The sequence below is a fragment of the Paenibacillus sp. FSL P2-0173 genome, assembly GCF_038008045.1.
GTDB classification, from domain to species: Bacteria; Bacillota; Bacilli; order Paenibacillales; family Paenibacillaceae; genus Paenibacillus; species Paenibacillus polymyxa_B.
The window spans coordinates 1,322,869-1,553,554 of the sequence record NZ_JBBOYK010000001.1 but is presented as its reverse complement, the minus strand read 5'-3'; the positions used below and the strand labels follow the sequence as shown (position 1 = coordinate 1,553,554).

Sequence of the window (230,686 nt, the reverse complement as noted above, 5' to 3'; positions counted from 1 at the left end):
GGATTTCGCTTCTTTTCAGGTGTATCTGGAAACGAAGAGCAACCGAATGGTTCCCTATGCCGCTTCTTTTCACACCATTGATTCTGAACATGGAACACGGGTGTTGATGTTGAGAGACTTGACTCCACAATTTCAGACGCAGGAAAAATTGTATCAAAACAAAATGATGAAGCATGTCATTGAAGCGCAGGAAAATGAGCGCAAACGGCTTTCCAGGGAACTGCACGACAGTGTGGCCCAGGAATTGATGAGCGCGGTTGTTGAACTACGGGTGTTAAAATACATGACGAATGATGAACAGCTCATCAAAAATATGAAGCAGACTGAAGCATCCATGACGCGATTGCTGGATGATATCCGCAACCTGTCTGTGGAATTACGCCCCGCCACACTTGATGATTTTGGGCTTGAAGCGGCATTTCGTTCCCACTTTAAGAGGGTTGAACAAAGCTTTGGTCTGGTAGTTGAATTTGTGTCGGATCTTTCCCAAAAGCGATATGGAAGTGAAAAGGAAACGGTCATTTACCGTGTCTGCCAGGAGGCTGTTCTCAATGCCTTGAAGTATGCCCAGGTAGACATGGTTAAAGTTTCTTTGACTGAGCACGATCATACACTTCGTTTGACTGTAGAGGACGATGGAATTGGCTTTGAAAAGGGGAGCAAGCCTATTGGAACGGGATTAGGTTTATATGGCATGCAGGAGCGAGCAGAGCTGGTAGGCGGGAGTTTTGGCGTCCTTTCAAATGTTGGTCAGGGAACCAAAGTCTTTTTACAAATTCCGATTGGCCAAGAGGAGGAATAGAGACTTGATCAAAATTGTGTTAGCGGATGACCATGCTATTGTACGAAGCGGATTTTCCATGATTTTGAACTTCCAATCGGATATGGAGGTTGTCGGAACGGCTGCGGATGGCATTGAAGCGTATACGATGGTAGCTAAATATCGTCCGGATATTCTAATCATGGATCTCAGCATGCCCCCAGGCGAAAGTGGATTGATCGCTACAGGCAAGATTAAAGAGGACCACCCTGATACTAAAATTCTGATTCTGACCATGCATGACGATGAAGAATATCTTTTTCATATTTTAAAGAATGGTGCTTCAGGATACGTTTTGAAAAATGCCCCAGATGAGGAGTTATTGCTTGCTATACGAACCATTCATGGGGGTGGGACTTATATCCATCCTAAAATGGCTACTTCTCTCGTTCGTGAGTTCATCAAAAAAGATACGACGTCACAATCAGAAGATCCTTATGAGATCCTGTCCAAGCGGGAACTGGAGATTCTACCTCTGGTCGCAAAAGGTTACGGTAACAAGGAAGTTGCGGAAAAGCTGTTCATCTCTGTCAAGACGGTGGAAGCGAACAAAGCGAAAATCATGGAGAAATTGAATTTAAGAAGTCGGCCTGAACTGGTCCAATATGCATTAAAGAAAAAAATGCTGGATTTTTAGCCGATGAATGGAGGAAATCCGCGTGCTGGAAAATGAGAAATTGCGCTTTTCCAAACCTGCCATGCGTATTCTTGAAAATGAGCATCGCTATCTAACCTATCTGATGGATGAATGGCATGCCATTGTATTGTGGTTTGAGCAGCACAGAATACTAGATTTGGAAGAAGGCCGCAAGCAACTGGAAAAACTGAGAACGCAGATTATCGATTTTAGGGTACCCCTCAAGAAACATACCGAAAAGGAAGAAGAACACTTCTTTTCTATGCTAGGAACCTACATTGGTTTTGAGCAGGGACCGCTCGTTGGTATACAGGAGGAGCACCGTGAAATAGAGGGCTATATCGATCATTTTCTTTATCAGACGGAGGGCGATCTGAGTTTGCTCACGCTTGATGAGATTCAGGAGGCGACCAAGAACGCGGGGGAGGCCTTCGAAGTCCTGACTGTACATTTTATAAAAGAAGAAGCCGTACTTTTTCCTATGGCAGAGCAACAGATCAATCGGAATGATCTGACCAAGTTATGTGACAAATTAAATACGCTTATCTCTTGAATTGACCAAGCCGCTTCCTATAGAAGCGGCTTTTTATATTTTCAGGGAGTCCCCTGCCAGGTAAAGGGGAGTCCCCTATATTCGAATGGATGGGCTAGCGGCTACAATGGGGACAGAAAATTCAAATCAATAATTCGACAGAAAAAACGTTGAAAAGGTGAGTTAAATGATTAGAAAAATGCAGTTGCCGTTACAAACATTGAACTTGATTCTTGGATTCATGGTATGGGTTATCATTTCTTCTCTTATGCCGTTCATTACGGAGGATATTGCTATTCCACCCGGAAAATTGGCCATGGTCACGGCAATTCCAGTCGTGCTTGGTTCGATTCTGCGCATTCCGCTTGGTTATTATGCCAACATCTTCGGAGCAAGAATCGTTTTTCTCGTTAGCTTTATTTTGCTTTTGTTTCCCGTCTACTATATCAGTGAAGCTTCTACGATGATGGATTTAATTATCGGTGGCTTGTTCCTTGGGATTGGGGGAGCTGTGTTCTCGGTTGGGGTGACTTCGCTGCCGAAGTATTATCCAAAGGAAAAGCATGGGTTTGTAAATGGGATGTATGGCATAGGAAATTTGGGAACAGCCGTCACTACCTTCTCGGCCCCTATTGTGGCTACTCAAATTGGCTGGGCCCCTACAGTGAAGCTGTATCTCATTCTGCTGCTTGTTTTTATCGCTTTGAATTTCTTCTTAGGGGACCGTCATGAAGCTAAAGTAAAGACGCCCATTATGGAACAGATTAAAGGGGTTTACAAAAATGAAAAGCTTTGGTTTTTCTCGCTCTTTTATTTTATTACATTTGGCTCATTTGTAGCGTTCACGGTGTACTTGCCGAATTTCCTGGTATCGAATTTTGAGCTGACTAAAGTGGATGCAGGGATGCGTACAGCAGGCTTTATAGCGATTGCCACTTTCTTCCGCCCCATCGGTGGCTGGCTGGCGGATCGGTTTCAGCCCCTGTTCCTGCTGGTAGGCACGTTCTCTGTTTATACGGTCGCTGCGATTCTTTTGGCTTTTTCACCAGGGATTACCCTTTATACAGTAGGCTGCTTGGCGATCGCTGTATGTGCTGGAATGGGGAACGGCGTCATTTTCAAGCTAGTTCCATTTTATTTTAATAAACAGGCAGGTATAGTTAACGGAATTGTATCCATGATGGGCGGTCTCGGTGGCTTTTTCCCTCCGATCTTGTTGTCGACGATACATGCCGCTACTGGCCAATATTCCATTGGATTCATGCTCCTCTCCCAAGTGGCGCTGGCTAGCCTGATCCTCGTTATATGGCTGTATTATCAAGGGACACAATCTAATGAATGAGCGTTATTCCAGACAGATCTTATTTAGACCTATTGGTGGCGAAGGGCAGCGTAATTTATCCGCTGCTGTCGTCACCATTATCGGTTGCGGGGCACTGGGCTCCGCCATTGCCGAAACATTGGTAAGAGCGGGCGTTGGGGAGCTTCATCTTGTCGACAGGGATTATGTGGAGATGTCGAATCTGCAACGTCAGCAGCTGTTCACGGAGCAGGACGCCGCGGAAATGCAGCCTAAGGTCATGGCAGCCGAAAAAAGGCTGAAAGCCATACGAGAAGACGTGCGGTTGCACACATATCTCGATAATTTGGATGCCGAGCTTGTTCAAGAACTTGCCAGCAAAAGTAAATTGCTGATGGATGCTACGGACAATTTTGAAACTCGTCTGCTTATCAACGACGCTGCACTGAAGGCAGGAATTCCATGGATTTATGGAGCCTGTGTTGGAAGCACAGGCGTTGTTTTTCCATTCGTGCCGGGCGAGTCTGCTTGTTTACGCTGCCTTCTGCCATCGTTGCCTGCGATCAATCAGACCTGCGATACGGCTGGAATCATCTCACCCGCAGTCCAGGTGACAGCTGCCCTCCAATGTGCAGAAGCCATGAAGTGGCTGAGTGGCAGACATGATAAGATGCGCCGCAAGGTTCATCTATTTGATCTATGGGAGAATACGCAGATGGACATAGGGATTTCCCGCATCCGTAACCAAGATTGTCCAACCTGTGGAGAACATCCTACGTTTCCTGCACTGACAGCATCACGTCGCTCGGCGTATGCGACTCTGTGCGGACGGAACGTGGTACAGGTTCTTCCAGACCCACAACGTCCGATCACGCTTGATGATGCAGAGAAAATGGGCAGGCTTATAGCAGATCGTGTAAAAAGAACCCCTTATTTCGTTGAGTTTTATGCTTTTAAGCATCGAATGATTTTATTCAAAAACGGAAGGCTTCTCATACACGGTGTCCGGAGTGTTGCCAACGGTCAAAAACTATATCATCAGCTGTTCGGTTAAATGAGATGTAGATACAAAAAGCAGAAACATTTAAAAGAGTCTGTCACCGGAGAGTGGCTTGTCCGGTGGCTGGAAGGTGGAAAAGATGAGTGTGTTTGAAATCGTAACGGAGCCCATTATCCCGCAGGCTTATGCGGATTATGTCCTAAGGCCGGAAGCAGGAGCGGTGACTATTTTTACAGGGCACGTACGAGAATGGACTCAAGGCGTACGGACCTTATACCTTGCTTATGAGGCCTATGTCCCTATGGCTCAAAAAAAACTCGCAGAGATTGGTCGCGAAATCGAACAGAAATGGGAAGGAACGCGAGTGGCGATCGCGCACCGCATTGGCGAGCTTCAAATCGGTGATGTCGCCGTTGTCATTGCCGTTTCTTCACCTCACCGTTCGGATGCGTATGAGGCGAATGAATACGCGATCGAACGAATCAAAGAAATAGTTCCTATTTGGAAACGAGAGATTTGGGAAGATGGAACGCAGTGGGTCGGAGATCAAAAGAAAAAGCCGGGGGGAGATCAGTCATGATTAAGCTGTACTACTTTGCGGGACTCCGTGAGGTGACGGGAAAAGCAGAAGAATTGGCAGATTTGGCGGGCCAAACGGTAGGCGATTTATCCAATTGGATAACAGATCAATATCCAGATATGCCGATCAAGTCTGTGCGAATTGCGATAAACGAGGAGTATGCGTTGTCTACGGATGTATTACAGGATGGAGACATTGCAGCCTTCATTCCCCCAGTCAGCGGCGGCTAATGATAACGATGCTAAACAACTAGAAAGGAGGGGGCGTATGAATTTTCATCCACTGAAAGACAAGTTGCAGCGGCCGATTCGTGACCTGCGTATATCGGTTACAGACCGCTGCAATTTCCGCTGTTCCTATTGCATGCCTAAAGAAATTTTCGGTGACGATTACGCCTTTCTTCCCCAAAATGAATGTCTGTCGTTTGAAGAGATTCACCGGCTGACGAAGCTCTTTGTATCCCTGGGTGTAAAAAAGATCCGACTCACGGGCGGCGAACCATTAATGCGCAGGAATCTACCCGACCTGGTCTCCCAAATTTTGTCCATTGACGGAGTGGAAGATGTCGGCTTGACCACCAACGGTGTGCTGCTAGGACAGCAGGCTAAGCCTCTCTATGACGCGGGGCTACGACGGCTTAATGTCAGTCTGGACGCTCTGGACCCCGAGCTATTTGGGCGGTTGAATGGGCGGGGGATTAAGCCTGATATTATTTTGAAGCAGATCGAATATGCAAGAGAAATCGGCTTTGAAATCAAGGTCAATATGGTAGTTCAAAAAGGCGTTAATGACTCGGAGATTTTGCCGATGGCCGCCTATTTTAAGGAGCAGGGAATAACCCTTCGCTTTATCGAGTTTATGGATGTAGGTAATGACAACGGATGGAGCTTCAAAAAGGTACTAACCAAAAAAGAAATCGTTGAACGACTTAAGAATGCGTACGAGCTGGAGCCGATGGATCAGGATTACTTTGGAGAAGTAGCAAAGCGTTACCGTTATAAAGACAGCGACGCACAGATTGGTTTTATTACTTCGGTTTCTGAATCGTTTTGTTCGTCTTGTACACGTGCCCGCTTATCGTGCGATGGCAAGTTTTATACATGTTTGTTTGCTTCAGGCGGATTTGATCTACGTCAGATGCTTCGTAATGGAGCGAATGACCAGGAATTACTCGATGTGATTACTTCTGTATGGGAGCAACGCACAGACCGGTATTCCGATGAACGTACGGAGCAGACAGCCAACAACAAAAAAAAGATTAACATGTCCTACATTGGCGGCTGACATTTTATACCATGAGAATGTGCTGTATTTGATGTGGTTGCCTCGAAAAAGAAAGCGCAAACATTTTTGTTGGCAAAACTTAAATTCGATGTTATTATGATCTTGGGATTGTTACTGAAAAGGCAAAACCCGAGGCATGGAATTAGATTTCCATGTGTTGGGTTTTGCCTTTTCTTTTTAGAATACAAGCTTTACGATATCCTGCATGATATGAATATATGGCCCAGCCATAACGCAGAAAGGTGAGTGATATAAAGCCTTACAAGTGCTGAACAACAAAGATGATGACGTCGACCAACGAATCGACATCCGAAAAATGATGTCATAGGACGTGGTTAACCGACTATATTCATTTTCAAAACGGAATATCAGATCGGTTTGGAAGCACTCAAGATCATTCAGGGAAAACGTAAGGCTTTGTCTCTCATTATGAATGCGTTTTCATAACACGAAATTGTAAATCAATACATTTGCATTTGATTTACGACGAAGGTTTGATCGGCTATTACCGTCTTGTGACCTATCTGAAATTTCGCCCAGCAACTAAATCCTTTTTTAAATTTGATGGGATAAGGGGGGCAGTTAGATGATCATAACGAAGATATTTAATAACAACGCCATAATAGCCAAAGATCAAAAAAGAGATGAATTTGTTGTTATGGGTCGTGGTATTGCATTCAAAAAGAGTGCAGGTGAACAAGTAGAAGAGCATCTAATTGAAAAGGTCTTTGTGCTTAAACATAAAGATGCTTCAGAGAAATTCAAGCTATTGTTAGAGGATGTTCCATCAGAATATGTTTCGTTATGCTATGACATCATTGAATATGGAAAAAGCATATTAGAAGCACAATTGAGCGATTATATATATGTTTCGCTTACGGATCACATGAACAATGCATTTAAAATGTTTGATGAAGGGTTTAAAAATGCAAATCCATTAATTTGGGAGATTAAAAAATTTTATCCCAAAGAATTTGCGGTTGGATTAAAAGCACTGGAGTTCATTGAAGACGAAACAGGCAAACGATTGTCAGAAGATGAAGCAGGTAATATTGCTCTTCATTTAATAAATGCTCAAGTAAACAGCTCCTACAACAAGGTAGCAGATGTTGCTCAGCAAACTCAAAAAATACACGACATCTTGAATATTATTAAATACTCTTATAATACCACCATAGATGAACGCTCGATCAGTTATGAGCGATTTATTACGCATTTAAGGTTCTTCTTTCAGCGATTAAATAAAAAAGAAAAAGTAGAACTGGAAGACGATTTTTTGTGGAGGCAAGTGAAAGCAAAGTACAAAAAGGCTTATGGCTGCATGCTGAAGATTGAGAAATACTTGGATATGGTATTGTCAGATGAGGAAAAGCTGTATATAACGATTCATATTCAGCGTGTGACCCAAAGAGAAAATTGAATAACTCTTGGATTGTTACTGGTAATGCAGGCGAAACCAACCTAGATCGAATTTGATCTATTTTGGTTTTGCCTTTTTTTATAAATACAATTAAAGGGGAAGTTACAATGAAGTATGAGACATTAGCAAAAGACATCATCAGAAATGTCGGCGGCAAAGAAAATGTGAATAGTCTAACTCATTGTATTACACGCTTGCGCTTCAAATTAAAAAATGAAAGTAAAGCCAATACAGAGGTTTTGAAAAATATGGATGGTGTTGTCACTGTGGTAAAGAGTGGCGGGCAATACCAGGTTGTTATAGGTAACCATGTACCTGAGGTTTATGCTGATGTTACTGCTGTAGGTGGTTTTCAAACAGGAGATTCAGAAGAAGCATCAGGTGAAAAAATGAGTTTGTTCAATAGATTCATTGATACCATTTCAGGTGTATTTACACCCACGCTGGGTGTCTTAAGTGCCACAGGTATGATTAAGGGCTTCACCGCCTTATTTGTAGCTTTGGGCTGGCTGGCTACTACATCGGGTACCTATCAAATTCTCAATGCTTTAGGTGATTGTTTGTTTTACTTCTTTCCTATTTTCCTGGGGTATACGTCAGCTAAAAAGTTCAATGCCAACATTTTTATAGGCATGGCTATAGGTGCATCGCTTGTGTACCCAACATTTAGCACGATAACAGCCTCGGGCAAACCACTATACACTCTATTTAGCGGTACTATATTTGAGTCACCGGTATATATCACCTTCTTAGGTATTCCGGTCATTCTGATGAGTTATGCGTCAACCGTTCTTCCGATTATCATATCCACCTATGTAGGCTCAAAAATAGAAAACTTCTTTAAAAAGGTAATCCCTAGCGTAGTGAGAACATTTTTGGTTCCGTTTTTCACATTGTTAGTTATTGTACCCTTAGCGTTGATTGTGATTGGACCTCTCTCGACTTGGGCAGGTCAACTGCTTGGCGCTGGAACCCTCTTTGTGTATAACTTAAGTCCGATTATTGAAGGTATGCTCATGGGCGCTTTCTGGCAAGTGTTTGTTATCTTTGGATTACACTGGGGACTTGTTCCTATCGCTATGAACAATTTAGCAGTGCTTAAATTCGATCCGATTCTTGCGGCTACGCTGGGAGCTTCCTTTGCTCAGACGGGCGTCGTACTGGCGATTTTGTTTAAGACCAAAAATGTAAAACTGAGATCACTTTCCATTCCAGCTGTCATCTCCGGGATTTTTGGTGTGACAGAACCAGCAATTTACGGGATTACATTACCACGTAAGAAACCATTTATTTTAAGCTGTATAGCATCCGCAGTAGGCGGCGGTATTATAGGAATGATGGGAACTAAAGGTTACATTATTGGTGGATTGGGTATTTTCGCTATCCCGAGCTATATCAGTCCGGCAGGAATAGACAACGGATTTTATGGGGCTGTTATCGGTATCCTGGTAAGCTTTGTATTAGGCTTCTTGCTTATGTTCTTTGGCGGATTTAAAGATGATGAAGTGAAAGAAGCAAAAAAGGAAGACAGTACACCAGGAGCGGCAAGAGGAGAAGTTTTAGTAAAACAAGAGACGGTGATGAGTCCATTAAAAGGTGAAGTGAAGTCTTTATCTGAAGTAACAGATGAAGCCTTTTCGACAGGTGCTCTGGGTAAAGGGATCGCCATTGAACCTTCTGAAGGTAAGGTCGTTTCACCTGTAGATGGTGTATTAACATCATTATTTTCGTCAGGTCATGCGATTGGAATTACAAGTGATCACGGTGTTGAGGTCCTCATCCATGTAGGCAAAGATACGGTCAAATTAAAAGGCAAACATTTTTATCCTAAAGTAAAACAGGGAGATGCTGTTAAAAAAGGCCAGCTGCTTATGGAGTTTGATATGGAAGCTATAAAAGAGGCTGGTTATGTTTTGACCACACCCGTTATCGTTGCCAATACTACGAATTACCTGGATGTCATTGAAACAGAGAAGAAGGCGATTGAGTATCAAGAGGATTTATTGACCGTCGTAGTCTAATCTTAATTAAATGTTGAGGAGGAATTAACAATGGAAAATACAACTAAATTGGAATTTCCACAAGGATTTTTATGGGGAGGTGCAACGGCTGCCAACCAATTTGAAGGTGGATATAATGAAGAAGGTAAAGGCTTAAGCACTGCGGATGTGATTACGGCTGGAACGCATACGACTTCCCGAAGAATTACACCTATACTGGAAGAAGGAGTGAACTATCCGAGTCACGAGGCTATTGATTTTTTCCACCACTATCAAGAGGATATCCGCTTATTTGCAGAGATGGGATTCAAGGTCTTTAGAATGTCCATTGCGTGGTCAAGAATATTTCCTAACGGAGATGATGCAGAGCCGAATGAGCAAGGCTTGCAGTTCTATGATCGTGTATTCGCAGAATTGAAAAAGTATAATATTGAGCCTTTGGTTACAATCTCACATTATGAAGCACCGTTTCATTTGACCCAAAAATATAATGGTTGGTCAGATCGCAGAGTCGTAGATTTTTATGTGAGATATTGTGAAGTGCTTTTTAACAGATACAAAGATGTTGTGAAATACTGGTTAACCTTTAATGAAATCAATATTTTAACCTTGTCATTTGGCGCATTCATGGCTGGAGCTATGATGCCGGAGGGGAATGGAGAGCTTGCCCATGCTACAGTGAAGGATGAGCAGGTTTTGTATCAGGCGTTGCATCATCAATTTATTGCCAGTGCAAAGGCTGTAAAGCTGGGTCATGAAATCAATAAGGACTTTAAAATCGGTTGTATGATTGCTTATATGTGTTCCTACCCACTTACATGCCATCCTGATGATATTCTGCTAGCTCAACAAAAGGATAACTTAAGTAATTTCTTATGCTCAGATGTTCAAGTAAGAGGCGCTTATCCGGGATTTGCCAAACGCTATTTTAGAGATCATAACATTCAGATCAAAATGCAAGAAGAGGATGAGGACATCTTAAAGGAAGGCTGCGTAGATTTCTATACCTTCAGCTATTATTCCTCTACTTGTGTCAGTGCCGATCCCAACCAGGAGAAGGTGGGAGGAAATTTATCTATGGGCTTAAAGAATCCTCATTTGAAAGCAAGTGCCTGGGATTGGCAGATCGATCCACAGGGGTTGAGATGGTCCCTCAATAACATTTACAACCGATATGAAATCCCGTTAATGGTTGTTGAAAATGGCCTTGGCGCCGTAGATTCAGTAGAAGAAGACGGCTCCATTCACGATGATTATCGAATTGATTATCTAAAGCAACACATTGAGCAAATGAAAGAAGCGATTGCTGATGGAGTAGACTTAATAGGGTATACGCCTTGGGGATGTATTGATCTGGTAAGTGCGGGAACCGGTGAAATGAAAAAGCGTTATGGGTTTATATACGTAGATAAGGATAATGAAGGCAAAGGGACACTTGCCAGATCCAGAAAGAAGAGCTTCTATTGGTATAAGAATGTGATTGAAACCAATGGAGAGCAGTTGGATTAAATCTTAGCGCCTGTTTCATAAAAGTCATACCGTCAGCGCGTGCCAATTTTAATCGGTACGCGCTGCTTGTATTTATTATGAAATGAAAACAATACCTTAAATGGATATGCATCCCGGCCGTAAAAATGGATTCCCTTCAGGAAACTACGGAGATTGTTTATAGGTAGGGGCTCAACATCATCCATGTATTTTAAAATTCACTAAACACATGGGATGAAAATGTCGAAAAAGAAGATAGGACTTATATCAAAATATAAGGAAGTGGATACATATTATGAATCAAGTAGAAGCTGTTTTGACCGCCATGCCATTTATCAAAGAAGCTGCACGACAAGATGTTTCAATTTCCGTAATGGACAGGGAAAAATTTCTGTTCTTTCAGTCGGGTAAAAGCTTAGTTTATGACTTCAAAGCAGGCGATCCTCTTCCTGATGTACACAGAGACTTCAAAATGCTAGTAGGCGGTGAAAAGACCAGAGAGCGTTACGCTGCTGAAGTTTTCGGCATCGCTGCTGATTCTTACTTTCATCCGATTAAGAATGAACAGAATGAGATCGAGGCCGTAATGTGTATCACCTATAGTATGGATAATCAAGATCAACTGAAGAAGTTGATGACTCAAGCCGAGGATGTTACAAGCAAGCTAGTTGAAGGGATTCAGCATGTGGCGGCCCATTCGGAGGAGCTTAGTGCGACAGCCGAAGAAATTCTAAGCAATACTAAACAGGCGGTTGAGGACTCCGGTAACGTGACTGAGGTGGCCGGCTACATTAAGGAAATTTCAGAGCAGACGAACTTGCTTGGATTAAATGCAGCAATTGAAGCAGCCCGAGTGGGTGAGGCAGGAGCTGGTTTTGGGGTTGTGGCTACAGAAATCCGAAAAATGTCTACGGGCACCAAGGAAGCAACCGGACGGATTGAGCAGTCCTTGCAAGCCGTCAGACAATCGGTTTATAACATGGAACAAGAAATCACACAGATTGCGGTATCCTCCCAAGAGCAAGCCAAGCTTGTTACGGAATTTATGAATATTATTGATCAATTAAATGTAACCAACCACGGCTTGAGAGGGTTAGTAGAAAAAATCACGGATGATGTTGAAGCAGAATAAAGAATGAAAAAAAGTCTCGGTCTGTGAATTGTACATTCCGTATGGAAATGTAGATTACAGGCCGAGACTTTTTCTAATAGTAAATATTTACGAGTATTGTTGGTTTAACAGTGCAGTATCATAATACTCTTCGAAAGATTTGATTTTATTGTTTTCAAATTTAAAGATCTGGACATAGATCCCGTTGTATTTTATTTTTTTATTTTCTCCCCATGGTCCATTCGCTGTGATATCAATATGGCTGCGTGTTTTTGTCACAATCGTGTTAGGATTTTCTCCGACTATAAACTCATCGATGGTCCATTCAAATGTCCCTTTCATATCATTAAAAATGGGATTAAAGAAGCCTTTTACAGCATCCCAGCCTTCTTGAACAGAATTGTGCAAAACTGCCACATCATCAGTGGTAAATGGGGTAATTACAGCCGGATTATCTTCAACCCACAAAGAATAAAATTTGTCCGTATCTCCTAAATATAAAGAAAAAAAGTCTACAATGACATCCATGTTCTTTTTAGCAACTTCATTCTCGCTGTTGAATGAAGCATTAATAGTTACATTTTTAATCTTTTTGGGATTCATGCTGTTATTCTCCTTTATAAAAAAGATTTTGAACCATTACCTTTTCATTTGGTAGATGGCTGTCCAGCTTCTATTTACATCATTAGTATAAAATATAGGCAATTAAATAATAATAGACTGATTTTTAAGAGTGTTAAAAATGTAGACAAATGCTTCATAGTGTACAAATGTAAAATAAAATTTTGTGAGGGCTAACATGATTCGAAAAACAACTCCTAAGGAACTTCTTGCTGAATCTTTGATAGACTTAGCCAAAATACATCCAATCCAGTCCATCACCGTAACGGATATTACTGACAATTGTCAGGTTAGCAGACAGATGTTTTATTATCATTTTTCCAGTAAATATGACCTGATCTCATGGATATATAGTGATAAGGCAGATAAAATTATTGAACAATATATAGAAAAAGAGCCTTGGGGACGTGTTGCCGGGAGAATTGTTGAGTTTATTAAAGTGGATTACATCTATTTTAAAAAGGCTTTTGATGACAATACGCACTTGTCTTTTTATAATAATATCTTTAACTATACGGTTGAATGCCACACCAATTATATTCTTAAGAAAACAAATAGGACTTCGTTGCCTCCCGACATCCTTTTTGCTATAAGATTTAACGCTTATGGAGGAGTGAATGTGACTAAGGACTGGCTTGAGAACGGCATGAAGGAATCTCCAGAGCAATTAGGCGAATTAATATTCTCTGCGATGCCCTTGCCTATAAAAAAATATTTTCATTTAGATGAATAAATGCCGCGGAGAGGATACAGATATGAATTTGAATGAGTTAAATGAACAGAGTTACTCCGAACTAGAAGAATATTGGGTACATGTATTTCTGAATGAGATTCATTATCCATAATCAAATCTTTTCCGATATAATAATGAAAAGAAGCTGATAGAACAGATACTACCTCAGAGAGGTGATTTATAATGACCGTTGACATCCTCGTACGTAATAATGTAAAAGTGCTGGGCTCAGGCAGCCAAACGATCGTATTTGCTCATGGCTTTGGATGCGATCAGGATATGTGGCGTTATATCGTCCCTAGCTTTATCGACAACTACCAAATCGTCTTATTTGATTACGTAGGTTCCGGAGAATCTCAAATTAAGTACTATGATTCAGAAAAATACAGCGACTTACAAGGGTATGCCCAAGATGTGCTAGATATTATGGAAGCGCTAGAATTAAGAAATGTCATATTCGTCGGACACTCTGTTAGTAGTATGATCGGAATGCTTGCTTCTATCCGCAATCCCCAATATTTTGAGCGCATCGTCATGCTCGGTCCCTCTCCTCGTTATGTGAATGACCTCCCCTATTATTATGGAGGCTTCGATAAGAGTGACATCGATGAATTGCTTGATATGATGCAAATGAACTTCATTGGCTGGGCTAGTTACCTGGCACCCATTGTTATGCAGAATCCTGAACGACAGGAATTAACCGAAGAGTTGGAGAAAACCTTTTGCTCAAGAGACCCTCATATTGCACGACAATTTGCGGAAGTGACTTTTTTTTCGGATTGCCGTGTCGATCTCCAGCATGCTTCGATTCCTACACTGATTCTCCAGTGCTCGGACGATAGCATTGCTCCGATTGAAGTAGGGAATTATTTACATACTCATCTTAAAAACAGCAGGCTTCAACAGATGAGGGCAAAGGGGCATTATCCTCACTTAAGTCAACCTGGAGAAACAAGCGATCTGATTAAAGAGTATTTAGCCAGTGTGTAATATCAGGAGAAAGGCAGTCATGAAATGGATATTCAATTAGATAAAGCTCCCTGTGGATATTTCTCAATCTCGGATTCTGGCTTCATTCAATCGGTAAACCAAACTTTATTGGATATGCTACTTTATGACCGTAATGAATTGCTCGGACGGCCGATTGAATCCACAATGTCTGTTACCAACAAGCTATTTTTTCATACTTATTTTTATCCCTATATTCAGTTGTACGGGCATGTCGATGAGATGTACTTTTCGTTTCGGACAAGTGATCGACAGGATGTGCCTGTACTTCTAAACGGGGTGCGCCAGGAACGCAACGGAGAAACTGTTATTGATTGTGTAGTGCTTATGATGCGTAAGCGAATTGAACATGAGAGAGATATTCTGCAGACCAAAACCAAGCTTCAGGAATTATATCAGGCTACGAATGAAGCGAACCAGAAGCTTGAACGGTTGCACGAAGATTATGAAATCAAACAGCAGGAGCTAGAAAGGATTAATCTCCAGCTTGAAACGATGGCATCAACGGACCCGTTAACCGGTCTTAAAAATAGAAGGTATTTCCAAGATCAATTACTAGCTAGCCTCGCGTCCTTTCGTGAGAGTGGAATATCTTTTTCGCTGCTTATCATTGATATTGATCGTTTCAAAAGTATTAACGATACTTATGGTCATCCAGTGGGCGACCTAGTGCTTACGAATCTGGCAGAATTACTGCAATCCATGTCACGGGATAGGGACATTGTCGCTCGGTATGGCGGCGAGGAGTTCGTAATTATTCTTCCGGGCAACGATCAAGAAGAAGCTATTCTTACAGCGGAAAGATACCGCTCCACGACGGCCTCGATGGATTGGGGAGAATATGCTATTACTGTGAGTATTGGTGTGGCAACGGTGACGCAAGAGGATACGGAACAAACGATTGTTCATCAAGCGGATTTGGCTCTGTATGCTTCCAAAAGTGGCGGGAGAAATCGGGTCACTCATTCAGCAAATCTTGTAAAGAGTTAGATAAAGTCTTAATAAAGGGAATTAAGAGCTGACACGCCTTAGAGCTAATTAGCCGAGCCTGCCTCTTACGGCGGGCTTTTTATTATAAAAGCCCCGGAATGTCTCCACAGCTCACTCCAATAGGTCTGGTCAAACCATTCAAATTCAGCTACTATTATTGATAACGATTCTCATTCGAAGGATCAGGATGAATGAAAACATTTGAGGTGGACGCTTGTGAATTCAAATTCGTTATCATTAATATATCAGCATTATTTGGAAAAGACCCCGTTCAGACAACAGAACGAGCATACGTATATGATTTTACCGGAAGCGGGCCATGGACATATCTACCGAGTTACAACTTATAGTGGAATTGAGATCGTGTATTCGCATATTCAATATCACGAGCCGTATCCGACCAACTTTGCTTCCAGTGGACAAATGATTGAGCTCCAATTTGCGCTTTCGGGTCAACGTCATGTGAATGTGGCTGGGTTGGATTATACACTCCCGATGGGACAGGGGGCACTTATTTTTTTACAGGATTTTAAAGCTTGCTTTCATCCTCCGGTTAACGAACAATACAAATCATTTGCACTTGGCATTCCGATTTCGTTGTTTAATTATGCGGCTTCACAGTTAGCGGCTCGTCGGCAGGTAGCTATTGAATTTAATCAAATTCTTAATGGAGCTGCATTCCATCACTTTAGTTTTGAACTGGATCACAGAAGTATAGTGATGATTGAACATTTGATCAAAGACTTGAAAAGTGTGCATAAATCGCCTTTGTTAATGGAAGCAGCAGCACTTGAGATTTTAAATCGATTTATGATTCAATTATTTGATTTAACACCTATGCCCGAAGGTTTGTCTAAAGAAGATGTTAGAAAGCTGCATATGGCTCGGGAGATACTTGAGTTCAGCATGATTGATCCACCCTCACTGATCACATTATCCAAAAAGGTTGGATTAAACGATTTTAAATTAAAAAAAGGATTCAAAGCCTGCTTTGGAACTACTGTATTTGAATATTTGCGCCAAATTCGTCTTGATTATGCGATGAAGCTGCTCCGAAGCCAAGAAAGCAATGTGACTGAAGCTGCGATGGCTGTAGGATATAGCAATGTGAGTGCATTTTCAGAGCAATTTTTCCGGGAATACGGAGTGAAGCCATCATCCTTAAAGAAGGTATTTTAAAATAAAATCCGTTTAACCGTAGAATAATCCGTATATAGGCAGTAGAGTGGTGCTGTGACTCGTATACTTCTGCATAGAGAGAATCTATAACAGAGGAGTGTGCGAGGATGAACAGAATAAAAGGGAGCATCTTTTTCAGTGTATTTGTGGCTATGCTTGGGCTCATGCTCATTGCTCCAATTATGCCGCCCCTTATTCGTGAGTTGGGATTAAGAGAAAGTCATTCTGGGTTAATTATATCGCTTGGCTCCATAACGATGGCCTTAATGGCCCCAATATGGGGAAATCTGAGTGATGCAAAGGGACGCAAGCCTGTGATTCTGCTTGGATTCATAGGGATGTGTGTAAGCTGCTTGCTGTTTACGCTTACTCTTTTTGCAGGATTAAAAGGTTGGCTCAGCGGGGGGCTGCTGTTAGTCCTGTTAATTGTTACACGCGGTTTGATCGGCGGGTTTATCCCGGCGGTATTGTCATCCTCCCAAGCTTATATGGGAGATGTGACCGAGGGAGAAGATCGAGGCAGTGGGATGGCGATCATTAGCGCAGCCAATGGACTTGGATTAGTATTTGGTCCTGCTATTGCAGGTGCCTTTACTTTAATAGGCTTGCTGTGGCCTCTATATTTTGGGATTGTAATTGCTGCTGTAGCATTTGTAGTGGCCTTGCTGGCAATTCCGTCTGCCAAGCCCGTTATTCAGCAAAAGCCAGCTCGGATTAACCCGTTTCAACCCGGTCTACGAATGTATTTGTTTGCAGGTTTGGTTACGATGATTAGTATTGTGACCATCCAGGTTATAGGCGGATTTTATTTTCAAGATCAACTAGGCCTTTCATCCGAAGAAACAGCAAGAGTGGTTTCCTTTGGACTTATGTTTTCCGGTGCAGCCATGTTGATTGTACAGATCGTTCAGATGAAATGGCTTAAATGGCAACCCAAGCCGATGATTTTGCTCGGTTCTCTGTTCCTTATTGCCGGTATGCTGATATTCCTCATGTCAGCCAGCATGGTTGTTTACTATTTAGCGTTCTTTATGTTTGGTATAGGTACAGGCTTGCTTATGCCTGGATTTATGGCTGGGGCTTCTCTTTCTGTTAGTAAAGAACAGCAAGGGGGAGCCGCTGGTCTGGTGGCCACTGTCCAAGGGATTTCTGCAATTATTGCTCCTATTTTGACAACGACGCTATATCGGGTGGACAAATATATTCCTTTTGCTCTTATAGCAGCTCTAGTAGCTGTTATGGCCATCATTATGTTGGGGGTAAGAAAGAGAAAAGGGAATAGTGAGCTGGTATCTCAGAGACCAAATAAATAAAAGAATTGTTTGATGAACCCATAGGCTTCCGTGCTATATTCACGAGAAGCCTATTTTGTTTGCTGGTTTGAATGATAGTCAAAAGGTCTCAATTTGCTAATTCATAAGCTACATAGTTTAGATATCTATTATAATAAGTTTTAAGAAAATTCAGGGAAAGCAGAAGGAAAGTGGGAGGCTCATGGAAATCCAGCAAAAGTGGGTGGTTTTAAACAAAAAAGTACCTCTTATATGCGGACTACGACTGAACTCCTGAGGTGAATGAGAAGGTGAAATCCGATTTAGGGGGGCTAGTTAAGGAGAAGTTCATAAAATTGGAGGGATGCAGATGGGTTGGGAGTATGGAATTAAAGTCGCAGATGTTAAGGATATTCAAGTGCTAATGGATCGTTTAGCTGAAGCACTGCCTAGGATTGACGGATATCGGATGCAAAGGGATGAGGATGGCTTTGCCCTGCTTCAGAATGATCCCGATTGGCCTGAGGCGCTCCAAGTTTCAGTGGAAGAGGCAAGGAATATTGAAGGGTTAAAAGACGGTGAACTTTATATCTATTGTCTATTTCATATTGGTGGCGAAGATGCGGTGAAGTGGAGGGAAGGAATGTACAGGGTGCTGGAAGAAGAGGAGCGTGCTGCGGAATGGTTCGATCTGTAGCCGAAGAAAGGAGTGGTGAGATTGAGTAAGAAGGACAAAAAAGAGATTCAGACACTAATCTATCGCTATAGTGGTCCACGAGCCAATATTGGATATACTTTTGAACCGCTGCGTTATGGGGATACGGATGAACCAAAGCTGGAGGAGATAATCTTTATCTACGCAGATGACTTTGATATCGTGTTGTCTGCGTTAAAGTCCAAATATCCACTTGACGATCCTGATACGGGGGAAACGTATGAGGCTTTTGATCCCTGTTGGGATAATCCGATTCCGGAGTCGATATGGCATGAGATATTAACAGAATTGGATGCTTGGCCTGCCAAGGAGCCGGAATTGCACATATTTATCGATTCCTTTATAGCTTGGGTCAGAGCACACCTGAAGCGAGCAAATGGTATTATCGTGACTGGAAATCTATAGAGAAAGACAAAGCAATACGTATTTTCGCTACCCCTCGCTTTAAGGTGCGACCGGACAGCAAGCTGCTGAGTCGAACACCTCGTTTTTTGCAGTGCTCGCGATTATTTCTCCTTTCCTGATCGGCCTAATACTACAATCTCTATATATAAAAAACAAGCGATTTCCTTTTGAAAGGGGATCGCTTGTTTGGCATCATGCTGATTTTGATTTCTATATTCGAATAAAACACGACATTTAAATAACATGATGAGTAACTTTAGTGCGCAAACGACAAAATTCGTCATTATTTTTAGTTATTCAGGACGTGGAAACCGTTCTTGTTCCTTAGTACAATGAATAAAAATAACAAGTGATGAAAAGAAAGGTGACAAATACACGAGGAATTACGGATAAGGGGGGACAGGCTGTGGCCGTATACACACTACGTAGATTGATACAAATGATTCCGGCACTGCTTGGTATTGTCGTCATTACATTCATGATCTCAAGAGTGCTTCCGGGTGATCCTGCCGTGATGCTTGCGGGGGAACAGGCTACACCCGAGACGATTGAAAATATTCGAAGCAGCATGGGACTGGATCAACCGAAGTACATTCAATTTTTTCATTATGTAGTTGGATTGTTCCAAGGTGATCTGGGTCAGGCTTATCACACTGGACAGTCAGTGGCAAGCGACTTTGCTACCCGGTTTCCAGCAACCATCGAGTTGGCGCTGGCAAGCTTGGTTATTGCGATTCTGGTGGCAATCCCAATCGGCATCCTGGCAGCAACCCGTAAAGAATCGATTGTTGATCACATTTCACGTGTGTTTTCCTTGATCGGTGCATGTATGCCCATTTTCTGGATTGGCCTGTTATTCATTTATATCTTCTATGCTAAATGGGGCATCGCTCCTGCGCCCATGGGTCGAATTAGCGGTGACATCAATCCGCCGACGCACGTTACGGGACTTTATGTACTCGATAGTTTGATGACCGGTGATTTTGTAGCTTTAAAAAGCAGTTTATCCCATTTGGTTCTGCCAGCAGTCTGTCTCAGTACAGGCACTATGGCGATTGTGGCACGGATGATGCGTTCCAGCATGCTGGAAGTGATCGGTCAGGATTTTGTTCGCACAGCCAGAGCCAAAGGTCTGCGCGAAGGAATTGTTATTTATAAGCACGCACTCATTAACGCCTTTATTCCAACACTTACCGTACTTGGTTTGCAGGTCGGTTACCTGATTGGTGGAGCGGTTATTACCGAAACCATTTTTACCTGGCCAGGAGTGGGCAGCTATGTGACGGACTCCATTTTGGCGGCTGACTACGCACCGATTCAAGCATTTACCCTCGTAAGTGCGCTGATTTACAGCTTTATCAATCTTGGAGTCGACTTGGTTTACGGATTGATTGATCCACGTATCCGGTACGAATAATGAACGAAGCACAAAAGTAGGGGGAGGTACTCGGATGAGCACTGCAAGTGATTTGGTGGCAAAAGCGGCTGTACCTCAGCCCAATGCAGCCGCTATACCGAAACGCAAGACCTTTTGGCGATTACTGTTTGGCAATAAACTCGCTTTAATCGGATTTATCTTTATCGTTGGCTGGACGCTCATTGCCATCCTCTCATCATGGATCGTTCCACATGATCCTTATGTAACCGACCCGGCGAACAAGCTGCTGCCGCCAAGTGCAGAACATTGGTTTGGGACCGATAATTACGGACGTGACATTCTCAGCCGTGTCATTTACGGAGCCAGAATCAGCATATGGACCGGGATGATTGCCGTGTCGATCTCATTTATCATCGGCGTACCGCTTGGAGCCATCGCAGGTTTCTATGGCGGTCGAATGGGCAGCATTATTATGCGCTGTATGGATATTCTGTTGGCTTTCCCGTCGCTGGTACTCGCCATGGCCATTGCTGCAGCGATGGGACCAGGACTGATGAGTGCACTCATCGCCGTGGGCATTGTAGGCATACCCGAATTCGCCAGACTGATTCACGGACAAACCATCTCTCTCCGGGAAAAGGAGTTTGTTGAGGCCAGCCGGGCGATTGGTGTAACGAACGGAACGATCCTGTTTCGCCACATCTTGCCTAATGCACTTGCCCCACTGCTTGTGAATGCAACGCTCGGAATGGGCTTCGCCATCCTCACCTCAGCCAGTCTCAGCTTCCTGGGGCTCGGTGTGAAACCCCCGATTGCTGAATGGGGCGCAATGATTTCAGAAGGGCGAGCGTATATCATTTCCGGTGAGTGGTGGATTGTAACCTTCCCGGGTCTTGGAATTGCGACAGCTATTTTGGGCTTCAATTTGCTTGGAGACGGTTTGCGGGATGTTCTCGATCCTAGACTGCGCTCTAGCAAATAAAAATAAATAGATCATTAAAGGGGAGAACGTAAGCCATGTTGAAAAAAAGTCTTTCTTTAATTGTCGTCTTGTCTACGTTGCTATGGACGGCAGGCTGTGCGAGCAATGCTAACAGCCCGTCCGCTTCATCTGGAGAGAAAGGCGCAGATGCCCCATCCCCACCAAAGACGATTACACTTGCTTACTCGGAGGGAGGGTCAACCATGGACCCTGCTGAAGCAAGTGATCTTACATCGGATACCCTTGTGCTTGCGCTCTATGATCAGCTTGTGACCTATGGCAAAAAGTCTACGGATAGCGGTGAAGTGGCAGATACGGAAGCAATTAAGCCCATGCTGGCTGAGAAATGGGATGTGTCCGCTGATAACATGACTTATACGCTCCATCTGCGTAAAGACGTTAAATTCCAAAGCGGCAACCCGCTGACCGCCAATTCTGTGTTGTATTCCTTTGAGCGGCTTAAAAATTCCGATTCCGGTAGCTTCCTGTATGGTATGAGCTCCATTAAAACCGCTACAGCGCCTGATGAGCACACCGTTGTCGTTACATTGTCCCAACCCAATCATATGTTTCTGCAAATCCTGTCATTGTACAACTTCTCTATTGTGGATGATGTGCTTGTCAAAGAAAATGGCGATGGCGACTATTTGAAAACACATGCGGCAGGTTCAGGTCCGTTCAAGCTTGAAAAATGGGACCCTGCGACAGAAGCTGTCTTTAATGCTAATGCCAGCTACTGGCAAGGAGCGCCAAATCTGAGCAAAGTAACGATGAAGTTTACCAAGGAAGCTTCCAACCGTGTACTTCTGCTGGATAAAGGCGATGTGGACATGGCGATTGAAATTCCTGCAAAGGACGTTTCGAAGCTGGAAACCAACGCTGATCTGAAGGTTCAATCCAATGCAAGTAACCGGATTCTGTATTTCGCCATGAATAACAAAGTCAAACCTTTTAATGATCCAAAAGTGCGTCAAGCCATTGCTTATGCTATTCCTTACGACCAATTAATCGACGATGTCATGTACGGCCAAGCAAAGCAAATGAAGAGTTCTGTAGCGAGTAACACGCCTGGCTACACCGATGCGGGTTACAGCTACAAGCACGACCTGGACAAAGCAAAACAGCTGCTTACAGAAGCGGGTTATCCTAATGGGTTTAATTTTGATCTGACACTGGGTTCCGGCTTCCAGGACTGGGCAGATGATGCTGTATTGATTCAAGCTGAACTTGCCAAGATTGGCGTAAAGATGAATGTTGTCAATGTTGCCCGTGCACAGTTCCTTGAACAGCAACGAGAAGGCAACCTGACAGCATACATTTCCAAATGGACTTCCTTCGTCAACGACCCTGGTTACCATCTCGGGTTCCTGATGTACAGCGGCGGTTCCTCGAATTATATGCATTACGCTAATGCAGAAGTGGATAAGCTTTGGGAACAAGCTGGCAAAGAGCAAGATGAAAATAAACGTAAAGAGCTGTATGGCAAAGCACAAGAGCTTATAAATCAAGATTCGCCATGGGCGTACCTGTATGAATACAATCGGGTTGTTGGCATGAGCAAAGACGTCACTGGATATGTTTACTACCCAGATGAGGTTATCCGATTCTATTCATTGAATAAAGAGTAAGTTGTGATCTTACCTTATGCCTTCGGTTTTTACAGCCGAAGGCTATCATTTTACACCTGAAGTATGAAGCTGATCCCGATGGATCGTAAAAAATTTAGTTGGCTAAATGAAAAACGTGAAGGGACTGAATGGAAATGACAGATTGGAAAACGTTAGTTCTTGATGAAATAGATAAACGGCAGGACGAATTGCTTGAGCTATGCTCGCGGTTGATTCAGTTTCCTTCGGAAAATCCTCCAGGTGATTCACGCGAAATTAGTCAGTTCATTATGGACTATCTTAAAGAAGCAGGTATAGAAACAACGGTGCATGAATCCGGGCTGAATATGTGGAATCTCATTTCTGATTATGGCGCTGAAACGGCGGATGGAAAAAAACTGATTTTCTGTGGGCATACAGACGTTGTGCCGGCAGGGGATCGTACTCGTTGGGATTTTGATCCGTTTTGTGGTGAGATACGTGATGGCTATCTCCTGGGTCGCGGTGCTTCGGACATGAAAGCAGGACTGGGCGGATTAATATTTACCGTTGCGCTTTTCTCCAAACTAGGCGTACCACTCGAAGGTGCGTTGTCGTTGCTTGTAGTTCCAGACGAGGAAACTGGGGGACATCTCGGAGTACCTTGGGTGCTGGAAAGAAAGCTGATTGAAGGAACAGCTGCTGTGATCGCAGAGCCTTCAGGCCCGCAAAACCCGACCATCGGGCAAAAAGGAAGCTGCTGGTTTGAATTTACCGTTGAAGGCACACCGGGTCATGGCAGTTTGCAGCCGATTGCAGGTGAAAGTGCTATTTTGAAGGCAGCAAAAGGGATTGAAGCGCTGCAACAACTGTGGGACATCAAGCCGGACATCCCGGAAGAAGTCAAAGAGATCATTGAAATTTCCAAGCGTTATGCAAGTGAACGTGAGAACCCAAGCTATGGACAAGCGTTTGATCATGTAACAGTGAACATTGGTACGATCCAGGGAGGCACCAAAGTCAATGTGGTTGCGGACCGTTGCACAGTGCAAGTAGATTCCCGTGTTCCATTTGGCGTAGACCACCGCGATGTACTGGCCAAAGCCAAAGAACTGCTTGCAAGTGTTGGCATTGACGCGGAACCCAAACAATTCGGATTTTATGGTAATGCCAACTGGACCCCTCCAACCGAGCCGATTGTACAGGAGCTTGTGGGATCTATCGCTGAGGTCAGCGGTAAAGAGGCCTATGGCGTACTGCAATGGGCAACCAGCGATGCACGTGCATTCCGCAAATACAATATCCCGGTATTGCAATACGGGCCTGCCGAACTGTCGACCATTCACAATTTTAATGAAAAAGCTCCGGTATGGCAGATCATTCAATCTGCGAAAGTATACGCCTTGACGGCGCTTAAATATCTGAAAACAACACAAAAAGAAGCATAAGGGGATCTGCCGTATGATGAAACAAGTTTTTGAAGTCTATGACCTTTTGGATAGTCCGTTTGCCAGCGGGGCAGAAGTCAAAGCTTATTTGGAACAACTGGGTCAAGCGGAGATTACGGTCTCCACCGTGAAAGGTGAAAAGGGCTCTACGGATTTTATTAAAATTGTCATTGCCGGTAAAACGGGTCGCATTCAGGGGGGCGATTCTCCAACCTTGGGTGTAGTAGGGCGACTTGGTGGACTTGGAGCACGACCGGAAATGATCGGATTTGTATCCGATGGTGACGGTGCGGCAGCGGCAATTTCGGCGGCGGCTAAACTATTGTGCATGCAGTCCAAAGGAGATGTGCTTGACGGAGATGTGATCATCTGTACACATATTTGTCCAGATGCACCCACTCAGCCCCATGATCCGGTTCCATTTATGGATTCACCCGTAGATATTTTGACGATGAACAAATATGAAGTGACACCCGAAATGGAAGCGATCCTATCCATTGATACGACCAAAGGGAATCGGGTCATTAACCATAAAGGTATTGCCATTTCCCCGACGGTACGTCAAGGCTATGTGCTACGAATTAGTGAAGACCTCGTCGATATTGTTCAGACCGTTACTGGCGAACCGTGTGTCACGTTTGCTGTAACTACGCAGGACATCACACCTTATGGTAACGACCTGTATCACATCAACAGCATTTTGCAACCAGCGGTGGCAACTTCCGCTCCAGTGGTTGGTGTAGCCATCACGGCCGCTGCTCCTGTCCCAGGCAGTGCAACGGGGGCCAGCCACGAAAGCGATATTGCGCTGGCGGCCAAATTGGCTGTAGAAACAGCCAAAGCTTATGGACGTGGGCAATGCTCTTTTCATTCGGAAAAGGAGTTTCAACATATTACTAAATTGTACGGTACTATGAAGCATCTACAAACGATGGGCAAGTCTGAATAAGCTTTATTCCCTAAGTTAAAAAGAACATGAAGGTTCAATGATGGACAAGGAGGAGGAAGAGGGCATGGCACAACTGCTTGAAGTAACCAACCTCCGGACGGAGTTCAAGACTGCGGCTGGCACCATCCGGGCTGTGGACGGCGTCGATCTATCGGTTGGCAAAGGCGAAACACTCGGAATCGTTGGCGAATCCGGGTGCGGCAAGAGCATTACCTCCCTTTCCATTATGCAGCTCCTCCCCAAGGGACTTGGGAAAGTAGCCGCTGGTGAAGTACGGTTTAACGGTGAAAACATGCTGGATTTTTCGGAGCGGAAAATGCGCTCGATTCGTGGCAACGAGATGGCCATGATTTTTCAGGAGCCGATGACTTCGCTAAATCCTGTGTTCAAAATCGGCAAGCAAATTGCGGAGTCTGCCCGATACCACCACGGTGTAAGCAAACACAAAGCGAAAGACATGGCTGTGGACATGCTGACGAAAGTGGGAATTCCACGTCCAGAAAAAGTAGCCGCTTCTTATCCGCATGAACTCTCGGGCGGGATGCGCCAACGGGTGATGATTGCGATGGCGATGGTGTGCAATCCGAAGCTGCTGATCGCCGATGAACCGACAACGGCACTAGACGTAACCATTCAAGCACAGATTCTTGACTTGATGCGTGAGCTGCAGAAGTCCGAAGGAACTTCCATTCTGATGATTACTCATGACCTTGGTGTCGTTGCTGAAATGTGCGATCGGGTCGTGATTATGTACGCCGGACAAGTGGTAGAAGAAACCGATGTAAAAACGCTTTTTAAAGAGCCCAAGCATCCGTATACACAAAGTTTGCTAGCTTCACTGCCACAATTAAACAGTGATCAGGAGCGTCTGGCTTCCATTCCGGGCCAGGTTCCCAACCCACTTGATATGCCACATGGCTGCCGCTTTGCACCACGTTGTCAGTTTGCCAAGGAAATTTGCCGTGCAGAGGCCCCGGAGCTTACAGAAGTGGAACCCGGACACAAAAGCCGCTGCTTGCTACAGCAGGAGGGATATCATGAGTACACTGCTTGAAATACGTAATTTGAAAAAACACTACCCGATCAAAAAAGGACTTTTTTCCAAACAAGTGGGAGCAGTCAAAGCGGTGGATGGTATTAACCTGACTGTACAGCAGGGTGAAACCCTGGCAATCGTGGGAGAATCCGGCTGCGGCAAATCCACAACTGGACGGGCAATTCTCAGATTGATCGAACCGACGGATGGAGAGATTCTGTTTAATGGCACGGATATACGTAAGCTAAACACAGAGCAGCTGCGCAAATTCAGAACGGATATGCAGATGGTGTTTCAAGATCCGTTTGCTTCGCTTGATCCCAGATGGACGGTACAGCAGGTGCTGGAAGAACCGCTCATCACGCATGAAAAGCTAAGCAAAACGCAGCTCAAAGAGCGGGTGGAAGAGCTGCTCGAAGTGGTCGGATTGTCTCCTTATCACGCACATCGTTATCCGCACGAGTTCTCGGGTGGTCAACGCCAGCGGATCGGGATCGCACGGGCACTGGCGCTTCATCCCAAATTTATCGTGTGTGACGAGCCAGTCTCGGCCCTCGATGTGTCGATTCAGGCGCAAGTGCTCAATCTGATGAAGGACCTGCAAAAACAATATGACCTGACGTATATGTTCATTTCCCATGATCTGTCGGTCGTCAAATTTATCAGCGACCGCGTGGGTGTGATGTACCTGGGCAAGTTGGTCGAACTCGCACCGACCCAAGAAGTGTTCAGAAAGCCGCTGCATCCGTATACAAAGGCGCTAATGTCTGCGGTACCTGTAGCTGATCCGGAAGCGGAGCGTGATCGGATTGTACTCAAAGGGGATGTGCCCAGTCCAGAAAATCCGCCAAGTGGTTGTGCGTTTCATAATCGCTGCCCGGCAGCCATGGAGATATGCAGCAAAGTACAGCCCATCTTTGCCGAAGCTGCACCAGGGCGACAGGTAGCCTGTCACTTGTATCCAGCTTCCACGCCCGAACAAGCGCTAGCTGGACAGGCATAGGCCAGCTGAAAAAGAATAGATAAACCTTCTAGCAAGAATCAAGCCTGAATCCTTCTCAAACGGATTCAGGCTTTTTTTAAGTGTAGCTGTTCTGCAAACGCACATATTTTTCCAATAAATCCATTTTAAGATTCAATATAAGGGGTGGAATTTCAACACCTGTAAATCAAGCATATAACATGCAGGGATACAACATTGCGCACAATCAATGGAAACGTTTTAATTTGAATATAGAAATACAAAAGAAGACCTCAGGGAGGACATAAGAATGCTAAAAGTGAAAGCGCTTAGATGCGAGCATTTAAATAATCCGATTGGATTGGGTTGTCTAAAACCGCGGTTAAGTTGGCAGATCGAATCTGAAAAAATGTATGTTTCTCAAAAACGTTTCCAATTGCAAGTATCCGTTCATCCCACTTTTGAACCGCTGATTTGGAATCATTTTACCTATTCGGATCAATCCATTTTGTTTCCCTATGAAGGCCCCCCGCTGGAATCAGGACAAAGATATTATTATCGGGTAAAAGTATGGGCTCAGGGAGCGGGTGACACAGAACCGGAAGAATCGGAATGGAGTGAGTCCGGCTTTTGGGAGATGGGGCTGCTCCATGAGCAGGACTGGAAAGCACAATGGATCACAGTGAAGGAGCGGAGCATCCATGAACAGTTTCAGACAAGAGCTCCTTTTGCCGCTTCCAAATATTTTTCGGTTGAGGGAAAAGTGAAAAAAGCAGTCATTTATGCTACAAGTCTTGGGCTGTATGAACTGGAGTTCAATGGACAAAGGGTGGGCGATGCCTACTTTACCCCGGGATGGACGGATTATAACGATCGTGTCCAGGTGCAAGCATATGACGTGACTTCTACCATTCGAGAACAACATAATCGAATCACAGTCACGGTGGGAGAAGGCTGGTACAGCGGTTATCTGGGTTGGCAAAAGCGCAAGGACACCTACGGGAACACGAATGCATTGTTATTTCAAATGAAGATTAGTTATGAAGATGGCCGTTCTGAAGTCATTTGCTCTGATTCTTCCTGGGAGGAAACGAGCTGTGCCATTTTAATGTCGGATATTTATAACGGCGAAATCTATGATGCCCGACTTGAGCAGCAGGCAGCCGAACATAGCTCCTTAACCGAACGGAAAATGATGCAGGTCGTCTCGTTCCCGTTAAGTCATCTGATTGCTCAGGAGAACGAACCTGTCCGTGTGATGAACCGATTGAAGCCTGTTGAACTCATTCGAACTCCTAAAGGTGAGCTGGTGCTTAACTTGGGTCAAAATATGGTAGGTTGGCTGGAATTTAAAGTGGAAGCCCCCGAAGGTACGGTTCTGAATCTGGTTCATGGTGAAGTGCTGGATCAGCAAGGGAACTTTTACAGAGATAATATTCGGGATGCAGCGCAGCAGATTACGTACATTTGTAGCGGGAAGGGGACGGAGATATTTAGGCCGCATTTCACTTTTCAAGGCTTTCAATATGTGAAGCTTGAGGGCTTTCCTGATGGCGTTACGATTGAAGATTTTACGGGTGTTGTTCTGCATTCGGACATGGAGACGATCGGGGTGTTTGAGACATCTGATCCAAAGCTGAATCAACTTCAACACAATATTGTGTGGGGGCAAAAGGGGAACTTCCTGGATGTGCCAACCGATTGTCCGCAGCGTGATGAGCGATTAGGCTGGACCGGCGATGCACAGATTTTTGCTAGAACGGCCAGCTTCAATATGAATGCGGCTTCCTTCTTCCGAAAGTGGCTTAGGGATTTGGCTTACAACCAGCTGGAAAATGGGGCAGTGCCTTTTGTAGTGCCGGATGTCCTCAAAGGAACCTTTGCCGATAATATGGACAAAACGACGGCAGCATGGGGAGACGCGGCGGTTATATGTCCGTGGACCCTATATCAATGCTATGGGGATAAGCAAATCTTAGTGCAGCAGTATGACAGTATGAAAGCATGGGTGGATTATATTCGCGCCCAGGGGGACGAAGAATGTCTTTGGGATACCGGTTTGCAGCTGGGAGACTGGCTGGCGCTGGATAGCGAGGAAGGAAGCTATTTTGGGGCGACGGACGGAACGCTGGTGGCTACTGCTTATTTTGCGTATTCGACTCATATATTGGCACAGACGGCCAAACTGCTGAATCGCTATACCGATTACAACACATATAAAAACTTACATGAGGGGATTAAAACGGCTTTTGCGAACCGCTACTTCGATGACGCGGGCAAATTAACCTCCAATACCCAGACTGCACAGGTTGTGGCTTTGCACTTCGGATTGGTGCCAGAAAAGTATAAAACGCAAGTGATTCAGGAGCTCGTACGGCTCATCGAAAAAAATGATATGCATCTGGATACCGGCTTTGTGGGCACCCCCTATCTATGTCTGGTTTTATCCGACCATGGCTATACGGATGTCGCTTATAACATTTTATTTCAAAATGATTATCCTTCATGGCTCTATCAGGTTGAACGGGGAGCAACGACCATGTGGGAGCATTGGGATAGCATTAAAGTGGACGGCTCATTCTGGAGCACCGATATGAACTCGTTCAATCACTATTCGTACGGTTCAGTAGGAGACTTTATGTACCAAAATATTGCCGGAATCGATGTGCTTGAAGCGGGCTATAAAAAATCACGTTTAGCTCCTAAACCGCCTGCCAATCTTACTTCGGCCCATGGCAAGCTGGAGACGCCATATGGCACGCTTGAAGTCCAATGGGAAATCGTGAATAAAGAAATGAAGATGACGGTTCACGTACCACATAATACGACGGCTGAGATTACACTTCCGGGCGTTATGGAGCCGGATGCACTACAGCAGACCATTGCTATGCAATATCCGTCGATTCAGTATCCGCCTGGTGATGTGCCACAGGAGCTGGCCGGGAAATTAGGTTCTACAGGGGAACAGGCGATTTTCCAAAGGAGCGGAGATCATGAAATGACGTTTACGGTCGGTTCTGGACAGTATACGTTCCAGTACAGATGCAACTAGAGGCTAAATAACATAGACTAGAGGTGAGAGCTTAATGAATATAAAGAACAAAGTTTTGTTTAAAACGGCGTTGCTATCCATTTCCTTAGTCCTGACGTCAGCGAGTGCCATTTCGGCTGTCATACCAATGATGCTGAACCAATTATCAGGCGTCTCCAGTTCGCTGATTGAAAGCGTAGTCACGATTCCATCCTTCTCGATGATGCTGTTTGTGCTATTGAGTGGCCCGATTTCTTCTCGATTGGGTAAAAAAAATACAGTCCTGCTAGGGCTTTTGCTCGTAGTCATCGGCGGAATACTTCCCATGTTCACGACGAATATTACATGGATTCTTGCGCTGCGTTTGGTACTAGGTGCAGGTCTCGGGATGTTCAATTCACTGGCCGTCAGTTTAATTAGTGATTTTTTTGAAGGGGATGAACGTGCTCAATTAGTAGGCTTTCAAAGCGCCGTTCAAGGACTCGGAAGCAGCTTGGCTACCTTTGTGGCAGGGCAGCTCGCCCTAATTGACTGGCAGTTCGCTTTTTTATGCTATGGAATCACCATTCCTATTGCGCTATTATTCTTTCTGATCATTCCCGAACCAGAGCGCGGGGAGCCTACAGTAGAGAACTCGACAGAAAAGGGTCACAAGAGCGGGGGAATATCCATACCTGTACTTGGATTAGGGGCTGCACTTTTTCTGTTTATGACTTTTATCATGATTGTATATACCAAAACAGGCATTATGATTGCTGAAAAGAGCATGCCCAATGCTGGTTTTTTAGGAACTGCGTTAACGCTGTTTTCCTTGTCCACCATGATTGCGGGCTTCCTGTTTGGTAGAATCTATAAATGGTTTAGAAATTACGCTCCCTTTATCTCCAGTCTATTAACAGCAACTGGTTTTGTACTACTATGGTTTGCTCAGAATGTTACCATGGTTACCGTTGCCATGCTGATCATTGGCTTTAGTTTTGCGCTGTTTATTCCTTATATTTTTACCATACTAACTAAAATCGTACCTAAAGGCAGTGAGACTTTATCCATTTCCATTGCGATGGTAGGGTCCAATTTGGGAGCGTTTGCTTCGCCTTATGTGATCAAGTTAGTTGGCGTGTTGTCTGGAAATGAAACGGCTTCATTTTCCTTCCTTGTTTCTGCGATTGTATTTACGATTGCGGCACTCCTTTGTCTGGGAATCGCTATTAGAGGAAAGGGAAGCAAAACTCAAGCGGCAGTCCACAGTTAATGGGATGTATCCGATATAGTAATTTTTTCAACGGGCGGAGAACCGCCCGTTTTCCATCATATAGTGAAGGAGGAGTCAGTGTTTATGAACCTTCATGAGTTGGATCAGTTGCTGAGAAACAAAACGGAAATTGAACTTTTACAACAGCAAAACAATCAGGTGATTAATGATCTCTCCAAAGAATCGGAGAATGAGCGTTTTTTTGATATAAATCAGAATATATACCGTATGCCCGCTTTATTTTTCTTTGGAGAACATGATATTTATATTAGCAAGCACAATAGATTTGCTCCGATGCTGGAGCACATGCATGAATTTATCGAATTAAACTATGTTTACTCAGGTAAGTGCAATCAAATCATAGCAGGCAAAGAAATTCAGCTTTGTGAAGGCCAAGTATGTGTCCTGGATAAGGATGTGCCTCACAGCATCGCTCCTTTGGGAGAAGACGATATACTGATTAATATCTTGCTACAAAGAGAAACAATTTCATCCCTATTTCTGCAGCGGCTATCTAAGAAAAAAAGCCTGATTGGCGAATTTCTAGCCAACTCTGTCCTCCAGCATCAGCACCATAATCACTTTATTATTTTTGAGTCGCAGCATAATGAGAACCTTCAATATATATTGCGTAGAATCTTAATCGAATATTATTCCAGGCAAGAGGATTCGATGGAATTGGTGAAGGCTTATTTGCAAATTGTATTTGGAGAATTGGTCCGTGTATTGGAAAGCGAGCATAATATTCACTTAAACCAGCAGGAAAATAATATTACCTCTATTCTGAATTACATGGAAGAGCACTATCAGCATTTAAGCCTACAGCAATTATCTAACCATTTTAATTACAATAGCACGTATTTAAGTAATAAGTTAAAAAAAGTAACCGGTCTTACTTACACTCAGCTTATTGCCAACATTAAACTCAATGCAGCCTATTCTTTGGTAGTGAATACCAATCTGCCGTTCGAAATGATATTTAAACAGGTGGGATATAACAGCATGAGTTTTTTCTATAAAAAGTTTAAAACAGCATATGGTGCCACCCCGCAAAATATCCGAAACAAACAGTTGAGGAAATGAAGGATACAAAAGGACGTCCAATATTAATTGGGCGTCCTATGTTATAATATCTGCAAATTGATAAGCTCATGGCTGATGAAATGATGTTCTATGAGGAGGAGAACATGGACAGTTGGTTAACGAATGCATTGCGCCCCTATTTAGGGCTAAAAGCCTGAAAAACCATTGGGATGTTATAGAGATTCGCGAAGGGTACTTTATTTGCCTCGATGGTGTTTTTATTCGCAAACGCATCTCCATTGGCAGCTTCTTATGGGGAAGCAGATGTAGAGATTCTTAAGCGGCAGCGAGAATTCGTATTACCCAAAACTGCACGCGGCAAGGAAAAAAAGCTCAATTATACGAATGTGTCGAGCGTCAAGGCTGAGGAGATCACCTTTTTAGCGGGCATCAAAGAGAACGATGCTGCTTGTTACATATCGACTTATAATAGAAAGAATAACGCAAGTTTACCTTTTTACGGGATACGAGCATTTACAGAATAAAGAAAAGATGATCGCGTAGCTCCAGCAGTACCCGTCTCTCGTTCCCGAAGGATTATGACTAAAAGCAGGAATATCTAAAGCACATGAAGAATAAGCGGTGGGTTTCCAAAAGCGGATACTTAGCTTATTTGAACCTAGGTTGCTCAAGCGAAGAGCAGATTCTCAAGTTGGCTCTTTGAAGACAAGTATGAGGCAGTTTCAACTCTTTTTAGGCAAAATGATGGGGGTGTGAAGCACAAGAAAGTGCTTATATGATTAAATAAATATGGTTTAATAAATAATTGGATATAATATTTAATATTTAAGACCTATGTGGCCGCTGGGCGTGCAGCGAAAAACCTCCAGAAGCGAAACTCAAGCCGAAGTACAAAGCCAAAATCGAAAAATATATACGCTTTTATAACCGAAAACGGCCATAACGTAAGGTAGTTATCTGACGCTGGTAGCTTATGAAGATTCCCCTAACGTGAGACAAATAAAAACACCTTCAAGAGAATGCAACCCTATCGTAGGATATGGAGACAACCTTGGAGGTGTTTTTTCGTTGGCAGCCAGAGTCTGCTACCCGGTAGAAGCGAAGATGAAACTCATTACCATTAACCGGGGACTCCGTTGGAATACCGAACAAAAGTCTTACGAATCCGAAGATTCTTAGCAAGCTTACGAGTACCGTTGCCCAAGCTTCGGTATCGAAGGGGAAATGCAACATGCGACCTAGTCACTTTGAGCAGAGCGTGGAGCGTTTTAGAAAAGGGAGTAGGTCTATCGTTTGCTACAAAACCATCTATCGCTGGATTAACGAGGGGCGCTTGGTACAAGGCTCTGTGGCAGATTTGAGACATAAAGGAAAACAACGACATACGGAACTGGAACGTTCGCTTCATCTGATTAACCATCACCCACGAAAATGTCTGGGTTAGAAAACCGCTCACGAATCATTCACAGAGGTACTATATCGTATTTGGCTTGACAATCAGTCTTATAAAAAAAATTAAAGTTATCTTGTCGATGTCTGGGAAGGAAAGACACAAACTATTCACTATATTTTACATTAAACGACAAAATTAAATTATAAACGACAATTTTAGAAGTTGTGAAAAATGTAAACGCTTTGTAAAATTAACCATATAAAAATATAATTTTTTTCAAATGTAATAATTAATGTTTTTTATCCTATGTTAATTGTTGAGTAATGTTATAAAAACTAATTAAGTGGACAAAGGTGGATGAAAAGTGATGGACACACTAGTACAGATGGAGGGAAAAATGAAGAAAAGTGGTTATTCAATTAGGGAAAAATTGATCATTGAAAATGAACTCAAGTTTGAGATATCCGAGAAAAAAAAGTTTAAACCCATTTATGACTATCTTAAGGAAAATTATGTTGTTGTTCCGTATAAAAACGCACTTATGTATGATTTTTATTACGACACAGATGATTTAAATCTATCAAAGGCCGGAATAACGTATAGGGTGAGGTATAGACCGCAAATTTCAATAAACCTCAAGCTTCCGCAGACTATGACTAACAGAACGTGGAGCAGATATGAGTATTCCTGCAAAGTTGACGGTAAACTCCCTGAAAATATGAGCACGTTCGATGTTAATTGCGATATTCATAGAATTGTAAAAAAATTTCTAGGTGTAACAAATTTATTAGAGCTTAAGAATATAACAATTGTCAGTTCGTTCAGAACGGGGTTTATTTTAAGATTCCCCCGGATAAATGTGCTCGGTGAAAATGAATTTTTAGGCGTCGCTTTCTTCGACCAATCGACTGATAAAATGAATAATAAAGTTTTTTATGAGTTTGAGTTGGAATCGTTCCAACAGGGTGATGTATTTGCTTCACCCTATATTTTTAACGAGTTTGATGAAATCGGCAAGTTTGTTGAGAGCCTTGGCCACTCCACAAGTAGTAAAAGTAAGAAAGAAAAATGCATGAATCTTTAAAGTCATAGTTTAGGAGGGGACCATGAAAATCAATTTGGAAAATGAAGTAACTTATATTACGTCCGATTTCAGTTTGAATACACAACAATTACTTGAGGATTTGCATAAGCAGATTGAAGATAACCGATTGACTGTTTTCAGATATAACGATTGTATTCAAATGTTGTTTGAAGATCGTAAGCATGATAAGAAGAAAATCACATTTAAAGTGAACCACGGCGATTTATACTACAGCATAGCCACCAAAGATAGGTTGACATCCACAAATGACATCTTACAGACCTATCAAGAGAATAAAACCGTCTGGGCCCCTATTGATGAATTGGACTTAAGCATATTCCAAAATAAAGTATTGGCATTATATTACAAGGAACTCAATAGAATGACCATCAAATACAAAGACGTAAAATATAAGGTCAACGGGCATGATGTACAGTTTTTGGATTCGAATTGCGAAGTGAAAAAACGGATGAAGTATATCGAAGTTGAGAGTAAGAAATTCGAACATGACCATATCAATTTCTTCACAGATTACTTTATGAAGCGAGAATTGAACATGATCGATTATGAAAACAGCAAATGGATAATTGGAAAAGAAATTATAGGAACCAAAAACCAATTTACTTTTTTCAATATTTCCGAGTTGAAACAGTTTTTACTTGATCTCTATACAAAAATGTCTGTCTGTTATTTGGTTTAGAATGCTTATCAGTCTGGATCTATAAAAATATGCTGGGGTGTAAACAATGGGATTTGAGTATAAATATATTTTGTATAAAAACCTGGAAAGTCGAATTGATTCTTTTTGTAACAATAATGGGCATCTCGATCCGAACTGTTTTGATGATTCGGGCTATAAAATTGAATCTATATATAAATTTTTCTGGAATTCAAATGATAAACATGGAAAAATACGTTTGAGAATGTACACAACTTCAAAACAGAATTTTTATTTTGTTGAAGAAAAAATGAAAGAAAATGACTTTGTTTCAAAAACAAGGATTAAGATTGAGGAGAAAGTCTATCATAATTTATGTTATTGCGCGAATGAATCGGTATTTTTCCTACTACTCAATCAATTGAACTTTCCAACATATCAGCATCCATCTATGAGTGGTGAGTTTAACACTTATACTGTGCGTTATCACCGGACACCTTGGATGATTACACTTTTTGGAAATGAATACCGGTTGACAATTGATAGAGATGTTTGCACATCCTATGGAGACAACTCATTAGGTATTCTGGAGCCTGATAAAAGAATACTTGAAATTAAAGGAGCAAAGGAAGCAGAGATACCGATTCGTTTTATTAATCAAGAATATGGGTTAGTCCCAGAAAAAATTTCAAAATACAAATTGGCAAGTAAGATCATTGAGACAGCAATTAAGGTATAGCAGCATTACAGGTTGCTCTATTTTATAAATACCTTCCTTTCACGGAGAAGAGGGATCAATATTGATATGTAATGCTGAAATTATTGCAACTATCGGAATACCGTTTAATGAAGAAGCGGTGAACGAAAAAGTTACTTATGCGCTGAAGTATGGTATTCGAAGCTTCAGGTTCAACTTGGCGAAATGCAGTTCGGAAGAAGAACTGGAGTTTTTTGAAAAGGTCATTCGAAACTTGACTCAAAATAAGAACATGCAACATTGCAAGATTATGCTTGATCTCCCCTTTCCGGGAAAAAAGACAAGAATTTCATTTGCAGATAACCACTTTACTTATGACTTCGAATCCGGAGAAACAGTCATTATAACCGGAGATAAAAACAAATTCAAATATTTCGAAAATAAGGTTATATTTGTGGATAACGAAAATATATGCAGGTCAGTTTCTGTGGGGCAAAAGCTTGTTTACAGCGATGGTGATTGTGTTTTATCTGTCGTAAAAGTAGATGATGAGCAAGATTGTGTTTTTGCAAAATTATCCAACAAAATAAAAATGTACACTAAAAAATCCCTGTCTTATAACTATGTTATCAAGGAATTAAACGGACAGCGGTACATTGATTTGGTTAACCGGATTAAGCCCTCATCTGTTGCTTTTTCTTTTGTGACGAGCTTAAGCGATTTGTTAACATGCAGAAATGGGATATTGGATAAGGACATTGAAATCATTAGTAAGATTGAAACTGCAGATTCCATTAAAAATGTCGATGAAATTGCAAACTCTTCCAACCTGATGTTGGGCAGGGGAGACTTGTTGTTGAATTCTGAAATTTGCAGATTATACGAGTATCAATCCGAAATATCCAAAACAGCCAGGAGAAGAGGCAAAAAGCTCTATATTGCAACTGGCATATTGACATCTTTACGCAAGCAACCCATTCCTACTCCAGCAGAAATAATAGATTTATACAACATCATTTCTTGCCAACCTGATGCAATAATCTTAAATGCCGAGATTTTTATTGGTGAAAATGTTGCAGCTGCAGTGAAATTAATAAGGGACACAGCTGCACGAATATAATGTGAGGGGAACATACTATGGGTCACATAAACTTGCAAAATGAGATGACGGAACAACTGAAAACAAAAGAATTGATGGAACAGGCTAAAACCTATGCGTATGATTATATAGAAAATTTGCCACATATGGATGTTTCGCCGTCTTGTGAAGCTTTGGAGAATCTGCTTAAGTTTGAGGAGGAAATGCCTGAAGAGTCCTCTTCCCCTTCTGAGATACTTTTTATGCTACATAAATACGGGTCAAAGGCAACTGTCGCCAAAAGCGGTGCTAAATATTTTGGATTTGTCAACGGGGGGGTAATTCCGGTGGCATTGGCCACGAAGTGGCTTACCGATATATGGGATCAGAACAGCGGATTATATATTATGTCACCGATTGCATCAAAACTGGAAGAAGTATGCGAAAAGTGGCTTGTTGACCTTTTTGGATTAAAAAAAGGCACTGCTGCTGGTTTTGTTAGTGGTTCTTCGGTTGCTACAATTTGTGCAGTTACCGCGGCAAGAAATAAATTGCTTTTAAACCAAGGATATGATGTCCATTCAAAAGGACTTTTTGGTGCGCCTAAAATCAGGGTGGTTGTAGGTAAGGAAGCCCATTCTTCTGTATGGAAAGCCTTGTCCATGTTAGGAATTGGCAGAGACATGGTTGAAGTGGTGCCTACCGATGACCAGGGGCGCATAATCATTGGTAAATTACCTTCACTTGACAGCAAAACATTGGTTATAGCTCAAGCTGGAAATGTTACCGGAGGTGCATTTGATTCGATAGATGAAATTTGTACGTTGGCAAACCAGACAAGTGCCTGGGTACATGTGGACGGGGCTTTCGGACTTTGGGCCGCTGTATCTGGTAAGAGGAAGTATTTGATAAAAGGCCTTGAAAAAGCGGATTCTTGGTCTGTTGACGCACACAAAACGTTAAACGCCCCTTTTGATTGTGGTGTCGTTCTTTGCAAAGACAGGGATTCGTTGGTAAGCGCCATGCAGGCATCTGGGTCCTATCTTCAATATAGCGACCATCGTGACGGTATGCTGTATGTTCCTGAACTGTCCAAGCGGGCAAGAAGTGTAGAGTTATGGGCAATCATGAAATATTTAGGGAAAATCGGTATTGAAAAACTTGTCGACGATCTTTGTGATAATGCTGAGTACTTTGCTGAAAAGCTTGCTGAAAAAAATTTTTTTATTGAAAACAACGTAGTGTTTAATCAAATTGTGGTAAGATGCGAGAACCCCGAAATAACCTCGGCAACGCTGAAGAATATACAGGCAAGCAGAAAATGTTGGTGTAGTGGAGCTTTGTGGCAGAATGAGCCCGCCATTCGGATAAGTATATGCTCGTGGCAAACAACCCGAAAAGATATTGACGATTGTGTAAATATTTTTGTGGCATGTAGAAGGTTAGCTACACCAGTCATTAAGTGATTTTTTCACAAAATCAGTTATGAAGCGAACCGGCTGGCCATGATTTGTAGATGCTGCATCGGATAGATTAGTCTACAGGGAGACGTCCTCTTTTTTTAGTGAGCCACTTTGTTAGAAAGTCTTGAATTGGATAGATGGAACCCGGCTTGTTTAATATTCAATATTATCAATATAAAGTGACCGATAATGACGGCAAGAACTCAATACCAAGCGCTGTGACCAGTTTATGTGTAATGGTCCTATATGATAAAACGCTTTTCATTTGTGATTATATTATGGGCGCGTATTTCCTGATACTAGACGGCAGACTTAATAGCAAAGGACCTTGATGCATTGGGGAAAGAATTGCTGGTTGTTTTATATTAGAATCAACATGTTTATAGCATTATCCGGGGAGATTTGTCAAGCAGAAAACTGATAAAAATAAAACAAGATTATCTTTATTAACACTCTTCGGTATAAACCCTGATGCATTTAAACAGTATAAAAGAATTGGTGTGGATGAGTGTTAAAAAAGTACTTTGTAAATCTGTGCATTTTTTATATTTGGCGAAGAATGCATTTTACAAACAATATATGAAAAGGATGATGGTCAGTGAACAGTAAAGAATTCGCAGCTGTAAATCAAGAGGTCTGGAACAAGCTTTATAAAGGCCAGGCTCTTGCGGGAACCGCCGTTCGGTCAGTCCCTGATATCAATGGAAAGACGTCAGAAATTGTTAAAAAGAATAGCATATTACTGCGTCCTAGCAGCAATATACTTGAATTAGGTTGCGGCCATGGCACCAACTTATTGGAACTTGCACGCTTTCATAAGTGTACGGGGATTGATATTTCAAAGGAAGCATTGCTAATAGGAGAAACGAGAGCTAAACAAGCTGGAGTAAGCATTAAATTTATAGAAAGTGATTTTTATCATCTTCCTTTCGAAGATTCGCAATTTGATTGTGTTCTTGCATTATACAGTCTTCAATTTAACAATTGGAATTCTGCCGTGAACGTATTTAAAGAAATATCTAGGGTTTTGACCAAGGGTGGGTACTTGATTTTTAAGATCAGGTCTACGGCACGGGATATGCCTTCCAAGTATAAACTTCTTGAAGATCATGGTTTGACGTTCATATCCTATGAAGAGCATGAATACGGGATGACATACCATCATTATACTGAAAAGGAAATTGATATTATTACGAGTGACTTTCATAAAGTAGATCTTTATGAAGTAACGAAGAATTACGCGGGAGAAGTGAATGGTAAAAGAGCATGGTGGGTAGGGGTATTCAGGAAAAATAAAGTGGCCAGATAATTAACCATTCATTGAATTTTCATGGAGGATATTATGAAAACGTTTATCTACATGGTGAGGCATGGTGATTCGCCGAAAAATGCGGGAAATGAAAGAACAAGAGGGTTAACTGATAAAGGAATGTCGGATGCTAATCGAACAACAGAATTGTTGGATGGGGAAGGAATTGAGGTTTTCGTTTCCAGTCCGTATCAGCGGGCAATCCTAACTATTCAGGAGTTGTCCCGGCGTTCAGGAAAAGAAATCATTGTATTTGAAAATCTGAAAGAAAGAATTTTTTCCACTGATGACCACCGGATGCCTGATAAGGACTTATTCCCAATGTTGAAGAAGTCGTTTTCTGATCCCGATTTTGCTTTGCCGGGAGCGGAATCGAATAACGGTTGCCAGAGCCGCGCGGTAGCGGTTTTAAAAGAATTATTAACGGCCTTCCGAGGACGGAAAATAGCAATTGGAACCCATGGAGCTGTTATGACCTTAATGATGGGATATTTTGACAGCCAATATGATTACCATTTTTTAATGCAAACTTCCAAGCCGGATGTATACAAAATGGAGTTCAACGGTGAAGAGCTAGTGAGGGTTGAGAGATTGTGGAACATCCAGTAATGAAGCACCGCTCCTAACCGGTCAACTGCCGGAAAGGGGCGGCATGAATCGCGGAAAGTTTCTATTTTTCATACTTGCGCAGCAATTCATCCAGTGATTCGCGAAGCAAGGATGCCTCCGAACGGTTTAATAATTTGGAAACCTGACTAAGCCGCTCCAACTGTGTGAGGGTATAATAGTTGCTTTTCAATTTCATTTTTCTTTCCTGTTCCAGACCTATTTTGTTCTTCCCGTTTTGTTTGGCCTTAAACAAGGATTCCTCCAAATGTCGGAGCAGATCAACAGGGCTGTCTCCATGATCAGGGAATTGTGCAAGTCCGGCACTGAATGTCATTTGGACATCCTTCTCAAAATGCTGTTTGCCCTCCATCAACAAGACAAATAGATCCTCTAACTGGTAGCGAAGGCTAAGAATAGCGAATTCATCTAATCCCACATAATACATTTCGTGATCGTTCATGGAGAATAGGGAATTGAAAATCAACTGAATTCGTTCCTCCTTGGACAATTCAAGACGGGTCTCATGAAAGTCGTCTATATCAATCAATGAACATGCAAAGACACTTCCGGCTCCGATAAGCTCATTCATCCGGACCTGGAGTTCTCTATAATCGCGTATTTCTTGATACATAAAGTTATTCTCCTTTTTCTTTCCATTTTATCATTCTAACATGTTTTCTCTTGCGAAATAAAAGCATTTAACATTACTGTCATACACATATATATTAACATATATACACGAAAGTATATATTAAAAGGATGTGAAATTGATGAAGCTAACTCAAGTTGATGACGCAATTTCAAAATATTCTTATGTGATGGACCAACTTCCTTGGATTGACAGCCGAGCATTGGTTTATTTAGCAGGGTCTGTTTTCGAAGGTTTTGGGAACGCTTCTTCCGATATAGACGTTTTTGTCATCACGGATACAATGCCTAAAATTGATAGTTTACTTTCACAAACGGAAGGTCTTGATCCGATTGTATTGTCAGTAAATCAGTTCATTGTCCATAATTTTGTTCATGATAGTGTCCGCTTTGATTTTACATATTTGACGAATGAATTTTTTGACAGTCTCCTTGCCAAACTTGAACATTTCGAGATCCGTTCGGAAGATTACCCGATTTCCTTCAATGCTGATGAACTTGATTTGCTGCATCGGTTGAAATACGCAATATTTCTAACGTGTCCGCAAGAAATGGTAGAACGTCTTCAAGTGCTGCCTTTTCGATCCTTGGATCTGTATATCGCATTGTCTGAGTCTACTAATTACACCAACATTATTGAAGATATCCAGGGGGCTTATCAATCTGGGGACTACGGAACCGCGTTTTTTCGAACCAGACATCTGCTGGACGCCAGTATGACTGCTTTCTTGGCTGTTAATGGGGAATCTAATCCACGACTCAAGTGGTTGTTCCGTAAACTTAAACGATATGTCGACTGGACAAGCGATTCCAATTTACTGAATGACTATCTGGTTTATCAAAGCGAAGCCTTCGATAAAAATACCGTTCGGGATTCAATCCGGAGATGCTTGCGATACTGTCAGACATTGAATGACAGAACCCAACATCTCATTCATAAAACCATAAAGGAGCTTGATAAAAATGAAATACGCTCGTAATGTTTTTATTCAAACCCGCATACTGAATGACAAGACTTACGCTGTGAAAAATAATGACGTCTATTTGTTGGATGAGGTAGCATATAAGATTTGGAGTCTGTTGGATGGAGAACGTACTGTTGATGAAATTGCCGTAGCCATAGCCGAAGAGTATAAAGAGGATAAAGAAACAGTTCTTGAGGATGTAAATGAATTTATTCAAGAGCTTAAAAATGTGAATTTTGTCGAAGTGGTATAGGAATGTGTCGGTTTCAATATAATTGTTCAATCCGGGAAAAGGATGCCGAGTGGAATGGAGGTGACAATATGTACAAAAAGCCTAAAATTCAAAAAGTTGCGGCTCCTAAAGCAAGCCAAAAAGTATAATACTGTCTGTAGTTTACTTATGCTATAAATCCTTGCCTAATTAAAAGGCATCCTTTTCCCAGATTGATATAAGCCGAGGTCCTTTATCGTGATAAACAGTCTCATTTCTGCGGTTTTGATATTTTTGGCCGTGTTTTATTCCACGCAATTGATCAGAAGAAAAGTCCGACATTTTTGCGGTGCGGATATGATTAGAAGTGTTTTCTTTTTCTTACCTTATCTCATTCCGCCTTTGCTTATGGAAAGCTGTCCGCCAAATGAAACTACGGGCGGCGGATGGGGGATAGCGTTTGTATTGGCTGTTGGTGCCTCATTGTTTGCATTGATATGGCAGTGGCCGGAATATAAGGCTTTGTTAAATAAAGATATTTATAGCCTTATGCAGGCCATTTCATTTCGCACCTTTGTGATATTGGAACTATCCTTAATTGGAAGTGCGGTATGCGAGGAATGGTTTTACCGCTTGTTCTTGGTGGAGTTGCTGAAAGATTGGGGAATCGTTGGCGCAGTTGTTCTCACTTCCGCAATGTTCTCTTTTTCACACTATATGCAAAGGGATACGCGTGAAGAGTTTTCTTGGAAATCCTACATTACCTTGTTTATGTTGGGGCTAGCCTGGTCCTATTCCATTGTTATAAGCCAATCCCTCCTGCCTGCAGTCATAGGACATTTTCTGTATAACTTCCCGAGCATGCTTTCGACATTCTGGAACTTTTCCATGCCGAGAAAGCTTCAGAAGCAAGAGAACCATAAGGGATGATTTTGAAAGGGGCAAATATGAAATTTCTGCAATTGCATCCTAATGTTAAATTAAGATTGGTTGAACGCTTTTTAACGCAATTGGTTACCAACTCCATCTTTCCCTTCATGGGCATTTATTTTTCTATGGAATTCGGCGTCAAATGGGCGGGGATATTGCTGGCTGTCAATGTTTTTCTTTCATTTATGGCAGGTTTCTATGGCGGATACATGTCGGACTTGTATGGAAGAAAAAAGGTATTAGTATATAGTGAGTATGTCCGGTTAGCATCCATCATTGCAATGGTTGTGGGGAGCAGCCTTTTTTTTAATTCCACTTTGCTTGTATGCAGCGGTATGTTGATAAGCAGTATCTGCGCAGGACTTTCGAATCCTGCGGGGGCAGCTTTGATTATAGATTCCAGCAAAAGCGAAGAGCGGCAGTATATTTACGGACTAGATTATTGGCTTTGGAACGTGTCCATGCTAATAGGAATCCTACTGGGCGGCTTCTTATTCGAACAATTCCGGATGGAGCTGTTTATTGCATTGGCAGTCATTTCCTTCTGCTCGCTCCTGATCGTCGCATTTTTCATTTCGGAAAGCTTGTCCGTAACCGATCCGCAAATTCAAAAAAAAAGTTTTTGGCGGAGTACAGCGGAAAATTACCGTGTTGTCTTAACCAATAAGATGTTTATATTCTTTCTGTTTGCCTCATTACTGGATCTGTCCATTGAACTGCAATCCAACAATTATACGCCCATTCGACTTGTTCAAATCATTGATCATCAAACGTTATTCTCTGTAGCTGGTTACTCCTTGAAAATCAACGGGTATAACTTGTTTGGTATTTTAAGTATGATTAATACATTGTCTGTTATTTTGTTCGGCACACTTATTGCCAAGCTTTCTAAGAAAACAAAAGATACGAAAGCTGTAATGGTGGGAATTTTTCTGTACGCCGCCGGATATGCATTCATTGTAATCGGCAAAAATCCCTGGTTTCTTCTCGCTGTCATGCTGATTTTATCCATTGGCGAAGTAATCTATATTCCGCGAAAGCAAGCATTGTTAGCGGATATTATGCCGTCTGATAAACGGGGCTCCTATATGGCGATCAATTCATTGACAACGAGGGGAGCCATGATGATCGGTTCGTTATCCATTACGTTCGGAGCATATGTACCGTCCTGGATTATCGGACTGGAAATGTTTCTGCTGGGTGTGATAAGTGTTTTTCTTTACATTCATGTATTTGCCCTGAAACAATCTTCCATTGATGTACATGGCATGGATAGGGTGGTGTCTGCAGAGACTTAAGTGACTTAATAAACAAACTTCTGCTGGCACTAGTAGTTGAACGGGTACAACTAGCCTTTCATATGGCACAGGTCGGTCAACAAATATCTGTAAACTAATTTCAAGGAATCCCCCTCGGGGGATTTTTACATTTATAGCACAGATTGTGGTCGGCTCGTTCCGGAAGTAAAACAATAAGCTTGAAGCACCATAAGATTTTCAAGTAAATTTAAGCTTGATCAGCATTTTTTTATGACTATCACTCCCATTAAAAAGACTGCTATAGTCGCTCGTCCTTCGATATTATTTCCCTTTCTCTTAGATGAAATGTTTTTAATACTATTTTAAATTAGGGATTAATTAGAATTAATCAGTGTTTTCGCACTAATAAGTGTAAAATAATCCCCTTTATACAAGTGTTTCCTTTCTGCTTTATCAATTTTGACAATTTAAACTTGAGCCTCTTCTAATATCTCTATAATTTTTCGTATATGCTTACTCACTAAATCTCTGCCCCTCAACATATACATATATATGTTTTACTTTTTTCTAATATATGCTTAAGGGGAGGAGTTGGTTACAGTTCATCCTTTTGTAATTTGATAATAAGTTAAATATCAAGCATACCTGTGTAAAAATCAGACAATATACTTATTAATATCCTGCTGCAAAGAGAAACGATCTCATCTCTGTTTCTGCAGCGGTTATCTAAGAAAAAAAGCCTGATTGGCGAATTTCTAGCCAACTCTGTCCTCCAGCATCAGCACCATAATCACTTTATTATTTTTGAGTCGCAGCATAATGAGAACCTTCAATATATATTGCGTAGAATCTTAATCGAATATTATTCCAGGCAAGAGGATTCGATGGAATTGGTGAAGGCTTATTTGCAAATTGTATTTGGAGAATTGGTCCGTGTATTGGAAAGCGAGCATAATATTCACTTAAACCAGCAGGAAAATAATATTACCTCTATTCTGAATTACATGGAAGAGCACTATCAGCATTTAAGCCTACAGCAATTATCTAACCATTTTAATTACAATAGCACGTATTTAAGTAATAAGTTAAAAAAAGTAACCGGTCTTACTTACACTCAGCTTATTGCCAACATTAAACTCAATGCAGCCTATTCTTTGGTAGTGAATACCAATCTGCCGTTCGAAATGATATTTAAACAGGTGGGATATAACAGCATGAGTTTTTTCTATAAAAAGTTTAAAACAGCGTATGGTGCCACACCGCAAAATATCCGAAACAAACAGTTGAGGAAATAAACGATATACAAGGACGTCCAATTCTATTGGGCGTCTATATTTGTTATAATATCTGCAAATTCATAAGCTGATGTTTATAAGGGAGGATACATCCTTGGAGGCAATACTAAGACGTCACTGGCCAGAGTGGAACGGAACGCTGCAGAAACAAACCGGGGGTTGGAATAATACGACGTATTTTGTTAAGAGTGGTGGGCGAAACGGAGTGCTGCGCGTCTACGATACACACAAGGATCGGGACAAAATTGAATTTGAGCATGCAGTTTTGCAGGAGCTGAGTAAGCATTCACTATCGTTCAGGACACCCACGCCTATTCCGACGGTCAGGGGAGAGACGCTCGCTCAACTGGAGAAGGAAAGCGGTAAATATGTGTGTCTGTTCGAATACATAGAAGGCATATCACCCCTGGAGCAGGATTCAAGCTTTGCCTATTCTTTGGGCGAGACTACGGGGGAATTATCGGCTGTGCTTGCGACAGTTAATCTTGATATGACTCCAGTCTATCGACCGTATTATGCTTTGCAGCAATCCTATCCGTTGTGTAACCGGGAAACGGTTCAGGGCTTTTGTTTACATCCGCCTGAGCCTCTAAAGGATTTGCATGAAGAACTGCGATTAATAGGGGAAGCTTATGAAGAGATTACAGATTCGCTTCATGCATTGGAAGAGTTGCCGCATCAGCTTGTACATGGAGACTTGAACGCTTCCAATTTGTTAGTAAAGGATTCTGATCATAGTCTAGTAACCGCACTGCTTGATTTCGAATTTTGTACGCTAGACGTTCGGGTCATGGAGCCGGCGGTCATCTTATCAGGATTTTTGGGACAACCAGAGGAGACGACAGCAGTTCGGGATTTTTGCCGGGGCTTCAGCCGCCAGGTTCATTTAAGCCACACCGAGATTGATGCTGTGCCTATATTGATGCTGCTTAGGAAGGTAGACGTATTTCTTCATTTTTTGAGTCGCTTTCTGGAAGGAACGGATCAGTCACACGTATTGCAAGAGCAGGTCAAACAGATCTCTGCCGACTTGCGCCAGCTTTCCACCAGCAGTAGCTGGATTCAGGAAGAGTTGGTCCAAGCTGGAACAGTGTATGAATAAACGAGCTAAATGCCGCGTTATGTTATAATCTTTGGGAAAATTGAACCCGGGTGCATTGAGATGTACTTGGAACTGGAGGAACAGATGAATAGTTGGCTAACGAACGCGTTACGACCGTACTTCGGGCTGGAGGTGCTGGAAGAGCATTGGGATGTGGTAGAAATTAAAGAAGGATACTTTATTTGTGTGGATGGAGACGTTATTCGCAAGCGAATTTCTTCCACTGAGGATACTTATGGAGAAACCGATGTAGAGATTTTTACGCGTGACCGGGCATTTGTTTTGCCTAAAACGGCTCGTGGCAAAGAGAAAAAGCTGAATTACACAAGTGTTTCGAGCATCAAGGCAGAAGGCGTGACCTTTTCAGCAGGCATTCGAAGGGATCGCCCTCTTAGTTATGTTACTGCTGTGAATAGCAAAACGGGTGTGAAACTCCCTATTACGGGATGTGAGCATTTACATAGTAAAGAAGAGATCATCGATTGGCTTCAGCAATATCCGTCACTTGTGCCCAAGGATTACGATCGCAGGTTGCACCGGTTGAAGCATATGAAAAACCAGCGTTATAAAACGGTCCCAGGAGACATCTTCCGCGTGGAAATAGACCTTTTCACAGATGGATATGTGCTGGTCGTTGGAGATTTGCGCCAAATGCAAAAGGATCAGTTGTTTGCAGAGGAGAGCATTTGGAACAGTGTCATGACCATGCCTTTATTCGTACGTCCATATTTGTTTACGAGTCGTGACCGTTCAACAGCTTTGGAATCTATCACATCCGCCCCATTATCCGAAACGACCTGGATTGTTATGGATGATTCCTTTATGCGGGGTGCCTATGAGCGGGTAGGGCATAAGCTGTTAGTGGAAGAGGATATTGTGTTCCCCATCGGCTATGGCTGTAGTACGGATAGCAGAAAAGAAAAAACATATAGTCTGTCCTGGGGAACGGGCACGGTTTCCAAACCGGAAGGGGAGACCGTGTTCAAGTCCTCGCGAAAATTTTCAAATAACGGTGCTTATTCAGGTATCGTTGCCGACTGTTTTGGCTCCTGGGAAGAGCGGGAGTGGCACAAAACGCTGGATAATCCGTTACATCAGGATGAACGTCGAAAAGCACTGGCCGAATTCGGATTCCCGGAAGACATTTCGTATGATGAGTTCAACCGTCAAACGGGAGGACTGACGCGTTCGGAATATCTTGCATATTTGGCAAGAACCTATGGCGGGAAAAAGTGATACAAACGAATTGAATTTTTTAATAGGAGGGGCCTATGAAATATCTTAAGGATTGTCCGGAACCAGGCATGGGAACCTGGTATTTTGAAATAGATTCGGATGGAATAGCTTATCGACAAATTGTCATCCAGGATGACGGCACGTATATCGCCTCTAATCGCAAGCACGAGCAGTATCATTTCTTATTAGCTGAGAAAGCGATTGATGACACGGAGCCCTATTATACGCAAATTACAAAAAAAGAGTTTGAAGAAGTATGGTCCAATTATCTTCACACCTTGAACCAGGAATGGCATCAAATCAAAAATGCACTGCCCGTTGGAACTAAGGTAAAGGGTTATATTGAAGTATTTTTTCCACACGGTACGCTTATTCATATTTTCCAGCATCATGCGGTCGGATTGTCAGACACTCGTACATATGAGGAAAAGACACCATCCGAGTGGATGTATCCGAAGCATGAGGTCACGGCAATTGTAAAAGGATACGACGAAGTGAATCAGTGGGTGATTTTAGATCAAACGCAGGTTTTCAAAAATCAGTTTGTAGGTTGAAAGTGAATTTTGGGATATGCGGGAAGGGGAATGAACATGCATACTTTAACGGTTGATGAACTGGTGGATAAGGATAACCATGCATGGGAAGAGGTCAGAAATATTCTGAAAGAAGGCCGGAATTCACATCACATTGTATCGACCGAATCGGAATCCGCTCCAGGGGACACGCTGTACCGTTTGCAGGTGAGTACGAAATCATATTTGGGAACAGTTGCCTATGAGTCAGGAGGAATCGTGTTTGATTACGGTTGGATCACCTTGCTGGGTGCGGGTGGCTCTGGAATTTTCGGTAGCTTGACCTCATGGAACGGGCTTCAAGAACCGGAAAGTGTTCCTGCGCTTGAGGGGATGCTAATGGTGGCCTATGATGCAGCAGGTGGATTTTTTGGATTGGATATAGGGAAATTCGGACGTAGCGGTCACATCTACTATTTTGCACCAGATGCATTGGAATGGGAATCCACTGAGCTGGCCTATTCCGGTTTCTTGAGCTGGTTGGCTGAGGGAGATTTGGGCTTGTTCTACCAGACATTCCGCTGGAACGGTTGGCAGAAGGATATGGAGCAACTTCAGCCGGGAGAGGTATTTGCATATTATCCGCCGCTATGGACCCAAGAAGGTGGAGGGGAGACCAGCAGCAAGTCGCCTATAGACATTACAAAAGCATGGCAGGCGGTAGTGGATAAGGAATAGCTTGCTCGGTAGAAATAACAACTCTTAGAGGCATCAAGGCATGGAGGTTGGCACATATGTGGAGTATTCAATTTGAACAACCGTTTGTAATAAGTCAGGAAGCAACTGATGAACAAATCGCGAATTTTTTGAAAACATGGAACATAAAGCTATCCGAGCAAGAGATTCACGAAATCAAGCAAAGACAAGTGAACCCTTTTCCAAAGTCGTCTCCTTTCTATGATCAATATAAACCTTTAGATCCTGTGGGCTGGCATCTGCCCCAAGGACAATTTCCTGACAGCTATATGGAGTTTTTGAAATATTCTAATGGTGGGGAGTTTCAAAATGGAGAACGTTATTTTCAGTTTTTCAATACCGAAGATTTGAGAGAAATGAACCTCGCCTACGAGTTGCCGGAATATATGCCGGGTGCTGTGTCGTTTGCGATGGATGGGTGCGGAAACCACTATATGTTTGATATGAGAGAGGAAAAAAGAAACAATGAGTATCCCGTTCTTTTTGCTCATTCTGGTAGTCTGGGATATGACGAATGTGAACAGGTTGCCCATTCATTTATAGAGCTGTGTACGGAAAAATGGGCATTGTATTGATACCTGCATGATTCTGCCCAATATATAGCCAATAGTGAGAAGTCTACAAACAGTCCCATTGAAGGAACTCTTCATTGGGACTGTTTGTAGCGGATATGCGATACACAATCAGGACCATGGGATTCTTGCACAAAGCTATCTTACATATGTTGTGGCCTGATTGCCGGCATAATCTTCAAGCACGATCTTTAGCGAGCTGGTACGAGAAGTAGGGGTAAAAGTCAGTTCACTTAATTTTGTTCTTCCCCGGACAATGTAAGGAAACTTTTTCGATACATAAGTTACGCCAAATTGCTTGGGCACATCGTTTTCGTATACATATAAACGATGCCAGTCCTTCAAGGTTGGTAGAGCAAGCGTATACGTTGACCCAGTGACCGTCACATTCTCTTCTACATAAGGCTCTATCGTCGTGTCTGCGAGATACCCGGTATATGCTACAGGTTCATGATTGCCGATAGCGATACGTAGTGTGTAGCTATCACCGTTTGTGGGCAGATCGGTAAACGTAGCCGTTTCAGCGCTATTGTCCGCCGTAATGGTTTTATGGAATACGGTGTCCGTATAGTCGGTGATCAAGGTCAATTTAACCGTTCCGTCCGCTTCAGAGGGATTTTTCCACGTTACTGTAGCCTCACCGTTTTCTTGAGTCTCCACCTTAATATGACTGACGGCAGCATTCAGATCGTAGCTTAATCGAGCCGGTTCGCTTTCCGTTCCATCAGCCCCAACTGCAGTAAGCATTAATTCACCGGATTTATGGTTTAGGGATTTAATATAATAGGATGAGTCATAAATTCCGCCGATATAGGAGCCGTTCTCATACAGATTGTATTGTTTAACTTTGGAGTAATCCTCAAGGTCCCAGGCTACGAGCATTTCGTTCGTATCGGTCAGTGCCTTGGTGATTTTGAATCCCGTCGGCGCGGCTGGTTTCAGGACAGAATGGTCTGTTACCTTGATTTGGCCGATATTCATCTGATAGTTTTTGATTGTTTTATTTGCGTTATCAAAAGATAAACCCAAAGCTACAATTGTTTCTCCTTTATAGGCACTCAAGTCCAGATTGTGGCTTACCCAGCCCGTGGTTTGTTTACCAGAGTTAGGGATGCTGACTTTTACGACTTGGCCGGGGTTATCTTTGAAAATAAGTCCGATACTCAGCACCGAGCTGTCATCGGAGGAAGGCTTATTGTACGTGATGGACAAGTTTGAATTCTTATTTACCGACAGATCCGTTTTATACAGGCGTAAAAAGTTATCTGAATTCAGCTCTCCGTTAACGACGAGGGAGCTGCCACCCTGATAAGCGCCCACAGGCTGATAGGTAAACCGAGTGCCTTTGGTATAATTCGGACCATAGTCATAGTCAACCGAGAGCGGTTTACCTTTGGTATCGAGCCACCATTGCCAAGTTACCGGGATATCCTGAATATTGATGTTGGACCATTCCTTGGGATTGGAGATGACTCCATTCACGACATACTGCAAGCCATGTCCGGTATTGAAGCTGGTATTAAAATGGGAGCCACGGATGACAGAACGTTCGGCGATATATGCCGCGATACCGTCCCAGTTTGCGCCCGAAGCTTTTACATCGGACAAATCTACACTTGGGTTTCTTTGTGCACGGACGGGATTCTGATTCGGACCTGACCACCAGACACGGTCGCGGATAAAGGTCATCCATTGATACGCATTGTCAGCTCTGCGATTGGTGTCCTGTCCGCCAAACTCTTCATCCAGCGCATTATGTGTGAAATCTGCTCCCAACGTCGCGATACTGTTCATTGGCTGCCCGTTCTCACCGATATTCAGACGAAGATCGTATTTTTGCTTCCATCTGCCAAAGTCACCGTTCCCGCCCTCAATCCCAGCAAAAACGGTTTTAAGAGAGTCCAGACCCAATTGCTTGGCATGGTCGCGGGAGCTTTTCAGCTTCGCTTTGTCCCACCAATAATTGAGAAAAATAGAATCGGACACCTGTCCGTATTGCTTGTCTTTGACAAACGGGCTGTTCACGGCATTAAACTCATTTTGATAAGCAATTTTACCGGTTTCGTTTACGGTGGAGTCGTACCATTGCACATACATGCCCTGATCTCGCAAGTATTTCATAAACTGCTTGTAACGGGGGATGTCCTCTGTAGCTACGCCTTTTGAAGCTTCCTCCTGGTTGATGAAGTAGCCGTCATAGCCATAATATTTCGCCATTTCGATCAATTTTTTGGCTACTGGAAATCCACCCTGAGCATCCTGCACGAGCATTTGCTTATACGTTTGCGGTCCACGGTCATTATCCGAGAAAAAAATACAGGCGATGGAGAGAACGCCGTTTTTGTGCGCCGCATTTGTATAACCCGGATTTGGAATGTTCAGAATGCCGAACTCGAACCATTTTTCCGTCCAATCCTTTTGGGGATCGTATAACTCTTCGGGTACATGGGCGGTAGGCATGCCATGCCAGTAGCCGTAATAGTCGGTATACTGCCAATAGTTAAACAAGTATTGACTGAATTTATTGGTATAGGAATAGCTATCAAAAAAAGCGTTTCCATAATCGCCGCTAAGTGTAAACATTTGCGTGTCAGGGCTTAAAGCAGGTTGGGCCTGTGTAGCGGCGAAGGAGCTGTTACGTTGTTGCAGAGGGACGCGAGCGCGAAGCATATCTCCATAGACATCTTTGGTAGGAGTCCAGTCCAAAATATGTGAGCTGGCGTATCCGTGCTGATAAGGTTGATTCGGCCCTTTGGCGCTTTCTCCTTCATATGGGAGGGTATCGCCTGCATAAACGGATGGAGAGAGGGTTTGACTTAACAGGACAGAAGTCAAAACCAGCGCAGTCCATTTTAAAGCGAACTTGTGAACCTTGTTACGTTTCATAGCTCATCCCCCTAACGAGTATTTATCCCCCTAAAGATAATCAATAAAACGGTTTTTACATAGAGGCTAAATTAAAGATATGGCGTTTAAATTAAAGAAAATCCTCATTTTCATGAATGCGCTTACTTATATCCAGCGAAGGACATGGTATACTTTATTTACGCATGAACGATCCTGGAGGGCTTATACGATGAAAAGGGGCAATAGATACACAGCTTATTTTAAAAACAACATGTTCCTGAGGATACTATTGTTGTTCTCCTGTATTGCCATTTTGTCAATTATTACGATTGCATATGTCACGTATATATCCATTTCGCAATCCATGGTTCGACGGGAACTGGATACCCAGAAAGCAGCGATGGAGAGTGTTGACCGCTATATCCATCTCCGGCATGAATCCGTTCAGAACATGGTGCGGGATATGTACCGGAATGAGGCGCTCTCGATGAACGTTTCTTTTTTTATGGACCACGCGTATTCCGAATATGTACAGCACCGCATGGACGAAACGTACATGGAGAGTCATGATTATTCAACAGATGTGCTCACTTATTTTAAAAATTGGCTGGATGAAAATAGCGATATTAGCAATTTGATATTGTACAGTGCCGACCAGCAATATCTCTCTACCTTCAATGAGAGCAAGCAATTCAAGCAATTCCCGGTGCATGCGGCGCGTTCCTTTGTACCGGATGTGATGGCTGCCGAAAGCAAAAGCGTCTCTGCTCCGAATTACTGGATTCGGAAGGCGATCGATCAGTGGAGCCCCTCGTTATATTCGTTACAAGTCCCCATTAACAATAAGCAAACACTCAAAAATACCGGTCAGCTTCTGGTGTTTCTAAATTCCAAAAGTATCTCCAATGCACTTTCCAGCTACGGGAACAACCTAAAGGGCGAAATTATCGTTCTGTCCACCCATGGAACGGTTCTGTTCGATTCTAGGAGTAACTATTACGGGAAAACGTATCCTTACGTCGAAGTGACCCGATCATTATATGACGATGTGGATTCCGATGCTGGGATCATTCAGGCGAAGCAAAATATGTACATCAACAAGCTGATTTCTCCGGACGAAGGATATGTCGTGATTGGGGCAGTCCCCAATGAGGAAATGGCTCAATCGTACCGGGGTATCCGTAATACGATTTTGACAATCAGTGTCGTTTGTATTCTGTTTGCTGTGCTGTTCCCTGCCTTTTTCGTCATTAACTTTGCTAAACGAACGAATCGGATTATTAAATTCACCCGTCAGGTGAAAAATGGCGATCTTACAGCTCGTATCCAAGACCCCCAAGAGGATGAGCTGGGACAAATCTCTCGAAGCTTCAACGATATGCTGGACGATCTTAATCTATATATTGAACGGGTGTATAAAGCAGAGATCAAGCAAAAGCAAACGGAGCTTGTTGCCTTGCAGGCACGTATTCATCCACATTTTTTGTATAACACGCTTGAAGTGATACGTATGAGGGCGATTTCCCAGGGAGCCAAGGATGTAGGAGAAATGATCTATAGCTTATCGGTATTGTTCAAAAGCCTGGTTCAGCAGAAAAAAATATACACGCTTAAAGATGAATTGGAGGCTTGCAGATTATATCTTGAGTTGTTCAGAATACGCTACAAGGAAAGGTTCAATTACACTATTACGGTCGACCCCGAGTTGTATACTCGTTCTGTCATGAAGCTGATGCTTCAACCCATTATTGAGAATTATATTGTTCACGGTATACAAAGCGACCGGAATGATAATGTGCTGACCATTGAAGTGCGTGAAACGGGGGAGGTTCTGCTGGTTGAGATCCGTGACAATGGGAAGGGCATTGAAGGGGAGCGTTTGAAACAGATTCTGGAGGAACTGGAACGCCAGGAGGAAGACGGACAAATGTTTGGACTACGCAGTGTGCACACCCGACTTCGGTTTTTACACGGAGCCGATTCCGGGATTGAACTGGAGAGCCGCAGCGGCGAGGGAACGACGATTCGGGTACGATGCCCTAACAGGGAAGGGATGGATGCCATATATGTATAAAGTATTTATTGTAGACGATGAGCCTTTTATCATTGAGGGATTATACGATATTGTGGATTGGACCTCTTTTGGGCTAGAAATTGTCGGACATGCGGAAAATGGATCTTTAGCGCTGGAAGCGCTGGCCTCCAGACCCGTGGACGTACTGATTACGGACATTTCTATGCCGACGATGAATGGTCTCAGGCTGATTCATGAGGCGAGAAAGCTGCATGCTGACTTGAAGGCGATTGTGTTGAGCGGATTTAATGAATTTGATTACTTGAAGGAAGGCATGAAGCTGGGCATCGAAAATTACCTTTTGAAGCCGATTAATGTGGAGGAACTGGAATCCACTTTATGCAATACAATGGAGAAGTTGGACAGGTCCCGGTTGGATCAACAATATGAGACGTTTGGGGTGCAGGTTCTCAAGGAAAATACGTTGTACCGTTGGCTGACAGGACAGATTGCGCCTACAGAATTCCAGGAACGTGCTGAATTGATAGGTTTTTCGTTAAATATCCCCTTCATGGAGGTAGCTGTGTTACGGACGGAAGGGGATTCGGCAGGAATGCATCAACAGTTAAGGCAGTACATTCAACACCAGCCCGATTTAACATTGTTTCGCGATGTTGATGCGGTTAGTGTAATCATTGCCGCACTACCGAATTATGATGAGGGCAGACAGGACTTGTTAACGCTCTTGGAGGATTTTTCTGTTCAGTGGTCGACGGACGGGGAAGAAACGGTGTATATCGGGATAGGCAGCGCAGGTTCGCTTGCTGCAGCTCCACGCAGCTATAATGAAGCTAAAAAATCTTTGGAATATTTTATGATATATAATGACCGCCGGATCATTGACTATACAATGCTGGAGGAGAGCGAGGGCAACGCTGGCGAGACTTGTTCCATCGACTGGAAGGATTATGTGAAGCTGATTATAGCAAGAGACCTAGATGCGCTTACCGCACGAATTCAGAGTGATTTTGAGCAGCTTCAGCATCTCGAAAGTGTTACCCCGGATGAACTGCGGAATATGGCGCTGGAGCTGGTGATCCGGTTCAAGATGGAGCTGGAGAACATCAAGCATTCCAATGAGTCGGAACGGTTTCAGCAGGGGCTTCACCAGATAAAATGCTGTACGACATTGGCAGAGCTGGTGAGTGCGCTTCAGCATGTGGCGACAGAGACGGTGAATTCACTGCTGCAAGATATGAAAAACCCTATCGTAAGTCAGGTGCTGTCCTATATCCATGTTCATTATGCCAAGGAGCTATCATTAAAAATATTAGGATACCAGTACCACCTTCATCCCGTTTATCTCGGTCAGTTGTTTCATAAGGAAACAGGCGAAACCTTTGCTGAATATATCAATCAGTACCGGATTAAAAAAGCCAAGGAACAGCTTAAAAACACCAATCTCAAGGTACACGAAATTGCGCGGAACGTGGGGTATTGGGAGACGGGATATTTTTATAAGCAGTTCAGAAAATATGTGGGCATTTCCCCGACAGACTATAAAGGATTGGGATAAATACCAGGTGTACATGGATTTCTTTAATTTGTACCTTGGTTTATTAAGTTTATCTTCTTTATGAAAGTGCTTACATTAGTTAAGGTTAACGTAGTTGCTTCATAAATGAGGATTTTGCAAAAATCCCATAAGCGACTTCCAATGAACAAGATAGGGTCAAATTCCAATTCATAAGGGAGGATCATACATGGGTAAAAGCAAAAGAAGCTACTCGCTTGTTCTCGTGATGTGTATGGTGTTGACGCTCGTTCTCAGTGCTTGTGGAGGAAGCAGCGGTGGCGGGGAAACGACGAATGGAGGAGCGGAAAAACCGGTAGAACTGATCTGGTACACCATTGGTACGCCTCAAAAAGATGTAGATCGGGTGATGGAAGAGGTTAGCAAGTATACCCAAAAGAAAATAAACGCCACGATTAGAATGAAAATGGTCGATTGGGGCGACTACCCGCAAAAAATGCAGGTGAACGTGGCTTCGGGAGAGCCCATGGATATTGTATTTACGGCTTCCGGTGGCTTTGATTATGTGCAAAATGCCAGAAAGGGCGCATTCATGGAACTGGACGACTTGCTTGACAAGTACGGCCAGGATCTTAAAAAGACGATTGATCCTGCGTTTCTGGAAGGCTCTAAGGTGGATGGACATCATTATGGCATTCCTGCCAACAAGGAGCTTCCGCAGCAAGAGGTATGGCGGTTCAATAACAAATTGCTGACCCAATACAAGCTGGACCTTTCAAATGTCCGCTCATTGGATAGCCTGGAGCCTCTGCTCAAAACGATTAAAGAAAACGAGCCTGGCGTAACTGCATTCGGCATGGACAAAAACTATGTTCCATATGTTCCATATGACTATATCATTCAAAACCTGCCGATGGCTGTCAAACTGGATACCACGGATTATAAGATCGTAAACATCTTGGAAACGCCTGAAATGAAGCAGGCGCTGAAGACGATGCATAAGTATTACAAGGCCGGATACGTATCACCGGAAGCTGCAACCACAGGCTCGACCAATGATTTAACTACTTCCGGAAACTGGTTTCTGGATCGTGCGCAAACTCAACCGCTGGCCGATAACCTGTGGTCTGCAAGCTACGGCTATCCAGTGATATCGACATCTGCCAGCGATCCAATTGTGACCAATACGTCTGTACAGGGCTCCATTATGGCGATCTCGGCAAACTCGGCAAACCCTGAAAAGGCGATGCAGTTCCTGAACCTGCTGAATACAGATCCGGTATTACGCAATATGGTTGACTCCGGTATTGAAGGAGTGCATTACAAAAAAACAGATGGCCAGTATATCGAAAATCTGGCTAATTCCAAAAACTATGATATGCCTTCGTATTCACTCGGCAACAATATGCTGTTGTATCTGAATCCGAATGATCCGGCTGATAAATGGGAGCAATTCAAGAAGTTCAATTCGGAAGGAAAAAACTCTCCAATCCTAAGCTTCAACTTTGACAGCAGTAAAGTATCTGCGGAGATGGCAGCCGTTCAGAACGTCAAAGAGCAATTTTGGGCTTCGCTGATGACAGGTACGCTGGACCCGGAAACGAATCTCCCGAAAGTGATTGAGAAATTCAAGCAGGCTGGTCTGGATAAGGTGATGGTGGAAGCGCAATCCCAGCTTGATGCCTGGAAGGAAAAAAACAGCAAATAATATTTTAATTCGTGAAATATAGGAGAGATCGGGCGGGTGTAAGTTACGCCCGGTCTTTTTCCAATAGCTATTTTAGCTGCTTTTCTCATAACAGATTGGGGGGATACCTATGGCCGCATTTTTCAAAAATGTGATGAGAAACAAAGTTATGCTGTTCATGGTGCTGCCCGGCGCTATCTGGTTCTTCTTCTTTTCATATCTGCCGCTGGTCGGGACAGTGGCTGCTTTCAAGCAATATCGTTTTAACAGGGAAGGATTCTGGGCCAGTATTTATACGAGCAAGTGGGTGGGTTGGGATAACTTCAAGTTTCTGTTCAATAACAACGATGCCTATGTCATCACGCGAAATACCCTTTTGTATAACCTGGTCTTTATTATTCTCGGACTTGTGTTTTCGGTAGCTATGGCTATTCTGCTCTCCGAACTGATTAATAAACGATTGGCGAAGCTGTACCAGACAGGCATGTTTCTCCCGTATTTCCTGTCATGGGTCATTGTGGGCTACTTTGCCTTCAGCTTTCTGAGCATGGATCGGGGGATGCTGAATCAAATTCTCGCAGGGTTTGGCATCGAGCCGGTTCAGTGGTATTCGGAGGCTGCTTATTGGCCGTATATCTTGATTCTAGTCAGTCTATGGAAGGCGATCGGATATAACAGTGTCGTTTATCTGGCTTCGATTTTGGGGATCGACAAATCCTTGTATGAAGCAGCCATGATAGATGGAGCCAGCAAGTGGCAGCAAATTCGTAATGTGACGCTCCCTTTGCTCTCGCCGATCATTATCATAATGACGCTGCTTGCGGTTGGTCGGATTTTTTATGCGGATTTTGGTTTGTTCTATCAGGTTCCAAGAGATTCGGGCACCTTGTATTCGGTAACGAACGTCATCGACACCTATGTATATCGCGGGTTGAAAACGACAGGGGAAATTGGGATGAGCACAGCCGCAGGTTTGTATCAGTCGGTGGTTGGCTTCGTTCTCGTCATCCTATCCAATCATGTTGTGCGAAAAATAGATAAAGACAGCGCTTTGTTCTAAAAAAGAGGAGAGGGGTGTGGACTGTGGCTTCTGGAAAAGAAAGAAAAAAACGAGATTTCCATCATATTTCACGGGGCTGGAATGTTGTTCTGAATGTGGTAGCAGGGGTGTTCGCGTTCTTGTGTGTATTTCCCTTTTTATTCGTCGTCATTATTTCCCTAACCGATGAGAAAACGCTGGCGCGGGACGGATATCGGTTACTCCCGTCCCAATGGAGTCTGGAGGCTTATCGTTTCATATTTCGTACCAGTGATACGCTACTGCGCTCCTATGGGGTGACGATTGCTGTAACGGTCATCGGTACGGTGATCAGTCTCATTCTTATTTCATTATATGCGTATGCTATTTCACGAAAGAGCTTCCGTTATAGAAGATTTTTTTCGGTTTTTGCAATTTTAACCATGCTCTTTAATGGCGGAATGATCCCGACCTATATGGTCGTTTCCCAATTGCTCGGGCTTAAGGATACGATTTGGGCTTTGATTTTACCGCTGGCTATGAATGCCTTTTATATTATGATCCTGCGCACATTCTATAGCACCAGCGTGCCAGATGCCATCGTCGAATCAGCCAAAATAGATGGGGCAGGCGAGTTTTACACCTTTTTAAAAATCGTGCTTCCGCTCTCTCTGCCTGGACTTGCGACCATTGGTTTATTCAGCACGCTTGGTTACTGGAACGACTGGTTTAATGCCCTGTTGTATATTGACAATCCCAATCTGGTGCCACTTCAGTCCATGCTGATGCGGATTGAATCCAGCATTCAGTTCATCCAGCAAAATTCGCAGAATAGCTCTATGAGCCTGGCTGCGCTTCAATCCATTCCGCAGGATACTTCACGAATGGCGATGGTAGTACTGGCGACGCTACCTATTATATTCGCTTATCCATTTTTCCAGCGTTATTTTGTGCAGGGGCTTACGGTTGGGGCTGTGAAGGAATAACAGGGGAGGAGAGGGCATGACCATGTTGATTTATAAAGATAAAAGCAAACCGATCGAAGAACGGGTGGAGCACTTAATCGGTTTGATGACAATAGAGGAAAAGGTGGGACAGCTTGTGCAGCCCTTTGGCTGGCAAGTGTATGAGCACACAGATGGGGGATTGTCCCTACATCATGATTTCAAGCAGCAGGTGCAAAATGGGGGAGTCGGTTCCTTATACGGGGTACTTCGCGCTGATCCGTGGACCGGGGTGACCTTGGAGAATGGCTTATCTGCCAAGCAAGGGGCGAAGGCTGTGAACTTGATCCAGCGCTATGCAGTAGAGCATTCCCGGCTGGGCATCCCGATACTGATCGGTGAGGAATGCTCTCATGGGCATATGGCGATTGACGGCACTGTGTTTCCGGTTCCGCTGTCCATCGGCAGCACATGGAATGTCGATCTGTACCGCGATATGTGCCGTGCGGTTGCGAGTGAAACCCGCGCTCAGGGCGGGGCGGTCACGTACTCGCCCGTGCTTGATGTTGTGCGTGATCCGCGCTGGGGACGCACAGAGGAATGCTTCGGCGAAGATCCTTATCTCATCGGTGAATTTGCTGTTGCCGCAGTGGAGGGGCTTCAGGGGGAAAGCTTACTCAGCGAACATAGCGTAGCTGCTACATTAAAGCATTTTGCAGGCTATGGCAGCTCGGAAGGCGGACGTAACGCCGGACCTGTGCATATGGGCTGGCGCGAGCTTTTGGAGGTGGATCTGTATCCATTTCAAAAAGCGGTGGAAGCAGGGGCGCAATCTGTTATGCCAGCCTATAACGAAATCGATGGGGTCCCGTGTACAGTGAATGCTGAGCTATTGGACGATATTCTTCGTCAGGCGTGGGGATTTGACGGTGTGATCATTACGGACTGTGGCGCGATTGAAATGTTGGCGAGCGGGCACGATGTGGCCGAGGATGGATCGGATGCCGCTGTGCAGGCGATTCGCACAGGGATTGATATGGAAATGTCCGGCGAAATGTTCGGAAGTCATCTGGCCGAGGCGGTTCGCGTTGGCAAGCTGGAGACGAGTGTGCTGGATCGGGCGGTTCGCAGGGTGCTCACGCTAAAATTCAGGCTGGGTCTGTTTGACAAACCGTATGTGGATGCGGAACGAGCAGAGCAGGTGATTGGTCAGGCGGAGCATATTCGGTTGGCTCGTCAGCTTGCGACCGAAGGGATTGTGCTGCTCAAAAACGTCGATGGAACGCTCCCCCTGCCGAAAACCTCCAAGCGTATTGCGGTCATCGGCCCGAATGCGGATCAGGTCTACAATCAGTTGGGAGATTATACATCACCGCAGCCGAGATCCCGCGTGATAACTGTACTTGATGGTATCCGTGGCAAGCTGGGCAAGGATCAGGATAGCGTTCTGTACGCACCTGGCTGCCGGATCAAGGGAGAGTCCCGAGAAGGTTTTGAAAACGCTCTAGCATGTGCCGCTGAGGTCGATACAGTGGTGATGGTGGTTGGAGGGTCCAGCGCCCGCGATTTCGGGGAAGGGACGATTGATCTCAAAACCGGCGCATCGAAGGTATCGGATCACGATTGGAACGACATGGAATGCGGCGAAGGCATCGACCGGATGACGTTGGGGCTTGCGGGCGTACAGCTCCAACTCATGCAGGAAATCTACAGTCTTGGAAAGGAACTGGTCGTCGTTTATATGAACGGTCGACCGATTGCTGAGCCGTGGGTGGAGCAGCATGCGCACGCCATTGTGGAAGCATGGTATCCCGGTCAGGAGGGGGGACATGCAATCGCGGATATTTTATTTGGGGATGTAAATCCTTCGGGACGTTTGACCCTCTCCATCCCTAAGCATGTCGGCCAGTTGCCGGTATATTACAATGGCAAGCGTTCCCGGGGCAAGCGGTATCTGGAGGACGATTCCGAGCCGTGCTATCCGTTTGGCTACGGTCTCAGCTACACGACATTTAGCTATGAAAGGCTTACATTAAGCACCAACTCGATCCGAGCGGACGAATCCGTTACGGTTACAGTCGATGTAACCAACACGGGAGAACGGGAAGGGGCTGAGGTGGTACAGCTTTATATCTCGGACACGGTGAGTTTGGTGACCCGCCCAATCAGGGAGCTCAAGGGCTTCTGCAAAGTTGTATTAAAGCCGGGAGAAACACGGACGGTTGAGTTTGTTGTAGGCTCCGACAAGCTGCAATATATAGGGCGTGATCTACAGCCGGTCGTTGAGGCAGGGCGATTTTCTATTCAAGTAGGCAGGCACTCCAAAGATACCCTGTGTGCCGAGTTGATCGTACGGGAGGATGAATAATGGAGCGTATCAAACGCCTGATTCGGGAATTGTCGGAATGCCAATGGCTGGAGAAGCTGGATTTGCGAAGCTGGAACATTACACGCTCCACTTACCAAACACCAGGTCAATACGAAGACGCCGCACCTTTATCGGAAGGACTGGACCTCAAGCGATTCCCCAGCAGTCAGGGGACGACTTATTTTTTTCAAACGCAGTTGGATGTACCGACAGCGTGGTTGAGAAAACCTTTTGGATTGGTGTTTGAGTCCGGGGGAGAAGGATTGCTGCGGGTCAATGGTGCTGCCTATCACGGGCTTGACCGCAATCATACCTATGTCACGCTTAATCCGCAGGTCATCGGGCCTTCACCGGTATTGGATATAGAACTGTTTGATCCTGTACCCGAACCCGTTGATCCACTTAATCGGCAGGCTGTCATTCAACCTCCGATTTCTTCTATTACAAGCTATCTTGTACGGCCAAACAAGCCCGTGCAGAGTCTGATGTATACCGTTACCGTTATTAGCGAAGCCGCTCTACTGCTGCCTGAGGGCGATATCCGCAGAATACGCCTGCTGAAAGCTCTGTATGGGGTGATGGATTGCTTTGCGAATTTGGAGGAAGACGCCATTCGAGAAGGGGGAGCGATCTCAGCGACAGAAAAGGAGCTCATTCAGCAAGTTCAGGAGATCGGTGGGAATGCGCAAGGTTTGGAGCACATGGTAGGACAGTCGCACATTGACATTGCCTGGCTGTGGCCGATGCGCGAGACCGTACGGAAAACAAGCCGAACCTTCTCAACGGTGGATGCGCTGATGGATGAATACCCGGCTTATCAATATGCACAGAGCCAGCCGCTGCTGTTCTCTTTTGTAAAAGAAAATGATCCAGAGCTGTATGAACGGGTCAAAGCGAGAGTAGCCGAAGGACGGTGGGAGCTGGTTGGGGGGATGTGGGTAGAGCCTGATTTGAACCTGCCTAGTGGCGAATCACTCATCCGCCAAATGCTGTATGGTCAGCGTTTTTACCAACAGGAATTCGGCAAAACCTCTCATATCGAATGGCTACCGGATACGTTCGGCTACTGTGCGTCCCTGCCGCAGATTTTAAAGCATGGGAAGATAGACTATTTTATGACGACCAAGCTCGGCTGGAATGATACGAATGTGTTTCCTTACGATTTGTTCCACTGGGTGGGCATCGATGGTACTTCGATGTTGTCCTACCTCAATCATGGCGTGAATGAAAATACACGGCCACAGGACATTCATGACCATTGGCAGTCCTATCGTGAAAAATCGGCTCATCCTGAGCACATGTTGCTCTATGGACATGGAGACGGCGGCGGTGGAGTTACGCGTGAAATGCTGGAATATATAGAGCGTTCTCCGCTAATGGTGGGACTGCCTGCGAGTCGGTTCAGCACGGCGGGGCAGTTTTTCGCAGGCATAGATCAGGCACATCCGAAGCTTCCCCAATGGCATGGTGACTTGTACCTTGAGTTGCACCGGGGAACCTACACGACCCATGCTCGCAACAAACGTAATAACCGGAAAGCGGAGGGAGTCTACCGCGAGGCAGAGCTATGGAGCACGCTAGCATTACCAAAGCTGGAGCCGAAGCAGGTGCAGGACATCTGTTCGGCATTGCATGAGGGCTGGAAGCTGATTTTGTTGAATCAGTTCCACGATATTATCCCCGGCTCTGCGATTACCGAGGTTTACGGCACTTCGGATAAGGAGTATCAGCAAATTTTCGAATGGGGACATGTCGGGCTTCAACAGGGGATTACGACGCTGGCGGCTCAAGTGAACACGGAAGGCTCGAGAACAGGAATGCCGTATCTTGTGTTTAACAGCCTGGGCTGGAGCCGTAGTGCCGTGATCCATATCGCTACGGAATCGGCAAAGGGATTGTATGCCTACCACTACGCTAATGATGAAGCCGAGCGGCTGGACATCGATGTGGAGGAAGGCGGCATTTCGGTGCGTATTCCGGATGTTCCTGCACTGGGCTACAAAACGATTTGGTTGGAGCGAGAACAGGCTCAAACAGGTGAGAAGCCCGAGCTAGCTGTGATATCTGGATCGCTGGGGGATATCTGGGAGACGGGATTTTATAAGGTGCAATTTAATGAGCGGGGCGAAATGATTCGTCTGCTGGATAAAGCGGCAAACCGTGAAATCTTGAAGCAAGGGGAACGGGCAAATCGTTTTCATTTTTTCCATGACCGTCCGACCTTGTGGGATGCATGGGACTTGGATGACCGCTATGAGGAACAGGTAGCAGGAGAAGCCGAGTTGCTGGAAAAACAAGTAGTGCTCCAGGGGAAAACGAAGGATGTGCTGCGCTTCCGATGGCGAATCCATCAATCTGAAATGACACAGGATGTGATTTTTTATCATCATGAGCGGCGAATTGATTTCAGGACGCATGTGAGCTGGAATGAAGCGCACAAGTTGCTAAAGGTAGGCTTTCCTATAGATGTGGTTACGGACAAGGCGACATATGAAATTCCTTTTGGTGCTTTGGAGCGGCCGACCCATCAGAATACGAGCTGGGAGCAGGCGCAGTATGAAGTGTGTGGACACCGATTTGCGGATGTTTCCGAGCACGGGTATGGTGTGAGTCTGCTCAATGATTGCAAATATGGCTACGACATTCAAGACAGCACCATCCGTCTGTCTCTGCTGCGTGCACCCAAATGGCCGGATAAAGATGCCGATCTGGGCGAGCACGATTTTACGTATTCGCTATATCCGCATGTGGGAGACTGGCGCAGCGCCCATACCTTGCGTCATGCGGCTGAGCTGAACCAAGATATGCCTGTTGTGCAACAGCAAAAGCGCAGCACTGGAGTGCTGCCGAGCAGCGGATCGTTCATTAACTTTGATAGCCGTCACGTTGTGCTGGATACGATCAAGCCGGCCGAAGATGGACTGGGGACGATTCTTCGTTTGTACGAATCTTCTGGGGGACGGGAAACGATCAAGTTGATCTGGCCTTACACGTTCAACGCAGCCTACGTGTCGAATGCGCTGGAGGAACCCCTTCAGCCGCTTGAGCTGGAAGGTAGCTGTCTCACATTGTCTTTTACACCTTATGAAATTAAAACGATACGCTTGCAATAGATATGATAAAGGAGCGAAAAAGCTATTGGAACAATTCAGACTTCCCAAAATACCGATGCCCGACCTTGACTTGCCGCAGGCTGTTCAGGACGTACTTAAGGAAGCGGAGCAAGCACTGGCTCACAGGCCGAAGCTGCTGAAGCTGTTTAAAAACTGTTTTCCAAATTCACTGGAGACAACGACCAAACTAATGGATGATGGGACAACGTTTCTCATTACAGGTGATATTCCGGCTCTTTGGTTGCGGGATTCCGTAGAGCAGGTCATTCATTATGTGCCGTTAGCCAGGGAGGATGCTGATTTACAGCGTATCATTGGTGGTCTGATCAAGCGCCATATTCATTATGTCCTCATAGACCCGTATGCGAATGCGTTCAATGAGACGGCGAATGACTGGCACTGGAACGCGGCCGATGAGACGGAAATGTCGCCATGGGTGTGGGAACGAAAATTTGAAATCGACTCGCTTTGCTTTGTCATTCGGCTGGCTTATATGTACTGGAAGGAAACGGAGCTTACCGATATTTTTGATTCAAAATTCAAGATGGCTCTGCGTAAAATGGTGGATGTGTTCAAAACGGAGCAACGTCACCAAGAGCAATCTGCGTATCGGTTTACGCGTAATAACGGCATTTTCACCGATTCCTTGCGCAATCTGGGACTCGGTATGCCTGTAAATTATACAGGGATGATTTGGTCGGGCTTCCGTTCCAGTGATGATGCTTGCGATTTCCACTACAATATACCCGGTAATATGTTTGCGGTAGTTGCTCTACGGCAGATGCAGGAGTTTGCGGAGTGGGTATTTCGTGATATGGACTTTCTGAACGAGCTGAAGGAGCTGGAGGCTGAGGTGGAGCACGGTATCCGCTTGTACGGCATTTACCGCCACCCGGTATTCGGGCCTATATATGCTTATGAAACGGACGGATTTGGCAACTACTGCCTGATGGATGACGCAGGTACGCCGGGATTGATGTCCATTCCGTATTTGGGCTATACGACGGCGGACGATCCTATCTATCAAAATACGAGACTCTTCGCTTTAAGTCAGGAGAATCCGTTTTACTATGAAGGCAAGGCGGCTAAAGGCATCGGAAGTCCGCACACTCTGCCGGGTTACATCTGGCATATGTCCCTGTCTATGCAAGGGTTAACGGCCCAGACCACAGAAGAAAAGCTGGAGATGATCCGGATGCTGGAAGCGACCGATGGCGACACCGGATATATGCATGAAGGCTTTCATGCAGATGATCCCACGGTTTATACGAGAAAATGGTTCGCCTGGTCCAACAGTCTGTTTGCCCAGCTTGTGTATAAGGCCATGAAGGATGGCTTGTTATGAATGAATCCATAGTAAACCCATCCATCGTTGTTTTCAGTGAGCAAGGCTTTCCAGCTATAGGGAGCCTGTTGCCAGACGAGGCATTTCAGGGAGTTGCAGACGTGGTGGTCGTACGAGCCGATGAACTGGCTGAAAGGCTAAAGCATATGGACAACGGCTGTTTTGTCAATCTGCATGCACCGTACTTCCCCAAGTCCGCCTGGACCGAAATCGTGGCATTTCTCCACAGGGGAGGGGGGCTGCTTAACGTCGGGGGAGCACCCTTTAAGAATCCGGTCCGCGATCCTGCTGATGAGCATGGAGACTGGGTAATTGAGACTGAGCAGACTGCATATCATCAGGAATTGCATATTCATGAGGTGCTGAGAGTAGACGCATCGAAGGTGACTTCCCTGGTCGCATCAGAGGAAATTCCTGTGCTGTGTGGTCAGGAGTCTCTGTTCCAGGTGACGGATACGTGGAATCTCGTTCCACATACGACCAAAAGCAGCGATCTGCCGCACCAAATGGGCTCTGCCGGGCCGATGAATACGCGAATTTATCCTTTGCTCAAGGGAGTAAGTAAGGACGGACGGGACATTACCGCCCCAGTGGTGCTATGGGAGCATGCCCGAGGTCTGTTTGCCGGCGCACGCTGGATGTTTGTCCAATTGCCGTTGATAGCTTCCTTTTGGGAACAGGATGGGGAGCAGTTGCTTGCCCAATGGGCACGTTTTTGCGCCAAGGGGATGACGGAGCTATCTATCAAGCCAAACTACGCTGCTTATGAGCCTGGGGAACGAGCTGTACTGACACTTCAAACCCAAAGATTGCAGCGAGGAGGAGCCACGCCCAGATGTCACGAGATATGGAGCTTTGACCTGACGGTGGAGAAAATATTGGATGATCACAGTCAGCAGGTATGGAGCAAGCGCTTGCAGATTGAAGTTAGCAGAGAACAGGACTTTGTACGTATTCCCCTTTCCTTTTTCATCCTAAGCGGTTTATATCGGGTCATTTGCCGAGCCGAGTCATCGGATGGTGAAGTGCGTATATTGCGACAGGGCTTTTGGGGGCAGGATGCCGAACTGCTGGCTGAAGGACAGATCATCATGCGCAGTCGGGACTATTTTATAAAGGATGGGCGCCCGTTGCCTGTTGTCGGCATGACCTATATGACCTCAGATGTAGCACGGAAGTTTCTGTTTTTGCCCAATGCAGCAATTTGGGACCGGGATATGGCCCAGATGGCCAAAGCGGGCATCAACTGGATTCGTACAGGGGTATGGACGGCTTATCGCAACATGATGCAGATAGACGGGCACGCCTCGGAAGAGGCGCTTCGAGCAATTGATGCTTTTTTGCTGACAGCCAAAAGGCATGGATTGCAGGTGACGTTCACGTTCTTTTCTTTTACACCGGAAACATGGGAAGGGGTTAACCCTTATCTCGATCCGCAAAGCGTTGAAGCACAAAAGCGGTTCATTCGCAGTATTGTCAGCCGTCACACGACTACAACCCATGTAGACTGGGATCTGATTAACGAGCCTTCCATGTTTGATCCGTCGCGCATTTTCGCGGATGGTCCGCGTTCTGCGAGGAACTCATGGGAACAGGAGGCATTCAGCACATGGCTGGGGCAACGGCACGGCAGCATTGAGGGTTTGCAGGAAGCATGGAATATGACGCCACAGCAGCTTCCCTGTTTTGCTTCTGCCACAATTCCCGAGCCGGAGGAGATAAACTTCGACGTTCAGGATATGCATCAGGCCAAAAAGGGAGCCAAGTGGCTGGATTACTGTCTGTTTTCAATGGATATGCACAATCTGTGGGCCGAGCAATTGGCGACTACGATTCGAGAGCTTTGTCCCGGGCATTTGGTAACTGTAGGACAGGACGAGGCAATGGGCGCGCAGCGGCCGTCTCCGTTTTTTTATGAGGCTGTGGTGGATTATACGACGGTGCATTCATGGTGGCTGAATGACCATTTGGTGTGGGACGGTATTTTTGCCAAAACACCAGACAAACCGAATCTCGTGCAGGAAACCGGAATAATGTATGTTGAGACGCCGGATGGTCGAGCCAAGCGTTCAGAGGCGGAGCTGCGCGACATGCTGGAGCGCAAGTATGCGTATGCCTTTTCGACTGGTGGAGCGGGTGCGATTCATTGGATATGGAATACGAACTTTTATATGGATAATGCCAATGAATCTCACATCGGTGCGTTACGTGCGGATGGGACCGAGAAGCCGGAAGCAGAGGTATCTTACGATTTTGGGCGTTTTATGAATGATATTCGCGATCTGTTTACAGACCGAAAACTGGAGGAAACGGCTGTTGTATTCCCGTACTCGAATGATTTCTCCAACCGATCGCTTGCCTTTGATGCCACGACACGGCTTACCCGGGTGATGTCCTATGATCTCAAGCAGCCATTCCGTGCCGTCTCCGAGTATCATCTGGACTCGCTCAAGCGGCAGTTACCGAAACTGATTATGATCCCTAGCGCGCATAATTTCGACAGTACATCGCTGGAACATCTTCTGGAAATGGTGCGATCCTTCGGTGTGACTTTACTAGTCACCGGACCGTTGGGCCTTGATCCTTACTGGAAAGTGAGCGACCGAGTCGATGATATTATTGGGCAGCGTACGCTGGGGAACGTCCAACGGGAGGAAGTGATGAGTCTGGAGGGTCAAACCTTCCCTGTCTCATTCGGTCAGCGGCGAATTGCTGAGGTGGCTAAGGAGGAACAACTGTCACCGGAAGCGGATGGAGCGATGGTGGATGAAGTCGTGAACCTGCCGCTTGGCAAGGGGCGCTTGATCTGGAGTCCGCTTCCACTGGAGTTGAATGGCAGGGATGAGCCGATTGGTGAGCTATATCGCTATGCCCTCACTGCCGCCGGGGTGGAGCGAGAACTGGAGTGGATAGACGGTGGCGATCAGCCGGGACTATATGGACGTAAGCTGAATTTCGAGAATGGGGGCTTGTATATTTTCGTATCGGAGTTTTCCCGGGATACGCAAGTGCGTGTTCGAGATAAGGCGACTGGATTATCCTACGCTTTTCTGTTGCCAAGGAGCCGCTCTGTCTTGTTTGCTGTGGATCGAGAAGGTCAGTTGCTAGCAGTATATCGTCCCGAGGACGTGACGATTGAAGTGATACAGTGAACAATGGCAGGTCAAGATATACGGTGAGGAGATATGCGATGAGCGAGCAAAGGGATGAATCAATCAGCAATCAAGCGATAAGCAGGGAAGTAGACACATATACGGGTAGCAAGACGACAGCACATATTATTTCGCATACCCACTGGGATCGGGAGTGGTATTTGCCTTATGAGAAGCACCATATGCGCCTGATTAGCCTGATGGATTCTCTACTGGATAAGCTGGAGCAGGACCCGGATTATAAAAGCTTTTATCTGGACGGGCAGACGATCATTCTGGAGGATTATCTACAGGTTCGCCCCGAGCATAAGGAACGGCTGGAGCAGCATATTCGCAATGGTCGTATTTTTATCGGACCCTGGTACATTTTGCAGGATGCTTTTCTGACCAGCGGCGAAGCCAATGTACGTAATATGCAGATCGGGCACCGCGATGCCGAACGTTACGGCAATCCGTCCAAGATCGGATACTTCCCCGATACGTTTGGTCTGGTTGGGCAGACTCCGCAGTTAATGCTACAGTCGGGGATTACGAATGTTTTCTTCGGAAGGGGCGTAAAGCCCACAGGGTTTAACAATACAGTGTCGGATAGAGGCTACGAGTCCTCCTTTTCGGAACTGTTATGGACGGGGCCAGACGGATCGGAGGTACTCGGTATTTTATTCGCCAACTGGTATTCCAACGGCAATGAAGTTCCAGTAGATGAGGCGGAAGCCAAGGTTTATTGGAAGCGTAAACTGGATGATGCGCAAAAATATGCTTCAACTGGCGAGCTGCTGTTCATGAACGGATGCGATCATCAGCCTTTACAGCTTGATTTACCGGAAGCAATCCGTACGGCACAGAAGCTTTATCCGGATATCGAGTTTATTCATTCTAATTTCAACGATTATCTGACCTCTCTGAAACGGGCTACCCAAAGGCAACTCTCGTCAGTGAAGGGAGAGTTTCGCAGTCAGCGCACGGACGGCTGGGGAACGCTGGTGAATACGGCTTCTGCCCGGGTGTATTTGAAACAGATGAACCAGTTGGGACAAGTGATGCTGGAAAAAGTGGCTGAGCCGCTTGCAACCTTCGCGCATCTGTTGGGGCAGGCTTACCCTCACCATTTGTTCACCTATGCCTGGAAAACACTGATGCAGAACCATCCGCATGACAGTATTTGCGGCTGTAGTGTGGACGAGGTGCACCGTGAGATGGTGACCCGGTTTGATAAGAGCCGTCATGTAGCCGAGAGCATTGTGGATGAAAGCATTGAGGTCATTGCGCAAGCAGTGGATACGACGGGCTTCAGTCGCTTTGGAGAAGATGCGTTGCCACTCGTGATTTTTAATACGTCAGGCTGGGAACGCAGTGGTATAGTGTCGGCAGAACTGGAAGTGGTGCGTCTGTACTTCCGTGAAGGATACACGCTTGAGGAGGCCTCTCATCGAGCGAAGAAAGTGGATCTTTCCGGGCGCGTACTGGTGGACAGTGAAGGGTGTCCGGTGGCATGCAAGGTGGAGGACCTCGGGCTACAGTTCGGTTATGATTTGCCGGATGATCGATTCCGCCAGCCTTACATGTCTCGTCGGGTTTGCCTTACCTTTGAGGTAGAACGTGTGCCCCTTTTAGGCTTAAAAACCTATGCTTGGCTGAAAAGCAATGTCGAGACTGACTCCTCTTCACTTTTTCAAGGCAGTCGAAGTATGGAAAATGATCTGCTTCACGTCGAAATTGCGGATAACGGCTCTTTTACCCTGACGGATAAGCGTACAGGCTGCAGCTACAAAGACCTTGGCGTATATGAAAATGTTGGTGATATCGGCAACGAGTATATGTTCAGACATCCCGAGGGAGAGCAGGCGCGGACCACCGAAGATTTGATCGCTGACATCCGTGTGCTTGAAGATACACCTTTTCTCGCATCCTTGGAGATTATCCATCATTGGGAAATACCAGCCTCTGCGGATGAAACGCTGGGGCAGGAGCAGCGAGAACTGGTTTATTATCCGTATCGTCAGGCTCAGCGCTCCCGACAGACCGTTCCGCTGACGATACGGACTGTCATTTCTTTATCTCGGAACAGCAGGGGTGTTTCCATGGAAACCACCTTCAACAACCAAGCCAAGGACCACCGACTACGCGCGCTGTTTCCGACAGAAATACACTCTGGCGAGCATCGGGTGGACTCCATGTTTGAAATTGCAATCCGGGACAATGAACCCGCACCTGAGTGGGAAAACCCAAGCAATACACAACATCAGCAGGCGTTTGTGGATGTAAGCGGGGAACAAACCGGTCTGACCGTGGCCAATCTCGGGTTGAATGAATATGAAGTGCTGCGTGATGGACGTAACACGATTGCAGTAACGCTGCTTCGCTCAGTTGGCGAGCTGGGTGATTGGGGATGGTTCCCGACGCCGGAAGCGCAATGTCCAGGTGAGCATACCGCCCGTCTGGAAATCATTCCACATGATGGCGACGGTATTCAGTCCGGCGCGTATAGAGAAGCCTATCAATACCAAATTCCTTGGATTGTAAAACAAACGGGGATTCATGAGGGTACAGTTGCTCCAGATTATGCGCCGTTTGATTGGAAAAGCACGGAGCTTGCCTTTTCCTCTATGAAAATGAATGAGCTGTCGGGGGATGTGCTGTTACGCTGGTACAATATGAGTCATAGTATAGCCGAATTAATTATCAAGCCCAGGACGCAGCAATACGATTTTTATAAAAGTAATATCCTCGAAGAACAAGGAGAAGACATCGTAATGGATTCTTCTGATGAGTTACTTCAGTCTGTAAAGCCGCATGAAATTATCACACTAGGTTTTAAATTGAAGACTTAACAATAAAGAGAAGAAGGACATAGCCATAGGATAATATACCCCGATGAAATAACTTATCATCGGGGCTTGTTATCATATGGCTAAAAGTAAATAGTAGATAGGTTTAGCAAATTCTTCAAGCCCATGAGTATCTAAAATTTTGAGTTACATAGCAAGTCCAACTATGAAGTTGCCTATTATAATATTCTTTATTTTTGCATCACTGTTATCTTACTTATAAATTTAAGCGCTTTCTACCGATATATATAAATATAGATATCATCACGTTCTGTGATCTGCTTCATTGTGTTGTTTGGAGGGCAATGTCAAGGAGACCGAGCGGAAACTCGTGAAAGTTGAGAGCAGCGTGAACTATTATCCATAGACGATCTGGAGGGGTTTGGATGAGTAACAAGCTATCAGACAGGACTAAAAAAGGGAAGGGTTTTAGAGATTTAAAGGTTACGACAACGATGATCTCCATGATTGTAATCAGCTTAGTGGGTTTACTCATTGTATCGTTGGTAGGGGTTATCGGTATGTATCAAGCTAAAGAGGGTCAAGGTATTTTGTATGTGGATCGCTTTCAACACCAAACGAATATTCTTGAAGTCAAAAGTGATTTCTATAATATGCGGGCTAATTATACAAAAATACTCGACAATAAGGAGTACACAGATAAACAGTATAAGCAGGTGCAGAAAGGAAAAGATAGCGTTACAACCGGACTAAATGAATTCTCACAAAGGAATTTGGATGCTAAGGAACAGAAAATGTACGAGGAACTACGGGGGAGTATAGACACATATTATCAGGATATTGAGCAAATCATGGCAGTCAAAAAAAATAGCGGAACGTATGACACGGAAGAGAGAGGCCGGATTAATAAATCCAGTACGGCAATTGTTACGATGCTGACTACGATTTCAGATTATAACAATGAGCAATCCGCCAACTTATATCAAAATACGCAAAATGAGATTAAAATGCGTACAATTGTTTTGATCACAGTTCTGGCCCTCGTGCTGGCTATTCTTATCACCATCTCCTTTGCGGCCATTCGAAATATCCGTTTTCGGATGAGTACTATTACGAAATACTGTGAGGAGATTACCCAAGGAAATTTAACGGCAGCACTTGATCCTGCCTTGCTTAAAGGAAATAATGAGATCGCTGTGATTGCGCGTGCCATTCAACAAATGACAGATTCAACCTCAATGGTCATTACGGGGGTTATCAAAGAGTCACGCCAAATTAACCAACTGAGTGATCAGACGAATCATAATATGACAGATCTCAATGAGCGGATTAGAGATGTATCTGCCACGGTCGAACAGCTGTCAGCAGCTATGGAAGAGACTTCGGCATACACCGAAAATATGAACCATTCGGCGGAAGAAATGCAGCGGGCAGCAGAGTACATTTCGGTCAAAACTCAAGAAAGAGCTCAGTCTGCCCATGATACAAGTGTAAAAGCCGAAACATTGAAGCATGCGGCAAGTGAATCCAATAAAGCGGCCAAGGAAATTTACCGGAAGGCCAATGAAAAGATGAAGGAAGCGCTAGAACGAGCCAAGGCCGTAGACCAAATTCGTTTACTTTCTCAGTCCATCTTAGAAATTACGGCACAAACCAATTTGCTGGCTCTAAATGCATCCATTGAAGCGGCTCGTGCGGGTGAGTCAGGTCGAGGGTTTGCGGTTGTGGCTAACGAGATTCGCAAGTTGGCAGACGGCTCCAAACACGCGGTAGACCAAATTCAGAGTGTTACTCAAGAAGTTGTGCAATCGGTAGAGAATTTAACTACTAATGCCGAAGAATTACTGCACTTCCTGCAAGCCCAGGTAGGCAAGGATTATCAGCTGCTTGAGGATACAGCAGGACAATATTACAATGATGCCGTGGAGCATACGAACACGGTCAATGATTTGAACGCCACCTCTAAGCAGGTGAATGCAACCATCCAAACGATGGTGAGAGCGATTCATGAGATTGCAACAGCCAGCGAACAGTCCGCTATATCCACTCAGCACATTGCAGAGAATATGGTTTCATCGACGGAGAAATCTCTTGAAGTGGCACACCAGTCTGATCAGGTGAAGGGAAGCGCTGCCCGACTGAATGAACTGGTCGAAGGTTTTAAAATTTAACGAGGGCCACACGGTGAGTAGTAGCCTGTATGGAGGATGAGGAAAACAGTTGGGGAGCCGTAAGAAGGCTCCTTTTTTAGCTTTCTAAGATTGCAACTTGGTTTGTTCATAAAATTTTATAATTTATTATATATAATTAATAATAATGAAAAGGAGTTACAACATGGCAACTAATTTTGAAGAGGTAAGTGTACTGTCGGTAGTTATAAAGAGTTACATAATTTTTGAGGATGAAGAGGAAGGATTAGGCTATGAAATTGAAATAGTAGATAGTTTAAAACATCCATTTTCTGATTTTAAGGATAGGGTATTAAATGCTGGGAAAGAGTGGAAGGATAAGGAGCCTGGTCCAACAATATTTTTGAATGTTGGGCATAGAGAAGAAGTGGAGTTTTATAATGAAGTATGGAAAAGAGAAATAAAAACAATTTTTCACGAAGTTACAGAAAACGACAACTTCTTAGATTCGCTTGATAGGGAAATAAAGGAGCCGCATAATATAATATCTCAGAATCTCTTCTTTCTCCTTTATATTAATGAGCTTTTCAACAGCACAGCTTTAAAAGCCCCTTACAGCGGAATAAAAGAATTAGAAGAAGACGATTTATTAATTTCTTTTTTTTATGGGATTGAGGGATACGAAAATTATGAATCGGACTTTGTAAATAACATAATTAATTTATGGATAGTAAAAGAAAAGCCCTTTTTAAAAGGCTATCAATGTTTTACCCGTTCATTTGTCTTGGGAGAAAGTATCAAAGGAAGAAGGATAACAACGATGATTGGAAATCCAGAATCTGATCATGTAAGTCTTCTAGTCGAAGGAGGACTACTTATCCCTCTCAATGAAGATGGTTACAAGAGCCTATCTTATATAGATAGTCAATATATTAACCAATGGACGGTTAAAGATGTAGAAATGATTCTTAAAAATCCTGTATATGCTTACGGAGTACAGTTTGAACCAGCAGAATTATTCTATGAATGGCAATATGTTTTATTATACGGATTGGCAACATTACCGATTAAAAAGTATCCTATACAAAAACTAGAGATAGTGTACGAAAGTTTTATGGAGAAAGTAAAACAAAACATATGTTATTTTTATAAAGCTGAAGTGATTTTACCAGATAAAACTGAATTCTTGAAAGTAGTGCAGAAAGGAATAGATCAATTAAGATCTTATCTAACTGGTAGCGAAGAAGAAGGAATCTCCAAAAATATTATCTTCCTTATGAAAAATAGATATGCTTTTTTATCGGTCATTTATAACTTTTTAGAATCATTTTTTTTCAAAGAAGTCAATGGACGATTTGAAAAATTAGAATTTAATATGAAAGAGTTTGGTTTCCTGCTAGATGAAGCTAAACATTTAAAGAGTGGTTATGAGAAAGGATTACTATTTGAAGAGGTGGCAAGTTATTTTCTACGCAGTGTGTATGGCTTGAAACTTATGGGTCACCGCATTAAGGAAGAGAGAGAGGAAGTTGATCTTTATTTCTGTAATGCGTCTCTTGATCCATTTCTTTGGAATTTAGGTGCTCTAATCTCTGTTGAATGTAAAAATAGAAAAGAAAAAATTAAGGTTTCAGATGTTAGAAATTTGGTGCCTGTAATGGATTCTAAAGGGATTAAAACATGTATTATTTTTAGTATGGCAGGCTATACGCAGATTTCATTAAAAGAGATTGAGCATCAGTTTGTAAATGGAAGGAATATAATTCCTCTTAGTATGGAGGATCTTGAAAAAGTGTGTTGCAATTATCCTCCAAATAAATTGTTAGCAGATAAAATGAAGGAATTATTCACAGCTACTGATAATGATCACAGATTACTCTATTAAATTAAAAGCATGAAGTATAACACATTCATAGGATTCAAAGATGAATATATCAGTCTTAGAAAGATGGGAGATTATGAAAAACAATTATGATTTTCACGCATTATTAGATGACGTTGAATTTGAGGCGTTGGCAATAGATATTGTTCGAGTTCGAGAAAATTTGGAACCCAATGTATTTCGCAGATATCCTAAAGGTAGGGATGAAGGTATTGATGGGTATAGGTACAGTGATAATACTATTATTCAAGCAAAATGCTATAAAAATGATTTTAACATTTTGTACAGCAGTTTAAAAAAAGAAGTATTAAAGTTGCATAATTTACAACCGTCTCGATATATTTTAGTAACATCAGTTGAATTGACAGAAAAGAACCGAAGGAAAATAATGGATTTATTTAATGGTTATATTCATTCTGATGAAGATATAATTGGTAAAATAGAACTAAATGAGTATCTTACTGACCCTAAGTTTTCTTTTATTCAAATAAAATACAATAATTTATGGACGCCTAGTACAGTAGTTTTTGAACATATTTTAGAAAATATTATTTTGCGTGAACCCAATAATTTTAATCAATTTCACTTAAATGAAATGAAAAATAACGTTGAGTACTACATAAAAACGAAAGCTTATCATGAATCACTTGATATTATTGATTCACATAATTGTCTATTGGTATACGGTGAACCGGGAATTGGGAAAACGATGATAGGTTCTAATATAGCGTTCCACTATTTGATGCAAAATGAGGAGCTTGATCTTTTTTTTACAGATACTATTGAAGATGTGTATAAATTTTATCGCTCAGATAAAAAGCAATTATTTGTAGTAGATGACTTTTTAGGTGTAAATTATGTCAATAATCAGATCAAAAATGGTGAGTCTAAAATTTATCGAATGCTTAAGAGCATTATTAGTGGCAATAATCATAAAATTGTATTGATTTCGAGAAAAAATATTCTTTTTGAAGGTATGAAATTATTACAAGAATTAAATGTAATACTTCTAAATATGAGTGTTGAATTATCTTCAACTAGCTTAGAAAGCTCAGACAAAATGAGGATATGTTGGAGTATTCTAAAAAAGTCGAACTTACAGTATAGTCTCTTGCACAGCATTGTAATAGTTTCTGACAAAATTATTAATCACGATAATTATAATCCCAGATTTATTAATGATGCGATCCATCTTCTTTCTAAAATAAAGTATGATGTTGGTATTCATCCGGGAAAAATACTGTTGGAAACATTGAAGAATCCCAATGAAATTTATGAGAGAATGTATAATCACCTTCATGAGACTTCAAAAAGTGCAGTTTATCTTGGTATATGTATGGCAATCTTTAGATATCCGGTTGAATTAAATATTTTAAGAAAATGCTACGGGGACTTACAAGAAAGCCTTCCTTGGCAAGAATGGCAAAGTTTTGATGATGCTTTGGATCAATTGTCCGCCTCTTTTTGTTTCGTTAGAGATATGAATTTTATCAGAACATTGACAGGTATTGACTTTGAAGCAAAAAAAACAATTATAGGCTTTAACAATCATAGTATGATGGAATTTTGGAGGCATTTAATATCGAAAAATCTGTCACTGTATGGGCTAAATATTATTAAGAGTATTAATTTAATAAATCCTATTTTGTTTTTCGCTCACAATGTACTTTCACTAAATTTAATTAATGAACATAATAATATGGAGTTTGAACAGACGATTATTCCAGGAATTATTGATAGAATCGCTAAAGATTACGAACGTTTAGATTTTATCTACTCCAATGGGCTAGAGGAATACTGTACAGATGATAGATTTACAGACTTTTATTTCTCTTCAGATTATACCGACAGTTACAATCTTAAATTAAGACAAATATTAGATTTGAATGAACAATATAACTCTCAAAAATTAAGGGATGTAATAGAAAAGTTAAAGGCGTTTTTTATTAATAGTTTGTTAAAAGATGACCGTCATGCACTTTCTGATGAAGAGAAGTATGGCGTTCCTAAGATTGTCAATAAGTTATTAAAGCAAGGGTTCGAAATCCCTGCTATGAAAGAGTTATTAGATGGCTATCGTTCTAAAATAAATTTTTTGAAATTTTACATTGTTTTTTATGAATTCAGAGATATATATGGTCAAGACTTTGACTGCTATCTCCAAGAAAACTACAACGAAATTTCTGATAATATTGTTTGGCTTATTGAGGATGATTATGAATTTTATGCATCCGATTATATGGAAATTGAGATTGGGCAATTGTTATTCGAAGACGTTCCAGAAGTGTTCGAATTATATAACATAAAGTTTGGAAAAAAATCCCTTAAGGCCATGAGAACATTGGAAAAAACTATAAATTGGGATGGATATCCAGTAAAGTGGAATAGAATTCATTCTAACTTTGAAGAAACTACAAATCGTAATCCTAATAAAAGCCAAGTCGAATTTCATGAAGATGATATTTTTGTGGAAGAAACAAGTGAAAGGGATTTTATGGAGGAGTTGCTTCCCTATATATATGGGGATAATCAAGATAGTTGGGATTCTTTAATTAATTTAACAGGAATAGCAGACTGTGAATTTACTATCATAGATCGAGTTCAAGAAGAACTGTTCATGGGGAAATCTAAATGGAAAGGAACATATTATTCTACTGATCCGCTTTTTCTTGCGAAAATTATTGATGAGTATAAACAAGGTAATAGAATAGAGAATCAGATTCACAAATTTTTTTACAACATGTTTGGTTCAATTGAATGTTCCGAATATGAAATTCTTACCAGGATTGCAGTTGCAGCGCAGGAACATAACGAAATGTATTTTAATCGGGATAATTTGAAACAATGGCTCAATATATCAAATGAAGAATGGAACTTGATTAAAGAGAGCAGCTACTTGGGACATAATAATGGATGGTTGTATTTTATAGCCTCTGAGATTCAAGTCTATCTATTATGTAAGAATATTAATGACCATTCATATAATAAAGACAAAATTTTGAGCTTGATTGACTGGATTATAAACGAGTCCGAATTTCATACTTATATTTATAACGTATTTTGTATTCTTGTTGAGTTTTTTGCGGATGAAAGTAAAAATTATTTTTTGGAAAGCATTCAATCTTTTATTGAGCACATGAAGGAACTGAATGGTACAGAACAATTGGCATTTGGTTTATCTTCTGTCTATACACTTCAAGAGATGAACGATAAAAAAGAAGTATCGAGTACAATTAAAAATTGGACTTTACTTAGGTTTTTAGAAATGTTAGAAGTAGAGTTTAATGAAGTGACTTCTGATTTGTCTTATGATTTATTTCAAAAGATCGCCACAAATAAGTACGAGACAGAATGTGCAATTGATTATGAATATTGCATAGCGCACCCAGAAAAGTTAGCTCCATTGCTTAACACTTCTTCAGTTGAACAAATCATAAAGGATGATCTAACAAAGATTGATAATTTCATCGAACAATATTTTTGATGAGTTTTTTTATTTATACAGCCAGCACCTTTGTAATAAGATGTTGGCAGTTTTATCACTATATGTTTTTTATTTTGCCCTATCCCTATTTAAACACGACTACAGTCAGGAGCTCGTATCCCGTAACTCTTCCTGTTCAGCCATTTGCACCAGCTTATAAATCTGACGAGTTGTGTTCACATTCCGCACCGTCATTTGCTGATACAGCTTGGTTCCGACTAATTTCGTTAACCCGCTTTTTGTGACTTGTTCTTTGCTGACAGAGTACAGAACGGCCCCGGTCGTATATATTACATGGCCTATTCCCGGTTTCAAAGGAAGCTTGTCCAGAACGGAAATATCGTTAATTTCATCCCACAGAAACATTACATCACTTTTCATCTGTGTATCATTAGACCATTCATTCGGCAGTGCCTCCATAATGCTCTGAATCTCTTTCATGTTACGGACGATGACGCGGATGGGTAAGCTAAAATCCTCCAGAATCGCCTGTTCCAATATGAGTGAAAGCTCCTGGTTAGACTGGGTCTGACTAGAAAAAATAATGTTTCCAGAATTAATGTAAGTCGTCACATGCCCCATACCTGCATTTTCAAACGTTTGCTTGAGCCTCTTCATCTCGATCTTGTTGTTGCCGCCAACATTGATGCCCCGCAGTAATGCGATATAGATCATAAAAAGTCCCACCTCTCTTCAAAAAAAAGGATTTCTAACAAAGGGATAGGTATTCCATTAAATACGTGGTTTGATTTTCGCTCAACAGCGGATGCAGCAGCGGTTTTACGTGCTCGATATATTCTGCTTTGGTTTCGTAGGTCTCCTCATCTTTCAATTCTCCCTTAAAGGTACAGGCACCTTCAATCAGGATGGAGAGAGCCGTAAAGAAGTTAGCTAAAGAGTCAGCAATCTGCTGCGGGACACCGCCTTCGAATGCAGCATATACAGGGGAACCGAGTGCGCTAGTATCGACAATGACTGGATCGTCATTAAAAGTGGCAATCACGACATGATGGGGCGGCCACGAAGAAGATTCTTGGACAAGCTCACCAGATGTAATCCAGCGATAGCCCAGCTGTTGGCGATACAGATGTTCTGGTGCGGCAAAAAAGAGAACCGCGGCATCCCCGATTTCAACTGCTGCATTTTTTAATTTGTGTGTTCCCACTGCCTTAGCATCGATCATTTCATAATGGCTATACAGATACTCAAGTTCAGGGGATACAGGAATCTGGTTGTCCCAGCAATCTGATATTTTCTCCATCCGGGGCTGGATGTCGTGGTTTTGGAACAGCCCATAGGCTTCATTATATAAGTTTTGTTGTTGTACAAAACAGGCCAGAGCTTCGCTTAACTGTTTCATAGGTGTCCATTCCTTTCTAATTGTAGGCTATGACCTCCGACAATAACGTTTCATTTCTAGCCTAAAGATATCATAATATAGATTTGGAGAACATATGTTTCTGTAATTGTGCCGCCTTGCCAGTCTATCCAGATTAATTTTACAATATAGGAGTTCGAAAATGTTTTGTGCTTAGTTTAATATGCTCAGGCTTACTTGTAAGGAGGATAAGTATGTCATTTTCTAAAATATACGATTACAAATTAAGAGCTTATTTTAATGAGCGAATTTCTGATTTAAGTCATGAATATCTATTTTATTCTTATCCCGATCAAGAGCAAAATTTAAGAATATTAACCCTGAATATAAACGAGCAGGATTATGTTTCTCTAGTGCGATGGCATGATCTGTTTGACAGGTCGCTATTTACAAAAATGGATCATGTCATTCGAAGCGAACTGGATGCTGAACGCCTGGTTCGATTGCTTTCGTTCATTTTTAATGTTTTTGATATACATAAAGATGTTGCTTATAGGAGAAAAAACTTATTTTGTTTTTATTATCAATATCAAGTTTCACATCTAAGAGAGAGAGGCAATGAATTCACGTTTGCTCAGGACAGACTACTTTTCCTCCAACATCTTTTATTTGAACTGGGTTTAGGTGACGACATTTATGATCGTCTAACGATTGAAAATAATAGGATCATGTACAGAATGGAAGACGCACAATATTATGATCTGCACATTCTTATTAACATTTTGCATGAACATATTAACAAAAGTAAGATGGATATGGATACACAAGCAGCGCTGGAAAAAATAAAATTTTTACAAGGCCAATGGGTCAACTTTATGCTGGGTAGTCATGATGTATATGATTTTCCATTCGATGATTTCAACAAACCATTTGTAGAAGCAACGATGTTTATGCAAGCCTACAAATCTAATAAAAATAGGGTATTAGAGGTGCTGATAGACTGTATCAATGAGCATCAATCTCCAACAGAGCAGTTCATCTCCCATTTGATCTTGATGAATTACTCCTATTTTGTTCTCAAAAGAGATCCTAGTGAAATTACATATCTTAAGTTGTTTTGCAAGAAAAAACCGGGAGTTTTTATGAAAGTATTGACTGCATTGCTTGATATCAGATTTTTTGTTGATAAATCCAGCTTCACAAATGTGGGTATAGATTATTATTTATCTAGAGTAAAAGGGGTTTAATGATGCCATTCCATCACGTTTCTTTACCTGATTTACCACCGTCTATCGGACGCCTTACAGCCATTCATCCACTAAAGGGTGACTCTCAGGAAAGCATAACCCTGCTGGCACTAAACACACAAGCAGAACTGTGGAGACTAGAACTTCGGTCTGGCAGCGCAGAATTGTGCACACGTATTTGTATTCCTGATTTTAATCCCATGCAACCTGTCCAAATGGTTACCAGTTCTGACGGCAGCTACGTAGCTATCTCCAATCGTTTTGGACGGCATGCGGCAGTTTATGATTTAGTCCATGCTCAAGAAAAAATGCAATTATCACGGGACGAATATCACTACGATAAAAGTATGTTTCCCCTGGCATTTGTACACCAAGATGGTGCATGCATTCTTGTTCATGGGAAGGAATGGAACCGGCTTGACCTGACGGATATAGAAACAGGCATGCTTTTGACAGCAAGGCCTACCCCTGTTTATAACAGCGACAGCAAAAATGAACATTATCTAGATTATTTTCATGGGAGGCTGCTGATTTCACCAGGGGGAAAGTGGATTGCGGATACGGGATGGGTGTGGGCTCCGATTGGAGTGGTCCGAACTTGGTCGTTATCGGATTGGCTGCTGAATCCATGGGCATCGGAGAAGGGGCCGTCGGTTCGCGATCTTTGGCAAACCATAGATTGGGATGGGCCAGTGTGCTGGACAGGACCCGATACATTGGCGGTTTGGGGACAGATGGATGCTGATTTACTGGAGGAGGAAGATTGGGGAGAGGAAGGAGTTGAACCGGCTGTTGTCCTATTCGATATGACCCAGCCAGGGTACCGACGTGTGCTTCCAGCGATTCCATCTCTAAATTGTGAGCCTGTTGAAGACGGGACTTTTCCTTTTCCCCAAGCGGATATGGCCATTTGTGGTGACCGATTATTCTTATGGGGAAAAGGAGTCTCGCTTCAGGTATGGCGGCTTTCAAGCGGTGTGCGGGAATATGTAGATACGGAGCGGTTTCCACTCGTTTACCATCAAGAAGCAGGAATTTTCATTGAATTGAAACCGGATAGCCGCTGTAAAGCCTTAAGCTACGAATAAATGGCAGTGTCGGGCTTCCTTCCTGGCGAGATGGGAAAATATGCATTAGTTATTACATTTGAAAAGGGGCGTAAAACCAAAATGGCACTTATCAAGGATCGTTTTTTGGGATGCCTGGTTGGGCTGGCAGTGGGTGATGCTTTGGGAACCACTGTGGAATTCAGCAGTCCAGGTACATTTGAACCTGTAACGGATATCGTGGGCGGCGGTGTCTTTGGGTTAAAGCCGGGGCAGTGGACGGACGATACGTCGATGGCGCTCTGCTTGGCCGAGAGTATGGTGCGAAAAGATGGCTTTGATCCGGCAGACCAAATGCGCCGATACACCAATTGGTACCACTTGGGGTATATGAGCAGCACGGGAACGTGCTTTGATATCGGTGGTGCAACGAGAACAGCACTGCATCGCTTCGAAGCTACCGGAGATCCGTACAGTGGGTCCGTTGACCCCATGACTGCCGGCAATGGCTCTATTATGAGGCTTGCACCTGTGGCTATGGCCTATGCGAACCGTCCGAAAGAGGCGGTGATGTACGCTGAGATGAGCTCGCGAACCACCCATGGAGCAGTCGAAAGTGTGGAGGCCTGTGCTGTGCTTGCTTCAATCCTTGTGGCAGGTTTGCGAGGAGCGGACAAAGAATCCATGTTATCGGTGGACGTCTGTTATAAGTGGCGGCAGGACGAGCCCGCTTATTCGGCAGCCATTGAAGAAATAATTCGGGGATCTTACCGGTATAAAGAGCCGCCCGAAATACAAGGAACCGGGTATGTCATTCGTTCCCTTGAGGCTGCGTTGTGGGCATTCCACCATTCGACTTCATTTGAAGAGGGAGCACTGCTGGCAGTGAATCTGGGGGATGATGCTGATACGACTGGGGCGGTGTACGGGCAAATTGCAGGAGCTTATTACGGAATAAGCGGTATCCCGAGTCGTTGGCGCGAGAAGCTGGCGATGAAGGAGACAATAGATGAGCTGACTGAGGCTTTATGGCAGAAGGTCGAGAAGGACCAAACCCTCCAAGGGGAACATCTATAAAGATCAAGCTGGGCTGCTTTTCTTATAAAGCAGAGCCCAGCTTGTTTTTTTTTGTTTGCTATATCGCCATACTTCCGCCCTACTCAGCAACATGCCGTTATGACAAAATGAGTTCAATACAAATAACACCTCACTTTTTTGACCTTTCAGAGGAGGAATTACCTTGTCACATCCACATAAACAGCTTCATTCATTTGTTGATATTTCCAACGATATAAAAGGATTTGAGATCGTTTCGACCCAATTTGGCCCTGATGGGCGCGTGTATATTTTGCTGATTGATAAAGTCCCAGAACGAGTGCGGGGGATGTTCACGCCTGCCTCATTGAAAGACAGACATACTTACAAGGTACTCATCCTAGACGATCACATTCAAGAAGTGTGTGTGGAGGGGCAGCAGTTCAACTATCATTATGTACAGCCTCTAAAAAATCATTTGTTACTCGTCGGAGCACGGTGCCATTATTACGGACCTGGTCAATACGATCTAAATGGTAAAATCCTTGATTATGAAGGTCATACCGTCAATGAGATGTTGCTTGGAGACGGCATCCAGAGTGTTCAGGTAACAGAAGAAGGTACGATCTGGACCAGTTATTTTGACGAAGGTATATTTGGCAATTATGGTTGGGTTGAGCCTGTTGGGTCCTCCGGTCTTGTCGCCTGGAATGAAAAGGGAGATAAAATATATGAGAACCAAGCAGCAGCCATTGATGATTGCTATGCATTAAACGTAGTCAGCGAACAGGAAATCTGGTTTTATTACTATTCAGACTTTTCATTAGGACGTATTTCCGGTAGTGACCACACGAATATTACGTTAATGAATCCGAGGATTTCTGGCTGCTCTGGGGTGGCTACAGATGGATATCACTTTTTATTCGATGGCGGGTATGGAAAGAGTGGACAATATGTCCTGAAAAAGAATGTGAAGCCAGGTAGTTTGAGCAAAGGGCAAAACATCCGTTTTTTAAATGACGATCAAGAGTTTCTTCAGCCGCACGAACAGGATTTCAGAAAAAACCGCCTGCTGCTCCGTGAAGGTTCTCTGTTGTACCAGGTGGCGATAGAAGAGTTATTATAAAAACCCACGTCAGACGTGGGTTTTTTTGTTGATTGGAAGTAATTTGAGCCTATATTCTTGTTTTAAATTCATGGATATTGCCAAAGAGGGGGTATCGATAAGCAGCATGATAATTTCGTAACCTTACAGTTTTTTTTCCGTATAAAGATAAAAACATGATCCAAGTTCGTTCCCTCAGGGAGAAATGCAACCATGTTTAACAAAATGAGAAGTTGAGGTAATGCATTATATGAATGAAAAATTACAAGCCAATACAGGATATCAGCTGGCTGAGCGGAAGGCGATTCAGTATTTTGCATTACTGTATGATCAGGTCTTAGACAAATCTTATGTGACCACCCTGACAGAAGACATTCAAAAGTGGAAAAAAAATCATATTCATCATTCCTCATGGTTATCCTTTTTTTCACGGAGAAAGAGAAAACCTGATACTCGGGACTATAATAGATACATTCAATGGCTGAATTATACAGGCAAATTGGATGATTATCTGGACCGAAGTGTCTCCTATATTTATATGAGGGACCTAGGCAAAGCTCTGAATTCTCCTGACACACATACCCGGATTCAGCGTGTCATTGCAGACGTAAAAAAACACTTGATCCAATCCACCAGTGCAAACGGGGGAGACCAACCGGAATTTATGAATTTGGCCGGGGTGTATCGGTGGGCCCAGAGGGAAGGTATAGAAACCGCGATAATTTGGGTGATCAACAAACTTAGGTCCGTATCCTCCCATATTCCCATGGAGATGGATGCCGAGCAAGCCCAGCGCAAACTGATTAAGATCATTATCGGGGTTATTCTGCATGTGATGGAAGAAATGGACGATACAGTGTTGCCTGTGGAACGTGCTCGCAGACTTGATGAAGCCATCAGGCTTGGGTACTCCTATGGTCTAACCTATCCTTTCATTGATGATCTTCTCGATTCCCAGGTTTTGACGGTTGAAGAAAAAGAACAATATTCCCGTATGATACGTGCCGCGCTTCTTAGTGGATCTGTGCCTGAGTTGGGCGATTGGACCGGAAATCATATGGAGTTGATTCAATACATACATTCGGAGCTCTCGGATGCATTTGAGTATATTAAGGAACATCAGCGGCCAGACACACAGCAAACATTTTTCGAGCAGTCCTATGTTTTTTTTCATGCTCAAGATATTGACCGTGTTAAGGACCTAACGCGAGTTACTTATACCAATGAAGAGCTTTATATACCCGTTATTTTGAAGTCCTCTTCGTCCCGATTGATTGTCCGTTCCGTGATTAGTGTTCCTGCGGATGAGGGTTTTGAGCAACGAACATTCTTTTATGGCATCTATAACCAGCTTGCTGATGATTTTGCGGATATGGTTGACGATATGAGAGACGGTGCGGTAACACCCTATACCTACTATTTAAAATATCATCATCAGAGACCTGATCTTATCAATCCCTTTGAATTATACTGGGCGGTTATTTCCTATTTGATCCATAACGTATATGACTCCGATACCATGGCTCGTGAGGTGATACTGGATCGTGCAATGAATGGACTCAAACGTTATAAAGAACGTGTAGGTATTGAAAAGTATAATGAAACGATGGAGATCTTTGCATCCGGAAATCCGGAATTTAATAATCTCATTCAGAAGATGGTACAAAAAGCGGATGATGTAGATTTCTTAGATAAGCTGCTTCGGGACCAGATGATTACCCATCTGAAAAACGATGCGAGGGAAAAGGAAGACTTTTTCAATACGGTCAAAATGGTCCGTGAGCAGATTAACAACCAATTGAAAATTACCAAGCCTCAAGGGATTCCAGCCATGAAAGAACAGCTTATTGAGGCTGCAAATTACAGTCTCGAAGGGGACGGGAAGCGGATACGGCCTATATTGACTTGGGTCATGGGCGTGAACGAATATGGATTAGATGCATCGGCAATCGTGCCTCTTCTGAGATCACTGGAGTATATGCATACCGCATCTCTGATCTTTGATGATCTTCCTTCCCAGGATAATGCGTCTACCCGTAGAGGGCGTCAGACCTTGCATCAGGTGCACAATAGCGCCACCGCGGAACTAACCGGTCTGTATCTGATCCAGAAGGCGATTGGGGAACAATCGTCACTTGACCAGTTCAATGCTGAAACGGTGCTTGCCTTGATACAATACTCGGCCCAGAAAGCAGAAGATATGTGTATGGGGCAGGCGATGGATCTGGATTCCAAAGGAAAGGCACTGACCTTGGAGCAGCTGAATATGGTGTGCTTTTACAAAACAGGAGTGGCGTTTGAGGCTTGTCTGGTTATGCCAGCCATGCTTGCACAGGTCAAGGAGTCGGAAATTGCTGCTTTGAAGAAATTTGCCTATCATATGGGGATTGCTTTTCAGATTAAAGATGATTTACTTGATGTGGAAGGAGATATGCTCTTACTCGGAAAACCTGTTGGCCAAGATTCTGATAATAACAATTCGAATTTCGTGTCCATCCTCGGTCTTGAAGGTGCCAGTAAAGAGATGTGGGAACACTATTGCCTCGCTATGGAAGCATTGGAAGAGATCCCACGTAATATTGCTTTTCTGAAGCACTTAATACATTATGTCGTGAACAGGGACCGTTAAAAACGAGTGTACCCCAATGCTCCACAAGAGTAATGGGGTATTTTTACGTTGAATGTGAATATCTGGTGACTTCAGCACCCCATTTTGCCCATTATGGTGCATTCTCCCTTATAATAATACAAAATAGACGAGGAGATGAACTCCAGATGAAAAAAGGAATCTTGGTCGCTTCAGGGTTGGTTGTTGCCGCATTGGGGACGTACCTAATTGCAGGAAATATTCAGAGAGAAGGAGCGGAAAAGCTCGGGACAACAGATATCAAGCAATTGGTGCATGATATCAGTGCAGGCAAGGCAACAGCCCAGTCCGCTTCCATTAATTCCAGTCAGTTGATTGTCACAGGGGACGATACTCAGACCATGAATTATGATTTGCCTGACAACGAGTTTTTTGTTTCGATTGCACCATATGTGGAACAGACCCACCCTTGTGCAACTCATAGTCTAACGGGCTGCCAAGGCGAAATAAAAAACGGAGCGTTCAATGTGACCGTTCACGACTCCGAAGGGAAAGTCATCATGGAGAATGCCGCCATGAAATCACAATCCAATGGTTTTATTGATCTATGGCTACCGAGGGATAAAACATACCGCATTAGCGTGAATCATGAAGGTAAAACGGCTGAAACTGAATTCTCTACATATGAGAAAAACGATACGTGTATCACAACGATGCAGTTGGGTTAACGACGGAGGATGAGGGTTGAGCTTACGGATCGCTGAAACGCTCTAAATCCGCAAAACTCTGCGTTCTCATATATAGCTTTTAGTAAAGAGCCTACGTCTGACGGAGGCTCTTTGTGCTGCCCTAATCTTTTGCTGGAGTTACCGAACAGGTTGGGAGGGAATCTATGAGGAATCAGATAGCGAAACTTTAAATTGTGTATACTAAAAACCTATTAAAACAACTGCAAACTTCCGACATATTATCTAAGAGCTTTTCGCTCAATATTCCTCGGGGAGATGGCAGCATGTCACAAAATATTAAGAAGCGCGTAGTTAGATCATCCAGCATCGCCAACACATTGGCCATGGTCTTGTTAGTCATTATCGTTGTCGTCTTTGCAACCTTGGGGACGTTCATGTTTGCAAGCACGCAAAGCATACTTGTCAAGCAGCAAGAGGCCATGCTCCAGACCAAGACGCAGGCCGTTGTCACTCAATTCGATGCGTTGTTTAAGGAAAAGGGATCGCTTGTCAAACAAATGTCAACGAACAATCTTTTTAAGCAATATTTAGAAAACACCCCATCGGCAGAAATGGTGAAAACTTCTCCTTATGCTGCGGAAACAGTAGCGACTCTGGCAGCCATTGTAAAGGCAGAGCCATCTTTTGCCGACGCCTGGATTGCAGGAATATCTGGTAAAGGCTTCTTTCTTCAGAATGATGGTGTTGCTTCTAAACCGGATTTTGATATCCATACACGCCCATACTTCAAGCCAGCTGTTGAAGCAGACGGTTTATACTACTCAGAACCCTATAAGGACGTCAATTCGGGTAATGTGCTCATGGGCATTTTCTATCCGATTAAAGATAGCAGTAACCAATTAATCGGATTTGCTGCAGTTGATATTGCTTTCAAAGACATCCCTGCCGTTATGCAAAGCTATTCGCTTGGAAGCACAGGTTATTCGATTCTTGCGTCCAAAACAGGTGATATTTTGTATCACCCCGATCAAAATAAAGTGCTGAAAGAAAAGATTAACGAAAGCACAGGTGATCTTGGGGAGATTGGAAAGAAAATGATTGCTGGTGAGTCCGGAGTACAGCTAATTAATGATAATGGGGAACCTCGTTATATTGGGTATGCAACCAGTAAAGATACGGGGTGGTCTGTAGGCTTAACCATTTCTGAAGAAGAGGTGCTCACAGAATTAAAAACCTTTACCTGGCTTACCATTGGCGGTTTTGCGGCAGCCACCATCCTGCTTGTTGTGATTTGTTATATAACGCTCCGTTATCTGTTGAGATCAATCCCGAAATTGCTTGCAAAAATCAAGCTGATTGAAAATGGAGATTTGACCGTTCAGTTTGATACGCAATCCAACAATGAAATCGGGCAAATTTCTCAAGGGATTTACAATATGGTTCAAAAAATTCAAGGCATGCTCCAAATGGTGGGCGGCTCAGCTCAAGTCTTGAATCAGTCTTCTCATGATTTGCAATCCATTTCTTCCAGAACCGCGATCACGATGAACGATACGGCGACAGCAATTAATGAGATTGCCAATGCAACGAACTACCAATCCATCGAAACGGATAACATTTTACAAAAAACCGGAGCATTATCCGGCCAAATTGACGAAATTGCCAATGATGCCAAAGCCATCGAAACGATGGTGCAAATCTCTGCTGAGCAAAGCGGACAGGGGCTTGCGGTAGTAGATCAGTTATCCAGATGGGCGGAAGAAAATCACAATTCCACACAAGCGATGTCGTCTATTATTCAGGAGATTGATCTGAGCCGTCATGAGATTTCCAGCATCGTCGATACGGTCAACCAAATTGCAACGCAGACCAACCTGCTGGCGCTCAATGCTTCCATTGAAGCTGCACGTGCAGGAGAACAGGGCAAAGGGTTTGCTGTTGTTGCCGGGGAGGTTCGCAAGCTGGCTGAGCAGACTGCACTGGCGACACAGGAAATCTACAAGAAGGTCCGTGTCATCGAAGAAAAAACCAGTGTATCAGTTGAGCATACGGTTCACGGTCTGAAAATTGCAGAAGAAAACGCGAGATCGGTGGAGGACACGAAGCAAGTATTCTTTAGCATTAACAAGGATTTGGAAGATTTGAAATTGCGAATGATCCAGATCAGCACGAACACTTCCAAAGTCCACAAGCACAAAGATGAGATTTTACAGGCGCTGGAGATCATCTCTTCTACCACAGAAGAGAATTCCGCTTCAACCGAAGAGGTTAGCGCCAGCACGCAGGAACAATTGGAGAGCTTTGAACAGGTTGCTGAACTATCCAAACAATTAAACCAATTGTCCAATAAGCTTCAAGACGAATTAAAACAGTTCAAGGTCGAGTAACATGGTAGGTGGCGGCGATGCTATGGGATGATGTGACGGAGGAACTGGACAAATAAAGGTAAGACATTTTATGATAATGTAAATTGGACTTAATGGATCAATAATTTACTCTTAAAGAATCAGGGACTTAAGATGAATATCCATCTTAAGTCCCTTTTTTTGTGTAAAATTAGATTTCCAACTTTTTGAACGGCTGATATACTAAGGAGGCAAGTGAGATGAAGATAAACCTACTTTATCGGGATGAAAAAACGATCGGCGTACGGTTGGAGCGATACGGAGTCAAGGAGCGAGAAGGGATTCGATCCATACCGAGCAGGAAATGGGTTCCAGACGAAAAAATATGGACCATTCCTTACAGTATCTCGGCTGTAGAAAGCATGTTGGAAGCGTATCGGAGCTGCAAGTTCGAGTGCGACGAGCGCTTGAATAAAGAGCTGCCGTTCATCCGGGAATGGCTGGATCGGCGGGACACGCAGGCTAATGCGGTTCCCTCTTCTTCGGAACGAGGTGAATGGAACCCGGATCAGCGGCAAGAAATGCGCGATGCATTGGTGGCAAGGGGCTACAGCAGCAAGACGATTAAAGCATACATATCGCAAACGGAACGCTTTTTTGCAAGATTGCAAGGGACCGAAGCAAGCATAAATGATGCGACGGTGCAAAAATATGCGTTGGCGCTGCTCGAAAAAGGCCTTTCGCACGCTTATGTTAACCAAGCGATCAGCGCGCTGAAATTTTACTTTCGCCATGTGCTAAAGCAGCCCAAATCCGCCGCCTATGTTCGTCCGAAAAAGGAGAGTAAACTGCCAGATGTGCTGTCCCTGAATGAGGTTATGCGTCTGTTGAAAGCAGTGAAAAATCTAAAGCATAAGGCTATTTTGTACCTGACGTATACATCCGGGCTGCGGGTAAGCGAAGTGGTGAGGTTGCGTCTTGAAGACTGCGACCGTGAACGGAAAGTACTGAAAGTTCGTCAGGGAAAGGGCAGGAAGGATCGGCAAACGCTGCTATCCGAAGTGGCTTTTGCGGTGGTCGAGCAGTATATAGGGGTGGAGCAGCCAGCAGACTGACTGTTTCCTGGGCAGAGGGAAGGCCGCCACCTGACGGAACGTTCAGCGCAGAAAGTGTTTGAAAAAGCGCTGGCTGAAGCGGGCATTCGCAAACAGGTGAGTATCCATTCGCTAAGGCATTCCTTTGCGACCCACTTGCTGGAGAATGGGATTGATCTTCGCTATATTCAGGAACTGCTAGGGCATCAGAGTGTGCGAACGACGGAGCGGTATACACATGTGAGCAGACGGGACATTGGGCGGATTCAAAGTCCGTTGGATCGGATGAGCGCGCTGGAGGATTGAAACGCAGAAAGTGCCGGAATAAGGAGAAAAGTGCAGGATTCACGAAGTTCGTGAATATGACAAAGAGAGTATTCTTTCGGAAGTTCGTAAATAATACGTTATCTGAAAGAAACGCAATAGTATTACTAAGTTCCAAGGCTCTTGAAATCTATACTACTATTCTTCTTCAACTTTGCTTCAGCAGAAAGTTTTTCCTGGAGAGCCTTTTGTTTCTCAATTTTATCATTCCATGATACATATAATTTAATGATGTTAGTAAATCCTTCTCCTTGAGATAAGCAAATAACTGGTAGTAATTTTTTTATAGAATTACAATATGTATTTCCAATCGAAGAATAAGCAACATCCGAGTCCGCAACTTGGGAGGTGAAGAATACTGAAAAAGCTTCAATAGAATTTAGGGCACTCAGTATCTCTGTTGTAATGCTTATTATCTTATCTCTTTCCTTTGAGTTATATTTGTTTTCAATTAACAATTTTTTATCCTGAAATATTATCTTAGTCTCTCCGAAAGTAGTTATGCCTTTTTCTTTCATCTTATCATCAATGAGATCTAACTTTGGAAACTATCACTTCTAAATAGTAAGAGCATTGTTCAGCTGCTAATTTATATGCTTCCCTTTTTGCATTCATTTTTGCGGAGTTTCTGGCAATACTTAATTGTTGTAACCCAATGATTGCGATAATAAATAGCAATGATGATGTGATGAAATATGTAATCTCTAGTACACTTCTGAATGTCGAAGATGGATAAGTCTTAAGATCAAATTGCATTGCTAGGTAGATAAACATTGAAACCAATATCACTGGAATACTTGAAAAGTAGAGTGTTTTTGATTTAAGGATTTTCATTAATATTCTCCTTTATTTGGCGATAACATTATTCTACATGATTATTCATTTTTTTACAATACTAGAGTGTGTATCTCGAAGAGGACATTTCCATCAGATAACAACGCATTCACGCTGTTGGGCCGGTCGGCCCCTTGGTCGTCAGGAGCATTTTCATGGGAGAGGATTCAGGCGACACATCCGCACCACCTAAGCGCAGTCGCGCCCGGCCCGTTGGGCCTTAAGGTGGTGGGACGTCGTGAATGCAACAACGTTATCTGAAACCAATGCTCAATGCAAATAAAAGACAAAAATTAAGGAGCCAATAATGCAATTATCTCAGAATAGTATGAGTGGAATTAAAGGCGGGCTGCTTTTCTTTGTGATCTATTCTTTTTATCTACTTATAAGTAATTTAATAGGTCTTTATTTCGAATTTTATATTTATATGTTAGTTGGAACAATTGGTTGGAATCTTGCTAGAACTATTTCTGTCGGAATATATTTATTTTCTGAAGTCTTAATTATTGTTTCTCTAGTGCTTATATTGAAGAAGAAAAGGAAAGGACCAAATATAATAATTCAAATTGAAATAATCACTATAATATTTGGATTTTTAAACTTCATTCTCACAATTAACAAAATAGATGAACTCCCAAGTTTAATCTCTACAATTATTTTTGGATCAATATGGATTTTGTATTTTAAAAACTCAAAACGAGTCAAAGCAACATTTGAAAGTTAATCAAGAAGGCATTGGCATCAGATAACAAAATATTCACGCATCGGGCCATTCGGCCCTCGGTCCGGCAGAGACATTTTGGGGGAGTGGAAGCAGCCGGACAACCCTGCACTGGCTAAGTCCGTCGGACCCGGCGCGTTCGCTCCTTAAGCCAGTGAGGGTTCGTGAATACAAGAACGTTAGGTGAAATATTCGAAGTGCGTTGAAAAGCATTTATAACCTTATTAACTTAAAGGAGATAGAAATGGAGAATTGCGAATACTGCAATATTACCTTAGAACACCAAAAAGTTTTAATAGAGAATGATCACTGCAAATACTTACAACTATTAAAACCTGAAATAGAAGGATCCGGAATAATAATACCTAAAGAACATCGAGAAACCGTATTTGATTTGAGTGAGGAAGAGTGGAATTCTACACTCTCATTATTAAAAGAAATAAAAGTAATTCTTGATAGAGATATAAAGCCTGATGGTTATAACGTGGGTTGGAACTGTGGGTCAGTTGGAGGACAACATGTATTTCATGCTCATATGCATGTCATACCTAGATTTTCAGATGAACCTTTTGCAGGAAAGGGAATTAGAAACTGGTTTAAGAGCCAAGAAAATAAACGAATAAGTGACAAATAAACTGTTTGATAATACAGGAAGACGAATAAATCGCCTAACATCGCATTTCTACTGCGGGGCGTTCGCCCCTTGGTCACCGGAGGTATCTCGAAGAAGAAGATTCAGGTGACACATTGATTTCCCTAAGATAAGAGCTATCTAAGGGAAGTCAACGTCAGGAATGCCCAAACGTTATACGAAACCCCTTAAATCAAAAAAAGGACATGAAAATATATGGATGAACACTTGAAACCTAATAGGGCAGAGCTTGAATTCTTAAATCTAGCGTACAATAGTTTTTATGATATTTTTGATGAAATATTTGAAGACTCATTTTGGGAGAAGGATGCTTATTATCGGTTCTCAAAAGTCAAAGATGCTTTTACAATCTATGCTGAATTATTGAATTATGAACCAATTAAGTGGGTAGTTGAAGAGATGAAAAAACGAAGACCTCCTTTGGAAGCCGAAATTGGAAGTGAACTATTTAAGTTTGTAAGAAATCTGTTTGCTCATTTTCCATTCTACAAAAATTGGGATGAAGTATGGGTAAGTAAGACACTATGTAATTGGGTTAGAGAGGGACAATCAATTGATCGATTTCTTAGGAAATATACTGGTCGTACTGAAGTGAAGTATAGATTCTGGGAAGCAGATAAAAAGAAAATGACATATTTAAGCATTAGGTTCTCAGATCAGTATACAGAGAATACAAGAATTTATTTAAAGGACATTTTAACTGAAACTGAAGGTGTCAAATTTTCTTTAATATTAATGAAGCAAATAATAGATACACAAGTGATCAAGGAATGATATGTAGACAATTCAAAGAGAAAGGGGCCTCGTATAACATTATATTCACGCATCGGGCATACGCCCTCGGTCCGGCAGAGGGATTTCGGGGAAGTAGAAGCAGCCGGACACACTTGGCATTCGCCAAGCGTCGTGAATACAGGAACGTTATAGGAAATCAGCAAAAGTAATTAATTGATGAATTAAACTAACGGGGCAGTTATGCTTAGTGAAAATGAGCAAAAGCAGCCCATCCTCTGACGAGGAACGAGCTGCTTATTACTTTTCTATCTCTTTTTCCATCTTGGAGTACCTATTCCTCAAAATTGAGATTTTTACAGGGCTATCATTCAAGTACTGAAAATTGCAAATATGGTATTAGGTTCTCGTTTTAACGGCTAACCCACTAAACGATACAGGCCCAACAACATCGGCTCTTGTATTTGCAGTAAGGTTTTCTGCTGTGACTGTGTAAACATGGGCGCCGGCTATTACATTTCTATCTTCCGCCTGGAATGTAACTGCATAATTTTGTTCAGAACCAGCAGATTCGATACCTTGTTGGGTGTTGAAAATCTCTCTTCCATCGCGGAAGATTCTAAAGAGTATTTGCGCAATGCCAGTGACACCTCGAACACCCACAGTTGCTACTAAATCTACCCGATTAGGTTGAGAATTGACTGGAATACGTAAAGTGATTGTTGCAAGGCGAGATCTTGCTGGTGAACGTCGGATAATAAAAGAGTTTGCTAAGTTGAATCTACGGCGCGGTTGTACGGCAGCTTTATCGAGAATACGTACCAAAATATCAACTCCTCTTGTTTGATATCTCCAAGATATGTTGGACATAAAGAGAATGATTGGACAATTATGTAAGATGCTTTGATTTGAATCAAATACATTATGAACAATGCTAAAGAGCAAATTACAGGTGGTGGTGAATAATTGTAAGGGGACGTACAAGAAATCCTAACCTACTACGTATTTCATGACTGTAACGTTACTAAATAATTATTATCCACCAAGGGCGCTTCAGGAGACATAGAATGACGTTAACGGGAAACGATAGTTAAAAAAATGATTTTGTATTTCGAAGAAGGCGCTGACATCCTATAACATAATATTCGCGCTGTGGCCGTTGGCCCTTGATCTGCCAGGAGTTTTTTCGAAGAAGAGGAGTCAGGCATATACATCCATTCCCCTAAGATAGGAACTATCTAAGGGAAATGGACGTCGCGAATACGAGAACGTTATACGCATGTTTCTAAAAAATTAATAAAGGAGATTGTAAGATGATTTGGAACTCCCACATTTGGAAAGCGGAATTAATTAAGGAATTGAGAAATTTCAAAAAATATCTCAAACAAATAAAATTCTCAAAATATGATACTGAACACTTTGTAATGGGGCTTGAGAAGTTTCATTTTCTTTGCAGTTTTATTATTAGAAAACTTGTTGAAAACGGAAAATTAAGTGATGAATTACTTTCGAAAAATTACAAGTGTGGAAAATATCAAAGAATACAAACTGAGAAAAAAATAGATTTTCTAAATCTTATTGATTACGGTGAATTCTACGATTTAATGAATTGTTCAAACAGTTCACTTACAATTAAACAAATGTGCAATTCATTTATACATAGTTTTATTTTCTTTCCAACGTTTGATGAAGAAAATGGAATGGAATATACAGGAGTATTTATAAATTCTGATTTTGATAAAGATAAGCATCTTTATCATATAGATTATGGAATTATTGTTGAAATGATAGATGATATAGTAAAAGACGATATTATCACTATTCAATTCGATAGAACAAGTGGAAAAGTTAGAAGATCTAAAGAGACAATTGAAGGGTATATCGACGAAGAGAAACACGGCGTATAACAATGTATTCAAGCAGTGGGCCATACGGCCCTTGGTCTGCCAGCAGCTAATACAAGGAAGTGAACTCAGACAGACACCCCTGCGAGGCTAAGTCCGCCGGATCCGGTCGCTTACGCTTCCTTAAGCCTTTCGGGGTTCAGGAATACAGGAACGTTATGTGTAATTATTGAAAAGATCATGGAGGGGAAATCTATGAAAAAGAAAGAATATAAAGATAGATTAATTGAATTACTTAATGAAGGAATTGAAGAACTAACAACAGACCAAGTAATCCACAAAACGAAATTATTGATTTTTGAATATGAGAAAAAAAAAGCGTATAGTACAGAAAATAAGAGGAGACCTTGGAGAGATGAAGAGTTAAGAGTAGTATTATCATTTGCACCAACTAAAGAAAACATACTGAAGTTGGCCAAAGGATTTAAACGTAGCTACGGGAGCATTGAACAAATTTTTAGATGGGCTGTAACCACCGATGAAGAGATTATAAATAAGGGAAGAGAAGATGATAGTTTTATAAAACAGATTAGAAGATTGTATAAAGAGATGGGGGAATATTCGTTAGTTTCGATGCTGGTGGAATAGTGGTTCAAATGATAGAAATAGAAATAACAGAAGAAGAGTCACTAAAAGCTCAGAAAAGTGAAAGAGATGCATATGAACTAATAATCAAACTACAAAACGAAAAAAGACCATATAAGAAAATTCGCTGATAAAAAAATTTGCAGATTGATTTTGAATGCATAGTGAAGAAGTTCGGTAACTTCTGATAACATAATATTCAAGCATAAGAATCCTCACGGAGCCTTAGCCTGTTGGGATGGAGTTCGAGGAGGCATTTCAGCAGACAACCCCGGAAAAAATAAAAAGACAATGGAGGTATGTTTGGTGCTGACATTAGAAAAAGCTAGAAAAAATGATGCACAAAAACTTGCTGAAATACAAAAGGCCAGTTTTGAGGATGAATCAAAGCATTTTAAGAATAACGAAACCGTTGGGCCAATAGGATATGACTCCATAAGTTGGCAAGAAGAGATGATGCAAAATTGCGAATATTTCAAGGTACTCTTTAATGGAGAAATAATCGGGGGTGCTATGATATTTGTAGAATGTAATCAAGTGCATAATCTAGGAAGAATCTTTATTGATCCAAATTTTAAAAATCAAGGAATCGGAACGAAGGTGATGGAGAAAATTGAAAGTAAATTTCCAGACAGCACTGAATGGTGGCTGGATACTCCTAGCTGGAGTGTGAAGAATCATCACTTCTATTCAAAGTGTGGGTTTACTAAGGTTAGAGAAGAAGGTGACTTATACATTTTTAAAAAGACTTTATAAACTTATGTAATGTACAAACGTTATGAGACATCAGTGCTGAGTGTTACCAAGAAGCTATTCAATGAAAAGAGTGAAAGGGAGGATTTACAATGCAGATTGATTTTGCGATTGAATCAGATTATGAGTATATCGCGTTAAGAGACAAGCACATACATAAGACACTTATAAGACCAAAAATAAAAGAAAATGAAATTCTAATAATTAGAGAATCCAATCAAGAAATAGGTTGGATGAGATACGGATTTTTTTGGGACAACACACCATTTATGAATATGATATGGATAGATGAGGAGTATAGAGGAACAGGTATTGGTAAAAAAGTTGTCCAGTATTGGGAAGAATTAATGAAACAAAAAGGATTTGAAATGGTCATGACCTCAACACTTTCAAATGAAGGAGCCCAACATTTTTATAGAAAGCTTGGATATAGAGATGCTGGATGTTTAATGCTTGAGAACGAACCTCTAGAAATAATACTGACAAAGGATTTAAACAAAAATTGACGTTGAGTAAATCAAGGAAGGCACTGTAATCTGACAACATAACATTCAAGCTGCCGCTCCAATGGAGCCTAGGTCTGTGAGTTGGATTTCGAAGAGGAATTTCAGCAGACACCCCCTTTGGGGTTCATGAATACAGGAACGTTATGCGAAACCTCAGTAAATTAAATACGGTATGGAAGTGAATTGATGGAGGGACCAATCATAACTTGTATGAGTATAGGCGTTTATGCTCATGCACTTACAAGGGGCAATAAATACATCGTAAAAAAAGAAGATGGGGACAAGTATAGAATTATTGGAAACCATGGAAAAGCAGTTTGGATATCAAAAGCTCATTTTATTGAAGGAAATATAGAAGTGCCTTTTTTAGAAAGATGGAAGTTTGATGATGATCCAAAGGAGTTTGATTTGGTGGAGGTGACCCTTACTTTTTCGGATGGAAGTGAACGTTGGAGTTTGGTGACAACCCCTCAAAAATTAGTAAATCACTTTAAAAAAGAAATGGAACCACCAGGCTTTAATATTAAACATCTAATTATAACGAAAACAATGGACCACGACGATATTGAAAAAACATTGAAATATTTAGAGGTAAATGATGAATTAACAGAAGCAAGCCAATCTTTGGAACGTTGATTCGGAGAGGATGGAGGAATTGCATAACATAATATTCAAGCTACGGCTCTTATGGAAAATATAGAAACGTTAGGTGAAACCTTTGAGAATCTAGAAATGAGGTAACTTCAATGATACAATACAGAATCCGACCAATAATAGAAGATGATGTGTTTTTTTTATGGGAGATGTTATATGAATCATTATTTGTCCCAGAAGGTCAAGAGCCATTCGATAAAGCGATAATAAAAGACCCTTATATATCAAAGTATATTGAAGGTTGGGGAAGAGAGGGGGATTTTGGATTTATAGCAATGAACCATGAGGGTGAACCCGTCGGATCAATAACAGTTCGATATTTTAACGAGGATAATAAGGGATTTGGATTTATTGATAATGATGTACCCGAACTAGGAATGGCTTTGTTAAAAGAATACAGGGGGAGGAAAATCGGAATGGCCTTAATGGATGAATTATTTAAAGAAGCTAGGAAGAGGAATATAAAAAAATTATCCCTCAGTGTTGATCCGAGCAATGCAGCGGCAATGAAACTCTACGAGAGATTCGGATTTAAAGAAGTTGGGAAAGTTGATTCATCAATCACGATGGTTGTTGATTTGAGAAGTTAAAATACAGTAGTAATAGGGATTATTTTAAGGAACTCAAAAGAGATCAAGGGTATCGCCTAACATCATATTCAAGCAGCGGCTCCTTACGGAGTATGGGTCTGCGAGGTGGATTTCGGAGAGGAATTTCAGCAGACAACCCCTTAGGGGTTCATGAATGCAAGAACGTTAGCTGAAATATGACTAAAAAAACAAAAAGGAGCCAAAACAATGAGTGAATTTACTTCAGGAAGCTTATCACTATTGAAATATAAAGAAGCAATTCTTGAGCATGATCCTATATACGCGGAGGATTTAAATGACAAATGGTTTGTTTTCGTAACCAAAGATACAGAAGAAAGTGAAGAAATTCCAGAAAGTCTATTTCAAATTTCAGAAAAAATCCCAGTGTTATATTTTTATAATTTTGAAGATCACTGTTGGGGATACCGTGTAGTTTACAATTCACAAGAGATAGCAAGTCTTCATATATCATATGTGTTATTAGATACTTCAATTATTAAGCTTGCAGAAGAAAGATATCCAGAGGAAGATCACATTGAATTTTTATATGTAGACCCTAGAGGGGACAAAATCAGAACTGAATTAATTGAAGAAGTTCTGAGATCTAATGAATACAATGAGAAAATAGCAAAACAGTTTACAAATTGCAATCTAAAAACATTTAGATTTTTTGAACTAGATAATGAGCGAATAAAACAATTAGACGATATTTTGAATAATAATTACTATACACAACTGGAATCTAAGCATCAGTTAGTAGAAGAGTTTAAAGAATTATTAAACATTGAGGAAATGAGCTGGATACGAGCAGATAGAATGAATGAAGATTAGAAGCTAATAGATAGTGAGGGCTTGTAGATATAAGAACGTTAGGTGAAATACGGAGTGTTAGGAGGCCTGAATGAATTACGATGAAGTATTAAATGAAGTATTCTTTAAAGATGGAAGTCTAAGGGATATTTATATATTGGATACAGACATCCAAGTATGGGCTCTAATTTTTGATCATTTGAAAAGTAATAGAATTAATTATCGAGTGACTATAGATGGGCTAATAACTAGAATTAGGGATATTGCTGAATTGTTAAGAATAAAAAAAGAAGCAAGTATTGGGATAACTATTGAATATAGTAAAATTGATATTTGTGGGCATTTTTATGAAGGAAGCGTTATTGAATTTGATATTTCACCAATACAGATAGACTCAGAGAAAAAAATAGATGTACTCATGAACTTTCTAAAAGATTTAAGTCGGAACCTAAACAAAACGATAATTATAACTCCAGAAATGACTATAGAAGAGGTATTAGTTCGAGTAGAGCCTAAAGGGAAAATTGAATTAATTATGTGAGTATTTCAGTGCATTCCACCTAACATCGTATTCACACTGTAGTCGCTTTCGCTTCCTTGGTCCACTAGATGCGGCTCAAGAAGCGAATTCAGTGGACCGTCTGAGAACTTAACCATGTAGCGGGCAGCTCCTTCAGAGCCTTAAGGTTCTCATGTTCGTGAATACACAAACGTTAGCCGAAATAACCGTAATATTGAAAAGGAGAGTATACATGAAATTTACTTATACACTAAGTAATATTGGTTGGGCAGATGTACATCTTCGAATTGAAAATTCGGAAATTTATACTTCTCCAAGCTATCTCTCTGGGGCTCAGGCGATCAACCTTGCAAGGCTAAGTATTTGACTCGGTGCTGAAGCACCTTAATCCTTTCGGGGGATAAATACATAAACGTTAGCTGAAAATCGCCAAATTAAATAACAAGGGGGATTTTTATGTCTGATATTACTGGGACAATAAAATTGATTATCTAAGAAATACCCGCTGGTTGTACTATAACGATGATTACTTGGAATTTCTTATACAAAGGGTTTGGAAGATAAATAAACCTGTAAAGATCATAGATTATGGATGCGATTTTGGATATTTAGGACTAAAGCTTCTTCCATTGCTACCAAATGGATCAACATATACTGGCATTGACAAAGGCATGGAATTAATTAAGCAAGCCAATAAAATATCAAAAACAATATGAAGCAGAAGCAACTTTTTCTAAAGAGTTCAGTGATAAATCTTGGTTAGTATAACACCTAATATGAAGATTTCCTTTGGTACGGTACAGGGACTTTTAAAGTAGGGTGTATGCAAAAAACATTGTGGGAGGCTATATGTGGGTACAGACATTTGGTTTTTTGTAGAGAAAAGGTACTTCAGAGACGAATGTGAACAGATTGATGGTACTTGGAGAAAAATCAAAAAGAGTAAGCAAGAATTAAATGATACTGCTACTTGGTTAAGTGTAGATAAGTGGACTGTTAACCCTTATTACTATCTGTATCCAGAACACAAGACTTCTAAATTGAAACCAAGTGATCCTTATGAATTTTACAGTGGGGATAGAAACTATGATTTATTTAGTATTCTATCGAATACTAGGAATGATCATAATCTAAAGTTTATATCTTTGCCAAGAGGTCTTCCAGTGGATATTTCCCCTCAATTGAGTGAAGTTGCATTCGAGGATAAAGATGATTTTTATGACCACAGTTGGCTATTATTGAAGGATTTAATTAATTTTAAATGGGATGAAAATTATTATTGTGATCAATTTATGGAATACAGAAATATTATGAATACATGTTCGAACTTCATCAATGAAACAATTCCAAAATTATTGAAATTAGGGAATGCTGAAGATGTAAGAGTGATTTTCTGGTTTGGTTAGGACAGAATATTCGTCTTATTTATCAGGTGAGTTATGTGGGATTAGAAGATGTTAGTAGCTCAAAAAAATGTGGTGGATATCCTATACTTAATATTCAACTGCATCTCCTTACGGAGCCTAGGTCTGCGAGAAGGAGTCTCGAAAAAGGATTTTCAGCAGACAACCCCTTTGGGGGAGCGTGAATACAAAAACGTTATCCTAAATAATTGCAATTTGAAAAAAGGAGCGTGATACCATGAATGAGAAGTCACGGTTACTAGAGGAGTTCAAAGAATGGATCGGTTTTGTTTCTGAGATTCGTGAAATGGATTGGCAAATAACGATTGCTGAAGGTAAATGGTCAGTTCAGGATGTCGTAAGTCATATACTGCTGTGGGATAAATACTTTTTTGAAGCAGCAATAAATCCGATATTAAACAATAAACCTTTGACATTAACACATATGGATTTTGAACAATTTAATCAGGATGCTATTGAATATGGAAAAACAAAAACGAAAGAAGAATTAATTAAAATGACTATTCAGTACCGTAACATGATATTGGAGAGTATAGAGAGTTTTGAAGACGATAAGTTTACTAAAGAATATGCTAACGGGAAGTTTACTGTAATATCATATTTAAGAGATTTTATCTGGCATGATCAACATCATATCAGACAGATTGATGAACTTAAAAGAAAAGCTATGTGAGTATATAGGCGGGTGAATCATATGGGGGATTATTGGAACAAAAGATTTACTGAAGAAGGGATGATTTGGGGTTGTGAACCAAGTCAAACTGTAACCCAAGCTATAGATTTGTTCAAAAAGAATAATGTACATGATATTTTGGTTCCTGGTGCTGGATATGGAAGAAATACGAAGGCGTTCTCTTCTTATTTTCAGGTTGATGGAATTGAGATATCTAGTTCAGCTATAGATCTAGCAAAAGAATGGGACTTAAAAACGAATTTTATTCAAGAATCGGTATTAGAGTTTAGTACATGCCAAAAGTATGATGGAATATATTGTTATGATTTATTGCATTTATTTTTGTTAGAAGATCGAAAAAAACTGATACAGAATTGCGTGAAGCATTTGAAGGAATTGGGAGTAATGTATTTCACATGTTTTTCTGATTGTGATTTTAATAATGGTGTGGGTAGGGAAATTGAAGAAGGAACATATGAATACAAGAAAGGTAAATATGCTCACTTCTTTACTGAAGAAGATTTAAAAGGACATTTTAATGATTTGAATATATTAGAAACGGGTTCCATAAGAGAAACTCTGATATATGCAGAAAAACAACAGAAAAAATATGAATTAAGATATATATTTGTTCAAAAGATTGGATAGCTATTCAAAAAAGCAAGCAACTTCAACTACATCGTTTTATGCTTCACTTATCTCAAGTTGATTTTTTGTGCTTTTTGAACAAAGCAAATACACTGCCGTAAGCCTAATCGCTTAGGACAGTGTATTTGTCTTTAGAACCTGTATATCCGTTGAAAACTTTTTATTCCTCTCCGGTCGCCACCGGATTCTCCTCATAGCTGATCCAGTCGCTCCAGCTTCCCGGATATAAACGGACCTTACTAAATCCAGCTTCATTCAGGGCCAGTACATTGGGACAGGCGGATACGCCAGAACCGCAATACACGATAATTTCTGCGTTTGGATCAAGGTCGGCAAAGTGCTGCTGCAATTGTTCCGCATTTTTAAAGCTGCCTTTTTCGTCCAATACTTCTTTCCAAAAGTAATTCACCGCACCGGGGATATGCCCCGCAGCTTGATCTATGGGCTCTTCCAGTCCCAGGTAGCGCGGCCGCTCTCTGGAGTCGATCAGTATAGGTGAAAAACCGATATAGGAGCCAACAGGAGCAGAATCTTCGGATATATGTTGTACTTCTTTCATACTTGTGAGCATTTGTGGCTGAACATTTGCCACAAAGGTCGAGGGAATGCGAATCGGCTGATCTGCCGTAACGGGGAATTTTGCTTCCTTCCAGGCACTGTAGCCTTCTTCCAGTACGTACACCTGCTCATGCCCGAGATAGCGCAGGAGCCACCAGAAGCGGGAAGCCATCATACCGCCTTGGTCATCATAAGCGACGATGCGTGAAGATGCGTTGATCCCGGCACGACTCAGACGTGCGGCAAGTGTATCCGCATCAGGTAATGGATGGCGACCACCATGCTCACCAAGAGGAGCAGTAAGGTCTTCTTCCAAATCGAAGTGAACCGCCCCTGGAATATGGTCTTCATTAAATTGAGTCCGTCCAGCCCCGGCTTGTCCGAGCAGGGAACGGCAGTCAGCAATGATCATGTCCGGCTCATACAATCGGGCCAGCAGCCAGCGTTTGGATACGATGGATTTCATAGAGGATTCCGCCTTCCTTTATTTAACAGTAAATTTAATCCGTTGAGTATGGTTTATGAAAATGGGGTAAATAAGTTAAGAGCTGGCCTTCAGGGGATGCTCAGTGTCGGGCAACTCACTTTGGTGGATGACTTTCTTTTTAAAATCCGCTCCGTATCGGATAAAAATCCATACCCCGAACAGGATGAAAAAGCCTGCACCAAATTGTAAAGTAGACAGCCTTTCCCCGAGCAGCACCCAAGCTAGCAGGGAAGAAATAACGGGTTCGCCGAGTACCGCCATCGACACCGCGGTGGCGTTAATGTATTTGAGTAGCCAGTTAAACAGGTAATGTCCGAACAGCGTAGGCACAATGGCAAGCAGCAGGAACAGTCCCCATTCCCGTGGAGCGTATCCGGTAAAAGGAATGGCATTGACCACATTATACAGCGCAAGTGAGGTGGCTGCGATGGCGAAAACCCAAAAATTATACACAAACGCGCTCAAATGCTCGCGCAGATGCTTGCCCATCAGCATATGGATGGACACGGCTACCATACCCAAGAAGGACAGTGCGTCCCCGAGCAGGGCTTGTCCCGAGACATTGAAGTCTCCAGCTCCGATGGCCAGTGAGCCGATAAAAGCCATACCCATTCCGATGAGCATAGCACGATTCGTGCCCGTCCGGAAAAACAAAAAAGAACCGAGCATGACAAGGATCGGCTCCAATGTCATAATAACGGTAGAGCTTGCAACGGTGGTCAGTCGCAGTGAGCCCATCCAGAGTAAGAAATGCAGCCCTAGCGCAATGCCGGACCAGAGGATCAGCATCCACTGCTTGCGGGTCAGGCTAAACAGCTCAGTGCGGTACTTCCAGACCAAAGGCAGCATGATCAGATTGGTTAGGTACAAACGGTACATAGCGATGACGGACACCTCGGCTTCAGACCATCTTACGAAGATCGAGGAGAACGAAATAGCGATAATACCTACGATGTACAATAATTCAAAGGAAAACGACGGTTTGTGTGCTTGATTCATGTGGCAGCTCCATCCGTATGGAAGAAAGTAAATACGTCTATGTTCTTTCCAAGCGGTATCTCGAAAAATAGGTTTAATACAGCCCATTATACCGTACCTGACATTCCCGTGGTATTAGGATTTTGCAAAATCCTGAGAATATTATAAACGGGAGCAGGAGGTAGGATTTTAAGTGAGATGCTGCGTAGAACTTTTGCTGCACAAGCTCGTCTATCATAGTGGAGGTGGATTTTATGAAAAAACAAAACACATTTTCAATCATACTACTGACTGTAGTGGCAGTGCTGGCTCTGTCAGCCTGTGGAACGAAACCGCAAACCAATAACACCGCACCTCAAGGGTCAGACCAACCGCAAACGCAACAGCAGCCGCAAGTTAAACCGGAGCCAATCGCTGAGCCGGAGGTTAAAAAAGGCACAGGTGTATACAATGGAGCTGCTGACCCCCATACGGTTGAAATTGAAACCAATGGCGAAGCCCAATCCTTCCAATTGGGGGAGGGACTGGACACGGTAATAGCTGGACTTAAAGAAGGCGATACAGTAGCGTTTGAATACAACGAAAAAGCAGTAGAGGGCGACGCGACGGCGAAGCAACTGACTTTAACGAAAATACAAAAAACAGAGGCTGCAACAGATAGCAGTCAAAACGGAAGTTCCAGTCAAGCAGTAGGCGGGGAACGCTCGAAAACTCAAGCTTTTGAGCTTACCCTTGAAGGAAAAAAGGAAAAGCAGACAGCAACATTGGCAAAAGGAGAGGGATATTCACTGTATGTGTTTGATCCGATGTCCCTGTTTCCCGATCAAAACCGTGTTGCCTTGGCTGTAGATGATAACTATTATGCTGAAATTACAAAGCTGCCCTCCGATTTTAATCTGGATGAGCTTCAAAAAGAAGGTGAGAAGGATCTAGCTTCCATCGGTAAGGTGCAAAAGCTGGACAAAGCAGCCATACCTGAAGCGTTATCCAGTAGCCGTCTGTTCTTACAAGCGAGCAGTTCGAAGATGACACAGCAATATATTGTTGTAGAAAATAAAACAGGCGGTTTCATCGTGAAAGTGAACATTCCACAAGGTGAACCTGCTGAAGGATTCGAATCCTTCATTTATACATCGCTGGAGAGCCTGCAAGCTAATAAATAACCCTCTTTGGTGTTGGGGTGGTCGGCGGCTTACAATCATGAATTTAAGGCAGTCATGCCGCTGAAAATTGTTATTTTAAGGGTTAGGTTAGAGCTATAAGGGTCTAATCTATAATTGCGAGACCTGCACTTTTGTGCTATAAAGGATGAGAGAATAAGATCATTCCGGCTTGCGAAGTCGTATGAAGCGATGAAGGAGTTGTTAGATTTACTATGTCCATCGAAATGAATACACAAGAAGTCATCAACGTGATTAAAAACAGCAAGAAAAAGACGCCTGTTAAAGTATATGTAAAAGGAGCTTTGGCTACCGCATCTTTTGGCGAGAATGTTCAAGCTTTTATTTCTGGAGACAGTGGTGTTGTATTTGGGGATTGGGCTGATATCAAGCCTGTACTGGATAGCGCAAACGCGAAAGAAGAAGACTATGTGGTGGAAAATGACCGCCGTAACTCTGCTGTTCCTATGCTCGATCTGAAAGGCATCAATGCCCGCATTGAGCCAGGCGCATATATTCGTGATATGGTTGGCATCGGTAACAACGCAGTCATCATGATGGGTGCAGTGATTAACATCGGTGTCACCATTGGTGAAGGCACGATGATTGATATGAATGCTGTGCTGGGCGGTCGTGTTAAAGTAGGTAACATGTGTCACATCGGTGCAGGCGTTGTCCTGGCGGGTGTCATTGAACCACCATCTGCACAGCCAGTTGTAGTAGAAGACGATGTATTGATCGGTGCGAATTCGGTCGTATTGGAAGGCGTGCGAATTGGTAAAGGTGCAGTTGTTGCAGCCGGAGCTGTCGTAACTGAAGATGTGCCTGAATACTCCGTAGTGGCGGGTACACCTGCACGTGTGATCAAACAGGTCGACGATAAGACCAAATCTAAAACTGAGATTTTGAAAGAACTGCGCGTTCTGTAAGAAGGCAAAAGTTTTTTATGTACCAAAGGTGAACGATTCCTTGTCAGAAGCATGATGCACTGACAGCATAACTTAGGGACGAAGCACAACGGACAAGGCTCGGCGGCTGCGCCGGGCTTTTGTCCTTTTGTTCTTTTGCCAGATAAGAGCTGATGAGCTATAAAGAGGAGGCGTAGCGGTAATGAGTACGGTCGACTATCGTTCTTTTGTCCAAATACGAAGAGATTTACATCAAATTCCCGAGCCAGGTTTTGAGGAATACAAAACACAGCAATATTTGCTGGATTATTTGGAAACGCTCCCTCAGGAGCGGTTGGAAATTCGTACATGGCGTACGGGCGTGTTAGTGTTCATTCATGGAACAGCTCCTGAACGCCGCTATGGATATCGTTGTGATATGGATGGTTTACCGATTGAAGAAGAGACAGGGTACGATTTTCGTTCGAACCATCCCGGCTATATGCATGCTTGTGGACACGATTTACATATGACGATTGGATTGGGAATTGTTACTCACTTTGCAAGCCATCCGATTAAGGATGACCTGGTTGTGCTGTTTCAACCTGCTGAGGAAGGGCCGGGCGGAGCCTTGCCTATGCGGGACAGCATGGAGCTGGCAGACTGGATACCCGATGAAATTGTCGCGCTGCATGTTGCACCTGAATATCCTGTCGGTACCATTGCGACTCGCCCGGGCATCCTATTTGCCAATACGTCGGAGCTTTTCATCGACCTGAAGGGTATGGGCGGGCATGCTGCGTATCCACACAAGGCGAATGATATGGTAGTAGCTGCTTGCCAACTGGTGGGACAATTACAGACGGTTGTAGCCCGTAATGTGAATCCACTCGATGCAGCGGTCATTACCGTGGGTAAGGTTAGCGGAGGCACGAAGCAAAATATTATCGCGGAAACCGCCCGTTTGGAGGGTACGATTCGAACGTTGTCAGCCGATACAATGATGCTGGTTAAATCACGGATTGAAGCGCTGGTACGCGGTGTTGAAGCTGGATTTGAATGCCATGCAGAGATTCACTATGGCTCAAACTATTTGCAAGTGTACAATGAAGCTCAGGTGACCGAGGAATTTATGAACTGGGTCCGTAATCGGCAGGATGTGCAGCTTATTGAATGCGGAGAAGCGATGACCGGAGAAGACTTTGGGTATTTTCTGGAGCGAATTCCCGGTCTGATGTTCTGGCTTGGTGTTGATACGCCTTATGGTTTGCATCATGCGAAGCTGGAACCTGCGGAGGAAGCGATTGGTGTAGCCATTCGTGTGCTGACAGACTATTTTACATGGAAGTCTCAAGGGTAAATGATACGCCCTGAATAATTATGTTTAATGAAAAGAATGAAATGGAATGAAGTCGAATTTTTGAAGGAGGGTGTTATGGGAGAGCAAACCATCATCCGATTTGAACGGGTGACCAAGCAATATGACAACGATCCCCCAGTGCTGGCGGACGTTAGCTTTGAGATTGAGCGTGGTAAATTTTATACACTGCTGGGTCCTTCCGGCTGTGGTAAAACGACGATTCTGCGTATGATTGCAGGTTTTGCGGAGCCGACAGAAGGCTCTATTTATTTGAATGGAAAACTCATTAATCGTGTTCCAGCCAATGAGCGGCAGGTCAATACGGTTTTTCAAGATTATGCGCTATTTCCGCATCTGAATGTGTTTGAAAATGTAGCCTTTGGTCTGCGCATCAAAAAGATGAACAAAAAGGACATTCAGGAGAAGGTGACACAGGCGTTGTCCTTTGTCAATCTGGAAGGCTACGGTGAGCGAGAAATTTCTGAGATGTCTGGGGGACAGCGTCAGCGTGTAGCCATCGCACGGGCTATCGTCAATGAGCCTGATGTTCTTTTGTTGGATGAACCGTTGTCTGCACTGGATTTAAAGCTGCGTACAGAAATGCAGTACATTTTGCGCGAAATGCAGCAGCGCCTTGGAATTACCTTTATTTTCGTTACGCATGATCAGGAGGAAGCGCTGGCCATGTCGGACGAAATTTTTGTCATGAATAAAGGCAAGATTGAGCAGAGTGGTACGCCTAATGATATTTATGATGAGCCGATCAATCGGTTTGTTGCTGATTTCATCGGCGAGTCCAATATTGTCCCAGGACGGATGATTGCGGATTATCAAGTGGAATTTAACGGTCGACAGTTTGAGTGTGTCGACGGAGGATTACGTCCGAACGAACCTATTGAAATTGTGATCCGGCCAGAGGACTTGGAGATTACGAGTGTGGCTGAAGGCAAGCTACGTGTAAAAGTGGATACCCAATTGTTTCGTGGTGTTCACTATGAAATAAGCTGCTATGATGATTCGGGTCAGGAGTGGCTCGTACATTCTACCAAAAAGGCGGAGCTGGGCAGTGAAATCGGTCTGCGATTTGACCCGGAAGCGATCCATGTGATGCGGTTCGGGGAAACAGAGGAAGAATTTGATCGGCGTCTGGAAGCCTATGAAGAGGTGGATCAGCATGTCCGGTAATACAAGAGCAGCGTATCTGCTGCCTTACTATTTATGGATTGTGCTGTTCGTGGCAGCTCCGGTTGTACTTGTGTTTTACTATTCATTATTTGATGTGGATGGTCATCTCACCTTCAACAACTACGCTCAGTTTCTGACACCTGTTTATTTGAGCATGACGCTTAGCTCGTTCTGGTATGCATTTCTGATCACTGTATTTTCACTGTTAGTTGCTTACCCGGCAGCATATTTGCTCACACGCACCAAGCATAAGCAACTGTGGCTGTTGCTTATTATTTTGCCGACCTGGATTAACTTGCTACTCAAAACGTATGCTTTTATAGGGATCTTTGGTACCTATGGCCCGGTGAATGCGGTGTTAGGTATGGTTGGGTTGGGTGGTCAGCAATTATTGTTTACCAGCTCCAGCTTTGTGTTTGTGTCGGTTTATATTTTTGTGCCTTTTATGATTTTGCCCATTTATAACGCGCTGGAAGGGCTAAACCCGTCATTGCTGGACGCAGCCCGTGATTTGGGAGCCTCCAAATGGACCGCGTTTCGCAGGGTTATTTTCCCGTTAACGCTTGCGGGTGTGCGATCCGGTTGCATGGCTGTGTTTATCCCAGCGTTGTCGCTGTTTATGATTACCCGCCTGATTGCAGGTAACCGTGTGATTACACTGGGGACGGCGATAGAGCAGCATTTTCTGGTTACTCAGGATTGGGGTATGGGCTCTACGGTTGCCGTGTTCCTGATTTTGGCGATGGGGATCATTATGCTGCTCACCTCGGGAACGAAACGGAGGGTGCGGCATGGTAAATAAAAACCGATTCGGGAATATTTATTTGGTGATTGTTTTTCTCGTGTTGTACGCACCTATTTTGTATTTGATGTACTATTCCTTCAACAGTGGCGGGACGATGCATGAGTTTGAAGGTTTTACACTTCAATATTACAAAGAGGTGTTTGCAGACACTCGCTTGATCATTATTGTCATTAACACCTTGGTGATTGCTCTGCTGTCGTCTGCGTTAGCTACGATTATTGGCATCATGGGTGCGCTGGCTATTCATCAGATGCAGAACCGTCGAGTCAAGAATACGCTGCTGTCGCTCAATAATGTATTGATCGTGAACCCGGACGTCATTATTGGCGCTTCCTTCCTCATTTTGTTCACGATGGTCGGGATTAAGCTGGGTTTCTACTCCGTTTTATTATCCCATATTGCATTTAGTGTGCCGATTGCGGTCATTATGATTTTGCCGCGGTTGCAGGAAATGAGTCCATCTCTGGTCGATGCCGCGCGTGATTTGGGTGCCAGCCGAATGGATGTGCTGACCAAGGTGATTCTACCCTTTATCAAGCCAGGGATTTATGCGGGCTTCTTTATGGCGTTAACATACTCGCTGGATGATTTTGCGGTGACCTTTTTTGTGACAGGTAGTGGCTATTCGACCTTATCGGTGGAAATATACTCACGTGCCCGTCAAGGGGTTTCCTTGTCCATCAATGCGCTATCCACGCTCATTTTCCTGTTTACTGTGCTGCTGGTGGTGGGTTACTACTTTATTATGCGCAAGGCGAATCGTAATGGTAAAAAAGAGCCTGCGGCAGAAATGGGGGTGCCTAGATGAAGTCACTTGTGCGCGTGTTTCTGTCCATCTTCATCATCTCGTTTGGGCTGATGGGGGTGGCCGCATGGCTTAATTCCAGTCAAGGCTACTCCGGTGGCAACACACTGACGGTGTACAACTGGGGAGACTACATTGATCCTGAGCTGTTGGAACGGTTTCAGAAGGAGACGGGGATTACTGTCATTTATCAGACCTTTGACTCCAATGAGGCGATGCTGACGAAAATCGAGCAGGGAGGAACTTCGTTTGACGTAGCGGTTCCCTCGGAATATGCTTTGGCTAAAATGAAGCAGGAGCACTTGTTGCTCCCGTTGGACCACAGCAAGCTGCCGAATTTGAAGCATGTGGATTCTCATTTTCTAAACCTTTCGTTTGACCCGAATAATGAATACTCGGTACCGTATTTTTGGGGTACAGTCGGGATTGTGTTTAACCCTGAGCTGACGAAAGGCATTGATTTTCATAGCTGGAACGGTCTGTGGAATCCAAAGCTACGTAATAACCTACTGTTGGTTGATGGTGCGAGGGAAGTCGTAGGAATGTCACTGAACAGCCTTCACTATTCCTTGAACGATACGAATGAGGCACATTTACAGCAGGCTTTGACGAAGTTGGAGAAATTAGCGCCTAATGTCAAAGCGGTTGTCGGTGACGAGATTAAAATGCTGCTGGCAAACGAGGAAGCTGCTGCCGGCGTTGTATGGTCCGGTGATGCGTCTGAAATCATGGATGAGAACGAGAAGCTCGATTACATCGTGCCAGATGAAGGCTCCAACTTGTGGTTTGATAATATGGTTATTCCAAAAACCGCTACGCATGTGGATGCGGCCCATAAGTTCATCAATTTCATGATGCAGCCCGATGTAGCCGCTCAAAATGCCGAGTTTGTAGGATACTCCACACCTAATGAGGATGGAAAGAAGTTGTTGCCTGAAGATATCTCTGGTGACGAGCGTTTTTATCCTCCGTCGGAAATTACTGACAAGCTGGAAGTATACAACAATCTGGGCAAGCGCATGCTCGCTCATTACAATGAATTGTTCCTGCAATTCAAAATGCATTTAAAGTAGGGGAGTGGCGTTGGGATTAGGGGTTGGTGCTTTAAAGGTCGCTGCGGTGGTGGATGGTGCTTACCATCGCTGTTAAATTCCGATTTTTATGATTGAATATTTAAAGGTTAAAATCTCAATTTAAAGGCGACCGCTTCGCTTGTCCAGCACCATTCCGCCCCCTCCGCTGCACCGTGCTTAAAGGTACGCACCCATGAATCCCTACGCCGATAGCCGGTGGGAGTAGTGGAAGAGCGAAAAGGCCTCTGAGCCACCTGTACGGGTGGCTCAGAGGCCTTTTTTATGTTTACTCACCGCGCAAAGCGTACCCCTGCGTCTCCCACACACGTTAGAGAATTGTGGGATTTTAAGGCGGGCAGTGAGCGAAGCGGGCCATTTGAATCTGGAGAAGCGGTAGTGTTCGCTTTTGCTGTGGGATTCTTACCTATAAATGTTTTATCCAATTCAAGAATCCCACCGCAACGGCGATCGGAAGATCAAATGGACTGCGTAGCGCCTCCTCCCGCCTTAACTCCCTATAACCCTTTAACAAACCTCTCTATTTTATCCAACCCTTGCTCCAGCACATCCTGCCCGTAAGCATAAGACAAGCGAATGTATCCTTCGCCATAGGAAGAAAAGGCATCTCCAGGTACGACAGCCACTCCATGCTCTTCCAGCAGCTTCAAGGTAAAATCCATAGAGCTTAATCCAAAATGCGCGATGGAAGGGAAAAGGTAAAAGGCTCCCTCGGGTTTCTCCAGCGGGATACCCATGTCTGTCAGCCTTCCATGTACATAATCACGACGCTTGCGGTATTCCTCACGCATCGGAAGTGCATCATCGACACCAGTGGTCAAGGCTTCCAGGGCAGCATATTGGCTAATCGAGCTGGCACAGGTTACGTTGTACTGATGGACTTTGACCATGTGCTGTGTAATTTCAGCGGGTGCAAGTGTAAAACCAATGCGCCATCCCGTCATGGAATGTGATTTGGACAGACCGTTGATGACGATGGTACGCTCCCGCATACCTGGTAGAGCTGCAATGGACACGTGGGGGGTATCGTAAATCAGTTCACTGTATATTTCATCCGAAATGATAAACAGATCACGCTCCTTCAGTAAATCCGCGACCGCTTCCAGTTCTTCACGGCTCATCACTCGTCCGGTTGGATTCGAAGGATATCCGAGAATGATTGCTTTTGTCCGTTCGGTCAGATAAGGCTCCAGCACCTCGGCCGTGAGCTTGAAGCCGCTACTGCGGGTATCGGCAAACACAGGAATGCCGCCTGACAAACGGATCAATGGCTCGTACCCTGGGTAGATCGGGACAGGTAGAACAACTTCATCGCCGGGTGACAAAATCGTGCGTAAAGTAATATCCAGCGCTTCACTGGCTCCATTCGTTACGATAACCTCATCCTGTCCACGGTAATTCAGGCCGTATTTACGAGCTACAAACGTCACTGCGGCTTCTCGTAATTCCGGCAGTCCTGGATTAGGTGTATAGGAGGTGCGTCCTTCGTTAATGGCCCGATGGGCTGCTTCCATAATATGCGCAGGGGTAGGGAAATCCGGCTGTCCGATCGTTAATGACAGGGTTCCGGGTAATGCGGCAACTTTGTTGGCGATTTTGCGGATGCCGCTGATTTGAATGTTTTTAACCTGATCGTTAAGCAAATGCTCCATAGCGTATGTGCCACCTTTTTCTGTATTAGAACAAGTTTACAATAATTTGATCTGAATATGCTACGGCAGGAAGAATTCATTTTTATATGATGGCTTTGCAAACATCCAATAAGCGACTTCCAATGAACAATATATAGACCGAAGTGGTCTAGTGCGTCTATATATTGCACTTTGGAGCGACTGGAATCGAATTTTTCAAAATCCTTACATAATTCAGGTACTAAATTGACTAATTTATGGTATCTTAAAAGAAGAATATATTTGTAAGCGTAATCATAGTAAAAATGGGGAGGGGAGTATCTTTTGATGAAACAAGAATACATAGTAAAAATATTACCCACGAAATTAAAAAGGTTCGGAATCACATGGCTCAGTGTCATACTGGTGCTTTCAGCTGGAGGGCCGGTAGGGTTGTCCAGTGGAAAAGCTTCGGCAGAGCCTGCATCTTTTGCAGGAAAAGAGGTGCAACCTTCACCCGTAACTGTAGGGGCAAGTGTATATGCAGATGTCTATTTTCCTAAAAAGCTTCGCATCCACGATATACAGGGGGTAGCACACCGTTCTCCATATGAAGGACAAAAAGTAGCGGATATTGAAGGCGTTGTCACAATGGTGAAGGGGAGCAGCTTCTATATCCAAGAGATGGATGATCAAGTGGATCAGGATGAAAAAACATCCGAGGCCATTTTAGTGTACAAGCCTAGTCACGGTGCACAGGTAGGGGATGAGGTAAGGGTTAGCGGTTCGGTGAAGGAATACACGGAAAGAACATATGCAAGTAAGCCAATCGACTTGACGACCACAGAAATTGTGGCTTCTTCGGTTAAGGTAATTGCCAATGACCGTCCATCGCCATCTCCAATTTTGCTAGGTGAACAGGGACGTGTGATGCCGACATCTGTTGTGGATAATGACGGAATGAAGGTGTTTGATCCACAGGAGGATGGCTTGGACTTTTTCGAAAGCCTGGAAGGCATGCGTGTAGAGTTGAAGGATGCCACTGTGATTGGTCCTTATGGTTATGAAATTCCAGTCCGAATTGATAACGGTCCAAACACAGGTGAGGTTGTAACGGAGGCAGGCGGACTCATGCTGACAGAAAGAAGTCTGAACCCGCAACGGATTCTGATTGATGCGAAGCCTTCGACATCGTTGAAGACAGGCGATCGTTTTGCGGGTCCTATCACAGGTGTGGTGAGCTATAGCTTTAGCAATTATAAGCTGCTGCCAGAGCGTATGCCGGATGTTGTACCTGGCGGCCTCCAGCCAGCCAACACGCGTTTGTTACGCGATGATCGTAAGCTGACAGTAGCTTCTTTTAATGTGGAAAACTTCGATCCCGGTGATGGAAAACGAATAGATCAGCTGGGGCAGGCTATTGCCGTAAATTTGAATCATCCGGATATCATAGGATTGCTGGAAGTGCAGGATAATAACGGTGAGAAAGACGATGGCACCACAGACGCTTCCGAAAGCTTCCGAGTGCTCATAGAGGCGATTCGTGCTCATGGAGGCCCGGAGTACGCTTTTACAGATATTGCCCCTGAAAATAATAAGGATGGCGGTGCCCCCGGTGGCAACATCCGTGTTGGCTTCTTGTACAATCCGCAACGTGTTACGCTGACCGACAAGCCCAAGGGGGATTCAGTTACGTCTGTCACTTATGGAGTGCAGGGACTCTCTCTCAACCCGGGTCGGATTGATCCCCTGAATGCGTCATTTGAAGACTCGCGCAAGCCGTTGGCCGCTGAATTTGAGTTTGAAGGCGAGCAGGTGATTGTGGTCTCTAACCATTTTAATTCCAAAGGGGGCGATCAAGCGCCATTTGGAGGAATTCAGCCACCTGTGCGAAGCAGCGAAATACAGCGTGCGAAGATTGCAACGATTGTGAATGGCTTTGTAAAGTCGGTACTGCAAGTGAACCCTAAGGCCAATATAGTGGTGCTCGGTGACCTGAATGATTTTCAATTTTCGGAAACGCTGGCTTTGCTACGGGGGCAGGGATTGACCAATCTGATTGACAACTTGGATGAAAAGGAACGGTACTCCTATATTTATGAAGGTAACTCGCAAACATTGGATCATATGCTGGTCAGCCCGTCACTGAGCAAAACATCCGTGCTGGATATCGTTCATATGAATGCAGACTTTAGTGCGGCGGACGGGCGGGTAAGCGATCATGATCCGTTGGTTGCGCAAATAGATTTGCCGCGCAAAACGGAAGAACCACCAACAGATGGTGGGAGTGGCCGAAATGACGATGACGATGACGATGAGGATCAGCAGGATAACGTTGGAAACGCCAACGCTGGGAATAGCAGTAGCAGTAACATGAATGGAACGGTAAATGGGCAGGGTCAGACTGCCAGTAGTGTACCCAATGGAAGCAGCCTGTCTGGTACAAATGTGGTGCAAGTCAAGTCTTTAATGATCGGAGTGGAGCAAAACGGACTGAAAAAGGCAGTTGCTCAAGTAACAGCTGCTGAAATACAAAAGGCCATTCAAAATGGCGCGAAGGGTACGCTTGTGATCCGTGCAGGGGAGCAAGTAGAAGCGAGGACGTACGAGGTTCATTTAAACGGTGAAGCTTTGGGAGCCGTCTTGAACGACCGTATTCATACCCTTCGAGTGGAAACGCCACAAGGTGGATATGAAGTAGCAACAAGTCGTTTGTCTCTTCAGAAACTGGCTGATACCTGGCAGGTGCCTGTAAAACAAATTTCCTTGAATGTTTCCGTCGCTTTGAACGAAGAATTGGCTAAACGCTTGGATGTTCCGACAGGGCGCAAACTGTTACAGGCTTTGGATATCGCCGCTGAGCTGAGAAACGAGGATGGACGGAAACAGCTTTTGGCAGGTAACGGAGACTCTGGTAGTGGGTATGAACGTTATCTGTTACGTGTTCCTGCAACGGTCGATGCAGACCAGCTTGCTGTAGTGAAGGTATCGACCAACCAAGCCGGACAGCTGTCCTATCAGCCTGTTCCTTTTCACGCTGCGAGTGAGGAAATAACCGTGTATGGACGTTCGGGAGGGACTTACGCTGTGCTTGATGGCGGGGCTTCTGGTGAAGTCAGAACGTTCATGGATATATCCGGCCATTGGGCGCAGCAAGACATTACACGGCTGGCGACTCGCCTGCTTGTGACGGGGACCGATTCAACAGCGTCTACAGCTAGTGCGACTCATGAAAGGGACTTAGCGAACATGCATTTTGAGCCTGAAGGCCAGATGCGACGCTCTGAACTGGCAGCGATGCTGGTTCGTGTGCTTGGACTGGAGCGTACAGATCGCACGCTGACGAGCTTTGACGACGTTCAAACCGAATCGTGGTATGCGGATTCCGTACGTACCACAGCAGCAGCCGGGCTGATCAACGGCTATGCTGACGGAAGCTTCCGTCCTAATACACCGGTATCGAGGGAGGAACTGGCTGTGATCATAGAGAGAGCCTTGCGCTTCGCTGGGAACACAGAAGAACATACAGGAGAAGTGAGTGAAAGTATATCTGTATCATTATCGGATGCGCAGGAGATCTCTACATGGGCAGCTCCGGCTGTGAAGACTTTGTCTGGACTAGGTATTATGAAGGGAGACGAGAAAGGCCGTTTTGGCCCGGATACATCTGTGACGAGGGCAGAAGCAGCGATTGTATTATCACGCACACTGGATAAGCTACATTGGGAATAGGAGACTTCATTACACAAATGTCAGATTGATTGACTTTATACGATAGTTAAGTTATCTTTTGTGGAGAGGTAGTATGATAAAGTAGAATGAATGACGAATGAAGAGGTGAAATGTCGTGGGAGTAACAGCTAAACAAATTTTTGTGAATTTACCAGTTAAAAACCTGCAACAGTCCATTGATTTTTTCACTACCATCGGATTTGAATTCAGCGCTCAGTTCACTGATGAACATGCAACCTGTATGGTTGTTAGTGAGCATATTTTTGTCATGTTATTGGTTGAAGAACGTTTTAAAGCGTTCACGACAAAAGAAATTTCAGATGCTACAAAAAGTACAGAAGCGATTGTTGCCTTATCGGTAGAGAGCCGAGAAAAGGTGGACGAGATCGTCCACAAGGCTTTGGAAGCAGGCGGCAAGCCCTCGAACGAACCTCAAGATCATGGTTTTATGTATGGATGGAGCTTTCAGGATTTGGATGGTCATCTGTGGGAGTTCTTTTATATGGCAGAGCAGTAATGGAAATAAGAATGATGAAGTAAACGAAGTATTATGGAAAGTAAGCTATCCTCAAAAGATAGTTTGCTTTCTTTATTGTATGTTATCGAACTCACCGGGAGGAATCACAATGTCTAACGAAATGAGAGTCTACCCTGTTCAAGCTCTGAGCGAAGCCCTGGCAGATTCACTGAGTCGACTGTTAATCGACGTGGTTGCAGACGGTGCATCTATAGGTTTCTTACCCCCATTAGGTTATGAGGAAGCAGCAGCTTATTGGAACAATGTACTTGAGGACGGTGTAGTTCTGTGGATTGCTGAGAAGGACGGAGTACCAGTAGGGACGGTACAGCTGCATTTGGCTCAAAAAGCTAACGCTATTCATCGTGCGGAAATTGCAAAGCTTATGGTGCATCCGTCCGGACGCAGACTGGGGATCGCACGACAGTTAATGAAGGTAGCGGAAGAAGAGGCACTAAGTCAGGATAGAACGTTACTGGTGCTCGATACGCGGGTGGGTGACCCCTCCAATGGACTATACGAGTCGATCGGGTTCGTAGAAGCTGGTGTTATTCCGGGTTATGCTCAATCAGCCGATGGTCAGCTTCATGCCACTCGATATTATTATAAGCCATTAAATCTGTATTCTAGTCATAGCTGAGCATTTACCGAATAATTGTGGTATATACGGGTAATCATAACTTGTCATAGGATTACATAGTTTTTTCCGCGTTTATTCGACTGGAAAAGCACGGGAATAGAAACGTATAATAAAGAGGGGATCAGAAAAGGTCTTTTTATGTCAATTTGGGTGTACTGAATTGAAGAACGTAGCAAACACAGCGGAGGAATCAGAGAATATGAGGTTGGAGCATGATTTTTTAGGTACCAAGGAAGTGCCATCAGATGCCTATTACGGTGTACAAACGCTGAGAGCAAAAGAAAATTTTCCAATTACAGGCCAAAGACTGCACCCTGAGTTGATTAAAGCCATGGCGATCGTGAAAAAGGGAGCAGCGACGGTAAATATGGAACTAACCCGTTTACATCGCCCCAAAGCAGAGGCCATTATTCAGGCTGCTGATGAGATTATACAAGGACAGTTGCATGATCATTTCATCGTCGATCCGATTCAGGGCGGCGCAGGCACGTCCATTAATATGAATACAAATGAAGTGATTGCGAACCGTGCGTTGGAGCTGATTGGCAAGCAACGCGGAGATTATCAGGAGATCAGTCCTAATAATCATGTTAATATGGCGCAATCGACGAACGATGCTTTTCCTACAGCCGTACACTTGGCTGTATTAAGTATGATTGATAAGCTGTTAGCTACCATGAGTGAGCTTCAGGAAGCATTTTCCCGGAAGGCAAATGAGTTTGATAGTGTGATTAAAATGGGCCGGACTCACTTGCAGGATGCAGTGCCCATACGATTAGGGCAGGAGTTTCAGGCTTATGCGCGTGTGCTGGGTCGTGATATCGGACGCGTCCGTGCGACCAAGCAGCACCTGCTAACGATTAATATGGGTGCAACTGCGGTGGGTACTGGCCTGAATGCAGACCGTCGTTATATTCAGCGTGTCGCAGAGGTACTGGCAGAAGTCAGTGGCTTCCCTGTGGAAGCTGACGAAAATCTTGTAGATGCTACACAAAATACGGATGCTTATACTGAAGTGTCTGCTGCCTTGAAAATTTGTATGATGAATATGTCTAAGGTGGCAAATGACATCCGGTTAATGGCTTCCGGACCTCGTGCAGGTCTGGGAGAACTGAGTCTGCCTGCTCGTCAGCCAGGGTCATCCATTATGCCGGGCAAGGTAAATCCGGTGATGTGTGAGGTCATTAACCAAATTGCTTTTCAGGTCATTGGTAATGATCATACAATCTGCTTGGCTTCAGAGGCTGGTCAGCTCGAGCTGAATGTGATGGAGCCTGTACTGGTCTACAATCTGCTGCAATCGCTGGAAATTATGAAGCAGGGCTTCCACGTCTTCCGCATTCATTGTGTGGAAGGGATTGAAGCGAATGTGGAGCGTTGTCGTGAATATGTAGAGAACAGTGTAGGCATTATTACAGCGCTTAATCCGCATCTTGGATATGAGGTGGTATCACGTATTGCTCGCGAAGCAATTACGACTGGGAAATCGGTGCGTGAGTTGTGCTTGCTGTACAATGTACTGACCGAGGAGGAGCTGGACATTATATTGGACCCGTACCAAATGACTCAGCCTGGTATTGCCGGAGAATCTTTGCTGAATCGCGAATAATGATGCGGAGTATGGAGTTTAGACAGCTTTGAGGCAAGACGAAGATAGCCCCGTCGAATCTGGCGGGGCTATTGTTATGTGATAACACAGATGTAATACGGGTGCCAGCGTGCATAGGGGAGTGTCCTGTCAAGGATGATATGGCTACGCTTATGGTAGAAAAGGGAGAGTTGGATGTTGCTAGAGAAATTATTGGCATACAAGGAATTAGGAATAGGACTCATTGTACTTTTAGTGTTGTTTGCGCTCATCATCAGAGGACTGATACGTAGTCGCAGAAATCGGATTTTACGTGATCTGGACCCACGCAAAATTGGAATTCAGGATATAGATCGTATGGAGGATGGCTCGGAATTTGAACTTTATTTGCAACGGTTATTATCCGCGCTTGGCTATAAGGACATCTATAAAACAACCAGTAGCCGGGATTTTGGAGCGGATCTGGTTTTTACAGACCGTGAAGGCGTCAGAGTAGTCATACAGGCCAAACGTTATGGGGTACAACATCCGGTAGGCCTGGGAGCAGTGCAGGAGATCTATACCTCTATGCGTTATTATGCAGCTGACAAGTCCCTCGTCATCACCTCCGGCCGGTACACGGAATCCTGTAAAACACTTGCTGCTGTCAACGGGGTTAAATTATTAGACCGCAACGACTTGATCGACATGATTGATTTATTCAAGACGAAACGGCGCGAGGAAGTCATGGATCTCATAGAAAGTAAAACCGAAGTGATTGCTTCCAAATGGAGCGAAAGATAATCATAAAAGGGACTGAATTACTGGTGACGAGATCGAAGCCCAGTAATCAGTCCTTTTTATTTTTTAACATAATGCTTGCTCTTATATTGTTAACATTAGATGCCTGTCCAGACATCCTTAGCATAGCGTTTCTCCTGTTGGAGACGATCCAACCATTGCTGTGCTTCTTCTTTATTGGTATGGTGTGCTTCCGCGTAAGCAGCACAAAGGGTGTTTTCTACATCGGGAGCCATCCGGCTACCATCACCGCATACATACAGATGCGCTCCTTCATCAAGCAAGTGAATCAGAGTGTCCGCATCTTCCTTCATGACATGCTGCACGTATCTTTTGGGTTGATCGGGCAGACGTGAAAAGGCTGTATGAAGCGTAACGATTCCCTCCTGCTCCCAGGCTTGCAGCTCTTGCTTGTACAGATAGTCAAGCTTCGGATTACGGCAGCCATAGTATAGATGAGCCTCGCCGAGCTGCTCTCCTCTCTCCTTAAGTACATAGCGTGTCTGTAGGAATCCGCGGAATGGTGCCACTCCAGTACCCGGACCGATCATGATGACAGGCACGGCTGGATCTTCCGGTAAACGGAAGCCCGACTGAGGCTTACGCACAAAAATGACAATAGGATCATCTGGTTGGAGCTGTGCCAAATAATTAGAGGCAATTCCTAGGTATTCACCTTGTCCGCTACGGGCTGGTCCACGCACGACGCCCACTGTTATACTCGCCGAATTATCCGATTCAAGCGGAGAGCTTGAGATGGAGTAGTACCTAGGCTTGAGTGGTGGTAACAGCGAGATAAAGTTTTCAAATGGCAGCTCGCAGGCTGGATACTTCTCCAGAATATCCAGCATCGTGACGCGCTTCTGTCGTATCTCTCGATCAAAGGTAGTATCCTCCAGCAAAGCTTCAATTTCTTTCTTGTGCGGTGGACACACTGTAAAGGATGCCAGTTGCCGTAGCTGGGCTCTCGTTGCCGGTTCTTGCAGTTCCACACTGAGAGTGAGCAAATCTCCTATACTGACAGGCCGATCTAAGGGGAGATGCGCCGCATCCCGGTCACTGCCTCTCAATACGATGTAATCCTGTTCCTGTAATTTAAAGCGTTGCATCACCCTTTTGACTAGCGAAGCAGGATTACGCGGCAACACACCAAGGTGGTCACCTTCGCGATAGGACAATCCGGTTGGTAATTTGAGCTCCAGATGTCGTGTACTGCGTTCACTTTCAGCAGCAAGCAGCTCACGATTCGCTGTAACGACGGCGGTCACTGCTCCGTAGTTGTCTGCAAGAGGTGTACTGAGTATGGCGCTGACGAACTCTATGCTCAGGCTGTTGCTGTCCTGCGGTTCTGTATCATTGTGCTCTACCCCGAAAGCATTCAACAAATCCGGCCATAAGCCGTGGTTCCAAGCTTCCCAATCCTTCTCGAAGTCACCGCTGGCATCGCCCTCACCCCGGTCATACAGTCGCTTCGCCCCTTTGGCAGACATCAGCTTGTCGATCAGCCTTGGAATACGCTGATACGTGCTGGCCCAATTGCGGTCGCCGCAGCCGAATACAGCGTACCTTACGCCTGCCAGCTGCCCCTCGTCTGCCTGCTCCAACCATTGTACAAAGGCATCAGCATTATCCGGTGGACGCCCGTTATAAGATGCGGTTGTAATAAGTACCACGCCTTCTTTAGGCAAATTGTCCACACGATCATTCAGAGTTGCTATGCTACTGTTGAAACCCCAATTTCGACCTAAATCGGCTAGTTCACCTGCAAGTCCCTCAGCTGTACCCAGATTCGAGCCGTACAAAGAAAGCAAAGAAGTATCATGTTTTTCGGCATGGGGGGGTGCAACCTTTTGTTCCTCTTGTTCATGAAGTTCTTGAACGGCATCTGGCAGCATAACGGCAGTCTGTGTGCTGCGCGGGCGTACTTGAATGGTGAAGCCCTCCGGCTTGAGTGTGAGCGTTTCTTTGACTTTCAACTCATAATGAGTATGATCAATCAGCTCAAAATGTTTCAGTACCATACCCAGCACAAGAGTGGCCTCCTGTAAGGCAAACTGCTGTCCAATACAGGCGCGTTGACCGTTGCCAAACGGTTTGTAGGCATCTTGCGGAATGGCGGATGGGTCCTCGAAGCGCTCCGGTCGAAATTCCTCAACATCTTCGCCCCAAGCCTCGGTATCACGGTGCAGTTTTGGAATGAGTACATTGACGCTGTCACCTTTTTTAAGTGGGTAGGTTCCGTCGAGCAACGTATCTTCTTTGGCAAAGAGAGAGAACGCGGGCGCTGTCGGCCATAGTCGCAGAGCTTCATTCAGTATCATCCTTATGTACTTGAGTTCACGAACCTGAGTATAGGAAGGCAGCGAATCGGTGAGCACGCGATCCACTTCTTCATAGGCCTTGGTTAGCGTTCGCGGATTCTTAAGCAAATAGTAAATAGCAAAGGATAAAAGCCCACTGGTCGTTTCATGACCGGCGATGAGAAAAGTGATGATCTGATAGCGGATATTTTCATCATCCAGCGTTTCACCAGTTTCTGGATCTTTGCCTTCCAGCATACGTGCCAGTAAATCCTCTTCTCCTTGGTTGCCAAGGGTTTTGCGTTCTTGAATAATGCTGTCTACCAGCGAAAACATCGTTTCGATGTCGTGTTTAAACTGCTTTCTCTTCGATAGCATCAGCTTGTTTTGCAGATTGAGGCGTTGCAGCTGACCCATTGCTTCATCCAGTGCGCGTGTCATACTGGTCACGAACGGATGGGGCTGATCGCGATAGAAGCTGTTAAAACGATAATTAAAGCCGCATAATCCGATCGTATCCAAAGTCAGCCGGGTCATATCTTCCGGAACCTCTACACTTTCATCGGGATTGAGCCGAGACCATTTCTGTATCAGCTGAACAGCAAGATCAAGCATCATATTGTGGTAACCCTTCATGGCCCGCTGACTGAAACTTGGCAGCAAAATTTGGTGGGCCTTGCGCCAGTTCGGTTCCTCAGTCCAGCTTGTGAATAGTCCGTCTCCTGCAAAAGCTCGTACTTTTTGTAGTGGGGCCCACACTTGTTTGTCGAAACGGGATTCATCACAAGCATCTGCGACCAGCTTATGACCGGAAATATAAATGTTCGTTCCTTCAGGCAGATCCATGCGAAAAATTGGACCGTACTCATAAGAAAGCTTAACCAGAGACTGGACAGGGGCATGTGTATCGATCAAGGGCAGATTACCTAAGGGACCATAAGTTTTGGGCTGTGGAATTAAATCTGTCGAAGTCATTTTTAATGTTGCTCCTTTCGGATTGAAATAGAGTGATGGTTTCAGAGTACCTATGTTTTCCAAATTACACTTTATTCTTACGATATAAACGAAAATAAGTGAATTTGGACAGTTCGTATAATAAAAGAAGCATAAAAATATACATTTTTTACATGTAGATCTCATTTATCATGTTCTATTTACAATGAATTTACAGAAACTCTTATGAAAAAATATGCTTTTATAACCGATATAAAGATGTTGGGGATTTCCAAATTATGCTGAGGTGATATGTCATGAAGAAGCGAGCAAAATTGTTGAATTTTAGGTGGATTCCCATTGTCACAGTCTTTGCATTATTGCTAAGTGCATGTGGGCAGTCGGCAGCACAAACCAAGGCTCAGCCCATTAAGGTGGGAATCGTACTGTCAGATATTGGTCTGGGTGACCAATCTTACAGCGACGCGGCTTTTCGAGGTTTGGTCAAGGCAAGGGATGAGGGGAAGATTGTTTTTGAATACCGGGAAATAACTGAGACCAAGACGTATGATGCGGCTTTTGAGCAGCTTGCTCAAGAAAAGGCTGATTTAATCATTGGGCTGGGTTACATGGTGAAGGACAGTTTGGAATCCATTGCTAAAAAATATCCAGACCGTAAATTTTTAATTGTGGATGAGAAATCAGATTTACCGAATGTGGCCTCTATTAGCTTCAAAGCAGAAGAGGGCAGTTTTATGGCTGGGGTCGTTGCGGGTTTGACGAGTCGAACCGAACAGGTAGGTTTTCTCGGAGGTGCGGAATCTCCTTTGTTGAAAAAATTTGAAATTGGGTATCGCGCAGGGGTGCAATCAGTCAAGCCTAATGCCAAAGTTACTGCAACGTATGCAGGAGATTTTGGAAAGCCGGAACTGGGTACGGAAATTGCAGATGACATGATTAATCAGGATCAGATTGATGTTATATTTGCAGCCGCAGGTCTTACGGGTGTAGGTGCGCTACAGGAAGCGCAAAAGCAGCAAAAATTAGCCATCGGGGTCGATAGTGACCAGTTTTTTATTGCGGAAAAAGCGGTAGTGACCTCGATGTTTAAAAATGTAGACATTGCAATTTATACAGCAATCAAAGGCTTTGCAGATCATCAAAGAAAATTTACGGAGAAGGATATGGTGTTTGGTCTTGCAGAAGATGGTGTAGGTTTAGCGCCTATTCGTGTCGTGACACTGAATCCGGATCAGCAAAAGTTGTTGGATGATTTAAAGGAAAAAATCAAATCCGGCACACTTACTGTACCCACCCAATAAATTTTCGCAAACGGAGGATGAAGGCTGATGAAACTGCAAGGTAAACTGGTACTGAACGCGATGATTTCCTTGATCGCTTGCCTGGCTTTAGTGGCTTATATCATTTTTGAATTAATTCGTATTAACTCGCAAAGTAGTAATCTGGTTCCGGCTATGTTGAATGTACAGCAGCTCAATGCCTATTTGATTCAGTCAGGGCAGGCACTGCAAAATTATTCAGCTTCCATGACGGAGAGCAACAAAGCCGATGTGCAAAATCAACTGACTCAGTCTGAAAAGACGATTGCATTGCTTTCACAGGGCATGATGCAAACCGAAGCGCAGCAAAAGCGACTGAATACGATTAAAACAAAATTCAGCCAATTGAAAGTAGCAACGGAGAAAGCCATGAGTACCCAAAACAGCCCGGAGTCCAAGCGGGAGGCCATGCGTGCCCAAGGGATTCAGAACGATGTATTTATGCTGGATCTGCTGACCAAGGCACGTTATGACCAATACACAGAAGATTTGACCAAGAGCATTCGTTTTACATGGCAATTGGCCTTGGCAGGTGCAGTTATACTTCTGGTGGCGGTTGGGCTATATAATACATATACATCCAGGCAGCTTGCCCTTAGAACACGCAAATTAACGGATGCCGCAAAGCAAATTGCTGAGGGAAATCTGACAGTGCAGCTTGCCCAAACCAAGGGACGCGATGAGCTGGACGAGCTCAATGAATCTTTCCGGGTGATGATCGGGAACTTGCGCAGCATTGTACTCTCCATTGATCAGGCGGGTAATCGTGTCGATCTGATGGCTCGGGATATTGATCAGCATAATGAGGCCATGAAGGAAATTGTGACACAAGTCAGCACGTCAACAGAGGAACTGGCAATAGGCAGTCAGAAAATTGCTGAGGATCTGTCGTCGACAGTTGGCGTTGTGGACGAGATGCAGCAGAAGTTTGAATCGAATCTACTGGAAACCACACAATCGACCGCGTATAGTGAGGATGCTTTGCGTGTCATTGAGCAGGGTACGCGGGTCATGAGCGATCAACTGCGTATTGTTGCAGAAAATCGTTCAGCCATGTCCGAAGTGGAGCAGACGGTCAAGGAGCTGGAGGCTAATGCAGTCGAGATTACAACCATGACTGGATATGTCTCCGAAATTGCCAGCCAAACATCGCTGTTGTCCTTGAATGCTTCTATTGAGGCTGCACGTGCAGGTGAAGCAGGAAAAGGTTTTGCTGTTGTTGCCAATGAAGTGAAAAAGCTGGCGAATCAATCAGAGTCTGCTGTAAAGAAAATTTATACCGCAGTTGACGGTATCACGCAGGCTATGGATAAGGTGAAGATTTCTGTGGCGCAAAGTCAGGAGCTGTTCCGTGAGCAGGAGAAGGCAACCTCCTCAACCGGCGAATCGTTTACAGAGATTAGTGGCAAAGTGCAGCAAATTGCCAGCCAAGTCAGCAAGTTATCAACGGACATGAATGTATCGCGAGAACTGAGCGTACAGGTACAGCAAGCTATCGAAAATATCAGCGCAATCACTCAGCAATCCGCCGCAGGCAGTGAAGAGATTACGGCTTCCACGGTAGAGCAGAAGCGTTCATTTGAGGAATCGGCTGAGAAGGTAAAAGAGCTTCGTCAGATTCGCGAGGAAATGCAGCGGGAGCTAGATCGTTTTCAGGTGGAAAAGACAAGCTAAAACCTGTGAAGCAAGTATCTGTTTTTGCTGAATAATGAATACAAGCAGTGCCAAAGAAGAAGTTCTACCTTGTACAGGGAGACTTCTTCTTTTTTATATGAATGTTGTTCCTTATATTAAGTTTGAATTACATAGGCAGGGAATTCCGACTCTTGCGTCAAATAGTAATAGGGAGAATATGTCACCAGTATATGGGTCAGAGGAAGATGGACAACGAAGTCCGGAAGGATGAAGTTACGGGAATGCTGCGACTTAAGCTTCGATTGATACTGAAAAATAAACAGACAAGATTGATTCTACTGCTTACTCTGTGCGTGTCGCTTGTGATTAGCGTGATCGGCTTGCTATCGTATTCAGGATACCGTGAAGGTTTGGATACCGAGCTGAACACACCCAATATAGAATTATTGCAAATCAATCTGGATGTGACCAATCGGGCTTTTCGTGAGTCTGATAACAAGGCGCTGGACGCAGCCTATCATCCGGATGTAGAGGCTTTTGTACGTGTCCAAACGGACGGGAAATCGCTGGAAGACAACGCCTCCGTCATAGATCGGCTTCAGAAATACTTGAAAACCCTTTCTTCGCACGAAGAAATTTATTCGGTTGAAGTTATTTCTTTGGACAATCATGCTCTCGTATCCAGCAATTATGGTTACATGCCTGATTGGAAGCAGGCACCGGATACCACATGGGTTCCCTGGATTCAGGACATTCAAAAAAAGCCGTTGTTGATTAAGCGGCGATGGTATGGCACTGATCGTGAGCAGGGGACGATAGAGTTGCTTTCGCTGGCCAGGCCCATAGTAAAGAATGGTCGGGTCATGGGTGCGGTGCTAATCAATCTGGATTACGATCGTTTTTTTTCCAAACTATATATTCATTTATCCAACTCGCAATACGTGTATGATCTGGACGGCGAGTTGATCTATCCCAAGCTGAAATCGTCCTTACCCTTAAATGATATGGGCAGGATTTTGAAAGAGCTGGATGTGAGCCCCTATGCTTATGTGGAGATAGGGGACATGGAATATATGGCCAACCAAACCTTTTCAGATGTAACGGGCTGGCGTCTAGTATCGCTCGTTCCGATGGACAAGCTGCTGAAAAATGTAAAGCTGGCGCGCAATATGATGCTGTGGCTGGCCTTTATCTCCATACTGGCTGGGTGCTCAGCAGTTTACTATTACAATTATGCAGCTTTTCGCCCCATGAAAAAAATTAATAGCCTATTAAATTCGGGCAATAAGGGAACGCGCCAAGGAGGATTGTATGACCTGGAACCTGTGATTAGCAAACTGGTTGGAGAGTTTCACCGCAAATCATTGGTGGTAGAGCGAAGCCTGCCGGAGCTGCGTTCCAAATATATGGAAGATGTCATCCAGCGTAGAATGGGCATACAGGAAATGCGTATGAAATGGGAACAGTATTTTTCCGATTGGGACGGCCATTCTTTGTTTGTCATGATCGTGTCCATCGACCGGTATTCTGCGTGGGCCGCAAGCTTTCCAGAAGAGGATAAAATGCTGCTCAAGTATGCGCTGAACAATATTTTGCTAGAGATGCTCGAACCTCACTGGAAAGCAGTATGCTCGCCGGAGGAGGAAAGTGGTTTTATTGTGCTGTTACAGTTCAGCGAGAGTTCGAATGAAGTTGGTACAGAGACTGACCTCCAAGAGAGCATTTTGCTTCAGAAAAGCGTGGATAGGCTGATTCAGGTTGTCGGTGAGTATCTTCCTTTGACTATTTCTATAGGGATTGGTCATATAGTCACGGATATTCAAGAGGCACGGGCGTCTTTTATAAAAGGAAAAGAGGCCCTTAATTTGCGTTTGTATGAGGGGTATGGACGTTCATATACGAATATAGACAGCAGCATAAGTGTGAAAAAGGATAACACAGTGGATGAACAGTCAAAGGAGCAGATTCAGGATTCAACATTGCTGGACAATCGGCGTGTGGAAATGATTCGTGCCCTGGAGTCACAGGAACCTGGTGCAAGTGTAAAGCTAATCAGCCACTGGGTAGAAGAACTTCGACTCCACAGAACATCCCCAGCCCAGGTCTACTTGTTTGTTCATGGATTGCTGGAAGATTTGCTAAAATGGTGTACCACTCAGAGTGTGACGCCGCCGGATCAGCTTGCTGATTACCACTGGAATCAGATTCTGACACTAGACCTTCAAGACATTGAGGTATTGCTGGTCATTATGTTGACTGATATCGAAGAAAAATGGCACGGTCGCATTCAGTCCAAAGATTTTGTGCGTGTACAAGAGATGATCGAATATATGGAACATCATTTGCATTTGAACATCGGGCTTCAGGAAATTGCGGATCATGTTCACATGAGCGTGTCCTCGGTGAGCAGCATGTTCAAGGAAGAAACGGGGACCACCGTTTACGATTATTTGACTGGATTACGCGTAAAAAAGGCATGCACATTACTATGTGAAACCCATTTGAAAATCGGTGAAATTGCAGAACAGGTCGGATACCGAAATGAGAACAGCTTTATTCGGGTATTCCGCAAGCACAAACAAGTGACCCCAGGGAAATTCAGACAAATCAGCAAATCTTCCAATGAATATGCAGATCGGTCAAAAGGCCGATACTTTGGCGAAATAGAAGATAAATACGAAGATTAAGCGATAGCTGTAGCCCTCCACGTTGCGGTACATTGACTTCATGTAAACGCAAACAACAAGACCGAAAACGTTGGAGGTGAAAACGGGCGCATGACGGGCCCAGTTCATTTTTGGAGAAGAGGAAACATAATGAAGAAAAAGCCATGGCAAAAATATGTGCTGGTTGCGGCTGGAGTAGCTATGCTTTCTGCCTTGAGTATCAGTGAATATGTGGATCACCGCACCCTGCAGGATCACAGCCGTATATTTCCTACGAAGCCAATAACACTCGTCGTTCCTTATGCGGCCGGAGGCGGTACAGATATTACCGCGAGAGCGTTGGCGAAAGCCGCCGAAAAGCATCTCGGTCAGCCGATCATCGTCGTTAATCGAACGGGAGGAGGCGGTTCTGTCGGGCTGATGGAAGGGGCTGAGGCGCAGGCGGACGGTTATACTGTAACGTATCTGGTCGCTGAGCTGACTACGTTGCCTCATTTGGGACTGCTACCGCTCACCTATGAGCGATTTAAGCCGCTGCTTCAAACCAATATGGACCCTTCCGCCATTACGGTCCGGGCGGATGCACCATGGAAGACAGCGGAGGCATTTCTGGAGGATGCTGGGGCCCATCCCGGCAAGCTCAAAATGGGGAATGCAGGCACGGGGAGCATATGGCACCTTGCTGCCGCAATGCTGGAGCAGAAAAGCGGAGTCCGCTTTACCCATATCCCTTATGAGGGAGCAGGCCCAGCCGTCTCCGCTTTGATGAGCGGATTCGTGGATGCTGTACCCGTCAGTCCCGCAGAAGTGAAGAAATACGTGGACGAAGGGAAACTTCGCATACTGGCGATCCAGGCAGACACTATTTCGGAAGCGTTTCCAAAAGTGCCGACACTACAGCAAGCCACTGGGCTGCGTGTACATTTTATCGGCACTTGGAGAGGGTTGGCTGTACCCAAGGATACACCGGATGAAGTTGCTCAAACGCTGACGGATGCACTGATCAAGGGGACGAAAGACGAGGAATTCAGGGAGGAAATGCGTAAGCATGGGTTGGGATTGCGTGTCCAGGATGCAGAGGCATTCGCGCAGCAACTGAAGGAGAGTCATGATACCTTCGCAAGACTGATTCCCGAGCTCGGCTTGAGCCGCAAGTAATACGGCCTTGTTTTTGCATTGGCAAAAACGAAAGGATTGAACGAAGTAATGAAAATCAAACAAAACATTGATAAAATTCCAGGGGGCATTATGCTGGTGCCGCTGTTTATTGGCGCACTTTTTCATACATTTACTCCATGGGCAGGCGACTATTTTGGATCTTTTACCAAGGGGCTGATGACAGGTACGGTACCCATTTTAGCAGTGTGGTTTTTTTGTATGGGTGCTTCTATAGATGTGCGAGCGACGGGTACTGTATTGCGTAAATCAGGAACGCTCGTATTGACTAAAATCGCGGTTGCGTGGGTAGTGGCGATCATTGCATCCAGATTGCTGCCTGTTGGTGGTGTAGAAAGTGGACTATTTGCAGGTTTGTCAGTGCTGGCGCTGATCTCGGCTATGGATATGACGAACGGCGGGTTATACGCCTCCATTATGCAGCAGTATGGCTCCAAGGAAGAGGCAGGAGCATTTGTACTGATGTCACTGGAATCGGGTCCGTTGGTGACCATGATTATTTTGGGTAGCACCGGGCTGGCCGTTTTTGAACCGCAGACATTTGTGGGGGCGGTATTACCATTTTTGGTCGGCTTTATGTTGGGCAATCTGGATCATGATTTCCGAAAATATTTTGGGAACGCAACGCAAGCTTTGATTCCATTTTTCGGTTTTGCACTTGGTTGTTCCATTGACCTGAGTGTCATTGTCCAGACAGGTATGCTTGGTATTTTATTGGGTGTTTTTGTCATTATCATTACAGGTATTCCACTGATTTTGGCGGACAAATATATCGGTGGTGGCAACGGTACAGCAGGAATTGCAGCCTCTAGTACAGCAGGAGCAGCAGTAGCCAATCCAGTCATTGTCGCCAATATCAAGCCTGAGTTTCTGCCTGTTGCGCAATCTGCAACGGCATTAGTTGCCGCTTCGGTCATTGTGACCTCGATTTTGGTACCTATTTTGACGGCATACTGGGCCAATTATATGAAGCGTAAGGGGAAATCCCAAGGAGCAGGGCCTGTAAATCCAGGGACGAATGTACCTAAATGAGGATTTTGCAAAAATCCAATAAGCGACTTCCAATAAACAATATATAGATCGAAATGGTCTAGTTCGTCTATATATTGCACTTTGGAGCGATTGGAATCGGATTTTGCAAAATCCTAAAATAAAGTTTGGATGATGATGCTCTCAACTTATGGACCTTTCCATTACCCGGGAAATGCTTTTGCAGTTATACCTTCAATCCTAACATTACAAAACTTGTCCTAAAACGCTTCTGCAAACATACATATGTAAGCAGAGGAGCGTGATGGGATTGGAAAACAAGGTGCGTCGCTACTACCAGTTAAAGCAAAAGCAAAAAGAAATTGAAGGTGAACTGACTGATTTGCGTAATGACATTACCGCTCATTGTGCACAGCAGGAAGTATCAGATTGGGAAATTGGCAACTACCGAGTCAAGATTATACAGCAGCACCGCAAGGAATACGATCATACAAAGCTGTATGATTCACTGCCTGATCCGCAGCTATGGCGCTTGTTTTCCAAGCCGGATACGTCGAAGATTGCCAGTTTGCTTAAGCTCAAGGTCATCGCAGAGGAGCAAATAAAAGATGCCGTTTCTCTTAAAACGGTGACGCTATTGCAGGTGGATAAAAAATAAATAAAAAGAGCTGCCCCCGTTTTCGGAGCCAGCTCTTTTTATTGTCTGTTGTTTACTAGTCTTCCATCTTCACGCTCTATGAATTATTTATCAGACAAACTTTTTCCCACTCCTTTGAGAAAATGAATACCAAATCCCATTGCCCGATTTACATCTGGATCATTCATCGCCTTCATAAGATCGCGCAGACGAGTCTTTTTATTCTGCTTTAGATGTTCTTCGGCTTCGTTCAGGCCATTGGTAACGCTATTTGTCAGCTTTTTCATCAGCTCGGGGTCTACCTCAGACAGCATCCCTGCTGCTCCCATGAGATTATTGATGATGTTCGTCACAGGCTTACGCGTCGCTTGTCCTACAGCGATTTTGGCGATGCTTTCTTTGGCTTTTAGCATAGACTGAGCTGCTTCGAGAAGACCACTGTCGTGCAGCTCGCGTACGATTTCAAGCGTCTTCTGCAATGCCGCCCCATTGTCCGCCAGATCAGCAGTAAGCTGATCCAGCGATTGTTTTTGCCGTTCTTCTTCTGTCAGAACGCGTTTTCTCACAATTGAAATAGGCTTAGCCACGGTTTGACCTCCTTATTTTTGATCCACCAAATCGACGTAACCGGGACGGTTCCACTTACGGTCCACTTCAACCCCATTTTGCGGATGACGTTTTTTGTAACGCGGATTGATACGTGGTAGTGGATTTTGACCGTCTACCTCCAAAATTTGCATCCGTACTTTGGCTTGTTTATAGGCCGGTGTACGGGTGACCACATCGAACGCTCCACCAGTTAACAGATTGACCGCACCATCATGGCTGGTAGAGTGCATTGGCACATAAATTTCAGTTCCCTGCACGCGGTCTGTAACCAGAACGCGTAGCTTGACCGCACCATAAGGGGATTCCAATCGAACCAGCGATCCATTAGTGATTCCGCGCTCCTCAGCCAATTCAGGTGACACTTCCACAAATACTTTTGGAAGTTTGAGCTGAATACCCGCTGATTTGGTCGTCATATTTCCTTCATGAAACTGTTCGAGCAGTCGACCATTATTTAAGGTCAAATCGAATTCAACGGGGTACTCTTTCGGTGGTACATATTCGAAAAGTCCCAAACGCGCTTTTTTATCCGGAAAGTTAAAGCCGTTGGTGTGCAGCAACGGTGTATTGCTACCATCCGGCGATCCCCAGTGGAAGCTATTCCAGCCTTCCAAAACGTCATAATTACATTGGGAGAAAAATGGAGTGAGCGACGCCATTTCCTCAAAAATTTCACTTGGATGGCTGTAATCCCAATCAAATCCCATATGCTTGGCAAATTGGCTGAAAATCCACCAATCTGGTTTGCTGTCTCCTAGAGGGCGGAGTGCTTCATATAGACGCTGAACACGACGTTCGGTGTTCGTAAAGGTTCCGTCTTTTTCGAGTGAAGGTACGGCTGGCAAAATAACGTCAGCGAATTCAGCTGTCTTGCTCAGAAATACATCCTGAACGACAAGGAAATCCAAGTTCGCCAGCATTTCTTGGGTATGGTTGGAGTCGGCATCCACCCATGCCATCTCTTCTCCAGCGATATACATCGCTTTGAGCTTACCTGTTTCAATGGCTTCCAGCATCTGAATGTTGTCTAGTCCGCGTTGACCTGGAATTTGTACGCCATAGGCCGCTTCGAACTTGGCACGAACGACATCGTTCGTCACGGGCTGATAGCCCGGGAAAATATCCGGCATCGTACCCATATCGGCAGCACCCTGCACATTGTTATGTCCGCGAAGCGGATATGCGCCTGCACCCGGACGCATAAAGTTTCCAGTCACCAGCAGCAGGTTGGCAATTGCAATCGAAGTGTAAGAGCCTGCGATGTTTTGCGTCACACCCATGCCCCAGCAAATGGCAGTGCCGTCGGTTTCGTGAATCATAGTCGCTACCTCAATCAGTGTCTCTTTGGAAATACCAGTTTCCTGTTCGGCAAATTCCAGGGTGAAACGCTCTAGCAACTTCAAATATTCAGGATAGAAGTTTACATGCTCTTCAATGAATTTTGCATCATGCCAGTTTTGCTCAATGATGTATTTGGCTACAGCGGATAACCATACATAATCAGTACCTTGCTTCGGACGAATGAACAGATCTGCGCGTTCTGCCATTTCATGCTTGCGCAGGTCGACCGAGATCAACTTTTGACCGTGCAGCTTATGCGCACGTTTGATACGAGTAGCCAGCACTGGATGTCCTTCTCCCGGCGCGCAACCGACCAGCATGACCAAACCTGCTTTGGCAATGTCTTTAATCGTACCGCTGTCCCCACCGATGCCTCCGGTGTATTGCAGCCCCCATGACGCAGGAGATTGGCAATACCGTGAGCAATTATCGACGTTATTCGTTTGGAAAACCTGACGAGCCAACTTCTGCATCAAATAGTTTTCTTCATTGGTAAATTTGGACGAAGAAATAAAGCCGAGTGCTTCGCCACCGTAAGTTTCTTGAATAGCTCCCATTTTGCTGGCCATCAGGCTCAGTGCCTCTTCCCAGGTTGCTTCCACAAATTCGTCACCTTGACGAATTAAAGGGGAGGTCAGACGCTGATCACTGTTCACAAAATCCCAGCCAAATTTCCCTTTTACGCATGTCGAGATACCGTTAACAGGTCCCTCAGAGGTAGGTTGTACCTTCAAAATTTTGCGGTCTTTGGTCCAAACCTCAAAGCTGCAACCTACACCGCAAAACGTACAGACGGTTTTCGTTTTTTTCGTACGGGTTTCACGCATCGCTGCTTCGGCTTCGGAAATAGCAAAAATCCCACTATAGCCCGGCTCCACTTCCTTTATTAAATCCACCATCGGATTTAATAAATCCTTGTTCATGCCACTCATGAAGCCTGCTTCTCCCAGCATGGATTTCTCCATCAAGGCATTGCATGGGCAGACGGTTACACACTGACCGCAGCTGACGCAGGAGGAATCGTTAATCGCAACCCTGTCATCCCATATGACGCGAGGGCGTTCAGCTTCCCAGTCGAGGGACAGCGTTTCATTGACCTGAAGGTTTTGGCATACCTCTACGCATTGGCCGCATGCAATACATTGATTGGGGTCATATCGATAGAAGGGATGAGACATATCTACTTCTGTCGGGTCAACTTTCGGTTGGTACGGATATTTTTGATGTTCAATTTCCATTAGCTCTGCTGTATTATGCAAAGTACAATTACCGTTGTTGTTATCGCACACTGTGCAGTAGAGGAGATGATTTTCCAGCAATCGGTCCATAGCCTCGGTTTGAGCTGCTTTCGCGCGATCCGAATGTAAATGAATATTCATTCCATCGGAAGCCAGTGTCGAGCAGGAACGCATAAGTTTTCCGTCCACTTCCACGATACATGTGTCACAGGTACGGATCGGATCGACTTCGGGAACGTAACACAGCTGGGGATGGGCGATGTTGTTTTCGTTAATCACTTCAAGAATCGTTGCGCTGTTCTTCGTTTTCAGTTCCTGTCCGTTTAATGTAATTTTGATCGCACTATCAGTCACGGTTCAGGCTCCTTTCAGATTTTAAATTTAAAAATTAGGAATAAAAAAACTCCACCATAAACACAAGTGCTCGTGTTCCAGCACTTGTGTTTATGGTGGAGTAGTGACCAAGCTCTAGGTCCTGGAGGCCAATCCGCCATTTGAATATGTATTAATAACAGACAGTACGCACCGTCTGTATATCAATAACTTCTGAATAACTTAGATATGTCATTTTCTGCATGTCATCTCGTGTAACTATAACGTAAAATTTAAGATAGTTCAACGGTACATTATTAATTTTTTAATTGATAATGATTATCGTCTGAGAAATCGAAAAATCATTGACAAACGTTCCAGGATTGCTAACAATAGGAATGTAACCTATTTCAGAGCAATCGTAAATGGAGTGTACGTGGGAATCGCGTATATTTTATTTGTCGCAGCGCTTGTTAGTTTGATTTTTCTATATCACATGATGTGGGATTCGTAAAATCCTGATGTAGATAAATTAACCGGCATTTAGCAGATTCTTCGATATTCATAAGCGAAGAAGTTGTTGTGATGCCGGTTTTTTTGGTTCAGTATAAAATGAATGGAAATACCGTTCCAATTTAGAGTGTAAAGAGTTTTATTAATGAAGACGGATTGAGGTGAACAGGATGGCGAACCGGAGCGACGATCAATGGAATCGTCCGTTACGGGACTTAAGAATATCCGTCATAGACCGATGTAATTTTCGGTGCCGATATTGTATGCCGGAAGAAATATTTGGCCATGACTATCCGTTTTTGCCAAAAGAAAAAATATTGACCTTTGAGGAAATTACGCGCCTTTCCCGTATTTTTGTCTCGCTGGGTGTTACGAAGCTGCGCATTACTGGTGGTGAGCCGTTGCTGAGGAAAAATTTATCCTCGCTTGTTCATTCGTTAACTCAACTCGATGGGGTTGAGGATATTGCAATGACGACAAACGGCGTATTTTTGCCTAAATATGCTGTAGCACTGCGAGAGGCGGGACTAAAGAGAGTGACGGTTAGTCTGGATTCGCTCGATGATGATCGGTTCCGCCAAATGAACGGGGGCAGAAGCAGTGTAAAGGCGGTGCTGGATGGTATTGAGGCTGCGGCTCAAGCAGGGATGCAGGTGAAAATAAACATGGTCGTGCAAAAGGGCTTTAACGATCAGGATATTGTTCCCATGGCCGACTATTTCCAAAAGAAAAAGCATATTTTACGTTTTGTTGAGTTTATGGATGTAGGCAACACCAATGGCTGGAAATTGGATCAGGTCGTTTCCAAGCAGCAGATCATCGAAGCCATTCACGAGCATATGCCGTTAGAGCCTGTCCCACCCCAGTACAAAGGTGAGGTGGCGACGCGCTACAGGTATCAGGACAGAGACGGGGAAATCGGCATTATTTCGTCTGTTACGGACGCCTTCTGCTCCACATGTACACGAGCGAGAATTTCTGCTGAAGGCTCCTTGTACACGTGCCTGTTTGCCTCGCAAGGGTACAAGCTTCGCGCGATGCTGCGTTCCGAACAGTCCGATGACGAGATTAGAGCTTACATTGAGCGTGTTTGGAGAGAACGTACCGATCGCTATTCAGAGGAACGGCTGAATCATACACAGCAAGCAACATCTAAAATTGAAATGTCACACATCGGCGGGTGAGCCGAAGAGCCAGCCTGTCAGAAACAAGGGAGTGGAGCACATGGAAAAGCCAGCTGAGGTAAAACGTGAGATTCTACGTTATCGTGACGGTCAGATCAAGCGTTTTGAAGACACTGTGGTGACGGAGCATCCGGTGACCATCAAAATCAATCAGCAGGAATTTGCTACCATGGTTTGTACACCGGAGTATGTGGAGGATATGGCGGTAGGTTTTTTGGCCTCTGAAGGCGTCATTCAACGGTACGATGATATCGAAGATATTTGGGTTCAGGAAAAAGAAGGTTTTGTTCATATTAAAACCCGTCGAATGAATGAGTTTTATCAAAACTTTCATTCCAAACGGTACATTACCTCCTGCTGCGGTAAAAGTAGACAGGGCTTTTATTTTATGAATGATGCCAAAGTGGCAAAAAGAATGAATGACACCCATGTTACGCTGTCCTTTGACGATTGCTTCCGCTTGATGAATTTAATGCAAAGCTCGGCACTTACGTTCCAACAGACCGGTGGTGTTCATAATGCAGCGTTGTGCGATAAAGACGGCATGATCCTGTCCAGAATAGATATCGGCCGACACAATGCGCTGGATAAAATCTATGGACATTGCTTAAAACATGATATTGTATTGCAAGACAAAATCATAGTATTCAGCGGACGCATTTCGTCTGAAATTTTGTTGAAGGTTGCGAAGATTGGCTGTGAAGTTGTTTTGTCCAAGTCAGCTCCCACAGAGCTTGCACTTGAGTTGGCTGAGGATCTGGGAATTACGACCGTCGGCTTTATACGCAGTCGTTCTCTGAATGTGTATACGCATACTGAACGGATTGATGAACTGGTCGAATCTAAAATATAATATAAAAATCTTCAATGTACACCGTCATAGTTAACCAGCATGGAATAAAACCTTTCGGGGTATTCATTCATGTTGGTTTTTCTTGGTACATATGTGGTGGACATTCACTGTACTGAAAAGGAGGGCATGTTAAATGAACTATCATATTCAAGTATTTGCCGGACTTGCGGAACAGATGGGAGGGCCTATAATTATGGTGCCTACTGAGCAAGAAACGATGACCGTTGCCGCGTTAAAAGACTTGCTATCCCAGTGTTTCCCTGAATCGGCAGCTCAGTTGCAGGGTTCTTTTGTTGCCAGAAATCAAGCCTACGCCGCTCCTGAGGACCTCGTGAGTATATATGATGAGATTGCGATTATTCCTCCGGTTTCAGGAGGGTGAATTCTATTATATAGATAGATGAATTCGATAGAATAGGTGCAAGGGGGCAGATCATATGCAATACCGTATTCAGCTATTCGCAGGTATGGCGGAGCAACTTGGTGATGTGATCACAGTAGAACTTTCACAGGAAACGGTGACCATGGCAGACATTCGAAAAAGGCTGAATGAGCTGTACCCGGAAGTGACTTCACAACTGCCAGGTTCTTTTTTTACCCATCATAAAAAGCTGGCTTCGCCAGATGAACTTGTGCTTCCATCAGATGCAATTGCTCTTCATCAGTCAGCACCCGGGATGGAGACGGTCGTTTCAAAATGTGGTTTATTTGCCATTACGTACGACCCGATTGATGCCGATGAAGTAACCTCAAAGGTGCTCGACCCTTCTCATGGCGCCTCGCTGACCTTTAATGGTACGACTCGGGAATTCACGCAAGGTCAGCGAACGGTGCTGCTTGAATATGAGGCGTATGTCCCGATGGCCATGAACACGATGAAGCAGATTGGTGACGAAATTGCAGAGCGTTGGCCTTCTACACGTACTGCGATTACACATCGGCTTGGCACGGTCAGAATTGGAGAGACGAGTGTGGTGATTGCTGTCTCTGCTGCACACCGCGATACTTGCTACGAAGCCAGCCGCCATGCCATTGAACAGTTAAAGCAAATCGTACCGATTTGGAAAAAGGAAGTGTGGGAGGACGGCTCAGAATGGAAGGGGCATCAGCTGGGTGGCTGGAATCCTCAAAATACCCCAAAGCTTTCGAATAAGGACGAGGACATCTGAGCTTTTAGCTTGTCTGATCAACTTGTAGCTATCAATGGATAAGTATGGAGGGTAAACCAACGATGTCAGAAATGGACAAAATCCAGAAAATAGAAGTTGCTGCACAAGCACATGCGCATGCGTCTCATGCCCGTTATTCTAGACAGGAATTATTCTCGAAAATTGGACCGACAGGCCAGCAAAATATCCGTAGTAAGCACGTGCTGATGGTGGGGGCCGGCGCACTGGGCACTGCCAATGCTGACATGCTGGTGCGAGCGGGCATCGGACGGCTGACGTTGGTAGACCGCGATTATGTAGATTGGAGCAATTTGCAGCGCCAACAGCTCTATGACGAAGCGGATGCCCGTGATCAGATCCCCAAGGCAGTGGCCGCGCAGAAGCGATTGCAGCAAATCAATTCGGACGTGGACATTCGTGCGCTAGTCCGGGACGTCTCGCTAGATGAAATCGACGATATCGCAGCAGGGGTGGATCTCATCGTAGATGCCACCGACAATTTCGATACACGTCTGCTTATGAACGATTATGCGGTCAAGCATCGAATCCCTTGGATTTACGGGGCGTGTGTGGGCAGCTATGGGACAACCTTTACCATCGTGCCAGGGCAGACACCGTGCCTGCATTGCCTGCTCGGAACCGTACCGCTCGGCGGTGCGACCTGTGATACGGTCGGTGTGATTAGCCCGGCTGTACAGATGGTGGCGGCTTATCAAAGCGCCGAGGCATTGAAGCTGCTCACCGGGAACGAATCAGCCTTACAGGGTAAGCTGATTTCCTTCGATCTGTGGAACAATCAGCATCAGGCGATCCAAATCAGCGCCATGAAGAAAGCTGATTGTCCAACATGTGGTGAGTACCCTGTGTATCCTTTTTTACAATCGGAGCATCAGGCTAAAACGGCTGTCTTGTGCGGACGAGATACGGTTCAAATCCGCCCGGCCCCGGGTACTGTACGTGATCTGAATGAAGCGGCACGTTTGTTATCCCGTCAGGGGGGCAAGGTGGAGCATAATCCATACCTGGTATCCGTTGTTATCGGAACGCATCGAATCGTTCTTTTTCAGGATGGACGCGTCTTAATTCATGGGACGAAGGACATCGCTGAGGCGAGATCGATTTATCACAAATATTTGGGTTGACCCAATAGATTCGACCCGTTATGAGATGTACAATGCTTTCTCATTTTCGCTATCACATTTTCGTCATCTCATTTTGGAATTTATAGGATAGGGGAAGAAAAAATTGAAAAAGAAATTTGGGTACATATTCACGTTCGTTGGATTGTTGGCATGGGTTCTGGCGGGGTGCTCGTCTCCGGCTGCTGTACAGTCGGCACAGTCTGCACCCAAGACAGAACTAGTCGTATCTGCCGCTGCAAGTCTTCAAGATAGTCTGAATACGCTCAAGGACCAGTATGAGAAACAGCACCCAGATATCAAACTTACCTTTAACTACGCTTCATCTGGTACATTACAAAAACAAATTGAACAAGGCGCACCCGCTGACGTATTTATTTCGGCGGGCATGAAGCAAATGAAGGCATTAACGGATGCTTCATTGGTGGAAAAGGATAACGTGTTGCTTCAAAATAAACTGGTTGTGGTTGTTCCACAAGATAAGGCGAAAAGCACAGATAACAAAAGCATTACGCTCAATGACTTGATGGGTCCTTCTTACCTGAAAGTGGCTGTTGGGGAGCCTACTACCGTTCCCGCCGGACAGTATTCCAAAGAATCGTTAACGAAGGCTGGACTATGGGACAAGCTGGAACCTAAGATGGTATTCGCCAAGGACGTAAGACAGGTATTAAATTATGTTGAAACAGGCAACGCCGATGCAGGACTCGTCTATCTGACGGATGCCAAATCATCTGATAAAACGGTCATAGCACTGGAAGTGCCTGAGGAATTGCATGCACCCATCCTGTATCCTGAAGGCATTGTAAAAGCAACCAAACACAGCCAGGAAGCAGGCGAGTTTCTTAATTTTCTACGGACAGATGAAGCTATGAGTGTGTTCAGTAAAGATGGATTTTCAGCCCCTACAGAAATGACGGGAAAATAGAATTCACAGATAAAGGAGGGGGTTCCGTTGGATTGGTCAGCTTTTCTTCCTCCGGTTATCGTATCTGTTAAAGTTGCTGTCGTCGCCAGCATCATCGTCTTTTTATTAGCTACTGTGGTAGCGCGGATGATGGCGAACTGCACGCCGCGGAGGGGAACCAGCGTGATCGAGACCGTCCTACTTCTTCCGCTCGTTTTGCCTCCCACTGTTGTCGGCTTTATTTTGCTCATCTTGCTGGGAAGGAAAAGCTGGATCGGCACAGCCTTCGAAAGCCTGTTCCAGCAGACGATTGTATTTACATGGGGAGCTGCAGTGGTGGCGGCCGTAGTTGTTGCTTTTCCACTGGCTTACCGTACCATTAAAGCAGGTTTTGAAGCTGTAGACCCTGAGGTAGAGCAGGCTGCACGTGCGCAAGGTGCCAACGAATGGCAAGTGTTTCGCCACATTACGATGCCCCTTGCCTACCGACCGCTCATTTCAGGATACATTCTCGGATTTGCCCGAGGGTTAGGGGAATTTGGCGCTACGCTGATGCTTGCAGGTAATATTCCTGAACAGACCCAAACCCTGCCTACAGCGATTTACACCGCGTCCGAGGTCGGAAATATGACACTCTCTTGGAGCTGGGTAGCTGTCATCATTTTATTCTCTTTTATTATGTTGATGCTTTCTAATCGACTGGTAAAGGATTAGCTCTTTTGGAGTAAGAACATGCGCAGTCTGCCGATAGGGTAGGCTGTGTTTTATTTGTCTTGAGAAAATAAAACTCTTAGACTTCTTCATTCACTCTCCAACTCTTGGCATTCGAGGTACTGGAGACTCGCGGAAGGTCGAGGCGGTACTCCGTTTGCAGGCGTAACAGATTCGGTGAATTTTTGTGGTATAATTTACAAAAAAATAAGCAAAGGGAGATGGGGAACCATGAAGAAATTCGGGCAAATGTTTCTGGTAGGTTTAGCCATGGTTTTGGGGCTTGGTCTGGCGGTAGGAAATGTGGAGCTTCCCGCCGCCTCCGCGGCCGATACAGAATATTATGTGTCCACGAGCGGCAGCGACTCCAACGCAGGAACGAGCGACGCGCCGTGGAAGACGCTGCAGCACGCGGCCGACGTGGTTCCTGCGGGCAGCACGGTTTACGTCCGGGGCGGTGTGTACAAGCAGAAACTGAAGATCACCCGCTCTGGCTCCGCTTCGCAGGGTTCCATTGTGTTTACCAACTATGGGACGGAGACCGCCATCATTGACGGCACTGGACTTTCGGTCAGCGGGAACGAAGGGCTGATCGAACTGGCCGATGTCAATCACGTTACCGTTCAGGGGTTTGAAATCCGTAATTTTACCACTGCTTCCAAGAACACGGTGCCCGTAGGTATTTATGTCCACGGTTCGGGCGGCTTCATTAATTTGTCCAACAACAAAATCCATGACATCAAAAACACGGTCACCCCGACCGGCAAAGATCGGCTGGGCCGGGACGCTCACGGTATCGCTGTTTATGGCACGAAAGCTCCGGCTTCGATTCACGACCTTACGATCAGCGGTAATGAGCTGTACAATCTCGTGCTGGGCTCCAGCGAATCGCTCGTTTTAAACGGCAACGTGGACGGCTTTGCGGTGACCGACAACCGCATTCACGATAATGACAACATCGGGATTGATCTGATCGGCTTTGAGGGAACTGCGCCGAATACTGCTTACGATCAGGCGCGAAACGGGCTGGTGAAGAGCAACCGGGTGTATAATAATTCTGTTCAAAATAACCCATCTTACAAGAGCGATGACAACTCGGCCGGCGGTATTTATGTAGATGGAGGCAAGGACAGCATTATCGAGCAGAACTACAGTTACAACAACGACATCGGCGTCGAAATGGCCTCCGAGCATGCCGGCAAAGCCACCAGCAATATTACGGTTCGCAGCAACGTGATATATACCAACCGGCTGACTGGCATTGCCATGGGGGGATACAATGAGGAGCGCGGCTCAACGGTAAATTGCAAGATCGTGAACAATACGCTATACAAGAACGATACGTTTGACGACGGAAGCGGCCAACTTTTGGTTCAGTACGATACGCGAAACAACGTGATCAAAAACAATATTTTCGTGGCTAGCTCCACAGATATGCTGATCTCCAATGGATACACCAAAAATTCCGGCAATGTTGTGGATTATAATTTATATTTCGCTCCGAGCGGCAGTTCGGAAGCTAACTGGATCTGGAAAAATAAAGAGTATACGGGATTCTCCGCGTACAAATCGGGGACCGGCAACGATACGCATTCTCTGTTTGCCGATCCTAAATTCGTGAATGCCGCGAACAGCGACTTCCATTTGCAGTCTTCGTCACCGGCGATCGATGCCGGGAACACGGACCGTGCCATCATTGGAACACTGGATATTGACGGGAAGCCTAGAGTACAGGGAGCCGCGGTGAACATCGGTGCCTACGAGTAAGCCTTATATTTTATGACTAGTGCATAGCGAAACTATGTGGGGCCGCTGCTTGTACGTTTTTACAATGTTCCTTGCAATTAAAACACCTTCAAAGAGAATCCCCATGTCGTAAGATATGAGGATAAACTTTGGAGGTGTTTTTGCGTTGGCAACAAGATTAAGCTATCCTCGGAAAGTAAAAATGGAAGTCGTACAAATGAGATTAGATGGTTGTTTCTGTTCGAGAGGCTCTGATTAACATAGTTGTTGTACACCTTTGAACCATACGGACTTGATCGACAAGGTATCCGAGATGTTGGTTGTCGGATCACCGTTTACTAGTATAAGGTCAGCGAGCGCACCTTCGGTAATACAGCCGCGATCGTAAAGCCCAAAGCAACGGGCCGGTTTCGCAGTAGCCGACTGAAGCGCTTCTATGGGAGTAAATCCTGCCTCAACCAGCAATTGCATTTCATGATGAACGCTGGCTCCATGAGCAAGGCCGCCAAGATTGGGAACAGGAACGGGGGCGACATCCGTCCCGACCAGAATATCCACACCGGCACGGTGAAGATCCATCACATTTTTAAAGCTATTCTCCAAATTGCCTTGCGGGAAAGTATGGAAGCTTGAGTTCAAAATATCGATCCATTCTGGACTTAATTTGGAATAAACACGTGAATCATTCGCCAATTCTGATGCCGGATTCCCCAGAATGGATGAGTTCAATACTAAGCACGGTATAACAAATGCACCTGAATCCGCTATGGATTTCACCAACTCGGATGTGCATTCGGGCCTGTCGAGAAATAAGTGACCCAATCCGTCGACTCCCATATCGATGGCGGTTTGTGAAGAATGAGCCGTCAAGACGTGGGCTATGACAATTTTATCGAATTTATGGGCTTCTGCCACGGCTGCTTTTAAAATCTCGTCGCTTAAAATAGGTAATCCAGGGGCACCCAAGACCGTCCCTTCTTCAATCATGATTTTAATATAGTCGGCGCCACTCTCCACCTGGGTATGCACATGTTTGATCGCTTCTTCCACTGTCGTCACTTGGGGCACCTCTTCGTGATCGTGAGCGTAGGCGGCTAGCATAGCTTCCCGGTCTTCCTTGGGTAACTTCTCCAACTCCTTTAATACGAACTCTGGAATTTCATCCTCATCCTGCAATAATTCATCCGGATGACCACCTGGAGCAGTGATCGCTGTGCCGGCAGAACGGACTTCGGCGACGTCATACACGTTTTTCAACTGGATCTTGCGCCCTCTTTCTGTAAAACTGCCGTTCATTTCGAGTTCTGTCGTGACGCCGAATTTTAAAGCATCTCGTAACCCACCGATTGAAGTGTGGACATGCGCATCAATCAGGCCGGGCAATAATGTCGCATTTTCCCCATCGATGATCGTTGCATGTGTCGGAAGGTCTCCGCCTACCGAAATAATGGTTTCCCCATGGATGACAACATTTCTGGGCTCAATAACTTTTTCACCATCGAAAATACGTACATTCGTAATCGCTGTAACTTTTTCTACCGTAGAGCTTTGAGTTACATTCTTCATGTCGTTCCTCCTTAGTGTTCAATCTTAAACACTTAGAATTCTAACTATTAGTTTTATAACTGTCAATAAACTAATTTTCATTTGACAAACAGTTTAGAGATTTATATAGTTTATTTACTGACAATTAGACTTCTAATAATTTGAGGAGATATGATTATGAAAACCCAAAAGGATACGGTTTATCTGGATTTGTTTCAGATTATTGGTCTTAAGTTAAAGAAAAGAGCGGACGAGAGCATAAAAGAGTTGGGATTAAATGCTCAACAAGGAAAAATGATTAAATATATCTACGAGAATCAAGAAAATGATTTAATTCAGAAGGATCTTGCCGATCGGTTTCATCTGCGCGGAGCCAGCATTACAAGCATACTTCAAGGTCTTGAGCAAAAAGGATTCATCGAGCGCAAAATCCCGGCCAATAATGAACGGCAAAAAAATATTTATGTTTTACCAAAAGCCATTGAATTGATTGAAGCTTTTAGTGACTCTTTCCAAAAGGTGGAGGACGAAATTGTTCAAGCCCTGACCGAAGAGGAGAAGCGAATTTTAGAGGAAATGTTAATCAAAATTAATGAACGCTTATAATTGCAGATAAAATCATGTTCCAAAAATCACTTTCGCTAGTCTCTGTTTTATATGATAGGAATCGGTTATGATGGAAATAGTAATAGGGATTTTAGTAGATTTTAGGAGAGCGGTGCGATATGAGAAGGGAAACGGGTTTTAACGAAATTATTCGAAAAGTACGTAAAGAGCTGTTTGGGAAAGGCCCGGAACGCATACATACGACCTTTGTAGATAATATGGCTATCACGATGCTGTATGGAAATTTAACCCCATCTGAAAAGTTTCTTGCACAAGAAGAATCCGGGAAAGAGATGGTGCATGCAGCCCGAACCAAAATGGTTCAAAAAATATATCCCACACACTTCAATAAAGAACTGGAGGATTACATGGATTCCCGGCTGCTGCACCTCTTTTCAGATATTAAAGTGGAGGAAGATATAGCCATCTCCGTTTTTGTATTTGAAGATAATATTACTGCAAAATAAAAAGAAGGCGGAACCGACATAGCATCCATATTGTCGGAGAGTTCGGCTGCACCTTCGATTTAATTAACGATGTCCTAATGGAATGAAAAGAGAGCTGTTTCTGTTTACACGTTTTTTCTTCTTCGATATTGATATTGGGACCATTGGTAGAGAACAAAACATCCTATGCAAAAACCAAGGATAGCCACCAAGGCCGCCACCAGGACCATGGCCGAGAATACATAAGCGACAATACTCCACTGGAGCATAAATCCTACCCAAGCGACCAACAGAAAAAAGACGGCAAGAAGCTGATTAAACCTTTGCTGCTCTCGGTCCTCCTGCACATACGAGGAGGGGCTTTTCTTCAAGAAAAGCTTGGCTATCCGCATTACTGGATTGAAGTTAAAAAGGACGCCGAGCAACCCCGCGATAAGAGGAATAACTAGCACCCCATATCCCCCTGTAATCCAAGTAAAAACTACAGATAAAACAATTACCCATTGATTAGCCCTGACTAACGGACGCGGAATGGAAGATGGATTTTGGCTCATATATATCATCCTTTTCATATCGGAATAAAGTAAAAACTGAAATTATTATAGCCTAACATTTGGAGAATAGATACCAAGAAAAAATGAAAGACTCTGCAAGTCCATCTGCTAAGTTTTTTTGTCTTGCTTAATTCCTAGCGATGTATCAGCCAATTTGTTACAATTCTTATATATGTCAATTGGGGAAGATAGACATTGTTTTACTCTATGCGCAAATCACGGATCATGAAAGGAACCTACATAGTTTATGAAAAGAAATGATTTTGGAAATAGGATGAAGGAATATGAAAATGCCTATAGATTAAGCCTAACACGCCGTTTACCTGTAATCATCAGAATTGATGGTGCGCATTTTCATACCTTTACACGTGGGATGACGAAACCTTTTGATGAGAAACTAATTTTTGCATTATGGGAGACGTGTAAATATTTGGCCTATAACATTATGGGATGTAAACTGGTGTATCATCAGAGCGATGAAATTTCACTGCTTCTTACGAATTATGACAAATTAACGACGCAATCCTGGTTTGAAAATAATCTTCAAAAGATGGTGTCCATATCTGCTTCTCTGGCTACAGCCAAATTTAATGAGGAAATCCAAAAGGTTTACCCAGGTCAGCCTTTAGCTACTTTTGATGCGAGAGCATGGGTCTTGCCCCAGGATGAGGTTACAAACTACTTTCTATGGAGACAGCAAGATGCTACTAAAAACAGCATTTCTATGGTGGCTCAAGCCCATTTCAGGCATTCAGAATTAGAAGGATTGAACGGAAATCAGCTACAAGACAAGCTTTTTGTGGAAAAAGGGCTAAACTGGAACGATATTCCAGTCTGGCAAAAGCGGGGAATTTGCATTACCAAACAACAGTACAACAAAGGCGAAGCCGTCAGAAGCAAGTGGGATGTTGATCATGAGACACCGATTTTTTCACAGAATAGAGATTATATTAACCAATATGTATACTTGGACAAGGATGTGTAGATTTGGAGTGTGTCATTTTTATAGGAATTCAGGCTTCGGGCAAGTCGACATTTTATAAAGAACATTTCTTCAAAACACATATGCGAATAAACCTTGATATGCTTAAAACACGGAATAGGGAAAATATTTATCTACATGCCTCCATCGAAACAATGCAGCGCTTTGTTGTAGACAATACAAATGCCACTGTTATAGAACGGAAGAAATATATAGATGCTTGTATAAATAAGGGATTTAAAATTATTGGCTACTATTTTGAGCCCGATTTTGCAGAATCTATTAAGCGTAATGAGCAGCGCACAGGCAAAGAGTATATTCCTGAAATCGGTATTAAAAGTGTAATGAGTAAACTAGAGATCCCAAGCTACGAAGAAGGATTTGATGAACTCTATAGTGTGATTTCCATTGAAGGAACGTTTCAGATCAGAAGGCTGCCGGAAAACCATACAATATAGGGGGAGCATCCATGAACATACCAGAGAGATTTATCAAACGGTTTCCAGCATATGAGGACGTATTTATTGGTAATCTTGAACATCACCGCAAGCACTTTCTACCGATTTGCTCGATTAATCTTCAGTTTTTATTCCCGGAGCAGGACGAGTGGCTTCATTTTGTTTCCGTAAAAGAAATCCACGAAGGCTGTGTGGGTGAAAATACTCAGCAATTTCATACCTTATTTACCAAGGAAGATATGCTGGGATTCGATGTAATTGACGGCAAATACAAATTCGAAGCAGACTGGAATTATTTTAGTCTTCATCAGAAAGAGCAATTGGAAGCCACCTATGAAGCGCTGAAGTCTACCGGGGATAAAGCGTACCTACGTATGAAGAGAGAAGTTATGGCGTTGGACGGACTGGAACAGGTGTATATGGCTAATGAACAAGACTACCAAGCTCGCAAAGCATTTTTCCTGGAAAACAATAAAATTTATCCATATTCCTCCTTTGGGGAGGCCCAAAAGTCTGTGGAAGAGCTCACCCGTGATTTTGAGGAAAAGCAATCCAGCGGTTGGGGGCTGAGTTTCCCTGAAGTTAATGGAATTTTGGATGATGTCGCTTTTCAGTCTGACAAGGCTCAAAGTTACATCAAGGAATATGACGAATCTCTGGAAGAGATGCTCCAATTCGAGCAAACCAATCTGCTTCATGTGCCTAAACGTCCCAATGGTGAGACTTTTGCCTATATCGGTTCCATTACCGGGTATTATTTTCAAGCGTGTGGGGCGGATACCGTCTATTTATTTTACGACCAAGAATTAAGTAAAGCGGTAATTTGCTTCGAATATTCATAAGTGAGGATTTTGCAAAATCCTGAAGTATAAAAAAACTCCCATAAAGGGAGTTTTTTATTTATTTCTTATTCATCTCCACATCATGCTCTTTAGCAAGTGTGTTGACTTGTTCACCAAAATCTCTGAATAGCTTTCTACCTTCGCTGAGCTTGGTGTTACTTTCATTGACTAAGTTCAGATCCTGTTTATCCAACGCATCGAGCATCTTAATGAAGGCTTCCTTTTGAGTACTGGCGGCCTTGATGTAGGTTTCGTGGACGGCTCTTACCTCAGGAGTTTCCGTCTTTACAGCTTCTAACTTATCAACAAATTTGGTGTATTCCGGGATGATATCGTCTTTTAAAGCATTATATAGTGTAACATCATCTGTAAAGTTATCTCCAGTCACAGCTTCATACTTATCAGTAACTGCTTTTTCATCTTGTGCCAAAGGAAGCATTCCATCATTTACATACGTGATTAAATCTTTTTTTATCGGATCGGTAGAGCAGGCTGCCAAAATGGAGAAGCAACATAATACTAACATAAACACGCTAAGTTTTTTCATCTGTATTCCCCTTTTTTATGTATGTTATGGGTAATTCGATTTATTTAATAGTCTTAAAGAACTATCCATATTATTTGATTATATCGTATAAATAAGAGAATGGTAGGATTTTTATGGTAAAATAGTGTCAAAATTAAGTTGATTAACCTAAACCTATTCACATGGAATTACAAATAAGAATGTTTTAAGAAGTATATTCCATTTGAACCAGAATTACTTTATGATAGAAAAGGACATCCTAGAATTTCCCTGTATATATTTGGAGAATGGTTGATTTTTTTTAATACATTTGAGAGGAGATTTCAGTATGCAAAGATTTAAAAAGGTGGTTTCAGTTACACTAAGCTCAATGCTCCTGCTTTCATTCGGTATGACGGCGAACGCGAGTGCAAGCCCAGAGGTGAAGACGGATCAAACGATTCAAGCAGTTTCCAATGTGCAGCTAACAACTGATAAGGAAAGTGTTATTGAACAATTAACACGCGCGGACAAGCCTGCCAGTATCACAGATTCGGTGTACACCATTACAGAAAATATTAACTTGGCGACACCACAGAAATCTGTATTGAAAAAGAGAGTTACCCCTTCGCTCAAAGCCAGTGCAAACTCAGTATCATCTAAAGCCGCAGCGACCGTAGCGACAGCGTCCACTGCTACATATTCCGGTACGATTACAGAAGAGGGAGGCACACAGTTTTTATATCCGATCTATTTGCAGCCGGGTGAATTGTTACAGGCTCAGTTGGATGGTCCATTTTCAGCCCAGCTTGACTATGACTTATACCTGTATGAGTTTGATATGGCGACAGGCGATATTAATTCCAATCCAATAGATGTTTCCAACTACGGGAATTATGTTAACAATTATGAGCAAGGAGCTGCTTCTCTTCCTGAAAACGTAGGAGCTCGCAACTCGATCGGAGCTGAAAAGGCTTACGCGCTTGCGGTTCATGCCAAGAAGGGGGCTAGCATCAATGACCTTTTCTATTTAACTGTAGCTGTAAGCTCCAACTATGATGCCTATGAGCCCGATGACAGTGCCTTTCATGCTTATAATTTTACGGTTAACGACAAAGGCTCCTCGATTAACTTCCGCACCATCCATTCCGCTAAAGACAACGATTGGTATCAAGTTACAGTGCCGGCCAGTCGTAATTATGATGCATTAAATGTGAAGCTGGACAGCACTTCGGAAAGCTATGGGTACAAAGCGGAAGTATATGCAGCTCTTACTGGCAATCAAATGGTGCTTCTACCGCAAACCAATCATAATGTTACCCTAAACACAGGGATCTACTATGTACGAGTGCACAGCACAAGTCAGTATTCAGCCGACCATTTGTATACACTATCGATTAAACCAGTGCTTCGAGCTGGCAAAATTGAAATTACCGGCTATAACTCCAATGGCTATTATGATTATCCGACATATTCTTACGGTCGTCATTATCGTATTAACGGAGGCAGCAGTCTGATCGTGAACGGTGTTGTGAAAACAACAGATGGTCAACTGGTTCCCAATGCTCCTGTCACGGTCGTATGGCTGGATAAGAACTGGAGCGAGAGCAGCGGTAACCGTACGAGAACGGCTTCTACGTACACCGATGATAGCGGTAAATTCAGTGTGACCCTTTCTCTTCCACAATCGACAGGAAAAAATGTAGATTATATAAGTGAAATTGGTTCCACACACTACTATGATCTTACAGGAGTTGCCGCTCAGGTCGATGGAACTTCGATTAGTGCGACGGACATTGTTTATCTGTTTGCTTATAGCTTGAGAAATTAAGATATGCTTTAATGTAGTTTTGATTCATGAGAGTCGCTTTTTTTGAATGGTTAGCTGAGGCTTTCCATTTCTGAAAGAGCGACTTTTCATGTTTATTCACCAAGAATAAGAAAATGGTCTTGTTTTCATAGATTACAAATAGAAATTGTTTTGCATAATATATTCCAATAGAACCAAAGATGATTTATGATAGAGCCATACAGCCTAGAAATCACCCTGGTTTATCCGGGGATAGCGGGAATTCCTTAAACTATTTGAGAGGGGATTTCAGTATGAAGAGGTTCAAAAAGGCTATTGCAGTGATGTTAAGCATGATGCTCCTGTTTGCTTTCGGAATGACTGCGAATGCGAGTGAAAGCACGGAGGCTGCATCGGATCAAGCGATTAAGGCGGAATCCGAGATTCAGCTAACAACTGGAAATGAAGACGTGATTAAGCGTTTAACGCGAGCAGACAAGCCAGACAACGTTACGTCTTCGGTTTATGTCATGCAAGAAAATCTCAACTTCAAGACACCAGAGACAACATCATTGAAAAGGGAACCCATTTCTTCGCTGAAGGCAAACCCAATGGCTGCATCAGCCACAGTTTCCTCTGCTACGTATTCCGGTACGATTACGCAAGAGGGAGGCACACAATTTTTATATCCGATCTATTTGCAGCCTGGTGAATTGTTGCAGTCCCAGTTGGATGGTCCATTTTCAGCCCAGCTTGACTATGACTTATACTTATATGAGTTTGATATGACGACAGGTGACATTAATCCTAATGCCATTGACGCATCCACCTATGGTACTTATTTTAACAATTATGAACAGGGGGCTGCCTCACTTCCTGAGAACGTAGGAACCCGTAACGCTACCGGATATGAAAAGGCATATGCGATTGCTGTTCATGCCAAAAAGGGTTCCAGCATCAATGATCCTTTCTATCTAACGGTCGATACAAGCTCCAGCTACGATGCATATGAACCAGATGAGAGTGCTTTCCATGCCTATAACTTTACCTTTAGTACGGGCGGTTCATCGCTTAATTCACGCTCCATTCATTCAGGCATTGATAATGACTGGTACCAAGTTACGATCCCTGCCAGCCGCAATTATGATGCTTTGAACGTAAAGCTTGATAGTGTTTCGGACGGTTATGGCTACAAAGCGGAAGTCTACGGAGCTCTTACAGGAAACCAAATGGCGCTTTTGCCGCAAACGAACCATAATGTCAGCTTAAATACAGGAACCTACTATGTGCGAGTGTACACAACCAATCAGTATTCACCCAATCATTTATACACACTTACACTGAAGCCAGTGCTTCGGGCTGGCAAAATTGAAATTACCGGCTATGATTCTGTTAATGGTCCTAATGATTATCCGAACTACTCATATGGTCGTCATTATCGGGTTAATCAACACAGCAACCTTACCGTGAAGGGGGTAGTTAAGACAACTGATGGTTATCCAGTGGCAAATGCGCCTGTTGATGTGACTTGGTTGAATCAGAACTGGACTGAAAGCAGCGGAAATCGTACTCGTACAGGCACAGCTTATACGGACCAGAATGGAGCCTTTAGTGTGACTCTTTCCCTGCCATCTTCCACTGGAAGTATAGCGGAATACCTGTCTGGAGCCATCAGTTTTACACACTACTATGATCTATCAGGGGTAGCCGTTCAGGTGTCAGGTACTTCGATTATAGACACAGATATTGTATATCACTTTGCCTATAGTATTTATGGCGGCTGATGGACGGGTTATTAAGCTAACACTTAAGGTAACTTGTTGCTTGAATATTTTATATCTGAAACAAAAGTAGTTCGTTTCAATATTTGTTCAATTTTAGGACAAAGCATATGTTCATTCCATATATGCTTTGTCCGATATATATAGAAACAGGGTCACATTACACTATACATACGCCTTAGATTGCCTGTTACAAACATGACAGGAGGAAATAGAATGAATTTTGGACCTCTTAGAGCACAGCAAGCGATTCTTAATGCAAGTAGCTTACGGATCAATCCGACAAGCAAGCAAGCTCCACCACCCCAGCTTCATGAAGAACAGGTCTCCAGAGTGGTAGTTCAAGACTCCGTGGAGATTAGTGAAGCCGGTAGACAGTTGGCGGAAGGAGCTATTGTATCACAGGCTACCAAGTATTTCGGTACAACACAGATCAATGATTCATTAAACCGGGTTTTGGAAGGTCAGCCAGAAGAAGTGTCTAATGCAGTGTACAGTATGATTGAATCTAATTTTATCGTCGACGGAACAGTAACGGATGAGAGTCAACGAGCTGTGCTGCTGGAGATGGGAGTTACTCAATCCAAGTATATTGCCGATCATTACATGGAAGGCGACAAGGCCAAAGAGTTTCTGGAAACCATGAACCAGATTGCTAGTATTGCTTTGACACGATCCACTGATCCAGAGACCGGAGATATTAGCTACACGACTCCAATAGATCGTCCGTCAGGTGCTCCTGAGGATTATGTCAAGCTGTCGGAAGTGATGAAGCAGGTTGATCCTCAAAAATATACTGCGTACATGAATGATATTAAAGGTGGAGGAAATGGGCTGAGCCAACTGTTAAATTTTGCGCAAAAGGTTCCTCAACATCCCGATTGGATTGAGAAATACAAGGAACGTACGGGACAGAATGCAGAGTTGCTCAATAACACACCGCTAAACAATCGGTTTGACAAAGCTGATACGACATCATCTTCTGCTTTTATGAACAGTATGCAAAATCTTCTTAAGGAATCTTCCGCTACTCAGGATTCTTACATGCAGAATATGCGAGGATTTTTTCGGAAATTAGGCGTTCAGGTCCATTAACACTTTCAAATAATTTGTCAGTTCTGTTTACAACTTGCTTGGAACGAAGTATAATAGCTTCAAAACATACTCGTGATATAGAGGAAGCACCTCAAACTTAGGCATTAACGCCTTCGTTTGAGGTGCTTTTTCTATTTTATCCGAAGCGAGTTTGTAAAACTCTTTGAAAATAAAATAAAGTAAGGAGAAGTGTATGTATCGAAAAAATAAGCGAAAGGTAAGGAAGTATAGGAAGTGGGTGTACGGATTTTTGGCTGTAGTCCTACTATTAACGATAATTCCCATATTTCCGGAAAGGGTATCAGCTGCTACTCAGGAGATCATGGGAGGACCTTTTTGCCAAAACAATTTGCCGGGTGGAGGCGACAGTTGGGGCTCTTGGTCAGGAAGTGGGATAGGAGCAACGGAAGTATACACTGGCATGGGTTCGGCCAGGTATAAATGTGATGGTACTACGCAGCCGACAAATCGTTTTATTGATATTGGAAGATCTATTAAGACTTCTGATTATAGAATTTTTGTTTACATTGAAGGGTCGTATCATACTGATATATATACATCTAATAACGCAGCAGGCGACAGTTGGAGGCCTAACGGAACGAACTTATACACATGGACTAATGTAACGAAATTCTATGCCGATAGATTTTACCAGGGAAAATGGATAGATATCACCGACTCTATTACATTAAGGGATGTTCGATATTTCAGAGCGGTGGGAACTAACCAACAGACAAGCAATGAAATATCCAAGTTTGGAATCCGTGTTATTCCCAAATCGGACCTAATGCCTAAACCACCTCAGATCCATGCAGGTACAGAGGGACAAGCGATTACAGGATGGACCAAAGAACCCGTAACCGTGTGGATAAATGGGGACGTGGCTCCTGAAGGGCTAAAATACTATGAATATAGCCTGAATGGAGGAGCATTCCAGCCATACACAGGTCCCTTTACTGTATATGATCACGGTGTAAATACGATCTATGCCCGGACAGTAGACGTGAATAACCAGTATAGTGGTCTTTCTTCCGGGAATGTCCGAATAGACAAGATGTCACCAACTCCACCCATCCTAAACGCAACGGGAAACAGTAATGACTATACGATTTCATTACAACCGGGAACAGACGATTATTCTGGACTAGCCCATACTCAATTTCGTTTGACGGGCGTTGTGAATCAGGATTGGCAGGACTATGATGGAGTGTTTCATGTGAATAAAGATGGCAAAAGCACGGTACATGCACGCTCCATTGACGGCGTCGGTAATGTGAGCCAAGAAGTAAGCAAAGAAGTCACCATTGATAAAAAGGGACCGACTGCTCCTGTCATCCGGGCTAGTGAAACAGGCCCAACGAACCATGATGTGAATATTACCATTGATTCAGGAAGTGACCTTACAAATGGAATTAAGATGACACAGTATCGCTTGGGCCCATTAGGGGAATGGCAGACATACAATGGCACTTTTACATTAAACGCAGAAGGGATTTACGAATTATCAGCGCGGACGATCAATAATCTCAACGTGTCTAGTCCAATCGTGACTCAATCGGTCATGATTGATCGAACCAAGCCAACGCCTCCGAAAGTTACGTTTTCCGAGGTGACGATACCTACCAGATATACCAATAAGCCAGTGCAGTTTACTCTATCGGGTGCGACGGATACTACAGCAGTACATTATGAATATCAATTGGGTTCTGGCACCTATGTGTCTGGTTCGTCTGGAATATTAAATGGTTCGGGTATCGTAAAATTGACTGCTCAAGCTGTAGATTCAGCTGGGAATCGAAGTGATCCAGTATCCGCAATATCTTATATTGATTTGGAACCACCGACGATTCAACTGACGCCGGATTCGCGTGAATGGAAAGATACCCATATTCATGTGAGGATACGATATGCCGATCAGCATTCGGGGATTGAGTCATCCACAATGCAGTATAAAATCACGAACAGCCCTGATTCACCAGAAAACTGGGATGCTTCAGCCGATACAACAATCCAGATGGATCTTTCAGATGAAGGTGAATGGTATGTTCATGCCAAGGTCAAAGACAGGGTGGGTAACATTTATGAAACGGTCAGCAGTGCACTTCGCATTCAAAGGCAGCCCCAGTCGGTTGTGCTCTCTGCGACATCCATACGAAATACAGAAGCTGATTTGCAGTGGACTCTCCCGTCTGGTCTTGATGATGGTTACGTTTATACAGTCCGAAATCTAACAACTAATGAGGTTTGGGATGTTACGCATCCGACAAATTCTTTTACAGATAGAGGGCTACAAGGAGGACGGCAATACGAATATGAAGTCCGTTCTAGTAATCATGTAGGAGGCAATGCCTATTCCAATCGAGTCCATATATTAACGTTACCTGATGCCCCTGAGCATATCCAGTTACGACCTGTCTCTCGTCATTCTGCAGAAATCATGGCTGACTTTACGCCAGTCTCATCAGCTAACAAATATAATATTACAGCAGCAGACGTAAGTACGGGAGAAATCATATTTAAGGATACGGTTACACAGGATGTGTATAATCCAATTACGGGAATGAAGCCTGGTAAATATTACGATGTTTCTGTATCAGCTATTAATGACACTGGAGAGGGTACAGCAAAGCATGTATCTTTTTTAAGTCTACCAGACAGCCCGAACGGATTTCGGAATGTAACTGTAAGAGAAGATGGAATCGACTTGAAGTGGAATTCTGTAATCACTGCCACCTACTACGCCCTAGAACGTGACGAAGTATCGGTTTATAACGATGTGTATACAGAATTCACCGATACTGATCTTCAGGCGGGAACAGAGTATGGTTATAACGTTTCCGCTGAAAATGCAACAGGATTCGGAGACTATGCCCATCTGGGAGTTATCACTTTACCTGATCGAGTAACGACATTATCGAGTGTGACGAAGGATGTGTATGCTATCGGTGTTTCGTGGCAGGATGTGCAGGGGGCTGAAGGATACATCTTGAATGTTAACGATGAACCGAAGGTGCGGGTTGCGCGTGGTATCCATTCTTATACGTTTGAGGGCTTGCCTGCTGGTAGATCTGCCAATATTAAAATACGAGCCTACAATCGAAGTGGCACGGGTAAAGATACATCTATCAAGGCATTAACACTACCTGATTCGGCTGTGCAACTTGCAGCTGAAGATGTTCGCGAGCACGATGCCACATTGATATGGGCCCCGGTTGATGGGGCAACTCAATATAAGGTAACGATCAACGGTCAAAATTATTATAGTACGGAACCACGTGTGGTTGTATCTGGTTTAACAGGTGGGAGAAACTATGATTTTCAAGTGAGCAGTGGGAACAGTAGTGGTTTCAGCCAGCCAGCGTTGGGTGAGCTGCTGACACTTCCTCCTGAAGTACAAAATGTTAATGTTACAGAACTTGAGGGTGGCCAGATTTCACTGAGCTGGGATGAAATCAAGAGCTCTTCTCAATATACTGTAACCCGTAAAGATACGGGGGAAGTTTTTAACACCAGAGATGCCCATATTAAGCTTTCAGATATCCAGCCTGGTATGATTTACTCGTTTGGTATACAGGCCGTGAATACAACGGGGGTAGGTAATATAGCTCCCTTTACGCTTCGCGCTTTGCCAGGTCAAATACCAGACAATAGATTGACAGTGAAAGAAGTAACAGATACCGATTTGGTTGTTACGTGGAAAGAAGCTTCGGGTGCAGATGCCTACAATGTCTACCAAAACGAGGTGCTTATCGGTCATACGACCACCCATGAATTTAAAGTAGATGGATTGGACAGTTCTACAGTGTATCGTATTACCATTAAGCCAGTGAACACAAGTGGTGAAGGTAAGCAGACAGAAGGTCAGGTCGAGACGCTGCCGTCTCCAGCGTTTGCGTTTTTGAAGACGGAAACAACGAATAGTGAATTTATCATCCATTGGGAATCAGACCATGAGAATGATATTTTCGTCCTTGCCAGTGAAGGAGGAACAGAGCTATATCGTGGTAAGGATCGAAGCTATATCTGGAGACAACTTAAAGAGAAGCAGTTGTATACAGTTCAACTTTGGGCAGAAAATAGTCAAGGAAAACGCACAGAGGCAAAACAAGCGCATGGAAAAACAACGGGTAATACTGTGGACGTAGGTGGCGGAGCAGGAGGGGCGGAGAGTGTAAAACCGATTCAGCCTGTTATAAAGGAACCGATAGAAACAGAGCACATTCAGGATTCAACCGTTGAGAAGAAGCCAAATCATTTTAGTGACATTGATCGGATATTTAATAAAGAAAAAATAAATGTGCTTGCCGATTTGGGTATAGTAAAGGGAATAACCCACACGCTTTTTGAGCCGAACAGACCTGTAACGCGTATGGAGTTCACTTCTATGCTGGTCCGTTCCTTGAAATTACCGCTCGAAACAGATGTGACTTTAGGTTTCGAGGATATCAATCCATCGGCGTGGTACGTTGATCTTCTCAAAACGGCGATTAAAGATCAGGTCGCTCGCGGGTTTAGTAATAGAGAATTTGGCCCAGATCGGGTCATTAACCGTGAGCAGGCGGCTAAAATGGTGAATAACATTATCAAGGCTACACCACAGCAAGAAAGCAGTGCATACTCGGATTCCTCTCAAATTGTCGAGTGGGCCAGAAAGGATGTACTTGGTCTAACGGAGATAAATTTAGTACAAGGATATCCAGATGGTAGCTTTCGGGCCAAGCAGGAGGTCACACGTGCGGAAGCGGCTGAGATGATTTATAACATGCTTCAAATGAAATAGAACGAATCAAGGGGCGGCGTTGGCCAGCCCCTTTTTTTGTGTGTACTAACTTAACTTATTCCGCAATAGCGGGGTTTATATTGGATGCTCTGTAGGCAGGAACGCCATTAATGAGTGCGGTTTTTAGCTGAATATATCGTATACCATAATAGGAGGTTGTACTACTCATCCCGGATGAAAGTACAATTATTTTATAATATGAAAAAGGAATCTCATTACTAAATTGATAGGTTGTTTTTGCAGTGGTTGGCAAAGCTTCGACTTCACCTAACCTAAACCAATTTTCTCCGTCATTAGAGCCGTGAAAAGAAAATGAAAGTATAAAAGCTCGAGAAGATGGCTGAGCTAAAAGAATATCATTGATTGTCTTACCTGTATCTAATTTGAAGATGATTTCTCCACCTTTACCGCTTAAACTACTTTCCCAATATAGATTATTATCGATTAAAACATTTTTCGGAAAAGTATTTTTAGAATCTCCGTTCGTTGAAACATTTTCCTCTGCTATAACAACAGGATCCACGGAAAAAGTATAGTCGTCTGGATTTTGACTGAATTTTGCCATGTTGAAATTCCTCCTTAAGTTTAATTTTTGAATGTGTCGAAAAGGTTGATTCATATCATTTATATGAAACTCTCTATGAATATATTCCTTGAACATGGAATGCATACTAGTTATACACTTATTATTTGGGAGATGGCATTTTCCCTTTGGATTGGGAAGTTTGTTTTAGTACTGTTGAGGAATATAAAAGAAAATTATTTGAGAAGTACACCGCTTCCCAAGAATATAATGATTTTGTAATAGGTGGATTTAATGTGCTTACCGACAAAATAGATGCGATTCTGAATTATGCTTTAGAGAACTTTCGAAAAGAATTTCCTCATAATTATGAGTTGCGTTGTCCGGCTATGATATTTCCGTTGCCAAGAGGCGATGAAAGTAATGGTGCTGAGTTTGCTATTATTTTAAAACGAGATGAAGATGGAGATACAATGGTCTATTCGCCACTTCCATTGTCATATCTAGAAAGAAGTTAATACTCTACTGAAAGAAAATGGGGAAACCAAGTGATGAATAATGTAAAGCGTATCCCGGGTTTTCCTCTGGCTATATGGAGTGCGTTGATTTGTGTCGAAGAGATCTCTATGCTTCGAATTAAGTATTGGAGGTTGCTCCAGAAAGATATCCGGCAAATTGTTACGGAGCAGTTTTCGGAGTACAGGCACGGATGGGCACCCGCCTACATACAATAAACAGACCGCAAGCCCGGTAAGTAACAAAGGCCGGTAAGTTCGCAACTACCTCAGGAGGTGTCATCCGTGCCCGGACTATTTAGCGCTATCGCTCTGTTCATCAAGGAATTGACGCTACTCGTTTCCTACGTGAAAAACAACGCCTTTCCGCAGCCATTGACTGAGAAAGAGGAAGCTCGACACCTAAAGCTGTTTGCCGAAGGCAATGCACACTCCCGTAACACACTCATTGAGCATAACCTACGGCTGGTGGCCCATATTGTGAAAAAATTCGATAACACCGGCGAAGATTTGGAGGATCTTATATCCATCGGCACCATCGGACTGATCAAGGCCATTGAAAGCTTTCAGACCGGGAAAGGCACCAAGCTGGCAACATTTGCAGCCCGTTGTATAGAAAATGAAATCCTGATGCATTTGCGATCTCTGAAAAAAACACGCAAAGACGTATCTCTCCACGATCCTATAGGGACTGATAAGGAAGGAAACGAAATTACTTTGATTGATATCCTCGGCACCGAGGCGGACGATATTGTAGATAAAGTACAACTCAAAATCGAGAAGAGTAAAATCTATCGCAACCTGGATATTTTAGATGAGCGTGAAAAAGAAGTGGTGATTGGCCGTTTCGGCCTGGAAGCCGGAGGAGAGGAACGAACACAGCGGGAAATTGCCAGAGAGCTGGGGATTTCGCGTTCGTATGTGTCCCGCATTGAAAAGCGTGCATTAATGAAGCTGTACCATGAATTTTACAAGCAGAAGGGGTAATGGATAAGGAGATATATGAAGCCGCTTGAGGCCCTTAACTGGGCCTTTTTAGGTCTTTTTCATAGTTCAATTACTTGCTTCTTTTCAGAGGCGTGTTTAAATTGCATCCCCCTCTGCCTATCCAATATTCTTATATAAGGCTATCCTATAAAAACAACTGCTCCTTTACGCTGAAAAGCGCTAGGCAATTTTTCTATAAGTGTGGTTACTCGTTCAATAAGCTTTAATTCCCGAATATCTTTAATACTGTCAAGATGGGGAATATCAGATGAACTATTCTTTGTTGCTCATGTAGAGAACGCGTTGTTTTCTAGTTCATTAATTCGATTCCGGGTCTTTGTTCAAATGATCTCTAAAAAGGATCTTCTCCTGACCAGTGAACAGCATACGCTTGTCTTTTTGTTTTAATCAACATGCTCAGTACTCGTACACTGTTTTTTTTCGCTTAAATAATAACTATTTTGCTATGTATTTTCATTTAAAACGCAAATAAAAGCCTGTAGTGTTTTTCTACACTACAGGATAAAAATGCTTGATATATTGGGTATTTTCACTTCATCAGGACAAGCTCCTTCGCTAGTTGGCTCTCTTGGATTGAATTTATTTTCCTACATACTCATCCAAAAAGCGATCTACTCTTTTGAAATATTCAGTGGGGTAATGGTTGATGGCATCGATGTGCTCCGTATTTTGCGGGTACCATACTTCTGCTTTTGGGTTATCTTTTAAGGACTCGTAAATAATTTCTGTATTTTTATAACTAATTTGCTGATCTCCAGTACCATGAATAAGCATAACTGGCTTGTCTTGCATCTTTTTTACCGCATCCATAGGAGATATGGAATCAAGATCAACCTTAAAGGCCCAATTTGCCATCCATGTCGATGTATAACTGAATGGAAACGCAGGTAAACCTGAAAAGAAGGGCAAACCCTCTCTCAGAAATAGACCAGCATTACGAAAAGGACTATCTGCAATTACGGCTTTGATGTCATCACTTTCACTAGCGGCTAGCAAAGAAGTAGCAGCACCCATTGAAAAGCCGATAACTCCAATCTTATCACCCATATGGTCTCTGGATTTTAAATAGCTTACAGCTCCTAGCAAATCGTATTTTTCATTGAAGCCCAGTGTAATCAAATCACCATCGGATTTACCTTGTGAGCTGAGGTCAAATGCCAATACATTGTAGCCTTTCGGAACGAAATGCTCTACTAACTTTTGGGTCCGCCCTTTGACTAAACGATTGCTCGTATATCCATGGACGACAATAATCGTCTTATTACTTGATTTACCAGGAAGACCACTTGCAGGAAAGAAGGAACCTCTAATCGTATTATCATTTTTCAAACTCTTGAACTCGACCTCTTCGTAGGGAGTTTTATCCATATTCAATTCGTAGCTGACATTAGTGTCTCTAGGATGGTGCAACAAGGTGTCTACTACTTTATAAGATATAAAAAATACAAGAGCCATCACAAGCAAAAGCACGATCCCTAGGCTCCATAAAATTTTCTTTCGTTTTTTTACACGAACGTTAAATGTTAGATCGGGTTGTAATGATGCCTGACTCATTCAGACTCCTCCAGTTTTTCTTTAGGTTGTATGGGTGCGAACAAATAAAAGGCATGCCCCTTCAGATTTTCCCACTCGGGATGATGAATAATACTTTCTGCAAGAGTTAAGCCCACTCCATTTAAGAAAGAGATATAGGCACGAGAGATCATTGCTGGAGAAAAGCTTTTGTTGAATTCTCCCATTAACTGTCCCTTGGCATAGACGCATTCGATCGCATCTGTCATTACCTTTATACTTTCAAGGACCTTCTGTGTAAGTTCAGGGAATCTTATTCGTTGTCCTAAGACAGATTGAACAAGCCGCAATTCATTTATATAGAAGTAGATATGGTTGAATTGTTCTGCCACCATGTTCTTAATCAATACGCCCGGCGTCTCCTCTTGTTGTAGACAAGCAAGCGATTTCGCCTGAATATCAGCAAGCGGCTCAAGAACAGCGGCGTAGTATAAAGCTTCTTTGCTAGGGAAATATTGAAAAATGGTTCCAGGAGTCACTCCTACACTCTGCGCAATGATTGCCGTTGTGGTATTAGAATATCCACTTTCTGCGAACAGGACAACAGCTTCTTCTAGGATACGTTTACGCCGCTCCAGTCTTTTTTCTTCATTGATGGGTCTTGCCAAATGTATTCCCCTCTCTCTAAACTAAACTTTTATTAATTAAATGATTGATCATTTAATTAATAATATATCTTAAATTACGACTTATAGCAAGAGTGAATTTATCTTACTTACGAGCAGGGTGAACCTCAACAATAAAAATAAGCCGTAGTGCTGCCCAACATGCGCCTCCGGCTTGTTTTTATCAGGTTATTTTGGATGAGTACACGTTCCGCCTTCCTTAAATTTGATAAACCAGTGAAGATTTGGAGGACCTCATATCCTTCGGTACCATCGGACTGATCAAGGCCATTGAAAGTCAAACAGAAGGGATAAATGACAAAGGAGATACGTTGAACTCCCGCAGTATTTGAAGGCCCTAATCAGGGCCTTTTTTCATTACTTGTATTTCGAACAGAATTCAAAAGGGTATGGGTAGAGTGCAGGATCATGATTATGACATCAGCTGGACGAATAACCTTACGGAACGCGGACGTAGTGGCGAGTCTAAATTTTCGCACGATGACTCTACGAGAAAATTTGTTTATACTTTAACTACTTAATAGTGAATGCAATGGATATGAGGTGGAAGCTAATGATTCTGGTAAGTTCGTGTTTGGCGGGCATGAAGGTACGATATAACGGGACCGATAGCCTGGATGTACATATTCAAAAGTTGGTAGAGGAAAAGAAGGCTATGACAATCTGTCCTGAGCTTTTGGGGGGCTTTGTGACTCCGAGAGAGCCTGCTGAGATTGTTGGAGGGACAGGGGAGGATGTGCTGAACGGCACAGCCAAGGTGGTCGAGTTTTCAGGCAACGATGTCAGCGATATGTACATTAGAGGTGCGTACGAAGCCCTGAATATAGCCAGAGAGGTTAACGCAAAATTTGTTGTTTTAAAAGAAAATAGCCCGTCCTGCGGATCAGCAGCAATATATAATGGGTCATTCGAAAACCGTAAAATAGCAGGTAACGGGGTAACCTCGGCTTTGTTAAAAAAGGAAGGCTTTAAGGTCATATCGGAAGAACAAATATCGGATATTTTCTTGGATTAAATATGAAATGGTAGATCAAGCGCCTTGCTAGCTTACAGGCTTATACCTGCGAGCGCAAGACGCTTGTTTGTGCTGTGTGTCGCTATACAATTAGACATCACATTATTTAAGCTTTAATGCAAGAATTCCTAGGTATTCCTTGAGGGCTGTTCCGGTTGTAGACATGGCCCCAGCAGACGGCGAGAGCTTGCCAGCATACAGTGCCAGCTTTTCACTTGCCAGATAGTCGGTAGGATAAGCTATGACCTGCATGCCTGCACGCTGAAATTCCAGTGCAGCACGTGGCATATGGAAAGCGGAGGTCACCAGAACAGGTCTAGTGAGTTGATGTTTTCCCAAAATTTGCGATGTATATACGGCATTTTGCTGTGTGTTCAAAGAACGGTTTTCGATCAGAATGTCCTTTGCCGGAATACCGAGTCCTAGTAGCTGCCTCTGCGCAATATTTGCTTCATTACCACTGTCTCCAAACACTTGCCCGCCGGAGAAAAGAATAGGTAAGCCTGTTGCTTCGTGCAGTCGGGCCGCAGTGAGCAGTCGATTAGCCGCAGATCCTAGCAGATTGCCTTGTCCATTGATGTCGGGGGTTCCCTGTGTGGCTCCGCCCCCAAGTACGACAATGACATCGCCTTGAACGGTACGGGGTTGTGAGTACTGTTTTTCCAGGCTACTGATTAACAAATCTCCAGCCAAATTGGTCGAGGAAACATACAGCAGCAATGTGACAAGAAGCAATACGACCGCAGGTATACGTGCCCTTTTCCATAGCCAGATCACGAGCCCTGCCATCACCAGGATGAACAAACCGGGAGGGAGCACAAAGCTGTACAAAAATTTGATGATATAAATCAAGTGCAGACAACCTCCTATCCTTATAAGCTTTATCTATCTTTTTGGTATATTGTAACATAGGAAAATGACTGGATTCCTCTGTCCGAAGACATACCTCGATGAACAAGCGGGCATGAAAGGTGGAGCTTTCCAATACATATTTTTTGTTTGATAAAGTTGTTCTGTAGGCGTAGTATATAAAGTCTAGTGATTTTTTTCATAGAGGAGCGAGAGCGTCATGGGAGAGTTAACGACAGCCAAGCGGATAATGATGATCGCGCTGCTGGTTGTATTATGGGGCATTTCTTGGCCCATTTATAAAGTGGCATTGGAATTCACACCTCCATTGTTGTTTGCAGGGCTACGTACACTGCTGGGCGGTCTGCTATTAGGAGCAATTTTAGTACCGAGATGGAATCGCATTCGTTGGAAAGAAAATTGGCGGGTGTATGCTATTTCAGGTATTTTTAACGTGGTACTGTTTTATGGCCTGCAAACAGTGGGACTGATGTACGTCCCCTCCGGCTTGTTTTCTGTGCTGGTATATCTCCAGCCTGTGTTGGTCGGTATTTTTGCATGGATGTGGCTAGGGGAAGCGATGTCCAGACTCAAGGTGATTGGATTGATCATCGGATTTTTGGGCGTTGCAGCTGTCAGTGTGGGCGGATTTTCAGGGCATGTGGCTGTGGCAGGTGTAATCATCGCCATTATTACAGCCGTGAGCTGGGCATTGGGAACGGTATATGTGAAAAAGGTAAACCAGCGTGTGGATTCGCTGTGGCTGGTTGCATTCCAATGTACACTGGGAGGCATCGTGCTGACGGGAGCTGGAACGGTGACGGAAAACTGGTCGGATATCGTATGGAATGTCCCGTATGTGTCAGGGCTGATATTCGGCACGGTGTTGGGAATTTCACTTTCCTGGTTGCTGTATTTCACACTTGTTAATTCAGGGGATGCGAGTAAGGTTGCGTCTTATACGTTTTTGGTGCCTGTGATCTCGGTGTTTGTCAGCTCGTTGGTGCTGGGCGAAGCGATTACGGCTTTCCTGCTTATCGGGTTAATCTTAATCGGGCTTAGCATTTATTTGGTTAATCGCAGAGCGAGAGTAGTACGACAAGCTTGAGCGTAGTAGTTGAAACCAAGAGATTGAAAGATAGAACTTGAAACTATAGTAACAACAAGGGACTCTTGCACAGTAGCAGGGTCCCTTTTTATATGCCGACAGGAGACACAGCTACGTGGGCTTTGACCTGCCTAATTCGAGAGTTTAAGGGGTTTCCTCCCTGGGGAGTTGGTTAAGATTATGATATGGATGACAGCATACAACCAAGCAAAGAAGGGAGATGCGGACGATGGCACGAAAATTGTTGATTACAGGTGCAGCAGGTACAATTGGGAAAGTATTGTATGAAGGGCTAAAAGCGGAAGGTAAATATGAAATAATCGCTGCTGATGTGAAGAGGGATGAAGAGGCAGGGATTGTGGAAATGGATATACATGATGCTGCACGACTGGCTGAGCTTACACGCGGAGTGGATACGGTACTGCATTTTGCATGGATCAAGGATGAAGGGGATTTCCTCGGCAAAGTGCTGTCTGGCAATGTTAGTGGAGCCTACAAGCTGTATGAAGCTGCGGTGAAAAATGGGGTAAAACGCATTGTTTTTGCCAGTTCCAATCATGCCACAGGGTTTTATAAAGTAGGCGAAAGTATAGATGTAGAAGATCCCTACCGACCCGACAGTTTTTATGGATTGAGTAAGTGCTACATTGAACTGTTAGGACGGCTGTATGCCGATCAGGGCAAAATATCTTCAATGAATATCCGTATCGGAAATTTTCCTGGAGATGATCGGCCCCATTCGGAGCGCGCCGCTCATATTTGGATCTCCGAGCGCGATATGATCCGTCTGACTGTCTGCTGTATCGAAGCTCGTCCGGAGATGAGCTATCTTAATTTGTACGGTACGTCAGCCAATACGGATAATTATTATGACATTGGCTACTTGGAAGAACTAATCGGATATAAGCCGCAGGATAATGCCGCTGAGCTGCTGGAGCAGGCAAAGAAAATCGGATTTTGGGTAAAACAGGATGAAACCACATTCCAGGGTGGGCAAAAGGAGTAGATTAGATCGTTCAAATATGCTTTATGAATAGGCTTAAGGCGTCGATTAGACGCCTCATATTACACAAAACTTCACAAATATCCGAATTGTTCACTCCTCAGGACACTCCTTTGTTCATGAAGCATGAGAGGCTTCACTTTTCATTTTGAATGCGCTTACATAAAATATAGTTATACGGCGGCGGTGCTACAAACTTTGCTGTCGGTAACGTATACAGAGGGGGAGTGACTCACATTGAATCAGCCTATGCCCAAAAATTCTGCAATGCTTACAACGGATTCCCGCCTGAACGGTAAGAGGCTGGGAACGGGTAGAAAACACGGGTTCTTCTATGAACTGTTCCGCAATCGGGTATTATTTTTGATGTTGTTGCCCACTTTAATTTTTTTCTTCATTAATTCCTACATTCCTATGGTGGGTATTTATTATGCATTTACCCAGTTCGACTTTAATACCAGCCTGTTTGATGCCAAGTTCGTCGGACTCCAAAATTTTCGCTTTCTATGGCAATCCGGCACGCTGACAAAACTGACATTGAATACGGTCGGATACAATGCAGCGTTTATTTTACTCGGTAACGTGCTAGCGATTGTTCTCGCTATTTTGCTGAATGAGCTGAGAGGCCGCTACTTTAAAAAGATCGCTCAATCCGTGATGTTCCTGCCTTATTTTGTTTCTTTCGTTATTCTAAGTGTTATCGTGTATAACATATTTAATTATGATAATGGTTTCCTGAATACGCTGCTGCTGCAATTTGGTGGTGAACGCGTGGATGTATACAACAAACCATGGGTATGGATTTTCCTGATTATCCTGTTCTATTTATGGAAAAATCTCGGCTACAGTATGGTGATCTATCTGGCAGCGATTACAGGTATCAGTGACGAATATTATGAGGCAGCTAAAATGGATGGGGCCAACATTTTTCAACGAATCTGGTACATTACCGTTCCTATGCTTAAATCGACATTCGTTGTGCTGCTGTTGTTTGCGCTTGGTAGTATTATGAAAGGACAATTTGATCTTTTTTATCAGTTAATCGGCAACAATGGGGTGCTGTACAATACGACGGATATTTTGGACACTTATGTGTACCGTTCGCTGAAAGTGACTTTTGATGTGGGGATGGCTTCGGCGGCAGGCGTATACCAATCATTGTTCGGCTTTGTACTGATCATGACCGTGAACTATATCATCCGCAAGTTGAACGACGAGTATGCCTTATTCTAGAAAGGAGGACCCAAACGGATGGCGATCAAAGAGGATGTATACACTCGAATTTTTAAAATTATCTCTTATGTGATTATCATTATTGCTTCCATTGCTTGTTTACTCCCGTTTCTACTTATTATTTCGGCTTCACTGACCAGTAATGAATCGATTATCAGGGATGGATATCACTTTATACCACAGCAATTCTCACTGGAAGGTTACCGGACGGTGTTCACCTTTCCTGAAGAGGTGTTAAGGGCATACGGGGTGACGATTTTTACCACGGTTGTAGGTACGACGTTGGGCCTGTTCCTGATGACGATGGCAGGATATGTGCTGGCACGCAAAGATTTTAAATACCGTAATGCGTTTTCATTCTATATTTACTTTACGACGCTGTTCGGAGGCGGTTTGGTACCTTGGTACATTATGCTGACGAAGTATTTAGGATTGCTTGATACGTATACAGTGCTTATTTTCCCGGGATTGATGACTCCGTTTCTGATCATTTTAATGAAAAACTTCATTCGTTCCTCCATGCCGGAAGAGCTGTTCGAGTCCGCTAAAATTGACGGTGCGGGTGATTTTAAAATTTACTATCGAATTGTGTTGCCTTTATCTACACCGGGTATTGCCACTGTGGGACTGTTTCTGGCCTTGGCTTACTGGAATGACTGGTTCTCATCCTCACTCTTTATTAACGATCCGCATAAATACCAGTTGCAATATTATCTGTATAATGTAATTAACTCCATGCAATTTATCGCTCAAATGGGTGCAGGTACTGGCGTAACCCTTTCCAACGATATGCCGACAGAGTCGACCAAAATGGCAATGGCTATCGTGGTTACCGGACCTATTTTGCTGCTGTACCCGTTCGTACAGCGCTATTTTGTTAAGGGATTGACCATTGGTGCGGTAAAAGGCTAAAGTGGCACTCAAGGACTGTGATGGCATGACGTGCTGACGTTGTGCCATCTAAATAGCACTCTTTGTAAGCGTTTTATTTAATCAGACTACCATTTCAAAGGGAGGATTCACATGACATTCACAAAGAAAAGAAAACAACGCATGTCCATCCTGATTGCAGTAATGGTCATCACGGCGCTATTAGCCGGATGTGGAGGAGGTAGTGGAAACAGCGCTCAAAAAGCAAATGGAGAGGATGATAAATCCCAGAAAGTACAGCTGCAATTTTATATGCTGGGGGATGCTCCTAAGGACTTGCCTACCATTGAGACAGAGATCAATAAGTTGGCGGAAAAAGATCTGAATGCCACCGTCAAATTTAACTATACGACGTGGACAGACTGGGATCAAAAATATAAGCTGTTATTGTCTTCGGGTCAGCCTATCGACCTGATCTTCACTGCAGATTGGACGCAGTATCAGGCCTATGCCAAAAAGGGCGCATTCCTGCCGCTAGACGATCTGCTGCCTAAGGCTGCACCTGCCTTGCAAAAATTTGTGCCTCAGGACATGTGGGATGGAGTTAAAATCGGAGGCAAAATTTATACCGTGCCTGGCACGTATAAAGAATATGTCACAAACGGTTTTGTATGGCGTGAGGATTTACGTGAGAAGTACAATTTGCCTAAACCGACAGATATGAAAAGTTATGAGGCTTATATGGATGGGATACGTCAGCATGAGCCAAATATGAAAACCGTATCTCTGAACAGCGATATCAAGGGAAATCTGCATGATCGATATACCGAATTAGTAACGAAGAGTGTGGGCACACTGCCTTACGGTATCGGTATTAAATACGAAAAACCAACAGAGGTATATAAATTTTGGGGCTCGGATGAACAAAAGGAAGAGCTGAACACTTACAAACGCTGGGCCGATAAAGGATTCATTCCCAAAAACGTATTAAACGTAAAAGATACGCTTCAGGATCAAGTGACTTCTGGTAAAGCAGCGAGTATTTTCGGTGACAATCCAACCCGGTTTAATGATATGGTCATTAAGCTCAAAGCATCTCACCCGGACTGGAAGCTCGAGTACTACCCATTCCCTTTGACGACAGGTTATGCAACTCCAGTGCATCCGATTCATAACGGCTTTGCGATTCCAAAAAGCAGCCCGAATCCAGCGCGCGCATTGGCCTTTTATGAAAAGCTGGTGACGGACAAACGCTATAACCTGCTCACGCAATATGGTATTGAAGGCAAAAACTACGAAGTCAAAGATGGTTACTACCAAATGATAGGTAGCGGCAGTACTAATGGATTTTCACGCGAAGGTATGAATAGTTGGGCTTGGCGTAACCCGGAATACATGCTGTTTGATTCTGGCTTTGACCGTGTGAAGAAAATTTTTGCCGAGCTGGATAAAATCCAGAAGCCTGACCTGTTTACCGGCTTTGCAGAAGACTACACGACATATCAAGCAGAAAAAGCAGCTCTAGAACAGGTTGAGAAGCAATATCTGTATCCGCTCCAAGCTGGACTGATCGACAATGTAGATCAAGGCTTGCAGACCTTCTTGCAAAAGGCAAACCAAGCTGGTTTGGAGAAAATTCAAACCGAATATACAAAACAATGGGAAGCCTATGTAAAGGAGAAGGGGATTAAATAAAACATAAAGAATTGTGATAAAGAAAAAAGCAAGTCTCCAGAAAGTTGGAGGCTTGCTTTTTTAATGTCAGTCTATTTTTTGGGAGCAATGTTCCGTTCTCGGAGCAGGCGTGTAGAGCAGTTTACTTATTGCGCATTTGCTTTAGAACGGCGAAAATCTGTCGGTGTTACACCCAAGCTACGTTTGAACATACGATGGAAATAAGAGCTACTCGCAAATCCGGTTTGTTCTGCTACGTCAGCTACGGACCAGTCGGTCTGTTCCAGCAGCTCACAGGCCTTGCGAATACGAAGTTGTTGGATGACGTCCACGATAGTTGACATGGTCTGTTGCTTATATAGCCTACTGACATAGATCGGCGACATATCCAGTTCTTCCGCAATCTGATTGAGACAAAAATTGGGATCCGTATAGGCTTGCTCCATTCGTTCATTAATTTGCCGTACCAGTCGTTCCTGCTTCGTGTTTCGTTTTTCCGATAGACTGGAGCGAATATGATCAAAGACCAATTGATAATGATCAATAAGATTCTCAGCGGTCTCTAACCGATCAGCGGATGGTAATTCAGATTTAGATTCTATAGCAAATCCATTGAGCTCACTGATATGCCGAACAGCATTATTTACACTCATGATGAGCCGGGATATCGCCACTTGAACAGAGGAAAAAGGATATTTTTCCATATGCATCAATAATTCTTTGAACATACTGTGTGCATCCTCCGTATGACCAGACAGTAGCATATCTAGCATTTTTTTCTCTTTATCGGCTGGATATACGTAAGTATTTTGGATATCCTCCTCTGTAGTGTTTTGCGCATTAATAATGCATCTGTGCCCCTGAAAAAATCGGTGCATAGATGCGTCTTGTACTTGGCGGTACAGCAGATGCAGCCGTTCTGGTTGACTCGTGATGGCACTGTAAGTTAATGAAACACTCAGCTTCAAATATTCAAAGCAAGCTTCACGTATTTGGCGTAATAAGGTTTCTAGCAGTACAGTGTCTGTATGTTCTGCGGGATCGAGAATGTTAAGCATCAGCAGTACACTGTCCTCATCCATATCAACGGTCTCCACCTGGTACGTCTGTCCGCATATTTCAGAAGCAATGTTCATGATTGCAAACTTATAGGGTAGCAGATCAGGTCCACGTTCGCTTTGCCATCGGGTATATTCATCTATGCGCAGCAGCACAAGGCGGTAGTCTTTGTCAAACTGGAACGTAATCCCAAGCTCGCGCAATCGTTCCGGTTCTTCACCGGTAGGAAGATTTCGGATTCCCCGGATCACATTTTTCAAAATGTTTTGCCGGATCGTGTACATACTGTTTCGTTTCTCTGATTCCAGTGAATTCATATGCACAACAATTTGGCCAATAGGCGTATACAGCATTTTGGACAGCAGCCACGAAGCCACGAATCCTGCCAATGCAATGATGGCGGCTATCAGTAACATCGCATTACGAATAACACTTGCCATTTTGATAACGCTTTCATATGGTGTGACACTAATATACTGCCAACCTAGTCCATCTGGAGAGGTGTAGGAAATGAGTGATCTTTTACCATGAAAGTCTTCTACAAAATAGCCTGTTTCTTGTTTTTTGACTCTCGTGTGCAGCCATAGCTGTTCTTTTTCGTTCAAAGTTTCGTCTGTCAATGTTGTACCAGACAACAGTCTGCCCTGATCGTCTAAAATATAAGCGGTCCCGCCTGAGATTGGATTCGCCGCCATTTCCTTGTTCATCCAGGCCGCCGACACATTCACAATCACAGCCGAATTTATCGCTTCGTTCGAGTTAATTGCGTCATAACATAAATACGTATAGGCTGCGATATCTGGGCTTGCTTGCTCTACTTCAGCTCCGGAGTCTGAGGCAGACAGCAGTGGATACGTGCGTGGAATAGGCGTAAAGGGTTTATAGTCCTGATAATGATCCAGCACGCGAATGATATCTGTATCAGCCAGTTCATGTTTGCTGAATAGCCCGTTTTGACCTTGTGAGGAAGCAATGTAGAAGGTGCCGCTTTTAGGGTTAAACACGTAGATGGATTCGATATACGGCATGGAGTTAAGATAATTGTTCAATTCGGTCATGGCAGCGGTTACATCATATACATTAGGTTTTGGATAATACAACAACTTGGACAGGGTACTGCTGCGATACATTTGGAATGCCAACGACTGAGCAATAGATGTCATGTTAATAACCTCTCTGCTTCTCAACGTCAAGCTGTTGTGATTGGCCTCGAATGCCTGCTCCTTTTCCACGCGAATATAGTAAAAATAATACACAGTGGTGGATACCAGCAACGTTAGCGTAATACATAACGTAATGCTGACCAGCAATTTGCTGTGAAGCTTGTGATGCTTTTTGAAATTGCTCATATGAACAGGCCTCCTGTCTGTGTGCACGTAGCTGTAAAGTACACCCTATTTATGTATTCATTATACGTGTGATCTTGTGAACAGGACAGTGAACAAACCGATTCTTTGTGAAAAATAATAATTTTTTCGTAAAAAGGCCAGGAACACTTATACGCATTGGATTGCGTCGGTTCCCGGCCGGGTTTGTCTATTCAAATAAAAGAAGAAAGATGACGGTACTACAATTAGTCAGGAAATTGAACGTTACCTTTAACGATATAGGCTCCGCCTGTACCATTTTCCGCTAGAGCTGGGATTGTATCGTTCAGCACGACACCACGAATGTCCGTAATCCGTATTTTCAGAGGTTGTTTTCCTAAGTTAGTACCTAGAAAGTGGTTGTAATCCTGTTTTTCGAGATTGAGCCATTGTCCGTTTTGTTGGACTTCCATCTTCAAGACCGGATATTTATGATTGCGTACTTGAATGGCTGCCCACCATTGGCTGCTGCCTTCTTTAATGCGGTAGGAGACATTGCCGTTAACCGGAGCTTTGACAACTTTCCATGAAATATTGATTTTTCCGTCTATTTGATTTCCAATCAGGTTGAACGCGTTTGGGGACAGATCGAGCGCGCCACTTGGACCTTCAGGGTAAAGATCAGTTACATATACGGTTGTTTTCCCTTTGGGACCTTGAACTTCCAAATAGGCTCCAGCTAATGCAGCTTTGATTCCGTTATAATTCAGTTGTGTGCGGTTAAGCGCTGTAATTTTGGCATCCGTAGGGATGGGATCAAGCAGTAATGCCCCTCCAGAGTAACCTGATCCCGTATATGTGGCGTACCCCGTGTATGTATCATTCCAAGCAGCTGAAGCGGGAAGGGCGAATAATACAAGACTTAGCAACGATGTCAGACCGATGGTTTTGAACTTTCGGAACGTCGATTTTTTTTGCATAATCATTTCCTCCTTATTCATTTAATAGATTCATATAGTAAATATAAACACTATATTACCTAATATTTCAAATTATACAATAGGACTTTGAGGCAAAAAGAAAATATTGAAGATGTTTGTCAACATACTCATAGGCCATATGTCTTGTTGAACTGTGCTCTTTTTCGCAGAAGGTTTGCAGGGCAGCCGCGATAAGGTCAGGAAGATGTAGCCTTATAACAGAGGGCAGGGCTGACTGGAGAGTAAGCACAGAGGAGGGGTTTAATAATGGGGACGAAACTAGGACTTTTGAATGAAGTCTTTTAAATAGAATAAGCGAACTATTGTTCTCCTTTTGTTTGTCGTATACAATCGAATCATGCTGATTCAAATGGAGTGATGTTGAACTCTGTTGTATGCTGCAACGAAAGGATGTTTTGCACCATGATGGGAAGAGCCCATTTGATTATTGGAACCGGGGTCTCCCTGTCGGTATTAGCTCTAAGTGGATACGAAGTGACCCCGGCTGCCGTGGCAGCTGCTGCGGTCGGTTCACTGTTGCCGGATATTGACGAGCCTAACTCCATGCTCGTGAGCCGAGCGCTACCAACCAAAATGCTTAGGCTCGTACAGCTTCTAATGATTGGGGCTGCTGGTTGGGTATTTTTCACCCGTTTGGCTCCACCGCCATGGAATCTTGTGTTGGCTTTGCTGATGATTAGTGCTTCTTTTATGCCTTCACGATCCATGCGCAAGGTTATTATCTTTTTAATTGGTATCGGCCTAGCCTGGTATGGAGAATCATATGCACCTTGGAATTATATCGCCGGGTGTCTGCTGATCATTTGTACGTTAGTCCCACACCGGGGGCTGACACATACGGTATACGGGACAGTCGCATGGACTGCGCTGCTTTATGGTACGACACGTTTGCACGGTGACAGCATATGGTTGGCTGGAGGTATGGCGTACTTGCTGCATTTACTGGCAGATTCCTTGACGAATAATGGAATTAAACCTTTGCCGCCGTTTAAATGGAAGCTGCGATTTAAATTGATGAGTACTGGAACCCGGAAGGGAGCTAAGGTAGAAAACGTCTGCGTTGCTTTAACTGCTGTACTTGTAGTGATTGCTTTGCTTCGTTATAAGCATTTGATTTGATATGTTCTATCTTTTGTTTCTATTAAATTAAAAAAACAGTCAATGCACGTTGTACGTGTCTTGACTGTTTTTTTATAGATTGCGATTCTCTGTTACACCTTAGGCTCGTTCAATAATGGTATTCAGCGTTGTACGATCCAGATTTTGAACCAGCTTGATGATCAGCTCTTTGGCTGCATCATAATCATCAGTGTGAATAATGGACGAGGAAGTATGGATGTATCGTCCACAGATGCCTATGACGGTGGATGGCACGCCAATTCCGCTCAAGTGTACTTGGCCCGCATCGGTTCCCCCTGTGGAGATGAAATATTGATACTTGATTTTGTGAGTTTCCGCCATGTCTTGCACGTATTCCACAATCCCGCGATGTGTAATCATACCCGGATCAAATACCCGCAGCAGTGCGCCTTTACCGAGGTGCCCGTAAGCATTCGGGTCGCCGCCCATATCGTTAGCCGCACTGCAATCCAGTGCAAAGAATATATCCGGCTGAATCAGATTGGCCGCTGTGCGTGCACCACGCAGTCCCACTTCCTCTTGAACAGTGGCCCCCGCATACAATGTATTGGGAAGCTTTTCTTTTTCTTTATGTAACGCTTCAAGTAGTTCAATAGCCAAGCCTACACCGTAGCGGTTATCCCACGCTTTAGCCATGATTTTTTTAGGATTTGCCAGTGGAGTGAAATCACAGATCGGCGCAATGGCCGTTCCTGGTACGATCCCCAGATCTTGCGCTTCTTGTCTGCTGTCTACGCCGATATCCAGATACATATGCTTGATGTCCATAGGTTTGCTGCGTTGCGATTCATCCAGCAAATGAGGCGAGACAGAGCCAACTACACCGATAACTGGGCCTTTTGGAGTTAATACTTGAAGACGTTGTGACATAATGGCTTGGCTCCACCAGCCTCCAACCGGCTGAAAACGAATCATTCCATTTTCCGTAATACCATTCACGATAAAACCGACTTCATCCAGATGGCCTGCCACCATTACTCGTGGTCCACTCTCTTGGCCGCGAAGCACCCCAAAAAGACTCCCCAATCGATCTTGCACGATTTCATCGGTATAACCGGATATCCGTTCCTTAACCCATGCCCGCAACTCACGCTCATGTCCAGGAATGGAAGGAAACTCCGTTAAGGTTTTAAACAATTCCAATGTTTTTGATTCCATGATGTATACCTCACTCCTTATTAATTAACCAGTGGTCGTCATGTATTCAGTATGAATGGATTTGTATCGAATGTCCACGATATCATTTTCCTGACATAACATTTCTCCAAAAAGCTCATAATGAAAAAGACCCAAGCAATTCGAACCGCCAAGCGCGAAAACTTACAGACAAGGGGTGGTGAATGATGCCAGCTAAATCAGGGCAGCGCGGTTTTCGTACCAATACGTCGCCGCTGTCCATAAATGAGAAGGACTATCAGAATATTTCACAAAAGCATGAACCCTCGAGGAAAGTATTTGCCAATTGTGTGCGCGCTTTTCTGGTTGGAGGCGGGATATGTGTGATTGGACAGGCGATTCAAGAGGCTTTTATGGCAGGAATGCACATATCAGCCAAGGAGGCCGCCCCGCCAACCTCATCCATGATGATCTTGCTGGCGGTCATATTAACCTGTATCGGGGTTTACGATAAGGTTGCCCAATGGGCGGGCGCGGGAACCGCTGTGCCAATTACAGGCTTTGCTAACTCCATGTGTTCGGCTGCATTGGAATATCGTTCTGAGGGACTGGTGCTCGGAGTGGGCGCGAATATGTTCAAGCTGGCAGGCTCAGTTATCGTATTCGGGGTGGTGGCCGCATTTATCGTAGGCGTTATATATGCCATCCTTGGTGTGGGAGGCAATCACTTATGAGAAGACAGGGAGGACAAACCTGGAAGTTTGAATCAAGACCGCGCATCATTGGAAGTGCCACCGTTGTGGGCCCGGATGAAGGAGAGGGACCGTTATCCACAGATTTTGATTATATTTATGACAATATAGAAATCAACGAGAAAACGTGGGAAAAAGCGGAACGTAGATTGATTGAGCATTCTACAGAGCTGGCGCTAATTAATGCGAATTTGAACAAAGAAGAAGTACAGTTTTTTATTAGTGGTGATCTGATGAATCAGATTATCAGTAGCTCCTTCTCGGCTAGCAAGCTGGCCATTCCCTATTTGGGTGTTTTTGGAGCCTGCTCAACATCAATGGAAAGCTTAGCCTTAGCCGCACTTATTGTGGACTCAGAGGCCGGTGACTACGTGATGGCGGGTACGACCAGCCATAACTGTACTGTAGAAAAACAATTCCGCTATCCTAATGAATACGGATCACAGAAGCCCCCTACGGCTCAGTATACTGTTACCGGTTCCGGCGCCGCAATTGTAGGACATGCCAAGTCAGGGACGGTGGTGGATTGTGCTACCATTGGACGTGTAATGGATATGGGCATTAAAGACCCCTTTAATATGGGTGGAGCAATGGCTCCCGCGGCTGCGGATACGCTGTTGTCTCATTTTCGAGATACTGGCCGTGACCCTGGTTACTATGATCTCATTGTAACGGGCGATTTAGCCTCAGTGGGGCTACCGATTGCCAAGGAGCTGCTCAAAAAAGATGGGTTCGATATGAATCAGACGGAATTTAATGATTGCGGTTTACTGATTTACGATATCAATAAGCAAAAGAAAGTCATTGCAGGAGGCAGTGGTTGTGGCTGCTCGGCTGTTGTAACCTACGGGCATTTGTTGAAGCGGATCGAAAAAGGAGAGCTGCAAAAGGTACTGGTCGTGGCGACCGGAGCGTTATTATCTCCTTTGACTACACAGCAGGGTGAAAGCATTCCTTGTGTTGCACATGCTGTAGCTTTTGAAGCGGGAGGAACGGTATGATATTTCTATGGGCTTTTTTAGTGGGTGGTGCCATTTGTGTCGTAGGCCAGTTGATGATGGATGTGTTCAAAATGACGCCGGCACATACGATGAGTACGTTGGTAGTTGCAGGTGCAATTGCTGATGCTGTTGGGATATACGATCCGCTTATTAAATTTGCAGGGGCGGGTGCGACCATTCCAATTACCAGTTTTGGTAACTCACTTGTACACGGCGCATTAACGGAATTGGAGAAGGACGGATGGTTGGGTGTCATTACAGGGATCTTTAGTCTGACAAGTGCAGGAATTTCCTCTGCGATTATTTTCTCTTTTCTGGCATGCTTGTTTGTTCGTCCAAAAGGAAGCATATAGAAGCAGCGTACTTAGAAATGACATAAAAATAAATGATTATATACATGTGCCCTTCGGATCTAATGACCGAAGGGTTTTTAATTGTTCTGCACATGAAAGATCGAAAGAAGGATGGAGTTTGAATAATACGGGCAGGGGGTTAAGTGTACTCTGTGCCCGCCTTCATGTACAATAATAGGAAACATGTTGCTATCTAGGAGGTTTACAGAGCTATGCCCGTACGTCAAGAATCTGTGCAGATTGTATCTGCAATCCGTTCTAATCTGGAATCATGTATATTAGGTAAATCCTTTGAAATAAAATTACTGCTTACGGCTATGCTGGCGGGTGGACACATTCTGATCGAGGACGTTCCGGGTACGGGGAAAACGCAAATGATCAAGGCGCTTGCCAAATCCATGCGCGGTGATTACCGCCGTGTTCAATGTAATCCTGATATTCTCCCGAGTGATATTACAGGGGTATCCATATTTCATCCACGGGACGAGCGTTTTTATTTCCGTCCGGGTCCTGTGATGACTAATATTTTGCTGGCGGACGAAATTAACCGAGCGACGACGAAAACCCAGTCGGCTCTGCTGGAGGTTATGGAGGAACGCAGTGTGACGGTGGATGGGGACACGCATATGTTGCCTCATCCTTTTATGCTGTGTGCGACACAAAATCCGATTGATTTTGAAGGCACTTATATGCTGCCGGAAGCACAGTTAGATCGTTTTATGCTCAAAATCAGCTTGGGTTATCCTGACATGGAGACGGAGCGAAACATGCTGCTTCATCATCAGGCAGGCCAGCCAGCAGACCGTCTGGAGGCTGTAGCTCATATGGAGCAGGTTGCTGACATCCAGCAGGAAATTAGAGGAATTTATATGGACGAAGCAGTGACGTCCTATTTACTTGATATCGTGCGTGCGACAAGAGAACATCCATCCGTGCTGCTGGGAGCTAGCCCCCGGGCGGCGCTTGCTTTTGTAATGGCTGCGAAGGCATACGCTTTTCTGGACAACCGTGACTATGTGCTGCCTGATGATGTCAAGGCGCTGGCACCTTATGTGCTAACGCATCGTTTGTTGCTGCGTCCCGAGGCGCGTCTGGACAGTTCCAATGCCCAGTCCGTGCTCCAAGCTGTCCTTCGGCAGGTTCATGTACCCGTACGAATGGAGCGTCCTTAGGGAATGAATATGGTCAAAAGGAAGCGCAGGCTTCCCCGGCTGTCAGGCCGCATCTGGCTTCTGGTGGTCATATGGGTGGTGTGCCTGCTATATTTGTTGTTTCAGGGCGGCAAGACGTCGGTCATGCTGTTGTCTATGGTTACGCTGTTAATCGTTTATTTAGGGATCGTTGGTCTGAGTGGAGTTCGCCGTGTGCAAGGCTCCCGGCAGCTTTCGCAAGGCTCGGAGTTTGGAGAACTGCTGCATGCGGGAGATCAGGTGCATGTAAAGCTGAGCCTCAGCATTCCTGGTTTTCTTCCGTTACCCTATGTCATTGTCCGTGAGGTCCTCAAGCGGCATACAGGTGAATCCTGGTCGTTTGAGGACAGTGTCATTCCTAGTCTAAAAGGGGGCGGTCAGCTTACATTTCAGACTCCCGCTTTAGAGCGAGGAAGCTACCACTTTGAGGAAACTGAATGTGTGAGTGAGGACATCTTCGGTCTGTTGGAGCACAAAGGCAGCTTGAACGCACGCGGTGAATTTCGGGTGCTGCCCCGAACGGTATTCATTCCGTATTGGCAGATGAATGACCGTCGCTCAAGGATGTCTGGACCGCAGACCGTTCAAACTCGAACGCGGCGTGAGACGACACAAATTAACGGTGTACGGGACTATGTATATGGAGATCGGTTTTCGCGCATCCATTGGAATGCGACGGCTCGTACAGGTAGCTGGAAATCCAAGGAATTTGAGCATGAGACCGTTCCAAAAACGATGCTTGTGCTGGACGTACACATGAAGCATTATGTAAACGCCGAACAGTTTGAGCTAGCTGTATCCTCCACCGCTTCATTGCTGGAATATGGTGGACGGGAGCGAATGGGGGTTGGATTGTGCACAGCTGGAGAAAAAGGCACTGTCTTTCAGCCAAGTGAGCAGACAATGGAACGACAACGAATGATGCATCACTTGGTAGACATACACACAACTTCACAAGGTAGCTTGAAATCCGCTGTAGAAAGCAGTGTGCGCCAGTTTCCGCAAGGCTGTTATTTTATACTGATTAGTCCGCTGAATGATTATCAGGCGATGGAGCTTCTTCGTTGGGCCGATACCCGAGGGATGACTCCGTGCCATGTCTATATCGGAGAAGGTTCTGCTGAGGGAGAAGCTGAAAAATGGATGAGCATGCTTCGTGCAAGGGGAATCAAGGGCTACGATGTTGAGAGCCTTGAAGAGCTCCCGGCTGTAATGGGGGGAGGGACACTATGAAGAGCTGGTTACAATCGTTAAAGGGTTCCTGGGCCCCCGCTTTTACATTTTTATGGATTATTATTATTGCCATGCAATGGGTTTCTTTTGCTTCCGAATTATGGCTGGAAGAGACAAGAGCACTTGTACTGATGACCATTACAATGCTGGCTCTGGTGAAGATTGTACTACCATTTCGTCCTTGGATTGAATTTATTGTTAAGGCGGCGGCGCTGTTTTTTATTTTGTATCGGACATTGGTGTCTTACTCCATCATTATCCCCTTCGGAGGGGTAGCCAATCGCCTGGACCAATTTATATCCAATATGTCTCCTTATATTTGGTTTTCCCTCATCGCTTGGCTAGTTATTGAAATGGTGCCGCTCATCGTTACAACGAAACAGCGGATTCTTGTTTTTGTGGGTATTAATATCGCCGCGCTGGCAGTGCTTGATTCCTTTACGCCAACTGTGCTGTGGGAGGAGGTTGCCTGGATCGTCTTTGCTGGTATGGGTTGGCTAGTGACACAGCATCTGCAGTATTTTCGGCAGCATTATCCTCAAGGGTGGAAGCATATTCGACGCTATCCATATAAAATAGCAGCCAATATTGCGGTCATTTTTGCGCTCATTATTATGGCTGGTGTCAATATGCCCGAGGTACAGCCAGCTTTGACGGATCCCTATACAGCGTGGACCCAGAGAAATAGCTCAACCACCGCCGGGATTAGCAATGGATCTGGGGCACTGAATCAGCGGATGAACACCGCATCAGGGTATAGTCGCCAGGATAATCGGTTGGGTGGAGGTTTTAATTTTGATTATTCTCCTGTCATGACCATCACGACCACTCAACGAAGCTATTGGCGGGGGGAAACGAAACGAACCTATTCCGGTACAGGCTGGAGTGACGGGGGAAACGATGATCAAACGCTAAATGATGTGCCGATGACCGCAGAGCTTGAAAACACACAAGAAACGCGGCATTCGACTGAGCAGGTCGTTCAGACCATTACGATGCAAAATGACCAGAGCTATCCTGTTCTGTTTGGCGCCTATTCGGTGCAGCGTGTTCAATCGGTGGACAGAGATTCACGGGCAGATGGGTTACATTGGAACCCGGAACAGGCGGAACTGCTTTGGAATCCATCCTCCCGAAGAACTGCTTATCCTAAAACGTATACTCTGGTATCACATGTCCCTGTGATCCCTGAGAAAGAGCTACGCACAAAAACTTTTAATGAGTTGTACAGAAAAAACAAACAGGAAGCCTATCTACAAATTCCAGATGAGTTACCACGGCGGGTTCGTGATTTGGCTCAGAACGTAACGTCAACGGCGAAAACGCCATATGAAAAAGTCGGATTACTACAGCAGTATTTGCAGCAAAATTATGCATATACGAACAATCCGGACCTCTCACGGAAAAGAAGCAGAGATTTTGTGGATGCCTTTCTGTTTGAGATTCGGGAGGGCTATTGCGATTATTATTCCACCTCATTAGTCATGATGGCTCGCTCTGTTGGGGTTCCAGCCCGTTGGGTTAAAGGGTATGCACCTGGTCAGCAGACGTTTTCAGATGATGCAACAACGGGCGAAGGTGACGAAAATATGTCCTCTTACTCCGTGACAAATGCGGATGCTCATTCCTGGGCGGAAGTATATTTAGGTGAATACGGTTGGGTTCCTGTAGAAGCTACGCCTGGCTTTGATATGCCGCTGCTTACGGAACAGGAGGATTCAAAGACTCCAGAAGCCCCAGAGGTTAAAGATCAGCCTGAACCAGAACAGCCTGAGCAGAACCCGCAGACTGATCCGGAGGAAGGTTCAAAGATTCATCCTGTAATCATAGGTTCTGCTGCTGCAATTCTGCTGCTGTGGGCTGCTTATATCGTCTGGCGTAATCGGGCAGACATTCACTTTTATCTGCTGCGTTTACGCAGAGGTAAGCCGCTGACCCCGGATGAAAAGGTGGTCGTCGAAACTGAGCACTGGTTAAGGTACATGCGAAGAAAGGGATTTGTCCGCGCCAGTCACGAGACGCTGAGGGAATCAGTTGATAGATGGTCGCTAGAAGTACCGGAACAAGCTTCTATTTTACATCAGCTGCTTGGACGATTTGAACAAGCGCGTTATAGTCCCTCATCCGTAACCGCAGAAGATTGGCATATGGTTCGCCAGCAGGCCTCTCTGTTACACAAAGAAGGATGGATAAAACGATGGGCTGGACGAAAAGCTGCGACGGATCAGAAGGATCAAGACTAGTCTATTTTTGATTTGGTTCAATTTGCCGTCTATTTTAATCTTTAGCTATATATTTAGTGAAAAAGCTGTCCGTTTGTTGCGGATAGCTTTTTACTAAGCCATAGTAATATGGTATAGTTTGTCGTATGAAACTGAGGTGACCGACGTTGTTTGAAATGCTGATGCCCAAATTACGGGTGAATACCGTCTTTGATATTGATCTCGAAGGCTTGTATGCTCAAGGATATCGCGGCATTATTACGGATCTGGATAACACGCTGGTCGGCGCAAAAGCGCCGAATGCGACTCCCGAGCTGGTGGCCTGGTTTGAGAAGGTCAAACAGGCGGGTTTTAAGCTTGTCATCGTGTCTAACAACAATATGGACCGTGTATCCGTGTTTGCTACGCCTTTGGACATTGAATTTATACATGCCGCACGGAAGCCTTCCAACTCGTCTTTTCGTAGAGCCATCCGTATGATGGGGCTGACTCCGGAAGAGACTATTATGGTCGGAGACCAAATGTTGACGGACGTATTGGGAGGTAACCGACTGGGATTGCATACGGTGTTGGTGCTACCGATATCCATTCATGATGAAGGAGTCATGACCCGATTTAATCGGCGGTTGGAGCGAATCGCGCTCACAAGGTTACGTAAGAAAGGCTTATGGCTTGAGGAGGAAAAGAAGAATGACTGAAAGACCTGACGGCGGCACTGCCGTCAAATGTAGTGGTTGCGGTATCACCGTGCAGACCACTAGCCCGGAGCTTCCGGGATATATTCCTGAAAAATTGCTTACTCGCGAACCTGTCATCTGTCAGCGTTGCTTCCGGATCAAAAACTATAATGAGACGTCTTCAGTGACGGTGGATCAAGATGAGTTCTTGAAGCTGCTCAGTCAAATTGGTGACAAGAATGCGCTCGTCATCCACATTGTAGATATTTTTGATTTTGAAGGTAGCTTGATTTCCGGTTTGCAACGCTTTGTAGGCTCCAATCCGGTTATACTGGCTGTGAACAAGACCGATTTGCTGCCTAAGGTAACGAATTGGAACAAGGTGCGTAACTGGGTACAAAAGCAAGCGAAGGAGCAAGGACTACGCACAGAAGAAATCGTACTGTGCTCAGCTAAGAAAAATCAGGGCTTTGACCGTCTGTTGGATGTGGTATCTGAGCTCCGTGGTAACCGCGATGTATATGTGGTCGGAGCGACAAATGTGGGTAAATCCACGCTCATTAACCGCTTGATTCGTGATTATAGCGATATGGAGCAGGAACTTACAACGTCCCGTTACCCGGGGACTACACTCGATATGGTGAATATTCCGCTCGACGACGGCAAGCACATTATTGATACTCCGGGTATTGTATACCCTTGGCGATTCAGTGAGATTGTCTCCCGTCAGGACTTGAGTGCTATTATGCCGGACAAGCCGCTGAAGCCTGCTGCGTATCAGCTTGATGCCGGACAAACATTGTTTTTCGGCGGTATGGCTCGATTTGATTTTGTGGAGGGTCAGCACCAATCATTTACCTGCTACATTAACGGTGGTCTTAAAATACATCGCACGAAGCTGGAGCGGGCTGATCAGTTGTTCGCTGATCATGCCGGGGAATTGTTATCTCCGCCAACACGCGATCAATTGGCAGAAATGCCGGAATGGACAAGACATGAGTTCCGCGTTCCACGCAAATCTCCATCGGACATCTACATTTCCGGTTTGGGATGGATCAGAGTGAATAGCGAGAACGGAGCTCTGGTTGCGGTTCATGCTCCTCGGGGAGTCCGTGTGCTTTTGCGGCCTGCGTTGATATAACGTTGCTGTAACCATGTTATAGGGCGGCAAGGAACAGGTACTGGTTCCTGCCGCCATTCATGTATTTGTGCGGCCTAATATTTTGCAATATGGGGGAGAGCAACGATGAACAGCGGGGAGTCTGAAGCGACCGAACAAGGTCTTGTACTATTGGGCGTATTGGGTGATCCGATCAAGCACTCCAAATCGCCTCTTATGCATAAAATAGCTTTACAGGCAGCGGGGATTGAAGGAGATTTTGTACCTCTTCATGTCAAACCGGATCAGCTGGAAGATGCCATGAAGGGGATTTGCGCTATGCATTTCCGCGGAGTCAATGTGACGATTCCCCATAAAGTCGAGGTTATGAAATATCTGGATGAGATTGATGAAGGGGCCAGACTCATTGGCGCTGTCAATACGATAGTGAATGACAATGGACGGCTCAAGGGCTATAACACGGACGGAATTGGCTACGTACGTTCCCTCAAAGAAGAGACTTCTGTCGATTTGAAGGGCGCAAGAATTGCTGTTCTTGGAGCCGGAGGGGCTGCTCGTGGCGTAATTCATGCTCTATTGGAGGAGCAACCGGAATCGGTTATTATTTTGAACCGAACACGTGACAAAGCTGAGCAACTGGCATTAGAGTGGACGACGGAGGCGATCCCAGTGAGGGGTTATTCTAACGAGGATGCCAAGAGCGTGCTCGCCACAGTGAATGTGTTGATTAACACAACCTCGGTGGGAATGTCCCCTTTATCGGATGAACTTCCACTGGAAACGAGCTTGATTCCGGAGGGAATCATTGTGAGTGATTTGATCTACAATCCGCTGGAAACGAGACTTTTACGGGAAAGCCGTGAACAGCGCGGCTGCACTGTACATGGGGGCTTGGGCATGTTCGTGTACCAGGGGGCTGTGGCTTTTGAGTATTTCACAGGGGTTGTCCCTGCTGTAGAGCAAATGAGAGCGGCTGTGCTGAGTAGCCTGTCGTAAGTAAGATTGTACATTAAAATTATGGAAATGCTGCATTGCATATGTGGCGACGAAGGGGTTAAATATACATGTTAACAGGTAAACAAAAAAGATATTTGCGTTCAATGGCGCATCATTTGGACCCGGTTTTTCAAGTAGGCAAAAACGGTACGAATGAGCATCTTATGCGTCACATCAACGATGCGATTGAAAAGCGTGAGCTGATGAAAGTGCAAATTTTGAACAACTGTTTGGACGACAAACATGAAATTGCGGAAGAACTGGCCGCGGAGACAGGTTCTGAGCTTGTTCAGATCATCGGGAGCACTATTATTTTGTACAAAGAATCCCGTGATCATAAGGAAATCGAGTTGCCTAGAGGATAACACGCGGGGAGAAAATTATGAAAATCGGTATTATGGGTGGTACATTTGACCCAATTCATATTGGACATCTGCTGGCTGGAGAAGCGGCAAGAGATGCCTATGATCTGGATCAAGTATGGTTTATGCCTTCTCATATTCCTCCGCACAAGCATCAGGCGGGGGCGAGCGGTAAGGAGCGTCTGGAGATGACGAGTGAAGCGGTAGCGGGTCATCCTGCTTTTGAAGTGCTGGATATTGAAGTGCTTCGCGGGGGAGTATCCTATACCATTGACACGATCAAGGAGCTTCAGGAGTTGCACTCTGCTGTGGATTTTTATTTTATTATTGGTGCGGATATGGTGAACTACTTGCCTCATTGGCAGGGAATTGAGGAACTGGCGCAGCGAATTTATTTTATTGGTGTTCGGCGCCCAGGGTTCCAGCTTGCGTTGGATGAGTTGCCGCATTATTTGCAGGACAAGGTACTGCTGGCGGATATGCCAGTGGTGGACATTTCGTCGACGGATATTCGAGAGCGTGCTGCGGAAGGGCGTACCATCCGTTATCTTGTGCCTGATCGTGTGCATGACTATATTACAAGGGGCGGTTTGTATGAAGTACAGCCGTGAGCAATTAATGGAAGCCGTATCTGGTCAAATGCCTGAAAAGCGCTGGAAGCACACACTAGGTGTTATGCATACCTCAGTTGAGCTTGCGCAGCGATATGGAGCAGATCCGGATAAGGCCGAACTGGCGGCTATTTTGCATGATGTAGCGAAATATTGGCCTGTCCAGCAGATGGAAGAGGTGATTCGCAGTCATCCCGAATGTGATCAGGAGCTTTTGGAACATGACAAGCAGCTCTGGCATTCAGAGGTAGGATACTGCGTTGCAGCAAGAGATTACGGAGTGGATGATCCGGAAATAAGGAATGCGATCCGCTGGCATACGTCAGGACGCGTAGGTATGAGCCTGCTGGATAAAGTCGTGTGTCTCGCTGATTACATCGAACCGGGACGGGATTTTCCGGGGGTTGAGCATATCCGTAAACAGGCAAAGAAAAGCTTGGAGCAGGGCCTTATCGCTGGATTTGACTCCACGATTACATTGTTGCTGGAAAAGAAAAAGGTTATTTTTCCACTGACAGTCTTGTCGCGCAATGACTTGATTCAACAACTAAAACAGAGAAAAACGGAGGTTCATGAATGACCCTAACTAATGAGCAATTAATGCAAACAGCGGTTGATGCTGCAAATGATAAAAAGGCAATGAATATTGTCGCACTGGATTTGCGGGGAATATCACTAGTAGCTGATTATTTTGTCATCTGCCACGGTAATTCGGATACACAGGTACAGGCGATTGCAACAGAAATTCGCAAACGCGCTCATGATGAAGGTGTAACCATCAAAGGAATCGAAGGAATGGATTCCGCCCGTTGGGTGCTAATGGATTTGGGGGATGTCGTAGTGCATGTCTTCCATCGCGACGAGCGCGAATACTATAACATTGAACGACTCTGGTCGGATGCTAAGGTTGTGGAAAAGGTATGAGTTTGATCGCCGGTACTTATGTCACCATTATGGTGGATCGTGAGGTATCTCCTTTCGGTTATTTTCTCACTGTTGGTGAGCAGGATGTGCTGCTGCATTATACGGAGCTGACACGTGAAATCGAAGTTGGTGAACGGTTGGAGGTATTTATTTTTCACGATACAGAGGACCGTTTGGCCGCAACTATGAAAAAGCCGTTCTTGTCGTTGGGCGAAATGGCAAAGCTTGAGGTGGCCGATGTGCATCCGCGTTTGGGTTGTTTCCTGGAGATGGGATTGGGTCGTCAGCTTTTGCTGCCGATTCGTGAGTTGCCAGAAAACCGAGATTTGCATCCTCGTGTGGGCGACTACGTGTATGCCATTATGGAGCATGACAAGCAAGGCAGACTGCGGGCTAAGCTGGCAGGGGAACAGGAGCTGGCTCCGTTGTGCTTCCACGCCCCTGATTCGTGGCTGAATACGTGGGTGCAGGCGACTGTGTACAAGCCGCTTCAGATGGGCACATTCGTCCTGGTGAACGGAGGTGTGCTTGGTTTTGGCGCGATTGGAATGATTCATTCCTCGGAGCGTAACCGGATGCTTCGCTTGGGCGAAGAGGTCAAGGTACGGGTCACGCTTGTTCGGGAAGACGGTCGGGTCAATCTGGCGATGTCACCACGCAAGGAAGTAGGCCGTGATGAGGATGCGGAGCGGTTGATTGCTTTTCTGAAAGAGCGTCCGGGCGGCGGCATGCCTTATTCCGACGCAACACCGCCGGATATTATCAAGCAACGGTTTGGTATCAGTAAATCCGCCTTCAAGCGTGCGATGGGCAAGCTGATGAAGGAAGGACTGGTTACACAAAAGGAAAACTGGACCTACCTGGTGGAGAATATACCTGAACCGAAGGACGGGAATGGGGAATAAAAAATGGCTTCTTACCGGAAGTTTGCCTATGTGTATGATGAGCTGATGCAGGACATGCCGTACCCGGACTGGTTGCGCTTTGCACGGCAGGCTTGGGATCAGTACGGTATGCCTCATACGGTGGCCGAGCTGGGCTGCGGAACGGGTTCAATTACGATCCCCCTGGTTAACTCGGGCTTCGAGGTGGCTGGAATCGACTTATCCTCTGACATGCTGGCAGTAGCCCGTCGCAAAATGGAAACCACTCCACAGGGACAGCGATTGTTTCGTGAGGGAAGCGTTCGCTGGATACAGCAGGATATGAGAGAATGGATTTTACCCGAGCCTGTGGATTCTGTAATTTCTTTTTGCGATTGTCTGAATTACTTGTTGGAGGAAGAAGATATAATTTCTACTTTTCGCAGAACGCATGCTGGTCTAAAGCCTGGCGGAACCTTCTTGTTCGATGTACATCATCCTCAGACGTTTTTACGTTATGATGAAGAGCAGCCTTTCGTACTGGATGAACGCTCTATCTCGTATATCTGGACATGTGCGTTGGACACTCCCCGTTGTGAAATTGAGCATCATCTTAGTATCTTTGCGAAAGCAGAACAAGAAGGACGCGATCTATACCAGCGTTTCGAGGAAATACATGTTCAACGTGCCTATGACCCAGACTGGATGAAGGCAGAATTGTCCAAAGCGGGTTTTCGTGATGTGAAGGTATATGCGGATTTTGAATGGGTAGAAGCAGAAGATGACGCGGCGAGACTGTTTTATGTTGCTGTAAAATAGCAAGGCTTCATTTAGCGAGTATGGGAAAAGAAAGACGCTTTTCATGATGACATGAAGGGCGTCTTTTTGCACTCATATATTCACTTTATAGCTCAGCTGAAGCTCATCACCCGGTACACCCCGAATGCCCCAGTTCTGTTTGGGTGTTTCAAATATAGTAATCTCAAGATCCTGTGGAGAAATACCCAAAAGATCGTTAATTCTTTGGAATAACAGGTTAATGAGTTGCTTCTTAGCTTCTGTCGTTCTGCCTTCAAAGATACTGATTTCAATAATGGTGTACGCCTCAGAGCGACCATCGGCATATATAAAGTCTTCCTGATCCATAGGAAAAAAACGTTGAAACCTCTTGTCAGGAGGATATTTGAACGCATCCACCACAGCAGAATGAATCACCTCTGAAAGTTGCTTTTTGATTGGATTTAGAGTTTCTTTTATTCCGTAAATTTTAATCTGTGCCATTTCTCAGCTCACCTTTCTTATCTCAACTCATCTCAACTTGAAGCGATTTAATTCGAAATCATTATAAAACATTCGTATGCATGTGTCATGAACAATTAGTATGAAGAGGGTCTTTAACACCAAAGGTAGTCCTTATTTGACTTTTTTCGCGGTTTTCAATATAATAGTGCCATTATTAACGGTTAAACAATCGCTGATGAGGAATAGTAGCTTTGTCTGGACATGTAGAGAGCTGGCGGGTGGTGCAAGCCGGTTGACAGTGCAAAGTGAACTCGCCTCGGAGATATGCGTCCAACGCAGGAACGCCCTATACAGGTGCTTGTATCCTGTTATTAACCCGCATCGGATCACCTCCGTTATCAGGTGCAAAGGGAGTAGAACGCGAAGAACGCTTTCTGCTAACTAGGGTGGTACCACGGGAATATAACCTCTCGTCCCTAGCGCTGACACGCTACGGGATGCAGAGGTTTTTTTGTTGCATACCGTTTGAGGAGGAAAAGACAATGACAGACACACAGCCGAAGCACGGCTATCAACCGCAAAGTATTGAACCAAAATGGCAGAAATATTGGGATGAGAACAAGACGTTCCGTACCGGGGAAGAGCCGGGCAAACCGAAGTTTTATGCTTTGGATATGTTTCCGTACCCATCTGGAGCCGGCCTACATGTAGGCCACCCAGAGGGCTACACAGCTACGGATATTGTTTCACGATATAAAAGAATGCGCGGCTACAACGTACTGCATCCGATGGGTTGGGACGCCTTCGGTCTGCCTGCCGAGCAGCATGCGCTGGATACAGGGGAGCACCCACGCGAAATTACGGTGAAAAATGTAAATAACTTCCGCCGTCAAATCAAATCGCTCGGCTTCTCCTACGACTGGGATCGTGAAATCAGCACGACGGATCCTGATTATTACAAATGGACACAGTGGATCTTCATCCAGCTGTACAAGCGCGGTCTTGCATATGTAGCTGAAGTACCTGTGAACTGGTGCCCGGCGCTGGGAACGGTGCTAGCGAATGAAGAAGTTATTGACGGTAAGAGTGAGCGTGGCGGTCATCCGGTCGTCCGTAAACCAATGCGTCAATGGATGCTGAAAATTACGGAATACGCGGATCGTCTGCTGGAGGATCTGGAGGAACTGGATTGGTCTGAGAGTATTAAGGATATGCAGCGGAACTGGATCGGTAAGTCTACCGGGGCAGAGGTTCGTTTTCCAATTGAAGGCTATGACGAGCAACTCACAGTATTTACAACCCGTCCAGATACACTGTTCGGCGCAAGCTACTGTGTGCTGGCACCAGAGCAGGAATTGGTGGATATTATCACTACGCCTGAGCAAAAGGATGCTGTACAACAGTACCGTGAACAAGCTGCTCGTAAAAGCGATCTGGAGCGTACGGATCTGGCCAAGGATAAAACAGGCGTATTCACAGGAGCTTATGCAGTGAACCCGGTGAACGGCGAAAAGCTGCCGATCTGGATTGCTGACTATGTACTTGCAGGCTACGGAACTGGAGCGATTATGGCTGTACCTGCTCACGATGCGCGTGACTGGGAATTTGCCAAGCAATTCGGATTGAATATCATTGAGGTTGTCCAAGGTGGAGATGTGGCTAATGAGCCATATACTGAGGATGGACCGCACGTCAATTCCGGCCCGCTGAATGGACTTACCAACGAGGAAGCGATTCCGAAGATGATTGAATGGCTGGAAGCCGAGGGCAAAGGACACGGCAAAGTCACCTATCGCCTGCGTGACTGGCTGTTCAGCCGTCAACGCTATTGGGGCGAGCCGATTCCGGTAATTCATCTGGAGGATGGAACGATCAAAACGGTTCCTGAGGACCAACTTCCGCTCGTACTGCCGGAGATGGACAATATCAAGCCTTCAGGTACAGGTGAATCCCCGCTGGCGAACGCAACAGATTGGATCGAAACCATTGATCCTGAGACAGGTATGAAAGCACGCCGCGAGACAAATACAATGCCGCAATGGGCAGGCAGTTGCTGGTATTACCTGCGCTTTATTGATCCGAAAAATGACAAAGAGCTTGTATCCAAAGAGAAACAACGTGAATGGATGCCTGTTGATTTGTATATTGGCGGAGCGGAACATGCGGTTCTTCACTTGCTGTATGCCCGTTTCTGGCATAAGGTACTGTATGATATCGGCGTAGTGGAAACGAAAGAGCCTTTTTATAAGCTGGTCAACCAGGGTATGATTTTGGGCAACAACAATGAAAAAATGAGTAAATCACGCGGTAATGTCATTAATCCTGATGATATTGTCAATACGTTTGGCGCCGATACGCTGCGTATTTATGAGATGTTTATGGGGCCGCTGGAAGCGACCAAGCCATGGAATGAGAATGGGGTAGAGGGAGCACATCGTTTTCTGTCCCGCGTATGGCGCCTGTTTGTTTCCGAGGATGGTAGCCTGAACGATAAAATTACAAATGACGGCGGTAGCGATGAGTTCAATCGTACTTGGCATAAAACGCTGAAAAAAGTAACCGAAGATCTGGATGCACTGCGCTTCAATACAGCGATCAGCCAGCTGATGATCTTCACCAACGATGCATACAAAGCAGACCTTCTGCCGCGTGCAGCAATGGAAAACTTCGTGCAAATGCTGTCGCCGCTTGCACCCCATCTGGCCGAGGAATTGTGGCAGCTGCTGGGGCACAATGATAGCATTACCTACGCGGCCTGGCCTGCTTATGATGAAGCATGGACGGTGGACGCCGAAGTGGAAATTGTTGTGCAAGTGAATGGTAAAATTGTGCAGCGTGCAACGATTGCCAAGGATCTTGATGCTAAAGCGATGGAAGCATTCGCTGTGTCGTTGGACAATGTTCAGCAGGCACTGGCCGGCAAAACGATCCGCAAGGTAATTGCTGTACCAGGTAAGCTGGTTAATATTGTTGCCGGTTAATTGGCTTTAAGCCGAAGGAGACATCCACCTTTTGCATGTCTTCTTCATACTTGTTGTGCGTGGCCTGTATCAGCTCGGGAAAGACACTATGCAGGCTGATGTCCAACAGTGCGAGAGCTTCGGCAGTAATACCTCCGGGAACCGCCACTCTGGCCTGTAACTCGGCTGGTGTCATCCCGCCTTCCGTGAGCAGCTTTCCAGTGCCGATGATCATTTCACCGGCCAGGGCGCATAGCTCCGTACGGTCTATACCTGTAGCTTGAACTGCGGCTTGAATCCACTGGTCCATAAAAAAGGCCAAGAAAGCAGGACCGCAACTCGAAAAATCCGACGTGATTCGAGTATAAGATTCTTTAACCCGAATCGGCCTGCTGATGTGGGACATAAGCTCTTCCAGAAGGGTGCGGTCCTCCTCTGTAATCCGGCTTCCATGGATGCATAGTGAGGCTCCGCTGCCCACTTGGTGGGTGATACTGGGAATAATTTTGGACACTTTGGCTTTCAGTGCATGCTCCAAAATACGAATCTGCACCGGGCTTGTGATAGATACGACGATTTGCTCTTCTGTAATGACGTTGCGTATTTCATCCGTTACGGCTTTTGATTCCAGCGGCTTCACACAGATAAACAAAACATCGCTTTCCGCTGCCGTTTCACGGTTGCTTTGGGCTGCATGCAAACCTGGATAACGACGGGCTAGCTCGGTTACCTTGGAATGCGTTCGATTGCTTGCTGATATTTGCTGCGGCTTGAGTGCGTTAGAATTAATAAAAGACTCAATTAGCAGACTTCCCATGCTGCCAGTCCCGATAAATCCAACTTTCATTGTTCAACGTCCTCCTTTCATACTTTGCGGTATAGACGCTGTGCTGTCAGCTGTCATTCTTCTTAGTGTATGCGCCTGGTCTTGGCCGACATGACGAATTTTATGTCTGAGCATGTTAGATCGTGCCCGGGGTCGTACCACTTTTTTGTAAAAATGCTCACAGCGAGACCGTATGGAGGTTGTTTGCACCCTCCGGTTTAACGGGAATTGAACAGACTTGCTCTGTTTGATTGAGACGGTGTTTTCAGTCGGCTCAATTTCCCGAAATCCATGTGGAGTAGGGGACGATACGGAAATGAAACGCGTATGGACAGGAACAGCGATAACGCTTGCTGTAATCGGGAGTGGACTTATTTTATTTGCCGGAGGACAGCGCTCTGAGCCGCAAGAAGAGTGGACTTTACTTAACCATAAGGTGGAGCAGGCTGTGGCGATGGATTCAGAGCCAAATGAGTCGCAGCGCAGCAGTGACTATGCCCAGAAAAAGCCTGCTGTAAAAGAACCCTCAGACAAAGCTGAGCGCAGTAGGAATGCCGAAGCCGCTGACAATGTGAAACGTGATACTGTGCAGATTTCTACTGGTGTATCTGCTGCTGCGAATCCGAGCTCAGACACAGGTATTGTTAGTTCGAGTGGTGCAACGACGAGTAGGACCAATACGGTAAGTGATTCGGTTACTACACCCGTTTCCGGCGAAAAAAAGGTAAACATCAACACGGCGACTGCTGCCGAGTTAATGGAGCTACCAGGGGTTGGGGCTAAAAAAGCCGAGGCTATTTTGAACTACCGTAATCAGCATGGGGCGTTCAAACGTGTGAACGATTTGGATCATGTAAAGGGAATCGGAGCTAAAATGTTGGCGAAAATGAAGCCGTATGTCAGCTTGTAACTTATATAAGATTACAATGTACAGGCCCTGAGAACGGCGGTAGCGGATATGGTTTACGTTTTAACTTGTTTATACGGGAGAGATGGAAATGAGTGCAGATGTACGCAAGGACTGGGACACCTATTTCATGGATATCGCTTATATGGTATCCACCCGTTCGCGCTGTGCGCGGCGTCATGTTGGAGCCGTACTTGTACAAGGTAAAAAGCTCTTGGGGACGGCCTATAATGGAGCACCATCCGGGGTGCCTGACTGTTCTGAGGCAGGCTGTATGATCTCAGAGGAGTATGAGGTCGTTCACCGTGATGGGCGCGAGGAAATGGTTAAGAAGCAGCGTTGTATTCGCACTATTCATGCGGAGCAGAACCTGCTACTGTTTACTGACCGAATTGATCGTGAAGGCTCTTCAGTATATGTCACTGACCAGCCATGCTGGACGTGTGCCAATATGTTGGCGAACAGCGGTATTGTGGAGATTGTATACCACAGACCTTATCCCAAAGATGCCGACAAGGTTCGTGCTATGATGGAGGAAAAGGGAATCGCCTTTCGTATGCTGAAGACCTATCATCCACCGAAAGAAACGCTGATGGATGTAATGAATTAAAAAGTAAACGAGGAAGAACCTCTGACGAATGCTATTTTGTCAGAGGTTCTTTTTGTTTTGCTTATTTTGGACAAAAAGCAATGTTTGCTACCGGAAGGTGATTGTATTCAAGCTAAGCTTGTGTTAACTAGACCTATATTGACCCTTACTGTTTGTTGGATTACAGGAAGTGCGGGAGCATGTCTGTATTCTGGACGGATGCTTTTGTTGCTCTGGGCGGGGGTTACCCTGATCTTTCCGCTTATAGCTTTATGGATGAAAATCCCCATCCGGCATATGGTATTACTTTGGCTTGCAATCAGCGGGGGTGGATTTCATTGGTATTGGCATGATACGCATAATGTTAGCAGTATTCCCGATGCTCTTCATGTATCGTCTTCTATGTTGGAAGACATGCCTGTTCAAGTAGCAGGGCTTATCGCTTCTGAAGTACAGGTAGATGGTGATCGAACACAGTTTGAGATGAGAGTCACCTCAATCAATCACTACGGAAGTCATTCGAAAAAGGACGAGAATCGTGCACTAATTTCTGAACAGGTCATTGTTCATATCAAGTTGGCTGCCAAGCAGGAACAGCAACTTTCGGCAGCGTGGCAACGTGGAGATGCAATCCTACTGCGTGGCACCTTAAAGGCTCCTGCAAAAGCGGGGAACTTTGGTGGCTTTGATTACAGTGAATACCTGCACACACAGGAAATCCACTGGCTTTTCAAAGGCGATGGGGCAGCCTCGCTACAGAAGCAGGAAGCTTCACTGTGGAACCGCTACACTTTGTTCAGATGGAATGATCAGCTTAGGGAGCAGCTAGGGCAGAGAATGGAATCGGCATTTACATCACTTCATCACGCAGGATATATGAAAGGACTGGTACTTGGGGTAACAGATGAGTTGGACCCAGCAACGTATAACGAGTTTACGCAGCTTGGTTTAACGCATATTTTAGCAATATCGGGCATGCATGTGGCGGTATATGCAGCTACACTATTATATTTACTCAAGCTACTAAGAGTTAGCCGCGAGACATCTCTTACGGTCGTGATGATACTCATTCCGGCTTATGTCCTGCTGACAGGTGCTTCTCCCTCTGTTGTGAGGGCGGGAATTATGGCGATGATCGGCTTGTTTGCAGCCCGACGAGGTATGCTCAAAGACGGACTTAATATTCTAAGTATATCCGCGTTGCTCATGCTGATTTGGAATCCATATTATCTACTTAGCGTCAGCTTTCAGCTTTCCTTTTTGGTGACAGGTGGGTTGCTCATTTATATGCCGCTTATGAAGCCGTTTTTCGCCAAATGGCCTTTCCTAATCGGCGGTGAAGTTGCGATTACAATTACGGCACAGCTTGTTTCGTTTCCAATGACGGTATTCTACTTTAATCAATTTTCGTTGTTATCATTTGCGGCCAATTTTGTGCTTGTACCCCTTATTACATATATCGTGCTTCCATTAGGTACGGTGGCGATGGGGCTTTCCTTTTTGTGGGGGGATGGGGCTCGTATTCTTGCGTGGCCGGCAGAGCAATTGAACGATTTGACCTTTTTACTAGTGAAATGGCTGAATGTAGATGATGCTTATGTGAGTATTTGGCCGTCTTCTTCCATCCTGTGGGTCATGGCGTATTACGCAGCTCTGTACAGTGTTTTGTACTGGCTCAAAAGGTGGCTGACATCCCGCAGGCAAACGAACGACATTACCGTCTTGAATTCTACTGCCATTTCATCACCTATATATACAGGATTAGCAGCTTCTCCAGAATGGGCGGCTATATTGCATACGGCTCCTGAACCTGAGGGAGCAGGGAAATTTGCAAGTCGACAGTGGAATGGTTATCGTCATTTGGCACTGGCTCTAAGTGTTATTGCTTGGCTTGGAATATTGTATACAGGTTACCAATCTCCTGGTGAGGGAAATACGGGAATTGTTCAATATCTGGATGTGGGCCAAGGTGACAGCATTTTAATTACAACGCCGGGCGGGAAACATATCTTGGTTGATGGCGGGGGTACAATGGATTTTGCGACAGGGAAAAATGCTTGGCGCAAGCGTGCAGATCCCTACGAGGTAGGTGAAGATACGATTGTACCCTTGCTAAAGCAACGAGGTGTGCATCGCCTGGACGCTGTCATTTTAACGCATGGAGATCATGATCATGCCGGAGGACTACAGGCTGTGCTTGACCAGATTCCTGTATATACCTTGTTTTTTAACGGTACCCTGACAGATAAAACCCCATTTCGTAAGCTGTTGAACACGGCTTTAGACAAGCAGATCAAGCTGTATGGTGCACATCATAGTATGGAATGGGAACCAGACCAGGCTACGAAAATCCGCTTTCTCTATCCGTTTACACTACCGGAGAACGAATCTGAGCAGTTGCCTGTTATGAAGGAACAGAATCATTACTCTGTTGCCATGATATTGGAGATGGAGGGAGCCTCTTTTTTGTTCACAGGAGATATGGATGATGCAGCAGAGTCGTCGTTGCTCTCTGAATTAACTCGTTTTTCATCAAGTGTGAAAGATGAGGGAGCAACGGGGGCTGTAAGGAAAGCTATAGATGTCATGAAAATAGCACATCACGGCAGCAAGTACTCCACCTCGGAAGAGTGGTTATCCTACTGGCGACCGAAAGTATCTGTTATTTCGGTCGGTGCGACCAATACTTACGGACATCCGAATGAAGCGGTATTGGAACGTTTATCGGCAGTTAATTCTGCTATATATCGAACAGATACGATGGGAGAGATACAGATTCGAGCGCAGCAAGGAAAACTGAGTGTGCGGTACCAACGCAAATAGTTTTTTCGATCCTTTTTTATCAGTACAACAACACACTAAAACGGGTGCTCACTCTCAGGAGTGAGCTGTTTGCTTTGAATCCAATCTGCATGGACAGTAGCTGTAAGCTTTGATAGAATCATATGAGTAATGAAAATGAGAATCATTATTAATGGGAGGAATATTGTGAGTTATTTTAAATTCAGAGCATCAGCTTGTTTGTTCATCATTTCGTTAATGCTGGTATTGAGTGCATGCGCTACAAGTGGGGGTGGGACTGCAACGGTAAGCGGTCAATCTGCTGCCGCCCAGACCACATCAACTGGAGATGAAGCTGCCACACGTACATATGAAAGTGATAAAGGTACAATTACTCTTCCTGAGCATCCCCAGCGTGTCGTAGTGGCAGTCGATGATTATGTAGGTGATGTGCTAGCACTCGGTATTACACCTGTAGGGGCTCCAGACACTGTATTTGATGCTCCATACTATAAAAAATATTTGAATGGTGTTGCAAATATCGGTGACAGCTCCGCATTGTCCCTTGAAAAGGTAATCACCCTGAAGCCGGATTTGATCATTACCTATGATGAGAAAGCGTATGAAAATCTGAAAAAAATAGCACCTGCAGTATATATTCCATATGGTAAATATCAATATAAGGATCGTCTGATGGAGCTGGGCAAAGTGTTAAACAAGGAGCAGGAAGCGAAGAATTGCCTGGCTGATTTTGCAACCAAGATTGCTGAGAAGAAACAGGCTTTGTCTGACGTCATTGATTCGGGCAAAAAAATCGCTATTTTTGAGATTACAGGAAAAGAATTATATCTATATGGAAAATCTTATGGACGTGGAGGAGCCATACTTTATGATGAGCTGGGACTTCATGCTCCTGAGAAGGTAGAAAAGGCAGCGTTCGAGAAGGGATGGGCCAGCATTTCAATAGAGGCTTTACCGGAGATGCTGGGCGATGCCGATTATTTAATGTTGGGTATTAGAGGCGACGGAACAGACCAAGGAAAAGATATTTTATCTAAAAGTGTGTGGAAGAACCTTTCTGCCGTTAAATCAGGTAAAGTATATCAATACTCAATCGACGATTTTTATTTTCAAGATCCGATTGCTCTGACTTATCAATTAGAACTCATATCTGATTTTTTGGTTTCCAAGAAGTAACAATATGATCTTGCAGCTCGATAGGCTAGCATTTAGATGTATGTAGGAGCTAGGGGAAGGTGACTACCTTCCCTTTTTCTGTTATTCTAAGGGAGGATACGCTGGGGATTCTGGGCTTTTTGGTATAATTTTTTTTGTTGAAAAAATAAAATTAGTGTCAGACGTCTATCCTGCAACAATTTGCAAAATGGATACGTCTGTAATATTGCAGGGAGAGGGGGATCCTTTGTGGTAGAGCAGGGACTCATTCGAGCCGCTCAATCGGGCGATCGCGACGCTCTCATTACCCTATTAAGAGAGATAGAACAGCATGTGTACCGTACGGCATATTACATTCTAAACAATGAGCAGGACGCGATGGATGCTTCACAAGAAGCCCTCATACGGATCTATTCCAAAATTAACTCTTATGAGGAAAAAGCGCAGTTTAAAACCTGGGTCCAACGCATTGTAACGAATATATGCATCGACAAATTCAGAAGAACGAAGCCCTCGGTTTCCATTGACGAGCACGACATGATATTCAACGATCCCCAAAACGTGGAGGTCGAGGTGTTGACCTCTTACATGGCACAGGATGTTCGTGAGGCTATACAACAACTTCCGGAGCACCACCGGACGGTAATTGTCTTAAGATATTTGCAGGATTTCTCCTATAACGAGATTGCAGATTCTCTGGATTTGCCGCTAAATACGGTCAAGTCATACTTATATCGTGCAAGACAGCAATTGCAAGGGCTACTTCAGGAATATCAGAAAGGTGGTGTATCAGGATGAAGTGTGGGGAAGAGGTGATGGATTGGATGCAGCGTTATGTGGATCATGAGCTGGGCGAAGAAGAGACGTCCCAATTAATGAACCATATTGCGACTTGCCCGGACTGTGCGGAAAAATTTCTTATTCTTCAGACACTCTCTCGCGAGCTGGAGGAATTGCCTACGGTTTCCCCGGCGTTCAGCCTGGTGGATTCCATCATGCCTCAGCTTGATGCCATTGACCGTGCACGTGAAGAGCAGGGAAGTGCGCTTCAGGAAATGCAGCCTGTGGCTGTAAAACCTGGACCAGTGCCTAGACAAAGTACCCAGCCTACACCTTGGTGGAACCGAATGGCTGGGCGCGCTGCCATGGGCGTGGCTGCCGCTGCTGTTGTACTGGGGATTGTAGTGTTTAACTTCGAGCCTAAAACAGTGCAGGATGCGGAAGGCATACTTACAACCCAGACGCCCGAAGTGACGAATCGGCAGAATCAGACGGAAATTCTTCCAGGTACAGCCAATGGCAGTGGAGGCCGTGATGCAGCCATTGGTTCGGATTCTACACAGCAGCCGTCAGAGCAGGGGCAAGGAACGGATGCATCTCAGCTACCTGCGGATAAAGATCCTGACCTGAGCAAACAAGGTGCAACCAATGCAAACGATGAAAAGAACTCTTCCAAACGGGATGCTGGGAAACGTGACGATCAGCGGGCTGGGGAGGAAGATTCGACGAAGTCTGCACCAGCTGAACATTCTTCTCGTCAGGATGAAGGGCAGGTGCAGCTACGTACGGATCGTCAGGTGACAAAGGAAAATCCGTCTGCTGGAGATGCTCCTAAATCTGAGGACAAACAGTTAAGTCAGGAAAAATCTGATCAATCCACGATTGCTCCTGCTGAACAGTTGGAACCGAAAATGGAAAAAGCACCCCTAGCGGGTACGGGTACCGCTCAGGACAATAATAATGGTAACACAAGTACGAATGATTCTTCTTCGTCGCTTAGTCAGGATTTGAAGGTACAGGATCGAATTGCGTCAAATGAAACGTCGAAAGAAACGACTTCCAAAAGTATCACAAAGGATTCGGGCAATGCCTTAGGAACGGATAGCAGCAATGCAGCTTCTGATGATCAGCAATCATCCGTGTCGCAAGACCCGGTTCGTAAAGAAGGATTTGTATCTAATTCACTGGTCTCTCCGGACAACAATAATGCTTCCAGCTATAGTGCCCAATCTGGCTCTACAGATCAGCTCAACTCGCCAGATGGTAGCTATGCGGTGGCTATTGAGGGCAAAAAGCTGAAAGTGTATAAGCTTTCCGATAACGGTGTAGACCGAACAACACTGGAAGTCCGTACTCTAAAAGGTGCCTGGGTCAAAGGAAGCTGGTCAGAAGACAGCCAGACCTTTATGTATGAGACGGAGCAGGATGGGACAGCAAGTAAATATACGTACACCGTCCCGCGCAGCACTGGAAAATAGTTTCCGTAAGTTGGCACACTTTTAAAAACAGAGAATATACTATATGAACCGACGTCGTATCCCGACGGCCGAAAGTTTCTAGAGCTTTCTGCTGCCGTGTTGATATAGATGGTGGTGAAGGGATCCTGTCTATAGGCAGGGTCCCTTCGTTTGTATCATGACTTGCCTTCCGGTCGGATGTCGGGTACGATCAGTGGGTGGGGGGAACGGAAAATGGATGTAAAAACAGCCTCTAAGGCTATTCGCAAAGGCGACATTTCGCCAGTGTATTTGCTATACGGCAGTGAAAAATATCAAATGAAGCAGTTTGTTGAGATGCTTAAAGAGAAAGTGGTGGAAGAGGAGCATCGTGACTTCGCCATCATTCCTTATGATTTAACCGAAACGCCAATTGAGGTGGTCGTGGAGGAGGCGGAAACAGCGCCTTTTCTGGTGCCAAAGAAGCTGATTATTGTACGGGATACCAGTGTATTTGCAGCAGGCAAAGATAGCGGTAAGATAGAGCACCGGCTTGAGACGCTGTTGACTTATATGGATAACCCGACTGACTATAGCGTCATCGTTTTTACGGTTCAGGCTGAAAAGTTGGATGAACGGAAAAAGATTGTCAAAAAGCTGAAAAGTGATGCTTCGGTTATTGCTTTTGCTCCAATGGGTGGAGATGATCTTATAGCTTGGATCCATAAGCGTGCAGGAGAAAGAGAAGTGCAATTGGCTGCAGGAGCTGCTGAAAGCCTCATTCAATTTACAGGTACCGGGCTGCAATCCTTGGCTGCCGAGATAGACAAGCTCTGCTTGTACGCAGGAGCACAGGGAACGATCTCATCCGCTGATATAGAATCCCTGGTGCCTCGTAACACAGAGCAAAACGTATTTGCGATGGTTGAGGATCTGGCTAATTTGCGGCTGGATAAGGCGCTTAGTATTTTTTATGAGTTGCTTAAGCAAAAAGAGGAACCGATCAAGATTGCCGCTTTGATCACGCGACAGTTCCGTATTATGTTGCAGGTCAAAGAGCTGGCAGGTCAAAGCTATTCCCAGCAACAAATTGCCAGTCAGCTTAGTTTGCATCCTTATGGGGTGAAAGTTGCAGGGGACCAAGCGCGGAGGTTCCGCCCTGAGCAGCTGCGTCAGCTTCTCTACGAATTGGGCGAGCTGGATTATCATATGAAAACAGGTGTCGTTGACAAGGTACTGGGACTGGAGCTATTTTTGATGAAAATGGGTGCGGGGGCTTCAATCTAATCCCCCCATGTGCTGTTATAGAGTCAGCTCATGTAGCGTGGAAAGCTGACTCTATAAATTAACAAAAGTTATAAACTAAAAAAACCTGATCAGCCAAGGCTGGTCAGGTTTTTTTCATTAACGTATGAAAGTAGCTCTTGCTTACGCTTGAGCTGTAAGAGCGTTAAGTTTTTTCGCCAAGCGGGATTTCTTGCGAGCAGCTGCATTTTTGTGGATCAGACCTTTAGTTACAGCCTTGTCCAGCTTTTGGGAAGCTACTTTGAAAGCAGCAGCAGCAGTTTCAGCTTCGTTACCTACCAACGCTGTATCGGCAGCTTTTACTGCTGTACGAAGCGCGGATTTTTGGGAAGCGTTCAACGCACGGCGTTTGTCGCTAGTTTTAACGCGTTTGATAGCGGATTTGATGTTTGGCATTACATTCACCTCCTGTAAAGGCATTACTTATGAACACAAACGTTTCACAACTTAAAATATTTTAGCATGCCACACCTCAAATTGCAATAAGAAAACATTCTGAGGCGATGCGAATTACAGGATGAAAATGGATGTGCATAAACCTGTTGGGTGTCTCGCACACTATAGTCAAAGATGGTATCCAAGGAGGCTTAAAAGATGGATCTGGATTTGCAGAAGTATGCGGTACGCACGGATTTGGCATTAGAGGCAAGAGAACTGGCCGAACGGGATCAGCCTGTACCTCTGTCGGGCATAAGTGAGAACGTGGAGGAAGATAACGGAATCAAAATCACACGGCTGGACGTACTGAATGAAGAAGGAGCCAACCGTATTGGGCGGGTACAAGGGCATTACGTCACGTTGGAAGTACCAGGCTTGCGTGAAGGCGACACGGGGCTCCAGCAACGTGTAGCTATTGCATTTGCAAAAGAAATGGAGCATTTTATACAAAAAATAGGGATCTCTAATACGGCAAAGGTACTGGTGGTAGGTCTGGGCAACTGGAACGTTACTCCCGATTCGCTGGGGCCGCTTGTCGTTGAAAATTTGATGGTGACTCGTCAATTTTTTGAACTGACACCTGATCAAATCAACCCGGGGTATCGAGATGTGAGCGCAATTGCACCGGGCGTCCTGGGTATTACGGGGATCGAGTCCAGTGAAATCGTTCAAGGCATCGTGGATCGCACAAAGCCAGAACTGATTATTGCCATTGACGCTCTGGCGTCACGTTCACTGGAGCGCGTCAATACGACCATTCAGGTGGCTGATATCGGGATACATCCAGGTTCAGGTATTGGCAACAAGCGGCGCGGTATCACCAAGGATATTATGGGTGTTCCGTGTATCGCTATCGGCGTTCCGACGGTATGCTACGCTTCTACCATTGTCAATAACGTAATCGAACTGATGAAAACACATTTTACCAAAGAAAAGGCTTCTACAAAAGCAATCCTGGGGATGTTGGACGATATTTCAGAACCTGAGAGACTTGGGCTGGTGAGAGAGGTACTGCAGCCGCTGGGGCATGATCTGATTGTGACTCCTAAAGAGATCGATGAATTTATTGAAGATATCGCGAACATCATTGCTACTGGATTGAACGCTGCTCTGCACGAAGCTGTTGATCCTGGCAATGTCGCCGCCTATACGCATTAATCAAGGGTTGGTAAAATCGTATTTCATACCAAAAGTCTCTATTTAACAGGAATCTAATCTCTTTCAAAAAGGGAGGTGATAAACCTGTGGTAGAGATTTTTTGTGTTCTAGCAATTGTTCTCCGTTCATAGAGTTGAAGTATAAGAGATTTCCGCAGCAGATAGGAACCCTATGTTCCGAATATAAAGCGGGTTTCGACGGGACGAAGGAGGACAAGGCTCACATGAAAAAAATTCAGACCTGGAACGTCGGAAGATGGAGAAGAAAAGGTATCGAAATTTTGGCGATGGGACATACGCTTGTGCTGCTGATCATGGGCTCGGCGCTTTTATTTGTCGTTTTGGGGCTAGGGGGGTTGGCGGAAAATCGTCTACAAACATCTCCTGTTTCTTCGATGAAAGGATTGGCAGGTTCGGTGTCTAGCGGTTTTTTTGCGGATATGCTAGGTATGGAAGTACCTCATTTGGCACAAAAGAAACAGCAATCTTCGTTGTCGGGTGAACAATGGTCGCCTTTTGTTTTTCAGATGCTTACAGGAATTAATCCGCAGGATCCCAAAAGTCTCATTTCTCGTGAGATTCCTGGCATGTCTGCGGGAGCGCCTGTCTTGCTGCGCAAGGGTTCGGGGAACACAAAGGTAGAGGGTCCTACGGATTATCAGCCCGATCAGGGAACGACGGATGCCCCTGGTGGCTCAGATGCATCTGAGAACCCACCGACTACTACGCCGGATATTCCGACAACACCGCAAACAGATCCGGCACGTGAGGATCATCCAGGTGATACGGCCAAAGGGGACAAGCGTATATTAATCTACCATTCTCATCCCAGAGAAGCATATAACCCACTACTCAGCAAAACCAGTCCCAACCCCAATTCAGGTTCTAAATCAGCCAATGTGTCAAGGGTAGGAGACTTCGTAAAAAAGAGGCTGGAAAAACAAGGGATATCCACACTGCATGTAAACAAGGATTATGCCACTACAGTTCAAAATTACAATTGGAACTATTCCTATAAATATTCACGCGAAACAGTCAAGGAAGCTTTAGCTGGAAATAAAGGTTTAACTTATTTGCTTGATATTCATCGAGATTCACAACGTCACGGAAAAACAACAGCAACCATTAATGGACTCTCTTATGCCAAGGTGTATTTTATTATCGGACATGACAACAAAAATTGGCGCGAAAATGAAGCTTTTGCTGCTCGTATTCATGAAAAGCTGGAAAAATCGTATCATGGCGTATCACGTGGTGTATGGGGGAAAGATGGTGGCAAAGGCAACAACGGTGAATACAATCAAAGCTTATCTTCGCATAGCATTTTAATTGAAATCGGGGGTATTGACAACACCGAGGAGGAGTTGAAACGCACCTCAGACGTTTTGGCGGACATGATCGGTGAAGTGTATTGGGAAGATCAGAAAGCTCAGAAAGCGGGCACTAACGTATCGGATACAAAAAAGAGCAACAGCGGCAATTAAATGAGGTAGCGGTAAGGGGGAAAGGTAATGTCTGGACATTTTCGTAAGAAAGCACTTGGATTTGTATTGCTCATGGGGGCAGGTATTCTACTGGGTATGCAACTGGCAGGATCTGGCCTGCGTTCAGTGTATGGACCGGAATGGTACGGGGATACGATTCAATCGGTAAATCAACAGAAAGTCGGATATGAACAGACGGTTATTGACGATACACCCGCAGCTAACGCTCGTGCATATAGCGGTACGTATAGCACAAGTGGAAATGTTAAGGTTGAGCCGAAAACGGGAGCGGGTATAAATGAAGCTAGTGGAAGTGAAGAAAATGAGGAGCAGACGGAACTCGGGGCATCCAGGTGGTATTCGACGACTGCGCAGCATGTCAATACTCAGGACCTGGAGACACCGCGTGAACTGTTAGCCGTCAAGGGACAACAAGCTTCGGTGGATACCATGGCGGACAAAACGGCCGGGCTGCTGCAAAACCTATCAAGACAGGGGATTCGATGGGTTGTGTCTGTTTTTGACGGAGTGACAGAATAGAAATATTGCTGACCCCCTATACAACTGCTATAATAAGCTGATTGACACTAGGCATTGTGTGGGGGTAAGGCATGACTGACATATTGGCAAGACAACGTAAAATTCGGAACTTTAGTATCATTGCACATATAGACCACGGTAAATCCACGCTGGCTGACCGGATTTTGGAATACACCGGTGCACTCACATCCCGTGAAATGCAGGAGCAAGTGCTTGATCAGATGGATCTGGAACGGGAGCGCGGGATTACAATCAAGCTCCAGGCAGTGCGACTCACTTATAAGGCCGATGACGGTGAAGAGTACATTTTGAATCTGATTGATACACCGGGACACGTCGATTTTACCTATGAGGTTTCCCGAAGCTTGGCGGCCTGTGAAGGGGCCTTGCTAGTTGTAGACGCGGCACAGGGTATTGAAGCACAGACATTGGCTAACGTATATTTGGCGTTGGACAACAATCTGGAAATTCTGCCGGTGCTTAACAAAATTGATTTGCCAAGTGCTGATCCTGAACGGGTGAAGCAGGAAATCGAGGATGTTATCGGCTTGGATACGAGCGAGACTGTCCACGCATCGGCCAAAGCTGGAATCGGTATCAAGGAAATTTTGGAACAGGTGGTCAGAAGCGTACCTGCTCCGCAAGGGAATCCGAATAATCCGCTGAAGGCGCTTATTTTCGATTCGCATTATGATCCATATAAAGGCGTTATTGTGTATGTCCGCGTCGTAGATGGTAGCATCAAGGCAGGTTCCAAAATTAAAATGATGGCAACTGACAAAACGTTTGAGGTTATTGAAGTTGGTGCTTTCATGCCACGTATGAGCATCGTGGACGAGCTGAACATCGGTGATGTTGGTTTTATCGTTGCTGGTATCAAGCATGTGGGTGATACGCGTGTCGGGGATACGGTGACAGATGCAAAAAATCCAACATTAGAACCGATGCCAGGCTATCGGAAAATTAATCCGATGGTATATTGCGGTCTGTATCCAATCGAAACATCGGAGTATAACGATCTGCGTGAGGCGCTTGAAAAGCTACAACTGAACGATGCTTCGCTCAGCTTTGAGCCAGAAACATCAAGCGCGTTGGGTTTTGGCTTCCGTTGTGGATTCCTTGGTCTGCTTCATATGGACGTTATTCAGGAACGGATTGAACGTGAATTTAACATTCCACTGATTACAACGGCACCAAGCGTTATTTACCGCATAAAGTTGACGAATGGGGAAACGATCCAGATCGACAATCCATCGAATTATCCGGAAATCGGACGGATTGAACATGTGGAAGAGCCCTATGTAAGAGCAGGTATTATCGTCCCTAATGATTACGTAGGTACGGTGATGGAGCTTTGTCAAACCAAACGTGGTGAGTACGTAAATATGGAATACTTGGATACGACACGGGTAACCATTACGTATCAAATTCCGCTGTCTGAAATCGTATATGATTTCTTCGATCAGCTTAAATCAAGTACCAAAGGTTATGCTTCCTTTGATTATGAGATTTCAGGCTATCGCCAGTCCAACCTGGTGAAAATGGATATCTTGTTGAATGGCGAGCAGGTCGATGCGCTGTCGTTCATCGTGCATAGAGATCGGGCTTATCATCGCGGACGTATTATCTGTGAGAAGCTGCGCGAGCTAATCCCGCGTCAAATGTTCGAGGTGCCAATCCAGGCATCTGTGGGAACAAAGGTCGTGGCGCGTGAAACCGTTAAGGCGATGCGTAAAAACGTCTTGGCCAAATGCTACGGCGGCGATATTTCCCGTAAACGGAAGCTGCTTGAAAAGCAAAAAGAGGGCAAGAAGCGTATGAAGCAGGTCGGTAACGTAGAAGTACCACAGGAAGCATTTATGGCGGTACTGAAAATAGATGAGTAAAGCTGCTTGAAGTATTCGTCCATTCTTTCATGGGGCATTTGCCGTGCATGGAGAATGGACGTTATTTATTTGAGCAAGCTATCCAAAGATGGAATGTTTGTTATCTCGGTTGCAAAAATAGTATAACAACAGTAGCTTTAGCGTATTTCTAAAGATGCTTTACTCTTACTGCAACACCTACATCACAAAAAATGACCGATGGTGGTGGGCAGCAGCGGAGTGGATGGAATCGTTCTGAAGAAGCGTTAGCGTTCGCCTTTATCCCCGGATCTTACCCTATTAAGTTTATTTACAAAGAAAAAATCCGGGGGTAACAGCGATCGGAAGAATGATCCATCCACGGAGCGTTCTCTCCCCTCTTCGCCATTTTTTTCAATCACCACACACTGAATTGACAAGGAGGATCGGTATGACCGCATCCATACAAAAACATGAACATTCATCCGCGCCTCAAGCGGTTTACCTGCATATACCTTTTTGCACGAATAAATGCTTTTACTGTGATTTCAACTCTTATGTGCTCAAGGATCAACCTGTTATGGAATATCTGTATGCACTGGAACGGGAGATGGAACATACAGTCAAGCTTCACCCGCCAGGAGAGATTAAAACCATTTTTGTCGGGGGCGGAACACCAACTACCCTAAACCCGAAAGAAATGGAATATTTCCTGAAGAGCGTCCGAACCTATTTCCCAAATTGGGCGGAAGATATTGAGTTTTCCATGGAAGCCAATCCAGGCACCACTGATTTTGAAAAACTCTCTGTGATGAAAGAAGGCGGCGTCAATCGACTCAGCTTTGGTGTACAGGCTTTTCAGAATGAGCTACTCACAGGCATAGGTCGTATTCACAGTACAGATGACGTATATCGCAGTTTGGAAAACGCCCGTAAGGTTGGCTTGGACAACCTGTCGATTGACCTGATGTTCGGTTTGCCGAACCAAACGGTGGAGATGCTGCATGAAAGCGTCAGTAGAGCGCTAGAGCTGGAGCTTCCTCATTACTCTATCTACAGCTTGAAGGTTGAAGAAAACACACTCTTCCATACGCTGTACCAGAAAAATCAGCTGCCACTTCCACATGAGGATGACGAACTGGAAATGTATTTACTCCTCATGCGTCGCATGAAAGAAGCGGGGTATGAGCAGTATGAGATTAGTAATTTCGCAAAACCAGGCTTGGGGAGCAAGCACAACATGACCTATTGGCGAAATGAGGACTATTACGGTCTCGGCGCTGGGGCACATGGATATGTTGGCAGAGAGCGTCATATGAACATTAAAGGCATTAACCCTTATGTGGAGGCTAGTCGTAATGGTTTACCACGTCTGGATAGCTTTGAGGTGCCGGCGGCGGAAGCCATGGAGGATTTTCTTATGGTCGGTTTGAGAATGCTAGAGGGCGTATCCAAGTCCCGCTTTGAAGCTCAATTCGGTCAGGCATTGGAGGATACGTTTACTGCTCCTCTCGGGAAAATGCTCAATGCGGGGTTAATCGAATCAATTGAGGACGGTTATCGTTTGAGTGAACGCGGCATTTTATTCGGAAATGATGTATTTGCAGAGTTCATCGGTTCAATCACGGTAAATTCATAAGTCGTAAGTCGTAGGCTTCAATACAGTACGTTTCAACTTCGTAAGCTGGGACAATCATTTTATAACAACATTCTGTCAAAGCAGGGTAAATGGAGTATTGCGATTCTATGCGTGATGTTGTATATTTATTCATTATATGCGGCAAGCGGCAGGAGGAGAGCAAGATGGCTTCAGTGTGTAAAGATGTATTGTGCAGAAGTGCGGTTCCTGAGGATGTGGAGCCTTTATATCAAATGATTAGCGGCTATGCAGAGCGGGGGATTATGCTGCCACGTTCGAGGGAAGTGCTTACGCGCCAACTGGAGCTATTTATTGTTGCAGAGGTGGACGGCGAAGTTGTTGGTTGTGGTTCTTTATGCAAATTGGGCGCTGATCTGGTAGAGATTCGCTCCCTTGGCATCTCTGAGGGACATAAAGGTATGGGTATTGGCTCCAAGCTCGTGGAGGGCCTTATTATAGAAGCACGGCGGCAACGTATTCCTAAAATTATGGCATTGACCTACGAGGTCTCCTTTTTTATAAAAAACGGTTTTGATGTAGTAAGTAAAGAGATTTTCCCTGAAAAGGTATGGACCGACTGCATTCACTGTAGTAAACAAAACAATTGTGATGAAATCGCAGTGTTGAAAGTACTGAACTGACCTGTCAATAATGAGGTCAGTTCTTTTTTCATCAGGCCATAATCGTGCGTTTGTTATACAGCCTACATTGTTTAATCCTGGTTCATTTCTCATATGTTTTGAGCAACCACCAAATGAATTGATGATGAGGCTCCAGTTCGGAAGGTATTCCATTCAGGCTTCTTATGGGATGGTCCTTATGATAATCAGTATCATTATAAAAGTATGCAGTGCCGTCTAATGGAACTCGGTGTTTATATTTATACAAGGCGACAACATATCTTTCAGACGCTCCGCTTCTGCTTGGACTATATGTATATCCTTCCCAATCGGCTAGTGTTAAATCATCGTAATGTTGTATTGCCGATATACTGTATTTTATTTGCTTGGGAATACTTGGACTGAATTCTTGAGGGTAAAACAAAATGGTATTCCATATGCTTAAAAGTATTGTAGGAACCAAGATTAAGGCACAACACAGGGGGCTTAATTTACGAATTAGATGGATGACTGAAATAATAAGGGCTGCATTCAGGATGAAAACCAATGGCAAAGCAACTATTCTTCCTAGTCCTGTATACGGAAACAACTCAATTAAAATCTGAAAAATACAAATTGTAGGTAAAAGTGCGATCGATGCGTATAAAAGATTGCGGCGATTAGTTCTCAAATTTAATTCCTCCTCAAGGACAAAGAAGATGTAACGGTATAAAGATATAGTCTCGAACGAATTTTCTGTTTTTTGAATCTCTATACATAAATACGGTATTAATACGATGAATAATGAGATTTTTCGCAAAAAAGTGTAAACGGTTTGCATTTGCTGCAGTAAACTAAACTGTTGTAATAAATCTTGTTTATTGAAAATACTGAACTGACTTGACAATGATCAGGTCGGTTTGGTATTTTTGTATTAACGGTTAGCACTCATCGCGAACGAGTGCTAATGATTCCATTTAACAATCATGCTATTATGGATAAACAACAAGGGGGGATTCGCTTGTTAACCGAACGTCAGAGACTCATTCTGAATGCGATTATTGATGACTACATTCGTTCGGCTGAGCCAGTGGGTTCCCGCAGCATATCCAAAAGGCAGGATGTCGGATTCAGCCCGGCCACGATCCGTAATGAAATGTCGGATTTGGAGGAACAGGGCTATCTGGAGCAACCCCATACTTCAGCGGGACGCATCCCGTCTCATAAAGGTTATCGTTATTATGTGGACCATCTGGTGCCACTGAATACGCTGAAGCCTATGGAAATGCGGGAACTGAAAGCCTTTTACGCCGAAAAGCTGAATGTAATGGAGCAAGTGATCCAGCATGCGTCAGGCATTTTGTCCCATATGACCAATTATACTTCCATCCTGCTTGGGCCGGAGGTTTTTCATACTTCATTGCGTCATTTTCAGCTGCTGCCGCTCAACGAAACGACGGCTGTAGCGATTATCGTGACCAATACCGGTCAGGTGGAGAATAAAACGGTAGATATTCCACCGGGAATTTCGATTTCCGAGATGGAGAAGGTTGTGAATTTACTGAACAGCAAGCTGGTCGGTGTGCCGATTTATCAGCTTAAATCGCGCCTTTACACCGCACTTGGTCAGGAGATGGAGAAGCATGTGTCTCATTTTGAGGACGCTATGAAGGTGCTGGATAAAGCACTGGATAATGAATCGGATCAGCGCTTGTATTTGAGCGGTGCGACGAACATGCTCAATCAACCTGAATTTAAAGATGTAGAAAAGGTTAAACATATTCTCGATCTGCTGGAGGAAACACCAACGCTGCTTAAACTAATGACACCTGTTGCCGGGGCACCTGAAATTCAAGTCCGCATCGGCACTGAAAATGATCATGAGGCGTTTGCCAATTGCAGCCTGATTACTGCTACGTATGCAGTAGACGGAGAAGCGTTGGGCACTATAGGCATACTGGGTCCGACACGGATGGAATATGCGAGAGTTATTAATATTTTGGGTATCCTGTCTAAGGATTTGACCGCAATGCTAACGCAACGGTTTAAATAGAACAAGACCGCATAGGTTGCGGTACTACATGTTCCGCGCCGGGATACGGTTTGTATCCTGCGCGGGTGCATTGTTGCGTGTTTTTGTAAAGGTAGTTATGACTTGAAGGAGGTGAAACATTTTGAAGGAAGAACAAGCGTTCCAAGAAGAAAAACAACAAAATGTAAGCACAGAGGAAGCCGCCGAAACGAGCCAGCAGGAAGAGCCGGTTAATGAAGCGGCAGCACTGGAAGACCAAGAAAGCGAAACAGAGCTGACTAAGCTTCGCGCACAGGCGGAAGAGCATCAACAGCGGTTTTTACGCGCTCAGGCGGATTTTGATAATTTTCGCCGTCGTACGCTGAAAGAAAAAGAAGACCTTGCCAAATATGCATCTATGAAGCTGGTTACCGAGTTGGTGCCTGTTTTGGATAACTTCGAGCGTGCGCTGGCAACAGCACCGCAAGGAGCGGAGTCTGAGTCATTCAGCAAAGGCGTGGAAATGATTTTCCGCCAGTTTGAGAGTGTGCTTCAGGCAGAGGGTGTAACGGCCATGAATTCGGTGGGACAACCGTTTAATCCGGATTTCCATCAGGCTATTATGCAGGTGGAGAGCGAAGAGCATGAGGAAGGCATCGTCGTTGAAGAGGTACAAAAAGGATACATGCTGAAGGACAAGGTGCTTCGTCCAGCGATGGTAAAAGTGAGCATGTAGCTTTTTCAATATACATTAGAAATACATCATTTTGATTCAACCATTCTGGCCTGCGGGCCTCGTATATACAGAAGGAGGAATTGTCCGATGAGCAAAGTAATCGGTATTGACTTAGGTACAACCAACTCTTGTGTGGCTGTTATGGAGGGCGGCGAAGCGGTCGTTATTCCAAATCCGGAAGGCGCACGCACAACCCCTTCCGTTGTTGGTTTCAAAAAAGATGGAGAACGTACTGTAGGGGAAACGGCAAAACGCCAAGCAATTACGAACCCGGATCGTACAATCATGTCCATCAAACGTCACATGGGTACAAACCATAAAGAAAGCATTGACGGCAAGGAATATTCCGCACAGGAAATTTCCGCTATGATTTTGCAAAAGCTGAAATCCGATGCTGAAGCTTACCTGGGACAAACGGTTACTCAAGCTGTTATTACTGTTCCAGCTTACTTCAATGACGGTCAACGTCAAGCAACCAAGGATGCAGGTAAAATTGCCGGTCTGGAAGTTCTGCGGATTGTCAACGAGCCAACAGCAGCTGCATTGGCATATGGTATGGAAAAATCCGAAGACCAAACGATTCTCGTGTATGACTTGGGTGGCGGTACATTCGACGTATCCATTCTGGAACTGGGCGACGGTTTCTTCGAAGTTAAAGCAACAAGCGGCGATAACAAGCTGGGTGGCGATGACTTTGACCAAGTGATTATTGATTACCTCGTAAATGAGTTCAAAAAAGATCAAGGCATCGACCTGAGCAAAGATAAAGCTGCTGTACAACGTCTGAAAGATGCAGCGGAAAAAGCGAAAAAAGAACTGTCCGGCGTACTGACAACGACGATTTCTTTGCCGTTTATCACAGTAGCTGATGGCGTTCCACAGCATTTGGAGTTGAACCTGACTCGTGCGAAATTTGAAGAATTGTCTGAAGGTCTGGTAGAACGTACATTGGGACCTACTCGTCAAGCAATGAAAGATGCAGGCATGAGTGCCAGCGACATCGACAAAATCGTTCTGGTCGGCGGTTCCACACGTATTCCGGCTGTACAAGAAGCAATCAAAAAGCTGACAGGTAAAGAGCCACACAAAGGCGTAAACCCTGATGAAGTGGTAGCTTTGGGCGCGGCAGTTCAAGCGGGTGTACTGACTGGTGATGTGAAAGACGTCGTTCTCCTTGACGTAACTCCACTGTCCCTCGGTATTGAAACCGCAGGTGGCGTGTTTACTAAAATGATTGATCGTAACACGACGATCCCTACGAGCAAATCGCAGGTATTCTCGACATATGCCGACAATCAGCCTAGCGTAGAAATTCACGTGTTGCAAGGTGAACGTGAAATGGCAGCAGGCAACAAAACACTGGGTCGTTTCCAATTGGGAGATATCCCTCCAGCACCACGTGGTGTACCACAAATCGAAGTTACCTTTGATCTGGATGCGAACGGTATCGTGAACGTATCCGCTACAGATAAAGGCACAGGCAAAAGCCAAAAAATTACGATCACATCTTCCAGCGGCTTGAGCGACGAGGAAGTAGAACGTATGATGAAGGATGCCGAGTTGCATGCGGAAGAAGATAAAAAACGCAAAGATTTGGTAGAAGCGAAAAATGCTGCGGATCAACTGATCTACTCTGTAGACAAAACGATTAAAGATCTGGGCGAAAAAGCGGATGCAGGCGAAGTCGAAAAAGCAAATGCAGCTAAAGAAAATCTGCAAAAAACGCTGGAAACCGACAACCTGGAAGACATCAAAAAAGCTACTGAAGAACTGACTGAAATCGTTCAGCAATTGTCTGTGAAGCTATATGAGCAAGCTGCTCAAGAAGCACAGGCTCAACAAGCTCAAGATGGCGCAGCAGACAGCAAAGGCCGCGACAATGTGGTTGACGCGGACTATGAAGTTGTTGACGAAGACCAGAAGAAAGACTAAGCTACGGATCGGGTAGTGGTAGCTTTACGGTACACCGATGCGTTATGATATACTGAATAGTAATTGCAGCGTAGCTGCCTTGATAAATAACAATTAGCCGAAGGGTAACAGTTATTTCCAAGATAAATAAGCATATTACGGGTTGTACTGCCTTGAAATGATGGGAAGGTCAAAGCCGGGTCATCCCGTGCCTTTGGCTTTCCTTTTATATGTAGTGCAGACACGTTGTAGGCATGGGGGTGGAACATTGGCTGATAAGCGTGATTATTATGAGGTGCTGGGCGTCGCGAAGGGCGCTTCGGATGAAGAAGTCAAAAAGGCTTACCGTAAGCTTGCGCGTCAGTATCATCCGGACGTGAACAAGGCTGCGGACGCGGAAACTAAATTTAAAGAAGTGAAAGAAGCTTACGATGTTCTCAGCGATGGTCAGAAGCGGGCAAGATACGATCAGTATGGTCATGTAGACCCGAACCAGGGCATGGGAGGCGGCTTCGGTGGTGGCGCCGACTTCGGTGGCGGGTTTGGCGATATTTTTGATATGTTCTTTGGTGGCGGCGGCAATGGTCGACGTGATCCGAATGCACCGCAGCGTGGGAACGATCTTCAATATACGATGACGATTGAATTCAAGGAAGCGGTGTTCGGTAAAGAAACCGACATTCATATTGAACGTACGGAAACATGTGATACGTGTCACGGTACGGGAGCCAAAGCGGGTACTCAACCACAAACCTGCTCCGTCTGCCACGGCAGCGGACAGGAAGAAGTGGTGCAGAATACACCGTTTGGTCGCATGGTTAATCGACGCGCCTGCTCCAATTGCGGCGGTTCCGGTAAAATCATTAAAGAAAAATGTACGACTTGTAGCGGTTCGGGTCGGGTACGCAAGCAACGTAAAATTCATATCCGCATTCCAGCGGGTGTAGATGACGGCGCACAAATGCGTATTAACGGTGAAGGCGAAGGCGGTGTCAACGGAGGACCGGCAGGTGACTTGTACGTCGTGTTCCGTGTGAAATCGCACGACTTCTTTGAGCGTGAGGGAGACGATATCTACTGTGAAATTCCGCTGACGTTCTCACAGGCAGCATTGGGAGATGAAGTCGAGATCCCAACGTTGACCGAGAAAGTGAAGCTGAAAGTTCCAGCAGGTACGCAAACAGGTACTTACTTCCGTCTTAAAGGAAAAGGTGTGCCAAAACTGCGTGGCGTAGGTCAGGGTGACCAGCATATTAAGGTCGTTGTGGTAACGCCTAGTAAGCTGAGTGAAGAACAAAAGGATTTGCTGCGTCAATTCTCTTCGCTTAGCGGAGAGCAGACACATGAGAATGAGCAGTCTTTTTTTGACCGTGTGAAGCGCGCCTTCCGAGGCGACTAAGCCCAATTAGGAATCGCGGAGCTTCAACCATGAATCAAAGGAAACTATTCCGCAATTGCGGGATAGTTCCTTTTTTTATATTCACGTAAACACATACATAACCATTTTTGTATAGGCATGTTGAACTGTTGAGACTTAATATCAAGTAGAAAGGGGTGAGTTCCATCGGAAATGTACAGCTCAAGCTACGTCGGGGTAAACCGCTATTAAAGCTCAGAGGCCTAATTACACTGCTAGTATGTCTAGTTATGGCACTTGTGCTTCTGCCTGTAACCCTGTTATTTGCTGAGAGAGTGGAACATGAAACTGAGAAGGGACTGGAAGAAAAGGCAATGTCCATCGCGCGTACACTCGCCCATACGCCGCTTATTGTCGAGCAATTGCAAGGGACGGGTTCGTCTCCTTCTATGCAGGAGTATGTGAAGAGGGTTTCAGCAGCAAATCACATCCAGTTTATCGTGGCTATGGATATGAAGGGAATTCGTAAAACGCACCCGGATGCTAGGATGATCGGCAAAGCCTTTGTCGGCGGAGACGAGTATACTGCACTTCATGGCCATGAGAGCGTGTCCGTTGCGAAGGGAACATTGGGCTTGTCCATGCGAGCCTTTTCCCCCGTGTTCAGTTTAACGGGGAAACAGGTAGGGGCGATTGTTGTTGGTATATCCATGCAAGATGTACAGATGGCTCAGGAAGGCAACAACCGTCTTATTGCTATCGCCATTGGCACTGGAATGTTGATTGGCACTGGAGGTGCGGTTGTGCTGGCTCGTAAAATCAAAAATATGCTAGTCGGTCTGGAGCCGCCGGAAATCGCACGCTTGCTGGAGGAACGCAGCGCCATGTTGCAATCCATCAAGGAAGGGGTTATTGCGGTAGATGAATTCGGTCGCGTCATGCTGATGAATGCAGAAGCGATACGTCTGCTTAGGCAAGCGGGGATTGAAGATTTCTCATTCTCCGGACAGGAGATTACCGTTTATTTATCCGCTTTTCGATTGCAAGAGGTCTTGGAAGCGAGTACTCCACAGATGGATGAGGAAATGGAGCTGGGTGGAATAACCTTGCTGACCACCAGTGTTCCGATACGGGTCAAAGGGGAAATTGTGGGAGCAATTGTAACCTTTCGGGATAAAACGGAGATGAACCAGCTTGCGGAACGTTTGACAGGAGTGTCCCTGTACACGGAAGCACTACGTGCGCAGGCTCATGAATTTATGAACAAGCTGCATGTCATTATGGGGATGGTACACTTGCGAATGTACGATAAACTGGAGCATTACATTATGGATGCCGTCGAGCATCATCAAGTGGAGATTGGCTCCATCACCCGGCAGATCAGGGACCCAGTTATGGCAGGGTTTGTGTTGGGGAAATTAAGCCGGGCCAGAGAAGTAGGGGTGAATTTTGAACTGACTCCAGGTAGTTACTTGCCCGAATCCAGTCAAACTCAAACGACGCATGAACTGATTACTATTCTTGGCAATCTGTTTGATAATGCGGTGGAGGCGATGGAATCTTTGGAGCACAAACGGATTACCCTTTCACTTTATTTTGAGGAAAGCCAGAAGAACGGCTATCTGACCTGTATCATGTGCGATAATGGTCCGGGTATACCGGAAGGGCTTGTGAAGGCTATATTTGAAAAAGGTTTTTCGACCAAGGGAGAGTCACGAGGGATGGGTCTTTATCTGGTGACGCAAAGCGTGAAAAGATTACAGGGAAGTATAAAGTTGATCCCAGCCGAGCAAGGGTGCTGTTTTCAGATTACGATTCCATACATTATAGCGGGGAATGATGAACATGATTAATGTCCTGATTGTAGAAGATGATCCGATGGTTGCGGAATTTAACCGCAAATATATGGAGCAGGTAGAAGGTTTTCGATGTGGGGGTTGGGCTTCTTCTGTGGAAGAGGCTAAGAAATATATAGCTGAACAAGCCATTGATTTGATATTGCTAGATGTGTATATGCAGGAAAGCAATGGCCTCGATTTACTGTCATTCATACGGGAGACAGGTGTAAATATAGATGTCATTGTCATCTCGGCTGCAAGTGACATGAACAGTGTCAAAAAAGCGATGAACTTCGGCGCGGTGGATTACTTGATTAAGCCGTTCCACTTTAACCGTTTTTTGGAGGCCCTCACGGGGTACCGAGAGCACATTAGCATCGTGCGTGAGCGCAGCCTACTTTCGCAGGAAGAACTGGACCGACTGATTTATCATAAAAGCTTGACTAAAGAATTGGCACGTTTGCCCAAAGGCATAACTAAATCCACGCTGGCTATGATATGGAATTGTATCCAGCAGCATAATAAGGTGCTATTTTCCACCGAGGATATTGCGGAAAGTGCAGGAATATCCAGGGTGTCTATGCGCAAGTACCTGGCTTTTATGACAGAGATTGAGGCTCTTTCCATGGAAACCATATACGGTACCATAGGGCGTCCTGTTTACCAATACCGAATATTGCCACAGGCAGAAGGCATCATGAATAGTTTTATTTAAATCTTCTTTCTGATTACTTTAATTACAAAAGTGAATGATTAGTTTTAAAACCAAATAAAGCGTTTTCCAAGGTGTAGAATGGAAACATGATCATCATTCTTCACTTTATGGAGGGAGATTTATGGAAAATGCTACGAATCAGCCTGTCATTCAAAAGGGGCAAAGATGGAGTAAAAATTTTGTAGATGGCATCAGAATGCTGGGTAGGGTAAAGGTGGGGGTTATTCCTCTTCCACTCTATGCCGTGATCGCGCTAATTGTTTATGCAGCTGCAATTACTGAAAGACTTCCGAACGATCTGTTGGGCGGGTTTGCCGTCATCATGATTTTAGGTATACTTCTCAGTGATTTAGGGGCCAAACTTCCGTTGCTTAAGCATATTGGCGGGCCGGCCATTTTATCTCTTATGGTTCCATCGTTAATGGTATTTTGGAATATGTTCAGTCCATCTGCGATGGGTGCTGTACACACGCTTATGAAAACCTCGAATTTTCTTTACTTCTACATCGCATGTCTAGTAACGGGAAGTATTCTTGGCATGGATCGGAAAATGCTGATGAACGGAATTGTCAAAATTTTTGCCCCCATTATTATAGGATCTATTGCAGCTGTTGCCGTGGGGATGGTGGTGGGGATGGCTTTTGGCTATAGCGCCTATCATACATTTTTTTTCATCATCATTCCGATTATCTCCGGTGGGATTGGGGAAGGCATTTTACCGTTGTCCATTTCGTATGGATTGGTGCTGGGCAAGGATTCCGCAGTATTCGTATCCCAGTTTATCCCGGCTGCAATTATCGGGAACATTGTTGCAATCATAGGTGCGGGTGTTCTGAAGAGATTAGCAGAGAAAAATCCGAAAACTTCAGGTAACGGGAGGTTATTAAAACTGGAGAAAGATGCAGACAAGTTAGCTCCGGCAAGTTTGGAGCAATCGATTTCTTTTCCATTGATGGGAGGAGGCCTGCTGTTAGCTTGCACTTTCTTTATTGTGGGTAAGTTGCTGGAGCCGTATCTCCATATTCCAGGCCCGATCCTCATGATTCTGGCGGCGGCATTAATTAAGTGTATTCAGATCATGCCGAACACATTGGAGCAGGGAGCTTTTCACTTGTACAAATGTATAACGGCAAGTCTGACGTGGCCCTTGATGGTGGGATTGGGTATTTTGTATGTACCTTTGGATAGTGTAGTTGGGATTTTAACGGTTCCTTATGCCATCACCTGCGCATCTGTTGTAGTTGCATTGATTGTTACCGGATACTTCACAGGAAAATGGATTCACATGTATCCCGTAGAAGCTGCTTTGGTGACTAGCTGTCGCGGTGGATTAGGGGGCACGGGAGATGTAGCCATTCTGTCTGCGTCCAATCGGATGGAACTGATGCCTTTTGCGCAAATTGCAACACGTATTGGAGGGGCAGGCACGGTCATTTTAGCAACTTTGTTACTCCAATTATGGAGCTGATGAGTTTTATACACAGGACTGAGATTCATATCCAAATAGAGACATGGAAGGACGGAGAAAAATATGAGCAGTTTAATAGATGAAATTAGAGAATTACACGCAGGTGGCAAAATGGAGACCTTACCAAAGAAGCCAATTGAAACGATGGAGGGGCTGTCCAAAGTTTATACGCCGGGTGTAGCTGAAATCTGTATGGAAATCGCCAATGACCCAGCCAAAGCGTATCAATTAACGATCAAAAAGAATACAGTAGCAGTCGTATCAGACGGAACTGCGGTACTTGGATTAGGAGATATCGGACCGGAGGCCGCTATGCCTGTGATGGAGGGTAAAGCAGTCTTGTTCAAACAATTTGCAGGTGTTGACGCCTTCCCAATCTGTCTCAACACGAAGGACGCTGATGAAATTGTTCAAATTGTCAAAATGATTGCTCCTGCCTTTGGCGGCATTAATTTGGAAGATATATCTTCGCCACGCTGTTTTGAAATCGAGAGACGGTTGAAGCAGGAACTGGACATTCCAGTATTTCATGATGATCAGCATGGTACGGCAGTCGTTGTATTAGCGGGTCTGGTCAATGCATTAAAGGTATGTGGCAAAAAAATGGAGGATGTCAAAGTTGTATTTGCAGGGATCGGTGCGGCGGGTATGGCCTGCTCCCGTATGCTGCTTAAGGCAGGTGTGCGCAATCTGATTGGCGTTGATCGACAGGGAGCTATTCATCGTGACGTGGAGTACAGTAACCCGCATTGGACAGAGTATGCGAACATGACTAATCCGCACAATTTAAGTGGAAGTTTATCCGATGTGATTGTGGGAGCTGATGTATTCATCGGTGTGTCAGGCCCGAATATACTGACTGTGGAGGATATACAGAGCATGGCAACTGATCCTATCGTGTTCGCCATGGCGAATCCGAAGCCGGAAATTGATCCGGCTGTAGCCGCACCTCATGTACGTGTGCTTGCTACTGGCCGCTCCGATTTTCCAAATCAAATTAACAATGTGCTATGCTTCCCGGGAATTTTCCGGGGTGCTCTAGATTGCCATGCTACGACGATTAATGAGGAAATGAAACTAGCTGCCGGACTTGCCATCGCTGATGCGATCTGTCCTGAGGAGCTAAGTGAAACTTATATCATACCGAATGTTTTTAATCCGAAGGTGGTTCAAAAGGTACGGGATGCTGTCATTCGTGCTGCATGGGAGACAGGAGTGGCCAAGTCAGGTGAAGCTCCGGCTGCTACTTTACACCCGTAAAAGTTATATTCTTCACAAACTATGGTTCACAGTCTTGGCCTGCTGTTCTCGATACCGCCTGATCCGTCTAGCCTTCGTAGGGAATATAAAATCGTGCCAATGAGCAGGATATAACAAAGCGTAACGCTCTATGCTCTTGAAGAGCAGTTGCGCTCAATACTACACAGGGAGATTTTGAGATGGGCGAAAAAAATATTTTGGCGTATTTCAAAAGTCCTGAGGAAGCACAGGGAGCCGCTAGAAAACTGGAAGCTCTCCGGGTAGCCGATGTGTCGATAGACCGATTTAGCCGGTATCCGCGGCAGTCTACTGGCAACGCCGGATTGCCTGTATTTTCAGGACAGATTAGCAGCTTGTCCTCACTGACACAGGGCGTGGACTTTACAGATGCAACTCCAGCAATACTGGCTGCAGCTGATCCGTCCGCCAGTGGCATGAGTGATGGAGGACAGGGCGGACCGACGGGCCGTGATATTTTGTTGACTGCTGTGGTGGATGAATCCATTCATCATCAGGCGATGTCCATCGTGGAACAAGCGGGTGGAATGCTGTGAAAAGTTTGGAAGGAGTAGTGACCGATGTCCAAAAACAAACGGTTTGATAAAGTGCTGACCAAAACGGAGAAAATCAAACGCATGCAATCTGCTAAAAATGAAGATGTAGAGTTCTCGGCAGATCAGGCAGATGCTGAGGATCTAGAAGCGATCCGGCGTAGCGAAGTAGCTGACCGTCGTCAGCAGCGTATCATAATCGACAATGAGTAGAATTTAATAAGACGGGTTATCTCCATTAATAAGGATAATTTGTGGGATAGCCCGTCTTATTTGTGTTCTTTCCTTTTTCTATTCATTATCCGCTGTATGCTGTTGCACTAAAAACAAGAGGACCGGCGACGAAAGCAGTAGTCGCAGGCGTTTGATTTTCAATAATCAGTTGGTAGTTTTGTACGCCCAGAGGCGCAACGTCTACCGTTTCGACATTAAGAATAATATTGTTATCGAAGACATTGGATTCCAGTCCGTAATAAATTTCCTTGCCGGCTCTCCAAATCCGTACAAGCACTCTAATGTTGCCGGCACCGACAAAACGTAGTCCAATCGAGGCTTTTAACTCTACTCGGTTGTTGACAGCTCCAGAAATAGCAGGATCAATAAATACAGACGTCGTAGCAATTCCAAGTCCGGCTGGAGAAATCGGAACAGGAAGATTTATACCATTAGTGATAGGTGTAATAACACTGGCATTATAATCTAACACCGTCTTTGCCATACTAAATCACTCCTTTTCTAGTATATTGTATTGTATGTACTAGAGTTAAGGGTGCTTGGACTAAAAGAGTGGACAATATATACAAGCTCTACAAAAAATATTTTGAACTTCGATAATATTAGCTTTTTTGAACTCCTGTGCATGTATATAGTACAATGTAATGTATGCATGTGAAATGAGGAGGAAATGAAAACCATGTTGTGGAATGAAATTACAATACATACAACCGAAGAAGCCATCGAAATGATTTCGAATTTTCTGCACGAAGCAGGTGCAGGAGGGGTTTCCATTGAAGAATCCGGTTCGCTCAACAAGCCGCGGGATACGTCCTATGGACAGTGGTATGATCGGCCTTTGAACGACATACCTGAAGGACAAGCGATCATCAAAGGCTATTTTGCCGAAGAAGTGGATATGGATCGTATTCGTTCGCAGATTGAGCCGCGCGTCGAAGAATTGAGAACTTTCGATATTGATCCTGGTGAGGTTCAGTATGAGCTGAAAACAGTTGATGAGGATGACTGGGCAAATGCTTGGAAGCAATATTTCAAGCCTTTGCGTGTGTCGGACCGTCTGACGATTAAACCCACTTGGGAAGACTATGAGCCTGCGAGTGAAGAGGAAAAAATCATTGAGCTGGACCCTGGTATGGCCTTTGGGACCGGAACGCATCCTACGACATCCCTTTGTCTGAGAACGCTGGAGTCTGTGATTAAGGGTGGAGAAGAAGTTATTGATGTCGGCACGGGTTCCGGTATTTTGGCCATTGGAGCTGTAAAGCTGGGAGCGAAGCATGTACTTGCCTTGGATTTGGACCCGGTGGCAGTATCCAGTGCGCGGGAAAATACGCGTTTGAACGGACTGGAGGAACGCATCACCATTAAAGAAAGTGATTTGCTATCTGTGCTTAATGCAAGCGATCCAACGCTGGGTATCCAGTTACCGGTCAAGCTAGTGGTAGCGAATATATTGGCAGAGATTATTCTGCTGTTCATTGATGATGTATATAAAGCCCTGGAACCAGGTGGTATTTATATTGCTTCAGGGATTTGGAAGAACAAAGAAGAGGTTGTCGAAACTGCTTTGAAAGCAGCTGGCTTTGAGATTGCCGAAATAAGCCGGGATGAAGATTGGCTGGCGTTTGTGGCGAGAAAGAGGTAAGTATGGATTTTCTACAAAATATTTTTCGTGTAAATTTAAATGTTCTTCCCTTTTATTTACTGGCTGTGATCATATCGTTCACGGTTCATGAGTTTGCACATGCGTATTATGCCAATAAATTTGGTGACCCTACGGCCAAGCTACTTGGGCGCGTGACTTTAAATCCGGCAGTGCATATTGACCTGCTGGGTACGCTGCTGCTGTTGATCGGAGGCTTTGGCTGGGCCAAGCCAGTTCCGGTTAATCGTGACAATTTTAGCCGTCCGCGCCTCATGGGCATTATCGTATCGGCTGCGGGTCCGCTGAGCAATCTGCTGCTTGCATTTGTTACTACTTTGATCTATGCCGTGCTCCTTCATTTTCAAGTATTGCCGGGGATGGAGAACCAACGGGTAGCTCAAGCAATCTATTTGTTTATCAATGCTCTGATCAATTTAAATCTATTTTTGTTTATCTTTAATTTGATCCCACTGCCTCCACTGGATGGATACCGGATTGTGGAAGATGTGGCCCCCACTCCTGTACGCCGTAAGCTTCAGCAATTTGAACAGTGGTCGATCTTTATTTTTCTGCTTATCCTGGTCATTCCGCAGGTTCGAGCTGTAACAATTGAACCTCTTTACACGCTGGCCCAGATGATTTATATACAGTTTTTGCAGTTCTCTTTTTATATCACTGGATTGTTTGGAGCCTAAGGGCTCCTTTTTTTACGAGAATAGGTAGGTATAACCTGAATAGAAGAGGGAACAGACTGGTCATACAGGCGCAAAAGATGATATGATGTTGCTTGGTGATTTATTCGGATTTTGTACGGAACGTTAGTGGATAACAGTTATTTTTAGAATGAGGATTTTGCAAAATCCAGGAATAGGTGTGAGAGAGAATGCAGCGTTATTTTATTCCGGCAGAGCAATTTCTAGAAGATCACGTGATTGTCGCGGGTGAGGACGCGCGGCATATCGCTAAAGTCATGCGGGGCCGTAGTGGTGACAAAATTATAGTTAGTGACGGGATATCTAGGGAAGCGCTGGCTGCATTGGATACGATTGAGCAGGATCATGTTACGGCGACGATTATTGAGCCGCTGAAGATGACCTCTGAACCGCATGTGCAGGTCACTATCGCTCAGAGTCTTCCTAAAGGAGACAAGATGGAGACGGTGATGCAAAAATGTACAGAAATCGGAGCAACCGGGTTTGTACCGTTTTTGTCCGAGCGTACGGTCGTGCAGTATGATGCCAAAAAAGAAGGCAAGCGACTGGAGCGTTGGCGCAAGATTGTGAAGGAAGCGGCTGAACAAAGCCACCGTAACCGGATTCCAGAAATTAGCGCGCCCATGACGTGGAAAGAACTTCTGGCTTCTTTTGCTGGGTATGATTTGATATGTTATTGTTATGAAAAAGAGCAGGGTAAACAGCTACGGGATGTAATCCAGCCTTTGGCAGGACAATGGGCGTCGACGGACATGCCGCGTGTTCTGCTGGTGGTAGGCCCGGAAGGCGGCTTTACTGAAGCGGAAAGCCTGGAGGCCGAGCAGGCCGGGGCACAGTCTACAGGACTGGGAAGACGTATTTTGCGTGCGGAGACCGCAGGAATGGCTGCATTGGCATGCATTTTATATGAGACAGGAGAAATGGGAGGGGTTTAATATGCCGTCAGTGGCATTTTACACATTGGGCTGTAAGGTAAACTTTTATGATACAGAAGCGATCTGGCAGCTGTTTAAAAATGAAGGTTATGAACAGGTGGACTTTGATGAGCAGACTGCTGATGTCTATCTTATCAATACATGTACCGTTACGAATACCGGTGATAAAAAGAGTCGTCAGATCATTCGCCGCGCGATTCGCCGGAATCCAGATGCCATTGTGGCAGTGACGGGCTGTTACGCCCAAACTTCTCCTGCCGAAATTATGGATATTCCTGGCGTTGATCTCGTTATCGGGACTCAGGATCGAGACAAAATCATTCCGTTCGTAAAGGAAATTCAAGAAACGCGTCAACCGGTGAACGCCGTGCGCAATATTATGAAAACGCGTGTATTTGAGGAAATGGATGTGCCTGATTTTGCTAATCATACTCGGGCCTTTTTGAAAATTCAGGATGGGTGCAATAACTTCTGTACCTTCTGCATCATTCCGTGGTCGCGGGGTCTATCCCGTAGTCGTGATGCTGCGAGTATTATTGCACAGGCGCGTCAACTGGTGCACGCAGGCTACAAGGAAATTGTACTCACAGGTATCCACACTGGCGGTTATGGTGACGACATGGATAATTACGACCTATCTGATCTGCTGTGGGATCTGGAGAAGGTGGAAGGGCTGGAGCGTATCCGTATCAGTTCGATTGAAGCCAGCCAGATTGATGAAAAAATGCTTGATGTACTGAATCGTTCCACCAAGCTGGTTCGTCATTTTCACATACCGCTTCAGGCGGGGGACGACACCGTGTTGAAACGGATGCGTCGCAAGTACACGACAGAAGAGTTTTATAACAAAATGCTTATGATTCGCAAAGCAATGCCAGATGTAGCGATTACAACGGATGTGATTGTCGGCTTCCCTGGGGAGACGGATGAAATGTTCCGCAATGGCTATGAGCTGATGAAAAAAATCGATTTTTCAGAAATGCACGTGTTCCCATACTCCAAGCGCAGTGGAACTCCTGCGGCGCGTATGGAGGATCAGGTGGACGAAGACGTGAAAAATGCACGAGTGCATGAGCTGATA

The 230,686-nt window shown here is 44.3% G+C and carries 198 protein-coding genes, 3 pseudogenes and 1 other annotated feature (2 of these 202 running past the window's edge); of the genes and pseudogenes, 172 read left to right on the top strand and 29 right to left on the bottom strand.

Annotated features, from left to right (window positions below; all coding sequences use genetic code 11):
* From MKX30_RS06815 to MKX30_RS06760, 12 genes are all read left to right on the top strand, one after another.
* Window positions 1-802, top strand: partial view of a PAS domain-containing sensor histidine kinase gene (locus tag MKX30_RS06815; protein ID WP_023989700.1) — the 3' portion only. 263 nt of this gene lie to the left of the window's left edge; 802 of the gene's 1,065 nt are visible here — the last part of the coding sequence; its start codon lies off the left edge, out of view; its stop codon occupies window positions 800-802.
* Window positions 803-809: 7 nt separating this feature from the next.
* Window positions 810-1,457, top strand: a complete 648-nt coding sequence (locus tag MKX30_RS06810) for a response regulator transcription factor (RefSeq protein WP_023989699.1) — start codon at window positions 810-812, stop codon at window positions 1,455-1,457.
* A gap of 22 nt (window positions 1,458-1,479) precedes the next feature.
* A complete protein-coding gene (locus MKX30_RS06805) occupies window positions 1,480-2,010 on the top strand; it encodes a hemerythrin domain-containing protein (protein ID WP_023989698.1) in 531 nt (176 codons plus the stop codon).
* 166 nt (window positions 2,011-2,176) lie between these two features.
* Window positions 2,177-3,331 (top strand): nitrate/nitrite transporter, encoded by a 1,155-nt coding sequence (locus tag MKX30_RS06800; protein WP_023989697.1) that lies wholly within the window; start codon window positions 2,177-2,179, stop codon window positions 3,329-3,331.
* Window positions 3,324-4,343, top strand: a complete 1,020-nt coding sequence (locus MKX30_RS06795) for a ThiF family adenylyltransferase (RefSeq protein ID WP_023989696.1) — start codon at window positions 3,324-3,326, stop codon at window positions 4,341-4,343. Before MKX30_RS06800 ends, MKX30_RS06795 begins: the two co-directional genes overlap by 8 nt.
* Window positions 4,344-4,428: 85 nt before the next feature.
* Window positions 4,429-4,869 (top strand): molybdenum cofactor biosynthesis protein MoaE, encoded by a 441-nt coding sequence (locus tag MKX30_RS06790; protein ID WP_023989695.1) that lies wholly within the window; start codon window positions 4,429-4,431, stop codon window positions 4,867-4,869.
* The gene (locus MKX30_RS06785) at window positions 4,866-5,099 is read left to right on the top strand and encodes a MoaD/ThiS family protein (RefSeq protein WP_023989694.1); all 234 of its coding nucleotides are present in this window, start codon (window positions 4,866-4,868) and stop codon (window positions 5,097-5,099) included. Before MKX30_RS06790 ends, MKX30_RS06785 begins: the two co-directional genes overlap by 4 nt.
* Window positions 5,100-5,136: 37 nt before the next feature.
* The gene (gene moaA / locus MKX30_RS06780) at window positions 5,137-6,153 is read left to right on the top strand and encodes a GTP 3',8-cyclase MoaA (protein ID WP_023989693.1); all 1,017 of its coding nucleotides are present in this window, start codon (window positions 5,137-5,139) and stop codon (window positions 6,151-6,153) included.
* Between the two features lie 586 nt (window positions 6,154-6,739).
* Window positions 6,740-7,573, top strand: a complete 834-nt coding sequence (licT, locus tag MKX30_RS06775; RefSeq protein ID WP_023989692.1) for a BglG family transcription antiterminator LicT — start codon at window positions 6,740-6,742, stop codon at window positions 7,571-7,573.
* Window positions 7,574-7,680: 107 nt separating this feature from the next.
* Window positions 7,681-9,594, top strand: a complete 1,914-nt coding sequence (locus MKX30_RS06770; protein ID WP_341062641.1) for a beta-glucoside-specific PTS transporter subunit IIABC — start codon at window positions 7,681-7,683, stop codon at window positions 9,592-9,594.
* A gap of 30 nt (window positions 9,595-9,624) precedes the next feature.
* On the top strand, window positions 9,625-11,082 hold the full coding sequence (locus tag MKX30_RS06765) for a glycoside hydrolase family 1 protein (RefSeq protein ID WP_339200628.1): 1,458 nt from the start codon (window positions 9,625-9,627) through the stop codon (window positions 11,080-11,082).
* A 274-nt stretch (window positions 11,083-11,356) separates the two neighbouring features.
* Window positions 11,357-12,193 carry a methyl-accepting chemotaxis protein gene (locus MKX30_RS06760; protein WP_023989690.1) on the top strand — a complete coding sequence of 279 codons (837 nt, stop codon included), beginning with the start codon at window positions 11,357-11,359 and terminating at the stop codon, window positions 12,191-12,193.
* An 87-nt stretch (window positions 12,194-12,280) separates the two neighbouring features.
* Here MKX30_RS06760 and MKX30_RS06755 read toward each other — a convergent pair whose 3' ends face one another.
* On the bottom strand, window positions 12,281-12,775 hold the full coding sequence (locus tag MKX30_RS06755; protein ID WP_023989689.1) for a nuclear transport factor 2 family protein: 495 nt from the start codon (window positions 12,773-12,775) through the stop codon (window positions 12,281-12,283).
* A 196-nt stretch (window positions 12,776-12,971) separates the two neighbouring features.
* Between MKX30_RS06755 and MKX30_RS06750 the strand changes: the two genes are divergently transcribed.
* From MKX30_RS06750 to MKX30_RS06630, 25 genes are all read left to right on the top strand, one after another.
* A complete protein-coding gene (locus tag MKX30_RS06750) occupies window positions 12,972-13,526 on the top strand; it encodes a TetR/AcrR family transcriptional regulator C-terminal domain-containing protein (RefSeq protein ID WP_339200627.1) in 555 nt (184 codons plus the stop codon).
* A gap of 183 nt (window positions 13,527-13,709) precedes the next feature.
* Window positions 13,710-14,516, top strand: a complete 807-nt coding sequence (locus MKX30_RS06745) for an alpha/beta fold hydrolase (protein WP_028542285.1) — start codon at window positions 13,710-13,712, stop codon at window positions 14,514-14,516.
* Window positions 14,517-14,540: 24 nt separating this feature from the next.
* Complete coding sequence (locus MKX30_RS06740) at window positions 14,541-15,524, top strand: sensor domain-containing diguanylate cyclase (RefSeq protein WP_341062640.1); 984 nt, start codon at window positions 14,541-14,543, stop codon at window positions 15,522-15,524.
* A 216-nt stretch (window positions 15,525-15,740) separates the two neighbouring features.
* The gene (locus tag MKX30_RS06735; RefSeq protein ID WP_075154565.1) at window positions 15,741-16,703 is read left to right on the top strand and encodes a helix-turn-helix domain-containing protein; all 963 of its coding nucleotides are present in this window, start codon (window positions 15,741-15,743) and stop codon (window positions 16,701-16,703) included.
* Window positions 16,704-16,810: 107 nt separating this feature from the next.
* Window positions 16,811-18,016 carry an MFS transporter gene (locus MKX30_RS06730; RefSeq protein ID WP_075154564.1) on the top strand — a complete coding sequence of 402 codons (1,206 nt, stop codon included), beginning with the start codon at window positions 16,811-16,813 and terminating at the stop codon, window positions 18,014-18,016.
* Window positions 18,017-18,344: 328 nt separating this feature from the next.
* Entirely contained in the window at window positions 18,345-18,671 is a 327-nt protein-coding gene (locus tag MKX30_RS06725; RefSeq protein WP_160790391.1) for a hypothetical protein, read from the top strand.
* Between the two features lie 21 nt (window positions 18,672-18,692).
* Window positions 18,693-19,094 (top strand): hypothetical protein, encoded by a 402-nt coding sequence (locus tag MKX30_RS06720; protein ID WP_341062638.1) that lies wholly within the window; start codon window positions 18,693-18,695, stop codon window positions 19,092-19,094.
* 406 nt (window positions 19,095-19,500) lie between these two features.
* A complete protein-coding gene (locus tag MKX30_RS06715; RefSeq protein ID WP_023989680.1) occupies window positions 19,501-20,511 on the top strand; it encodes an ABC transporter permease in 1,011 nt (336 codons plus the stop codon).
* Window positions 20,512-20,545: 34 nt separating this feature from the next.
* On the top strand, window positions 20,546-21,454 hold the full coding sequence (locus MKX30_RS06710; RefSeq protein WP_028542289.1) for an ABC transporter permease: 909 nt from the start codon (window positions 20,546-20,548) through the stop codon (window positions 21,452-21,454).
* Between the two features lie 35 nt (window positions 21,455-21,489).
* Window positions 21,490-23,082: an ABC transporter substrate-binding protein gene (locus MKX30_RS06705; protein ID WP_023989678.1), complete on the top strand. Its 1,593-nt coding sequence runs from the start codon at window positions 21,490-21,492 to the stop codon at window positions 23,080-23,082.
* Window positions 23,083-23,216: 134 nt separating this feature from the next.
* Window positions 23,217-24,488, top strand: coding sequence for a M20 family metallopeptidase (locus MKX30_RS06700; protein WP_341062795.1), 1,272 nt, complete (start codon window positions 23,217-23,219; stop codon window positions 24,486-24,488).
* A 13-nt stretch (window positions 24,489-24,501) separates the two neighbouring features.
* Complete coding sequence (locus tag MKX30_RS06695; RefSeq protein WP_028542291.1) at window positions 24,502-25,437, top strand: DUF1177 domain-containing protein; 936 nt, start codon at window positions 24,502-24,504, stop codon at window positions 25,435-25,437.
* A 64-nt stretch (window positions 25,438-25,501) separates the two neighbouring features.
* Window positions 25,502-26,491, top strand: a complete 990-nt coding sequence (locus MKX30_RS06690; protein ID WP_023989675.1) for an ABC transporter ATP-binding protein — start codon at window positions 25,502-25,504, stop codon at window positions 26,489-26,491.
* Window positions 26,475-27,476 (top strand): ABC transporter ATP-binding protein, encoded by a 1,002-nt coding sequence (locus MKX30_RS06685; protein ID WP_028542292.1) that lies wholly within the window; start codon window positions 26,475-26,477, stop codon window positions 27,474-27,476. Before MKX30_RS06690 ends, MKX30_RS06685 begins: the two co-directional genes overlap by 17 nt.
* A gap of 268 nt (window positions 27,477-27,744) precedes the next feature.
* Window positions 27,745-30,486: a family 78 glycoside hydrolase catalytic domain gene (locus MKX30_RS06680; RefSeq protein ID WP_341062637.1), complete on the top strand. Its 2,742-nt coding sequence runs from the start codon at window positions 27,745-27,747 to the stop codon at window positions 30,484-30,486.
* A gap of 34 nt (window positions 30,487-30,520) precedes the next feature.
* Entirely contained in the window at window positions 30,521-31,717 is a 1,197-nt protein-coding gene (locus tag MKX30_RS06675) for an MFS transporter (protein ID WP_023989672.1), read from the top strand.
* A gap of 84 nt (window positions 31,718-31,801) precedes the next feature.
* Window positions 31,802-32,800 (top strand): AraC family transcriptional regulator, encoded by a 999-nt coding sequence (locus MKX30_RS06670; protein ID WP_034095071.1) that lies wholly within the window; start codon window positions 31,802-31,804, stop codon window positions 32,798-32,800.
* A 1,192-nt stretch (window positions 32,801-33,992) separates the two neighbouring features.
* Window positions 33,993-34,205 carry a hypothetical protein gene (locus tag MKX30_RS06665; protein WP_341062635.1) on the top strand — a complete coding sequence of 71 codons (213 nt, stop codon included), beginning with the start codon at window positions 33,993-33,995 and terminating at the stop codon, window positions 34,203-34,205.
* A 316-nt stretch (window positions 34,206-34,521) separates the two neighbouring features.
* Window positions 34,522-35,238 carry a CYTH domain-containing protein gene (locus MKX30_RS06660; RefSeq protein WP_341062793.1) on the top strand — a complete coding sequence of 239 codons (717 nt, stop codon included), beginning with the start codon at window positions 34,522-34,524 and terminating at the stop codon, window positions 35,236-35,238.
* A gap of 22 nt (window positions 35,239-35,260) precedes the next feature.
* Window positions 35,261-35,938, top strand: coding sequence for a hypothetical protein (locus tag MKX30_RS06655; protein WP_341062634.1), 678 nt, complete (start codon window positions 35,261-35,263; stop codon window positions 35,936-35,938).
* A gap of 46 nt (window positions 35,939-35,984) precedes the next feature.
* Window positions 35,985-36,635, top strand: a complete 651-nt coding sequence (locus MKX30_RS06650) for a VTC domain-containing protein (RefSeq protein WP_341062633.1) — start codon at window positions 35,985-35,987, stop codon at window positions 36,633-36,635.
* A 61-nt stretch (window positions 36,636-36,696) separates the two neighbouring features.
* Window positions 36,697-37,713, top strand: a complete 1,017-nt coding sequence (locus MKX30_RS06645; protein ID WP_341062631.1) for a pyruvate kinase — start codon at window positions 36,697-36,699, stop codon at window positions 37,711-37,713.
* A 17-nt stretch (window positions 37,714-37,730) separates the two neighbouring features.
* The gene (locus MKX30_RS06640) at window positions 37,731-39,137 is read left to right on the top strand and encodes a pyridoxal phosphate-dependent decarboxylase family protein (RefSeq protein ID WP_341062630.1); all 1,407 of its coding nucleotides are present in this window, start codon (window positions 37,731-37,733) and stop codon (window positions 39,135-39,137) included.
* Window positions 39,138-39,732: 595 nt separating this feature from the next.
* A complete protein-coding gene (locus MKX30_RS06635) occupies window positions 39,733-40,443 on the top strand; it encodes a class I SAM-dependent methyltransferase (protein ID WP_341062629.1) in 711 nt (236 codons plus the stop codon).
* A 33-nt stretch (window positions 40,444-40,476) separates the two neighbouring features.
* Window positions 40,477-41,052 (top strand): histidine phosphatase family protein, encoded by a 576-nt coding sequence (locus tag MKX30_RS06630; RefSeq protein ID WP_341062627.1) that lies wholly within the window; start codon window positions 40,477-40,479, stop codon window positions 41,050-41,052.
* A 61-nt stretch (window positions 41,053-41,113) separates the two neighbouring features.
* Here MKX30_RS06630 and MKX30_RS06625 read toward each other — a convergent pair whose 3' ends face one another.
* The gene (locus MKX30_RS06625; RefSeq protein WP_341062625.1) at window positions 41,114-41,683 is read right to left on the bottom strand and encodes a hypothetical protein; all 570 of its coding nucleotides are present in this window, start codon (window positions 41,681-41,683) and stop codon (window positions 41,114-41,116) included.
* Window positions 41,684-41,822: 139 nt separating this feature from the next.
* On the opposite strand from MKX30_RS06625, the gene MKX30_RS06620 reads away from it, so the two are divergent.
* The 10 genes and pseudogenes from MKX30_RS06620 to MKX30_RS06575 all read left to right on the top strand — a co-directional run bounded on the left by MKX30_RS06620 (window position 41,823) and on the right by MKX30_RS06575 (window position 50,541).
* Complete coding sequence (locus tag MKX30_RS06620; RefSeq protein ID WP_341062623.1) at window positions 41,823-42,680, top strand: hypothetical protein; 858 nt, start codon at window positions 41,823-41,825, stop codon at window positions 42,678-42,680.
* Entirely contained in the window at window positions 42,664-42,918 is a 255-nt protein-coding gene (locus MKX30_RS06615; protein WP_341062622.1) for a PqqD family protein, read from the top strand. The genes MKX30_RS06620 and MKX30_RS06615 overlap by 17 nt, the downstream gene beginning before the upstream one ends.
* A 315-nt stretch (window positions 42,919-43,233) precedes the next feature.
* Window positions 43,234-43,806 carry a CPBP family intramembrane glutamic endopeptidase gene (locus MKX30_RS06610; RefSeq protein ID WP_341062620.1) on the top strand — a complete coding sequence of 191 codons (573 nt, stop codon included), beginning with the start codon at window positions 43,234-43,236 and terminating at the stop codon, window positions 43,804-43,806.
* 17 nt (window positions 43,807-43,823) lie between these two features.
* Entirely contained in the window at window positions 43,824-45,104 is a 1,281-nt protein-coding gene (locus MKX30_RS06605; protein ID WP_341062619.1) for an MDR family MFS transporter, read from the top strand.
* 620 nt (window positions 45,105-45,724) lie between these two features.
* A pseudogene (locus MKX30_RS06600) lies at window positions 45,725-46,360 on the top strand (helix-turn-helix domain-containing protein); the annotation flags it as partial.
* Between the two features lie 94 nt (window positions 46,361-46,454).
* Window positions 46,455-47,462 (top strand): phosphotransferase enzyme family protein, encoded by a 1,008-nt coding sequence (locus MKX30_RS06595; RefSeq protein ID WP_023989670.1) that lies wholly within the window; start codon window positions 46,455-46,457, stop codon window positions 47,460-47,462.
* An 84-nt stretch (window positions 47,463-47,546) separates the two neighbouring features.
* Window positions 47,547-48,698, top strand: a complete 1,152-nt coding sequence (locus MKX30_RS06590) for an immunity 26/phosphotriesterase HocA family protein (RefSeq protein WP_341062618.1) — start codon at window positions 47,547-47,549, stop codon at window positions 48,696-48,698.
* Between the two features lie 35 nt (window positions 48,699-48,733).
* Window positions 48,734-49,252 carry a hypothetical protein gene (locus MKX30_RS06585; RefSeq protein ID WP_316244029.1) on the top strand — a complete coding sequence of 173 codons (519 nt, stop codon included), beginning with the start codon at window positions 48,734-48,736 and terminating at the stop codon, window positions 49,250-49,252.
* A 36-nt stretch (window positions 49,253-49,288) separates the two neighbouring features.
* Window positions 49,289-49,948, top strand: a complete 660-nt coding sequence (locus MKX30_RS06580) for a DUF2625 domain-containing protein (protein ID WP_341062616.1) — start codon at window positions 49,289-49,291, stop codon at window positions 49,946-49,948.
* Between the two features lie 56 nt (window positions 49,949-50,004).
* Window positions 50,005-50,541 (top strand): SMI1/KNR4 family protein, encoded by a 537-nt coding sequence (locus MKX30_RS06575; protein WP_023989666.1) that lies wholly within the window; start codon window positions 50,005-50,007, stop codon window positions 50,539-50,541.
* A gap of 135 nt (window positions 50,542-50,676) precedes the next feature.
* Here the strand turns inward: MKX30_RS06575 and MKX30_RS06570 are convergent, their stop codons facing one another.
* Window positions 50,677-53,424, bottom strand: coding sequence for an endo-beta-N-acetylglucosaminidase (locus MKX30_RS06570; protein WP_341062614.1), 2,748 nt, complete (start codon window positions 53,422-53,424; stop codon window positions 50,677-50,679).
* 190 nt (window positions 53,425-53,614) lie between these two features.
* On the opposite strand from MKX30_RS06570, the gene MKX30_RS06565 reads away from it, so the two are divergent.
* The 13 genes from MKX30_RS06565 to MKX30_RS06505 all read left to right on the top strand — a co-directional run bounded on the left by MKX30_RS06565 (window position 53,615) and on the right by MKX30_RS06505 (window position 80,844).
* Window positions 53,615-55,459: a sensor histidine kinase gene (locus MKX30_RS06565; RefSeq protein ID WP_341062612.1), complete on the top strand. Its 1,845-nt coding sequence runs from the start codon at window positions 53,615-53,617 to the stop codon at window positions 55,457-55,459.
* Window positions 55,452-56,975 carry a response regulator transcription factor gene (locus tag MKX30_RS06560; protein ID WP_068942248.1) on the top strand — a complete coding sequence of 508 codons (1,524 nt, stop codon included), beginning with the start codon at window positions 55,452-55,454 and terminating at the stop codon, window positions 56,973-56,975. The genes MKX30_RS06565 and MKX30_RS06560 overlap by 8 nt, the downstream gene beginning before the upstream one ends.
* A 187-nt stretch (window positions 56,976-57,162) precedes the next feature.
* The gene (locus MKX30_RS06555; RefSeq protein ID WP_341062610.1) at window positions 57,163-58,641 is read left to right on the top strand and encodes an ABC transporter substrate-binding protein; all 1,479 of its coding nucleotides are present in this window, start codon (window positions 57,163-57,165) and stop codon (window positions 58,639-58,641) included.
* Window positions 58,642-58,750: 109 nt separating this feature from the next.
* Window positions 58,751-59,680, top strand: coding sequence for an ABC transporter permease (locus MKX30_RS06550; RefSeq protein ID WP_076157362.1), 930 nt, complete (start codon window positions 58,751-58,753; stop codon window positions 59,678-59,680).
* A gap of 23 nt (window positions 59,681-59,703) precedes the next feature.
* Window positions 59,704-60,624: a carbohydrate ABC transporter permease gene (locus tag MKX30_RS06545; RefSeq protein ID WP_341062608.1), complete on the top strand. Its 921-nt coding sequence runs from the start codon at window positions 59,704-59,706 to the stop codon at window positions 60,622-60,624.
* Window positions 60,625-60,646: 22 nt separating this feature from the next.
* On the top strand, window positions 60,647-62,950 hold the full coding sequence (locus MKX30_RS06540) for a glycoside hydrolase family 3 N-terminal domain-containing protein (RefSeq protein ID WP_341062792.1): 2,304 nt from the start codon (window positions 60,647-60,649) through the stop codon (window positions 62,948-62,950).
* The gene (locus MKX30_RS06535) at window positions 62,950-66,063 is read left to right on the top strand and encodes an alpha-mannosidase (RefSeq protein WP_341062607.1); all 3,114 of its coding nucleotides are present in this window, start codon (window positions 62,950-62,952) and stop codon (window positions 66,061-66,063) included. The genes MKX30_RS06540 and MKX30_RS06535 overlap by 1 nt, the downstream gene beginning before the upstream one ends.
* Window positions 66,064-66,088: 25 nt before the next feature.
* Entirely contained in the window at window positions 66,089-67,408 is a 1,320-nt protein-coding gene (locus tag MKX30_RS06530) for a glycoside hydrolase family 125 protein (protein WP_076264739.1), read from the top strand.
* A complete protein-coding gene (locus MKX30_RS06525; RefSeq protein WP_341062605.1) occupies window positions 67,405-70,560 on the top strand; it encodes a beta-galactosidase in 3,156 nt (1,051 codons plus the stop codon). The genes MKX30_RS06530 and MKX30_RS06525 overlap by 4 nt, the downstream gene beginning before the upstream one ends.
* Window positions 70,561-70,598: 38 nt before the next feature.
* Entirely contained in the window at window positions 70,599-73,391 is a 2,793-nt protein-coding gene (locus MKX30_RS06520; RefSeq protein WP_341062603.1) for an alpha-mannosidase, read from the top strand.
* A 383-nt stretch (window positions 73,392-73,774) separates the two neighbouring features.
* Window positions 73,775-75,520, top strand: a complete 1,746-nt coding sequence (locus MKX30_RS06515) for a methyl-accepting chemotaxis protein (protein ID WP_053325855.1) — start codon at window positions 73,775-73,777, stop codon at window positions 75,518-75,520.
* A gap of 163 nt (window positions 75,521-75,683) precedes the next feature.
* The gene (locus MKX30_RS06510; RefSeq protein WP_076295501.1) at window positions 75,684-77,363 is read left to right on the top strand and encodes a restriction endonuclease; all 1,680 of its coding nucleotides are present in this window, start codon (window positions 75,684-75,686) and stop codon (window positions 77,361-77,363) included.
* A gap of 73 nt (window positions 77,364-77,436) precedes the next feature.
* Window positions 77,437-80,844, top strand: a complete 3,408-nt coding sequence (locus MKX30_RS06505) for an nSTAND3 domain-containing NTPase (RefSeq protein WP_143757173.1) — start codon at window positions 77,437-77,439, stop codon at window positions 80,842-80,844.
* Window positions 80,845-80,949: 105 nt separating this feature from the next.
* Here the strand turns inward: MKX30_RS06505 and MKX30_RS06500 are convergent, their stop codons facing one another.
* Both MKX30_RS06500 and MKX30_RS06495 read right to left on the bottom strand, forming a co-directional pair.
* A complete protein-coding gene (locus tag MKX30_RS06500) occupies window positions 80,950-81,519 on the bottom strand; it encodes a DUF1697 domain-containing protein (RefSeq protein WP_341062602.1) in 570 nt (189 codons plus the stop codon).
* A gap of 34 nt (window positions 81,520-81,553) precedes the next feature.
* Window positions 81,554-82,204, bottom strand: a complete 651-nt coding sequence (locus tag MKX30_RS06495; RefSeq protein WP_069081134.1) for a hypothetical protein — start codon at window positions 82,202-82,204, stop codon at window positions 81,554-81,556.
* 212 nt (window positions 82,205-82,416) lie between these two features.
* Here MKX30_RS06495 and MKX30_RS06490 point away from each other — a divergent pair, with 212 nt between their 5' ends.
* From MKX30_RS06490 to xerA, 8 genes and pseudogenes are all read left to right on the top strand, one after another.
* Window positions 82,417-83,409, top strand: coding sequence for a hypothetical protein (locus MKX30_RS06490; RefSeq protein WP_069081133.1), 993 nt, complete (start codon window positions 82,417-82,419; stop codon window positions 83,407-83,409).
* Window positions 83,409-84,497, top strand: a complete 1,089-nt coding sequence (locus tag MKX30_RS06485) for a hypothetical protein (RefSeq protein WP_341062601.1) — start codon at window positions 83,409-83,411, stop codon at window positions 84,495-84,497. The genes MKX30_RS06490 and MKX30_RS06485 overlap by 1 nt, the downstream gene beginning before the upstream one ends.
* An 81-nt stretch (window positions 84,498-84,578) precedes the next feature.
* The gene (locus MKX30_RS06480; protein ID WP_069081179.1) at window positions 84,579-85,532 is read left to right on the top strand and encodes an ADP-ribosylglycohydrolase family protein; all 954 of its coding nucleotides are present in this window, start codon (window positions 84,579-84,581) and stop codon (window positions 85,530-85,532) included.
* Between the two features lie 163 nt (window positions 85,533-85,695).
* Window positions 85,696-86,616, top strand: coding sequence for a hypothetical protein (locus MKX30_RS06475; RefSeq protein WP_076295497.1), 921 nt, complete (start codon window positions 85,696-85,698; stop codon window positions 86,614-86,616).
* A 220-nt stretch (window positions 86,617-86,836) separates the two neighbouring features.
* The gene (locus MKX30_RS06470; RefSeq protein ID WP_341062600.1) at window positions 86,837-89,224 is read left to right on the top strand and encodes a polyprenyl synthetase family protein; all 2,388 of its coding nucleotides are present in this window, start codon (window positions 86,837-86,839) and stop codon (window positions 89,222-89,224) included.
* Between the two features lie 146 nt (window positions 89,225-89,370).
* Window positions 89,371-89,910, top strand: a complete 540-nt coding sequence (locus MKX30_RS06465; protein WP_053325849.1) for a CueP family metal-binding protein — start codon at window positions 89,371-89,373, stop codon at window positions 89,908-89,910.
* Between the two features lie 284 nt (window positions 89,911-90,194).
* Complete coding sequence (locus tag MKX30_RS06460) at window positions 90,195-92,258, top strand: methyl-accepting chemotaxis protein (RefSeq protein ID WP_341062598.1); 2,064 nt, start codon at window positions 90,195-90,197, stop codon at window positions 92,256-92,258.
* Between the two features lie 218 nt (window positions 92,259-92,476).
* A pseudogene (gene xerA, locus MKX30_RS06455) lies at window positions 92,477-93,616 on the top strand (site-specific tyrosine recombinase/integron integrase).
* Window positions 93,617-93,741: 125 nt separating this feature from the next.
* Here xerA and MKX30_RS06450 read toward each other — a convergent pair.
* Together MKX30_RS06450 and MKX30_RS06445 are read right to left on the bottom strand one after the other, a co-directional pair.
* Window positions 93,742-94,152 (bottom strand): hypothetical protein, encoded by a 411-nt coding sequence (locus MKX30_RS06450; RefSeq protein WP_341062596.1) that lies wholly within the window; start codon window positions 94,150-94,152, stop codon window positions 93,742-93,744.
* 7 nt (window positions 94,153-94,159) lie between these two features.
* The gene (locus MKX30_RS06445) at window positions 94,160-94,468 is read right to left on the bottom strand and encodes a hypothetical protein (protein WP_341062595.1); all 309 of its coding nucleotides are present in this window, start codon (window positions 94,466-94,468) and stop codon (window positions 94,160-94,162) included.
* 307 nt (window positions 94,469-94,775) lie between these two features.
* Here MKX30_RS06445 and MKX30_RS06440 point away from each other — a divergent pair, with 307 nt between their 5' ends.
* The 3 genes from MKX30_RS06440 (at window position 94,776) to MKX30_RS06430 (ending at window position 96,615) form a co-directional block, all read left to right on the top strand.
* Window positions 94,776-95,192 (top strand): DUF2569 family protein, encoded by a 417-nt coding sequence (locus MKX30_RS06440; protein WP_075154548.1) that lies wholly within the window; start codon window positions 94,776-94,778, stop codon window positions 95,190-95,192.
* Window positions 95,193-95,433: 241 nt separating this feature from the next.
* The gene (locus MKX30_RS06435) at window positions 95,434-95,823 is read left to right on the top strand and encodes an HIT family protein (protein ID WP_075154547.1); all 390 of its coding nucleotides are present in this window, start codon (window positions 95,434-95,436) and stop codon (window positions 95,821-95,823) included.
* Window positions 95,824-96,036: 213 nt separating this feature from the next.
* Window positions 96,037-96,615, top strand: coding sequence for a hypothetical protein (locus MKX30_RS06430; protein ID WP_075154546.1), 579 nt, complete (start codon window positions 96,037-96,039; stop codon window positions 96,613-96,615).
* A gap of 357 nt (window positions 96,616-96,972) precedes the next feature.
* Here MKX30_RS06430 and MKX30_RS06425 read toward each other — a convergent pair whose 3' ends face one another.
* Entirely contained in the window at window positions 96,973-97,398 is a 426-nt protein-coding gene (locus MKX30_RS06425) for an exosporium protein C (protein WP_075154545.1), read from the bottom strand.
* A gap of 488 nt (window positions 97,399-97,886) precedes the next feature.
* Here MKX30_RS06425 and MKX30_RS06420 point away from each other — a divergent pair, with 488 nt between their 5' ends.
* The 13 genes and pseudogenes from MKX30_RS06420 (at window position 97,887) to MKX30_RS06360 (ending at window position 105,640) form a co-directional block, all read left to right on the top strand.
* Window positions 97,887-98,480 (top strand): hypothetical protein, encoded by a 594-nt coding sequence (locus tag MKX30_RS06420; RefSeq protein ID WP_068942221.1) that lies wholly within the window; start codon window positions 97,887-97,889, stop codon window positions 98,478-98,480.
* Between the two features lie 192 nt (window positions 98,481-98,672).
* Complete coding sequence (locus tag MKX30_RS06415; protein WP_341062593.1) at window positions 98,673-99,065, top strand: hypothetical protein; 393 nt, start codon at window positions 98,673-98,675, stop codon at window positions 99,063-99,065.
* A 303-nt stretch (window positions 99,066-99,368) separates the two neighbouring features.
* Window positions 99,369-99,818, top strand: a complete 450-nt coding sequence (locus tag MKX30_RS06410) for a GNAT family N-acetyltransferase (RefSeq protein WP_028542551.1) — start codon at window positions 99,369-99,371, stop codon at window positions 99,816-99,818.
* A gap of 89 nt (window positions 99,819-99,907) precedes the next feature.
* The gene (locus MKX30_RS06405) at window positions 99,908-100,321 is read left to right on the top strand and encodes a GNAT family N-acetyltransferase (RefSeq protein WP_339200578.1); all 414 of its coding nucleotides are present in this window, start codon (window positions 99,908-99,910) and stop codon (window positions 100,319-100,321) included.
* Window positions 100,322-100,507: 186 nt separating this feature from the next.
* On the top strand, window positions 100,508-100,957 hold the full coding sequence (locus MKX30_RS06400; protein ID WP_076264713.1) for a hypothetical protein: 450 nt from the start codon (window positions 100,508-100,510) through the stop codon (window positions 100,955-100,957).
* Between the two features lie 110 nt (window positions 100,958-101,067).
* A complete protein-coding gene (locus tag MKX30_RS06395; protein WP_076264712.1) occupies window positions 101,068-101,565 on the top strand; it encodes a GNAT family N-acetyltransferase in 498 nt (165 codons plus the stop codon).
* 207 nt (window positions 101,566-101,772) lie between these two features.
* Window positions 101,773-102,396 (top strand): hypothetical protein, encoded by a 624-nt coding sequence (locus MKX30_RS06390; protein WP_076264711.1) that lies wholly within the window; start codon window positions 101,773-101,775, stop codon window positions 102,394-102,396.
* Between the two features lie 70 nt (window positions 102,397-102,466).
* Window positions 102,467-102,916, top strand: coding sequence for a protein export chaperone secb (locus MKX30_RS06385; RefSeq protein ID WP_076264710.1), 450 nt, complete (start codon window positions 102,467-102,469; stop codon window positions 102,914-102,916).
* Between the two features lie 211 nt (window positions 102,917-103,127).
* Entirely contained in the window at window positions 103,128-103,262 is a 135-nt protein-coding gene (locus MKX30_RS06380) for a hypothetical protein (protein ID WP_256703474.1), read from the top strand.
* A 115-nt stretch (window positions 103,263-103,377) separates the two neighbouring features.
* Window positions 103,378-103,608: pseudogene (locus MKX30_RS06375) on the top strand (methyltransferase); the annotation flags it as partial.
* A 138-nt stretch (window positions 103,609-103,746) separates the two neighbouring features.
* The gene (locus MKX30_RS06370) at window positions 103,747-104,301 is read left to right on the top strand and encodes a hypothetical protein (protein ID WP_075154537.1); all 555 of its coding nucleotides are present in this window, start codon (window positions 103,747-103,749) and stop codon (window positions 104,299-104,301) included.
* A 235-nt stretch (window positions 104,302-104,536) separates the two neighbouring features.
* Window positions 104,537-104,992 carry a DinB family protein gene (locus MKX30_RS06365; RefSeq protein WP_068942466.1) on the top strand — a complete coding sequence of 152 codons (456 nt, stop codon included), beginning with the start codon at window positions 104,537-104,539 and terminating at the stop codon, window positions 104,990-104,992.
* 21 nt (window positions 104,993-105,013) lie between these two features.
* Window positions 105,014-105,640 carry a class I SAM-dependent methyltransferase gene (locus MKX30_RS06360; protein WP_341062592.1) on the top strand — a complete coding sequence of 209 codons (627 nt, stop codon included), beginning with the start codon at window positions 105,014-105,016 and terminating at the stop codon, window positions 105,638-105,640.
* 160 nt (window positions 105,641-105,800) lie between these two features.
* Here MKX30_RS06360 and MKX30_RS06355 read toward each other — a convergent pair whose 3' ends face one another.
* Window positions 105,801-106,664: a sulfurtransferase gene (locus MKX30_RS06355; RefSeq protein ID WP_075154534.1), complete on the bottom strand. Its 864-nt coding sequence runs from the start codon at window positions 106,662-106,664 to the stop codon at window positions 105,801-105,803.
* 75 nt (window positions 106,665-106,739) lie between these two features.
* Window positions 106,740-107,684 (bottom strand): DMT family transporter, encoded by a 945-nt coding sequence (locus MKX30_RS06350; protein WP_068942459.1) that lies wholly within the window; start codon window positions 107,682-107,684, stop codon window positions 106,740-106,742.
* Between the two features lie 233 nt (window positions 107,685-107,917).
* On the opposite strand from MKX30_RS06350, the gene MKX30_RS06345 reads away from it, so the two are divergent.
* From MKX30_RS06345 to MKX30_RS06315, 7 genes are all read left to right on the top strand, one after another.
* Entirely contained in the window at window positions 107,918-108,826 is a 909-nt protein-coding gene (locus MKX30_RS06345; RefSeq protein ID WP_069080346.1) for a hypothetical protein, read from the top strand.
* A 212-nt stretch (window positions 108,827-109,038) separates the two neighbouring features.
* Window positions 109,039-109,752, top strand: coding sequence for a 2,3,4,5-tetrahydropyridine-2,6-dicarboxylate N-acetyltransferase (gene dapD / locus MKX30_RS06340; RefSeq protein WP_076264709.1), 714 nt, complete (start codon window positions 109,039-109,041; stop codon window positions 109,750-109,752).
* 181 nt (window positions 109,753-109,933) lie between these two features.
* On the top strand, window positions 109,934-111,070 hold the full coding sequence (locus tag MKX30_RS06335; RefSeq protein ID WP_023989588.1) for an N-acetyldiaminopimelate deacetylase: 1,137 nt from the start codon (window positions 109,934-109,936) through the stop codon (window positions 111,068-111,070).
* Between the two features lie 75 nt (window positions 111,071-111,145).
* Window positions 111,146-112,255 carry an ABC transporter ATP-binding protein gene (locus MKX30_RS06330; RefSeq protein WP_028542542.1) on the top strand — a complete coding sequence of 370 codons (1,110 nt, stop codon included), beginning with the start codon at window positions 111,146-111,148 and terminating at the stop codon, window positions 112,253-112,255.
* On the top strand, window positions 112,245-113,057 hold the full coding sequence (locus MKX30_RS06325) for an ABC transporter permease (protein ID WP_023989586.1): 813 nt from the start codon (window positions 112,245-112,247) through the stop codon (window positions 113,055-113,057). Before MKX30_RS06330 ends, MKX30_RS06325 begins: the two co-directional genes overlap by 11 nt.
* The gene (locus MKX30_RS06320) at window positions 113,047-113,868 is read left to right on the top strand and encodes an ABC transporter permease (RefSeq protein ID WP_013311255.1); all 822 of its coding nucleotides are present in this window, start codon (window positions 113,047-113,049) and stop codon (window positions 113,866-113,868) included. Before MKX30_RS06325 ends, MKX30_RS06320 begins: the two co-directional genes overlap by 11 nt.
* Window positions 113,865-114,938: an ABC transporter substrate-binding protein gene (locus MKX30_RS06315; protein WP_028542540.1), complete on the top strand. Its 1,074-nt coding sequence runs from the start codon at window positions 113,865-113,867 to the stop codon at window positions 114,936-114,938. The genes MKX30_RS06320 and MKX30_RS06315 overlap by 4 nt, the downstream gene beginning before the upstream one ends.
* 515 nt (window positions 114,939-115,453) lie before the next feature.
* Here MKX30_RS06315 and MKX30_RS06310 read toward each other — a convergent pair.
* Window positions 115,454-116,608 (bottom strand): aminotransferase A, encoded by a 1,155-nt coding sequence (locus MKX30_RS06310; protein ID WP_076264707.1) that lies wholly within the window; start codon window positions 116,606-116,608, stop codon window positions 115,454-115,456.
* 306 nt (window positions 116,609-116,914) lie between these two features.
* Here MKX30_RS06310 and MKX30_RS06305 point away from each other — a divergent pair, with 306 nt between their 5' ends.
* From MKX30_RS06305 to MKX30_RS06285, 5 genes are all read left to right on the top strand, one after another.
* Window positions 116,915-120,298: an S-layer homology domain-containing protein gene (locus tag MKX30_RS06305; RefSeq protein ID WP_076264706.1), complete on the top strand. Its 3,384-nt coding sequence runs from the start codon at window positions 116,915-116,917 to the stop codon at window positions 120,296-120,298.
* Window positions 120,299-120,413: 115 nt separating this feature from the next.
* Window positions 120,414-120,815, top strand: coding sequence for a VOC family protein (locus MKX30_RS06300; protein ID WP_023989581.1), 402 nt, complete (start codon window positions 120,414-120,416; stop codon window positions 120,813-120,815).
* A gap of 109 nt (window positions 120,816-120,924) precedes the next feature.
* Window positions 120,925-121,455, top strand: coding sequence for a GNAT family N-acetyltransferase (locus MKX30_RS06295; protein WP_076264705.1), 531 nt, complete (start codon window positions 120,925-120,927; stop codon window positions 121,453-121,455).
* 199 nt (window positions 121,456-121,654) lie between these two features.
* A complete protein-coding gene (aspA, locus tag MKX30_RS06290) occupies window positions 121,655-123,064 on the top strand; it encodes an aspartate ammonia-lyase (RefSeq protein ID WP_013311251.1) in 1,410 nt (469 codons plus the stop codon).
* Window positions 123,065-123,238: 174 nt separating this feature from the next.
* Complete coding sequence (locus tag MKX30_RS06285; RefSeq protein WP_028542537.1) at window positions 123,239-123,826, top strand: restriction endonuclease; 588 nt, start codon at window positions 123,239-123,241, stop codon at window positions 123,824-123,826.
* A gap of 95 nt (window positions 123,827-123,921) precedes the next feature.
* Here the strand turns inward: MKX30_RS06285 and MKX30_RS06280 are convergent, their stop codons facing one another.
* The gene (locus MKX30_RS06280) at window positions 123,922-127,098 is read right to left on the bottom strand and encodes a bifunctional cytochrome P450/NADPH--P450 reductase (RefSeq protein WP_076295490.1); all 3,177 of its coding nucleotides are present in this window, start codon (window positions 127,096-127,098) and stop codon (window positions 123,922-123,924) included.
* A gap of 275 nt (window positions 127,099-127,373) precedes the next feature.
* Here MKX30_RS06280 and MKX30_RS06275 point away from each other — a divergent pair, with 275 nt between their 5' ends.
* The 6 genes from MKX30_RS06275 to MKX30_RS06250 all read left to right on the top strand — a co-directional run bounded on the left by MKX30_RS06275 (window position 127,374) and on the right by MKX30_RS06250 (window position 135,521).
* Window positions 127,374-128,378, top strand: coding sequence for a BMP family lipoprotein (locus MKX30_RS06275; RefSeq protein ID WP_023989577.1), 1,005 nt, complete (start codon window positions 127,374-127,376; stop codon window positions 128,376-128,378).
* 27 nt (window positions 128,379-128,405) lie between these two features.
* Window positions 128,406-130,070 carry a methyl-accepting chemotaxis protein gene (locus MKX30_RS06270; protein WP_023989576.1) on the top strand — a complete coding sequence of 555 codons (1,665 nt, stop codon included), beginning with the start codon at window positions 128,406-128,408 and terminating at the stop codon, window positions 130,068-130,070.
* A 206-nt stretch (window positions 130,071-130,276) separates the two neighbouring features.
* Window positions 130,277-132,718 carry an AraC family transcriptional regulator gene (locus MKX30_RS06265; protein ID WP_081365994.1) on the top strand — a complete coding sequence of 814 codons (2,442 nt, stop codon included), beginning with the start codon at window positions 130,277-130,279 and terminating at the stop codon, window positions 132,716-132,718.
* Window positions 132,719-132,847: 129 nt separating this feature from the next.
* Window positions 132,848-133,855, top strand: coding sequence for a tripartite tricarboxylate transporter substrate binding protein (locus tag MKX30_RS06260; RefSeq protein WP_023989574.1), 1,008 nt, complete (start codon window positions 132,848-132,850; stop codon window positions 133,853-133,855).
* Between the two features lie 48 nt (window positions 133,856-133,903).
* Window positions 133,904-134,905 carry a 2-keto-3-deoxygluconate transporter gene (gene kdgT / locus MKX30_RS06255; RefSeq protein ID WP_341062591.1) on the top strand — a complete coding sequence of 334 codons (1,002 nt, stop codon included), beginning with the start codon at window positions 133,904-133,906 and terminating at the stop codon, window positions 134,903-134,905.
* 262 nt (window positions 134,906-135,167) lie between these two features.
* The gene (locus MKX30_RS06250; RefSeq protein WP_013311244.1) at window positions 135,168-135,521 is read left to right on the top strand and encodes a hypothetical protein; all 354 of its coding nucleotides are present in this window, start codon (window positions 135,168-135,170) and stop codon (window positions 135,519-135,521) included.
* An 83-nt stretch (window positions 135,522-135,604) separates the two neighbouring features.
* Here MKX30_RS06250 and MKX30_RS06245 read toward each other — a convergent pair whose 3' ends face one another.
* Both MKX30_RS06245 and fdhF read right to left on the bottom strand, forming a co-directional pair.
* Complete coding sequence (locus MKX30_RS06245) at window positions 135,605-136,087, bottom strand: DUF1641 domain-containing protein (protein WP_068942430.1); 483 nt, start codon at window positions 136,085-136,087, stop codon at window positions 135,605-135,607.
* A gap of 12 nt (window positions 136,088-136,099) precedes the next feature.
* On the bottom strand, window positions 136,100-139,042 hold the full coding sequence (gene fdhF / locus MKX30_RS06240; protein WP_341062589.1) for a formate dehydrogenase subunit alpha: 2,943 nt from the start codon (window positions 139,040-139,042) through the stop codon (window positions 136,100-136,102).
* Between the two features lie 641 nt (window positions 139,043-139,683).
* On the opposite strand from fdhF, the gene moaA (MKX30_RS06235) reads away from it, so the two are divergent.
* The 8 genes from moaA (MKX30_RS06235) (at window position 139,684) to MKX30_RS06200 (ending at window position 147,243) form a co-directional block, all read left to right on the top strand.
* On the top strand, window positions 139,684-140,697 hold the full coding sequence (moaA, locus tag MKX30_RS06235; protein WP_076157236.1) for a GTP 3',8-cyclase MoaA: 1,014 nt from the start codon (window positions 139,684-139,686) through the stop codon (window positions 140,695-140,697).
* A 40-nt stretch (window positions 140,698-140,737) separates the two neighbouring features.
* The gene (gene fdhD, locus MKX30_RS06230; protein ID WP_023989569.1) at window positions 140,738-141,550 is read left to right on the top strand and encodes a formate dehydrogenase accessory sulfurtransferase FdhD; all 813 of its coding nucleotides are present in this window, start codon (window positions 140,738-140,740) and stop codon (window positions 141,548-141,550) included.
* A 133-nt stretch (window positions 141,551-141,683) separates the two neighbouring features.
* Window positions 141,684-141,932 (top strand): MoaD/ThiS family protein, encoded by a 249-nt coding sequence (locus MKX30_RS06225; RefSeq protein ID WP_069080356.1) that lies wholly within the window; start codon window positions 141,684-141,686, stop codon window positions 141,930-141,932.
* A gap of 55 nt (window positions 141,933-141,987) precedes the next feature.
* Window positions 141,988-142,719: a molybdenum cofactor biosynthesis protein MoaE gene (locus MKX30_RS06220; protein WP_028542527.1), complete on the top strand. Its 732-nt coding sequence runs from the start codon at window positions 141,988-141,990 to the stop codon at window positions 142,717-142,719.
* Window positions 142,720-142,781: 62 nt separating this feature from the next.
* Entirely contained in the window at window positions 142,782-143,861 is a 1,080-nt protein-coding gene (locus tag MKX30_RS06215) for a thiazole biosynthesis adenylyltransferase ThiF (protein ID WP_023989566.1), read from the top strand.
* Window positions 143,862-143,964: 103 nt separating this feature from the next.
* Window positions 143,965-144,786: a molybdate ABC transporter substrate-binding protein gene (gene modA, locus MKX30_RS06210; protein ID WP_069080357.1), complete on the top strand. Its 822-nt coding sequence runs from the start codon at window positions 143,965-143,967 to the stop codon at window positions 144,784-144,786.
* A 27-nt stretch (window positions 144,787-144,813) separates the two neighbouring features.
* Window positions 144,814-145,479, top strand: a complete 666-nt coding sequence (gene modB / locus MKX30_RS06205) for a molybdate ABC transporter permease subunit (protein WP_028542525.1) — start codon at window positions 144,814-144,816, stop codon at window positions 145,477-145,479.
* A 228-nt stretch (window positions 145,480-145,707) separates the two neighbouring features.
* Window positions 145,708-147,243 carry a choice-of-anchor Q domain-containing protein gene (locus tag MKX30_RS06200; protein WP_341062587.1) on the top strand — a complete coding sequence of 512 codons (1,536 nt, stop codon included), beginning with the start codon at window positions 145,708-145,710 and terminating at the stop codon, window positions 147,241-147,243.
* Window positions 147,244-147,477: 234 nt separating this feature from the next.
* Here the strand turns inward: MKX30_RS06200 and MKX30_RS06195 are convergent, their stop codons facing one another.
* On the bottom strand, window positions 147,478-148,788 hold the full coding sequence (locus tag MKX30_RS06195) for an amidohydrolase family protein (RefSeq protein ID WP_341062586.1): 1,311 nt from the start codon (window positions 148,786-148,788) through the stop codon (window positions 147,478-147,480).
* Window positions 148,789-148,944: 156 nt separating this feature from the next.
* Here MKX30_RS06195 and MKX30_RS06190 point away from each other — a divergent pair, with 156 nt between their 5' ends.
* Both MKX30_RS06190 and MKX30_RS06185 read left to right on the top strand, forming a co-directional pair.
* Window positions 148,945-149,373 (top strand): MarR family winged helix-turn-helix transcriptional regulator, encoded by a 429-nt coding sequence (locus MKX30_RS06190; RefSeq protein WP_023989562.1) that lies wholly within the window; start codon window positions 148,945-148,947, stop codon window positions 149,371-149,373.
* Between the two features lie 119 nt (window positions 149,374-149,492).
* Window positions 149,493-149,840, top strand: coding sequence for a DUF2294 domain-containing protein (locus MKX30_RS06185; protein WP_013311231.1), 348 nt, complete (start codon window positions 149,493-149,495; stop codon window positions 149,838-149,840).
* Between the two features lie 104 nt (window positions 149,841-149,944).
* On the opposite strand, the gene MKX30_RS06180 is transcribed toward MKX30_RS06185, so the two are convergent.
* On the bottom strand, window positions 149,945-150,373 hold the full coding sequence (locus MKX30_RS06180) for a DUF4395 domain-containing protein (RefSeq protein WP_023989561.1): 429 nt from the start codon (window positions 150,371-150,373) through the stop codon (window positions 149,945-149,947).
* Window positions 150,374-150,620: 247 nt separating this feature from the next.
* Here MKX30_RS06180 and MKX30_RS06175 point away from each other — a divergent pair, with 247 nt between their 5' ends.
* From MKX30_RS06175 to MKX30_RS06165, 3 genes are read left to right on the top strand one after another with little or no spacing between them, the layout of a single operon-like run.
* A complete protein-coding gene (locus tag MKX30_RS06175) occupies window positions 150,621-151,358 on the top strand; it encodes a tRNA(His) guanylyltransferase Thg1 family protein (protein ID WP_076295482.1) in 738 nt (245 codons plus the stop codon).
* A 2-nt stretch (window positions 151,359-151,360) separates the two neighbouring features.
* Complete coding sequence (locus MKX30_RS06170; protein ID WP_076295481.1) at window positions 151,361-151,813, top strand: AAA family ATPase; 453 nt, start codon at window positions 151,361-151,363, stop codon at window positions 151,811-151,813.
* Window positions 151,814-151,824: 11 nt separating this feature from the next.
* A complete protein-coding gene (locus MKX30_RS06165; protein WP_076295480.1) occupies window positions 151,825-152,655 on the top strand; it encodes a siderophore biosynthesis protein in 831 nt (276 codons plus the stop codon).
* A 58-nt stretch (window positions 152,656-152,713) separates the two neighbouring features.
* On the opposite strand, the gene MKX30_RS06160 is transcribed toward MKX30_RS06165, so the two are convergent.
* Window positions 152,714-153,202, bottom strand: a complete 489-nt coding sequence (locus MKX30_RS06160) for a hypothetical protein (RefSeq protein ID WP_023989558.1) — start codon at window positions 153,200-153,202, stop codon at window positions 152,714-152,716.
* 307 nt (window positions 153,203-153,509) lie between these two features.
* On the opposite strand from MKX30_RS06160, the gene MKX30_RS06155 reads away from it, so the two are divergent.
* The 4 genes from MKX30_RS06155 (at window position 153,510) to MKX30_RS06140 (ending at window position 162,605) form a co-directional block, all read left to right on the top strand.
* Window positions 153,510-154,991 carry an Ig-like domain-containing protein gene (locus MKX30_RS06155; RefSeq protein WP_076295479.1) on the top strand — a complete coding sequence of 494 codons (1,482 nt, stop codon included), beginning with the start codon at window positions 153,510-153,512 and terminating at the stop codon, window positions 154,989-154,991.
* 272 nt (window positions 154,992-155,263) lie between these two features.
* A complete protein-coding gene (locus MKX30_RS06150; RefSeq protein ID WP_341062584.1) occupies window positions 155,264-156,733 on the top strand; it encodes a hypothetical protein in 1,470 nt (489 codons plus the stop codon).
* Window positions 156,734-156,946: 213 nt separating this feature from the next.
* The gene (locus tag MKX30_RS06145) at window positions 156,947-157,825 is read left to right on the top strand and encodes a hypothetical protein (RefSeq protein WP_071558453.1); all 879 of its coding nucleotides are present in this window, start codon (window positions 156,947-156,949) and stop codon (window positions 157,823-157,825) included.
* Window positions 157,826-158,018: 193 nt separating this feature from the next.
* On the top strand, window positions 158,019-162,605 hold the full coding sequence (locus MKX30_RS06140) for a fibronectin type III domain-containing protein (RefSeq protein WP_341062581.1): 4,587 nt from the start codon (window positions 158,019-158,021) through the stop codon (window positions 162,603-162,605).
* Window positions 162,606-162,660: 55 nt separating this feature from the next.
* Here MKX30_RS06140 and MKX30_RS06135 read toward each other — a convergent pair whose 3' ends face one another.
* Window positions 162,661-163,170, bottom strand: coding sequence for a discoidin domain-containing protein (locus MKX30_RS06135; RefSeq protein ID WP_053325811.1), 510 nt, complete (start codon window positions 163,168-163,170; stop codon window positions 162,661-162,663).
* A 146-nt stretch (window positions 163,171-163,316) separates the two neighbouring features.
* Here MKX30_RS06135 and MKX30_RS06130 point away from each other — a divergent pair, with 146 nt between their 5' ends.
* Both MKX30_RS06130 and sigK read left to right on the top strand, forming a co-directional pair.
* Window positions 163,317-163,646 (top strand): hypothetical protein, encoded by a 330-nt coding sequence (locus MKX30_RS06130; protein ID WP_226887735.1) that lies wholly within the window; start codon window positions 163,317-163,319, stop codon window positions 163,644-163,646.
* A gap of 282 nt (window positions 163,647-163,928) precedes the next feature.
* On the top strand, window positions 163,929-164,630 hold the full coding sequence (sigK, locus tag MKX30_RS06125) for an RNA polymerase sporulation sigma factor SigK (RefSeq protein WP_013311218.1): 702 nt from the start codon (window positions 163,929-163,931) through the stop codon (window positions 164,628-164,630).
* Window positions 164,631-165,230: 600 nt separating this feature from the next.
* Here the strand turns inward: sigK and MKX30_RS06120 are convergent.
* A complete protein-coding gene (locus MKX30_RS06120; RefSeq protein ID WP_076295475.1) occupies window positions 165,231-166,205 on the bottom strand; it encodes an alpha/beta hydrolase in 975 nt (324 codons plus the stop codon).
* Window positions 166,202-166,831, bottom strand: a complete 630-nt coding sequence (locus tag MKX30_RS06115; protein WP_023989549.1) for a TetR/AcrR family transcriptional regulator — start codon at window positions 166,829-166,831, stop codon at window positions 166,202-166,204. Before MKX30_RS06115 ends, MKX30_RS06120 begins: the two co-directional genes overlap by 4 nt.
* Window positions 166,832-167,402: 571 nt before the next feature.
* Between MKX30_RS06115 and MKX30_RS06105 the strand changes: the two genes are divergently transcribed.
* Window positions 167,403-167,864, top strand: a complete 462-nt coding sequence (locus MKX30_RS06105) for a DUF523 domain-containing protein (protein ID WP_023989548.1) — start codon at window positions 167,403-167,405, stop codon at window positions 167,862-167,864.
* 102 nt (window positions 167,865-167,966) lie between these two features.
* Here MKX30_RS06105 and MKX30_RS06100 read toward each other — a convergent pair whose 3' ends face one another.
* Window positions 167,967-168,716, bottom strand: a complete 750-nt coding sequence (locus MKX30_RS06100) for a YdcF family protein (RefSeq protein WP_068942413.1) — start codon at window positions 168,714-168,716, stop codon at window positions 167,967-167,969.
* 217 nt (window positions 168,717-168,933) lie between these two features.
* Between MKX30_RS06100 and MKX30_RS06095 the strand changes: the two genes are divergently transcribed.
* From MKX30_RS06095 to MKX30_RS06075, 5 genes are all read left to right on the top strand, one after another.
* The gene (locus MKX30_RS06095) at window positions 168,934-169,821 is read left to right on the top strand and encodes a DMT family transporter (RefSeq protein WP_028540427.1); all 888 of its coding nucleotides are present in this window, start codon (window positions 168,934-168,936) and stop codon (window positions 169,819-169,821) included.
* Window positions 169,822-170,050: 229 nt separating this feature from the next.
* Window positions 170,051-170,827, top strand: a complete 777-nt coding sequence (locus tag MKX30_RS06090; protein WP_053325807.1) for an NAD-dependent epimerase/dehydratase family protein — start codon at window positions 170,051-170,053, stop codon at window positions 170,825-170,827.
* Between the two features lie 234 nt (window positions 170,828-171,061).
* Window positions 171,062-172,057: an ABC transporter permease gene (locus tag MKX30_RS06085; protein WP_023989544.1), complete on the top strand. Its 996-nt coding sequence runs from the start codon at window positions 171,062-171,064 to the stop codon at window positions 172,055-172,057.
* An 18-nt stretch (window positions 172,058-172,075) separates the two neighbouring features.
* Window positions 172,076-172,969, top strand: coding sequence for a carbohydrate ABC transporter permease (locus MKX30_RS06080; RefSeq protein WP_013311212.1), 894 nt, complete (start codon window positions 172,076-172,078; stop codon window positions 172,967-172,969).
* 111 nt (window positions 172,970-173,080) lie between these two features.
* Window positions 173,081-174,622, top strand: coding sequence for an extracellular solute-binding protein (locus tag MKX30_RS06075; RefSeq protein WP_023989543.1), 1,542 nt, complete (start codon window positions 173,081-173,083; stop codon window positions 174,620-174,622).
* Window positions 174,623-174,747: 125 nt separating this feature from the next.
* On the opposite strand, the gene MKX30_RS06070 is transcribed toward MKX30_RS06075, so the two are convergent.
* A complete protein-coding gene (locus MKX30_RS06070; protein WP_209942952.1) occupies window positions 174,748-177,009 on the bottom strand; it encodes a helix-turn-helix domain-containing protein in 2,262 nt (753 codons plus the stop codon).
* A 224-nt stretch (window positions 177,010-177,233) separates the two neighbouring features.
* Entirely contained in the window at window positions 177,234-177,947 is a 714-nt protein-coding gene (locus MKX30_RS06065) for an expansin EXLX1 family cellulose-binding protein (protein ID WP_053325805.1), read from the bottom strand.
* A 423-nt stretch (window positions 177,948-178,370) separates the two neighbouring features.
* On the opposite strand from MKX30_RS06065, the gene MKX30_RS06060 reads away from it, so the two are divergent.
* Window positions 178,371-179,087, top strand: coding sequence for a metal-dependent hydrolase (locus MKX30_RS06060; RefSeq protein WP_023989540.1), 717 nt, complete (start codon window positions 178,371-178,373; stop codon window positions 179,085-179,087).
* 99 nt (window positions 179,088-179,186) lie between these two features.
* On the opposite strand, the gene MKX30_RS06055 is transcribed toward MKX30_RS06060, so the two are convergent.
* Window positions 179,187-180,266, bottom strand: a complete 1,080-nt coding sequence (locus MKX30_RS06055) for a M42 family metallopeptidase (protein WP_023989539.1) — start codon at window positions 180,264-180,266, stop codon at window positions 179,187-179,189.
* Between the two features lie 185 nt (window positions 180,267-180,451).
* On the opposite strand from MKX30_RS06055, the gene spoVAC reads away from it, so the two are divergent.
* The 15 genes from spoVAC to MKX30_RS05980 all read left to right on the top strand — a co-directional run bounded on the left by spoVAC (window position 180,452) and on the right by MKX30_RS05980 (window position 193,347).
* On the top strand, window positions 180,452-180,958 hold the full coding sequence (spoVAC, locus tag MKX30_RS06050) for a stage V sporulation protein AC (RefSeq protein WP_023989538.1): 507 nt from the start codon (window positions 180,452-180,454) through the stop codon (window positions 180,956-180,958).
* A complete protein-coding gene (gene spoVAD / locus MKX30_RS06045) occupies window positions 180,955-181,977 on the top strand; it encodes a stage V sporulation protein AD (RefSeq protein WP_023989537.1) in 1,023 nt (340 codons plus the stop codon). The genes spoVAC and spoVAD overlap by 4 nt, the downstream gene beginning before the upstream one ends.
* Window positions 181,974-182,330 carry a stage V sporulation protein AE gene (spoVAE, locus tag MKX30_RS06040; RefSeq protein WP_013311204.1) on the top strand — a complete coding sequence of 119 codons (357 nt, stop codon included), beginning with the start codon at window positions 181,974-181,976 and terminating at the stop codon, window positions 182,328-182,330. The genes spoVAD and spoVAE overlap by 4 nt, the downstream gene beginning before the upstream one ends.
* Before the next feature lie 212 nt (window positions 182,331-182,542).
* A complete protein-coding gene (locus tag MKX30_RS06035) occupies window positions 182,543-183,502 on the top strand; it encodes an AAA family ATPase (RefSeq protein WP_028540432.1) in 960 nt (319 codons plus the stop codon).
* 3 nt (window positions 183,503-183,505) lie between these two features.
* Entirely contained in the window at window positions 183,506-184,753 is a 1,248-nt protein-coding gene (locus MKX30_RS06030; protein WP_028540433.1) for a DUF58 domain-containing protein, read from the top strand.
* Window positions 184,750-186,996 (top strand): transglutaminase TgpA family protein, encoded by a 2,247-nt coding sequence (locus tag MKX30_RS06025; protein ID WP_023989534.1) that lies wholly within the window; start codon window positions 184,750-184,752, stop codon window positions 186,994-186,996. Before MKX30_RS06030 ends, MKX30_RS06025 begins: the two co-directional genes overlap by 4 nt.
* Window positions 186,997-187,142: 146 nt before the next feature.
* Window positions 187,143-187,673 (top strand): YqeG family HAD IIIA-type phosphatase, encoded by a 531-nt coding sequence (locus MKX30_RS06020; protein ID WP_013311200.1) that lies wholly within the window; start codon window positions 187,143-187,145, stop codon window positions 187,671-187,673.
* Window positions 187,666-188,793, top strand: coding sequence for a ribosome biogenesis GTPase YqeH (gene yqeH, locus MKX30_RS06015; RefSeq protein ID WP_023989533.1), 1,128 nt, complete (start codon window positions 187,666-187,668; stop codon window positions 188,791-188,793). Before MKX30_RS06020 ends, yqeH begins: the two co-directional genes overlap by 8 nt.
* 105 nt (window positions 188,794-188,898) lie before the next feature.
* Window positions 188,899-189,768: a shikimate dehydrogenase gene (gene aroE / locus MKX30_RS06010; protein ID WP_023989532.1), complete on the top strand. Its 870-nt coding sequence runs from the start codon at window positions 188,899-188,901 to the stop codon at window positions 189,766-189,768.
* 68 nt (window positions 189,769-189,836) lie between these two features.
* Window positions 189,837-190,133 (top strand): ribosome assembly RNA-binding protein YhbY, encoded by a 297-nt coding sequence (yhbY, locus tag MKX30_RS06005; protein ID WP_013311197.1) that lies wholly within the window; start codon window positions 189,837-189,839, stop codon window positions 190,131-190,133.
* A gap of 17 nt (window positions 190,134-190,150) precedes the next feature.
* On the top strand, window positions 190,151-190,741 hold the full coding sequence (gene nadD / locus MKX30_RS06000; protein ID WP_023989531.1) for a nicotinate-nucleotide adenylyltransferase: 591 nt from the start codon (window positions 190,151-190,153) through the stop codon (window positions 190,739-190,741).
* Window positions 190,725-191,321, top strand: coding sequence for a bis(5'-nucleosyl)-tetraphosphatase (symmetrical) YqeK (gene yqeK / locus MKX30_RS05995; protein ID WP_023989530.1), 597 nt, complete (start codon window positions 190,725-190,727; stop codon window positions 191,319-191,321). The genes nadD and yqeK overlap by 17 nt, the downstream gene beginning before the upstream one ends.
* Window positions 191,318-191,665, top strand: a complete 348-nt coding sequence (rsfS, locus tag MKX30_RS05990) for a ribosome silencing factor (protein ID WP_013311194.1) — start codon at window positions 191,318-191,320, stop codon at window positions 191,663-191,665. The genes yqeK and rsfS overlap by 4 nt, the downstream gene beginning before the upstream one ends.
* Entirely contained in the window at window positions 191,662-192,570 is a 909-nt protein-coding gene (locus MKX30_RS05985; RefSeq protein ID WP_023989529.1) for a CvfB family protein, read from the top strand. The genes rsfS and MKX30_RS05985 overlap by 4 nt, the downstream gene beginning before the upstream one ends.
* Window positions 192,571-192,573: 3 nt before the next feature.
* Window positions 192,574-193,347 carry a class I SAM-dependent DNA methyltransferase gene (locus MKX30_RS05980; protein ID WP_023989528.1) on the top strand — a complete coding sequence of 258 codons (774 nt, stop codon included), beginning with the start codon at window positions 192,574-192,576 and terminating at the stop codon, window positions 193,345-193,347.
* Between the two features lie 72 nt (window positions 193,348-193,419).
* Here the strand turns inward: MKX30_RS05980 and MKX30_RS05975 are convergent, their stop codons facing one another.
* Window positions 193,420-193,809, bottom strand: coding sequence for a tautomerase family protein (locus MKX30_RS05975; protein ID WP_028540439.1), 390 nt, complete (start codon window positions 193,807-193,809; stop codon window positions 193,420-193,422).
* A 184-nt stretch (window positions 193,810-193,993) separates the two neighbouring features.
* Window positions 193,994-194,251 (top strand) — a binding site (T-box leader).
* A gap of 61 nt (window positions 194,252-194,312) precedes the next feature.
* Between MKX30_RS05975 and leuS the strand changes: the two genes are divergently transcribed.
* The gene (leuS, locus tag MKX30_RS05970) at window positions 194,313-196,751 is read left to right on the top strand and encodes a leucine--tRNA ligase (RefSeq protein ID WP_023989526.1); all 2,439 of its coding nucleotides are present in this window, start codon (window positions 194,313-194,315) and stop codon (window positions 196,749-196,751) included.
* On the opposite strand, the gene comER is transcribed toward leuS, so the two are convergent.
* Entirely contained in the window at window positions 196,732-197,577 is an 846-nt protein-coding gene (gene comER, locus MKX30_RS05965) for a late competence protein ComER (protein ID WP_028540440.1), read from the bottom strand. The genes leuS and comER overlap by 20 nt on opposite strands.
* A gap of 295 nt (window positions 197,578-197,872) precedes the next feature.
* Between comER and MKX30_RS05960 the strand changes: the two genes are divergently transcribed.
* The 8 genes from MKX30_RS05960 (at window position 197,873) to holA (ending at window position 206,512) form a co-directional block, all read left to right on the top strand.
* Entirely contained in the window at window positions 197,873-198,466 is a 594-nt protein-coding gene (locus MKX30_RS05960; RefSeq protein WP_028540441.1) for a ComEA family DNA-binding protein, read from the top strand.
* Window positions 198,467-198,554: 88 nt separating this feature from the next.
* Window positions 198,555-199,073, top strand: a complete 519-nt coding sequence (locus tag MKX30_RS05955) for a deoxycytidylate deaminase (protein ID WP_025723414.1) — start codon at window positions 198,555-198,557, stop codon at window positions 199,071-199,073.
* Between the two features lie 179 nt (window positions 199,074-199,252).
* Window positions 199,253-199,405: a hypothetical protein gene (locus tag MKX30_RS05950; protein WP_226887754.1), complete on the top strand. Its 153-nt coding sequence runs from the start codon at window positions 199,253-199,255 to the stop codon at window positions 199,403-199,405.
* Window positions 199,335-201,875, top strand: a complete 2,541-nt coding sequence (locus MKX30_RS05945) for a DNA internalization-related competence protein ComEC/Rec2 (RefSeq protein WP_231517129.1) — start codon at window positions 199,335-199,337, stop codon at window positions 201,873-201,875. Before MKX30_RS05950 ends, MKX30_RS05945 begins: the two co-directional genes overlap by 71 nt.
* Before the next feature lie 165 nt (window positions 201,876-202,040).
* Window positions 202,041-203,030 (top strand): iron-hydroxamate ABC transporter substrate-binding protein, encoded by a 990-nt coding sequence (locus MKX30_RS05940; RefSeq protein WP_341062577.1) that lies wholly within the window; start codon window positions 202,041-202,043, stop codon window positions 203,028-203,030.
* A 228-nt stretch (window positions 203,031-203,258) separates the two neighbouring features.
* A complete protein-coding gene (locus MKX30_RS05935; protein WP_013311184.1) occupies window positions 203,259-203,807 on the top strand; it encodes an RNA polymerase sigma factor in 549 nt (182 codons plus the stop codon).
* Window positions 203,804-205,267, top strand: coding sequence for an anti-sigma factor family protein (locus tag MKX30_RS05930; RefSeq protein ID WP_341062576.1), 1,464 nt, complete (start codon window positions 203,804-203,806; stop codon window positions 205,265-205,267). Before MKX30_RS05935 ends, MKX30_RS05930 begins: the two co-directional genes overlap by 4 nt.
* A gap of 213 nt (window positions 205,268-205,480) precedes the next feature.
* A complete protein-coding gene (gene holA / locus MKX30_RS05925; protein WP_013311182.1) occupies window positions 205,481-206,512 on the top strand; it encodes a DNA polymerase III subunit delta in 1,032 nt (343 codons plus the stop codon).
* 141 nt (window positions 206,513-206,653) lie between these two features.
* Here the strand turns inward: holA and rpsT are convergent, their stop codons facing one another.
* Window positions 206,654-206,926, bottom strand: a complete 273-nt coding sequence (gene rpsT / locus MKX30_RS05920; protein ID WP_013311181.1) for a 30S ribosomal protein S20 — start codon at window positions 206,924-206,926, stop codon at window positions 206,654-206,656.
* A 198-nt stretch (window positions 206,927-207,124) separates the two neighbouring features.
* Between rpsT and gpr the strand changes: the two genes are divergently transcribed.
* The 6 genes from gpr to MKX30_RS05890 all read left to right on the top strand — a co-directional run bounded on the left by gpr (window position 207,125) and on the right by MKX30_RS05890 (window position 214,273).
* Window positions 207,125-208,126: a GPR endopeptidase gene (gene gpr / locus MKX30_RS05915; RefSeq protein WP_023989518.1), complete on the top strand. Its 1,002-nt coding sequence runs from the start codon at window positions 207,125-207,127 to the stop codon at window positions 208,124-208,126.
* Window positions 208,127-208,349: 223 nt separating this feature from the next.
* Window positions 208,350-209,609 (top strand): stage II sporulation protein P, encoded by a 1,260-nt coding sequence (locus MKX30_RS05910; RefSeq protein ID WP_104497085.1) that lies wholly within the window; start codon window positions 208,350-208,352, stop codon window positions 209,607-209,609.
* Between the two features lie 27 nt (window positions 209,610-209,636).
* Window positions 209,637-210,149, top strand: coding sequence for a hypothetical protein (locus tag MKX30_RS05905; protein ID WP_341062575.1), 513 nt, complete (start codon window positions 209,637-209,639; stop codon window positions 210,147-210,149).
* Between the two features lie 71 nt (window positions 210,150-210,220).
* A complete protein-coding gene (gene lepA, locus MKX30_RS05900; protein ID WP_023989515.1) occupies window positions 210,221-212,035 on the top strand; it encodes a translation elongation factor 4 in 1,815 nt (604 codons plus the stop codon).
* Window positions 212,036-212,444: 409 nt separating this feature from the next.
* Complete coding sequence (gene hemW, locus MKX30_RS05895; RefSeq protein WP_025723343.1) at window positions 212,445-213,632, top strand: radical SAM family heme chaperone HemW; 1,188 nt, start codon at window positions 212,445-212,447, stop codon at window positions 213,630-213,632.
* 164 nt (window positions 213,633-213,796) lie between these two features.
* Entirely contained in the window at window positions 213,797-214,273 is a 477-nt protein-coding gene (locus MKX30_RS05890) for an N-acetyltransferase (protein WP_013311174.1), read from the top strand.
* A gap of 82 nt (window positions 214,274-214,355) precedes the next feature.
* Here the strand turns inward: MKX30_RS05890 and MKX30_RS05885 are convergent, their stop codons facing one another.
* Window positions 214,356-214,922: a hypothetical protein gene (locus tag MKX30_RS05885; protein ID WP_341062574.1), complete on the bottom strand. Its 567-nt coding sequence runs from the start codon at window positions 214,920-214,922 to the stop codon at window positions 214,356-214,358.
* A 330-nt stretch (window positions 214,923-215,252) separates the two neighbouring features.
* On the opposite strand from MKX30_RS05885, the gene hrcA reads away from it, so the two are divergent.
* The 10 genes from hrcA (at window position 215,253) to MKX30_RS05835 (ending at window position 226,291) form a co-directional block, all read left to right on the top strand.
* Entirely contained in the window at window positions 215,253-216,284 is a 1,032-nt protein-coding gene (gene hrcA, locus MKX30_RS05880; protein ID WP_013372178.1) for a heat-inducible transcriptional repressor HrcA, read from the top strand.
* 121 nt (window positions 216,285-216,405) lie between these two features.
* Entirely contained in the window at window positions 216,406-216,978 is a 573-nt protein-coding gene (gene grpE / locus MKX30_RS05875; RefSeq protein WP_013311172.1) for a nucleotide exchange factor GrpE, read from the top strand.
* 87 nt (window positions 216,979-217,065) lie between these two features.
* Window positions 217,066-218,910, top strand: a complete 1,845-nt coding sequence (dnaK, locus tag MKX30_RS05870) for a molecular chaperone DnaK (RefSeq protein WP_023989512.1) — start codon at window positions 217,066-217,068, stop codon at window positions 218,908-218,910.
* A 247-nt stretch (window positions 218,911-219,157) separates the two neighbouring features.
* Entirely contained in the window at window positions 219,158-220,288 is a 1,131-nt protein-coding gene (dnaJ, locus tag MKX30_RS05865; protein WP_023989511.1) for a molecular chaperone DnaJ, read from the top strand.
* A 155-nt stretch (window positions 220,289-220,443) separates the two neighbouring features.
* Window positions 220,444-222,099 (top strand): DcuS/MalK family sensor histidine kinase, encoded by a 1,656-nt coding sequence (gene dcuS / locus MKX30_RS05860; protein WP_071558461.1) that lies wholly within the window; start codon window positions 220,444-220,446, stop codon window positions 222,097-222,099.
* Window positions 222,092-222,799, top strand: coding sequence for a two-component system response regulator DcuR (gene dcuR, locus MKX30_RS05855; protein WP_028540448.1), 708 nt, complete (start codon window positions 222,092-222,094; stop codon window positions 222,797-222,799). The genes dcuS and dcuR overlap by 8 nt, the downstream gene beginning before the upstream one ends.
* Before the next feature lie 121 nt (window positions 222,800-222,920).
* Entirely contained in the window at window positions 222,921-224,267 is a 1,347-nt protein-coding gene (locus MKX30_RS05850) for a 2-hydroxycarboxylate transporter family protein (protein ID WP_023989508.1), read from the top strand.
* Window positions 224,268-224,330: 63 nt separating this feature from the next.
* Window positions 224,331-225,527, top strand: a complete 1,197-nt coding sequence (locus MKX30_RS05845; RefSeq protein ID WP_025723348.1) for an NAD(P)-dependent malic enzyme — start codon at window positions 224,331-224,333, stop codon at window positions 225,525-225,527.
* A 179-nt stretch (window positions 225,528-225,706) separates the two neighbouring features.
* Complete coding sequence (locus tag MKX30_RS05840) at window positions 225,707-226,081, top strand: hypothetical protein (RefSeq protein ID WP_013311164.1); 375 nt, start codon at window positions 225,707-225,709, stop codon at window positions 226,079-226,081.
* 24 nt (window positions 226,082-226,105) lie between these two features.
* On the top strand, window positions 226,106-226,291 hold the full coding sequence (locus MKX30_RS05835; RefSeq protein ID WP_023989507.1) for a YfhD family protein: 186 nt from the start codon (window positions 226,106-226,108) through the stop codon (window positions 226,289-226,291).
* Window positions 226,292-226,376: 85 nt separating this feature from the next.
* On the opposite strand, the gene MKX30_RS05830 is transcribed toward MKX30_RS05835, so the two are convergent.
* The gene (locus tag MKX30_RS05830) at window positions 226,377-226,796 is read right to left on the bottom strand and encodes a hypothetical protein (protein ID WP_023989506.1); all 420 of its coding nucleotides are present in this window, start codon (window positions 226,794-226,796) and stop codon (window positions 226,377-226,379) included.
* Window positions 226,797-226,991: 195 nt separating this feature from the next.
* On the opposite strand from MKX30_RS05830, the gene prmA reads away from it, so the two are divergent.
* The 4 genes from prmA to mtaB form a co-directional block, all read left to right on the top strand.
* Window positions 226,992-227,957, top strand: coding sequence for a 50S ribosomal protein L11 methyltransferase (gene prmA / locus MKX30_RS05825; protein ID WP_023989505.1), 966 nt, complete (start codon window positions 226,992-226,994; stop codon window positions 227,955-227,957).
* Window positions 227,958-227,959: 2 nt separating this feature from the next.
* On the top strand, window positions 227,960-228,652 hold the full coding sequence (locus MKX30_RS05820) for a site-2 protease family protein (RefSeq protein ID WP_023989504.1): 693 nt from the start codon (window positions 227,960-227,962) through the stop codon (window positions 228,650-228,652).
* 188 nt (window positions 228,653-228,840) lie between these two features.
* On the top strand, window positions 228,841-229,605 hold the full coding sequence (locus MKX30_RS05815; RefSeq protein WP_023989503.1) for a 16S rRNA (uracil(1498)-N(3))-methyltransferase: 765 nt from the start codon (window positions 228,841-228,843) through the stop codon (window positions 229,603-229,605).
* A gap of 1 nt (window position 229,606) precedes the next feature.
* Window positions 229,607-230,686, top strand: the 5' portion of a protein-coding gene (gene mtaB / locus MKX30_RS05810) for a tRNA (N(6)-L-threonylcarbamoyladenosine(37)-C(2))-methylthiotransferase MtaB (protein ID WP_069080378.1). 264 nt of this gene lie beyond the right edge of the window; 1,080 of the gene's 1,344 nt are visible here — the first part of the coding sequence; it begins with the start codon at window positions 229,607-229,609; its stop codon lies beyond the right edge, outside the window.

Bases quoted from the DNA above. Each gene is read 5' to 3' on its own strand.
- MKX30_RS06800 (WP_023989697.1), top strand. From the start codon at position 2,177: ATGATTAGAAAAATGCAGTTGCCGTTACAAACATTGAACTTGATTCTT.
- MKX30_RS06795 (WP_023989696.1), top strand. From the start codon at position 3,324: ATGAATGAGCGTTATTCCAGACAGATCTTATTTAGACCTATTGGTGGC.
- MKX30_RS06790 (WP_023989695.1), top strand. From the start codon at position 4,429: ATGAGTGTGTTTGAAATCGTAACGGAGCCCATTATCCCGCAGGCTTAT.
- MKX30_RS06785 (WP_023989694.1), top strand. From the start codon at position 4,866: ATGATTAAGCTGTACTACTTTGCGGGACTCCGTGAGGTGACGGGAAAA.
- moaA (WP_023989693.1), top strand. From the start codon at position 5,137: ATGAATTTTCATCCACTGAAAGACAAGTTGCAGCGGCCGATTCGTGAC.
- licT (WP_023989692.1), top strand. From the start codon at position 6,740: ATGATCATAACGAAGATATTTAATAACAACGCCATAATAGCCAAAGAT.
- MKX30_RS06770 (WP_341062641.1), top strand. From the start codon at position 7,681: ATGAAGTATGAGACATTAGCAAAAGACATCATCAGAAATGTCGGCGGC.
- MKX30_RS06765 (WP_339200628.1), top strand. From the start codon at position 9,625: ATGGAAAATACAACTAAATTGGAATTTCCACAAGGATTTTTATGGGGA.
- MKX30_RS06760 (WP_023989690.1), top strand. From the start codon at position 11,357: ATGAATCAAGTAGAAGCTGTTTTGACCGCCATGCCATTTATCAAAGAA.
- MKX30_RS06755 (WP_023989689.1), bottom strand. From the start codon at position 12,775: ATGAATCCCAAAAAGATTAAAAATGTAACTATTAATGCTTCATTCAAC.
- MKX30_RS06750 (WP_339200627.1), top strand. From the start codon at position 12,972: ATGATTCGAAAAACAACTCCTAAGGAACTTCTTGCTGAATCTTTGATA.
- MKX30_RS06745 (WP_028542285.1), top strand. From the start codon at position 13,710: ATGACCGTTGACATCCTCGTACGTAATAATGTAAAAGTGCTGGGCTCA.
- MKX30_RS06740 (WP_341062640.1), top strand. From the start codon at position 14,541: ATGGATATTCAATTAGATAAAGCTCCCTGTGGATATTTCTCAATCTCG.
- MKX30_RS06730 (WP_075154564.1), top strand. From the start codon at position 16,811: ATGAACAGAATAAAAGGGAGCATCTTTTTCAGTGTATTTGTGGCTATG.
- MKX30_RS06725 (WP_160790391.1), top strand. From the start codon at position 18,345: ATGGGTTGGGAGTATGGAATTAAAGTCGCAGATGTTAAGGATATTCAA.
- MKX30_RS06710 (WP_028542289.1), top strand. From the start codon at position 20,546: ATGAGCACTGCAAGTGATTTGGTGGCAAAAGCGGCTGTACCTCAGCCC.
- MKX30_RS06705 (WP_023989678.1), top strand. From the start codon at position 21,490: ATGTTGAAAAAAAGTCTTTCTTTAATTGTCGTCTTGTCTACGTTGCTA.
- MKX30_RS06700 (WP_341062795.1), top strand. From the start codon at position 23,217: ATGACAGATTGGAAAACGTTAGTTCTTGATGAAATAGATAAACGGCAG.
- MKX30_RS06695 (WP_028542291.1), top strand. From the start codon at position 24,502: ATGATGAAACAAGTTTTTGAAGTCTATGACCTTTTGGATAGTCCGTTT.
- MKX30_RS06690 (WP_023989675.1), top strand. From the start codon at position 25,502: ATGGCACAACTGCTTGAAGTAACCAACCTCCGGACGGAGTTCAAGACT.
- MKX30_RS06685 (WP_028542292.1), top strand. From the start codon at position 26,475: ATGAGTACACTGCTTGAAATACGTAATTTGAAAAAACACTACCCGATC.
- MKX30_RS06680 (WP_341062637.1), top strand. From the start codon at position 27,745: ATGCTAAAAGTGAAAGCGCTTAGATGCGAGCATTTAAATAATCCGATT.
- MKX30_RS06675 (WP_023989672.1), top strand. From the start codon at position 30,521: ATGAATATAAAGAACAAAGTTTTGTTTAAAACGGCGTTGCTATCCATT.
- MKX30_RS06670 (WP_034095071.1), top strand. From the start codon at position 31,802: ATGAACCTTCATGAGTTGGATCAGTTGCTGAGAAACAAAACGGAAATT.
- MKX30_RS06665 (WP_341062635.1), top strand. From the start codon at position 33,993: ATGCGACCTAGTCACTTTGAGCAGAGCGTGGAGCGTTTTAGAAAAGGG.
- MKX30_RS06660 (WP_341062793.1), top strand. From the start codon at position 34,522: ATGGACACACTAGTACAGATGGAGGGAAAAATGAAGAAAAGTGGTTAT.
- MKX30_RS06655 (WP_341062634.1), top strand. From the start codon at position 35,261: ATGAAAATCAATTTGGAAAATGAAGTAACTTATATTACGTCCGATTTC.
- MKX30_RS06650 (WP_341062633.1), top strand. From the start codon at position 35,985: ATGGGATTTGAGTATAAATATATTTTGTATAAAAACCTGGAAAGTCGA.
- MKX30_RS06640 (WP_341062630.1), top strand. From the start codon at position 37,731: ATGGGTCACATAAACTTGCAAAATGAGATGACGGAACAACTGAAAACA.
- MKX30_RS06630 (WP_341062627.1), top strand. From the start codon at position 40,477: ATGAAAACGTTTATCTACATGGTGAGGCATGGTGATTCGCCGAAAAAT.
- MKX30_RS06625 (WP_341062625.1), bottom strand. From the start codon at position 41,683: ATGTATCAAGAAATACGCGATTATAGAGAACTCCAGGTCCGGATGAAT.
- MKX30_RS06620 (WP_341062623.1), top strand. From the start codon at position 41,823: ATGAAGCTAACTCAAGTTGATGACGCAATTTCAAAATATTCTTATGTG.
- MKX30_RS06615 (WP_341062622.1), top strand. From the start codon at position 42,664: ATGAAATACGCTCGTAATGTTTTTATTCAAACCCGCATACTGAATGAC.
- MKX30_RS06610 (WP_341062620.1), top strand. From the start codon at position 43,234: ATGATTAGAAGTGTTTTCTTTTTCTTACCTTATCTCATTCCGCCTTTG.
- MKX30_RS06605 (WP_341062619.1), top strand. From the start codon at position 43,824: ATGAAATTTCTGCAATTGCATCCTAATGTTAAATTAAGATTGGTTGAA.
- MKX30_RS06590 (WP_341062618.1), top strand. From the start codon at position 47,547: ATGAATAGTTGGCTAACGAACGCGTTACGACCGTACTTCGGGCTGGAG.
- MKX30_RS06585 (WP_316244029.1), top strand. From the start codon at position 48,734: ATGAAATATCTTAAGGATTGTCCGGAACCAGGCATGGGAACCTGGTAT.
- MKX30_RS06580 (WP_341062616.1), top strand. From the start codon at position 49,289: ATGCATACTTTAACGGTTGATGAACTGGTGGATAAGGATAACCATGCA.
- MKX30_RS06575 (WP_023989666.1), top strand. From the start codon at position 50,005: ATGTGGAGTATTCAATTTGAACAACCGTTTGTAATAAGTCAGGAAGCA.
- MKX30_RS06570 (WP_341062614.1), bottom strand. From the start codon at position 53,424: ATGAAACGTAACAAGGTTCACAAGTTCGCTTTAAAATGGACTGCGCTG.
- MKX30_RS06565 (WP_341062612.1), top strand. From the start codon at position 53,615: ATGAAAAGGGGCAATAGATACACAGCTTATTTTAAAAACAACATGTTC.
- MKX30_RS06560 (WP_068942248.1), top strand. From the start codon at position 55,452: ATGTATAAAGTATTTATTGTAGACGATGAGCCTTTTATCATTGAGGGA.
- MKX30_RS06555 (WP_341062610.1), top strand. From the start codon at position 57,163: ATGGGTAAAAGCAAAAGAAGCTACTCGCTTGTTCTCGTGATGTGTATG.
- MKX30_RS06550 (WP_076157362.1), top strand. From the start codon at position 58,751: ATGGCCGCATTTTTCAAAAATGTGATGAGAAACAAAGTTATGCTGTTC.
- MKX30_RS06540 (WP_341062792.1), top strand. From the start codon at position 60,647: ATGTTGATTTATAAAGATAAAAGCAAACCGATCGAAGAACGGGTGGAG.
- MKX30_RS06535 (WP_341062607.1), top strand. From the start codon at position 62,950: ATGGAGCGTATCAAACGCCTGATTCGGGAATTGTCGGAATGCCAATGG.
- MKX30_RS06525 (WP_341062605.1), top strand. From the start codon at position 67,405: ATGAATGAATCCATAGTAAACCCATCCATCGTTGTTTTCAGTGAGCAA.
- MKX30_RS06520 (WP_341062603.1), top strand. From the start codon at position 70,599: ATGAGCGAGCAAAGGGATGAATCAATCAGCAATCAAGCGATAAGCAGG.
- MKX30_RS06515 (WP_053325855.1), top strand. From the start codon at position 73,775: ATGAGTAACAAGCTATCAGACAGGACTAAAAAAGGGAAGGGTTTTAGA.
- MKX30_RS06510 (WP_076295501.1), top strand. From the start codon at position 75,684: ATGGCAACTAATTTTGAAGAGGTAAGTGTACTGTCGGTAGTTATAAAG.
- MKX30_RS06505 (WP_143757173.1), top strand. From the start codon at position 77,437: ATGAAAAACAATTATGATTTTCACGCATTATTAGATGACGTTGAATTT.
- MKX30_RS06500 (WP_341062602.1), bottom strand. From the start codon at position 81,519: ATGATCTATATCGCATTACTGCGGGGCATCAATGTTGGCGGCAACAAC.
- MKX30_RS06495 (WP_069081134.1), bottom strand. From the start codon at position 82,204: ATGAAACAGTTAAGCGAAGCTCTGGCCTGTTTTGTACAACAACAAAAC.
- MKX30_RS06490 (WP_069081133.1), top strand. From the start codon at position 82,417: ATGTCATTTTCTAAAATATACGATTACAAATTAAGAGCTTATTTTAAT.
- MKX30_RS06485 (WP_341062601.1), top strand. From the start codon at position 83,409: ATGATGCCATTCCATCACGTTTCTTTACCTGATTTACCACCGTCTATC.
- MKX30_RS06480 (WP_069081179.1), top strand. From the start codon at position 84,579: ATGGCACTTATCAAGGATCGTTTTTTGGGATGCCTGGTTGGGCTGGCA.
- MKX30_RS06470 (WP_341062600.1), top strand. From the start codon at position 86,837: ATGCATTATATGAATGAAAAATTACAAGCCAATACAGGATATCAGCTG.
- MKX30_RS06465 (WP_053325849.1), top strand. From the start codon at position 89,371: ATGAAAAAAGGAATCTTGGTCGCTTCAGGGTTGGTTGTTGCCGCATTG.
- MKX30_RS06460 (WP_341062598.1), top strand. From the start codon at position 90,195: ATGTCACAAAATATTAAGAAGCGCGTAGTTAGATCATCCAGCATCGCC.
- MKX30_RS06450 (WP_341062596.1), bottom strand. From the start codon at position 94,152: ATGAAAGAAAAAGGCATAACTACTTTCGGAGAGACTAAGATAATATTT.
- MKX30_RS06445 (WP_341062595.1), bottom strand. From the start codon at position 94,468: ATGAAAATCCTTAAATCAAAAACACTCTACTTTTCAAGTATTCCAGTG.
- MKX30_RS06440 (WP_075154548.1), top strand. From the start codon at position 94,776: ATGCAATTATCTCAGAATAGTATGAGTGGAATTAAAGGCGGGCTGCTT.
- MKX30_RS06435 (WP_075154547.1), top strand. From the start codon at position 95,434: ATGGAGAATTGCGAATACTGCAATATTACCTTAGAACACCAAAAAGTT.
- MKX30_RS06430 (WP_075154546.1), top strand. From the start codon at position 96,037: ATGGATGAACACTTGAAACCTAATAGGGCAGAGCTTGAATTCTTAAAT.
- MKX30_RS06420 (WP_068942221.1), top strand. From the start codon at position 97,887: ATGATTTGGAACTCCCACATTTGGAAAGCGGAATTAATTAAGGAATTG.
- MKX30_RS06415 (WP_341062593.1), top strand. From the start codon at position 98,673: ATGAAAAAGAAAGAATATAAAGATAGATTAATTGAATTACTTAATGAA.
- MKX30_RS06405 (WP_339200578.1), top strand. From the start codon at position 99,908: ATGCAGATTGATTTTGCGATTGAATCAGATTATGAGTATATCGCGTTA.
- MKX30_RS06400 (WP_076264713.1), top strand. From the start codon at position 100,508: ATGGAGGGACCAATCATAACTTGTATGAGTATAGGCGTTTATGCTCAT.
- MKX30_RS06395 (WP_076264712.1), top strand. From the start codon at position 101,068: ATGATACAATACAGAATCCGACCAATAATAGAAGATGATGTGTTTTTT.
- MKX30_RS06390 (WP_076264711.1), top strand. From the start codon at position 101,773: ATGAGTGAATTTACTTCAGGAAGCTTATCACTATTGAAATATAAAGAA.
- MKX30_RS06385 (WP_076264710.1), top strand. From the start codon at position 102,467: ATGAATTACGATGAAGTATTAAATGAAGTATTCTTTAAAGATGGAAGT.
- MKX30_RS06380 (WP_256703474.1), top strand. From the start codon at position 103,128: ATGAAATTTACTTATACACTAAGTAATATTGGTTGGGCAGATGTACAT.
- MKX30_RS06365 (WP_068942466.1), top strand. From the start codon at position 104,537: ATGAATGAGAAGTCACGGTTACTAGAGGAGTTCAAAGAATGGATCGGT.
- MKX30_RS06360 (WP_341062592.1), top strand. From the start codon at position 105,014: ATGGGGGATTATTGGAACAAAAGATTTACTGAAGAAGGGATGATTTGG.
- MKX30_RS06355 (WP_075154534.1), bottom strand. From the start codon at position 106,664: ATGAAATCCATCGTATCCAAACGCTGGCTGCTGGCCCGATTGTATGAG.
- MKX30_RS06350 (WP_068942459.1), bottom strand. From the start codon at position 107,684: ATGAATCAAGCACACAAACCGTCGTTTTCCTTTGAATTATTGTACATC.
- MKX30_RS06345 (WP_069080346.1), top strand. From the start codon at position 107,918: ATGAAAAAACAAAACACATTTTCAATCATACTACTGACTGTAGTGGCA.
- dapD (WP_076264709.1), top strand. From the start codon at position 109,039: ATGTCCATCGAAATGAATACACAAGAAGTCATCAACGTGATTAAAAAC.
- MKX30_RS06335 (WP_023989588.1), top strand. From the start codon at position 109,934: ATGAGTACGGTCGACTATCGTTCTTTTGTCCAAATACGAAGAGATTTA.
- MKX30_RS06330 (WP_028542542.1), top strand. From the start codon at position 111,146: ATGGGAGAGCAAACCATCATCCGATTTGAACGGGTGACCAAGCAATAT.
- MKX30_RS06325 (WP_023989586.1), top strand. From the start codon at position 112,245: ATGTCCGGTAATACAAGAGCAGCGTATCTGCTGCCTTACTATTTATGG.
- MKX30_RS06320 (WP_013311255.1), top strand. From the start codon at position 113,047: ATGGTAAATAAAAACCGATTCGGGAATATTTATTTGGTGATTGTTTTT.
- MKX30_RS06315 (WP_028542540.1), top strand. From the start codon at position 113,865: ATGAAGTCACTTGTGCGCGTGTTTCTGTCCATCTTCATCATCTCGTTT.
- MKX30_RS06310 (WP_076264707.1), bottom strand. From the start codon at position 116,608: ATGGAGCATTTGCTTAACGATCAGGTTAAAAACATTCAAATCAGCGGC.
- MKX30_RS06305 (WP_076264706.1), top strand. From the start codon at position 116,915: ATGAAACAAGAATACATAGTAAAAATATTACCCACGAAATTAAAAAGG.
- MKX30_RS06295 (WP_076264705.1), top strand. From the start codon at position 120,925: ATGTCTAACGAAATGAGAGTCTACCCTGTTCAAGCTCTGAGCGAAGCC.
- aspA (WP_013311251.1), top strand. From the start codon at position 121,655: ATGAGGTTGGAGCATGATTTTTTAGGTACCAAGGAAGTGCCATCAGAT.
- MKX30_RS06285 (WP_028542537.1), top strand. From the start codon at position 123,239: ATGTTGCTAGAGAAATTATTGGCATACAAGGAATTAGGAATAGGACTC.
- MKX30_RS06280 (WP_076295490.1), bottom strand. From the start codon at position 127,098: ATGACTTCGACAGATTTAATTCCACAGCCCAAAACTTATGGTCCCTTA.
- MKX30_RS06275 (WP_023989577.1), top strand. From the start codon at position 127,374: ATGAAGAAGCGAGCAAAATTGTTGAATTTTAGGTGGATTCCCATTGTC.
- MKX30_RS06270 (WP_023989576.1), top strand. From the start codon at position 128,406: ATGAAACTGCAAGGTAAACTGGTACTGAACGCGATGATTTCCTTGATC.
- MKX30_RS06265 (WP_081365994.1), top strand. From the start codon at position 130,277: ATGGACAACGAAGTCCGGAAGGATGAAGTTACGGGAATGCTGCGACTT.
- MKX30_RS06260 (WP_023989574.1), top strand. From the start codon at position 132,848: ATGAAGAAAAAGCCATGGCAAAAATATGTGCTGGTTGCGGCTGGAGTA.
- kdgT (WP_341062591.1), top strand. From the start codon at position 133,904: ATGAAAATCAAACAAAACATTGATAAAATTCCAGGGGGCATTATGCTG.
- MKX30_RS06250 (WP_013311244.1), top strand. From the start codon at position 135,168: ATGGGATTGGAAAACAAGGTGCGTCGCTACTACCAGTTAAAGCAAAAG.
- moaA (WP_076157236.1), top strand. From the start codon at position 139,684: ATGGCGAACCGGAGCGACGATCAATGGAATCGTCCGTTACGGGACTTA.
- fdhD (WP_023989569.1), top strand. From the start codon at position 140,738: ATGGAAAAGCCAGCTGAGGTAAAACGTGAGATTCTACGTTATCGTGAC.
- MKX30_RS06225 (WP_069080356.1), top strand. From the start codon at position 141,684: ATGAACTATCATATTCAAGTATTTGCCGGACTTGCGGAACAGATGGGA.
- MKX30_RS06220 (WP_028542527.1), top strand. From the start codon at position 141,988: ATGCAATACCGTATTCAGCTATTCGCAGGTATGGCGGAGCAACTTGGT.
- MKX30_RS06215 (WP_023989566.1), top strand. From the start codon at position 142,782: ATGTCAGAAATGGACAAAATCCAGAAAATAGAAGTTGCTGCACAAGCA.
- MKX30_RS06200 (WP_341062587.1), top strand. From the start codon at position 145,708: ATGAAGAAATTCGGGCAAATGTTTCTGGTAGGTTTAGCCATGGTTTTG.
- MKX30_RS06195 (WP_341062586.1), bottom strand. From the start codon at position 148,788: ATGAAGAATGTAACTCAAAGCTCTACGGTAGAAAAAGTTACAGCGATT.
- MKX30_RS06190 (WP_023989562.1), top strand. From the start codon at position 148,945: ATGAAAACCCAAAAGGATACGGTTTATCTGGATTTGTTTCAGATTATT.
- MKX30_RS06185 (WP_013311231.1), top strand. From the start codon at position 149,493: ATGAGAAGGGAAACGGGTTTTAACGAAATTATTCGAAAAGTACGTAAA.
- MKX30_RS06180 (WP_023989561.1), bottom strand. From the start codon at position 150,373: ATGAGCCAAAATCCATCTTCCATTCCGCGTCCGTTAGTCAGGGCTAAT.
- MKX30_RS06175 (WP_076295482.1), top strand. From the start codon at position 150,621: ATGAAAAGAAATGATTTTGGAAATAGGATGAAGGAATATGAAAATGCC.
- MKX30_RS06165 (WP_076295480.1), top strand. From the start codon at position 151,825: ATGAACATACCAGAGAGATTTATCAAACGGTTTCCAGCATATGAGGAC.
- MKX30_RS06160 (WP_023989558.1), bottom strand. From the start codon at position 153,202: ATGAAAAAACTTAGCGTGTTTATGTTAGTATTATGTTGCTTCTCCATT.
- MKX30_RS06155 (WP_076295479.1), top strand. From the start codon at position 153,510: ATGCAAAGATTTAAAAAGGTGGTTTCAGTTACACTAAGCTCAATGCTC.
- MKX30_RS06150 (WP_341062584.1), top strand. From the start codon at position 155,264: ATGAAGAGGTTCAAAAAGGCTATTGCAGTGATGTTAAGCATGATGCTC.
- MKX30_RS06145 (WP_071558453.1), top strand. From the start codon at position 156,947: ATGAATTTTGGACCTCTTAGAGCACAGCAAGCGATTCTTAATGCAAGT.
- MKX30_RS06140 (WP_341062581.1), top strand. From the start codon at position 158,019: ATGTATCGAAAAAATAAGCGAAAGGTAAGGAAGTATAGGAAGTGGGTG.
- MKX30_RS06135 (WP_053325811.1), bottom strand. From the start codon at position 163,170: ATGGCAAAATTCAGTCAAAATCCAGACGACTATACTTTTTCCGTGGAT.
- MKX30_RS06120 (WP_076295475.1), bottom strand. From the start codon at position 166,205: ATGAGTCAGGCATCATTACAACCCGATCTAACATTTAACGTTCGTGTA.
- MKX30_RS06105 (WP_023989548.1), top strand. From the start codon at position 167,403: ATGATTCTGGTAAGTTCGTGTTTGGCGGGCATGAAGGTACGATATAAC.
- MKX30_RS06095 (WP_028540427.1), top strand. From the start codon at position 168,934: ATGGGAGAGTTAACGACAGCCAAGCGGATAATGATGATCGCGCTGCTG.
- MKX30_RS06090 (WP_053325807.1), top strand. From the start codon at position 170,051: ATGGCACGAAAATTGTTGATTACAGGTGCAGCAGGTACAATTGGGAAA.
- MKX30_RS06080 (WP_013311212.1), top strand. From the start codon at position 172,076: ATGGCGATCAAAGAGGATGTATACACTCGAATTTTTAAAATTATCTCT.
- MKX30_RS06075 (WP_023989543.1), top strand. From the start codon at position 173,081: ATGACATTCACAAAGAAAAGAAAACAACGCATGTCCATCCTGATTGCA.
- MKX30_RS06070 (WP_209942952.1), bottom strand. From the start codon at position 177,009: ATGAGCAATTTCAAAAAGCATCACAAGCTTCACAGCAAATTGCTGGTC.
- MKX30_RS06065 (WP_053325805.1), bottom strand. From the start codon at position 177,947: ATGCAAAAAAAATCGACGTTCCGAAAGTTCAAAACCATCGGTCTGACA.
- MKX30_RS06060 (WP_023989540.1), top strand. From the start codon at position 178,371: ATGATGGGAAGAGCCCATTTGATTATTGGAACCGGGGTCTCCCTGTCG.
- MKX30_RS06055 (WP_023989539.1), bottom strand. From the start codon at position 180,266: ATGGAATCAAAAACATTGGAATTGTTTAAAACCTTAACGGAGTTTCCT.
- spoVAC (WP_023989538.1), top strand. From the start codon at position 180,452: ATGCCAGCTAAATCAGGGCAGCGCGGTTTTCGTACCAATACGTCGCCG.
- spoVAD (WP_023989537.1), top strand. From the start codon at position 180,955: ATGAGAAGACAGGGAGGACAAACCTGGAAGTTTGAATCAAGACCGCGC.
- spoVAE (WP_013311204.1), top strand. From the start codon at position 181,974: ATGATATTTCTATGGGCTTTTTTAGTGGGTGGTGCCATTTGTGTCGTA.
- MKX30_RS06035 (WP_028540432.1), top strand. From the start codon at position 182,543: ATGCCCGTACGTCAAGAATCTGTGCAGATTGTATCTGCAATCCGTTCT.
- MKX30_RS06030 (WP_028540433.1), top strand. From the start codon at position 183,506: ATGAATATGGTCAAAAGGAAGCGCAGGCTTCCCCGGCTGTCAGGCCGC.
- MKX30_RS06025 (WP_023989534.1), top strand. From the start codon at position 184,750: ATGAAGAGCTGGTTACAATCGTTAAAGGGTTCCTGGGCCCCCGCTTTT.
- yqeH (WP_023989533.1), top strand. From the start codon at position 187,666: ATGACTGAAAGACCTGACGGCGGCACTGCCGTCAAATGTAGTGGTTGC.
- aroE (WP_023989532.1), top strand. From the start codon at position 188,899: ATGAACAGCGGGGAGTCTGAAGCGACCGAACAAGGTCTTGTACTATTG.
- yhbY (WP_013311197.1), top strand. From the start codon at position 189,837: ATGTTAACAGGTAAACAAAAAAGATATTTGCGTTCAATGGCGCATCAT.
- nadD (WP_023989531.1), top strand. From the start codon at position 190,151: ATGAAAATCGGTATTATGGGTGGTACATTTGACCCAATTCATATTGGA.
- yqeK (WP_023989530.1), top strand. From the start codon at position 190,725: ATGAAGTACAGCCGTGAGCAATTAATGGAAGCCGTATCTGGTCAAATG.
- rsfS (WP_013311194.1), top strand. From the start codon at position 191,318: ATGACCCTAACTAATGAGCAATTAATGCAAACAGCGGTTGATGCTGCA.
- MKX30_RS05985 (WP_023989529.1), top strand. From the start codon at position 191,662: ATGAGTTTGATCGCCGGTACTTATGTCACCATTATGGTGGATCGTGAG.
- MKX30_RS05980 (WP_023989528.1), top strand. From the start codon at position 192,574: ATGGCTTCTTACCGGAAGTTTGCCTATGTGTATGATGAGCTGATGCAG.
- MKX30_RS05975 (WP_028540439.1), bottom strand. From the start codon at position 193,809: ATGGCACAGATTAAAATTTACGGAATAAAAGAAACTCTAAATCCAATC.
- leuS (WP_023989526.1), top strand. From the start codon at position 194,313: ATGACAGACACACAGCCGAAGCACGGCTATCAACCGCAAAGTATTGAA.
- comER (WP_028540440.1), bottom strand. From the start codon at position 197,577: ATGAAAGTTGGATTTATCGGGACTGGCAGCATGGGAAGTCTGCTAATT.
- MKX30_RS05960 (WP_028540441.1), top strand. From the start codon at position 197,873: ATGAAACGCGTATGGACAGGAACAGCGATAACGCTTGCTGTAATCGGG.
- MKX30_RS05955 (WP_025723414.1), top strand. From the start codon at position 198,555: ATGAGTGCAGATGTACGCAAGGACTGGGACACCTATTTCATGGATATC.
- MKX30_RS05950 (WP_226887754.1), top strand. From the start codon at position 199,253: ATGTCTGTATTCTGGACGGATGCTTTTGTTGCTCTGGGCGGGGGTTAC.
- MKX30_RS05930 (WP_341062576.1), top strand. From the start codon at position 203,804: ATGAAGTGTGGGGAAGAGGTGATGGATTGGATGCAGCGTTATGTGGAT.
- holA (WP_013311182.1), top strand. From the start codon at position 205,481: ATGGATGTAAAAACAGCCTCTAAGGCTATTCGCAAAGGCGACATTTCG.
- rpsT (WP_013311181.1), bottom strand. From the start codon at position 206,926: ATGCCAAACATCAAATCCGCTATCAAACGCGTTAAAACTAGCGACAAA.
- gpr (WP_023989518.1), top strand. From the start codon at position 207,125: ATGGATCTGGATTTGCAGAAGTATGCGGTACGCACGGATTTGGCATTA.
- MKX30_RS05910 (WP_104497085.1), top strand. From the start codon at position 208,350: ATGAAAAAAATTCAGACCTGGAACGTCGGAAGATGGAGAAGAAAAGGT.
- MKX30_RS05905 (WP_341062575.1), top strand. From the start codon at position 209,637: ATGTCTGGACATTTTCGTAAGAAAGCACTTGGATTTGTATTGCTCATG.
- lepA (WP_023989515.1), top strand. From the start codon at position 210,221: ATGACTGACATATTGGCAAGACAACGTAAAATTCGGAACTTTAGTATC.
- hemW (WP_025723343.1), top strand. From the start codon at position 212,445: ATGACCGCATCCATACAAAAACATGAACATTCATCCGCGCCTCAAGCG.
- MKX30_RS05890 (WP_013311174.1), top strand. From the start codon at position 213,797: ATGGCTTCAGTGTGTAAAGATGTATTGTGCAGAAGTGCGGTTCCTGAG.
- dnaK (WP_023989512.1), top strand. From the start codon at position 217,066: ATGAGCAAAGTAATCGGTATTGACTTAGGTACAACCAACTCTTGTGTG.
- dcuR (WP_028540448.1), top strand. From the start codon at position 222,092: ATGATTAATGTCCTGATTGTAGAAGATGATCCGATGGTTGCGGAATTT.
- MKX30_RS05850 (WP_023989508.1), top strand. From the start codon at position 222,921: ATGGAAAATGCTACGAATCAGCCTGTCATTCAAAAGGGGCAAAGATGG.
- MKX30_RS05845 (WP_025723348.1), top strand. From the start codon at position 224,331: ATGAGCAGTTTAATAGATGAAATTAGAGAATTACACGCAGGTGGCAAA.
- MKX30_RS05840 (WP_013311164.1), top strand. From the start codon at position 225,707: ATGGGCGAAAAAAATATTTTGGCGTATTTCAAAAGTCCTGAGGAAGCA.
- MKX30_RS05835 (WP_023989507.1), top strand. From the start codon at position 226,106: ATGTCCAAAAACAAACGGTTTGATAAAGTGCTGACCAAAACGGAGAAA.
- MKX30_RS05830 (WP_023989506.1), bottom strand. From the start codon at position 226,796: ATGGCAAAGACGGTGTTAGATTATAATGCCAGTGTTATTACACCTATC.
- prmA (WP_023989505.1), top strand. From the start codon at position 226,992: ATGTTGTGGAATGAAATTACAATACATACAACCGAAGAAGCCATCGAA.
- MKX30_RS05820 (WP_023989504.1), top strand. From the start codon at position 227,960: ATGGATTTTCTACAAAATATTTTTCGTGTAAATTTAAATGTTCTTCCC.
- MKX30_RS05815 (WP_023989503.1), top strand. From the start codon at position 228,841: ATGCAGCGTTATTTTATTCCGGCAGAGCAATTTCTAGAAGATCACGTG.